The sequence below is a fragment of the Gracilibacillus massiliensis genome, assembly GCF_001458115.1.
GTDB classification, from domain to species: Bacteria; Bacillota; Bacilli; order Bacillales; family Amphibacillaceae; genus Gracilibacillus; species Gracilibacillus massiliensis.
The window spans coordinates 57,672-288,357 of the sequence record NZ_CZRP01000013.1 but is presented as its reverse complement, the minus strand read 5'-3'; the positions used below and the strand labels follow the sequence as shown (position 1 = coordinate 288,357).

Below are 230,686 nucleotides of genomic sequence, written 5' to 3'. Positions count from 1 at the left end.
AATAGAGTAAGGGTATGATTTAAAATCAAATAAGAATACGAACTTAAATTTTGAAATTTTGTAGCGGCTATTTTTGGAATAATAATATAGATGCTATATTCGGGTGAAAACGTCGAAAGAGGTTGGCTAGAACATGAAAGATTATCAAATTAAAAAGTTAAAGCTAGAAGATTATAATAAATGCAGTAATATTTGGGATATGGAGAAGGTACCGGAAATGGCTAGAAAGTTTCTCATTAAAGAAGATATCCCGTATTGTTTTTATAAAGATCCGCAATATGGATTCATCGGGGATATCTTTGTCGAAGCCACCTATAGGAGAAATGGCTATGGTAGATTATTAACCAACTGTGCTATCGATTGGCTATTAAAAATGGAGATGAAGACAATTCGTTTATTGGCAAGTGAAAATGCAAAGAAATTATATCAGGAATTAGGATTTCAAGGCACAGACGAAATGGTTCTGTACAGATAGTAAAAAGTCTTATTATTATTTAAATAGATTATCGCCCATAATGTGCTTGATTATTTGAATAAGTGTGAATGTATAAATATGATCTGGACATGGAATTGATAAATTATTGTTTAAATGTAAGTAAAAAAGAGGTGTATGATGAAGACGGTTGATAGGGCTAAAATTGACGATTTAGATAAAATAGTAGACATAGACACTGAGGTTATTGGCAATTCAAACAGGCGAGACTATATTGAACATTCCATTGAACGTGGGCACTGTATAATTGTGAAAAATAATTATGATATTGTAGGTTTTTTAATATACGATACAAATTTCTTTGAATGTGCTTTTATAACGATGGTTATTATTTCACCTTCCAACAGACGAAATGGATGCGCAAGTTTATTGATTGAATATATGGTAAGTTCATCTCCTACTACTAAAGTATTTTCTTCTACTAATCGTTCTAACATTAGTATGCAAAGAGTATTTGAAATGAATGGTTTTATTCAGAGTGGTATAGTTGAAAACTTAGATGAAGGTGACCCGGAAATCATTTATTTTAAATCAAAAAGTTAGTGCTTGAGGGAGTTGAGTTTAGTGGATTCGAAAAACACGATAAGATGTCTATGTAAACAAAGAGAAACAAAAGAATTAAAAGTTGAAGGAGATGTTGGTGCAGACCCTATTTGGTGTAATCGCTGTAATTGTAATCTTGAAATAGATGAAATTTCGATTTCACTCGGTTTAAAGTTGGAGCTAATACATTGGATGGGGAAATATGGAGAATGGATAGATTGGGATAATGATGATGAAATCGTTCCTAATGGATTAAAACTTGAAGATCAACATAATAAACAAGGATTAAAACTAACAAAACAAGTGCAAAAACAACTAGAAGGGCAATACATAGTTGTATTTTCTCCATCAACATTTGCACGAAGATATGCGAGTAAATAGCAACATTTTTTTAAACTGGTTTAGTCAGGATTGGACTAGGATTTGTCGATGATAAGCTCATCATGGCTTTATAAAGATTACTGGCAGTTCAAGAACATAACTTGTGTTTTAGAGAGAGGGGAACATATGAGTAAAAAGAAATATTATTTTCTATTTATGCCACCTATGCTCATAATAGGAGTATTTTTAATATTTTATCTGCCCGCAAGTCAAAGAACATATGTGTTATTAATTCCTATTCTTTTTTGGATAATTTATTATATTGTGATTTTTATCGAGAAGAGAATAAATAGGAAATAAGATGGTGGAAATATTCAGTTCGGTTCATTTCTTTAAAAGGAAATCGAACTATTTTAAATGTGCAGCCTTATTAATACGGAAATATTATCTAAGAACCAAAAATCTGCTAAGTCTGTGAAAATGAAATACTATCAATCGAAAGGATGATAGAGTTTTGGAAGAAATAAACCTTGCTTCAAGAAAAAGTAGAATATTTGCTTTCATGATAGACCATTTTGTGTTAACCATTACTGCGTTTTTTCCATTAATGATTATTCTGATGAATGTGGAAGTGCAAACTGGATTTATGTTTGCAATCGTTGGTATATGGGTATTTATCTTTTTTATTTTTCTCACTATGAAAGATACTTTTAAAGGAAAAAGCCCTGGTAAGAGGATTATAGGTATAACAGTAAGGGATGCAAATAACATAGATGCTGTACCGACGATTTCAAGGTTGTTTGTAAGGAATTTATTATTAATCATTTGGCCAGTTGAGTTTATCGTTTTGGCAACAAAGGAAAATAAGCAAAGACTTGGGGATGAGATAGCTAGAGCGGTTGTGGTTAGAGAAAGAGATATAAGTCTATGGAAGCTCATTACAGTGATTCTTTTTGTCATCATTTTTTCAATCGGAATATTAATTTCGACCATTTTACTTTTAGTAAAGAACAGTGATGCATATGAAGCGTCTATTAACTATATTGAAAGCAACGAGGAGATCGTTGAGGAAACAGGTGGTATTGAAGGATATGGACTTCTCCCTTCAGGTAGCGTACAAATTAGTAATGGAGAAGGAGAAGCGGTATATTCGATTCGTGTAAAAGGGAAAAATGAGGATATTCTTGTTGAAGTATATTTAACTAAAGAGCCAAGACAAGACTGGGTGGTTCAAGAAGTTTATTATGATTGAAGGATATCGATTAGTAGTACCTTAAGTTTATGAGAAAATTCTATTATTGTTAGAGGTGTGTACTCGCATAACCTCCCAAATTAAAAGACCTTTCATTTCACCATTTATATATTGGCGTATGCTAAAGGTCTTTTAATATGTAAAATGAGTTTGTTATTTCACTCGTTGACGCTTACTCTTCATTTAAGTGTCCTAATAATTGCTTTGTTGTGCTTTCTAATGTTGGGTCTTCGATTTCTACAAAATAAATACCATCTATATAAGTGTCGATAAGCGATTCTTTTAAGTCAATGACTTCAACGTTATAATTGTTTCTATTAAGATCAGTTATCATTTCTTTGGGGATATTTGTCTCTTTACTCGTTTGGATTTGTTCCATCAAGTGATCCAATACTTCCTGTTCTGAAAACATGTCTTCTAAAGAACTCTTTGGATATTTTTTGTTAAGGTAATCTGCTATTTGCGTAACTCCTTCTACCGGAAAATATAAATAGTAATCGACCGGCACATTTAAAAAGTTAGAAACAGTCAACATACTAGCATTAGGATCTGGATAATAGGCGCCAGTGTGTAATAATTTATCTTTCATTTGTTTATTTCCTTCCGCATCATAGATATCTACATATGTGTCACGAGGTAGTGCCACTGCTTTTATACTTTTATCATCGCGATTAATTGTCAAAAGAATATTAACCGGATTACGATGCGGAGGGGCAGACGAATCTCTTGCCATTACTAAAGTTGAAAATGTCATATCTTCCTGTTGAGCAACCATTGAATCCGCATTGGGACTTTCATTAGCAATAAAACTAGGCAATAGCGCAATTGCTAATAGGAATGCAGCCACTGTAGCCACAATTGGTACAATACGTCGATTCGGCTTTTTATCCTCCTTCATTTCTGTCTGATGGCGTATTTTTTGTATTGTTTTATCTCGATCCTCTTTGGTGAACGTTAATTCTTCGTTCTCTATATAGTAGGACAACTTTACATCAAACTTTTTATCCATATATATTCGCCTCCTCGATAACATCTTTTAATTGATCTTTTGCTCGCCTTAATCTGGTTTTCACAGTGTTTAGATTAACCTCAGTTATCTCTGCAATCTCTTCCAACGTTAACGACTTATAATAATATAAAAAGATGAGCTCACGGTATTTTGGAGCTAAAGAAAAAATATGATTTCTCATTTCTTGTTTTTCCGCTTGCTTAAGAATTTGCTTTTCTGTAGAAGGTAATACCGTAGTTATTGCTGTTTCCATAAACTCTCTGACAGATGTTTTTCGATAATTCCAGCTTTTCAAATAATCTTTACACTGATTGATCGTAATCCGGTATAACCATGTTTTTATCGATGCATCATATCTAAAAGTCTCCAAATTTTGATAGCATTTTATAAACGTGTTTTGTACCATGTCTTTAGCTGTTTCATGATCTTTTACATATTGATAAGCTAGACGGACTAGATCATCTCCATGTTCTATCATGATTTCTTCTAGTAATTCTTCTTTCTGTTGTTCAGTCATCACACCACTCTTCTCTGCTTGTTCTTAAATTCATTTATTTGACGGAGGCGGAATATAAATAGTTTCAAATTATTTAAAAAAGTATACATCATTTAGTTTAACCTTTGGCTCCAATAAAAAATGACATATTATGTTAATATAATAATGAAGTGCAGAAAATGAAAGGAGGCACATCCTATGATTCATATTGTATTTGGCGCTACTCCAACAAGTAATTTAACATATGCCTTACAAAGTAAAAGTCATAAGGTCATTGGTTTTCCAATCGATTTTTCAGTTGGACCGCTTACTAATATTCATAAAGAAAGCGGGATAGAGCATTATTTTAATTGGTTAAAATCGTCTTTTCATTTAATCCATGACAACCTTGAGGATGATCAGGAAACTTATTGCCGTTCACTACAAAAAATAGTTGAAATAGAAGACGGAGAACAAATAACGATTTGGACGTGCGAAAATGCTTCAGAGCAGATTGGCCTTCGAATTGCTTGTTATCTATTAAAAGACAAAAATGTTGAAGTAAACTATATAAATACTTATCACGCCATGCATGATTACATAAAAGATAAAGAAGTAAGAGTGAACATTCGTCATACAGGTGAATGTAATAGAGAACAGTTGCTTCATTTCTATCGTAATTCCATTCATTCAATTTCAGAGGAAATGAAAAGTGATTATTCAAAAAAAGGGGAGAAACTGCTCAGTAACAATAGTCCTGCTCGCTCTTGGTTAGATGGGAATATTGTCAATGAGAAAGAAACGAAGGATGACCGATTTATATTAGAGCATGTTCAACGATTGCAAAGAGAAAATAATAATGATTATATAAAAGCAATAATCGTTATTGGTGAAGTATTCGGACATACAGACCAAGCTTTATCTGATGTCTGGATTGAATACAGAATAAGGTCTCTGATTGATTCTCAAAAATTGGTATGTGAAGGGAATCTTCATTCCATATGGACATATAAAGTAAGAGCTGTGGAATAAGGAGGGAGAACAATGGTCTATGACTTAAAAGGTGAGCCAACAATGCAACCAATTGTTGGAATGCTCTACTCGGCTGTGAAGGAAAATTATGAGCGTCTCAAGTTAATAGCCAAAGATATGCCGCAACAGGAAATGGATTATAAAGGACCAAAAGATAATTATAATAGCACCGCTCAATTAATTTACCATATTCTCTGTGTTGACATTCACTGAGTTTACCGGATAAAAGATGAGCCACTTCCCATTTGTTTAAAAGCACAATATGAACCGATGTTAGATGCAAATAGTAGACTTCCAATGTTAAAGGATAAATCATGGGAAACTTTGATGTCGGAATGTCAAAGTCTATTAGTTATGTTTAACGATATATGTTTAAATCTTACAGATGCTGATTTAGATAAAGTCGTGCAGTTTGGTTTTAACAATGAAAAACAAGCAACTATTCGGTGGGGGATTTGGCATATGGCTGATCATAACCGTTATCATCAAGCACATATTAATCAGCTTAGGAAATGGTATAAGGAAGCATGATGAAAGGTTAAAACAGTGGATGTAATGATGAACTATAGAAAGGGAAGAAGTCTGTTTTTCAATGGGGGATTATATGAATAAGGTACATTTTAAAATTTATTTGAAAAGACTTTTTATTTTATTAATGGGTATTTTTCTTCTTTACAGTATTTATATACAACTAGAATACAGAGGTTATCTTAAACAGGAACGTGAAGGGAATTATCAATCTTTAAAAATTATTTCTGATAAAGGTAGTAATTTGGCTGACAAACTGGAGGAGTTTGTCTCTTTATGTCCGGTGCAAGAGAAAATGTAGAGGAGAGTGAGTTAAACAACACGTGGAAAGTTATTAATGCGGAGAGCAAAAGTATTCACTCCTATTTATACACTATTTCAACTATGCATACAGAAGAGGAAGCATCAGATTGGGATTTATTGCAATTTAGCTTGTTTCGTGTGGATGACTTCATTGCAGGTAAGACCAATCAATTTCTGGGAGACCGTTCTTATCCGATAACTACTCAAGAAAAGGAAAAAATGAAAGCCATTATTTCAATTTATAGAACAATTAGTGAGCAAACAAAGCAGAATCCTATAAACTTAGAAAATATTTTACAGTCTATAAAAGAAGAAATGCTTGTGATATATGATAATTACCCCGGTATTTTAGAACGTATGGGTAGGTAACAGGATAATCTGCAGGGGTAGATATATAAAGACCATCTTTCATAAAAAAAGACTCAGAATTTCCTGAGTCTTTTCAACTTTCATATATTAATGAGGATTTTTACTTTTAAAGCACAGATATTACTATTGTTAATTGATAGTAGTTTATATCTTTCTCCCTTCGTTGGTTTATACGGCAGTAGTTTGCGGATCTTCATGTCCAAGGATTTGCATTAAATAGCAGGTTGAAGTTTCTATTCATGAAATACTTCTACCCATCGACTAAACTTTTAAGTAGGGCTAGGTACCTAGTCACCTTGGTCTGACATTGTCTCATTTTTTTTTGAAAATAGCCGTATTTTCTACTCGAATGGACTCTACTTCTCCACAGTTTAAACAAAATGTATATATTTTATTTGATCCAGTTAACGACATTTTGTTAGGTTTAATAGGCATATAATCTGTTCCTTCAGCGAACTCAGTTCCTCCGCATTTAAGGCATTCACTATTTTCCATATTCACTATCTCTCCTTTCTTGTATGCATAAATTGGTAATCTATATCTACATACGGATTTACCTCAAATATGTTTCAAAATTAAAGCTGTTCATGAATAACAACCGTGTGAATTATTCACATAAAAGTTAATTTTCTGAAACTCCAATAAGAGGAGTGGGATTCATTTTAAGATTTTGTTAACAATATGACTTATATAAATGGTACACAACATTAATAAAACAAGTTTTAATAGATAATTTTAAAAAAAATCCCCTTATTAGAGCTTGTTAAACAAGATTTATATTTCTACAAAAAGCGCACCTATCCATATACATTGGTAAAATAAAGTGACCAAGCATAAGGTAGTAATATGTTCCAACAAGTCAGAAGGCGCATACGAGATTATGGAAGGAATTGAAAAGGAAATTTTGTGAATGGGGGGGTGTGAATCCAATTGAAACATCAGGAATATGAAGAAAAGTTAGCAGGAGGGAATGTTTCCACCGTTTATCGCATAGGTGATACTGTGCGACGCGAACTAAAGCCAGAAAGTGATAATATTCATAAGTGATTAAGGCATTTAGAGAAAAAAGGTTTCCCTTATGCGCCTAAGTTTTTAGGTATCGATGATAAAAACAGAGAAATGTTATCTTTTATCAAACTTAGGCGAGAAGACTCCTTCCTCAAAACGTGAAGCGTTTAGGTGGGAGATGAATCGCCTTTTTTGAAAATATTCATGTTATCTTTTGTGCGAACTCTTGTTCTTTAGTATAATAGAAGATAGATAAAAACGGAAGGAGTGAACAACCGATGGCTGTTCAACACAAAGCTTATCAATATCGTATTTTTCCGAATAAACAACAACAAGCCTTCATGGTGCAGTCTTTCGGTTGTTCACGTTTCGTGTTCAATCATTTTCTCGAAAAAATCAAAAATAGAGAGGAAGAAAACCAAAAAACACTACAAGTGAATGCGTTTAAGAATGAACTAAAAAGCATGAAAACAGACTATGTTTGGTTGAAGTTAGTCGATAGCATCAGCTTGCAGGCAAGCATTGAGCATTTGAACGATGCAATGGTTCGGTTTTTCAAGAAGCAAAACAAATTCCCACAATTTAAAAGTCGCAAACATCCGGTGAAAAGCTATACCACCAAGTCCGTGAATGGCAATATCAAAGTGACAGAAACATATATTAAGTTACCAAAAGTAGGATGGATTCGATACGCTAACAGTCGCCCTATCCCGGATAGTGCGGTGATTAAACGCGTAGTAGTACGTCAAAATGCAGCAGGTAAGTATTTTGTATCTATTAATGTAAAAGAAGAGGTTGAAAAAAGAGATAAAACCAACCAAACCATCGGTTTGGATATGGGGTTAACACATTTCGTTATCGATTCAAATGGCAACAAAATCAACAACGAACGTTATTTTCAATCTTTAGAGAAAAAGTTGGCTAAAGCTCAACGTTCTCTTTCTCGAAAACAAAAGTTTTCGAATAATTGGCACAAACAAAAGAAAAAAATAGCTGCTATTCATGAGAAAGTAGTGAATAAAAGAAAAGACTTTCAACATAAACTATCTTCTGAACTAGTCCAACAGTATGATGTCATTGCCATCGAGAGCTTATCTGTTTCTGATATGTTAAAGGATAAATCATATAGCAAATCTATCCAGGATGCTTCCTGGAGTGAATTCGCTACGATGTTAGCTTATAAATGTGATTGGTATGGCAAAGAACTTGTAAAAGTAGGGAAGCATTTCCCTTCTACGCAAATATGTTCTTCTTGTAAACAGAAGCATTCGATAACCAAGGATACTTCTATTCGAGTTTGGACATGTCCGACTTGTCAAACTAATCATGATAGAGACATCAACGCAGCTGTTAATATTCTCGAAGAAGGTATGCACCTTTCAACCGTCGGTGCGACGGGGATAGCCTGATAAACTTAGAGCCGTTAGGTTCTATGACCCAGGAATCCCCTTCCTCAACAAGCTTTAGCTTGTAGGTGGGGGTAGTTCAACCCTTCGACTGCCAACAAATACATCTGTTGTTTCTCTGCTTTTTCTTCTCTCCATTTTTGATACTCCATCGATGCTACCTCTATAGATTTTTTATCGATAATGCCATCAGCTATCATTTGTGCCCCCTTGGTCGATACAACTCCAGACCAGATCGATGTAGCTGACTCAAATCCTTCCTCATTTCGTTGTACTTCTTCATGCTGAGGGGAAATGTGAATTTGCGTTAGGCCACTTTTTTCAAACATAGCTGCTAAATGATCTGCTATTGCGTTATTCATTGCGGCATCGGCTCGCCATTGTAAGAACTTCTCATAAAAATAGTGCATAGATGCAGGCACTTCTGGTTGCCAGTAGATTTTCTCATGGTTGTAGTCTAATACAATGACTTTACCACCCTGTTTGGCACTTCTAATAAGGTTCTCCAAAGCTTTTTCTGGGTGAGCTAGCCATTGTAATACTCTTGCTGAGGTTACGATGTCAAATTGATTTTCATAAGGAAGGTCATAGATGTCTGCTGTTTCAAATGAAAGTGAAGGTATATCTTGATAACGCTGACGTGCTTTTGTGATTAAGTCTATATCATTGTCTATTCCAATGACTTTTCCGGTGGGTCCGACTGCTTCTGCTATTCCTGAAGTGATTGCACCAGTGCCACAGCCAACATCTAATACAGTCATTCCGGGTTTTAGTAGCTCTGCTAGCCTCCTGTGTGACCATGTTAAGGAACGTGTATCAATTACAGATGAATCATTCAACTTAGCTCTGCTTTTTGCCTTTTCCATAGATATCCTCCTCTTAATAAATATAAAAAAACCTCGCCTCTATATAAGATATAGAGGCGAGGTTTACTCGCGGTACCACTCTAATTGATTATTGCTAATCCAGCTTTTTCAGTAGCCAACACTACCTATCCTGATAACGGTGGAGACCGATCTCCCTTACTTCAGTTTTCAGGAAGTAGCTCTTGGACAAGTTCAAAGGATAATAACTGCCAATTCCCACCAACCATTGGCTCTCTGCTTAAGTTTACTATCCTTTTACTATTTCCAATCATAGCTTGAATGTAATTGAATTATTAGAAAAATATCACATCTTGGGAGGTATGTCAATTTCTGTGATAAAAGAGAATAGCATTTCTATATATTTGTTGAACAACAAGAAAAAAGACCATCGCTCTGCCAAGCGATAGCCTCATGCTTCAAACACGCAAGGGGGATTTTCTCCCTTTGCATACTCCATATTATACTTTCATTATAAATGAAATATGCAAAAACAACAAGAAAGATGTGATTAGATGACCATATGGACCATTGTTCTTTGTTCTCTCTGTATTAGCTATTGTAATTTCACTCATTTCTTTAGTTATTACTTTAAAAAATAGGTGAAATGATAGTTTTAATCAAATTTATTTTTCTCCATCGTATACTGTAAGCCCTCGCTACTACAATTCTTGAGGCTATACCTGAGAAATAAGATCACCTATTATTTTGGCTTGATGGTTGTCACTAATTGCTCTTCATCCGTAATATAAAAATCCATTTCAGGTCGTTTATCGATTAATTTTAATTGTTCTAACTTGTGAAAACTGACCTTGCGATATGGATCGTAATCAATAATGGGTAGTTCTTTCTTTTGCGCAATATAGTTATCAACCGCTCGTTGAACAGTATCTAGTGCGTAGGCGATATGTTTATCCTTTTCCTCAAATAAATCATAGGTTTCTTTTGACATATAGTATGTTTTTTCAGGGTTTGCTTTTAAAATCGGGGCAAGCAATGTGTAATCTAATGATAAATCGTCTTTTACCAGGATCTTAAGCGGAATGTTCGGTGGTAAGTCTTGACTGTATTGATGTATAGCAGATTGTATTTCTTCAAACGATACGTCTCTTACCGGGAATATTTTTGCTTCTTTTGCTTTCTTTTTAAACCACAAATTTCCTCACCACCCTTTTGATCAAATTTTAGCTAAAAAGCCATCTCAGTTAGCTCTTATAAGAAAATTATATCAAACATTGCTCAAATTGATAGGAAAATCACAAAATTCAAGCGATTTCATTCCATTTTATATCCATTTTTATCAAAACTTGCTACATTTAAGTGGAATACTTTATTAGGAGGAATGTGAAATGGTAAAAGTGTTGGAAAAGGTATGTGAGATTAGTCCGAAGACATTGGCTGTAGTTGGGGCAGAGGTTAAAGGAGATTTTTTTACGAGAATTATTGAATATGAGGAAGCGGATGATTATGAAACAACTTGGAGTGCCCAAAAGGTGATGGACACTACCTGTAAAGAATTTGGTATTAGCTTAAGAGGTCTAATCGAAGGGGCTCGAATGCTCAGCGGGATTACGCATAAACCACCAATAGCTATTGATCGGTTAAGCGGCATGTATTTTTTTCCTGTGGAATCACCTTTAAGAAAAGCATGTACGTGGATCGCACATTCTCATGTATTAGAAGTGGAAAAGTTAGATAGTCACTTGACGCGTGTCGTTTTCAAAAATGGTCGTGATTTGATATTAGAGATCTCCTATGCAACAATGATTAATCAATTATATCGAACGGCACAATATCGTTACTTACTTAGCAATAAAATGGAGCACATTTTAGAAGCATCACAATATGTAACAGAAGCGAAATGGCATAAAAAGCACCGATAAAGTGATAGCGGAACTTTTTAGGAAGTTAGCGTCTGTTTATCCTTTGCTTATCCTCCTTGCTATAGCTTGAACTTTTTATTAAGGATATTATGGACGCTTATACCATGATTGTAATCTAAAAAAGGGACTAATCGCATTGTCGATTCGTTCCTTTTTATTTTAGATAGAAATCTTTCTCTTAAAATATAATTAATGGGATTTTATGTTAAAATATACTTAAAAAAATTTGATTTAAAAGTTGAACTATATCTAAAGGAGGAGTTTCGTTGAGTACTTTTGCAGCCATCATCATCATTGTCTTAGCGGTCTTAGTGGATTATTTTTGGTTGGATCATGATCAAAAAAGATGGGGTTGGATGAAAAATTGGTCAAAACGTAATAAAGGTTTATTATTTATTGGCTTTATTACTGCTACTGGCTTAATTTACTTAGGGTTAAGTTTTAGTTATTTTCAGTAATCTGGGAGGCAGTGTTTAATGAGATTCTTTTTTTACTGTTGTGCTATTATCGTCATGTTAAATATACTCATAGGTTGCTCAAATGAAGGAACCTCTTCAGATTCTGATCCGGAAGTGGAAGGTTATATACTTGAAGTCGAAGAAGATAGAATATTAGTTGCTGAAGACATTACTTCTGAAAAATTTGAGGAAATAAAAAATAATACTATACAAGAATTAGATGAAGAACGAATATCACTTATTTATTTAAGTGGTGTTAATGGTGATAATTTTGACAAGGGTAATCATGTGCAAGTTTGGATTGAGGGTGGTATCAACACGTCTTATCCTGGTCAAGCCAAAGCGCAAGAGGTAGAAGAGATAAAATGATTTGAGGAGATAGTGTGATTATTGAAACAAATAGATTACTAATACGAAAATTTGAACCTAAAGATTGGAATTTTGTATATGAATATACATCAGATAGAAAGGTTATGAAATACATTCCAGAGGGTATATTTGATGAAGAAGCAGCCAAGGAATTTGTAGAGCATAACAGTGGAGATTATGCCGAAAAATTTCCTGTGATAAAAAAAGATGAAAATACGCTGATTGGGCATATTGTTTTTCATAAGTGGTTTGGAGAACACACTTATGAAATTGGATGGGTGTTTCATCCAAAGTATTATAACAGAGGGTATGCTACTGAAGCTGCAAAGGCAGTATTAGAATATGGTTTTAATCAATTAAACTTGCACAGAATTATCGCTACCTGTCAACCTGAGAATGTAGCGTCTTACCGGGTGATGGAGAAGATTGGGATGAGAAGAGAAGGTTATTTCAAAAAATGTATTCCTCACGGTGATGAATGGTGGGGTGAGTATTTTTATGCGGTTTTAAAAGAAGAATGGAATGATTAAATAAGGAGGTGATATATGGAAGTTAATTTAGTTGTCGTTGCTGCTGTTATTTTTAGTCTGATATGTGTTATTACCGCTATCTTTCAGGTTCTCTTAGCTCTTGGTTATCCCTTGGGAGAATTTGCATTGGGAGGGTCGTATAAAATACTACCTCATAAACTTCGTGTAGTAAGTGTATGTAATGCTCTGATTCTTTTGTTTATGGGTTTGGTGGTTTTGCAACACGCTGAAGTTTTTACCAGCTTTGCATTTCTATCTACTAATCTATTAATGTGGGTTATAACTGTTTTTCTCGGTTTAAATACGTTAGCAAATTTGATATCCCCAAGTAAAAAAGAACGGTATGTAATGACACCAATATCGACTGCAGCTTTTCTCCTATGCTTATTAATAGTCCTTTCTTAGAATTGAAAGATATATTTATCACGGTATTAAATTTATTCAAGTTGATGTAATGAAAGAATTGAGGGGAGAAAGATTGAATATGGATGTATGGATTTTGTCTTTTTTAATCATATTTATGCTTCATAACCTGGAAGAAATTATTACGGTTGAAAAATGGATTAGTAACACATATCCTCGGATTCGTGATAAGATTCCTTCGTTTCTACAAAATAAACTTAATGTCTATAGTGATATTACGTCTGCACAGTTTGCTGTCGTAGTTGGTGTGTTTTCTTTTTTTGTCTCCGTATTGATTTTGATAACCATAATGACTCAACATTACCATTTGTTTTTAGGAGTAAATTTACTTTTTGCTTTAAACATTTTTACCCACCCATTACAGGCATTGTATTTACGGTGCTATGTTCCAGGTGTCCTAACATCATTATTATTGATCATTCCTTATTATAGTTTGTTTTTCTATCACTTTCACAATACTGATTTATTATCATGGAATTCAGTTTTTGGTGGAATAGCTACTATGGTCTTCCTTCTGCCACTATTTCTACTAAGTCATAAAATTGGAGAAAAGTGGAGTTAGTTTTTTAATACATTATTCCAATGGGATGTTAGTTTTTTTAGACATCCAGTTTGGAACTTTCATATAATTAGGCATTCTATAGTTTCTATAAAGATCAACACCAAATTCTATCTTTTAGCTGTTATTATTTATTATATTTTCTTTTATTAATTTAATTTTTTCTTTGAAAGTTAAAAGTATACTTTGTTAATCAAAAGGCTCGCTTTATTTCGAGCCTTTTGCATTAGTAGATAAAATATAATGGCAGAGAAAGTATGAGAACTGCCCCAACTGGAATACATGCTATGGTCAAAGGTGTTGCCGTTTTTTGAAGCATATCTGCCGGATTTTTAGCTGGTGTATGCACCAAATTTGCGATTCTTTGTGAGAGTGATTTTTTTAGCGGTATCTCAGGAACTTCTACTTCAAATTGGTCAAGCTGCTGTTTTAATTCTTCCGGAATATCCTTTTTATTCATTATCCGCTACCTCCAATATCTTTTTAAGTTTACCGAGTGCCGCGTGCAGTCTCGACTTTACGGTACCGAGTGGTATCTGCAAAATCTCCGCGATTTCTTTTTGACTAAAATCATGATAATAATAAAAGATAATAACAGATCGTTGTTCCAGAGGCAGCTTTAATAGCGCAGCCTTTATGGTTATCTTTTCTTCTAATGAAATGGATGATTCCTGTTTAGTTTCGTATAAAAAAGGTAATAATTTTTGTAACTTGTTTTGTCTCTTCAGTTTATTCATTGTTATTTGATAAGCGATTCGAAACAGAAAAGTGCGTATATGTGATTTACTTGCATCGAATTGAGCCTGATACTTTTGATATTTAATAAACGTATCTTGCACAATATCATAGCTCATGTTTTCATCTTGTGTATAACGAAAAATGAAGTGATAGATCTGCTGATGATAAGTATTAAATAGGTCTTCAAGGTTAGTATCTTCATTTGAATTCATCGGACCACCGCTCTTTAATGCCTTTAAATACATATGCTAGGCGTGTTATAAACCATATGGAAGAGAGCATAGAAAACATAAAGGCTTGGTGAAGGAAAAATTGCACCCAATTATTATTTATTGTTTTTTCGTTTAGTAAACAGATAGCTAATCCCACAATACAGACAAACGCATAGGCGGCACATATAATTGTGATGTAATCCCATCTCGTCCAGTAAAAATAAATATCTGTTTTTTTAAAGTCGACTTTCCCTAGTCGATCCTTTACCACTTTTTTATTCAGTGTAGCAATAACTATTGCAAATCCAGTTCCTAATGATATTGCTACAATTGTACTAATTAACCAACCTAATTGCATGTTTATCATCTCCTTTATTTACTTATACCACTAATGGAGATGAAAAGTTCGATTGAAAGTAACAATGTTATAATTTCACTTCCTCTTGAGCAGAAGAGGTTGACTCAAAAACATGTGCAAGTAATTCTTCAAAAATGATTTCTACTTTTTTTCGAATAGCTGGGTTAAAGTAGTTTCGTTTTTCCTCTTTTCCTTTGCAGATAAACAAATAAGAGGTGAAGGAGTCATTTTTCTCTAAGGCGACGACTTTGATTTTTTCCTTGTACATCTTTTTTCTTAAATCTCGTCGTTCTTCTGTTGCATTTTTTTCCATTTTCTTTAATACTGCAATATATGGTTCATTGATTTTGAATGGTGCTAATTGATTCATTTTCTCTAAATCGTGTTTAATAACCGTAAGAGCCATTGACAAAAATAGAAAACGTGATGCTAATTTCCATTCGTGCTCGTTTAAATATCTCATTTTCCATTTCCTCCTCTAAAGGGAACATTTGTTCTTATTGTATGCATAATTTTTAAAAAATGCAACAAAATTGTAAAAAAAATTAGTAGAAAATCGAGGATTAATGTGAAAGAATAGGAAAATGAGGGGAAACATATTAAAATAAATATATATCATACTTTTGAGCCAATTGAAGGAGATAAATTATGTATGATCACATATAATATTAGTAATATTGACAAAATCGATGTAAATGAAATCAAAGAACTAATCGAAGCAGATGAATATGGACAGTTGATGAATTTCTTATTGCAAAGCTATGAAAGCTTGGGTCCTATACCTGGATTTTTGCTGCCCTTTATGGAAGCATTTCTGCCATTTTTACCGATTATCGTATTTGTAATGACAAATGCAGCGGCATATGGTTTATGGGAAGGATTTCTCTTATCGTGGGCAGGAGCAAGTACAGGTTCTATTGCCGTGTTTATGCTAGTACGACGGTTTAGACATATTCGTTTATTGCGCTGGATTAGCAGAAACAAACAAGTTACCAGAGTAACGAACTGGCTAGAGCGACATGGCTTTGGCCCATTGTTTTTACTACTGTGTTTTCCTTTTTCACCCTCTGCTATAATTAACTTAGTAGCAGCGATTTCCGGAGTGGGTGTTTATCAATTTGTTTTAGCGGTTTTATTAGGAAAAGGTGTGATGATCTTAACCATTGCTTTGATTGGAGATAGTATTGTCTCCTTTGCACAAAATCCTGTTAAAACGATTATATTAGCAGTAGCTATCACGATTCTCTGGATTGTAGGTAAATATATAGAAAAACACCTGCAAAAAAGAGCCGAAGAAAAAGGTGAGAGTAAAAAGGGTTAGATCTTTCCAAAATGGGGTAAATTAGTTAATAAAGAGAGTCCCGCTTGGAGGGAATGACTATGCAGAAAAAAAGAATCTGGTCGATTGTAAGAATTATCGTCTTTGCTTTGTTGCTTGCTGTGTTTTTTCGTTCTTATTTATTTGCAAGTTATGTTGTAAATGGCAAATCGATGGAACCAACACTGCATGATGGAAATCTATTAATGGTCAATAAAATGGTATATGATTTAAAGGCAATAGATCGTTTTGATGTCATCGTTTTTCATGCCAATCAAAAAGAGGATTATGTAAAAAGAGTGATTGGTGAGCCGGGCGACCATATTGCCTATAAAGATGATGTATTATATATCAATGGAGAAGCTGTTGAAGAACCTTACTTAGAACAGTATCGTATTCCAGGAGAAATATTAACAGAAGACTTTACCTTAGAAGAAGTGACAGAGCAAGAACGAGTGCCAGAAGGAAAGTTGTTTGTTCTGGGAGATAACCGAACGAAAAGCTATGATAGCAGAGAGATTGGGTTTGTTGATCAAGAGTCCGTTGTTGGAAAAGTAGATATTCGTTACTGGCCAATGTCCGAAATTAATTTTCAATTTATCAACTAAAATAAAGAAAGCGCTTTAAAACCATCTGTAGATCTTATTCATAGATTTGTGGATGGTTTTTTAATGTGGGAAAAACAGTTATTTTTGGAAGGGATTTGTGCTATAGTAAGGTTATTAAAGTGTGATGATAAGCTATAACACAATTCATCTAATGTCTATGTAGAAACGAAAGATAAGGAAATAAGTGAATTTCTAGATATATATGACTAAATCCATTAGCTGAACTAAAAAGCTTGTCGAAAAAATCAGATAAGTAAGAATAACTGTTATAATAAACTTTACAATAGATCGACTTCATATGAGGGGTGGCGTACCGACGAACCTTCTTTGGATTTCTCCAAGAAGGGAGGTGATGCCTATGGATATAGAAAACGTATTAACACTAATGATTGCTTTTGGCATGCTGGTTGCGTTTATTATGTCCGATAAAAACCGAAAAAAATAACCCCTCATGTGCTTAGCTGGCCTTAGGGGTTACTTTTTCCTTAACGCGCCACCCCTCTTGTTGGGGTTCGGTTTGTTGTAACCGTAGATGGAACGTCATCTACGGTTTTTAATATAATATGTTTTCTTATAGATATTATACCATGAATGAACTAAAATTCCACTAATATCTAACTAAGGTTTAAGGGGTGTCTGAATGTTTCAATATAAAATCGATGAAGAAGTAGCTTTGAAACTAATCGAATTAAAAGATGCTGAATCAATATTTAAATTAACCAATCATTCAAGAGAGTATTTGCGAGAATGGCTGCCATGGGTAGATAACACAACAAAAGTGGAGGATACCAAAGAATTCATACGTTCATCCTTAAAAGATTATGCGAAGGGTAATAGCCTAACCACTTTTATTTTGTATCAAGGAAAGCTGGTAGGCAATGCGAGCTATAACAAAATAGACTGGTTGAATAAGATTGTCTACATTGGGTACTGGCTTGGTGAAGATTATCAAGGAAAAGGAATCATGACGAGAGTTGCAAGAGGGTTAACTGAGTACGCATTTAATGAAATGCAATTTAATAAAGTGGTAATTGAAGCAGCTACAGAAAATAAAAAAAGCAGGTCGATACCTGAACGATTAGGGTTTACGAAGGAAGGATGTTTAAGACAAGCGGAATGGATCCATGATCATTATGTGGATCATGCCTTTTACGGGATGTTAGCGGAGGAATGGAAGAAATAATAGAGGTAGTAATATGCAAAAAGTAACAGTTGAAACATTTGAACTGCACCCGGGGATATAAAGTGTTTTAAAAGAGAATAAATCTAAAATGAGAATCTATCAAGAACGGTTTAGTAAAAAATTAAACATCAAATATAGGATAGATAATAAAAAGGAAGGTTCTTGTGATGAAGAAAAAACTGCTTTTAATAATGGCCATGGTGGTAGCTCTTGTTGGATGTAATACCGGTAATACCGATACGATATCAATAACGGCGACACCTGAATCTGATTATAGAAATACATTTGAAGAGTTGGGGTTGGGACAACTATTTGATTTTGACTTCATTTTGCCGAATGCAGATACAAGTTGGGTTACGTTATGGGTGGAAAAATATAGTGATGGGGAAAAAGAAAAAGAAAAAGAACCTATTGCAGAACTATCCTATGGAATGAGTCCTAATAAAAAGGATGAAGGAAAGTTGGGTTTCGGTATGATAAACCCTCGATCAGAAGATAGCCAAGTGTTTTTATATGGACCTGGGACAACTTTGCACCCTTCCAAAAAAGAACTGGGTTTAGATGCAAAGTCATCATTTACTTGGGGATATGCTACTGAAGAAACTATAAACTTGGAAATAGGTGAAACAAAGGTGTTGGCTGGCTATAGGCAAGCAACTGGAAACAGTATAAGAACATATGGATACCAAACGGAAGAAGACATTGAGAGAATGATAGAGGAAGATAGTATTGTATTATTACTGAAAATAAAAGTAGAAAGAGCTGAGGAGAAGGACAAGTTAGAGTAAGGTTTATAATGATTTAATTCGGACACAAGTTTTGCGATATTGCTTATTGACTATGTTAGTAATACATCCTTCTAGAGTTGATTTATCATCGAATGGATATCCATTTTTTGCAAAAAAAATATTTTTCAAAACTATTTTCATAACCGGTTAAATATTCTACTTTACTTCCCATTTGTCTATAAATAATGGTTACAACCAGGAATTACAACGATATAAACATAATTTCATTGAAAAATAAAGAAAACATCAAAAAAGAAAATATTTACAATGGAAGAACGCTGTTGTATAATCATTCAAAATTATGAATAAAAATAAATATTATGTTGAGGTGAAGAAATGAAATTGGTATGTGAAAAGAAGCAAATTGAGGATTATTTAGATGAATTGGATGAAGTAAATTATTCTGATCCCCGTATCCAACAGAAAGCAACAGAGCTTTTTAATTCATATCAATCAGAGTTAGAAAAAGCGAAAGTAGCATTTGAATTTGTACGTGATGAAATTGATCATTCCTGGGATATTCAAAGTGAACGTGTTACTTGCAATGCATCAGAGGTATTAGAAAAAAAGGAAGGAATATGCTATGCAAAATCAAATCTTCTGGCAGCCTTCCTGCGTTCTCAGGGTATTCCAACAGGTTTTAGTTATCAACGATTAGTGTTATTTGATAAACCAGAAGACGGATACAGTATTCACGCATTGAATGCGGTCTATTTGTCTACACTCGATAAATGGATTCGGCTAGATGCAAGAGGAAATAAAGAAGGTGTAGATGCTCAATTTTCGTTAAATCAAGAAAAACTGGCTTTTTCTATCAATAAAACACTAGGTGAGAAAGATTACCCCACGATTTATTCAAAACCACATCCGCAAACAATCTCAGTCTTAAAAGCGCATAGTAATACACTGGACATGTATAAGAATAACTTACCAGATGATTTGTATTGACGTGTCTCACTTCGAGGTTTAAGTAAGAGTGTCAGTTTATAAAATAGTTTTCCAGACTAAATAAGTAATATCGAATTAATGGAGGACATATGAAAAAGTTAATAACTCTTATTTCACTATCAGTTTTGCTTATTGGTTGTCACTCAAAAGAGGCATCTTCGTTTGAATTAAAAGGTGAAATCGTCAAAATTAGTATTTCAGAATCGAAAGGCTTTTACGAAATCAACCCTAATTTTTTTATCGAGTTAAAGGATGACTATGCTATTGAAATTATTACAAAGGCAATAACAACCGCAGAAAAACAAGCTGGATCTGTCGATATGGCAGAACCTGAGTATGATATGAGAGTATTTTATGACCATGGAAAGAAACATGATTTTCACTTGTGGATTGAAGAAGAGACGACATTGATGGAACTGGAAAACACAGAAACTACTTACTCTATTTCACCAGAGATGACTAAAACATTGCATAACCTGATTAGTAAATAAATCACTATGTTGACTGATTATATTATGAAAAAATTTAAAAATGAAAGTCATGCAAATATCATTGAAGGTGGGAAAGAAATGATTACGGAATTAAACAAAAGCGAGTTTGATCGGTGTATCGACTTAATCAACGACGAGGGACATATGGAAGTGAAAGCTGTCATAGAAGGAAATAACCCTGGTCGTATTTTTGTAGATCATCTAGAGTATCCTGATGCCGCCTTGTTGTGGCTTGGAAATAATGATGGTTTTTTCTTAATGGGAAACGAACAGAACAAGGTATTTTTGGAACAAATTGATCGATTTATCGAAGAGGTAATCATTCCAGATGCAAAAAAACAAGGGTTAGCAGATATAGAAATAATGGGCCATCATCCAAAATGGGATCCCGTCATTGAAAAACTATTCAAACATCGTAAATTAGCGAGCGGCAATCAATTCGTATTTCACTTTTTACCAACAAATGACCTGAGGGAAGAACCTATATTAGAACAAATCTATCAAATTAGAAAGATAGACAAAGCACTTTATAATAATGAAAACAACGAGATTGAAAATATTGACTGTTTACGAAGCAATATTAAAGAATTTTGGTCTACATCTGACAATTATTTTGAAAAAGGACTGGGCTATTGTATCATTCACAACCGACAAATCGTTAGTTTTTGTTTCGCTAGTTTTGTTGCTGGAAATCTTCAATGTATCAACATAGAAACGTTGAAAGAACATCAAGGGAAAAAGCTGGCTCAAAAAGTAGCACACCATTTTGTGAAAGAATGTCAGGAGAAAGGAATGATACCTTATTGGGATTGCATGGAAGTGAATCTTCCATCTGCTGCAGTTGCAGAAAGAGTGGGCTTTACAAAGATATTTGAGTATAAAGTATATGAATTTCCGATTCAATAAAACGTTAAAATAAAGGAGCCGATCACAAGTTGAAAACAATTTATAAAAGCGAAGCTGGCAAAAAACGATTAGCAGAAAAATATGAACAGTACTTAGACATTCTTCCGTTTGACGTCGAACGAGAGTATGTTGATACAACTTTTGGAAAGACACATGTCCTGCTCGCCGGCCCGCAAGAAGCGAAGCCTATTTTTGTATTTCAAGGCGGCAATTGCATTAATCCTATGACACTTTCATGGTTTTCTCAATTAGCAGAAAACTATCGAATTTATGCACCTGACACGATCGGTCATCCGGGCTTTAGTGAAGAGAAACGCATTTCTGCAACGGATGAAAGTTTTGCACAGTGGATTGAAGAATTAATGCATTACTACCAGATTCCAAAATGTGCGTTTGTAGGTCCGTCTTATGGTGGTGGAATTATTCTACGATTAGCAACATTTTTACCAGAAAAAATCGAATGTGCTGTCCTGGTAGCACCCGCTGGCATTAAACTTGGTTCTAAAATGAAAATGATTAAAGATATCTTATTGCCTCTTATGCGATTTAAAGTTAGCTCCTCTCAAAAAAGTCTTCAAACTATAGCAGACAATATGTCTAATAGCAGTATGAAAGATATTGATAGAGATATAATTGGAGATGTCTTGAAATATGTAAAATTAGAACAAAATATGCCCAAATTAACGGATGAAAATGAATTAAAAGACTATAAAGCACCTACATTAGTAATAGCAGGTAAAAGGGATGTCTATTTTCCGGAAAAACAATTGCGAAACAGGGCGCAAACCATCATTCCAAATTTAATCGATTTTAAAAGTTATGATATGGGGCATTTTCCTTCAGAGGAGTATTTAATCAAAATAAATCAGGAAATTTCTGATTTTCTTGAAGCCTATTATCACAACACTCAACGTCTGTAAAATCCCACTACTTAAAAGTCTGACTTTATAAAAGCAGATGGCATTAATAAGGTTGAGTAATGGGAACAGGTTCACATTCAAAATATTGTTTAGATTGGAGGGGGCATTATTGTATTCCGACTTAAAGAATCAGCTGAAAGAACTAGAGCGCAGTCACATCCGTTTAGATGTTCGCCAAGATACTAGAAAACTAGATGAAATACTTTCCGATGATTTTTTTGAAATAGGCAGTTCAGGTAATACTTGCAATAAAGAGGATTGTCTGAAAAGTGGCGTTATACTAACAGAAATGTCTCTGCATGATTATCAAATTAACCTGTTAGCTCATGATGTAATATTAATATTAGCTACTTATTATTTAGTTGATAAAACAAGAAATCGAAATACACTCCGCAGTTCCATTTGGAAACACATAAATGGTAGATGGCAGCTTTACTTTCATCAAGGCACCAAAACGGAACTGCAGTTAATAGAGTTTCGTCATAATATAAATAATTCGTAGACACAGTGAAAGGAGAAATACAGTGAATACTAAAGATCTTATTTTAAAACAATTTCAAGCCTGCCACCGTACCGATACTTGGTTTGTATCTTTACAAACGGCTTTAGAGGGCTTAAATAGGCAACAAGCAAAAGCTAAGGATCAAAGTGCTACCAACTCTATTTTTGAAATCGCACATCACCTCTATTTTTACAATCGAATAGAATTACAACGATTTAAAGGAATAAATAATGAACATAATATAACGGATAATAGAACTACGTTTCATAATGAACAGGAATTGAGTTGGGATCGATTAGTAAGCGAATTGTTGCAAACGATGAAAGAATGGGAAGCGGAGATAGAGCATAGTAATAGTGAATCGATAGAACAATTCTATGAAAACCTAACATATATAAATCTACATAATGCATACCATATTGGGCAAATCGTGCATATACGTAAACATCATCATAATTGGGATGAAAAGGTAGGTGTAAACTATACTACTTAATACTTAAGGACGCTCCTCTCTAAAATCGTCAATGCTATTATTTAAAGAAGTATGTCAGTGAATTTACTGATATAAAATCTCCCTTCATCACAGTGTAACCATCCGTGATACCCTACTTGAAGTCTCACTTTAAAATAAGGTGGTGACTATATGGAAAACCAAGAGTTATCAAAAATGCTTATGAAATTGTTAGATGAGAAGTTAAGACCATTGGATGATCGTTTGCAAAGACTTGAAGGTGGGCAGCAAGTTATTATAGACACAATAGAGAGTGTATCCAAAAAGGTTGCTTGCAGAGCATGATATTATAAAAAAATTAACAAATTAGGTGTAGGATGGAATATAAAATATTTCATCCTTTATTATTTAAGACGAAAACATAAAAGTCACCTTCACTTCTAACTCTGGAAAAATGGATCTTGCTCACTGTATTCTATAGATAATACGAAGTAAGTTATCAGTCCGCTAACTTACTGATAACTCTCACTTTATGCTAAAATAGAGTAGAAGCTAGAGAAAGTAGGTGTTTTCTTTGTTGCGATTTTTAATCGGAAGTGCAACTGTTAATAAAAGCGAACAGTGCTTACAGGAAATGAGACAGGAATTGAAGCAGAACCCCCAGGGTCCTCCCATTATATATTTAGTCCCAGATCAAATGACATTTCAGCAGGAATATGCTTTATTAAATGATCCTGAGGTAAGTGGATCGATCCGTGGACAAGTCTATAGTTTTTCCAGAATGGCATGGCGAGTGATGCAGCTAACGGGCGGGGCAACAAAGAAATTTATTACGTCCACTGGTATGCAGATGATGCTCCGTAAAATTGTCGAAGAGCGAACCGATGAGTGGAAGGTATTTCAAAAAGCTGTTGAAAAACAAGGGTTTATTGAACAGTTAGAAGATATGATTACCGAATTCAAGCGTTATTGTGTAACACCAGAGTCGATCTCGTTACAGTTACAAGAGATGGACAAGTTTAAACACAAAACAATTGGCGAAAAAGCCTTAGAAAATAAATTAGATGACTTATTGTATATTTATCAACATTTATCAGAAACATTAGCTGGTCATTATATGGATAGTGAGGACCAATTACAGCAATTAGCAGAAAAATTGGAGACCACTGATTATTTAAAAGATACAACCGTCTACATAGATGGCTTTCATCACTTTACACCACAAGAATTATTAGTAATTGAAGCAATGCTGAAAAAAGCAAAGCAGGTGACGGTTACCTTAACGGTGGATGATCTCGATGGGCAAGAGATGGACCCATTGGATCTTTTTTATCAGACAAAAGAAACCTATCAGCAGTTAAAACAATTAGCAGATCAAGCGATGATTCAAACAGAAGTAGTGACTTTAGAACCTAATCAGGATTCGGAACAAGCTTTTATTCATTTAGATCAACATTTTGATAGTCGTCCTGTAAAGAGTTATCTAGAAAACGCACCTGTTCAAATTGCCGAAGCGGTTCATCCCCGTGCAGAAGTAGAAGGAACGGCGCAGGAGATTGTAAAACTTGTACGGGATCACGGTTATCGGTATCGTGACTTAGCGATTTTGATTCGAGAACCGGATGTGTACCACGACTTAATTACGACAGTATTTCAGGATTATCAGATTCCGATTTTTGTTGATGAAAAACGGACCATGCTTAACCATCCCTTGATTGAAACGATTCGTTCATTATTAGATGTAGTAGAAGGAAATTGGCGCTATGATGCGGTATTCCGTTTGCTGAAAGCAGGATTTCTTCCACAGGGAGAAGGTGAAGATAAGTTAGACCAGGAAGCAATTGATGAATTGGAGAATTATGTTTTAGAGTATGGTGTTCGTGGGCGAAGTAGATGGTTAACTGATAAACCATGGATTTTTCAGCGTTTTAAAGGTTTTGACCAATCTGCACAGACGGATCGTGAATTAGCGACGCAAAAGCGAATCAATGCTTACCGAGAACAAGTAAGCAGCTCGTTGGCAACGATTGATCAGCAATTAAGAGAATTACCAACGATTAAAGAAAAAACGGTGGCTTTGTTTGAGTGGTTAGAGTCAATCGATGCGCCTCAACATCTGGAAGAGATGCGTGACGCTTATGATCAGGAAGGTCGAGTGGAAAAGGGACGTGAACAAGACCAGGTATGGGATGCCGTAATCCAGCTATTTGAAGAAGTAACAGAGGTAGCTGGTGAAGAAGAAATGGAGTTAAACAATTTCCGTAATGTCCTGGAATCAGGTTTTGACTCTTTACGCTTTTCACACGTTCCGCCAAGTATTGACCATGTTGTCGTAGGTTCGATTGACCGTTCAAGAATGCATGGGATAAAGAGTGCCTTTTTGTTAGGTGTCAATGAAGGAACTTGGCCAATGAAGCCTGGTGGAGATGGACTGATTTCAGAGGAAGAAAGGTCATTATTGCAAACACATGGACTGCAATTAGCAGAAGGAAGTAAGCGTCAATTGTTAGATGATTGGTTTTACGTTTATTTAGCTTTTACCTTGCCGGCGGATTACTTGTGGGTGAGTTATCCAATCAGTAATGAAGAAGGGAAACAAAAGGTCGCTTCTTCGTTGATTAAACGATTAGAAGAGCTATTCCCGACGCAAGAACAGCGCTTGTTTTTGCAAGATCCAGAAGAAATGAAAGAGGCCGCACGTTTTGTGACGACCCCAAATAAAACAAGAGGAGCTTTAACCGCACAATTAGCCCGGAAGTTGAGAGGCTATCCGATAGATGATATCTGGGAACATGTCTTGAATTGGTACATTGAAAAATCGGACAACCAGTACGTTCATCAAAATGTGTTAAAAAGTTTATTTTATCAAAATAGACCAACAGATTTAGCGAATGAGACGGTAGAGGCCTTGTATCCAAACGAAATTAATGCAAGTGTATCAAGGTTAGAAATGTATCATCGCTGTTCCTATCAGCATTTTGCAAGATATAGCTTAGGATTGGAAGAACGGCCAACCTATAAATTGGACGCACCGGATATTGGACAACTTTTTCATGAAGCATTAAAGCAAATCACCGAGTGGATTCAGCGTGATGGTCGCCAGTTTGCGGATGTCTTTGACCAGGAAGCAAGGAAATATGCCAATCGAGCGGTTGGTGAACTGGCTCCTGTGTTGCAACATCAGATTTTGCATAGTTCGAATCGTTATCAATATATTCAAAGAAAGCTAGAGCATGTCATCGCACGAGCGACATTTGTCTTAAGTGAACAAGCAAGGAAAACCAATTTTTCACCAGTGGGCTTAGAAGTTGGATTTGGTTATCCAAATCAGTTAGATCCATTAAAGGTAGAATTACCGAATGACCATACGCTCCTATTACGCGGGCGTATTGATCGGGTTGATCAGGCAATCGACAATGACCAATTATTTTTGCGAATCATTGATTATAAATCAAGCTCCAGAGGCTTAAATCTGACAGAGGTTTATTATGGACTTGCTTTACAAATGTTGGCATATTTAGATGTGGTCTTATCCAATGCGGAAAACTGGCTAGGGCACCCGGCCTCACCAGCAGGCGTTCTCTATTTCCATGTTCATAATCCGATGGTGTCAGCGAGTGACTTTTTAACAGAAGATAAAATTGAACAGGAAATATTTAAAAAGTTCAAAATGAAAGGCTTGCTAGTGGACGAAGAAGATGTCGTTCGGATGATGGATACGTCACTTGAGTCGGGTAGAAGTAATATCATTCCGGCTGGTTTTAGTAAGAGTGGTTCGTTCTATAAAGGTTCAGCGGTTGCTGAACGTGAGGTCTTTGGTGAATTACAAGGCTATATCCACCAATTGATGGAGAATGCAGGTTTAGCGATTACTGAAGGGAAAGTCGATCTTAATCCATTCCAGCAGCAACAGCAAACAGCGTGTACTTTTTGTTCGTATCGATCGGTATGTCAGTTCGATCCGACATTAGCAGAAAACAATTATCGTAAGTTACAAGAGATGAAAGATGAAGAAGTAATTGAGGCAATCAAGCGGGGTGAAGGATAATGCCGCAATGGACAAAAGAACAAGAGGATGCAATTTACCAGTCTGGCAAAAATATATTAGTCGCAGCTGCAGCAGGTTCCGGTAAAACGGCGGTACTTGTCGAACGGATCATCCAGAAGCTAGTCAATAAAGAGCATCCAATTGATATTGACACATTACTAGTCGTAACATTCACGAATGCAGCGGCACAGGAAATGCGTAATCGAGTTGGTGAGGCGCTAGAGGAAGCATTGGCAAATAATCCCACCTCTACTCATTTAAAAAAACAAATATCATTACTGCAAAATGCTTCCATTTCAACGCTGCATGCCTTTTGCATGGACTTAGTGCGAAAGTATGCGTATCAAATTGATATTGATCCAAGCTTTCGAATCGCGGATGGTATTGAAGCGGATTTGATTCGCCAAGATGTATTGGAGCAGCTTTTTGAAGAATGGTATGGTGAAGAAGATGAAGAGGAACAGGCATTATTTTTCTCTGTTGTCGATCGTTTCTCCAATGACCGTAATGATTTAGAGGTAGAATCGCTTATTTTAAAAATGTATGAGTTTTCGATCCAGCATCCAAATCCGGATTATTGGTTAGAACAAATGGCGAGCATTTATCAAGTTGATAGAGATAGAGACGAAAAGGATATACCATGGCTACGCTTGTTGAAAGAAGAAGTAGTAGACCAGTTAGATATTATGGAAAAATTAACGGAAGAAGCATTAGATGTTACGCGGGAAAGTGATGGTCCGTATCATTACGCAGAAGCACTCGATCTTGATAAAGAATTGATCCAGCAAGCAAAAGGTGCGATCCAAATCTCCTGGGAAGAAGCGCGTACTATTTTTGCAGGGGCGAAATTTAAAGCTTTATCCCGTAAGAAGGTAGAATGCTCAGAAGAAAAGAAAGAACAAGTGAAGGAACTAAGAGATCAGGTTAAAAAGCGTTGGGGCAATATTGCCAAAGATTGGTTTACAAGAAGTTTAGCTAATCATCTTGAAGATATGCAGGAACTCCATCCAACGATCAACCAATTGACGAAAATGATTAAGCAGTTTAAAGCAGGGTATCAAGAGGCGAAAAAAGATAAAGGTTTAGTTGATTTTGCCGATTTAGAGCATTTTGCTTTAGATATTTTATTGGAAAACAAAGAAACGCAAACAGCATCATCGGTCGCTTTAGACTTACAGAATAAGTTCACCGAAGTGATGGTCGATGAGTATCAGGATACAAATATTGTTCAGGAAACCATTCTATCTCTAGTGTCGAATCAGCAAGGTGAAGGAAATATGTTTATGGTAGGGGACGTTAAGCAAAGTATTTATCGCTTCCGTCATGCAGAACCTTCCTTGTTTATTGAGAAATATAAACGTTTTTCCTTAGAAGAGGATCCAGGTTACCGGATCGATTTAGCACGAAATTTCCGTAGCCGTGAACAAGTATTAACGGCTGCCAATTATATTTTTAGACAATTATTCGATCAAAAAGTCGGAGATATTGATTATGATAAAGATGCAGAATTAATCTATGGCAATAAGGATTATGAGCAGGTACCTTTTCCAGATATTGATACAGAACTACTGATTATTGATCAGGAAACGCAAGAACATGATCAGCCGGAAGAAGAGTTCGAACAAGAAGAAGATTTAGAAAAAGCACAATTAGAAGCAAGAGCCTATGCCACGAAAATTCGAAGCTGGATTGCAGAAACGGAAATCATGGATAAGAAGACGGGTCAGCCGAGAAAAGTGGAATACAGAGACATCGTGATTTTATTACGTTCGATGACATGGGCACCAACGATTATGGAGGAATTTAAGAAACAGGGGATACCTGTGTATGCGGAGCTTTCGACTGGTTATTTAGCAGCGATTGAAATCCAGGTAATGATTAGTCTATTAAAAGTAATCGATAATCCGAGGCAGGATATTCCGCTTGCATCCGTACTGAAATCACCAATCGTTGGGTTAGATGAAGATAAATTGGCACAAATTCGTTTAGCCAAAAAAGGTGCGAGCTACTATGAAGCATTAAAAGAATATTTGAAAACAAATAACGAAGAAACTTTACAACGCTTTTTCGATCAGTTAAAACGTTGGCGAAGAGAAGCAAGACAAGGTGCCTTATCGACGTTGATCTGGGAAGTATACCAGGAAACAGGTTATTACGATTTTGTTGGTGGAATTCCTGGCGGGCGTCAACGGCAAGCAAACTTAAGGGCACTATATGACCGGGCTAAAAGCTATGAATCTACATCTTTTAGAGGTTTATTCCGATTCCTGCGTTTTATTGAAAGAATGGAAGAGAAAGGTGACGATTTAGGTGCAGCAAAAGCATTAGGGGAACAAGAAGATGTCGTAAGAATTATGACGATCCATAAAAGTAAAGGACTTGAGTTCCCATTAGTGATTGTAGGAGCAATGGACAAACAATTTAACCAGCAAGATTTAAAAGCGAAATACTTATTGCACAAGGAATTAGGTTTTGCCACTAAATACATTGATCCAGTCAAACGAATTATGTATCCTACATTGATTTATCACGGCATCAAAAAAGAAATGCAACGCGAAATGTTAGCAGAGGAAATGCGTGTCCTGTACGTGGCGCTAACACGTGCAAAAGAAAAAGTGGTATTAGTCGGTACGGTTCGTTCCTTAGAGAAAAAGAAGAAAAAATGGGCCAATATTACAGCTCATCAGGATTGGGTATTACCTTCCTATTATCGCTTAGAATCGTTATCTTATTTAGATTGGGTCGGTGCCAGCTTGGTTCGTCATCAAAAAGGTGATGTGTTACGTGATCAGGATGTAGCAGCTCCAGAAGCAATCACAGACGATGTTTCGGTTTGGAAAGTGGAGCGTGTCCATCAAGGGGATTATCAGACGATTGATGAAAGTAATCGCGAGCAAATCGAGGAATTGGAACAAGCGATTCACCAGTGGCGAGGTTTACAATTAGAGGATGACGCTTTGAAGGAAAAAGTGGATCAACATTTAGAATTTCAGTACCCATACCAAGATTCGATTCATTTTCGGGCGAAACAAACGGTTACCGAAATGAAACGTCAGCATGAAGTCAAAGATAGTTATAGTGACCAGCAGATTATTGAACCATTTCGAGCACCGATTAGAAAACGGCCACGCTTTATGCAAACAGAACAGAAATTAACACGTGCGGAAATTGGTACTGCGATGCATACTGTCATGCAGCATCTTCCGTTAGCTGAAGAATGGAATGAAATCAAACTAACAGAATTCATTTCAAAATTGGAAGCACAGGAAATAATCACAACAGATGAAGCAGCAGTAATCGATACAGAAGCAATTCTTGCCTTTTTCGAAACAGAAATTGGCAAGCAAGTAGTTGAAGCGGAACATGTGGAAAGAGAGATTCCGTTTAGTTTAACATTGCCTGCTGGAGAAGTTTATCCGAATTGGCAAGAAGAGGAACAGGAACGTATCTTTCTGCAAGGTGTGATTGACTGTGTGATTCAGACGGATGAAGGTTGGATATTATTAGATTATAAAACCGATCAGATTCAAGAAGAGATCTCATCACAAACGGAAGAAAAATTAAAAAATCGTTATCAAATTCAAATCGATTTGTATGCAAAAGCATTAGAGCAAATTTGGAAGCAACCTGTCGTTGAAAAATATTTATACTTCTTTGACAAAGGGTTATTAGTGAAAGCATAGCATAGAATAAGTGACAAAAATATCTAATCCAAACGACTTCGAACAGCTGTCGTTTGGATTTATACATATTAGGAGGAAAGTGCGACATAACTCTAGTGGTAATTTTGAAAGGGTATATGTTTGTGGTAATCGCTTCGGCTTGCCCACTTCCCTTTTACCACGGGCACAAGTGCAACATCTACTCAAGCAAGCTTTCGTAGTGTTTTCTATGCAGTGGGGATTTCCATTCAGCTAACTTTTCCAAGCAAAAACCGCATGGAAAAGTGGATCTTCATGGAAAACGATCACACAGGAGTGGAAGTGGCCGCCTACGCTGAATGAAGTTCTACAAAGATTACAAGTGTTAGCATTTTGGATTGTTACAGATATGATCGCATTCTGTTAATAATGATAAGTAATCTAAGAACTAATTCATAGTCGATATTGAATAAAGCCAACATTTTTATTCTTACTTTAGTTGTAAAGCATTAAAAAGCGCAGGCGTCCGCTTCCACTCCTGCGGGAAGTTTTTATCCGAAGATCCACTTTTTAAGCGCACTTTGCTTAAAAAGTTAGCTGAGGAGAAAAACCCGCGGAAAGGGAAGCGGACAAGCCGGAGCGATTGCAAAGCACATGCAACATCTCATAATTACCTCTAGGTTTTGTCGCACTTTCCTTTTATTGCGCAAAAAATATTATGACCTGAAGTTGAAATACTATTATGCTCCAGTTTTTAAGCATTCCCGCCAATTACTTGGTCTACGGCGTCTGGATCAATGGTATTGGTGATATTAAACCCGGTATTGGTATTAGAAAAATCCCCATTATTATTTGCACCTGCGCCTGATGCCGTTTTAGAAGCGCTTTTTGGTGACAAATAAAAACTATCGCCAAAGTTAATGACACCACCGCCAACACTATTTATTTTAATTGGGCCAACAATCGAAGGCATGTATACTCACACCCTTTCTTTATTCTCAGATCGAATGATTCGAATATGTTTTTGTCTAGCTAACGATTGAATGCAGTTTGTACTACCTAATTGGACGATAGAAGAAGATGAAATTGCTGTCACATCAATAATTGGAATCGATATGTCATGCTGATGATGACAATGAACTCCTTCAACCGCTTCGGGATTTGGAAAATGCTTTACTGTACTATCAAATATCGGATATCGTTCTAATTCAAATCCTTTATCTGAATCTGTCCCACCTTCTTTTTGGACAGCAAGTGCATCCAGTTTTGATTCAATTTGTTTAGCATCTCCGATCTGCAACAGCGAACTGTACGATAAGCTACTAACTTTAATATCTTTTACTTTAGTCGTTCGGAATTTCATTGCTATCCTCGCTAGCATTACTCACGGCACCAATGCCGACAATATATGATTCTGGAGGTGTATCGAATAAGGCAGCAAGGTTAATTTCATGGCTATCCCCAACAAGAAAAAGCGAGGAACCAGAGACACCAATAATGGAGACATGCCCCACTCCTAAATTCCAGTTATGAACTTGATAATGCATCGTTATTTACTCCTTTTTCATCGTATAAGCGTCCCTAATCCCCTAAACAAAAATCCTTGAAATTAATTAAGAAGCTAGTAGAGGGGATCGACGCTAACTTCTTGATAAGTCTCACTTTTTATGATTCTCGAACCATTTTCGTAATCCTAATTGTAATTCATTTTTGACGTTCGATAAGATATGATCTTGAAGCTGATCAAGTGGTACGTTGGCTTGTTGGTAATAAGCAATACGGCTTGAAAGCTGTTTTTTTAAGTCATCTAGCAATGTTTTACGATAAGCAGGTTCTAATGGATAGTTATAATGTTGCTCTAATTGTTCCATGTAAGCAGGGATTTCCTGTTCAATATGTTGATTCAATGTTTGATGAAGAGCGGACTGCATTTGAGGAGGAGAAGTTCCTGGTACAGAAAATTCATCGATATTACTTAAATCTTCAGGTGTTACCCCAATATGCAGCGTTCCATCTAAACGTTCAATTTTTAACTGATCAAAATGATATTCTAATTTTTCAATCGTTGTTTTTGGTGAAGAATGTTGTTCCAATTGGTGAATACGTTTCTCTAAGGAGTTAATCTGCTCATTCAATTGCTGGATATGTTGCTGTAGTTGGTAGATATAAAAATTCATCATTTGATAATCCAATGTTTATCACTCCTTTGAGACCATCATTTTAAAAAGGTGATAAGGGTACCATCGGTTCTGGAATTTCTTGTGGTGTGGCTTCTTCTGCTGTCGATTGGTAACCTCCTGTATTGTATAGCTGAGAAAGTGCCTGCATTTTCCCAGTGCTTCCTATTTGTAGAACAGAGGAGTTGTTAATACTCCCTACTTTTAAAAAATGGACATAAATCGATTGATTAACGGTAATATGCATAAAATCACCTACTATAATCCAGAAATATTTTGGTCAAATTGATCATCATCGACCATCGTTGTTTGAGCATTTTCTAAATGGACACGAATTCCGTCACCGGTATTAAATGATCCCCCACCAGCAAACGTTTTGGCTTGGGTATAGGGTTGAATTTTATAGACATCTCCAATATGAAATATGCTAGAAGAGCCAATGTTAATCACTTTTACTGCCCCTACAATAGCTGGCATACGCATCATCCTAACAGTCATTAAGCTCAAAATTATTAAATATTACATCATCTGTATATGTATTTTATGATTGAATCACCAGTTTGTGAAACGGAACGGCTATATTTTCAAATATTACTAGTTTCCTCCAAGCAGATAAGATAAAATATATATATAAAGAACTCAACTTTCGCAGCTAGAAAAAAGCATTAAATATAACTAGCTGTAAAGCATGTCACTGTTTAAATATGGTCATTGACAATCGAAATAGGTATAAAAAAACACCTCAACTTTTGGTATAGTGTAATTGACTAGAAAACACTACCAATACAGAAGAGGTGTCTCCTATATGATAGCGAATAATGACCAAAATAATCAACTACCAAATGAACTTTCTTCCATCTTTAAAGAATTAAACGTGTATAAGCATCTTAGAAAAGCTGGTATTACAAAGTCTGTCGGCTTTACTTGTGCCTATCTTTTTCAATTGATTTTTTGTTTGATCTTTGAAAATAAGAACTGGTATCAAGTACTTCAAAGTAACAAAGCGAATGATTGTCCAGAGAAGAATGCCGTCTATCGCTTTTTAAACAAATCTACCTTTGCTTGGAGAAGGTTTTTATTATTTCTAAGCGCTCATACCATTGGAAAAGTAACCAACTTAACGCGTCATGATCGCCCCAAAGTATTGATTGTAGATGATTCTTCGTATGATCGTAACCGCAGTAAATCGGTTGAATTATTAGCTCGCTGTTTTGACCATGCATCCCAAAAAATGCGCTTTTATAAAGGGTTTCGTATGCTTACGCTTGGTTGGTCAGATGGTGCCACATTCATTCCAGTGGACTTTTCTTTATTAAGCTCGAAGAAAAGCCAAATTAATGGCATATCATCAAAAGTTGATAAACGTAGTTCCGGTTATAAACGCAGAGTAGAAGCATTACAAACCGCACCTGAGCAAATACCAGGTATGGTGGAACGCGCGATGAATGCCGGTATCGATGCTTCCTATGTGCTGATGGACTCTTGGTTCACGTATCAGCCTCTCGTTAAGGAGATAAAAGAGCAAGGACTCGATGTCATTGGCATGGTAAAGAACTTGAAACAGCGTTACCTTGTGAATGGCCAACGTGTAAGCTTAAAGGAACTATATCGTTTTGCGAAACCAACAGATGGAAAGAAAGGCATTCTTCGTTCGATTCATACCACACAAGCGAATGGCGTTCCTATTAAAGTTGTCTTTGTTCGTAATCGAAATAAAAAGAGTGAATGGTTAGCTATTCTAAGCACCGATTGTACACTTAGTGATCAAGAAATCATTCGTATTTATGGGATGCGATGGGACATTGAAGTTTTTTTCAAAACAACAAAATCTCTCTTAAAACTTCAAAAAGAGTTCCAAAGTCGTTCGTATGACGGCTTAATTAGTCATACGACCATCGTATTCACACGATATATTGTTCTCTCGTGGCAAAACCGATGTAGCACAGACGAGCGAACACTTGGCGGCATGTTTTATGAATTATGTGATGAAGTTAGTGATCTCGATTGGGCTGTGGCACTTCAGCAGTTGATCGAGCTTCTTGAAGATGCCTTGAAAATGAGCAACAAAAAGGTACAAAAATTAATCAAAAGTCAAGTCCAACAATGGATTGCAGGCTTACCCAGCTATATCAGGGCTTACCTGCCTATTTCAGTGTGCGAAAGTTGAGTAAAGAATATTTAGGAGAGTGACGAATTAATGAATCAAGCAGCACCATTAACAGATGCTAAACGATTGCCATGGATTGATACGGCAAGAGGATTTGCAATATTGGGTATATTCTTAGTGAACTTACCATCGTTTCATGGACCATATTTTCTATACGGTAGTCCAAATAATTATTGGGGAACTGAAGAACCAGGCATATGGCAAGCAATACTTGATATATTCTTTCAAGCGAGTTTCTACACATTATTTTCTTTTTTGTTTGGCTTCGGCATGCAAGTTATTTTAGAAAATTTAAAGGCTAGAGAAGTAGCCTCTCCTCGAAAAGTAGCAGTTCGTCGTTCAATATTCTTAATTATTTTTGGTTTAATCCATGGTTTGTTGATCTGGTATGGTGATATTTTATTTACATATGGGATCATTGCATTATTGTTACTGTTATTTGTGAAAAGCAAAAATGTTACATTGTTTATCTGGAGCTTATGCTTATTATTGATTCCTAACTTACTATTTACAGGCCTTTTATACATGGCTAGTCTATTTGAAGATATTGGTAATTTTGCAAATACGGCTGCTATTGAGGCTTCCTATCAACATTACGGAAATGGGACATGGAAAGAGATATTAGCCCAGAATGTGAATGATTGGTTATATAGTAATAGCTTGTTAAATTTTATTTTTGTGATCTTTAATATATTACCAATGTTTTTAATTGGGATGATCTTTGCAAGAAAGAAATGGTTACATAATGTACAGGAACATCATAAAACATTACATAAAATCTGGATTATCTCATTTCTTCTTTTTCTTCTATTTAAAGCGGGGCCATATCTGTTTGGTAATCCATTTTGGTTCTCTATGCTTCAGGATGCGATAGGTGGAAGTGCTTCCGCAATATTTTATGTGTTAACTATTACGTTTCTCTATCCCAAATTGACAGGTTGGTTCCAACTAATTGGTTCTGTAGGAAAAATGGCATTTACAAATTATATTTTGCAATCGATTATAGGAGTCTTCATTTTCTATTCGATCGGGCTCGGACTTTATGGGCAGTTATCCCCTTTCCCAACCCTTTTAATAGGTATTATTGTATTTGCTATTCAAATTGTGCTAAGCCATCTTTGGTTACAAAAGTTCAAAAGGGGACCACTGGAATGGATGTGGAGAAGTCTAATCTATAAGAAGAAATTGCCTAACAAAAGAGAGTATGTAGATTGAAAGTAAGCAAGTCTTACATTATGACAATTGAGTGAAGACGATGTTATCAAATGAAATTATAATCAATACATGATATGATACCTTTATCGTGGTCTGAAATCGTGACGGAGATTGAAAACACTAACGAATACTATATTGAATACAATGGGGGTAAAGAAAAATGACACATTTACACATTACTGCATGGGTGCTAGCGTTAATTTTATTATTTGTATCACATGCATTTTACAAAAAAGGTAACAAAGCCGGAAAAATTCTACATATGATTTTGCGCCTTGATTATTTATTAATTCTTTATTCTGGTGGAGATCTTTTTGCAGAATCCTTAGCTGTTAATTCACCAATCTTTGAAGTTATTATAAAAGGTGTTGCGGGAGTCTGGGTAATAGCTGCCATGGAAATGATTTTAGTGAAAACGTCTAAATCAAAACCAGCTAAAAATTTTTGGATTCAGTTAGTAATTGCTTTAGTGATCGCACTAGTACTAGGTTTTGGGCGACTTCCACTTAGTGTATAGTTATTTTCATAAATGAACTGAAGCCTATCCATTTGAGAGGATAGGCTTCAGTTTTTTTGCCATTATTCTAATTAAGTGCATCTTGTTCATTTTTCGATAGTTCCTGCATATAGTAGTAAGAGTGACTTGACAAGAGAAAGGTGTGTCGATACTGTATGTGCGGGATTACAGGATGGATTGATTTTACGCGTAATGTAGAACAAGAAAAAAAGCAAATTAAACAAATGACAGAAGCATTAAAACATCGAGGGCCGGATGCAACTGGTTATTATAATGAAACACACATTGGCTTTGGACATCAACGTCTCATTGTTGTCGATCCTGCAGGTGGAAAACAACCAATGCAACATCAACAATACGTCCTAGTATATAATGGTGAGCTATACAATACAGAAGATATCCGAAAAGCATTAGTAAAAGAAGGATGGCAATTTAATTCGCATTCTGACACAGAAGTTCTTTTAAAAAGTTATATTGCTTGGGGAGAAAAGCATATTGAAAAATTAAATGGTATCTTTGCTTATGCGATATGGGATGCCCAAAAACAACAGCTATTTCTTGGACGTGATCGCTTAGGAGTAAAACCTCTATTTTTCAAAGAACATCAAGATGGACTATTATTTGGCTCCGAAATCAAAGCTATTTTAGCCCATAATGAGGTAAATCCTGTTTTGAAAGAAGAAGGATTATCAGAAATATTTGCACTTGGCCCTTCAAGAACACCCGGACATGGCGTATTTGATCAAATCAACGAATTGCGTGCAGGACATGTCGGGCTATTTGATAGAGATGGATGGAAAACACGGAGATATTGGAATGTCGAAAGTAAAACACATCAGGATTCCGTAGAAGAGACAGCTGAAAAGGTTCGAGCATTACTGATAGATGCAGTCGAAAGACAGTTGGTCTCAGACGTTCCGTTAGGCACTTTTTTATCAGGTGGTGTTGATTCAAGTGCGATTACTGCAATTGCAACCAATTACTTGAAAAACAACCAAAAAGACGCATTACAAACTTTCTCAATAGATTACGAAGAGAATGATAAATATTTCAAAAAATCAAGCTTTCAGCCAAATCAAGATAAAGAGTTTATTAAAAAAATGGTCTCAGCCTTCGATACGCAACATCATTCGTTTGTAATGGATAACCATACATTAGCAGAGCTATTGACAGATGCAGTGCGTTATCGAGATTTACCTGGTATGGCGGATGTAGACTCTTCCTTATTATGGTTCTGTCAACAAACAAAGCAACAGGTTACGGTTGCTTTATCAGGAGAGTGTGCAGACGAAATTTTTGGAGGCTATCCATGGTTTTATCGAGAAGATGATTTAAATCGAGAAGGCTTTCCTTGGATTCGATCTTCCGAAGTCCGTCAAGGATTATTACGTGGCGAAATGAGTAAAAAGTTAGATTTAGCAGGATATGCAAAAAATAGATATCATGCAACGATTCAGGAAACTCCTTTATTGGACGGAGAAGATGCAGCAGCAACGGCAAGAAGGCAAATGTTTTACTTGAATATGCACTGGTTTATGCCAACATTGTTGGATCGTAAAGATCGTATGAGTATGGGGGCTAGTTTTGAGGCACGTGTGCCATTTAGTGACCATTTATTAGTGGAATATGTTTGGAATATTCCCTGGGAAATAAAAACACATGGAAATCGGGAAAAAGGTATTTTACGAAAAGCATTAGAAGACATTTTGCCGAACGAAGTCTTGTACCGGAAAAAAAGTCCATATCCTAAAACACACCACCCTGTATACACTCGATTTGTGACGGAGTGGATGGACAACATTCTAAACGATAAAGACGCACGACTATTTGATATATTGGATCGTTCCTTAGTGAGAGACTTGGTAAATCAAAAAGCTGCCAATATTCAGAACCCGTGGTTTGGCCAATTAATGACAGGACCACAGCTTCTTGCCCATTTAGCCCAAATTGATTATTGGCTAAAAGAATATAATATAAAAATTGATATCTGAGGAAATACCAGCTCAAAATGGACGAAAGTAGTGACCGTTATGAAAAAAGTTTTCGTTAGCTTGTTGCTTTTTTTACTAATTAGTTTATCCATTTCTATATTTTTAGTTGAATGGGAATATGATTTTGTCACGATGGAAGGGCGCATGTACCAAGTTACGGAGGAAAGATTGCCAGAAATCGATATAGAGGCATCAATCGGTCAGGTAACGGCAATTGCAAATCAAACGGATAATTATCAGGAAAATATATCGAACCGTTATCCAATAGGTACCACCTATTACAAAATAAGTAGAGTGCCTGTGGAGGATGCGATCAGTATAAAAGATAATGGGAGCTATTTAAAAGCTATTTATCAAAAAAGTGTTTTCTTTTATTGGAAAAATCTATTCCCTTATGTAATTCCAATTATATTTTTAGGTGTATTAATCGTATTATATAGGTTTAGAGTGAATATTAAGAAAGCATATTTAAATTCTCTATCTTAAAAAGGATAGGGATTTTTCTTTTTAATCATACTGATGCTATCTTTATGGATTCGTCACAAAAATTTCATACTAATTTGCAATGCAGGTATTTGACAATTATTCGATGTCTAGGATAATAGAAGACGAATATGTTTAAGAAAAGGAGATAATTATGCATTACATAAGAAAAGGAATTCCTTTGATTCTGTTATTACTTTTCATACTTCCAACAGTAAACGTGATGGCAGAAGAGCAAATAAATGAGAGAATCTATTATATTTTGGTAGATCGATATGTGAATGGAAATAATGAAAATGATATTGAGATAGATATTGAAAATGATGAGGCATACCATGGCGGGGATTTGCAAGGGATTACAGAAAAGATTCCAAGCCTAAATGAACTAGGTATTTCAACCATTAATCTTAGTCCGATTATGGTCGCTAAGTCATATCATGGATTTGATCCAATCGAGCATCAGAGTGTAGATCCACAATTTGGAGATATAGCAGATTTACAACAATTAGTTACACAAGCACATGAAATTGAGATGAAAGTAATCATGGATTTTCCCTTAACTAATGTGGCACAAGCTCATAATTGGGCGGATCAAGGAACGGATTGGGTGATGGAGCCTACTAAAAATCAATTAGGACAAGAGTTGCCAGCTCTCGATTTGAATAATCAAGAAGTGCAACAATATTTTTTGGAAACAGTTGTATATTGGATGAAGACTGCAAATATTGATGGATTTCATTTTTACGTCAATGAACAGACACCTAATGACTTTATCGAACAGCTTCGTCAACGTGTGCAGTCTGAAAATGAACAAGCAGTTGTTATTTTAGATGGAAACGAAAGTATGGATGGGATGCAGCATGCTTTTCAAAAACAAGCCGTTGATGTCTTAAAACAGCCTGGTGAATCTTTAGAAACTTTGATAAACACTGAAAATACCGGAGTACATTACATGGAATCAGTATTAACTCCACGATTTTCACATGAGAGTGTGCAGGCAGGATTTAATCCGGTAACAAGGTGGAAGTTAGCGTCTACACTTTTATATACATTACCAGGAGCACCCTTTGTTTATCAAGGTGTCGAAGTGCCAATGGACAATGGAGTAGCAGAGCCAGATCATCGAATGGCTGACCTCAATAAAGAGGATGAGGAACTTGTTCAACATTTAGAGAAGTTAGCAGAAATTCGTGAAAGTTCGACTGCACTAAAGCAGGGAGATATGGAATTAATAGCACAAGCAGGAGCAATGACGGTTTATAAAAGAAGTGACCAAAATCAAACGATGTATGTTGCGATTAATAATGATATAGAAACAAAAGTCGCTAGTTTAGAAGAAATAGGGGAAGACATGCAGTTGAGAGGTTTGTTAGAGGATAATATTGTTCGAGTACAAAATGATGGCACACATAAAATTATTCTAGAACGTGAAACAAGTAATATCTTTATCTTAGAAGAGGATACTGGTTTCAATTGGTTCTTTATTTCGATGGTTGTTGTTATATTAGGGGGCTTCATTGCTTTTATTGTGGCAGTAGGAGTGAAAAATAGAAAAATGCGGAATGAAAAGGATTAAAAAAAGCATCGAGCATAGTTGCTCGTTGCTTTTTTTGTACCTTAGCAGGAATAAATAGCTTTTTTACTAAAAAAGAGGTGAATACCAAGCTTTTCTAATACTAAAATCTTAGGATTCTTTTTTTACAAAGGCTTTTCGTACCCAGATTTTAGACCGCCATCTTCTAAGCATCAAAATACCTCGTAACCATTCGTCCGCAATAAAAGCGATCCATACACCAAACAAGCCTAATTCTAAGAAAATACCGAAGAACCAAGCAAATGTCACACTAATTCCCCACATTGATGCAATCCCAATAAAGACAGGAAATTTAACATCACCAGCCGCTCTTAAGGAATTAATGACTACTAAGTTAAATGCTCGCCCTGGTTCTAAAATAATGGTGATGAGTAATAAGAACATTCCTTTTTCAATAATGGTAGGATCATCTGTAAAAATACCAAGTAATGTCGAACTAAAGCTATAAAAGACAATCGCCATGATGGTACCTATCAAAATCGCAATTTTTAGACTCTTTATACATCTTTTATAGGCCTTTTCAATATCTCCGGCACCAATCATATGGCCAATTATAATTTGTGTACCTTGTCCGATTGCAATCGAAAATAATAGAATGAACATCATCAGATTCTGGACATATACTTTTGTGGTAATTGCTAAAGTGCCCATCTGTGCAATAAAATAAGTAATCGCCATTTGACTTGTGTTATAGGATAGCTGTTCCCCAGCAGAGGGCACACCAATTTGTAACAAATCCTGGACATGGGCTTTTTTATATCGGAAGAAAGAATTAAATGACAATTGTCGATTGCTGCGCCATACTAATATAAAAATGAGAATAATAAAACCGATAAATCGACTAAACATCGTTACATATGCTACACCTTCTACACCTAAAATGGGTAAGCCGAATGGGCCGAAAATAACAAAATAGTTACCAATCACATTAAGAATATTCATGCCAATCGTGACATACATCGTATCTTTGGTGAATCCATAACTGCGCAAGATTGCAGAAACAGTCATGATCAATGCTTGAACAAAAATGAAACCCCCCACAATATTCATATAGGTAGAGGCTTCTCCCATTAGTTCTTTTGGTAAGTCCATTAGGTTTAATATAAAATCGCTGAATACAAATAATAGTATACTTAACGCCAAGGAGAACCAAAGATTTAAACTTATCGAGGTAACGGCAATTTCTCCTGCGGTTTTCGACTGCTCAGCACCTAAATTTTGTGCCACAAGGATGGATGCGCCTGCTGCCACAAAACCAAACATGACAATCACCACTGATATTACTTGGTTTGACACCCCTACCGCTGCCACCGAATGATCGGAGTATTGGCTAAGCATCAACGTATCTGCATTTCCCATTAACATATGCAATAAAATTTCTATAAATATAGGCCAAGTTAAGGTGAATAAACTTAACTTTTTCGTATCTGTCTGTTTCATTGAGATCCTTCTCCCAAAATAATTAGTATCTGTAAAAATAATACTTTACACCAAATTTATGAAAAAGGAAACGGGGAATTGAAAGAAAAAGTGAAAATGTAATAGAATACTTTGAAACCAATCATTGGCTTAGATCGTAAGTTGGAGTATAACTTAATGGAAAAGGAGCTTCCTTCATGTATCAAAACCAAGAAACGTTATGTCCAAAGTGCGGTAGCAGCGATTTAGGTAAAGGTAAACAAAACGGATATGCAGCATTGCATCCGGTTAATAAAATGAGTTTTGGATCAGATATCGAATATATTATTTGTACAAAATGTGGTTATATTATTGAAGGTTATGTAAAGAAACCTGAAAAGTTTAAAGGAACGATGTATTAACAAAAAACAGAAGAAATGCAAAAATGTAAATAACGCATTCTCCTGCTTAATATAACTGTGTAAATTAAATTATTTGTCCACCATTGACATGAATGGTCTGTCCTGTCACATAACTGGCATCATTACTCGCTAGATAAACATATGCTGGGGCGACTTCACTTGACTCGCCTGGTCGGCCCATTTCCGTATCAGATCCGAAAGTAGCAACTTGATTTTCATCAAAACTGGCAGGAATAAGCGGTGTCCAAATGGGCCCAGGTGCCACACTGTTTACTCGGATTCCTTGTGAAACTACTGCTTTTGCGAGTGATTTAGTAAATGTTGTAATGGCACCTTTCGTACTTGAATAATCAATTAGGTTTTCACTACCTTTATAGGCGGTGATCGACGATGTATTAATGATAGCACTTCCTTGTTTTAAATGGGGAAGCGCAGCACGGGTTAAATAAAAATAAGAAAAAATGTTAACGCGGAATGTTCGTTCTAATTGATCATCAGTAATTTTTAAGAAATCCTGTTGTGGATATTGGACCGCGGCATTGTTAACCAAAATATCTAGTTTAGCGTGTTCAGCAAGTACTTTTTCTACCACCTCGTTACAAAAGGTACTATCAGATATATCACCTCTAAATAAACTGCAGGAAACTCCTTCTGTTTCTACCATCTTTTTTGTATCATTGGCATCTTGATCTTCATCCAAGTAAATAATGGCAATATGTGCTCCTTCTTTTGCAAAATGAATTGCAACTGAACGACCAATACCGCTATCACCACCTGAAATGATGGCAACCTTGTCTTTTAATTTATTGCTTCCCTGATAATTGAGGTTCGTACAGGCAGGGAGAGGATTCATTTTGTATTCAAATCCTGGTTGACGATCCTGATGTTGCTTCGGTAACACTTCTTTTTGTTTATTTGCCAATGGAAACACTCCTCTTAAGCTTTTATTAGTAGTGTCTCAATTAATAATAAGTACATACATAAAAAAGTAGATTTCCTTTGTCATCGCTATTCAACTCGGACTCTGTGCTTTAGTAAAGAAGTTATCTGGAGCTGGAGATAGTTCTATCGTGAAATTATTCATGCCTTGATATCTATCTACATGTGGTGAGGGATGTTGATATTGTGTGAAAGCGTTTTATTTATTATACTATACTTACTACTTCACGAGAATAATCCCCATTTTAAACTTTCCAATACATTATTTCTAGTCATAAGATAAAATTCATAAAGAGAGAGGTTTTATTCATGAACAAATGGTTAATGATCATTGTTTTAACTATTTTTTCTGCAAGTATGCTTTTTTCCTTTTACCGTATCTATTTGATTTATAAGCCTACAATGACAACACTCCAAGAGATTGAAAATTATACTAATCCAGCGTTTGATGAAGTACCCAAAAAAAGAATTACCTTAATTATCCCAGGGACGAGGCAGGAGCAAATGGAGCTAGTAGAACAAGAGGCACTTGCATCAGCTGAAGCATTAGATGTTCACCTTGATGTCAAAAAGACATTAAATGAAACAGCGCAAGAAATAGTAAAGGAAATGGAAGTGGCTATTTCCTCTAAAACAGATGGCATTATCCTGTATGGTGTGGATGATTTGAATGTTCGGCAAGTGATTAATAAAGCAATTAAAAAAGGGATTGCAGTGATTACGATTGGCAATGATGTTCCACATAGTTTACGAAAAACATACGTAGGATCTAATCATCAATTTTCCGGAAAAATAATGGCAAATACCATTATGGAAAAACTAGACCATAAAGGATCCGTCGGAATTATCGGTGACTATCAAACCTCCTTTATGAATACTCATCGTCTGCTAGGCATTAATCAATCCTTTCAAGAATATCCATCTATAGAAGTAATCTATCCGCTCGCCTCCAACCAAGACAGAATTTGGACAGCCCCAGATCAAACGAACGAAGTATTAAATCAATATCCAGCAATAGATGCGTTTATCGTATTAAATAGTAATGATGTGTCAAAAGTGGTATCTACTATTAAATCAAGGGTAAACAAACAGAAACATTTGATATACTCCTTCGATGCAACCGAGGAAGTACTACAGTTAATGAAAGAATCTGAAGTGGAAGTGGCCCTAGCCCATGATTACCAGCAAATAGGAGCAAAAAGCATGGATCTCATGACACAATGGTTGGCTGCTGACGAATTACCCTTGCCTATGGAAAGGTATACTTCTATTCACATGGTAGATGAGTTGGATTCTAATGATGGTGATGCCCATGAATAAGATACAACATCGAATAGTCGTTTTATCACTTGGCATTATCGTTGTGATGGCAAGTTTTTGGGCTGTCATTAGCTATTTAAATCATCATTCGATGAAATACTATCAAGTCACTTTAGAACGATACTTATTATTAAATGAAATATCGACCCATAGTCAAGCGGTTCTAATGGTGTTAAATGACTATAAATTGAAGCAGACTACGACAAGTCTTGAAAAGTTGAACGCCGAACAAGAAATATTGACAAATTTAAATCAACAAAGTCTCCAATTGAAAAATGAACATAATCAATATTTTATTGATAATTATCGTGGGATAATCGATAGTCAATTAAATACGATGGAAATGATGGAAAGAGCGGTACAAAGTAATCAACTTCAATTAGCCCAAACATTTTATGATGAATCAGTAGACATTTCCCAATATGTGAATGAAACTACGTTGTCCTTATTAAAAATGGAGATCTCTGATCATGAGCAAATTTATGAAAGAATGATTCATTTAGGTGAAAGTATCACCAAATTAGGGGTTACCACGCTTGGTACTGTATTTGTCTTTTTGCTAATTTTGTCTTACTTATTTTCAAAGGGCATTACAAAGTCGATCGAAAGCTTGATTAAAGGGGCGAAAGAAATAGCAAAAGGTAACTTTGATCAGCCAATTAACGTCAAAGCGAATGATGAAATGCTTTTTCTGGCAGATACCTTTAATCAGATGAGGCAGAGTATTAAAGAATTAATTCAAGAAATTAAGTCGAAAGCAAAGCTTGAAAAAGAAGTGAAAGAATATGAATTATTGTTGAAGGATAGTGAATTAAAACTGTTACAAAGTCAAATGAACCCGCATTTTTTGTTCAATACGCTTAATGCATTATCGAAAAAAGCATATGTAGAAGGAGCAAAAGAAACGAGTAACTTAATGGTTACAGTTGCTAACCTGTTGCGTTATAATTTGCGGAATTTCGACTTACCAGTCACATTACAAGAAGAATTAGATATTATTCATGAGTATATAGAAATTCTCCAGGCTAGGTTTCCTAATCGTGTCCAATTTGAGTTATCGATTCAGACAGATCAGTTAGATATTTTATTACCGAGCTTATCGATTCAACCTATTGTTGAAAATGCATTTGTTCATTCGATTGATCCATCAGAATTCGGTGGGACAATCAGTATTAATATAAGTGAGCATCCTTCTTATATAATGGTCGAAATTATGGATGATGGAAAAGGAATTGCAGTTGACAAAATACAATCATTATTACAATTCGACCAAAACCGAAAGTCGCATGGCATCTATTCTGTCGTTAAAAGGCTAAGTATTTTCTTCGGCGAAGAAGACGTAGTTGACATTACGAGCAAACCAAACATCGGCACATGTGTAGCATTAAAACTATATAAAGCGAGACTTCCATCTGAGAGGGGTGTTCAACCCCTCCCAGATGGATAACAAGACTTAATATGAAAAATAGAAAGGGGAGAAATTATTTGGTTACATTGATAGTTTGTGATGATGAGGAGATTGAACGAATTGGCCTTACAAAAATATTGCAAGATAATCTAGCGAATATGGAAATTATCGGACACGCAGAAAATGGTAAGCAAGCTATTCAAATTGCTATTAAGAAAAAGCCAGATATTATTTTAATGGATATTAAAATGCCTGTAGTTGATGGTTTACAAGCATCAGAGCATATACTAAAGCATTATCAACCGAAGATTGTTATCGTTTCATCTTATGACACCTTTTCCTACGCGCAACGAGCGGTTAGTTTAGGAGTTCGTGACTATATTTTGAAGCCTAGTAAGGAACAAGATATTGTAAGTGCAATAGAAAAGGTTATTGTAGAAGTGGAAAAAGATAGAGAGGAAAAACGACGAATTGAACAAGCGCATAATCACGTCCACGCAATCTTACCTATTGTTGAAGCAGATATTGTGTTGCAACTGTTATTTGATTACCTTCATGAAGTACATATTCAAGAAAGCATGCGTTTATTTGAAATTGAAACTACTATTCCTTGCTTTGCTGTATCTGTACATTTTGTGGAGGAGGAATGGGATCGAGAAAAAAGAGAGCATATCTATAGTCAATTAAAACACGCTTTTCATAAAGTAGCAAAAGGCTGGTTTGGTGCTTTTTCCGGCAAGCAAATTCCACTAATTATTTTTCTTGACAATCAAGAAGCACACCTCAAAAAGACAGCAATGAAAGTGATACGACAATTGTTAGTTGTTGCGAAGAGTGAAGATGCTCGAGTTTTTTTCGGAATTGGCCAGCTTTCTTCGAATATTTTTTATATTAAAGAATCCTATTATCAATCATTGAGAGCTACGATCAATGTAAATAAACAAACAAATTATTGTTTTTTTGAAGATACGACCGAAGTAAATCTTACGGGAGCATATGAAATCGAACAAGAAATTTTGGAACACTTACAGGATAATAACTGGCGAGCGGTAAAAAGTATGTTTGTACACTTAATTCGTTTATATCAACAAACAAATCGTGATATGGAAGAAACGAAATTACACATCGGAGAAATTTTAACGTTAATATACCGTTATTTTGTAGAATTAGGAATTCATCTTCCTAAGCTACGATTATCAAGAACGATTTCATCCTATGATCAATTATTTGTGGAAGCGGAAGGGCTGTTAACTTCTATACAATCTCACTATGCGCAAATGAGTGAGGAGATGGACTTTAGTATTGCAAAGAAAGTAAAACAATTGATTGATCACCATTATATGGAGGATATTACATTAGATTGGCTGGCAGATAAGGTAGAAGTTACCTCTCATTATGTAAGTAAATTATATAAAGACCATTTTGATATTAGTTATATTGATTATTTAACGAAATGTCGTATTCGTAAAGCGAAAGAATATATTCAACAAAATCAGATGAGCTTGAAAGAAATTTCATTGACCGTAGGCTATAAGGACCCCAACTATTTCAGTCGAGTTTTCAAGAAAAATTGTGGCATTTCACCAAGTCAATATAAAGAACAGTTATTTTCTACATTCGAAGGGAACAAAGCATAGTTCATGGATGTAGCTGAACTGACTCACACATGTTTCTTTTGTTTACAATTAAAAATTTAAAACAATTTTAAAAATAGTCTTATAAAAATGTGCTAGTCATTGTAAAAAAGTGAAGTTAAATGTTCTTAATAAAGCGCTTTCTTTAAGGTAAAGTGTTAATTGTAAAGAAATTTTAGAAGAAAAGGGGAGAAAACATGAAGAAAGTTTTTGGAATTTTGTTACTGGCACTTTTATTACTATTGGCAGCATGTGGAGAAGAGGAAACATCCAGTGAGGATACGGGAACAGATGATGCACCAGCAGAAGAAAATACAGAAGCGGACGAAGAAACAGAGGATTCAGGTGAAGAAGAAGCTACCAATGAAGATGGAATTAGTATTGGCTTTTCACTTGATACACTTCAGGAAGAAAGGTGGCAACGAGATCGTGATCTTTTTGTTTCAAAAGCTGAAGAGTTAGGTGCATCAGTAAATGTTCAATCAGCAGATAGCGATGATGCAAAGCAGATTTCACAAGCAGAAAACTTAATTTCACAAGGTGTAGATTTACTAGTCGTTGTACCACACGATGCCGAAGTATCAGCCTCGATTGTGGAAATGGCTCATGCGGAAGACATTCCAGTTATTTCTTACGATCGATTAATTAAAAATTCTGAAGTGGATCTATATGTTTCATTTGATAATGAACGTGTAGGTGAAATGCAAGCAACTGCTATTACTGAGTTAGTACCACAAGGCAAATATGTATTAATTGAAGGAGCGGATACTGATAACAATGCTCACCTATTCAAACAAGGACAAATGAATATTTTACAGCCGCTTATCGATAGTGGTGATATTGAAATTGTTTATGATCAATGGACAAAAGGCTGGGAACCAGAAGAAGCGTTAGCAAATATGGAGAACGCTCTTACTTCCAATGACAATGATATAGACGCGGTTATAGCAGCTAATGATGGTACAGCAGGTGGAGTTATCCAAGCCTTAGCAGCTCAAGGAATGGATGGTGAGATTCCAGTTTCTGGCCAAGATGCAGAGTTAGCAGCTGTTCAACGAATTGTAGAAGGAACGCAAACCATGACCGTTTATAAACCAATTAGAGATTTAGCAGAGCGAGTGGCAGAACTAGCAGTACAAATGGCAAATGGAGAGGAAATCGAAACTTCTACTACGGTGAATAATGGGCAAATTGACGTTCCTTCCATTCTATTAGATCCGATCGCAGTAACTAAGGAAAATATTGATGACACTATTATTGCCGATGGATTCCACTCTGAAGAAGATGTCTATCAAAATGCAGAGTAACTAAATGTGTGTATTGTAGAAATGTGGGGTGAACGCCGCACATTTCTACTGTTTTTTCACATTAGTAAAGCATAAAATTTCAGCGATGGAGTAACTCGACGAAGTGAAAATTTTGAATGTAACAAGTATAAGTAAAACTTCGGCACTCGCTAAAAGACGAGACGAATGCCGAGTTTTTCTAAGAAGTAAAGAAAGCATATAAGCGACGTCATGTCTAGCTCCGAGCGCCAGAAACTAGGCGACTTCACGAAATCGCCCTACGATAAAGAAGACTTGCCGATTGGTGAAACCAGAGGCTTAGTCGCACTTATGCCTTTAGGTGAAAGTCATCATCGGTTCGCTTTTCTCAGTGCTTCCTTTATCTCAGTCGATTCTGAAGTCGCTACGTTTCTAAGCGGGCGCTCTGCGCTTTTCTTATTGTGATAGAAGGGAGTGTACCGCAGTTGAGTTATGCATTACAAATGAAATCGATCACGAAGGAATTTCCAGGTGTTAAAGCATTAGATAACGTATCATTTAGTGTGAAAAAAGGTGAGATTCATGCATTATGTGGAGAAAATGGTGCTGGAAAATCGACACTAATGAAAGTGTTAAGTGGTCTTTTTCCGACAAGTGACTATCAAGGTGTAATTGAAGTAAATGAGGAAGTGAGACATTTTGAATCCATTAAAGATGCGGAAGAAGCCGGGATAGCTATTATTTATCAAGAGTTGGCAATGGTCAAGCATATGACTGTAGCAGAGAATCTAATTCTAGGTAAAGAGCCATCAACCTTTGGCTTTATTCAAAAAAATGAAATGTTTAAAGAAACGAATAAGTGGTTAGCAGAAGTTGGGTTAAAAGGTATTAGTCCAGAAACCGTTACAGGGTCTCTTGGTATAGGTCAGCAGCAATTAATAGAAATAGCAAAAGCATTGTCGAAGAATGCTCATATATTAATACTGGACGAACCCACTGCAGCCCTGACTGAAACGGAAGTAAAGATATTATTAAACATTTTGCGAGAATTCCGAAAAAGAGGCGTTACTTGTATTTATATATCCCATAAAATCGAAGAGGTTTTCTCTATCGCAGATCAAATAACCATTTTACGAGATGGCCAAACCGTCGCTACCAAGCCGGTTGAAGAATTAACAGAAGATAAAGTGATTTCTTTGATGGTAGGTCGTGAATTAAAAGAAAGGTTTCCCAAAATAGAAACGAAAGCAGGAAAAATGGTACTGGAAGTGAATAACTACACCATTTGGGACCCACTAATACCAACTAAAAAAGTACTAGATGATATATCCTTTAATGTTCGTGCTGGGGAAATTCTTGGTATTGCAGGTCTGATGGGATCAGGAAGAACGGAACTAGTAATGAGTCTGTTTGGTTCCTATACAGGAATGAATCAAGGTGAGGTGCGGATCAATGATCGCAAGGTGACGATTCAAAATGCTCAACAAGCAATTAAACATGGGATGGCATTGGTATCAGAAGATCGAAAAAGATATGGTTTAATCTTAGGGATGGATATCAAAAATAATGTGACGATGGCGAGTTTAGATGCGGTTTCGAAAATGAATTTTTTAGATGGTAACAAAGAGATTTACTTCGGTAATACGTATTTAGACTCATTACGAATAAAGGCTCCTTCGGTAGAAACGTTAGTAGGTCAGCTAAGTGGAGGAAATCAACAAAAGGTTGTACTTGGGAAATGGTTGATGACCAAACCAAAATTACTGATTTTGGATGAGCCCACACGAGGAATTGATGTAGGTGCGAAATTTGAGATCTATAATATTATCAATCAGTTAGTTAAAGAGGGTGTCGCGATCATTATGATATCTTCTGAACTACCAGAAGTAATAGGAATGAGTCATCGCATTATGGTGATATCAGAAGGTAGTAAAGCAGCTGAATTTGAAGCAGAAGAAGCGACACAAGAAAAAATAATGACGGCAGCAACGGGAGGGACCTTAGTATGAGTGCGGTGGAAGAAGTTCAGGAACACGTAGAAGAAAAACAGATAAAGAAAAAAATATTCAAATTAGATGTTCGTGCATATACAATGATTGTCGCTTTAATTGCGATTTGGTTATTGTTTTCCTTATTAAACGATGCATTCTTGACCCCAAGAAATCTCTCGAATTTATTTTTACAAATGTCTGTTACCGCCATTTTAGCGATCGGGATGGTTATGATTATTGTCGCTGGTCAAATTGACTTATCTGTTGGGTCATTAGTTGGCTTAACCGGTGGCGTTGCAGCGATTTTAAATGTATGGCTTGGAATGCACCCTGTCCTCGTCATTTTACTTACCGTTCTGTTAGGTGCATTAATTGGCTTGTTTCAAGGTTGGTGGGTCGCCTACAGGGCAGTTCCGGCTTTTATTGTTACATTAGGTGGTATGTTGATTTTTCGTGGAATTTTGCAAGGAGTTACCGGTAGCCAGACCGTTGCACCACTAACACCAGGACTAAAAATCCTCGGTCAAGGCTATATACCTTCTCCTGTAGGCTTAGGAATCGGAATTGTGGCAATTATTATTACTACCTATATGATTATCACGAAACGAAATGCACGGATAAAATATGGGTTTGATGTCTTTTCAAAAACGTTAACGGTTAGTCAAATTGCAATTTTCTGTTTGATTATCATTGGTTATGTTATGTTAATGAATGCTTATCAAGGGATACCTATTCCAATATTATTAGTTATTTTTCTTGCGATTATTTTTACGATTATTGCGAAAAATACTGTTTTTGGCCGACAAGTTTATGCTATTGGTGGAAATCCGGAAGCAGCATCCTTATCAGGGATAAATATTAAAAGACGAATTCTGACCGTGTTTGTATTAGGTAATACATTGGCAGCCATTGCTGGACTAATTCTAACAGCACGTGTTAACGCTGCTACAACTAGTGCAGGTACGATGTATGAGTTAGATGCAATTGCTGCGTGTGTCATAGGTGGCACTAGCTTAATGGGGGGCGTTGGAACCATTGCAGGAGCGGTAATTGGTGCTTTAGTTATGGCGAGTTTAGATAATGGTATGAGTATTATGAATATTGATGTGTTTTGGCAGTCGATTGTTAAAGGTTCTATTCTGATTCTCGCAGTATGGGTAGATATTTACAGTAGAAAACGAAAGCGAAAAAAATAAAGATACATTGAACTCGTTTTACAAATGTTAAATAAAGCAAAAAAAGGCTGAACATATGATGAATTCTTTGCTCAGCCTTTTCCTTAAGGAGTATTACATTATTTTGGTGAGTCATTTAAGAAAAAGATCGAAATTGTTCCTGGACCTGCATGGGCTCCGATCGATGAGCCGATCATGTTAATTTTAATATCTTTAACAGTCCATTTTTCACGTATCATTTCTGCAATTTGCTCCGCTGTTTCGAGATCATCTCCATGACTGATCCCAACAACTTGATTTTCGAAGTCAGTCCCTCTTTCACTCATGACCTCTAAAATACGTTTATATACTTTTTTAGACCCTCTTACTTTCTCGAGTGGAATTAATTTTCCGTCTTCCATGTGTAAGAGTGGTTTAACTTTTAGTAAAGTACCAACAAACGCTTGCGTCTTACTAACACGTCCTCCGCGATACAAATATTCCAAATCATCTACAGTGAAAATATGCTCCATATGTTGATAATAATGCTTGCTAACCGCTAAGACTTCACCCATACTAGCCCCAGATTGAACTGATTCTGCTGCTCTGATTACCACCAAACCGTAGCCTAATGAAGCACATTTAGTATCAAGGACATGCAATTCAAAATCAGGATATTCTTCTTTAACCTCTTGTTCCATTAATTTTGCACCTTGAAAAGTTCCAGACAGCTCAGAAGAAAAAGCTAAATATAAGACCTGGTTTCCTGCCTTGGCGTGCTTTTCAAATGCTTCTTTAAAGAGATGAGGACTGACTTGAGCCGTTTTGGGAGCTTTCCCTTCACGCATGGCATCGTATACTTGTTTGGATGAAATAGAGACACCATCTTGATAATCTTCCCCATCTAGTTGAACAGTTAACGGCAACATTTCAATATCATATTTTTGAAAATCTTCAGCTGATAAATCGCATGCAGAATCGGCAAGTATTTTAATTGACAATATAAACCCTCCTTTTTTCCTTTTAGGTATCATGTATGTATGATCCCTTTTTTGCTTATTATAAGTGTAAGCCTTACCTTTAAAAACGTCAAAACAAATCACTGATCCATTATGCCTTATTCAAGATTCGATAATATCCATTAGAGCTCGCCTTTAGAAGAGATCAAAATAGTTGGCTTCGATATTGTTATTTAGTATGATGGATTCTTATTGCAAAAAAGATTAATAGATCATAAAAAAGGGTAATGAATCATGAAGAGATTCCCTGCCAACAGGAGGAATGTATGTGTTTTTAATGCAAGCAAAACGAATAATAATCGTAGTCGTGGGTGCTATTTTAAACGCCATTGCACTTAACTTTTTCTTAATCGGTGCAAATGTATACGCTAGTGGCTTTACTGGTATCTCACAAATTATTTCCACCATCTTTATCGATTATTTTGGTATGGAGAACATTAGTACAGGTCTTATTCTATTCTTATTAAATATTCCAGTTGCTATTCTTGGTTGGTTAATGGTTGGAAAAGGGTTTACAATTTATAGTTTCCTTTCTGTTATTTTCACATCTTTATTCCTAGAAGTGTTACCAATTGTCATTTTATCAAATGATATCATGTTAAATGCCGTATTTGGTGGTGTTATTGCTGGTGTAGGTGTCGGGATCACATTAAAGTGGGGTGCTTCTACTGGTGGTTCTGATATAATTGCGATGATTCTATCTAGAATGAAAGATAAACCTATTGGTGGGTATTTGATGGCAATTAATGGGATGATTATCCTGATTGCAGGTTTGTTAAACGAACCAGAAAATGCTTTATACACATTACTAGGCTTATATGTAACCACACGTGTGATTGATGGCATACACACTCGTCATGAAAAAGTAACAGCTATGATCGTCACGAAAAAAGCGGATGAATTGCAGCAAGCAATTCATGATACCATGATTCGTGGTATTACCATTCTTCCTGTTAAAGGTGCTTATACGAAAGAAGATAAGCATATGTTATACCTTGTGATTACTCGTTATGAATTATACGATTTAGAACGGATTATTCATGAAGTAGATGAAAATGCGTTTACCAATGTCATACAGACAGCAGGCGTCTATGGATTTTTCAGGAGAAACGATTGAAACCTTTGTCACTTTCGCACGTCTAATATAAAAAAAGGGGGGGCAATAAAGATGAAAAATGTTTTTTATTTGATGGTACTATTTCTATTTTTATTATTAGCTGCTTGTGGATCTAGTGAAGAAGAGGTAACAACATCTGATTCTGAAAATGTCGAAGCTTCATCAGAATTGGAAGATGAAACAGCAACTAGTGAAGGGGATCAAGATTCAATTATAGATAATCTTGAATTTAATGCTTCTGCTGAACAAAAGCAAACAAGTATAGAATTTTCGCTTGAATTAGTCAATAAAAATGAACAAGCTGTAGATATTATGTTCTCTTCTGGACAGCAATATGAAATTGAGGTATATCAAGGAGAGACATTGATTTATCAATTTTCTGAGGGAAAAATGTTCACAGAGGCTTTAATTGAAGAGACACTAAAAAGTGGTGAGATGAAAAAATGGTCTGAAACATGGGAAATAACGGAAGCCTTAGAGGCTGGGGATTATCAAGTGGAGATGTCCTTGTTACCAGCAGAAATTAATGGTGAGAAATTGGAAGGAGAGCCTTTAAGTCAAAGTATGCAACTTTCATTAGACGAAGTGGATGGAACCCATGATGAAAATAACCAAGAAGAGTCTATTCGTTCGATAGAAGTAGAAGGTAATAACGGCGACTATTTGGTAACAGGTGAAATCGATACTTCGATCGGTGATGTTTATTATGAGATTGAAGATGGACATAATTATTTAGTTGAACAAACAGAAGTACCTGTTGATGGAGAAGGTTGGCAACCTTTCGAAATCAATGTGACGATCTCACAGGATCTGTTGCCAGAAAATGGGGCAGTGATTATGCTGCTATATACAGAAGATCGCATAGAACAGTATCCGGTACAGTTAGAACAATTGCCATAGAAACAAAAAAACGAACAAAGGATCGAGCAACTATCTGATTCTTTGTTCGTTAGTATTATCAGTAACCGTGTTGTGTGATAACTTCTTGTACTTTATCTGTTAGGCTATCCCATTCTACGTCCATTTTTTTGTTTACTGTAATAAAATGTTGAAAACCAAAGACGTTATCAACGCCATCAAGTTCCATTAGTTCATTTAAAACATCATGTTCACTTGTTTGTCCTGGCATAACAGAGATACTATTATTTCCTTCAAAGATCATTTTGTCACTTGTGAATTTTAATGCATTGGGATTTGGTGTTGCTTCCACATGAATACTCATAGTCTTGTCCTCCTCGTAAAGCGTACTGTATCCATATCATATCAAAATCAATACAACATTGAAAGAAATTAAATTAAAGGTAAATAGTGGATAATGAAGGAGATTCAGATGGAGAATAAAATTATAAAATCGATACTTATTGGAACAATTGCCGGTTTTGTATTAGGTCTATTCCTTTGGTGGATGGAGATAATGACTGGTGAGAAGGTCTATACGCTGCTATTGAATGTAGATTTTATTTTTCAGGAAATAGCATTGCCATTATGGATAGAATGGTTGTTCCATCTTATTATATCTTGGATACTTGTATATATTTATTTAATCTTGCTGCCTGTCTGTAAAACGATGGTTAGTCGATGGTTAGTCATTTTGATATTAAGTTTCTTTGCGGCAAGTAGTTACATACCTTTGACGATACTCGCAATAAAGGAAACACCAGCATTAACTAATGAAATAGCCATATTGATTTGGCTGATCGGTCATTTTTTCTATGGGCTATGTGTTTATATTTTTTCAAACTTCCTATATTTCAATAAGTAACCTAATAAACAGGGCTTGGCGATTTAGCCAAACCCTGTTTTTATTAGGGGAGCACAGTTTTTAAACGCAATACTGTACTTCTCAACAAGCAAAGTCTCACTTTATTTTAATTCATTTTGTTGCTTCAATTGTTCTTCCAATGCTTGTAACTCCTGTTGCTCTTCTGCTGTAGCATTCGTGTAGGCTGATTGAATCGCATTTTGTGCAGCTTGTTTATCTTTTTCATTAAACCCACCATTGCCACGATTCATCATACGATTGACGGCGTTTTTGGCTTGCTGAAACATTTGGTTTTGCATCGAAAATCCTCCTGTTTTTCGAATCACTAGGCTTATCTTATGGGATTACCATCATGATCCATTGATCAGTAAACTCTTTAAAGAAAAAGCATGAACACCAATTTGATGTTCATGCTTATTATGGTTTATTTCAGGGGATCTATTCAAATATATCTTTGGCAATCGTAGGTGTTGTTTCCAATTTTAAATAGTCCGCGAGAAATGTACCAATGCCATCTTCTTCATTTGTTTTTGCATGGTAGTTGGCAATTTGTTTCAATTCTTGTATACCGTTGCCCATTGCTACACCAACACCAGCATATTCAATCATTTCTAAGTCGTTATCTTCATCGCCAAATGCGATAATATTTTGGTTTGGAATATGAAAATAATGAGCAATCTTTTTTAAGCCTACTGATTTATTAATGCCTTTACGAACAATTTCTATCACATTCCATGGCACACCCCATTTACGGTGTTCGATAATAGAGGCGTGTTTGTCGCTTAAATACTCTCTTAAATCTTCTATGTGGTGATCTTTAGGATGAATCAATAATGATGTTGGATCTTCTGTTAAATGATTTTTGAGACTGCCGATCGTAATCATTTCCTCTTGGTCTGGCTCTGTAAAAATGTTTAATATTTGCTCATCATATCGATCGAGGTAAATGTTATCTCGAATTTCAGCAAAAATATTGTGTACTTCGAAGTCATAACAAGTTTGGATGATTTTTTTAGCTGTTCGATTAGGTAAAGGTGTATGTAATACATCCCATTTATGATCAGTCGGATGATGAATAAGTGCACCATTAAAATTGACCATTGGAGTGGTTAAACCAAGCTCATGGTAATACATGATGCTTGCTCTGTGCGGGCGCCCTGTAGCAATTACAACGATATGGCCATTGTTTATTGCTTCTTGCACCACTGCCTTCGTATAAGAACTGATTTTCTTTTGCTCTGTTAAGAGTGTTCCATCTAAATCTAATGCAATTAAATGTCTATTCGTTTGCATGTTTTCACCTCACTATATGTAAGTATAGTCTATAATTCTTTAGGAAGCATGTAAAGTTCTTGTAATTTTTATTTCTATATTTTGCAAGTTTTTCTTATAAGTTATATGATTAATGTATGAAATTTGTTTACAGGAAGGAAATTATCAATGATAGGAATTACTAAAGAATATTGGAATGATATACCATTATTACATGTAGTCGATCAAGAAAAAAAGGAGCAAGCTTTGCCTACATTAACCTATATACATGGATTCACAAGTGCCAAAGAACATAATTTACCACTCGCTTTTTTAATGGCAGAAAAGGGATACCGTGTGATTTTGCCAGATATGATGCTACATGGCGATCGTGAAGAAGAGATAACTGATCAAGAAAGAGAGTTGCGTTTTTTCGAAATTGTAAAACAAAACTTAGACGATATTGAAAGCATTTATGAAGAATTAGTAACAAAGCAATTATTGGACGGTAACCGATTTGGTTTAGCTGGGACAAGTATGGGTGGTATTACGACTGCAGCTGCACTTACACAGTTCTCATGGATCAAAACTGCTGGTATTCTGATGGGTTCACCTAAAATAACGGAATATGCTCAACAATTAATTGGATTTATGACTTCGCAAAACAAGGAATTACCGCTTTCAGAAGAACAGATTGTATTATTGTTGGATGAATTAAGAGAAATGGATTTATCATTACAAAAGGAAAAGTTATTTGGTAGGCCATTATTTTTCTGGCATGGTGAAGATGATAAAGTGGTACCATTTAATCATGCGTATAGTTTTTATGAGAAAGCAATCGACCATTATAAAAATCCCGAAAATATTCGATTTTTAAAAGAAATAGGCCGTGGACACAAGGTAAGTCGATTTGCAATTGTGGAATTCACAAAATGGTTAGAATATCAGCTGTGATATAAATCATTTAAAAAATAGTGAATATGTTTTATAATAGAGATAAGAGTTTGAAGGAGGGATAGATATGGATCAAGCATTAGAAGAAAATTTAATGGGAGCTTTGGAAAATGTGATTGACCCGGAGCTTGGAATAGATATTGTCAATTTAGGTCTTGTATATGGTGTTGACCTTAATGATGAAGGGATTGCAACTGTTACGATGACTTTAACAGCTATGGGATGCCCACTAGCTGGTCATATTGAGCAAGACGTGAAACGTGTAATGGAAGATCTACCTGAAGTAAAAGATACAGAAGTAGATATCGTTTGGAATCCACCGTGGTCCAAAGACCGTATGTCAAGATATGCAAAAATCGCTCTAGGTATTCCAGATTAATACAAAAAAAGCGTCCTTTTACAAGGCCGCTTTTTTTTATGTTTTAACTCTCCTTTAAAGAAGCAGGAAAGCAATGATCCCGACGATAAAGCAATAAAAAGCAAAATATTTTAAATTACCTTTTGCCATAACATTCATAAACCAACGTAGGGAATAATAAGTTGCTATGAGTGCAGCAATAAATGCGATTAAATAAGGAATCCACATTGTATTGAAACCCTCATCTCTAACAACATCTCCAACGGACAAGGCCATTGTGCCAACGCTGACAGGGATAAACATTAAAAATGAAAATCGTAGAGCAGTTTCTTGCTTCATACCTAATAACATCGCAGCCACAATCGTTGCACCGGATCGACTGATACCTGGAACTAATGCTACAGCTTGAGCAAGGCCTACTATAATTGCATCTTTGAATGTTAATGCACCATCGTTTTTGTCCCCTCGCAAATTGCGAATGATCCATAAAGCGATACCGGTTATAAATAAGGTAATACCAACCATTTTCGCATTACCAGCAAATGTGTCCGCAATTATATCTTCAAACAATAGTCCAATAACAGCTGCCGGTATTGTTGCAACCACTAAATAAATAATAAACATGAAATCATCATGGTATTCTTTATTTTTGGTAATGATATAATTGATGCCATTTTTTGCAATCTTAATAATATCCTTACCATAGATAATGAGTACTGCGATAAGTGAACCAAAATTCACTAAGACTTCAAATGATAAATTGTCGATTCCAGTTAACCCAAATAAATCTTTTGCCATTACTAAATGCCCGCTAGATGAAATCGGAATAGGTTCCGTAAAACCTTGTAATAAACCTAAAAATAAATATTTAATTAATATGAAAATCTCTTCCATATAGACATCCCCCTAAAAATAACCTTCCATAAAGATAACCCTTGTCACTATATTGATGACAAGGGTTATCTGTTAGGTCGAAAGTGAATATTAACATATTTAGCACGGCCCTAACCGTCCGTAATAAGCTCACGAGTGGAAGTCTGAATTATTCATCTTCCTTTAAGATGCCATCCCCTAAAACAATAGCAGCAATAGCAAAAATTGCAGCAACTGAAATAGCTGAAGGTAAATTAAATGCTTGACCACCCATACTAGTTAATACGTATGAAACAACTGTTAAAATTATAACTGCCCAAAAAATCGTTGCAAAATATTTCATCGTCTCACCTCTCTATCTATTTTGTATCAAAAAGCTTTTATTATCAATATGTATATCCTTACGTATTTAATATTTATCACGGTGTAACCGTCCGTAATTCCAGCTTCCAATTTCATGTAATAACAGAGAAACGCACGAACAGTAACTTCCTGATAATTCTCAATTAATAGTTTACCAAATAATCTTCATAAAATAAATAAAAATATATGTATTTCCTTAAAATATGATAGTTATGTGAATAGTATTTTTACCAAAGTGTTAACCGCCTGAAGTTTCGAACTCCCACTGCTTGCAGTTTAACTTTATGGGTGTTTTTTCACAATTGTAATCAATTTGTAATGATTTCGCGGTTTACGGATAGTAAAGTAAGCGATAAAATAGTCCTAAGAGTAAATAAGATCATGAAGTCATTGCTTAAGGAGTGCGGATTTTGAAAAAATTAACCACTACGCTCGCTATTGTCTTTATCATAATCATAATGTTCACATTATTATCCGGCTGTCAATCCAATGCCAATGGCGAAAAAATTGAACGCGTTGGCATGTTAATTGAGCATACCATTCATGATCAAACATGGGGAAATAAAGGGTATCGAGGGTTGCTGGATATTCAGGAAGAACATAATATGGATGTTTTTTTTCGTGAAGGTGTTCAAACACAACAACAAGTAAATATTGCGGTCGAAGAATTAGCAAACCAAGGTGTTCAAGTCATTATCGGGCATAGTAGTATTTTTGGTGAATACTTTAATCACATAAACGATTCCTATCCCGATATTACGTTTGTTTATGTGAACGGAGGATATTCAGACGATAATTTAATAAGTTTAAACTTTAACTCATTGTCGATGGGGTTCTTCGCAGGGATGATTGCAGGTGAAATGACGGAATCAAATCGTGTCGGCATAATTGCTGCTTACGAGTGGCAACCAGAAGTAGAAGGTTTTTATGAAGGGGTACTTTATCAAAATAGTGATGCGATGGTTGATATTCAATATGTATATGATTGGGACGAAAAGGAGTTAGCGTTGGACCATTATGAGAGGATGGTTAACAGTAATGTCGATGTCGTCTATCCAGCTGGTGATGCTTATAGTGTATCGATTGTTGAAGATGTGATGAATGATGGTATTTATTCAATAGGATACGTGAATGATCAACAAGCCATTGGAGGACAATCGGTATTAACAAGTACCATCCAACATATTGACAAACTCTATGTATATGCGATTAACCAGTTACAAGAAGGTGAATTAGAAGGTGGCATTTATAACTTTGGTTTTGCAGAAGAAGTTATCACAATGGGGCCATATAGTAATCACTTACCTGAACGCTTCACAGAGAACGTAAATAAGATCATATCAGAATATACAGAAAGTGGTTTATTACCTCACCAAAAATGAGCAATCCAGTACATAATGCTACTACGGACAATTAATACAGTGAAAAGAAACTAGCAGTTGGACATTCACCAACAGCTAGTTTTTTTGAAAGTATCAACCTTTGGCATATAAGGAAAGTGGGCATCCTTAGCGGGTTTTACAGACAAAAAAGACTGGGATGTAATTTATTTTTTTATTTCAGACACTAATGATTTATTATAAATTGATGATATCAGGAAACTGCGCATGATGTAGTAATTTTGAGATAATGTTTGTGCGTAGAAACCGCTACGGCTTGTCCGCTTCCCTTTCCACCGCTTCTTCTCCTCAGCTAACTTTGGAAAGCAAAAACCGCTTGCCAAAGTGGATCTTCGGATAAAAACATGCCGTAGGAGTTGAAGCGGACGTCTACGCTAATTTGATATTTTACAACGCTAGCATGAGGTAGCATTATGCCATTTCTATTATGTCTATTATGTAAAAAAAGAAATAATAAGATAACCGCTCAAAATGCTATCTGTCACAGCAGTTGTAGAACAAATATATAAGCGCAGACCGCCCACTTTCACTCCTGTGGGAACGTTTTACCTGAAGATCCACTTTTTTAGCGTTCTTTGCTTAAAAAGTTAGCTGAAGGTAAAACCCCACTGCATAGAAAACACTACGAAAGCTTGCTTGAGTAGATGTTGCACATGTGCCCGTGGTAAAAGGAAAGTGGGCAGCCGGAGCGGATGTTTATCTGACAATACATTTCAAAATTACCACTTTGGCTAATACATACACATCGGTTATTGCGTAGTTTGTTCCTAAAATCCAATCGATTTCAAATTCTACTGCCCTGGCTTCTTTTTTTATATGCAAGGGATAATTGGGTGAGGATGTTACTTAAATGGGTTTTTAATGAATTTTTTAAATGGAGACAATTTTTGATAAGTATCATTTACTAACTGGATCGTTTGAAACAAATCAAATGACTCCTCTGATTCTTCTGATAAATCATCATCTTTTACCACATCTTCCTTCGTTTGGCGCTTACCGAACATCATGTCATCAAAACGATTTGTTTGTTGCTGTTCGCTCATAAAAGATCCCTCCAATACTATATGGTATGAATAAATGATCACACTGGCTGGGTTAATTCAATAAATTAGACTTGAAAAAAATAAAAGTTTACGATAAAATTAGTACCAAGTCTTAATATTTGATAATAATTCCTTTGAGAGGAAGGATAATGATGATGAAAGCAGGGATTTTAGGTACCGGACATTTTGTACCTGAAAAAATACTGACCAACAAAGATATGGAACAAATTGTAGATACTAATGATGAATGGATTCGCACGAGAACAGGTATAGAAGAGCGACGAATCGCAGCAGATAATGAAGATACATCAGATATGGCTTTTAAAGCAGCAGACCAGGCATTGCAAGAAGCAGGATTAACGGGAGAAGATCTTGACCTAATACTAGTAGCAACCGTTACACCTGATCAGCCTTTTCCAACTGTTGCATGTAAATTGCAGGATCGTCTAAAGGCCAATAAAGCAGCTGCCATGGATATAAGTGCTGCTTGTGCAGGGTTTATGTATGGTATGATTACCGCAAAACAATTTATTGAAACAGGCGCTTATAAACATGTACTCATAATAGGTGCAGAGAAATTATCGAAGATTACGGATTGGACTGATCGCAACACCTGTGTTCTTTTCGGTGATGGAGCAGGGGCAGCTATAATGGGTCCAGTTAGTGAAGATAAAGGAGTATTATCGTTTGAGTTAGGTGCAGACGGCAGTGGTGGTCAGCATTTGGCACAAAATGATGATTATATTTTTATGAATGGAAGAGAAGTATTCAAATTCGCTGTTCGACAAATGCCGGAATCTTCAGTACATGTTGTCGAAAAGGCAGGATATGATAAAGAAGATGTAGATTATTTAATACCACACCAAGCAAATATTAGAATTATGGAAGCAGCTAGACAGCGTTTAGGTATTGCTGAAGATCGAATGGCGGTTAATGTCAATAAGTATGGAAACACGTCAGCAGCATCGATACCGATTGCTTTGTCTGAAGGTGTAAAAAACGGTAAAATAAAAGAAAATGATTTAGTTGTCCTTGTTGGTTTCGGTGGAGGCTTAACATGGGGAGCTGTTGCATTAAAATGGGGTAAATAGAAGGAAAAGGGAGGAATCGTAATGAAAAAAAATCGAGTAGTTATTACTGGTATGGGTGCTGTAACACCATTAGGCAATAAAGTGAATCAATTTTGGGATCATTTAAAATCAGGTACTTCTGGGATCGATTATGTTACGAAAGTAAATAAAGACGACTTTCCGGCGAAAGTGGCTGGTGAGATTAAAGACTGGGATCCAACCGAATACATGGAGAAAAAAGAAGCTAAACGGATGGACTTATTCACACAGTATGCGGTAGGTGCAGCAAAAATGGCTGTAGAAGATGCTAACCTAGATATTACCGATGAAATTGCGCCACGTGTAGGGGTGTGGATCGGTTCTGGTATTGGTGGCATGGCAACATATGACGAGCAATTTAGAAAATTTATGGATAAAGGCTACCGTAGAGTTAGTCCATTTTTCGTTCCAATGTTAATTCCAGATATGGCAGCAGGACAGGTTTCGATTCAACTAGGAGCCAAAGGGATTAATAACTGTTCGGTAACGGCATGTGCTTCAGGTGCGAACTCGATTGGTGATGCCTATAAAGTTATCGAGCGTGGAGATGCCGATTATATGATAACAGGTGGAGCAGAAGCGCCATTAACTCCAATGTCGTTCGCGGGCTTTTCAACTGCTAAAGCATTATCATTTAATGATGATCCGAAGACAGCGAGCAGACCTTTTGATAAAAATCGTGATGGTTTCGTAATGGGCGAAGGTGCCGGTATTTTGGTGATTGAATCATTAGAATCAGCACAACAACGTGGTGCGACCATCTATGCTGAAATTGTCGGTTATGGTGCATCTGGTGATGCCTATCACATTACATCACCTGCCCCAGAAGGAGAAGGGGCAGCACGTGCAATGCAGCAGGCAATTGACGATGCAGGGATCTCACCTGAAGAAGTTGACTATGTCAATGCTCATGGAACGAGTACAGAATATAATGATTCTTTTGAAACGCAAGCTATTAAGACTGTTTTTAAAGATCACGCATATCAATTTAATGTCTCTTCAACAAAGTCAATGACAGGACATTTATTAGGGGCAGCAGGTGCGATTGAATCGATCGCTTGTGTAAAAGCTATTCAAGACAGTATTCTACCGCCAACCGTTAATTATGAAACACCTGATGAAGCATGTGACCTTAATTATGTGCCAAACAAGGCAATCGAAAAAGAAGTAAATATAGCGATAAGTAACTCCTTAGGCTTTGGTGGGCATAATGTAACATTAGCCTTTAAAAAATATCAAGGATAAATGAAAAATATAAAAACCGACCGGTTCAAATTCTCCAAAGAATTTAGATCGGTCGGTTTTTCGTTGCATAAAAGCTGGACAAAGCGACAAAACCCTGGTGGTAATTATGAGATTTTAGAACTGCGTAACAATCGCTCCGGCTTGTCCATTTCCCTTTCCGCGGGTTTTTCTCCTCAGCTAACTTTTTAAGCAAAGTTCGCTTAAAAAGTGGATCTTCGGATAAAAACTTCCCGCAGGAGTGGAAACGGACGCCTGCGCTTTTTAATGCTCTTCAACTAAAGCAAGAATAATCATGTTGGCGGTATTCCATATTGTCTATTCATTTGTCTTTAGATTACCTATCATAATTAACAAAATATGTTCATATCTGTAATAATCCAAAATGCTAGCATTTGCAATAGTTGTAGAATTTGATTCAGCGAAGGCGGCCACTTCCACTCCTGTGGGATCGTTTTCCCTGAAGATCCACTTTTCCATGCGGTTTTTGCTTGGAAAAGTTAGCTGAAGGGAAAACCCCACTGCATAGAAAACACTACGAAAGCTTGCTTGAGTAGATGTTGCACTTGTGCCCGTGGTAAAAGGGAAGTGGGCAAGCCGCAGCGGTTTCTGTGGGCATATATCATTTCAAAATGGTTATCTCAGTTATACCGCATAATCCTTCAAATGTTCATTTATTATGTTTGTGTTTGAGAGTATTACATCTGCTTTCATCTTTAGTAATAGATTTACTGCTTGTACATATACTTTTATAAACGGTTAAGGGGCGGTTTGGTGTGATTTATGTTTTGATTTTTTTAGTAGGTTTTGGTTTATCGATTTCTGGAGGAATTTCCATCATTCTTTATTTGAATTTTATTCCTGCAGGTTTAACCATTATCGATTATCTAGCAATTATCCAAACTAAAATAGAGTGTTATTTTTTATTAATAGGAATAATAATTATGGGAATCTCTGTCCAAAAAATGTCACTTTTTTCTGTAAAATAATAACAAGAAAAGAATAAATTAATCTCTATTGGTCATACTGTTGGATAAACAGATTAGCAAAAGTGAGGGTTCGTCATATGTTATATGTGCATGATGTATGGGTCAATTGGTTTGAAGGTGAAGAGAACGGATATAATATCTGTTCATTTCATGAATGGCGAAAATCTGATGGTATTGAAATTCTAGATCAAGCTCCTGTGTTATTCATCGATGGCCAAACCTTTCAGTATATTGAAAATGATCTGCAAGATATCCCCCAAACTATGTTAGATCAAATCTATCAACGAGCGTATATTCGAAAGAATCAAGAACGGAAAGTACTGGATTATGCCTGTATTCTTACTGATGGGAAGTCAATATTAGCAATTGATACAATGGGATATCATATACCAATCAGAAAAAGTAGGTTGATTCCACGACAAGAACGCTTGGTGTTGGATTTAATACAAGGTAGAACAGCAAAGACATTTCAAATTCCAAATTACACAGATAAAGAATTTCATATTTTATCATTACCTCCGGAGTATATGGTAGGTTTAACAAGGAAAGAACGTCAGCTAAAACAATTGCTAATGATTGCACTAGATCAGTTAGAAGTAGGGAATTGTTTAGAAGAGATAAGATATTGGCTAACAGAATGGTCACCGGAAAACTATTCGAAGATTAAAAATATGTCGCATAAACAAGCATGGAATTCTCTCTATCAAGAATTGGTAGAAGGTTGGAGTGAACGGCACGAATTGTTTTGTAGACAAATTATCAAAGGCCAAACCTTTTACGAAGATATCTGGGAAAGAGAACAACAACCCTATCCAACCAAGTCCTTGCGTTCATAAGAAGATTGTTAAGCCAAGTAAGGAAGTATAAAAACAACTCCCGTTTTATCAAAACGGGAGTTGTTTTTATTTTTTCTTCTTTTTTACTCTTCCAAGGCCCATTGCTTTTTTTGCTTTACGAAGCATTTTGTTGGCAACGAAATCTGCTTTGTCAGCACCTTGATCTAACAAATCGTCTAACTCCTCGGATTCGATTAGTTCATAATAGCGCTCTTGTATTGGACGCAAGGCGTTGATAACAGCATTTGCTGTATCCTGTTTAAATTCTCCGTAACCTTTATCTAGATATTTCTGTTCCAATTCTGCTATCGATTCGCCAGTACAACTAGCATAGATAGTTAACAAATTGCTAACACCTGGTTTATTCTCTTTATCGTATTTCACAATACCATCAGAATCTGTAACAGCACTTTTAATTTTCTTTTCTATTTGCTTTTCTGTGTCTAACATAAAGATAGACGCTTTTTGATTCTCATCTGACTTGCTCATTTTTTTTGTTGGTTCTTGTAATGACATAATACGTGCACCAACTTTTGGGATACTTATCTCTGGAACTGTAAAAATGTCATTATATCGATGGTTAAAACGTTGAGCTAAATCACGTGTTAACTCCAAATGCTGTTTTTGATCCTCGCCTACCGGTACGATATCGGTATTATAAAGTAGGATATCTGCTGCCATCAGTGGTGGGTAGGTTAATAAACCGGCCGAGACAGCTTCTTTTCCTTTTGACTTGTCTTTAAATTGTGTCATTCTCTCTAGTTCACCTATGTAACTTACCGTTTGTAACATCCATCCTAATTGAGTATGTGCTGAAACCTCAGATTGTATGAAAAGTACTGATTTATCAGGATCAATACCTGATGCGATATACAAGGCTGCTAAAGACTTGATGTTTTCGCGTAGTTGTAAACGATCTTGTGGTACTGTTATCGCATGTTCATCTACGACACAAAAGTAACACTCATTGTCTTCTTGGAGTTCAACAAAATGCTTCATTGCCCCTAAATAATTACCTAAAGTTAGCGTTCCACTCGGTTGAATACCTGAAAAAATTTTCTTCATTTCCTTCACCTCTATTATCAATGGTTTTAATGGTTCTAAAGTATCACTTGAAAGCTAAGTATCTAATCACGATGAGAGGGAATATAAAACTCCCATTGATAGATGTCTCACTTTTAAATTTTTCTGCAATAAAAAAAGCCCATTCTTCTCCCGAGTTAAGGGACGAATGAACCGCGGTGCCACCCTTGTTATCACAAAAATTGTGATCACTTATCCGTTACTAGTAATGCCTAGCTACACAGAAAATAGTATCGAAAAACCCCAAATTCCTCTTTGCATAGTACCTATTCTCAGCATGCTTAGGCTCTCTTCAACTAGCGGCAAATGAGTACTCCGTTTTTCATTTTCTTAACAATATATTTTATTGAATTATATAGAATTTTTAAGTATTTTTCAAGCATCTTTAGAGATAATGAAAAATTAAAAGAATTAGCATAAAGAAATTAAGTATTATTCCATGTAATAGAAAGAAATAGATACTCTTATTATTTATCTGCTCAGATGGGAGTCTTTGCTCATCCGTAACTAAAACTGAACCTTTATGACTAGAAAATATCTTTCTGAAACTTTTAGCCGTGATGTCAAAAAAACGCTTTGAAACTACATATAAATATAATCCATTGATTAAATAAGTAATTGCTAAATAAAAAATTGTATTAATCAAAGTAATTAACATCATTTTCTGATGAATAATCATTGTAATTGTTAGGCATGCTAAGACATGAAAGATGAACAATACTATATGCTTATAATATTTTTGCAATTAGATCTTCCTTTCTATATACGTATTATTACTTATTTTTCAATGAGTATCAATTTTTTAAAAAGACATAAGACAAAGTTACTATTTATATCTATGTAACTACCGATTATTAACGTTTGTGTCGAAATAGTTCAAAAAGTATAGTGAAATATTTGAAACTTAACTGTAACATGTTAATTGTGAAGTTTGTCGATAAAAATAAAAAACATAAGGGGGTAACATCAAGATGAGGCAAACAAAATTGTTTTTATTAGTATTAACTTTTATTTTAACTTTAGTACTGGCAGCGTGTTCTTTTGAAAACGATAACAATAATGAAGATGCACAAGACAGTTCTCAGCAACAAGACACTGAAGAACAATCAGAGGGATCAAAAGGAGACAAAGTATTACGTGTTGCTTCCACTTCGGATATTCCAACCATGGATCCGATTCTAGCAGAAGATAATGTATCGATTCAATATACAGACACGGTATACGAGGGCTTATATCGTTTAGCTCCTGAAGGTGAAATCGTTTCAGGTATTGCTAAAAAAGAGGAAACAGAAGTAAGTGAAGATGAATTAACGTATACATTCCATTTGCGTGAAGATGCACAATGGGAAAACGGGGATCCAGTCACTGCACAAGATTTTGTATATGGTTGGCAACGTGCGATTAATCCAGATAATAAATCATTCTATGCAAATTACTTAATGAGTGGAAAGCTTAAAAATGCAGCCGAAGTATATGCCGGAGATATTGAGCCATCCGAATTAGCAGTTAGTGCTCCAGATGATCATACATTTGTGGTGGAATTAGAAAAACCGGTCCCATATTTTGAATCGTATGCAGCGTTTCCAACATTCTTACCGATGAATCAAGCATTCGTAGAAGAACAAGGTGATGACTTTGCGTTAGCACCAGAAAACATTCTTTCCAATGGGCCATTCAAAATGACAGAATGGAACGCTGAAGCTGGTTGGGAATTAGAAAAGAACGAAAATTATTGGGATGCTGAAAATGTAGCGCTAGATGGTATCTCAGTAAAAGTTATTAAAGAAGCAGATACCGCATTATCTAACTATGAAGTAGGCGAACTAGATCGTGTTTCACTATCAGGTGCACAAGTAAAAGACAATCAAACAAGTCCTGAATTTAATTCGTTAGCTGAAACAAGTGTATTCTGGATGAAAATGAATCAAGCGTCCGAATCTGCTAGTGAAGAAATGCAAAATTTAAATTTTAGAAAAGCATTAGCAAAAGCTTTTGACAAGCAAGCATATATCGATGTTGTTTATGGTAATGACTCTAATCCAGTCAACTTCTTTGTTCCAGAAAATTTTGTCGAACATCCTGAAACAGGTGAAGACTTCCAAACCGGGAGTGACGTATTGGCTTATGATGTAGAAGCTGCAAAAGAAGCATGGAATATGGCTAAAGAAGAATTGGGATTTGAAGAAATAACGCTAAGTTTCTTAAGTGGAGATAGTGATGTAGCAAAAAATATAAGTGAATTTATGAAAACAGAACTAGAAAAGAACCTTGAAGGCTTAACAATTGAAGCTGTGAATGTACCTTGGGCACAGCAACTTGAGATAATGCGTGAACAAGACTATGAATTAGCTGTCTCAGGTTGGGGACCTGACTACAAAGATGCAATTTCATTTGTAGACCTGTGGATAACAGATGGTGAAAACAACGATATTGGTTACTCAAATCAAGAGTATGACGAACTTGTTAATGCTGCAAAAGGAGAATTAGCGACAAATCCTGTTGAACGTTTTGAAGCAATGCAAGAAGCAGAAAAAATTGCACTGGAAGATGCTGCCATCGCACCAATTATGCAACGTAAAACGTCCGTGCTTGCTAAAGGCTATGTGAAAGGAATGGATCAATTAAATCCATTTGGTAATGATTACAGCTTTAAATACGTTGACCTTGAAAAATAAGCTAAGTTCATCTGATTTGAGAGCATGAGGTTAAGGGAGTATAGCATATCTATTGGATTGCTATACTCTCTTTTGCCCTGTTCACATAGAAATCGTAGTTAACTTTTATTGTTTAGGAGGTGCAAATGATGGTCAAGTACATTATTCAACGAATCGTCTATATGTTAATTACATTATTTATAATAGCAACCGCTACATTTGTTCTGATGCAATTTTTGCCTGGCTCTCCTTTTAATGAATTAGGCGGAAAAATGACGGCAGAACAAGAAGAAATACTTTTGGAAGAATATGGATTAAATGATCCTGTGCCTGTTCAGTACGTTAGATATATTAGTAATATGCTTCAAGGTGACTTAGGTGTATCTTTTCAATATGATAATCGTTCTGTTACAAGCATTATACTTGATCGGTTGGGACCATCCGCACACTTAGGTGCCCAAGCATTAGTGATAGGCTCTATCCTCGGAATCATATTAGGAATGGTCGCTGCAATAAGACACAATACTTGGGTTGATTATTCGTCCAATGTGATTGCGGTAATTGGTATATCGATTCCTTCTTTTGTATTTGCAGGTTTATTGCAATATTATTTAGCGGTGCAATGGAGGATTTTTCCCCCGTCATTCTGGGAAGGACCTATTTATACTGTATTACCTACAATCGCTTTGATGATTTTTCCAATGGCTATTTGTGCTAGGTTTATGCGTACAGAGATGCTTGAAGTATTAGGGTCTGATTATATTGAATTAGCACGGGCAAAAGGAGTATCCAATAATACGATTATGTTCAAACATGCCCTAAGAAATGCTTTAATTCCAGTGATAACGGTTTTAGGACCAATGACAGTAAGTTTAATGACAGGAACGCTTGTAGTTGAGCAAATCTTTGCCATTCCAGGTATTGGAGAACAATTCGTCAGATCGATAAGTGTAAATGATTATCCCGTAATTATGGGAACGACGATGCTATTTTCTGTTTTATTTGTCGTGGTAATATTAATTGTTGATTTACTATATGGCTTGATAGATCCAAGAATTCGTTTAACAGGAGGGAAGGACTAATGGATAAAGAACCTACGTATAATCGAGAAAAGTTCAAACGCATTCAGCTTACAGAGGATGCCGGTGAACAATTATCACGTCCACAACTCTCCTATTGGAAGGATGCTTGGTTACGGCTTCGAAAAAATAAAGGTGCCATATTTGGTTTACTTGTATTAGCCTTCATAATTTTACTGGCACTTGTAGGACCATATATGAATAAGTATGAATTTGATGATCCCAATTATGATTTAGCCTACATGCCTCCCAAAGTACAAGGCTTAGAGTGGTTAGGGTTAGATGGAAAACAAACCTACGAGGTACAAGGAAGTACAGAAGAGGATGCAATTAAACGAGGATTAGAAGGCTATGAAATTGATGAGAACTATTTACTTAACTCAGAAGTGATTCTCACTGCAGATGAAAGTGAGAATGGCTATATGACGGTAGCGATGGATGTGGATATCTATGCAGCTAGAGGCCTAGAGGATGAATATTATTGGTTTGGTACCGATAGTATGGGGCGAGACTTATGGACAAGAATATGGAAGGGAACCCAAATATCTTTATATATTGGCTTTCTTGCTGCTTTAATCGATATGGTTGTCGGTGTTTTATATGGTGGAGTTTCTGGTTACTACGGGGGACGTACCGATAATATAATGCAACGAATTATTGAGGTTCTATCAGGTATACCGAATTTAGTGGTTGTTATCCTATTCATTATGTTATTAGACCCTGGTTTGATCGCTATTACAATCGCTCTTACCATCACTGGATGGATCGGAATGGCTCGAATCGTGCGTGGACAAGTTTTAAAACTTGAAAATCAAGAATTTATTTTAGCTGCTCGCACATTAGGAGCAAACGATAAAAGGATTTTAATGAAACACTTAATTCCAAATGTGACGAGTGTCATCATTATTAACACTATGTTTACCATACCGAGTGCGATTTTTTTTGAAGCATTTTTGAGTTTCATTGGTTTAGGCCTGCAACCACCCTATGCTTCATTAGGGACATTGATAGATACAGCATTTGACGATTATCGTGTATTTCCATATATGCTTCTATATCCGGCAGTGATTATTTCTTTACTAATGATTGGCTTTAATATTTTAGCGGATGGTATGCGAGATGCGTTAGATCCGAAAATGAGACGATAAAAAGCGAGGTGAATGAAAATGGCTAATACAATATTAGATGTTCGAAATTTACATGTCACGTTTGATACTTATGGTGGTAAAGTTCAAGCTGTTCGTGGTGTTAATTTTTCATTAAAAAAAGGCGAAACCCTAGCCATCGTTGGTGAATCCGGGTCAGGGAAATCCGTTACCACAAAAGCATTAATGGGATTGGTAGCAAAGCCAGCCGGGAACATTCCAAAAGGCGAAATACTATTTGAAGATAAGAATTTAGCAAAACTTTCTGAAAAACAAATGCAGAAGATCCGTGGCAAAGATTTATCTATGATCTTTCAAGATCCGATGACTTCACTAAATCCGACGATGAAAATAGGAAAGCAGATTATGGAAGGTCTTATCTTACACCAAAATTTATCGAAAAAAAATGCCAAACAGCGTGCACTAGAATTGTTGGAATTAGTAGGAATTCCTGATCCTGTAAAACGAATCAATCAATACCCACATCAGTTTTCTGGAGGAATGAGACAAAGGGTTGTTATCGCTATTGCTCTAGCTTGTAATCCGAAAGTTTTGATTGCAGATGAGCCAACAACGGCACTTGATGTGACGATTCAAGCACAGATTTTGGAATTAATGAAAGATATTCAAAAAAAGATGAATACGTCTATTATTTTCATTACACATGACCTTGGTGTTGTTGCTAATGTAGCAGACCGGGTTGCTGTTATGTATGCAGGCAAAATTGTTGAGATTGGCACAGTAGACGATGTGTTTTATAATCCAAAACATCCGTATACTTGGGGGTTACTAGGCTCAATGCCAACAGTTGATAGTGGTGAAGAAAAATTAGTAGCAATTCCAGGTACACCACCTGATTTAATTCATCCTCCGAAAGGGGATGCCTTTGCAGCTCGGAATGAATACATCATGCAAATTGATCTCGAAGAAGAGCCTCCAATGTTTAAAGTTTCGGATACTCATTATGCTGCAACATGGTTGTTGCATGAAGGTGCACCTGAAGTAAATCCTCCAGAAGCAGTAAAAAAACGGATTAGAGGTACAAAAAGAAATAACACCTCTGATAAGGAGGACATGATCAATGAGTAATGAAAAATTGCTGGAAGTTAAAAATTTAAAGCAACATTTTAATAGTGGCAAAAAAGGTGTCATCAAAGCAGTAGATGGTATTAGTTTCGATATTTATCGTGGAGAAACCTTTGGCTTGGTAGGTGAATCAGGATGTGGAAAATCGACAACAGGTAGGACGATTATTCGTTTGTATGATGCAACAAGTGGTGAAGTGAAATTTAACGGCATCGATGTTCACGGAAAAAAATCAACAAAAAATCTAAAACAGTTTAATCGTCAAATGCAAATGATTTTCCAAGATCCTTACGCATCACTTAACCCAAGAATGACGGTTAAAGAAATTATCTCGGAGGGAATTGTGATTCACGGATTAATTAAAAATGAAAAAGGAAGAACATTGCGTGTTCAAGAATTACTTGAAACAGTTGGTTTAAATAAAGAACATGCTTCCCGTTATCCTCATGAATTTAGTGGAGGTCAGCGCCAGCGTATTGGTATTGCAAGGGCATTAGCGGTAGATCCGGAGTTTATAATTGCTGATGAACCGATTTCTGCATTAGATGTTTCAATACAGGCACAAGTTGTTAACTTGATGAAAGAATTGCAAAAGAAACATCAATTAACTTATTTATTTATTGCTCATGATCTATCGATGGTTAAATATATAAGTGACCGAATAGCGGTGATGTATTACGGAAAAATTGTGGAGTTAGCAGACAGTGAGGAGTTATACGAAAATCCATTACATCCCTATACCCAATCACTTTTATCTGCAATTCCATTACCTGACCCTGACTTTGAACGTAACCGTAAGCGAATGGTATATGACCCTAAAAAGCATGACACACAATATACAGAATTTCGTGAGGTTTCTCCAGATCATTGGGTCTTATGTACCGTAGAAGAATATAAAAACTATAAGCAAGCCATTCAAGAAAAAAAGGGTTTCCTGAAAAAATAGCGAAAACACATTGGACCATAAATATTTTTCCAAACTTCAAATACTGACAATGCATTAGTATTGTTACGTATTATAAAGGTACTGCGTAACAAATGATGTGGTAATTTCGAAATTTTTTAACTGGTTAACAACCGCTCCGGCTGCCCACTTCCCTTTCCATGGAGTTTTCCCTTCAGCTAACTTTTTTTAGCAAAGAACGCTAAAAAAAGTGGATCTTCAGGTAAAACGTTCCCACAGGAGTGAAAGTGGGCGGCCTGCGCTAATATAATGGTTCTACAACTATTGTGCCTGCTAACATTTTGAGCCTGTTACTCCAATAAACGAATTTTTCACATGAAAGTAATGTCATAATACAACCTCATGTTAACGTTGTAGAATATCAAATTAGCGTAGGCGTCCACTTCGACTCCTGAGGGATTAGCATGATCTGAAGATCCACTTTGAAAAGTGTTTTTCTTTTCAAAGTTAGCTGAAGAGCATACCCCTCGGAAAGCGAAGTGGGCAAGCCGGAGCGGTTGGTATGCTCATAATAACTGTCAAAATTACCATATCAGTTATTGTGCAGTATGTTCCTAATAATCCTAACGCTTACAAAGTCTATCCTAATTGTTTGGATTTTCATAAGTATTAAATATTTTGTCACATGTTAAATAAATTTTTTTAATTATTTTTACGAATATTAACAAAAACCATGTTAAATTCTATATAATGTAATTATACATAAATATGATTAGGAGTTTGGTGGGTTATGCGTAAGTACATAAAATGTTCAGTCAGCTTAGCAATTACGATGTTTATCTTATTATTAATGAGCACAACAGTAAGTGCAGAAGAAGAGGAAGAGTCTGTATTAACAGTACAGGCACACCAAAAAAATCAAGCTAAAATCGAGAAGCTTGAATTACCAGATGCTCTAGCTCGATTCTCTTTTGTATCAGATTTGCAATTTGAATACCCGGATGCGGTTAGAGGAATATATGTTACAGGTAATTCTGCAGGCGGTAGTCGATTCGAAAAATTATTAAATCTTATCGATTCTACGGAACTTAATTCAATGGTAATTGATATAAAAGAAGACAATGGTTTTGTCACATATAAACCTGAAGAAGAATTACCATATGAAGGGGTAGCAAAAAACTATATCAAAGATCCTAAAGAAATGTTGAAAACATTAGAGGAACAAGGAGTATACCCGATTGCGCGGGTTGTAGTTTTTAAAGATTCCGTATTAGCAAAGGCTAGACCTGATCTTTCTTTTACCGAAAATGGTAAAGTGTGGGCTAATGGTAAGGGTGAATCATTTGTTAGCCCTTTTCAAAAAGAAGTTTGGGATTACAATATTGATATAGCAAAACAAGCAGCAGAATTAGGTTTCAAAGAAATTCAGTTTGATTATGTTCGTTTTCCGGAAGGATTTGAGAAACGTGATAAAGAATTGGAATATGATTTAGGAGAATACGAAAATTTAGAACTCAATGATGTCAAGAAGCGTGTTGAGGCCGTGACTGATTTTGTGGCATATGCAAAAGAAGAATTAGAGTACTATAATGTCGATGTTTCCGTAGATATTTTTGGTTACGCTGCAACAATAGAGGAAACACCAGGGATTGGACAAAATTTCTCAAGAATCTCAGACAACGTAGATGTAATATCGTCTATGATCTATCCGAGTCATTGGACACCATATTTTGGTATAGATTTTCCCGACAAGGAACCTTATCGTCTAGTTGATGAGTATGCAAAAGTTGAAAATAAAGTATTAGGGGCATTAGATAACCCGCCTGTTTCAAGGCCATGGATACAAGATTTTGAAGCCCCTTGGTTATACAGCGGTTCCACTTTTCAATATGGAGTAGATGAAGTTGAAGCTCAAATTAGAGCATTGAATGAAAACGGCATTGAGGAATTCTTACTGTGGAATGCAGGTAATACCTATACAGAAGGTGTCGATTACACGCCATTAGATTAGCCTCACGAACTTGTGAGGTCTTTTCTATCATAGCAATGGTTAATATAAGAAAAAGAGGGTAAAATAAAAGTAACTCTCTGAAAAAAATCATACTAATATAAGGGGGAGATTAAGCACATGAATTGGTACGAAAAATTAAATCAATATTTCCCAGTAGCGGAAATGAAGTCACAACAACATATGGAGTTACTGTTAAATGAGAAAAGTGATGTATATTATAAAGATGAAGGACCTCACCATGTTTTAATGTATGCAGAGTTTCCTACATTTATTTTTATTGATTATGTTTATGTATCTAAAGAATCTCGAGGAAAAGGTATTGGGCATCAAATAATCGACAAATTAAAACAAAGGAATAAACCAATCATTTTAGAAGTAGAACCATTTGACTATCAAGACAGTGACTCGACAAAACGTTTACGATTTTATCAAAGAGAAGGGTTTAAGCATGCTGTATCAATTGGGTATACGCGTAAATCACTTGCAACAGATGAAGCGAACACATTAGAGATTCTTTATTGGTCACCAAGTGGCGAAAATGAGGAAGAAATTTACGAGCAAATGAAGAAAATGTATGAAGATATTCACACCTATAAAGATCACGAGATTTATGGAAAGTCTTATCAACCAGTTGATGAAGTATTAACTTACGATGATGAACGGGAAACGGACAATATTTTTGAGGTATTAGACAAAAAGAGAAAAAATAATTAAAAAAATAATTAAATTGTGTTTATACGTTAAGGTAAAGGGTATACTTTAGGTAACGGTGAGAATGTGGAAAAAGTGAATAAAAACACATAAGGCTCTATCATTCCACCACAAGATATAGTATAATTAGTACATAGACAGTAGATTAAAGTTATTTTAATGTAATAAAAGGTGTAAGTGGCTGGCATCTATATTATAAATAATTTAAATTTGAGGAGTGAAGTTACATGGTAACACTTTATACCTCGCCAAGTTGTACATCATGCCGAAAAGCAAAAGCATGGCTAGAGGAGCACGACATTCCGTTTATGGAACGTAATATCTTCTCAGAACCATTATCACTAGACGAGATCAAGGAAATCCTACGTATGACGGAAGACGGAACAGATGAGATTATTTCTACACGTTCTAAAGTATTCCAGAAGTTAAATGTAAACTTGGATCAACTTCCATTAAAAGATTTATTTCAATTGATTCAAGATAATCCAGGATTATTAAGAAGACCAATTATCTTGGATGAGAAAAGATTACAAGTAGGGTATAACGAAGACGAAATTCGTCGATTCTTACCGCGTACTGTTCGTACGTTCCAATTGCGAGAAGCACAACGAATGGTTAACTAAAAAAAGAAGCAGATCTTAAATATGAGATCTGCTTTTTTTACTAATTATAATATGATTATTCATTAAATTGAAGCATATAACTAGTGACAAAAAGGTTATAATAAGCTACAATCTATAATTAATACGAATTCTTAAAATTAGTTCAAATTTTTAAGTTTTTATGTTTTCAAATAAGAAGTAATTATCATACAATAGAGGTAACATCCTTATTCAAGTTAGAGGGGGATGTTCAGAGGGTATAAGTTAAAATAAGGGTTTAGATAGATGAACAGTGATCCCTTCCAACCCAATCACTTATCAAGAAGGGAGAGTTACCGAATGGAAATAGAAAGAATCAATGAAAATACAATCAAATTTTATATTTCGTACATGGACATCGAAGACCGTGGCTTTGATCGTGAAGAAATTTGGTACAATAGAGAAAAAAGTGAACAATTATTCTGGCAAGTGATGGATGAAGTTAACTATAATGAAGAAGAATTTCAAATTGATGGTCCATTATGGATTCAGGTTCAAGCTCTCGAAAAAGGGTTAGAAATTGTTGTGACAAAAGCACAAATTTCTAAAGATGGGCAGAACCTTCAACTTCCTACCGAATCTGGAAAAACCATTGATATGCCAGTTGATGATAAAATTGAGTCACTTCTTGAAGAAAAATTCGGTCCCACCGAAAAAGAAGCGCCTGAAATAGAACATCAGTATGGCCAAGATTTTGTCGTAGTCGTTAGCTTTAAAGAACTAGAAGATGTGATCCAATTAAGTCATGTTTTTGAAACAGCGCCTGGGATGAGAGATCATTTATATTATTTCAATAATCAGTATATGCTAATTACAAGGTTTGACGAAGATTATCTTACAGATGACGAACAAGAAGATTTAATAAGTCAAATCCTGGAGTATGGACAAGAATCTACCGTAACGATGTTTATTGTAGAAGAATATGGTAAAGTTATTTTTGAAGAAAATGCTCTTCATTCAGTAAAAGAACATTTCGCTCGTTAACTAAGTATCTAACATGATGCTTAGTTTTTTCTTTTGAATTTATTTTTTAAACATTAGGTGCTATAATTTATGTGCAAACTATTTCGGTTTTCGAAATAGTTTATGTTATGATAGTGTTTGTGTTTAATTTGTAAGAGAGAAGGAAAAATATGACGAACAATCAAACAAAAATAAATCGTGTACCATTAATGATTGTACTAATTTCAGGAGCATTTATTGCAATTTTAAATCAAACGCTACTTGGTACTGCCTTACCACATATAATGAAAGACTTAGAAATCGATGCGGCTACAGCACAGTGGTTACAGTCGATTTTTATGCTTGTAAATGGAATTATGATTCCGGTCACAGCTTTTTTAATTGAACGTTTTACAACCCGAGCATTATTTTTAACTGCAATGGGGAGCTTTGCACTTGGGACACTCGTAGCTGCACTTGCTCCTGATTTTTCCGTTTTAATGGTAGGAAGAATCTTGCAGGCAGCTGGTGCTGGGATAATGATGCCCTTGATGCAAACCATTATGTTTTTAGTCTTTCCAATCGAAAAGCGGGGTTCTGCCATGGGGATGTTTGGCTTAGTAATAGCCTTTGCCCCTGCGATTGGTCCAACACTATCCGGATGGTTAGTTGAACATTTTCCTTGGCGCAGCCTTTTTTACGTTGTATTGCCAATTGCTATCATTGATCTTATTGTTGCTTATAAGATTTTAGCGAATGTAACAAAACAAACATTTCCTCGAGTTGATATTTCATCAATTATTTTATCAACACTTGGTTTTGGTGGTTTATTGTATGGGTTCAGTATGGCTGGGGATATCAATCATGGTTGGCTAAGCCCAATGGTTTATATGCCGTTAATTGTTGGTGCTGTTACTTTAATTTTCTTTATCCGTCGTCAATTAAAGTTAGAAAAGCCTATTTTAGAATTTAGGATTTTTAAATACAATATGTTTACCTTAACAACAGGCATTGGTATGATTTCATTTTTATCAATGATTGGTGGAGCGATAATCTTACCAATTATGATGCAGGATTATTTAGGTTTTTCAGCTCTTGAATCTGGCCTTGCATTATTACCTGGTGCTGTTTTAATGGGATTGATGAACCCAGTTACTGGTCGGTTATTTGACAAATACGGTGGAAGATGGCTTGCTGTAATTGGACTAGGGCTGTTAACGGTAACTACCTTTTTGTTTTCCATTTTGACAACAGAAACAAGTTTTCTTTATATAACCATTGTTAATGGATTTCGGATGTTTGGGATTGCTATGGTTATGATGCCAGTAACCACAGCTGGTTTGAACCAATTACCTGATGGGCTGATACCACATGGTACAGCCATGAATAATACAATGCGTCAAATGTCAGGAGCAATAGGAACGGCTTTACTGGTCTCTATTATGATGAACCAAGCAATACCATCTCAAGGAATGTCGGGTATGCTATTTGGGGTCAATATATCGTTCTTGGTTGCAGGCATTATCTCTACTGTCGGTTTTGTTTTAGCTTTTTTTATAAAGAATTCAATTCCAGCTGTAGAATAAAGCAGGAAAAATTACCTTCATGTAGAATCTTATCTATATGGAGGTGATTTTTTTGTTGCATGCTTTTAATCATCATGGCGAAATTATTCCCATTTGGAAAATGAATCGTCAACAAATACAGAAAAGGAGAAAAGAAACGTTTTATTGTCCCAGTTGTAAGGAGCGAGTAATCATTAAAGCTGGTGTGAAGAATACGCCACACTTTGCACATAAAGCAAAAAGCGAATGTGTTCAAGCAGGAGAGAGCAGTTATCACGAAAATGGAAAAAAAGATTTATATGAATGGTTAAGAAAACAAGGGTACCAAGTTGAATTAGAGTATTTTCTTCCGGATATCAATCAACGACCAGATCTATTTTTACAAATAGATGAAAAACAAATTGCTATAGAATATCAATGTGCTTCCATCTCAAGAGAAGAGGTCAGAATGAGAACGAAAGGTTATCAATCGAAAGGTATTATCCCCGTTTGGATCCTAGGTGCCAATAAATTAATGCGAATGGATCAGCATTCCCTCAAAATAAGAACAAATGAACATGCTTTCTTCCATCAATTCTATTCTTCCTACCCATTATCTATTTTTTATTACTGTTCCATAACCAAGAAAATGATTGTTTATCAGGACATTACCTTTTTTACGAAAACGAAAACGTTTGGAATCCTAAAAAGTTTTAACATCCAGGCTCTTAGTTGGCAAGAAATGTTTCGACCGAGGTATCACAATAGAAACACATGTCATGCTTTTTGGCAGAAACATAAACAAAAATGGCGGTTGAAGCCAGTATCCCCTTATCAAAAGCAAGAGATAGCATGGCGTCAATGGCTGTATATCCATCAATACCACATTCAAGATTTACCTTCTTTTGTTTACCTTCCTGTATCATCCCAATTTCGTTTAAATAGTTCACCATGGATCTGGCAATCGAGAATTTATATTGACCTTTTTTTAACAAAGGACTATTTTACATTAGACCAAGCAATGCATTTATTACAGTTTCATATTCATCCTTCTCATCATTTTCCGTTAATTAACTCAACAAAAAATCCTGTCCATGAATATTTACTCCTATTAGTGCGTATAGGTATTTTAGAGGTAGTCCATCCAAATGGTTTTCGAATAAAACGTACTACTGTATGAACAATAGCAAAATAAGTTATAATAAGACAACAGTAATCTTTGAAGGAGGATTTACAATGGCAAAAGCACAAAAATCACTACCAAAACGTGACGAAATACCAGAAGAGTTAACATGGAAATTATCAGATATTTTTGCAACGGCTGAGGAATGGGATCAAGAATGGGATCAGGTCAAAGAACTCTTGCCCAAGTTTCAACAATTCCAAGGAACATTGAAAAACGGAGCGGAAAACCTATATCAATTATTACAATTACAAGACCAAGTATCTGATCGATTAAGCAAACTATATACATACGCACATATGCGTTACGATCAAGATACAACTAATTCCTTTTATCAAGCAATGAATGGGAAAGCAGAGAATTTGATTACTCAGGCTTCGAGCACAATGAGCTTCATAACTCCAGAAATATTGAAATTAGATGAGGCTACACTTGAACAATATTTAAATGAACATGAAGGCTTACGTTTATATAAACATACATTGGATGAGATTAATCGTCAGCGTCCACATGTGTTGTCAGAAAAAGAAGAAGAACTACTAGCAGAAGCGTCAGAAGTAACAGATAATCCATCACAGACCTTCAGCATGTTAAACAACGCTGATTTAACGTTTCCTGAGGTTAAAGACGAAAATGGCAATGAAATAGAACTGACACACGGCCGCTATATCAATTTCCTGGAATCAAAGGATCAACAAGTACGACATGATGCTTTCAAGGCGATGTATGATACGTATGGAAGTTTAAAAAACACATTTTCATCAACTTTACAAGGAGTTGTAAAAAAGGACAACTTTTATGCGAAGATACGTAATTATGACTCAGCGAGACAAGCTGCTCTTAATAAAAACAATATTCCTGAAAAAGTATATGATAATTTAATTGAAGCGATTCATGAAGGTTTGCCATTACTACAGCGATATGTGGCACTTAGGAAGAAAGTACTCGATATCCAAGAATTGCATATGTATGATTTGTATACACCGTTAGTAAAAGATGTTGATATGTCTTTTAGCTATGAAGAAGCACAGAAAACAGTAATGGAAGCATTAAAACCACTGGGAAATGATTATTTAAATGTGATGAAAAGAGCTTTTACAGATCGCTGGATTGATGTGGAAGAGAACAAAGGGAAACGCAGTGGAGCGTATTCTTCAGGTGCATATAGTACCAATCCCTATATACTAATGAATTGGCAAGACAACTTAAATAACTTGTTCACATTAGCGCATGAATTAGGGCACTCGATGCATAGCTATTATACACATGAGAGCCAGCCGTATCGTTACGGGAACTATTCTATCTTTGTCGCTGAAGTAGCTTCAACTTGTAACGAGGCACTATTAAATAATTATTTAGTAGAGAAAACCGACGATGTGAAAGAGAAACTATTTTTATTAAATCACTTCTTAGAAGGTTTCCGTGGTACTGTTTTCAGACAGACAATGTTTGCTGAATTCGAACATAAGATACATGTGATGGCACAAGAAGGCGAGGCGTTGACTGCTGATCGTTTAACAGAAGTGTATTATGACTTAAACAAAACCTATTTCGGTGACGATTTAGTTGTTGATGAAGAGATTGGTCTGGAATGGTCGAGAATTCCTCATTTCTATTACAATTACTATGTCTATCAATATGCGACAGGATACGCTGCTGCACAGTCTTTAGCAGCACAAATTCTAGAAGAGAAAGAACCAGCAGTCGAACGATATTTAGGTTATCTGCGGGCAGGTAGCAGTGATTATCCAATTGAAGTATTGAAAAAGGCGGGCGTTGATATGACAGAAAAAACACCTGTAATCAATGCATTAAAAGTATTCGAAGAGAAGTTAGACGAAATGGAAAAATTATTGGAGCAAGTTGAATCATAAGCTAGTATGAAGAAACATCGACATTCGCCTTGTTTGTTAGCGGATGTCGATGTTTTTGCTATAAGCAAGGAAAGCATATAATCTGCGGTATCAACGCATTTTAAATGTAGCCATTTTGAAATATAGTGGATGTTAATCCATCGCTACGGCTGTCCACTTCCCTTTCCGTGGCGTTTTCCCTTCAGCTAACTTTGAAAAGTGATTTTCTTTTCAAAGTTAGCTGAAGAGCATGCCCCTCGGAAAGCGAAGTGGGCAAGCCGAAGCGGATGTTAAATATATTATCGATTTCAAAATTACCACTAAAAATGACTTGGTGGGCTTTACCGGTTTTTCTAAAATCCTTTAAATTGTTTTTTGTTTTGAAAAGAATAAACGGTCATGTAGATGGTGGCAAATAGTAGCGGAATCGTAAAATAGAGTGGAATCAGACGCATTAAACCAAAAATGTTTAATATAAATGCGAATATAGGTAAAATGACTAGTAATAAGCGCAAGGCTAACACACCCTAACTGTAAGAGATCTGTTTATTATGTAAAAGCATCAACGTTATTCATGACGTATCATGTTTCTATCTTTATGCGACATTATACAAGGATAGAAGTGTGAATTTTTTGTGAATTAATGCACAAGAGTATTTAGTTTTTGTTTTTCCTTTGGTATAATTTAAATAAGTTAAACAAACAAACCCCTTTGTTTGACCAGAAAATTTCTCCCATCCCTTTTAATATAAAGCAAAAAGAGTACATGTGCGATGACATGTACTCTTTCGCTATTTTGCGTATTTCCAGAAGTAACCGAATTTTACCGGCACTTTTTCTACAAGCTGCTTAAGTTGAAGTTTCTTCATTTCTTTCTCAGCCTTCTCAATCGACCAGTCATATACAACCGCTATTTCTTTTGTTCCGACAAAGTCATAGTGTGATAAAAAGTCGACTAATTTCGGTTTTTTAGCTGGTAAAGGTTCTTTCTGAAGCATTTGCTTCAGAACTTTTACATATATTTCATAGGGGTAAATTCCAGAAATTTTCAAACCTGCGTCATCTTCTGACTCATTAAAGAAAACCATCGTAGGAATGTATTCAACATCCATTTCTTTTGTGATCTTCAAGTCACATTGCAAGGCTTTTTTAGAGGAATGGGAATAAAGATCTTCACGAAACTCGTCGATATCAAGCTGTACATTTTTTGCACAATCGATTAATACTTCTTCTTGAGAAATATCCTGTTTATTTAAAAATGCAAACTCTTGTAGTTTACGTAAGAAACGTTTTCCAGCTTTTTTTCCTTGTAACTCGGCAGCCTTAATTGCTATAGATGTTAGCCATGGATAATGAATAGGATTTTCGATCCATAAATCACCATCACAGCTCATACCAGTGCGGCTAGCGGTTTTTTCCCATATATCCTTTAATTTACGTGGTTTCTCAAATTTGTCTTTGTGCAAGTTCGTTAACTGTCCGCTTAAAACGGTTCGGATCGTAAAAAAGCGACCATATTCAATCGATAATTTTTTTAAATATGGTTCCAATGACCAACATTCTGGACAAAGTGGATCAACAAACACATATATTTCGATTGGCTTTTTCAAAACATCAATAAAATGATAATGCGTTGTTTGGTTACGATCTTGGTGTTGCCATGATCCGGCGGAATTCCAATTCACAATGATTCTCCTTTCTCTTCAGGCGTATTCATCATGTGATTGGCTGTTAATGTAAGCCGATCAAACATTGCACTTCTATACGGTTCTTCAATATTCGCTTCTTCAAGAGCGCCCTCCATACAGGATAACCAAGCGTCTCTTCTGGTTGGAGTAATTGGAAAGCGTAAATGTCGCTTTCTCATCATAGGGTGCCCATGTTCTTGTATATATAACGGTGGTCCGCCAAAAAATTGAGTTAAAAATTGCTTTTGTTTCCGTGCGACTTCGGTAAAGTCATCTGGAAAAATAGCAATTAAATCAGGGTGTTTCGCAACACGGGCATAAAAAGCCTCAACTAATTCTTCAATTTTTGATTCTCCACCAATTGCTTCATAAATGGAGCCAACTAGATCTCTCATATCCGCCAAACCTTTCATAAGATGTTACTAAAGAAACTCTCTCTTTATGTTATTTTATATTGTAACAGTGTTTACATTGAACTAGCAACTTTTGTGTTTTGGTAGTTTAATCCTATAATTCACAAGGATTTATCTGTTATTGTACAGTCTATATTTCAAATATATGTGTTATAGGTAAAAACGTTTCTTACTATTTTAAAGTTTTGTAAAAACGCTCGATTTTATTAGCGGTTTTCCTTTTTGGAATATTATGATTCGATAAGATTTCCTGGAAAATCTTTAAACCGTATGCTTCATCGTGTGCTTCCAGTTCTAGTTCATAATCCGTATGGCCGTTGTATTCACTTTTGTCTAAAACAATCATCGTGTCCTTGTAGTTTGATTCGATTCGATAGGTTTGAAGCATGCCACCATATTTAAGGTCTGTGTGGGAAATACCCATGTTGTTTAATGCTTTTTCTATTTCTTCTTTTTCAACAAAGTTACCTTCTAGCGATAACTTAGCTTCAGAACTTGTTAAATCAGCATGTGTTTCCAGTAAACCGGGTCCATGAGGATTTGGTTGTTTTAAAGTCAATTGATATGTATTTTCTTTTTCTCTGATTCGTAATGCTGCATGGTGTTTTTTTATTTGAAAGTCTGCCGTTTCAAAGTAGTGATTTTTTTGTATCATTTCCGTACTGTTAGAGCTGTAAAAATGATTGACTAATTGTTGATATTCTTCTTCTGTTAACAAGTTTTTGAATTCTATCTCGATTTCTTGTGCCAACTGGTACACTCCTTGCACTTCTAATTTCTTGAGACTATTCGAAAAAGTCTTATCTTATTTTGAATGATAATAGGAAAAAAATCAAAGATAACGAGAGGTACTAACGTTACTTGTTTCTCATGAGATATGATAGAATGAACTTAGATAAAGATTACTTAGGTGGTGCTAGACATGAATTGGAGGAACTTCTTGGCACCTTATTCACAGGTGGTAGAAGAATTAAAAGTAAAATTAAAAGGAATGCGAACACAATTTGAGCATGAGTCAAGTCATTCACCAATTGAATTTGTCACAGGCAGAGTGAAGCCTATCTCAAGTGTTAAAGAAAAAATGAAACGAAAAAATATACATATAAACGATATTGAAACCGAGCTACAAGATATTGCAGGTGTTCGAGTTGTTTGTCAATTCGTCGATGATATTGATGATATTGTCGACCGCTTGCGTTCACGTAATGATTTTGATGTTATCGAGGAAAGAGACTATATTAATCATAAGAAGGAAAGTGGTTACCGCTCGTATCACTTAATTATTTCCTATCCCGTTGAAACCATTCATGGTGAAAGAAAGCTTATTGCTGAAATTCAAATTCGCACGTTAGCCATGAACTTTTGGGCAACAAATGAACATACATTGAATTATAAATATGAAGGACAAATACCGGAGAAAGTACAAGCTAGATTAAAACGAGCAGCTGAGGCAGCTTTCAAATTGGATGAAGAGATGTCGAAGATAAAAGACGAAATTCAAGATGCACATCGAGTATTTAAAACAAACAAAAACGATCACGGAAAGTAATGGAGGGAACAGCATGCGCTTTATGATTTTATCTAGAGGGGATAACAAGTCGGAAATGATCAAAGCACGAATGAAAAAGTATTTAGAAGATTTTTCATTGATTTTTGACGAAGAGGAACCAGAACTTGTTATTTCTGTCGGTGGTGATGGTACTTTTCTAGAAGCCTTCCATACCTATCAACATCGATTGCAAGATACAGCTTTTATTGGAATTCATACAGGACATCTAGGGTTTTACGCGGACTGGGTTCCTGAAGAAGTTGAGAAGTTAATTATAGAAGTTGCAAAAAAACCTTTTGAAGTGGTGGAATATCCTTTATTAGATATCAAAATTCATCCAGTCGATGGAGATCAATATAAACACTTTCTCGCTTTAAATGAAGTGTCGGTGAAATCGAATGAAGGAACTGTAGTGATGGATGTACATATAAAAGGAGCACATTTTGAACGTTTCAGAGGTGATGGGCTATGTGTATCGACTCCTTCAGGAAGTACAGCATACAATAAAGCGTTAGGTGGCGCGATTATCCACCCATCGTTAAATGCCTTTCAGATTACCGAGATGGCATCGATTAACAATCGAGTCTTTCGGACGATTGGTTCGCCCTTGATATTACCAAAGCATCATGTTTGTGAGTTATTACCTTTATATCATGATCGAAGCTTTTTAATTACGATTGACCATCAGACAGATATGTATGACAACATTGATCGAATTGAGTGTCGTGTTTCAGATGAAAAAATACGTTTTGCGCGTTTTAGAGCCTTTCCATTTTGGAAAAGGGTGCATGACTCCTTTATTTCGGATGAAAGATAACAGTAGGTGGAAAATGTGAAATGGGATGTAACAAAACAACATGAAGGTTTACTATTACGCGAATATTTATTAAAAGTAATTGGAATCTCACGAAGGACGCTTACAGCGATAAAATTTGATGAGGGTAAATTGTTCGTAAATGAACGTGTTGTAAATGTACGTTATCTACTATCGGAGAATGATCAAATAAAAATTGTCTTTCCAAAAGAAAAAAGAAGTCCATTATTAGTGGCTCAGAATATCCCCATCGATATTGTTTACGAGGATGAAGATGTATTAGTTTTAAATAAAGCACCGTTTATCGCGTCGATACCATCTCGAGATCACCCAAGTCATACATTAGCGAATGGTATTATTAATTACTATGATAACCATAAAATTCCCTATACCGTTCATATTGTGACAAGGTTAGATCGTGACACTTCAGGCTTAATGTTAATTGCTAAACATCGTTACAGCCACTCGGTTTTATTTCGTGATCAACAGCAGCATAAAGTGAATCGCGGTTACTTAGCGATTGTATCTGGCAATCTAGACAATGAGTGTGGCACAATATCAAATCCAATCGGTCGAGATACCGACTCAATTATCACAAGAAAAGTATCACCACATGGCCAACACGCTATAACGCATTACCAAGTGAGAGAACAATTAGATGGGATAGCTCTTCTCGAAATTCATTTAGAAACGGGAAGAACACATCAAATACGTGTTCATTTTTCATCAATTGGTCATCCGCTAATTGGCGATGATCTGTATGGTGGAGATTTAAAAACGTTACAACGACAGTCGCTTCACTGTCATCAGCTTGCGTTTGACCATCCCTTAACAAAAGAGCGGATGCAGTTTGAGATTCCTCTTGCAAAAGACCTAAAGCAAGCATGGGAAGCATATAATTAAAGAGCCTGGAACTAAAGAATTTTGTAATTAAGAAATCGTTTGGATTTTCATGCGTATTAGGACAATACTGCGCAATAACTGATGTGTATTTACTAGCCAAAGTGGTAATTTTGAAATGTATTGTCTGATAAACATCCGCTCCTGCTGCCCACCTTCCTTTCCGTGTTTTTTTCCCTTCAGCTAACTTTTCCAAGCAAAGATCGCTTGAAAAAGTGGATCTTCAGATAAAAAGTTACCACAGGAGTGAAAGTGGGCGGCCTGCGCTAATATATTTGTTCTACAACTACTGTGACAGATGGCATTTTGAGCTTTCACTCCATTTAACGAATTTTTCACATGAGAGAAATAGCATAATGCTACCTCACACTAGCGTTGTAGAAGATCAATTTAGCGCAGGCGTCCGCTTCTACTCCTACGGGATGTTTTTATCCGAAGATCCACTTTGGTAAGCGGTTTTTGCTTACCAAAGTTAGCTCCTCACACTAGCGTTGTAGAAGATCAATTTAGCGCAGGCGTCCTTTTCTACTCCTACGGGATGTTTTTATCCGAAGATCCACTTTGGTAAGCGGTTTTTGCTTACCAAAGTTAGCTGAGGAGAAAAACCCGTGGAAAGAGAAGCGGACAAGCCGCAACGATTGCTAAGCAGACACATCATGTCAAAATTTTCGCATCATTTGTTGCGTAGTATCCTGTTATTACGTCATAATATCTATTCCAGTATTGTTGTTTGAAGTTAAGAAATTGATGTCTCTGCCGTGTATTTATTATTTCAAACATTATTGCTTAGTAGCTGAATTTCTCTTCAACAAAGGGCTGTTTGGATGGCACATTGATTATCTCTTCTTCGGGCAAGCGAAAGGCGGTTAGTTGGTTGCCGAATACACAGCCTGTATCAATGTTGACCGTTCTATTTACAAAACGAGGTTCTAATACAGGCGTATGGCCATAAACAATCCACTTGTCTCCATGATAATGTTGAGCCCAATCTCTTCGGACGGGTCTGCCATCCGCTAACTTTCCCCCAGTGATATCACCATACAAAACAAATGTTTTTACTTTTTTATCGTTTCTTCCAATGTACTTTTCAGGTATACCAGCATGTGCAATCACCGTATCCAACTCATTAACAACTTTGTACAATGGAGCATTTTCATATAATGTCATCATCATTCCTTTTACTTCTAATTGTTCAGGTTTAGAAAGTTGTTGATATTCCTCTACGGTTGTTTCTAATCCATGTTGCTGTTTTACATTATTGCCTAGGAAATAACGGTAAAGTTTATCACAATGATTCCCAGGTACATAAAAACCTAACTTAAGCTCCATAACAACATGATATACGAAACGAATCACATCTAAGGATTTGGGACCGCGATCTGTTAAATCTCCTACAAACGCAAGTTGTCGATTGTCTGGGTGATAGATTTTGTCATTCTGGTATTGATAACCTAATTTTTCTACTAGCTCCATCAATTCTTGATAACACCCATGAATATCTCCGATAATATCTAGTTTCATTAAAATAGCTCCTATCTGTTTCTACTATTTTATGATTCGTCAAACATATAGGTTTTTATACGGTAAAACACACTTAATACAATTCCAATGGCAATCATATAGGTTAAGGTTGAACTACCACCGTAACTTATAAATGGTAACGGTAGTCCGGTAACAGGAAGTAATTGGATTGACATACCAATATTTTGAAAAATTTGATAACTAAACATTCCAATAACACCAGTTACCATATAACTTGCGAATGGATCTTTGCTTTTTAGAGCAATAAAAATTAAGCGATATATTAACAAAAAGAAAATAAGTATTAGAATACTTGAGCCGAAAAAACCAAATTGTTCGGCAATTGCGGAGAAAATATAATCTGTATGGTATTCAGGGATACGATATGCCATTTCGAAAGTTCCGGTTCCCTTTCCAGAGAGCTGACCTGACCCAATTGCTTGCATGGCTCTTAATGTTTGATAGGCACCATCTTGACTAAATTGTTCAGGAAACAACCATCCCTGAAATCGAGTGACGACATGATCTAAGTCATTATCATACAGAAATTCATTTATCGTTTCAGGATTAGTAAGGTATAGAGATACGAAAGTTATTAAGGCAGTTAACCCAGTTCCTATTATCGTTAAAATAATTCGCCATTTGATACCAGATACAAGAATCATACATGCTGTGATGGCGGATAATACCAACACGCCGCCAAGGTCAGGTTGTTGTGCAATAAAGAAGATCGGTATTAATGCAAAGAAAGCCATCTTCATCAATAACCAAAGGTCCATCTTTACAGTGTGCTCTGGATATTTTTCATTGTGTGCCGTCATTACATGGGCAAGAAAAATAATTAAAAAAACTTTCATAAACTCGGCAGGTTGTATTGTGCCTAATACAGGGATTTTAAACCAGCCCCATGCACCTTTCACTTCGTGAGCGATGTCAGGTGGAAAATGAAAGTAAAGCATCACAAGTGAAATAATTCCGATACCATAAAGTAACCATGATACCTGTCTGAACCGATCATAATCAAATATCATGATCACTGCAATGGCCATTGAACCAGCGATATACCAAACAATTTGTTTTAAATACATATTTTGATAAAGTGGATTTTGATTTAAATATGGATTTAATGTATATAAAGTAAAAATACTAATGATCGCTAATAAAATAATAATCATTATTAGGGAATAATCTAATTTTGTGTTTGAATTTTTTTCTGACATAAACGTTAAACCTTTCTTTACTTGAAAATTTTAGTACCTTACTAGTATAGAGCATTATTGTTTTTTTGAGAATAAAAACAATATATTTTTTATTGTAACATCAAAGTATGCTAAGAATGTGTAAAATTAGCGTATTTTTTAGCGAGATATGTTATTCTTTTAACATCCCAAAATAAAGCGAGATAGGGGGCGGAATCATGGAACACTTAGAAAAACACGAACGAATGGAAATGTGGGAAAAAATCCAAAAAGCATTGATAGACGAAAGAATTGATCAGTTTAGGGCAGAATTCTTAGAATTACATCCATACGATCAAGCAAAGATATTTGAAGAACAAGAAGAAAATATCCGATTTTTAATATATTCCTACCTCTCTCCAGAAGAAATGTCTGAAGTGATCGAGCAGGTAGATCAAGATTTTGTAGCGGCATTTATTATCGAAATGATTCCAGCGTTCGCAGCCAAAATATTAGAACATATGTCAACGGATGATGCGGTAGATATTTTAAATGAATTAGATAAAAATAAAGTGGCAAGCTTTTTAACGATTATGGATAAAAAGTCATCAGGAGAAATAAAAGAATTGCTCCACTATGAAGAAAAAACAGCTGGTAGTATCATGACTACCGAATTTGTTGTGATTCATATGGAAATGACTGTGAAAGAAGCGATGCGTCACCTTCGGAAAGCAGCACCTAAAGCCGAAACGATTTATTATATCTATGTGGTTGACTCCTATAAGAAATTAGTAGGGGTTATCTCGTTACGAGACTTAATTATTGCAGAAGGCGATTGGTTGATTCAGGATGTCATGAGTGAGCGTGTTGTATCAGTTCCAGTTGGTGAAGATCAGGAAGATATTGCACAAATGATGCGAGATTATGATTTTTTAGCATTACCAGTAGTCGATTTTCAAGATCATTTACTTGGTATTATCACAGTCGATGATATTATGGATGTTATGGATGAAGAGGCAAGTGACGATTATTCCAAACTAGCAGGTATTACGGATGTAGAAAGTAGTGGAGATACTGCATTCTCCTCTGCTAAAAAGCGTCTTCCATGGTTGGTTATTCTATTGTTTTTAGGGATGCTAACCGCTAGTGTTATTGGTCGTTTTGAAGCAACTTTAGAACAAGTAGCAATTTTAGCAGTATTTATTCCTTTAATTGCTGGTATGGCTGGAAATACAGGTACACAAGCACTAGCTGTTGCAGTAAGAAGTATTTCAACAGGTGAAATGGAGAAAAAGGGAAAAGCCTCCGTGATTTGGCAGGAAGCCAAAACAGGATTAATAACGGGTCTTTCTTGTGGTGTCATCATTACTTTACTAATTGCATTTTGGTATAGTGATTTTTTTCTAGGAGTCCTGGTGGGTATTTCGATTATGGCAACACTATTAGTTGCGACTGTTTCAGGTGCATTTGTACCGTTGGTAATGGACAGATTTAACATTGATCCTGCGGTAGCATCAGGTCCATTTATTACAACATTAAATGATTTAATATCGATATTTATTTATTTTGGACTAGCAACAGCCTTTATGAGTTATTTACTTTAGGTGGAAAGGAGTGATTGAATCATGGAGCACGGAGAATCTGTAAGTTCTCTGGTAATTGTAATCCTTGCAGCATTTTTAACGCCAATCTTATTACATAGATTCCGGCTAAAAATGATCCCTGTAGTGGTGGCAGAAATTATCATTGGTTTAATTATCGGACAAAGTGGTTTTAATTTAGTAGAAGAAAGTAACTGGTTAGAAACTTTATCAACGTTAGGATTTATTTTCTTAATGTTTTTAAGTGGTTTGGAAATAGATTTTTCTATTTTTTCAAGCAAAAAACGTAGAAATCAAAATACGTCAACAAAAGATATGCCAAATCCAGTTCTATTAGCAAGCATTATTTTTGTTGGTATCTTGATTTTATCGTTCTTATTATCTTACTTATTTGTAGTATGGGGTTTTATCGATAACGTTTATTTAATGACATTGATTATTTCAACTATTTCTTTAGGGGTAGTCGTACCAACGTTAAAAGAAGCCCAGGCAATGCAAACAACAGTAGGACAAACGATCTTATTAATTGCAGTGATAGCCGACTTAGTAACAATGATTTTGTTAGCTGTATTTGTTTCCTTTTATGGTGAAGGCTCAGGTAACATGTGGTTACTGCTCATCCTTTTTGGTGTAGGGGTATTGCTTTATTTTGTAGGGAAATATTTTCGAAATCAATCGTTTATTGAAACAATGTCAAAAGGGACGATTCAAATTGGGACAAGGGCTGTTTTTACCTTAATCATCTTCCTTGTTGCCTTATCTGAATCTGTAGGTGCTGAAAATATTTTAGGTGCTTTCTTAGCAGGTGCATTAGTATCTTTATTAGCTCCTAATCAAGAATTAGTACAAAAATTAGATAGTTTTGGGTATGGGTTCTTAATCCCGATCTTTTTTGTAATGGTTGGCGTCGAATTAGATTTGTGGGCTCTTTTTGATGAACCAAAAGTATTGGCATTGATTCCATTATTATTTATCGCATTACTTATTTCAAAGGTACTTCCGATTGCATATATGAAAAAATGGTATGATACAAAAACAGTTATTGCGGCAAGTATGTTATTAACATCTACCTTATCATTGGTTATTGCTGCTGCGACGATCGGTGAGCGATTAGAGATTATTACAAGTGAAATGCATGGTGCACTTGTGTTAGTAGCCGTGTTGTCCTGTATCATTACACCCGCCTTTTTTAAGAAATTTTATGTTAATCATGAAGAAGCCGAGTATCAACAGTCGATATCTTTCATTGGAACGAATCAAGCAACAATTCCGGTGGTAAGAGAATTAGAACCGAAAGAATTCGAGACCCATCTGTTTCATACAAAACAAGAAAAAGTCGATGATTCCCAGAGCAGGTCGATTTTTGACATAAATGAATTGGACAATTATGATCTGAATACACTTGAAGCTGCTGGAGTTTTCGAACATGATATTGTGGTTGTTTCGACAGGAGATGAGATGAAAAATGAAGAAATAGCTACGTATGCAAAAGATATTGGTGTTAACAGAGTAATTGCCCGTATCGAAATTCCTGAAATAGAAAAAAGACTACGCGAAATTGGTGTTGATGTATTTTCTGTATTATTATCATCGAAAACCTTATTGAAGGCATTAATAGAAGCACCAAATGTAGTAAATATATTAACACAACAAGATAGTGCACTTTATGAGATTAATATGAACAACGCCAATTATGATGGAACCTTATTACGAGAATTTCCATTTACAGGAGATGTAATAATGGTTAGAATTTTTCGTGGTAATGACTCGATTGTTCCGCACGGAGATACGGATTTGAGATTAAATGACCGCTTAATCGTGACTGGATCGACAGAATATGTGGAAGAACTACAACAATTATTAGAATATGTGTAACAGTTTGCCCTCTGTAAATAGACGCAGAGGGTTTTAACATTATCTATCCATAAAAACCACTAATTTTTGAGTCATAGTATTGTTGTAATTATCCGAAAATTCCGATAAAATAGCAGCAGGTACTAATACAAGGTTTGAATTTAATGGGAGAGTGAAAAGATGAATTTTTCTTTAGAAGGTCGAACGTATGTCGTGATGGGTGTGGCTAATAAACGTAGTATTGCTTGGGGAATAGCAAAATCACTTCATGCAGCTGGAGCGCGTTTGATTTTCACTTATGCGAATGAACGTTTTGAACAGCCTGTAAAAAAACTTGCCGATACTCTAGATGGACAAGATGCTTTATTTTATGAATGTGATGTAACGGATGACCAAGCGGTTGCTAAAACATTTTCAGAGATCAAAGCAGATGTTGGTACAATTCATGGCTTAGCACATTGTATTGCTTTTGCCCAAAAAGAAGACTTGCAAGGAGAATTTGTTGATACATCTCGCGATGGTTTTATGCTCGCACATAATATAAGCTCCTACTCACTTGTAGTCGTCTCTAAAGAAGCAGCACCGTTGATGACAGAAGGTGGGAGTATCATTACCATGACCTATTTAGGTGGCGAACGTGTTGTTAAGAATTATAACGTCATGGGTGTCGCAAAAGCGAGTCTTGATGCTAGTATGAAATACCTTGCTAATGATTTAGGAAAACATGGAGTGCGTGTCAACGCTATTTCAGCTGGACCAATTCGTACGCTTTCTGCAAAAGGTATCGGAGAATTCAGCTCGGTTTTGAAAAAAATTGAAGAAGATGCGCCACTTCGTCGAACGGTATCACAAGAAGAAGTGGGAGATACCGCATATTATTTATTAAGTGACCTTTCTCGCGGTGTAACAGGAGAAATGATTCACGTCGATGCAGGATACAATATATTAGGGTTATCATAAAGCAAAACTTCAATCAGAGCATGTTTAAATAGAAAATAGCTGCATCAAAAGAATCTTATAATTAGAAAAATCCAAACGATTAGTTGAAGTCGTTTGGATTTTTATGCATAGTTGGAAGATACAGTACAATAACTGATGTGCTAATTTTGAAATGAGTGGTGTGCTAACATAGCGCTCCGGCCGATTGCTTCGCTTTCCGCCTCCGCTGTCATGTTGCTTTACAACGTTTGTAACAGTTATCACTTGAGCTTTTTCTTGGTATCCACTTGGGCATAAAAGTCGAAATGCTAGCTCTTACATACATTGTAGTATCTTATATTAGCGGAGGCCGCCCGCTTCAACTACTGTGGGACCGTTTTCTTCGAAGATCCACTTTTCCAAGCGGTCTTTGCTTTGAAAAGTTAGCTGAGGAGAAAACCCCACGGAAAGGGAAGCGGGCAGCCGGAGCGGTTGTTAGCTGTGAACATATTTCATCATTATCATCCAGTTTATTGCGCAACAATACATATTACATCATACGTGTTTGAAGTTAAGAGATTATTTTGTCCAAATCTCACTTAGATGCAGGCCACCATATACTTTGATATAATTAGGAAAAGGTGGGTGATTATAATGAAACGCATTATTTTATTTGATGGTGTTTGTAATTTTTGTAGCAGCAGTGTTCAATTTATCATTAAACGTGATCCAAATCAGAAGTTTCAATTTGCCTCGCTGCAAAGTGATGTCGGACAACAATTGATTTCAAATTATAATGTTCCAAAAGATATTGATAGCTTAGTCTTAATTGAAGGTAATCGTTATTACACGAAATCAACTGCCGCACTCAGAATTGCAAAATCCTTACATCGATTATATCCACTTGTTTCGATATTTTTATTGATACCAAAAATCGTACGAGATAGAGTATATCAAATCATAGCAAAAAATCGCTACCGCTGGTTCGGAAAAAAAGAACACTGTATGTTACCCAGCCCTAAGGATCGGGAACGATTTATCGACTAAAAACCCCTCTTTATTACTATCAAAGAGGGGTTTTGATTCACCTTGCTAATTTTTTTCTCTTTTTCTGCGTTTTAATTCATATAATTTTCCTTCTTCTCTAAACGCCTTGATCACAGATAAGATGATCATGATCATGATGATTGCAAAGGGAAATGCTGCAATAATCGATGCGGTTTGTAATGCTGCTAGTCCACCTTGCCATAACAACACGGCAGCTGTACCTGATTGCACTACACCCCAGATCACTTTCACACTAATATCTGGGTTCAGATCGCCATTGGTTGTTTGCATTCCTAAGACAAACGTTGCCGAATCTGCTGATGTTATAAAGAAAGTACTAATCAATAATACTGCTAATACAGCCATGACACTAGTTAGAGGGAAGCTCTCTAATACTGTAAATAAAGCTGCTTCTGAACCTGCATCATTCATAATGTTGTAAATATCAATACCTTCATTCATTTCTAAATGGATAGCAGAACCACCAAAGACACTAAACCATAACGCTCCGAAAATGGTTGGTACTAATAACACCCCAACCACAAATTCACGAACAGTACGACCACGTGAAACTCGTGCAATAAACATACCAACAAATGGTGCCCAGGCAATCCACCATGCCCAATAGAAAATCGTCCAATCTTCTAACCATGTTGCATTATCTTCATTAAAAGGAGCCATGCGAAAACTCATTTCCGGTAGGTTAGAAATGTAAGAACCTAATGTTGTTGTAAAGAAATTCATGATAAAGTTTGTAGGGCCTGTGAACAGTAAGAAAAACATTAACAAAATAGCTACTACGATGTTAGTCGTACTAAGTATCTTAATTCCTCTATTAAGTCCTGTTAAGGCTGAAATCATATATAATACGGTAACCACTGCAATGATAATTAATTGTAAGTAAATCGTATTTGCAATATTTCCTGAAACAAATTCAATCCCGCTACCAATTTGTTGTGCACCTAATCCTAATGAAGTAGCAACACCAAACACTGTTGCAAAAACTGCAATGACGTTAATCAAGGTTCCAAATCCACCATTCATTTTATTACCATAAAGTGGCTTCAACGTACTACTTATTAAACCAGGCTCGTCTTTTCTAAATTGAAAATAAGCAAGTGCTAATGCTAAGGTAGCATACACTGCCCATGGGTGGAATCCCCAATGGAAAAAGCTGTGTTGCATAGAAACCCTTGCTGCTTGAGCTTCTGTTTCTGTTGGGAAAGGTGGGAGGTGAAGATGCCAGATAGGTTCTGCAGCTCCCCAGAAAACAAGACCAATCCCCATTCCTGCACTAAATAACATACCGAACCACGTTAAATAGTTGTATTCAGGTTTGTCTCCATCTTTACCAAGTACAATATTTCCGTATTTTGATACAATTAAAAAAATAGCAAAAATTAAAAATCCTGTAGTTACTAACAAATAAAACCAACCGAAACGTGTAACAAGAAAGCCTTGAATAAGTGTAGTCACATCATTTAAGTTCCAGTCTGGTAAAACCTCTTTAGGGATTATTCCCCAAATGATAAAAAATAGAGAAATCGCAAGTGAAATGTAAAACACCTTAGAAACCTTTCTCATCAAATCATCCTTTCAAATTTTAAGTTTTGTGTATGAGTGCACAATATACCTTACCCTATTTTGTCACAAAGTATTCATTTTGCGACACACCGCATCGGATTGTAACAAATATCTATGTACCAAATCAAGTACAAAGGATCCAAATCTGAATTTATTTCCAAAATTTAAAATAGTGGCGATAAAGAGATACGTTTCAATAAAACAAAAAACTCTTCCAACTTATCAGTAGGAAGAGTTTTTTGGATATGCTTTTTAAAGCACAGATACTGCTGGTAAACAAGTGATGGCACAGAAACAATTTAAGTCAACAGTAATACAAATACCAGTACGTTCCAAATCTGATACTTGTTCATTGTCAATTTGATCGCATGGATCATGGCCAGCAGACTCATCATTATCAAATACTAACAATTCTAATACTGCACAGCATTCTTCATCATCTACTTCATTGACACGGAAGATGAAGCTATCATAGCAGTCAAATCGAGCTGGACCTCCACCTTGTGAACGAACTTCCGCACCATAACCTTTAAATGGTTTACCTTTTTTATCATATAAGATGAAAGGTACAGTGTCTAAACCATTTCCAGATACCGGTGAAACTAAATCACGAATCGATTGTGCACAGCTTACATCACATTGTTGATCGACTACATTATCTTGCGCATCTGCAATGGCACGAACTACATCACATACACAGTTTTTGGTCGATGCTACATTATTGTCATCATGGCAACTTTTGCCCATTCTACTACACTCCTTCAAAAAAAGATTTCGTTAACACTAATACTCTATGATGGATGTGTAATTTCGTATAGACAGATGCCTTGTTTTTACCTAATTGCTTTTTTATTTTTTCTCACACGTACTAGGCATGTAACATATACTTAAGTATGTAGAAATTAAAGGAGGTATTTAAACGTGGTGGACTCCGTGCAAACGAATAAAGAAGTGCCAAAACTATATATAACACAACCTGAGTTAGCGGAACCTTCTCGATCGATGCAATCTCATTATCAATCAACAAGCAAATATCAAAAAGAACAAGAAGATCACGATCCCGTCAACAACCAAAAGATTGATCGGTCTCAACTAGAAAAAAAGAAATTTAAGAACATGACATTGGAAGAGAAGGTAACTTATTTTGCATCAATGCCTTTTCATGTGCCGAAAGTGAAGTGTGAGCTCCATACAGAGAGGAAAAAATATGTTGGGATTATAGAAGATTACCAAAATTCAATGGTGATGGTAAATGTAGCGAGTAAGACTGCACCAATATCTATACCTATTGATCATATTAAAGAAATTAATTTAATTGGCTTTTAAACTATCGTCAGTGACACTAATATGCCCAACCAACATAATATGTAAAGATTATTTGATATTAACTAAATATTAAAATGTAACCAAGGAGTGAAGAATGTGTCAGATAAAAAGAAAGTTATTTATGTGAAGGATCTAGTTATTAAAGCGGATAACGTTCGTATTGAACCAACTCGTCGTCAAGATCCTTTCTTCGGACCACGTGCTGTTGAAGAAGAGGAACAAGTAGAAGAAGAGGTTTTGGAAGAAGAAAAAACGGAACAAGATTCTGAAGAAGACAATAATGATCGCCCACCATTTTCTTGGATCTAACATTAAAAACAGATAAGGATGGAACAAAAGATTCTATAAATAAAAAAATCCAAACGATTAATCGAAAACGTTTGGATTTTTATTCGTATTAGGACAAAACTGCGACATAGCTGAAGAGGTAATTATGAGATTTCATATGTGCTTTGTAACCGCTGCGGCTTGCCCGCTTTCCTTTCCGCGGGTTTTTACCCTAAGCTAACTTTTTAAGCAAAGTACGCGTAAAAAGTGGATCTTAGGGTAAAAACTTCCCGCAGGAGTGAAAGCGGACGCCTTCGCTTTGATATACTCAACAATTTAAGTAAGAGTATTCATATTGGCTTTTTACACTATTTTTTAGTAGGAAACCAAAGTAGTAGCATTCGAAACAATTGTAGAATCTCATTAGCATAGGCGGCCACTCCAACTCCTATGGGACTCGTTTTTCCTGAAGATCCACTTTTCCATGCGGTTTTTGCTTGGAAAAGTTAGCTGAAGGAAAAACCCCATGGCATAGAAAACACTACGAAAGCTCTGCTTGAGTAGATGTTGCACTTGTGCCCGTGGTAAAAGGGGAGTGGCCAAGCCGGAGCGGATACTACACACTTACATCATGTCAAAATTACCACAAGGTTATCTCACAGTTTCTTGATATTGTGCATCAATACTTCTCGTGTTTGAAATTTGAAAAATAGTTATGTCCCAGTCTCATCTTTTTTCTTTGAATGCAGGAGATTTAGATAGAAGAGTAGAATTATTTATTAAGAACAGACACAAAAATGATTAATAATTCGAAATATTGGGTATAGAACAGTAATAGCATGAAAGGGGAGGGAGAAAAATGGGTTACATTATGCCTGTTGAGAATTATCAATATCAGCAATACCATAATCGTGTTACCAAAAAAGAACGAGACCCATTTCCAATTGAAAAGTTATACCCAATCCAGTTTGGCATGCAATATAAACAAGAACGAACCAAAGAAGAACCGAAAAAAGAGTATATTCCAAAGACCAAAGAAAGAAATAGTAATCGATATCAAGAAGAGAACCATGAAAATAACCATCCAAAGCAAAAAATATATGCCGAAGTTACCGGAAAAGGTGTAAACTTTCAAGCAAAAGTGTAGCCAGATGCTCATAAGCACTGGCTTCGTTTTATTTTCAATATACTAGGTTCAGGCGAAATTTTCTATTCAGGTTAATTACTTTGGATCAATAGTTGATTTTCTTTCGTATACTCTGCGTAAAATACTTCTTCAATTGAGTTTATATTTTGTTTGCTTAATTCTTTCTTTAGCCAATGTTCATCTTTTCCAATTTCTTTAAGACTATCTACAATCGGTTCACCATCGTTTATCAACATAAAAGGTAAGACAACTTGTTCGATTGGTAAGTTAAAATCATTTCTAGTTGGCTGTTGATCTGCTGATTTTTTTAATACAGAGACGGTACCATCCGATTCTAATATGGCATAGTCCACCTCTTGTACTGAAAATACATCTTTTGAACGTAACAAGTGTAACAGTTGGTTCATGTCCAGTTTGGATTTTCTCATTTCCTCTCTTTGTATGATTCCTTTATGAATCACCATCGATGGACGGCCTTCTAAAATTGCCCGTGTTTTTTTAAATTTTTGAGTGGTTAGTTCAGTGATATATAATAAGGCACCCCAAATAGCTACTGCAAAGCCGACTTCCTTTACCCCTACTTGATCATCATATAAGGCATTTCCGACTAATTCTCCGAGAATAAGAGCTGAAATGAAATCGAACGCTGTTAATTGTTTAATCTGCGTTTTGCCTAGTAATTTGGCGAGGATAAATAACATAACAAAACCAAATATGGTTTCGATAAAAATAGATCCATATTCCATCGTTGTTTCTCCTACCTTTATTCATATTATTCTATAAGCATGTACAAAAACTAATGTATACATACATTAAAAATGGTAAGAGAAACAGAAAATTCAAAGTGGAATCAGTATCTATAAAATTGATTTTATCATGGTTACGTGCGGAATACCTGCATCCATAAACTCATCAGAAATCGTCTTATATCCAAGAGATTGATAAAATGCCTCTGCATGTATTTGTCCATTTAACTTTGATTTTTCTAACCCTTTTTCTTTCGCTACCTTCTCCATAAAGAAAATGATATCTTTGCCATATCCTTTTCCACGATTGTCTGCTAACACACAGACCCGCTCCAATTTGGCGTAATCATCTACAAAGCGCATTCTACTTGCTGCTACAGGATTTTTACCATGATAACCAACAAAGTGAACAGCTTCTTTCTCCAAATCATCTATTTCTAATTCTTCCGGTACTCCCTGTTCTTCCACAAAAACAATAGAACGTACTTGGTATGCATCTTTTAATTCTTGATCAGTGTTAACTATTTTTATTTCCATTTACTTTTCCCCTAACATTTCAATTAAAATATTTCTTAAATCTTTTTGCCAATATTTCCAGGTATGGTTACCAGTAAATTCGTTGTATTGATAGATATTTAGTTTTCCTTGTAGCATCTGATTTAATTTTCGATTAGGTGTTAAAAAATCAGAAACCTCACCTGAGGTCGTGTGTACTTCTGTTTCTTCCGTACCTATTGTATGATGAATTTCTAAATTACTAAAATGATCAACATGTGTGGCTTGCTCTAATACTTTTTCATCAACATAAGGTGATTGCATGATCACAATATCGAATGTCTTAGGAAATTGGCTTGCCACCATGAAAGCTAAAGTACCTGCGAGTGAATCCCCGATAAGAGCTCGTTTGGTTGGAGAAATATGTAACGTATCTTCTATAAATGGGAGCACTTCGTTGGTGAGAAATTGAATATAGTTATTGTTCTGTTTGCCATTAGGGTGGTATTTGTCTTGACGATCATATTTATCCTGATAATGGATGCCGACAAATATCGTTGGTTCAATTTCTACTTCTTCATGTAATTGATCACTTAAAGTGGCGACACGTCCCATTTGAAAATAATCATCTCCATCTTGCATAATACATAATTGATAATCCTTAAATGGTGTAAATCCTTCTGGCAGATACCATTTTATCTTGATTTCTTCATGTAGATATTCACTAGTGACAGTAGCATCTTCCATTTTTCCCTTTCGTCCCAAAGAATCACCTCCCCATCTCATGAAAAGTGTATCATATTTAATGAATAATTGAAGAACAATGCTTTGTATCTTTATTTCGTTTTATTTCAATAGTCTTCTCGATATAGGAGCCATACTCAAACTTTGAACGGTTAAAGATAATAGCACCACTGTAAAACTGACAGCTACCATCCATTCACTGTCAATACCGCTAGCATTTTTTGCGTATAGTGTTAGGATTAAGAAAACAGACATAGAACCTTTTAAGCCGGCCCAAGAAATAAGGAATTGATGTTGCCATGGTAATGGATGGACTATTTTTGTTATAACAAAAACAATAAACATTCGCACCATAATCATAAAAATAAAAATGACGAAAGCATATAACCAGAAATCGATGGTGATATATTCGGTGATTTCGATTCCAATCACTAAAAACAAGATGGCCAACAAACTAATTTCGATAATTTTCCAAAAACCATCTAATGATTCACGGAAGTGCCCCTCCTTGATGGCGCGTCCATATTCAAATGAAATCATCATCCCACTAGCAACCGTTGCTAACACACCAGAAACATGAAACGCTTCAGCAATTAAGAACGATCCATATGCCAAAATGATACTCAACATAATTTGATATTGTCGTTGATGGGAATAATGAACAATTTTGCTGACCAAATAACCACATACTAATCCCACAACAACCCCGCCAAGTGAGACGAGAAGAAATTCACCTAGGAAAGATAGAAGAGAAAAACTCTTCTCTTGATTAGCAATTGAAAATAATGTGGTAAATAAAACAATACTTGTACCATCGTTTAGCATCGATTCCCCTTCGACTGTATCTGCAATTTGGTCATTACCTGTTGCCTTCTTAATTATAGAAACAACAGAAATTGGATCTGTTGGTGTTAATATTGCTGCTACTACCAATGCACTCGCAAAACCAATTGGTGCAATTAACCATGTCAAGGAGCCTAACAGAAAAACTGTAATAATGATTCCGATGGTTGCCAATGTCAAAATTAATCCTGCATTTTTTTTCAAATCTTTGATCGGAAATTGATAAGCGGATACAAATAATAATGCAGGTAAAAAAATGTGATAAATCATATTTTCGGTAATCTGGATAGAATCGAAAAAAGGAATAAAGACAAGACCCATCCCGATAATCACCAAAATAGTTGGAACTGGAAAATTTTCTTGCTTAGTATCAATCGTAAATATAACATATCCGATTAATAATAAAATAATAATTTGTTCAATTGTCAATGGTCACACCTTCTTTTTTTGTATAGTTCTTTTATTCCCATTTTCCAAGAAAGAAAACGATGCATGTTTAAATGAAAATGACACAACCTATTCAAAAAGGATGTGTGGATAATGAAGAAATGGACTAGTTTAGTTATTATGTTGTGTTTGTTTATGGGCGTAAGTTTACCAGTTGCTGCAGAAACTCAGACAACACTTGTAACAGATGAGTTATTTAAGGATATGGAACAATTAAAATATCCAATCGTATCTGAAGTAGATGATGAAGATATGGAAATAAAGATCAATAAAGACTTCGGTAAATATATTAAAGAATCGTATAAAGAATTAAAAGAGAATGAAAAGCAAGCTGAAAAATATCATTTTCAAGGAGATTACCAAACCGACTATCAAGTAAAGTATAATACATCACCACGTTTAAGTATATTAACAAGTAATTACATTTTTAGTGGGGGAGCACACGGAAATACCACTGTCCAAGCCTTTAACTATAATATCGAGGAAGGCAAGCGGGTTTACTTAACGGATATTTTAACTACGGATGAGCAAATAAAATCAGTAAGAGATTATGTATGGGAATATGCAATCGAGCGACCAGACATTTTTTATCCGGATTTAAAGAAGGAAGATATTAAATTAACGAAAGATACAGCCTTTTATTTTGCTGATGAAGGGATCACACTTGTCTTTCAACAATACGAAATTGCCCCATATGTCTCCGGAAATCAGGAAATACACATTCCAAAAGATGTGTATAAGAAAAGTTAAGAAAAAATGAAGAAAATTGCGCAATATAAGGAAACTGCGCAGTAAATGATGTAGTAATTTTGACATGATGTTTGTGCATAGAAACCGCTACGGCTTGCCCACTTCCCTTTCCGGGCATGCTCTTCAGCTAATTTTGAAAAGAAAAACACTTTTCAAAATGGATCTTCAGATCATGCTAATCCCCCAGGAGTCGAAACGGACGCCTACGCTAAATGAAGTTCTACAATAGAAGTAAGAGTTATATTAAAGACTTCTATCTCATCATTTTAACGAAACAATAAACAATGCTAAAAAGCTCAAATTGATGACTATTACAACCGTTGTAGAATCATTTATAGCGTAGGCCGCCCACTTTCACTCCTGTGGGAATGTTTTACCTGAAGATCCACTTTTTCGAGCGCTTTTTGCTTGAAAAAGTTAGCTGAAGGTAAAACCCCATGGAAAGGAAAGGGGGCAGCCGGAGCGGATATTTAGTAAATAAAATATTTCAAAATTACCAATTTAGCTAATAAATATACATCAGTTTACTGCGCAGTATGTTCCTAATGCGTATAAAAATTCTTTGGTCTCAACTTCTTTATTTTGCAAAAACGTGGTTCCCGATTTTAATGGTTGTTGTTGTATCATAAATCCAATTACTTACTGCTGTATTTGGATTATAGAAGTAAATAGACCCTTGACCTTGTCCACGAAATACTATTGCTTCCTCCACAGCTCTTTTGGCTTCTGCATCCGCACGCTTATTAATTTCTCCGTTCGCAACCGGACTAAAGGCATGGATAGCACCGTTACTATATGTTTCGTGAATGACACCTTTAATGGAATTAGGAAAATTCTTATGATCCACTCGGTTTAAAATTACTGTAGCGACAGCAACCTTACCAGCATATGGTTCCCCTTTTGCCTCGGCATGAACAAGTCGAGCCATTAATTCTTTTTCTGATTCAGAAATAGTAGCTGGGATTGTCAATGTTGCTCCTGGATATAAAAGACTGCTGCTATAGTTATTAGTTTGAATTAATTGATTAACAGATACGCCATGCTGTTTGGCGATTTTCCAAAATGAATCACCCTTTTTTACTGTATAGGCATTTGCAAATCCAGGCATAATTGTGATGCATATTGCAATGATAAGACTTGCTATAATAAAATGAACTCCTTTTTTGTTCATGTATTTCCCCTCCTGTTGTATTCTAGTTAATAGATTAGCAAATGTAACATAACAAAACAGTAAGTTATTTTTACCAATTGATAGAAAGACAAGCTATACTTCAAACAGAAAATTTTTCCATCAGTTTTAAGCTGGTTACAACAACTAATAATAGAAAAAATTACCATGAATATAACAAATGTAATCGTCTTGTAACATTAATTTGCTTTTGATAAAATTACGGCCAAGAGAGGTGTGTAAATATGTTTTGGAAAAAAAGAGGCTTTACAATATGGAGAAAAACGCTGCACTTTAGTTATCCTGTAATTGATATAGAAAATCAATATATGGAGGCCAACGTATTTTTCAAGAATAAAAAATACGTAACTATTTACGTGGATGTGAAAAGAAGTCAAGAGAGTATGGAGGGAGATCTTAATAAATTGAATAAGAGATTAAAGAAAGAACAGCAATTGACTGAAGAAGAACTCAAAAATATAATGAGACTCAATGCGAAATATTTTATGGGAAATAAACTTAATCGTACGAAAACGGATTGACAAGTTACCGGAAGTTTTCTATATTTATTAGTAGTGATAAAAACCCTAAGAAGTACTTCAACTGGAAGAGTATTACTTTAACGTAAAAAAGATTAAATATTACGATCTGATAGTTCAGCGGGAGAACGCTTGCTTGACAGGCAAGAGGTCGGGGGTTCAAATCCCTCTCAGATCATCGCTTCGAGACACATTCGATAACCTTGAATGTGTCTTTTCTATTTACATAATGACAACATATACAAAAAAAATACACTAATTAAAAAGAAACTGTAATAAATCTACTTGTTCGTGCTATGACATGTGGATTTTTTTGTCATTTAATATTTAATAAAATTAAAAAAGTGAAAAAAGTTGTATTTTTTTAAAAAATTATTCTATTAAATTTATCTCTATTCAATGAAATAATAAACGAGAGATTCATATCATGTTACTGTTTTTTGTAAATCTAACTTACTTTAAACAGTAAACAAACTAATGAAAGAGGTGATATTTGTTTATTAAAAAGCGAAGGAGGTGTAAAGAAGAAGTTTATTAGCTTTGTAAAAAGTCAATGAACAGTTGGTCTCAATTGAAAATGAAAAGGAGAAGGTAAACTAAAATGAGAAATAAATTATTCGTATTTTTGATAACGCTTACACTATTAGTTTCTTATGTCCCTAACCCTAGTGCTTTAGCACAGGAAACTAATAATGATATAGCAGAAAATCCAGTTATATGGGCTGATGTCCCAGATCCAAGTGTGATCCGTGTCGAAGATACTTATTACATGTCAAGCACTACCATGCATATGAATCCAGGTGTACCTATTATGAAGTCAAAAGATTTAGTGAATTGGGAAATTGTTAACTATGCATATGATATCCTTGATAGAGGGGAAGAACAAGCGTTACGAAATGGTCAAAACGAGTATGGTCAAGGATCATGGGCAAGCAGTCTTCGCTATCATGAGGGTACATTTTATTTAGCGTTTGCTTCCAACAGCACTGGTAAAACATATATTTTACAAACGGATGATATTGAAAATGGAGATTGGGAAAAAACAACGTTAGATAATCTTTACCATGACATGTCATTACTTTTCGATGATGATGGTAGAGTATACATGGTATATGGTGGTACGGATATTAGAATCATTGAGCTTACATCTGATGCAACCGCTATTAAAGAAGGTGGGCTAGATAAAGTTCTCATTCCTGATGCAGGTTCGATTTCAGGTTCTGAACATATTCTTAATGCAGAAGGTGCACATTTTCAAAAAATTAATAGTAAATATTACGTGTCCCTCATATCCTGGCCACAAAATGGTGGACGAACTCAATTAGTCTACCGTTCTGACAGTATAGATGGAGACTATGAAGGGAAAGTAGTATTACAGGACTCTGGTATTGCCCAAGGTGGAATGGTAGATACTCCAGACGGTGAATGGTATGGGTTCTTATTTGGAGACCGTGGTTCGGTTGGACGAATTCCATACTTAGTACCTGTTACTTGGGAAGATGATTGGCCGGTATTTGGAGTGGATGGTGAAGTTCCAGATGAGTTATCTATAACTGCAGAAGGACAAAATTCAGTTAGTAATATTGTGCAGTCAGATGAATTCTATCAGTCACCTGACAGTAGTAATTCAGCAAGTGCGTTAGCTACCAATGAAGAGAACGTAGAAGATACTTCTTCATCAAATGAAGAGGGGATGATGGTAGCTGCACAGGAATTATTAGATGTGGAGAATGGGACTGAACTGCTTGAAAATGGCAGTTTTGAAGATGGACAAGAACCATGGTCTGTAAATGGAGCTGCTTCTGTTCAGGTCACTGATCAAGAAGCAAACAGTGGATCAAACAGTCTATTGGTGACAGACAGAGTGGCAACAGGGGACGGACCGAAACAAGTTATTACCGATGAAGTCCAAGCAGGAAATACGTATGAGTTCTCAGCACAGGTAAAATATACAGAAGGCCCCGATCAAAAACAGTTTAATTTTAATATTCAACATGGACCAAGCTGGGAAGGTATCGAAGTAATAGGATCTGGAACGATTAACAAAGGGGAGTGGGGGACTGTTGAAGGAACTTACACCATTCCTGAGGATGTAGACTTTTCAGAAACTTTTATTTTTATTGAGACACCTTGGGTATCTGAACCGGATGCAGAAATAGACTTATTAGACTTTTATGTGGATGACGTATCATTTGTAGATGTTACTCCAGATCCTAATTTAATAGTAAACGGCGGCTTTGAAGATGGAATAGAACCATGGACAGAATATCGAGATGCAAGTATTGAGGTAACGGATCAAGAGGCAAGCAGTGGATCCAATAGTTTATTAGTATTTGATCGTCAGGCAACCGTTGACGGTCCACAACAAAATTTAACAGATAAAGTGGTAGCTGGTGGAACATACGAATTTTCAGCGAAAGTGAAATATACCGAGGGTCCTGATCAGAAAGGATTTAATTTCAACATTCAAAATGGACCATCTTGGGAAACGATTGAAGTGATCGGCTCCAGTTCAATTACAAAAGGTGAATGGGGAACAATTGAAGGAACGTACACCATTCCAAATGACGCCGATATGTCAGAGTCATTCGTTTTTATCGAGACATCTTATGCAAATCCTGCAGATCCGGTCAATGATTTAATGAATTATTATGTGGATGATGTCTCTTTTACACAAATAGCTGCACCAGAACCTGAGCCAGACACAGAAAAAAATGGAGAGTATGAGGATAATGGTTCGAATCTTGGTATAACTTGGCAGTGGAACCATAATCCTAATAATAATTTCTGGTCACTGACAGACCGTTCAGGTTATTTAAGACTAACCAATGGCAGAACAAGTACTAGCATACACGATACGAGAAACACTCTTACCCAAAGAACATTTGGTCCTGAAAGTTCAGGGGAAGTAGCAATAGACGTAAGTAACATGGAAAATGGAGATGTTACTGGTTTAGCGGCTTTCCAAGAGAATTATGGATTTGTAGGGGTAAAAATGGAAGGCGATGCTAAATCTATTGTTATGGTAAATGGTGATTCTGAATCAGAAGAAGAAATAGAGACGATAGAAATCGACCAAAACAAAGTGTATTTAAAGGTTGACTTTGATTTTAAAAATCAAACAGACAAGGCGTATTTTTATTACAGTCTTGATGGCGTAAATTGGACAGAATTAGGGAATACGCTACAAATGGAATATACATTACCTCATTTTATGGGTTATCGTTTTGCCTTGTTTAATTATGCAACACAAGAAACTGGAGGCTATGTAGATTTTGATTATTTCAGAGTAAATGATAAGATTACAGATTCTGAATCTTCCCAAACAGTATTGGATGCAAACTTAGGAGATGTTTCTGACATTATTGGTGCTCCTAATGTTGAATTTGAGGTTCCGCTTGAAATGGATGCTCTTCCTGAAGGAAATCACACTTCAATTGCTGCTTCTATTGATATTCCAAACGGATTAACGGTATCTGGAGTCGATTTTAATACGGATAATATTGATGGTGACAGTACGTTTAGCTTTGAGAATAATCAATTAAAATTGAATGTCAATGGAGATGATGTTCACTTTACTAACGATTCGTCTAATTTATTTGCGACACTGAAGTTAAAAGTGGCGGATTTTGTTACAGAAGATCAGACAGAAGAACTAAAGATCAATTATATCGACGTAATGAGTAGTCAAGATGTAGCTTACAATGTACATGATTCTATAGCAAACATTAGTTTAAAACTACTAGATACTGAAGCTCTGGCCAAGATACCAGGTTTCAAAAACCCGTTAATAAGCCATAAGTATGGTGCAGATCCAAATGCTTTGGTTTATGAGGATAGAGTATATATCTATTTAACAAACGATCAAGTGGAATACGATGATAACGGGAATATCATTGATAACAATTATGGAAGTATCAATACGATAACCGTTATTTCTTCAGATGATATGGTTAATTGGACAGATCATGGTGCCATACCAGTTGCAGGGCCAGATGGTGAAGCAACATGGGCGACAAATTCTTGGGCGGTATCCATTGGTAAGAAAGAAATTGACGGTAAAGATAAATTCCTTTTATATTTTTCAAACAATGGTTCTGGAATTGGTGTATTAACAGCAGATTCGCCTCTTGGACCTTGGGAAGATCCGATCGGAGAACCTTTGATTGATGGAAGTACTCCTGGTACGGAGGGAGTTGTCTGGATTTTTGATCCGGATGTATTAATAGATGATGATGGCGAAGGTTATCTCTATTATGGTGGAGGAGTACCTGGTGGAAATAATCCAACACAAGAGCAGGCAGAACATCCTCAAACAGCTAGGGTAATTAAGTTAAGTGATGATATGATTCATACAGAAGGTGAAGCACAAGTAATTGATTCACCTTTCCACTTTGAATCAAGTGGGATCCATAAACACGATGGAAAATATTATTACTCGTACAGCACTAATTTTTCTGGAGTGCGCGAGGGGGATGATCCAAAGTATGCTGAAATCGCATATATGGTTAGTGATGATCCAATGGGTCCATTTAATTATGTTGATGCTGTTTTGAAAAATGGATCCGAATTTTTTGGAGTTGGTGGCAACAATCATCAAGATTTCTTTGAATTTAAAGATCAATGGTATATCACGTACCATGCACAAACTTTAGGAAGGGCTTTAGATGCAGTAAATGGTTATCGTTCGCCTCACCTTAATAAGGTAGAATATTATGAGAATGGGGACATAAAAGACATTACTGCAGATATGGAAGGTGTTTCACAACTTCAGAATTTAAATCCATATCAAAGACATGAGGCCGAAACCATTGCATGGAACGCGGGAATAGCTACAGAAGAATCAGAAGCACCAGGCAACATGGTCGAGCATGTTAATTTGAATGTAACAGATATTCATGACGGTGATTGGCTAGCAGTATCAAATGTTGATTTTGGTCAAAATGGTGCTCAATCTTTTGAAGCAAATGTTGCTTCTACAGTTGGTGGTAAGATCGAACTTCGCATAGACAGTCCAGTAGGTGAAGTGATCGGTACAGTGGAAGTGGATGCCACTGGTGGAAACCAAGATTGGAACTTATTAGAAACAGATCTATCAAAAATCACTGGTGTTCATAATGTGTTCTTCATGTTTAAAGGAGACAGTGAAGAAGAGTTATTTAATTTCGATTACTGGAAGTTTACGGAAGCGGAAGAAGATAGTATACCAGATGAAGAGACAACAGAACTTGAGTTAGGTGGAGAAGGACAAGAAGTTGCAGCTGGTAAAACATACACTATAGTTGGCACAAATTCCAACATAACGATGCCAACCGATCTACCAGAAGGAACCAAAGTGATAGTGATGCCTAAAGATGTGGAAGAAACAAATTACGAAGGTTTAATTCCTGCTGGTGAAATATTATCGTTTACATTCGAATATCCGGATGGCTCGACTATTCCATCGAATAACTTTACTTTAGAGTTAGGTTATAACAGTGATGCTGAAACAGATGCACTTGCAATCTACTATTACAACGAAGAAGCGGATCAATGGGAACATCGTGGTGGAGAAGTGCATGAAGAAAATCAAATAATATCTTTACCAGTTTCCCATTTCTCAACATACGGTGTATTTGTACCTGTCGATAGTTCAGACGGAGAAGACGGTCAAGATGGAGAAGACGGCCAAGATGGAGAAGACGGTCAAGACGGAGAAGACGGTCAAGACGGAGAAGACGGCCAAGATGGAGAAGACGGACAGGACGGAGAAGACGGTCAAGACGGTGAAGATGGCCAAAATGGAGAAGATGGTCAAGACGGAGAAGACAATCAAATCGGAAAAGACGATCAAAATGGTCAAGATAATCAAGAGCTTCCTGATACCGCTACAAGTCTGTTTAATTACTTAGTTATTGGGTTAGTATTATTAGTTTTAGGTACTGTTACCCTTTTGGTTTATAGAAGAAAAAAGTTTTTATAAGAGCCAAAATTAGCAAAATGGAATGAACGTTATGATTAAGTTTCTCTCAGTGGGGAATGAACCCCACTGAGAGTTTAAATTCAAATTGTATCATTACTCTTTAACGTTGATTTTAAAGCGTTTTGTAAGTTCAGCAAGGGATTGAGATACATCAGTAAGCGCTAAGCCGATTTCATGAGTGTGCTCCATTTGATGTATTTGTTCATCACTAGTTTCATTCATTTGTTCTGTACTTATTAACGTTTCTTGAGCAACATAGGCATAATTTTCAGTCGATTTTTCGAGTGTCGGCAATATCCTATCTAAATGAAAAAGTTCTTGCCGCATCCCACTAATCCGTTCACTTACTGTAAATATTTCATTCATCAATTGATCAATAGAAATCTTTGATTTTTTTGCTGTATTAAGATTAGAATGGATTTTTGAATTCATTAGTTCAAACTCATCTGTTGCTTGTGATGCAACATTCCTCATCTCAGTTAGCGAGCTTGTAATTTTTTCCGAATTGTTTGTAGCTTGCTCAGCTAGTTTTCTTACTTCATCAGCTACTACGGCGAATCCTTTGCCATACTCACCAGCTCTTGCTGCTTCAATTGTTGCATTTAATGCTAATAATTTAGTTTGCTCTGCAATACCTTTAATTAGATCTACTAAACTTGTTATTGAACTTGAGTGAGTATTGACTTTATAAATAGTTTTATTCATTTGTTCAAAGTCTTGTTCAAATGACAATATAGTATCAATTAAATTTTTAATATTTTGGTCACCGTTTTTTGCTGAATCATTCATATCTTTTGAGCTATTCTCTACTAATGTCATATTTCTATTTAAGGACTCTACTTTATTTTTCATTTCTTGGAAGTGACCTGCACTATCCTCAGCATTTCTGACTGTTTGTTCGGAACCTTCTTTGACTGTATTAATAGCTTCAATTAATTGGTGACTCGAGGATAAAGAATCACTGGAAGACTCTTTTAATTGAACCCCAGTAGTTCTTAGTTTTGTTGTTGTATCATTAAGTTCATTCCACATTGCTCTAATTTGATCCATTAATGTCTGATAACTTTTATGTAAGGAAACGATTTCTGGGATAGTTGTATCAATATCACTCGACCTTCTTAAATTTCCATTTTGTGCTTCACTCATCTCACGTTGAAGTTTGAAGATAGGATTGATTAAACTTTTGACAAATAAAATAATGAAGATACTGGAGAGAATTAGACTAACAATAATAATAATGATAATGTTTTGACCTAATTTCACTACAGGTTCCATGTAAGAAGACGTTGGAACAGCTAATACATAATTGCCACCAATTACAGTTTGGAGGTCTTCTACAAATATAGTATAATCCTCATTTGCAATTTCTTCGTACAAGATACCTTGATTAAGATCGCTCATTTCATTTATTAAGGAGTCAGAAAAAGTTAAATTGCTTTCATTGCTAACTTGAAAAGGGATCACTTTGTTATCTTTGATATAAAAAATATCGGTATCAATTCCTTCTTCACTTAGTTTATCCTGTTGTGATCGTATATTTATTTCTAACTGTTGCATGAAATACGCTTCATCACTTACATATAAAAACTTTAAGTTTTCAGCTATATAACGCATAAGTTCGCCTTCTCGCATTAGACGATTTTCAGTAGATGTTACCGTTGTTTCTTTAGCGTTTATGTATGAATATACTCCGACTAAAATAACAGAAAGTGTTAGAAATGTTACAAATAATATAAGCAATCTCGTCTTTAGTGAGAACCTTTTTAATAGTTTTTGTACGTACTTTGTCTTATTAAATGGCATGATCTTCAATGATAGATTCTCCTTTTGGAATAGGTCTTTTGTCTTGTATGAAGATATTTTAGCAAAGAGATGTTAAGGTATTGTAAACTTAATATAAGTTTTTTGTAAAATCAGTTAATTTTAGTGGATCCTTGTTCCTATTTACTAGAACTACAAAATATGGTGTCTTAAAAACTAATAATTAAAAATCATTATCAAAGTAATTTTTCCTTATATAGTTTATTTTATCTTAATTAGTGTTATATAGGTCTGTAGGATGTAAAACCAAAGGAGGCTATTAAAGTGGCTATATATATCATTCTTATTCTAGTAATTTGTATCGCTGCATTTCTACTAACCTTTCAACAGTTGGGGAGAAGTGATCCAAACTACAGAGAAAAAAGTAAAACCCAGCTTAAAAGATTATCTATGATATACATTGTTGCAATAATAGGATCAATCATTGCACTTGTTATCTACATGACTGTAACTTAGATATTTTTCATTAATTGAGAAGAAAAAAGCTCTAATAACAACAAATCGTTGTCATTAGAGCTTTAAATTTATTTATTTTCGTATGGTTCAATCGTTTGAATATTTCCAGATTCATCGTATGTGATTTCTGTAAATTTTATCGAACGTTGATGATTTATACCATTTGATAAGGAAGCGTCATGGTAGAATAGATACCATTTATCGTTAAATTGAACTATAGAGTGATGAGTAGTCCAGCCAATAACAGGATTCAAAATGGTTCCTTTAAATTCAAATGGACCATAAGGATTGTCACCTACCGCATAGACAATTTTGTGAGTAGTTCCGGTTGAATAGGATAAGTAATATCGACCTTCATACTTATGTACCCATGCACCTTCAAAAAATCGTCGATCCTCGTCACCAGCGAGAATTGGATTACCATCACTATCGACAATGGATATCTCTTTTGGATCTTCTTTAAAAGTAAGCATATCTTCACTGAACTCTGCAATACGTGGTCCATATGCTGGTTGGTCAGGTGCAGGTTCCTTTCCTTCCGGATTATGACTGCCTGTTTGCCATTGTTCTAATTGACCGCCCCAAAGACCACCTATATAACAATATGCTTTGTTATCATCATCAATTAATACAGCCGGATCTATACTATAACTACCCGGGATATAATTTTCTTCAGGCTTGAAAGGTCCTGCAGGATTATCACTTGTAGCAATTCCGATGCGGAAAATCCCATCATGATCTTTAGCAGGGTAAACAAGATAATACTTGCCATTTTTGTATGCTGCGTCAGGTGCCCACATTTGTTGGCTTGCCCATGGAATGTCTTTTACATGAAGAACCTCACCATGATCTACAACTGGAGCGCTTTCATTTTCCATAGAGAAAACATGATAGTCTTCCATTGCATATTGTGAGCCGTCATCAAAAGATTCGCCATCATGCTCTAAATCATGAGATGGATAAATGTAAATTTTCCCCTCAAAAACATGGGCGGATGGATCTGCAGTATAAATATGTGTTACCAGAGCTTCGTTCTGTTTGGATTGATTACTCATAAAATCCCCTCCATAAATTAGTCTCATATCATTATAACGAAAACACCTTACTTTGTACAGTGGAAAAACTAAGTTTTCTTATCAATCAATATATATTAAGAAATAATTTTTCGCGGTGATGTAGGAGAAGGGTTGGATGGCGAAAAGTGATTAGAAATATACGCATATATGGCTTGTGCTACTGTTACATCTTTTCCAATCAAACCTTGATTTCCAAATAACACATTAAATTCTAATATATAATAACGACCTTCACTAACAATGATATCGAATCCTGCATGATTAATATTTAATGATTGAGCAATATTTGTTACGAGGTGTAACGCTTCTTCAGGAATAAATTGTGTACACACTTCACCGCCTTGTGAAACATTGTGTAAAAATTCTCCTTCTAGTCCTACTCGCCAATACGCAGCATAGATTTCTTCGCCAACAACACAAATTCGTAAATCTTTCCCATCATTCGGGAGGTATTCTTGGATATAAAGCACATCATTTTTAGAGGCATAGTCACGAAACGCTTCCTCAGATTCTATTAAAAATACACCTTTACCCATCGAATTTTTTACTTCTTTAGCGACAAAAGGGTAGGGAAAAGTTGTTAAGATGGTTTGGATATTGGATTCACTATTCGCAAGAATTTCAGTATATGGCACATGTTCTTTTGCTACACTCCAGAGAGCTCGAGTCATTTCTATTTTATTCATACCTAATTGCATTGTTTCGATACTAGGAAATATTTGCTTTTTCAGTCCATATACAAGTGTAGGCACTTGCCAAGTCTCAGGAAACAATACGAGATTTGCTTTTTTTACTGTTTCTATTTCTTTAAACATTAAGTCAGGCTTTATATAAGTTACATTGGGAATACCTATTGTTCGAAACGCATTAAACGAAACTATATTCATCGTTCATTTCTCCATCTCTATTAAGTTATCTATATAATAGTAGCATTTTTTTTAATAAAAGCTAGACTTAATTTGTTTTTATTAATGATTTTTAAGTTAGATTTGGAAAGCAAAAAAACTCATTACAAGAGTAATGAGTTTTTTGCTAGTGGCATTGAATGATTTTTTAGAAGAGTTTGCCAAATAAATTATAGGCAATTAAGAGTCTTCTTCTTCTTCGGTATCTTTATTGTCAGAGTTAGAAGTTGAAGTGTTTTGAGATTCTTCTTCTTGTGTATCTACTTCTTCACTTTCATTTTCCTCTTCGTTATCATTGGTGCTTTCTGTTTCTTCTTCTGTATCCGTTTCTTGATCATCATCTTCTACTTCTCCCGTGTTTTGTGAAGTTTCGTCTTTCTCAGACTGTTTCTTTTGCTCATTGTCGTTATCTGTGTTGTCATCATTAGTTTGTTCGGTTTCTTTATTTTCAGTCATTGAGGTTGTTTCATTTTCTTCTTTCTTTTTCTTTTTCTTTTTCTCATTTTCACGTTTCTTTTCTTCATTTTCTTTCTCTTTCTTTTCCTTCTTCTTTTCTATTTCTTTTTCCTTATCTTTTTCCTTCTTTTTGTCCTCTTGCTTATTTGTTACTTTTTCTTTCTCTTTTTCAGTTTTTTTGTCCACCTTCTTTTTGGTTGGTATATATTTTGTTGGAACAGTCGAACCTTCAACGAACAACTCCGTTATCCTACTATTGCTAGGTGTATGAGCTGATGCTTTTTTACCATTTCGTTTGTCGATATCGATCTTTTTTACAGTGGAAGGTTGAATAAATGGTTCTGTGTCGACATCTTTTGAAACTTCAGACACAATCTCTTTGAATAATAGTTTTGATATACGAGCATCTTCTTTCGTAATATATTGCTCTTGTGATGTTGTTTCATACCCAGTCCAAACCGCGGCCGTATATTCAGTTGTATAGCCTACAAACCAAGAATCGGTTGATCCATTCTTAATTCCTTCCGGTCCATTTGTTGTCCCTGTTTTCCCCGCTAAAGGTAAACCGTCAATATTCGCTAAGGTACCTGTTCCGCGCTGTACTACATCACGCAGCATATCCGTAATCATGTAAGCCGTGAAATCACTCATTGCTTGTATTGCTTCAGACTGATATTCGGTGATTTCACCTGTTGGATATTCAACTTTTGTTACACTGTACGGTTGATGGTACTCTCCTTGATTTCCGAAAGCAGCATATGCACCTGCCATATTTAATGGGGACACGCCATCATCATCCCCAAAGCCACCAATAGCATATGAAGGATACGCATGTTCTAAGTTTATTCCTAAATTAGCGGCAAACTCTTTTGCTTGATCGTTTTCCACTTCTAAAAAAGCTTTAATTGCAGGAATATTGTATGATTTCACTAATGCCTCACGCATGGAAACCATTCCGTGAAAGGAATCATCATAATTTTTAAATGTTTTGTCACCTATTTCGAGTTCCTCATCTTTAATTTGATAATAAGTAGATTTTTGTTGATATTCAATCAAGGGACCATAATCTAATATTGGTTTAATAGTTGAACCAGGTTGTCGTTTAATGTCAGTTGCATAATTAAAGCCTTTTTGTATATCTAGTTCTTGAGGATTACGATTACCACCTATCGCCCGAATCGCTCCTGTTTTAGTGTCAAGTAAGACAACACCTGATTTAAAGTTATCATTAGGAAAAGGTATAATATCAGTTCCAGTCATTGTTTCCTCTGTATAAGATTGGGCATCAGGATCAAGTGTTGAATAGATTTTTAATCCACCAGAATAAATATCAGTCTCTTCAATTCCTTTTGCTTTTAATTCCTCTACTACATGATCGATAAAATATTGATATTGTTGTTTGTTTTTCTGCCTGTGTAGAAGATTGTCTAACTCAGTTGCTTTTGCTTCTTCTTTTTCTTCAGTGGAAATGAAATTATTTTTTTCCATGGAAGCTAACACAATGTCTCTTCTGTCATTTGCTAGTTCAGGATTTACATATGGATCGTATCCACTTGGTCGTTGAGGTAGTCCAGCTAACAATGCAGCTTCAGCAACTGAAAGCTCACTAACATCTTTATTAAAATAGACTTCTGATGCTGCACCAATTCCATATGCACCGTTACCAAAATATATTTTGTTTAAGTACATTTCTAATATTTCATCTTTTGTATAATCTTCTTCCATTTGAATCGCTAGGTACGCTTCCTGCGCTTTTCGTTTAAGCGTTTTTTCAGGAGAGAGATACGCATTTTTAACCACTTGCTGGGTGATGGTACTTCCACCTTCCGCACCCCATCCTTCTTTAACATTGGCGATCGCAGCACCAGCGATTCGTTTTATATCGATCCCGCCATGATCTCTAAATCTGGCATCTTCAATTGCTATAAAAGCGTTTTGTACATTCATTGGAATATCCTTAATATCAACCGATAAGCGATGTTCTTCGCCAGAGATATTGGCAATCTTGTTTCCGTTCATATCATAAATAATAGAAGTTTGTGCATTTTCAAGCTGTTCTTTAGTTAGTGGTGGTGTGTCCTCAATAAGTGCAAATCCAGTAATTCCAGCAATGATAACGAAAGATAAGGGAAATAGAAATAATGCTAATAATAATTTTAAGAATCCTTTTTGATTTCCTGTCTTACTTTTGTGTTTCATGATGTCAACCCCTCTAATAAATAGTCCTGACTAAAAGTACCCTTTATTTTGATAAAATAAACCGTTTTTAAATAATATGGATTATTAGACCTATAATTTTAATGAGAATGTATGAGGTTTTATCCATATATACAACTTGAAGGTTACAGTCAATTATCATAATATGTAATTTATGGATGAATTTAAAAGAGGTGATTATTTATGATAGCAAGTTTGTATAAACGACGTGAGAAATTAGCATACATAATTTTATTGGTATTATTTGTTTTAATTAGCAGTTTCATCATTTTTGATACACCATCAACTGTTAATGAATGGCTGGAAGTCCTTTTGGCATTGTTTCCTTTTGCTTTTATTTTGGTGTTGGCTGTGATGAGCAGACACAAATATAATCAACTGAAAGATATCGATATTCCATATTCGGAGCTTAGCTTAGTTGATTTGAATCATTTAGTTTTAAAAAAAGATGCCACGGTTTTACCACAATTATTATGTTTTGAAAAACAAGGTAATTTTGTTGGTACTCTTAAAACTATTTCACTAACTTGGTGGTATTATCCGGTAGCGGTTTTTAGTAATGCTATGCTATCTTTTTTACCAACTACGATGGGTTTTTATACCCATGATGAAGAACTTTTGTTTTATTTTAAGAGAAAAGGTTTGAAAGTAACAAGGTTGTTTATTTATGATCACAATAATCATTTTTTGGGCAGTTATGTACAAAATGATTTTAAAAATGTGATAAATACAAAAGGGAAGTTATTTGACGAAGAAGATAAGTTACTTTTGAAAATAAAGGTATCTGGTATGTCAGGTGATTTCGATCTCAGAGATGATAACAATCATCGCTGGGCATATTTCTATAATGGTAAATTCCCTCATGAATACACAGATGTTTTTAAAGAACTCAACAACGATATGGTTGAAATCTCCAAAGAGTTAACGGTTGAAAAGAAAATTCTTCTATTGGCTATTATTAGTTACCTATTTACTTTTAGAGATAATCAAAAGTAGATAAATACTGACTTGACTAGTCATAATTCAAGTCAATTAAATGGATAATTATGTTAGAATAATAATAGCAACAGCATACACATAAGTTTAAAAGAAAAGAAGAAGAAGGGATTGTAGGATGAATATATTAATTGACTTTCAATGGGAAATTTTCATCGTAATCGAAATTATATCTTTTATTTCATTACTAATGTTTGGTATGTTTCGGTATTTCTTTGTTAAAAAGAGCATAAGTAACATCTTTATTTTTACCTTTTTGCTTTTAGTAGTTGCAGAAGCTTTAATGGGGATTATTATTTATCAATATACGGGGGAGTTCTCCACTTTTCAAATGGTTCTCCTTATCTTTGTGATATATGCATGTACATTTGGTATTGTTGATTTCAAGAAATTGGATCGATGGATGAGGAGAAAAATTGGTGGTTGGCGCGGTGTAGATCTTCTTACCGCAAAAGATTATAAAATTATTGAACAGAATCAAGATCCAAAGTATGTTGCGAAAATTAATAGAAGCAGCGCAATGATACATTTAGTCGTCTTTGTGATTGCCCAGGGTATCTTTTGGATGATGGGATTAGATACTTGGGATGAGGCGATTTATTACTTAACAGACTTTTCCTGGTTTGAAACAGGAAACTATCAAGGTTCACCCTATCCAAATGAAACGTTATATAGTATTGGAATGCTATGGGCCGTTATATTTGCTATCGACTTTTTATATTCTTGGTCGTATACTATATTCCCTTCAAATAAGTAGAAAACGGGGCATATTAAATTCAAAATCTCTAAGTGAATTGTGTATTCACCACTTCGGCTTGTGCGGTCTTTACTTCCGAAGTGGTTCACCCCAAACTCTCTCTGCAACTAATAGCTAGATAGCTCAATTCATAAACAATAACCCTTTATTCGTAAATTGACTGATCATTTCGGCTATATGTCTAGGTGATTCCTTGGTATCGTTAGCAAGCCACTCTTTGATCACATGAAGTGCGCCACTAATAATAAAAGTACTTAGATAACTAGCTTCAGTGGTTTTCATATTAATCGCTTTATTTAACAAAAACTCTCTCGCTATATCCATCACTCTCTTTTCAAAACTTGTTCCCGTATTGCGATGGAGTAATGTCTGACAAATCTCTTTTCTGTTTTTGATATATTCCAATAACTTCTCTGTCATTTCAATTGATTCTTCCTCTTCAACGAAATTATATTCATTTAAATATTTATTCATTTCTTCAATAATTTCCGCTTCGATCTGGTAAAGTAAATCGAATTGATCGGTGTAATGGGTGTAAAATGTAGAACGATTGATGTCAGCACGCGTACAAATTTCCTTTACCGTAATAGAAGAGAAGGCTTTTTCGTTTAATAATTGAATGAAACTATTTTTTAATACCATCCTTGTATACTTTTTTCTTCGATCCAGATTTATACTCAAGAAAACTCCTCCTAAATGTGAATTTTTTGTAACAATACAACAAAAACGTTAAATATGTTGGAAAACAAACAGTGTTAAAAAAACTGTTTGTTGAATATCCAACACTGTGTCTATATAATGATAAAGTGGAATTAAGATAAATGCAAGAGAGGATGAATTACGATTGACCTTTCAACAAAGATAATTCAATATAAAAAATCAATAGTTATCACATTTATGCTGATTACTTTAATAAGTGTGGTTACGCAATTTGGTGTTTCCGTCAATTATGATATGGCTGATTATTTACCCGAAGATGCCCCCTCCACAAATGCGATGGATTTGATGGAAGAGGAATTTGATTCAGGTGTAGAAAATGCTCGTGTAATGTTAGAGGATGTGACGGTACAGGAAGCACTTGAGTATAAAGCAGAGCTAGAAGCCATTGATGGTGTTAGTGAAGTGACTTGGCTCGACGATGCAATTGATATAAAGGCCCCACTTGAAATGGCAGATCAAGATACTGTTGAAACCTACTACCTTGATCAGAATGCACTATTATCCTTAAATATTCGAGATGGGGATGAAGTGGCGATTACAAATGAAATTTATACGTTGATTGGTGAAGAGAATGCATTGTCAGGGGAAGCGGTAGACACTGCTGTATCACAGGAAATGGCAGGATCGGAATCTGCATATGCGGCCTTATTACTTGTACCAATCATCATCATTATATTAGTTCTTTCTACTAACTCGTGGATGGAGCCGGTTTTCTTTCTAACGGCTATTGGTGTATCGGTATTAATCAACCTCGGTACAAATATTTTCTTAGGAGAAGTTTCTTTTGTCACCCAGTCGGTTGCTCCGATATTACAGTTAGCAGTTTCGCTCGATTATGCGATATTTCTCCTCCATAGTTTTTCTGACTTTCGAAATAAAGGCGAAGCCCCAACAAATGCGATGCGACTAGCAATGAAACAATCCTTCCCAGCAATTGCAGCAAGTGCGTCTACTACGTTTTTTGGTTTTATGGCGCTTACCTTTATGAACTTTGAAATTGGAGCAGACTTAGGGGTAAACCTTGTTAAAGGGATTGTGTTAAGTTTTATTAGTGTAATGATCTTTTTACCGGCATTAACTCTTACGTTCTATAAGTGGATTGACAAAACACAGCATAAGCCACTTGTACCAACCTTTAAAAATATTGGCAGAAGAGTGATGAAGTTCCGAATTCCAAGTATCATTCTTGTATTTTTAATTTTAATACCTGCATTTTTAGCACAAAGTAATACCAGCTTTATTTACGGAACAGGTGAGCATCCAGAGGACATGCGAGTCGGACAGGATGAAAGAGCTATTGAGCAAGTATTCGGCAAATCAACACCACTTGTTTTGTTAGTTCCAAAAGGGGATATCGCTAAAGAAGAAGAACTGATACAGGAATTAGAAAATGTTGACCATGTATCTAGTGTATTGTCTTATGTTAATACTGTTAGCGCCGCGATTCCTCCTGAGTACTTAGATGAATCGGTAACAGAGTCCTTTTATTCGGATAATTATGCAAGAATTATCTTAAATACCAATACAGATTCTGAAGGTGAAAAAGCATTTACCTTGATAGAAAAGGTCGAAGGATTGGCAGAACAATTTTATGGAGATGATATTTACGCACTCGGTGAAAGTGTTACCTTAAATGATATGAAAGATACAGTAGAAAAAGATAACATCGTAGTAAATATTTTAACGATTGTGGCTATAGCGATTGTTTTATTAGTGACCTTCCGTTCGATTTCAATGCCCATTGTCTTATTATTAACCATTCAATCAGCAGTATGGATTAATTTATCTGTACCATATTTTATGGATACATCACTAGTTTATGTGGGTTATTTGATTGTGAGTACGGTACAATTAGCGGCAACAGTTGATTATGCGATCTTATTAACAGAAGCATACAAAGAAAATAGAAAAGAAATGTCAGCAATGAAAGCAATCAAAAAAACAGTTGATGAAAAAATCTTTTCAATACTCATTTCAGCCTCGATATTATCAAGTGTAGGATTTATCCTGGCATGGACTTCCACTAATCCAATCGTATCATCGATAGGATTATTATTAGGAAGAGGAGCGTTGCTAGCGTTTATTTTAGTAGTCTTTTTCTTACCAGCAATGCTTGTCGTTTTTGATAAAGTGATTAACGTAACAACGTGGAAAGCAAACTTTTACAAGGAGAAAGGTTGATTATGATAATTAAACGTATCTTAGTAGTTTTAACAATTAGTATATTGTTGTTGTCGACTGTACCTGTAGCTGCTGCCAGTGATGAAGTGGAAAAGGATGAAGTTGTTTATACAACCTTACAACCTGATGGTGCTCAACAGCAAATGTATGTAGTTAATAGTTTTGAAGTTGATGAAACGAGTGATATTACCGATTATGGTAATTATACAACCGTTAAAAACTTAACAGATCTATCTGAAATTAAAAAGGTTGATGACGAGGTTTCTTTTTCTACATCTGAAGAAACTTTCTATTACCAAGGAGATCTTGAAGGTAAAGCATTACCATGGGAGTTTGATATCTCGTATCAGCTCGATGGAACAGTGGTCACACCAGATGAAATGGTTGGAGAAGATGGTCATTTGAAAATAGAAATCGAAACTTCTATTAATGAAGACGTGAATCCTATTTTTGTTGAGAATTATTTATTGCAAATCGCATTGACCGTAGAAGCGGAGAAATATCAAGAAATAGTAGCAGAAGAAGGTACAATTGCGAATGCCGGAAAAAATAAGCAAATAACATTTACGGTTATGCCTGATCAAGAAAAAAATCTGGTGATGGAAGCTGATGTGACAGACTTAGAATTAGAGGCGATTGAAATTACCGGAATTCCCTCTTCCATGTCAATTGAATCTCCTGATGTAGACGAAATGACAGAGGATTTTCAAAGCTTAACAGATGCGACTGAAGAAATTGATAATGGTGTTGGAGAATTGAAAAACGGTATCACGGATTTAAATAGTGGGATGAATGAATTAAGAAATGGCTCAAATGAATATAAAAATGGTATCGTTGAGTTAAATAATGGCTCATCCGATTTGATAAACGGCTCTGCATCTATTAATGAAGCGTTAGCGAGTATAAATAGTTCGTTGGATCAAGAGCTTGATGCTGGTGATTTCTCAGAATTGCAAGATGGTTTAGATCAAGTTGCTGATGGATTAAAAGAAGTTGAAAAAGGATTAACCAATTTAAACGATAACTATACCAAAGCATACCAAGCATTGGATGAATCGATGAACGCCATTCCAACATATGAAATAACGGAAGAAGATATAGAGAATGTTGCTGGAAAATTAGAAGAAGATCAAGATAGAGAAGTAGTACAAAAATTAGCAGAAACATTTAAGGCTTCTCAACAAGCAAAAGGAACATACGATGCAGTCAAAGAAGCATTTGAGGCTGTCTCTCCTACTTTAAAAGAAGTGAGCGGCTCTCAAATAGAAATGGCAAAATCTTTAGAAACGATGGCAAGTGAAATAGCTGCCGCAAGTGAAGAAATGAATATTGAAGAATCAATGGCAGAATTGCAAGAAGGTTTAGCCACATTATCGACTAACTATCAATCCTTTCATGGCGGTCTAGTAGAATATACGAATGGAGTAGGCGAGTTATCTCAAGCTTATCAAGACTTTCACCAAGGTGTAGTGGGAATTTCTGATGGTACTAGTGAATTAGAAAATGGTGCTTCGGAATTAAACGAAGGTACTTCCGAATTGGCAGAATCCACAAGTGATATGCCAGATCAAATGCAAGATGAAATTGATGAAATGATCAACGAATATGATAAATCCGACTTTGATGCAGAATCTTTTGTTTCTGATAAAAATGAGAATGTGCAATCCGTTCAGTTTGTAATCAAAACAGAAGCAATTACCAAGCAAGAACAAGAAGAAGAAGAGGAAGAAATACAAGAAGAAAAAGGATTTTGGGATAAAATTCTAGATCTTTTTCGATAAGTGAAGTGACGGATTAACACTCCGTCACTATTTTTGTATATACTTTTAGGAGAAGCGAGTCTTAAAAAAGATATCGCCCAAAAGACAAAGAGAAATCACTAATTTTGTCCGGTAAATCAATATATCGCCCAAAAAGGCAAAGAGAAATCACTAGTTTTGTCCGATAAACCAATATATCGCCCAAAAAGACAAAGAGAAATCATGAGTTTTGTCCGATAAACCAGTATATCGGCCAAAAAGGCAAAGAGAAATCATCACTTGTGTCCGATAAACCAGTATATCGCCCAAAAGACAAAGAGAAATCATGAGTTTTGTCCAATAAACCAATATATCGCCCAAAAGACAAAGAGAAATCATGAGTTTTGTCCAATAAACCAATATATCGCCCAAAAAGGCAAAGAGAAATCATGAGTTTTGTCCGATAAATCCATATATCGTCTAAAACGTTAATAATAAATGAAAGATTTGAGCGATAAAATCTGTTATGAACCAAATCATTTGAATTAATCAAAAGGAGAGTTAGTATTTTGAAATTAAGTGTACTCGACCAAGCACCTATATCAAGAGGACAATCACCAGAAACAACGTTACAGCATTCATTAGAGTTAGCACAATGGACAGAACAACTAGGTTACCATCGCTATTGGGTAGCAGAACATCATAATACCAACGGATTAACAAGTTCTTCACCAGAAATAATTATGACAAGAATAGCCTCTGTTACTAGAACAATTCGCCTCGGCTCTGGAGGCGTTTTACTTCCACAATTCAGTCCTTATAAAATAGCAGAAAATTTCAAGACTTTGGAGGCATTTTTTCCAAACAGAATTGATCTAGGCGTAGGTCGTTCACCGGGTGGGTCTCAATTAACACGATCTGCTTTAACCGATAATCAAAATAAGTCGTTAAGCGATTTTCCAAGACAGCTTGCTGATTTGCAAGGTTTTTTACATAATTCTATGCCACGAGATCACGAATTTCGTCTAGTAAAAGCAGGACCACGCATCGATCATTATCCTCCAATTTGGGTGTTAGGTTTGTCTGAAAGAGGGGCAAAAACGGCAGCTAATCACGGAGTGGGGTTTGTGTTTGGTCATTTTATTAAATCCGATAACGGTGAAAAAGTGATGGAAACGTATATGAAGAATTTTCAGTCTTCTGTTACAAGCGATCAACCAACATCAATTGTATGTATTTTTGTAGTCTGTGCAGAAACTGAGGAGAAGGCAGAAGAACTTGCTTTAACGCAAGATAAATGGTTATTAAATGTAGGAAAAGGAGCGGACACTAAAGTTCCTTCCATCAAAGAAGTGCAAAGTAAAGAATTCACAGAGGATGAACGAACTACAATCAAACAAAATCGTAAACGTTGTATTGTAGGTACTCCTGATAAAGTAAAAAAAGAGTTATTGAATTTACAAGAACTTTATCAAACAGATGAATTTATGGTTATCACGAACATTCATGATTTTGAAGCCAAAAAGAAATCATATCAATTAATCGCTAAAGCATTTCAGTCATGACAAGCTACTGAGACCTTGTCATGACATTTTTGATTGGGAGATAGTCGTACAATTTTCCTTCATAAATAAGTTCGAGAGATGGGCTGTTTCTGAAATCTTCAGGTGTCACCATTGCTGGCAGTTTATCCCACAAGTGTATACCTGATCGATAAAGGATATCGGCAACAAATTGCGAACAAAAGTAAGAATTGCTAAACTCTATGGGTTCTCTCAAGGACACACCAATTACACCTAAAATATTATAAAGAAATTTATGGTTGTTTTTAATGAAGACTTCTAAAATCCTTTTCATTTTTTCTTTTTCACGTTGAGTCACCTGTAAACGATAAATAACACAACTAGTATTCGGATACCTACTATAAGTTCCAGTCAAAATATCTTCCTTCACAAATCCACCATTTAACGGATTTTTTGGATTCTTTCTTCCAAAGCTATACATCTCTTTTAGCTCAGAGTCAAATGACAAGGAGGCATGATTATAAGGTGCTTTGGTGTACGTTTTAATGACATTTGTGAATAATGTTCCTGTATCAGATAACATAATATATACAAATTCCTGACTCATCTTGATCACCAACTTAAATATTTAGTATTCTCTTTTCATTATAAAGCAAATCCTGTAAAATGAATGCAGTTTTTAAAAAAAGATTGGGTGGTCGAATTGCAAGAAACCATTTGGACTTTAGCAATTATATGTATCGTATTAATTATCGTTTCTATTGTTTTTAAGGTAGCACCAAGATTTCAACAAGATAAAGACTTCTCCAAAATACAAATAAGAGTCAAAACATGGTGGGGAATGTTTGTCATCTTTTGTTTCGCCACATTATTTAATCCAAAAGTATCCCTTTTTGCTATTATGATTCTTTGTTATTTTGCATTAAGAGAATATTTTTCAATGATGAAGACTCGAAAATCGGATCGACGTCTGTTTTTATGGGCTTATTTTATGATACCATTACATTTCTATTGGATTTATATCGGTTGGTATGGAATGTTTATTGTGTTTATACCAGTCTATGTGTTCTTATTTTTACCGTTACCAAGAATAATAGGGAAGGGAACAGCTGGATTTTTACGATCGGTAAGTTTTACACAGTGGGGATTAATGTTAATGGTTTTTGGTCTTAGTCATCTTGCCTACTTCCCAGTGGCGACACCAGAATATGGGGCAAACCTAGTACTATATTTAATCATCCTGACGCAAGTGAATGATGTATTCCAATATTTGGTATCCCTTTATTTAGGAAAACATAAGCTCGCTCCAACTGCGAATCGATATATTACCTGGGAGGGGTTTATCGCAGGGCTGATTATTACCACGGTAACGTCCTATTATATTTATCCTTTATTAACACCACTTGATTTAACTTTCGGGATCGTATCAGGAATCTTGATAAGTGTGGCTGGCTTTTTTGGGAGTCTAACAATCTCTGTATTAAAACGAGACCTTCTTATAGGAAATACCGAAAAGCTGGAACAATTAAAAGATCGTTATTTAAATCGAATTGATAGTCTAGCATATACAGCACCAATATTTTTTCATGTTATTCGTTATTTTTTTGAGTTTATGTAATCGATGCGAGCGCACCTTAAAAATGTAGGTGCGCTTTTGGTTTGCCTAAGTAAACGGTTAGTTTGCTATATGGTTAGTTTGCTATATGGTATGTGTTAGGAGTTAGATACGTATTAATATCCTCTAGAGCTCGATTTGGATTCTCTCCTTCAACGATAAAATGAAGCTGACAATTTCTATTAGTTAATAAAGAAAAAGTAACAAGTCTCGGTAAATTTCCAAGCGTCAATATTTCATGATTGGCTAGTATATAAATGGAACCATTATAACTTTTCTCATATGTGTGTAAAGCGATAATCTGATTCATATTTAGCTTTTCCTCAAGCATGACTTTTTTAGATAAGATTTTTTTCATGTTGTTGATCCTCCTCATTTGTTATCTAGTTATATATAGACCAAATGTTTAGAAATGAAACACATTTTTTCGTTAAAAAAGGAAGACAAATGTAACAATTTGTTAACAAGTATTGCAAGCGGATCATTATTACTTTGCTATTTGTTACTTTATAATAGGATGAATGAGGAGGGTTTATCATCGAGCAAAGACTACATAATCCAACAGGAAAGCAGCGGATCGGTTTAGCATTTTTGTTAGCTATGCTAGCCATGTTAGGTCCGTTTAATATTGATATGTATTTACCAAGTTTTCCTCAAATAGCGGATGACTTAGGGGCACGGGCATCTCTTGTACAATTAAGTCTAACAGCTTGTTTATTAGGGTTAGCATTTGGACAAGTAGTAATTGGACCAATCAGCGATAGTGTCGGGCGACGAAAACCGATATTATTCTTTATATCTTTATTTGCGATATTTTCATTATTGTGCGCATTAGCACCAAATATAATCATCTTAATCATCGCTCGTTTCCTGCAAGGTTTTACCGCATCAGCAGGGGTTGTACTATCACGTGCAGTGGTAAGGGATGTTTTTGATGGAAAGGCATTAACAAAGTTTTTCGCATTATTAATGGTAATTAATGCAACAGCACCAATGATTGCGCCAATTTCAGGTGGTGCAGTGCTATTATTACCTTTTGCTTCATGGCATACGATTTTCGTATTTTTATTTTTACTAGGGATCATAATGGTCACCATTAGTGCATTCAAATTACCAGAAACATTGCCAGAAGAAAACCGGACACCAAGCTCTATTATAAATTCTATCAAAACGATGGGAGGTCTATTTAAAGATCGCTCTTTTATAGGATATGCAATTGTCGTATGTTTTGTACAAGGTGGAACTTTTGCTTATGTTGCTGGTACACCATTCGTATATCAAGATATTTATAATGTTTCTCCACAAGTTTTCAGTATTCTATTTGGTGTAAATGGTTTAGCTATTATTTTTGGTAGTTTCCTAGTGGGGCGATTAAGTTCTGTTTTTTCTGAAAGAAGCTTATTACGTACGGGTGTAATGATGTCGCTATCTGCTAACACCGTGCTATTGTTAGCTACTTTATTTCAATGGCCATTATTTATGTTGGTAATTCCGATATTTATTCATTTGAATTCAGTTGGGATTATTTTAACGAGTAGTTTTTCTTTAGCAATGGAACAACAAAAGAAAAATGCAGGAACTGCGAGTGCACTATTAGGAATGTTGCCACTGGTGATGGGTGCAATAGTAGCCCCATTAGTTGGCATAGATGAGACAACAGCCGTTCCAATGGGGGCAGTGTTATTTACAAATTCCTTAATAGGAACGATTATATTCTTTCTATTCACAACAAACAAAAAGGGATGAGTCCTTAATCTCATCCCTTTTTAATATTCGACTTTTTCCAATATTGTTTCCCAAAGTGGAAAAGGTAATTGTTCACTATCGAGATCAATTTTATGCATTTGTAAACTTCTTTCATCAATACTTAGAGCAAGTTGATCATAAATATATTGATCATCAAATCCGATTTTTGCAGCTTCCTTTCGTGTATTAAAATAGTACACAGCTTTTGGACGAGCCCAATATATAGCGCCTAGACACATGGGACACGGTTCGCAACTCGTATAAATTTCACAGTCTGTTAATTGGTAAGTATTCAAATTTTTACAGGCGTCCCGAATGGCACTTATTTCCGCGTGTGCAGTTGGATCATTTGCAGTGGTGACAACATTTGTACCTTCTCCCACAATTTGATTATCCTTTACTATGACGGCAGCAAAAGGCCCTCCATTTAAATTTTGAACATTTTGGTAAGCCAATTGCAATGCGTATTTCATGTATTTTTCTTGCATGCTAATTTCCTCCCTATCTGCATAGCACTATAATATCCTATTAATTAATAAGATGTAATCATTGTGAAATGCTTTTTGACAATCATCTTCTTGGAAATAATAAAGGTATCGTAATAAATAAACATGATAATTTGCCAAATTGGCTCAGTTATTTACAGTGCTCGACATTTCGATTATACTATTATTAATACTTTTTATAAAAAATACATGAAAAATGTAGAATTTTCGTTCTTTATATAGTATAATAATTTAAGAAAGGATCAAAACATGCAAAACTTACATAGGTATTCTAACCTTCTTAATGAAGAGAAAAGAACTACAATATGGTTTTTGTGGTTGTTCTACGGTATCTATTTCGGTTATGAATTAGTTTACTATTATATATTACCTCAGATGCCATGGGAACTGGACACATTAGGAAATAAAAATGGATTAGATATTTTCATTTATACAGTTTGCATTATATTAATCCCGATAGCTTACTATTTAATAAAACATGATAAATCCTTTCAGATTAAGTATATTTTCTTTATAACTTTTACATTTACCAATTTACTAGTTGAATTAGTATTCTATCTAGGTAACGATCAAACATATGCAAATGGGAATATTGTAGAATTAGTAATAATATTATTTTCTCCAATATTCGTTAGTAAAAGCTTTTTTTATTTAGTTTCTTTAGGTACCACTTTAAAGTTTGTTATTATCGGCATTGTTTTGGAAGATATTGTAGTGGTAATTCCTATACTGATATTATCTATTCTTTCAATAGTTGCTTGTATTCTTTTATTTCGATTTCTTGCATATGTAAAGGCAGTTGAGACATCCTACGATAAACAACTAGAAGGAATTGTAAAAGGCGTTATAGCAACTTTGGAATTGAAAGATCCATATACACGTGGTCATAGTGAGCGAGTAGCAGATTATGCAAACCTACTAGTAAAAGAAACAGGAAAACTAAAAAAAGATGAACAAAAGTTTTTCTATTATGCTTGTTTATTACACGATATTGGAAAAATTCATATACCAGACAGTATATTGTCAAAACCTAATAATCTAACAAAAGAAGAGTATGATGTTATAAAAACTCATCCTGTTGTAGGTGCAGAGGCAGTAGAAGAGGTAGAGGGTATCGTTGACTATATTAATGTTATAAAGCATCACCATGAGCGCTGGGATGGTAAAGGTTATCCAGAAGGCAAACAGGGTGATGAAATAGACTTCCTTGCAAGAGTTACAATGATTGCCGATGCATTTGATGCAATAACGTCATCACGCTCATATCGAGAAGCATTACCGCTAGAAACAGCGTATCAAATTATTGTAGATGGAAGTGGAACTCAGTTTGATCCCGACCTTGTAGATACTTTTAAGAAGGTTTATCCAATATGGGTCGAGTATCATAAAAACTATCATGATTTAACAGATAAATAAAATAAAAAGGGAGGTATACTTTATGAAAATTAGAAAATTAAATAAGTTAAAAGCTACTTGTTGGTGGTGCCCGTTCTATAACAATTGGCCAAGATAGTTTTATAAGGATGCTATGAAAATAGCATCCTATTTTTCTTATTTAGGTGGTGAAAGGATGAAAATATCATTAGAATCTACTATATCATTACGATCTCTCCATATAAGAGAAGATAAGAAACATTACATAGTTGAGCAACCTCAAACAGGTGAATTTTTTGAAATGCCTAAAGTTTGTGTAGATGCTATTGAAAGAATCAATACTGGCAATTCATTATTAGATGTAGAAAAAGAATTAAGAGCTAGATACCCTAAGGAAGAAGTAGATCTAATAGATTTTATAGAACAATTAATTGAATTAGGTTTAGTTAAGGAAGTGGATGGCGAAGAAATTATTGTGGACACACAAAACTCTGCTCCAACAGGGTTCATGTGGATACCTCCAAGATTTGCGAGCAAGTTATATAATAGATTTACTATCCCAATATTTCTTCTATTGTTAGTTATCAATATTATTTTGTTTATAAAATCTCCACAGCTTTTACCTGTATACACAGATCTTTTTATTTTTGATGCGATGGTATTTAATACCTTACTTTATGCCTTAATTATCTTAATTATGCTCGTATTTCATGAATTCGGTCATGTTTTAGCTATTCGTGCGCATGGTTTACCGGCAAATATTCAGATAAGTAACAGGCTTTTTCTCATCGTAGCAGAAACAGATTTAACACATGCATGGAAATTGCCAGCAAAATCTCGCAATTTGTTATTTCTTGCTGGAATGTATATTGATCAATTGATTTTAAGTTTGACATTAACATTGAAACTTACAGTACTTTCTCAAAATTTTCTTATTGATGGCATTTTGTCATTAATTATATTAGATTTATTTATAAAAACTATTTATCAGTGTTGCATTTATATGAAGACCGATTTATATTATGTTTTAGAGAACATGACGAGTTGTTATAATTTAATGGAGAATGGTAAAAAGATGATGAGTACATGGATTCCGTTTATAAAAGAAGAAAAGCATACGACAACATTTGAAGGGGAAGAGAAAATCGTTAAAACTTATTCAGTTTTTTACTTTATTAGTGTTGGATTAACGATGATTATCATTTTCTTTTATTTTATACCTCAGCTTTATTATATGTTATTAACAAGTGTACCAAATCTTATAAAACCTATTAATAATATTTATTTTTGGGATGCCATAGTAATAGTGGGTCAAACGATATTATTTTTAGTATTATTAATTTATTCTGTAAGAAAATCCAGAAAATCTGCTTGATAATAGTCACATGCCCCATGCCATTTTTCTTTTTCCGAATCTACTGTAATAAGGCGTAGAAAAGGAGGAGAAAAATGGCTCAAATTAATTTAATCCCCTACCAGGTCGAAACGTATAAGGATCATGCTGATGAAATTCCTGCAGGTGTCCAGTTAATAAAAGCTCCTGATAAGTGGAGAAAAGGCTATAAAGGTAACCAAGTTGTGGTAGCAGTGATTGATACAGGTTGTGATACGACTCATCCTGATTTGGCAGATAGAATCATAGGTGGAAGAAATTTTTCTAGAGAAAATTATGGCTTATCGACAGATTTATCGGATGAGAACGGTCATGGCACACATGTTGCAGGAACGATTGCTGCTAATCTAAATGATAATGGGGTAGTAGGCGTGGCACCCAAGGCTAAATTACTTATCTTAAAAGCATTTGATAAAGAAGGAAAAGGTGAGTTGGAAAGTATTATTCAATCGATACAGTATGCGATCCGTTGGCGAGGGAACCGAAACGAAAGAGTAAGAGTGATTTCTATGTCTTGTGGTACATCTCAAAATAATAAAAGGCTCCATCAAGCAATTCAACAGGCAGTGAAACACAATATTTTGGTTGTTTGTGCAGCTGGAAATAGTGGGGACGGAATAGGAAACACGACAGAGAAAAACTATCCAGGTTATTATAAAGAAGTATTGCAGGTTGGAGCAGTAGACTTCGACCTGAAATTGGCTGATTTCTCCAATACAAATGATGAAATCGATATGGTTGCCCCTGGAGTGAAAATAAAATCTACTTATCCAGGTAATAAATATGCAACAATGTCTGGTACTTCGATGGCAACGCCGCATGTTGCAGGTGCAGCAGCAGTTATTATAGAACAAATGGAAAAGGAATTTGGAAGGAAGCTAACTGAACCTGAGATTTACGGACAGTTAGTTAAAGCAACAATTCCTCTACAATATAGTAAAAGAATTGAAGGAAATGGGTTATTGATGCTAGGTTCTGACTCTAGCTCAAGTAATCAAAATAGTACTTTGTCACAAGGTAAACCATATATAATATCTGAAGCTAGCATATAAAAAAATCGAGCATATCGCTCGATTTTTTATCTAATTCATTATTACTTTATTAATGACTTTCATTTCTTCATGTTCTAGCATGTTTTTAGGAACAACTTCATCTATTTTTTTATTCATATTATCTTCTAAGTCTTTTGCTTCATCCTTATCACCTACAATAAAGATACGTGACCATTGTTTGTTTTTTGCTAATTTATCTAGAGTAGCTGCAATACTCTTATACCAACGATACCTGTTTTCATTAAATCGTGCTTCAAATTGCTCCTTTTGAGTATTTTTACCACCAGCACCTAATGCTGCATGACCGCGAGGAGGTCCTGTATGTTCTCTCCAGTCTTCTGTATCTAAATCAAGCTCATATAATTTGGTGTCTTTTAACGTTCCGAGCTCCGTATCTAAAATTTTAATTGCATTTTTTTGCGTAAGAATAATACCTGTTTGTGGAAAGCTATCGAACATTTCTTTTAACTGGTCAAGATTTGCTGTCTCCTCCCAATTAAATTCAGTTTTCACAGGCATTTGGAATTTTTCTGCGAACCAAACTGAATCATCTCCAGTAGCAAAGATCACGACACTTTTCGCAAAACTTTGTTCATTTTCTTTTATATAGTTCTCTACTTTTTCTTTTACTGCCCAATAGTTTCGCTTTTCATCAGAATCATCTTCTTCTTGTAAATAACTCTCAAAATTATTTAAGCCATTTTTTAGATGGATCTTCCATTCACCACCTTGTTGTTCCGGGTCAGATGGATCTGTATTTAAATACATGCTGAAGACACGTTGTGGCTTTTCTTTGTATACACTTTCTAACTGTTTAATTTGTTTATTAATATCCATAAAGTAACATCTACTCCTTTATATTGAATTGATCTCTTCTACTTGTTATCTAACCGAAATCTATTCTGAATAAACATAGAATATATAAAATTGCAGATGGATAATGTGAACAAAACTGATTTCCCGGGAAATGTTAACGAAGAATATTTAAATATAAGGTGGAGATTAATCAAAATGTTGATAAATTCTATTTAATTTTGATTGAAATTGGTCAAGGTGGACGATTCGTGCTTCACGGAGGTATTCCTTACCTTCTATGAAAAGAATTAACACAGGTGCCGAAAAGATAGAAAACCGTCCTGCAATACTAGGGAGTTCATCTATAAGAACGTATCCTGTTACAATTGCAGGGAAATATTGCATGATTTCTTCGATTTGTGGTAATAAACTATGGCAAACACTGCAATTATTTTTTGCAATATAAAGAAAAGAAAGCTGATTGGATTCAATAAAATAATCTATTTCGTTTTCCGAATGAAATGTTTGAAACATTATGATCACCTCTACTTTTTAGTTTAACACGAAATGGTTATTATATAAGAAGAAGGAGTGCATATTAAAATAAGGGAGAGATGATTTATGTGTGGGCGATTTACATTGGAAACTTCTAAAGAGGTGCTTGAAAGTGAATTAAATATTTCGATCGATGATTTACAAATAAGTTATAATATTGCACCAACTCAAAACGTATTATCGATTGTGGGAACAAATCAAGGACGAAAGGCAGGATATTTACAATGGGGATTGATACCAAGTTGGGCAAAGGACGCGAAAATTGGTAGTAAAATGATCAATGCCAGAAGTGAAACTGTAGATGAAAAGCCTTCTTTTAGGAACTTATTGATACGAAGACGTTGTTTAATTGTTGCAGATAGTTTTTATGAATGGAAACGGATATCGAATCAAAAGCAACCTTATCGTATCGTAGTAAACGACGGAAAAGTATTCACATTTGCCGGTTTGTGGGATCGCTGGAGAACAGAGGAGAAAGAGATTGTCACATGTACGATATTAACAACAAAGCCCAATGATCTAATGCAGTCTCTTCATGATCGGATGCCAGTTATATTAGATAAACAAGCACAGGATATATGGCTTGATCCATCATTAAAAGATAAAAAGGTTTTGAAAAGTTTATTAACTTCATATAATTCCAGTGAAATGACAGCATATCCCGTATCTAAAAAAGTAAATAATCCAAGTGTGAATGACGTAAGTCTAATTGAACCGATAAAGTGAGACTTCAATCAGTGGGAGTTTTAAACTCTCACTGATTGTTAGCGAAACTTATCAGGAAGTTAGCGTCCGTAAAACCCCCACTTAGATTCTTTGCTGTCGCTCGACTCTTGAAGTGGGGGTTTTACGGACGATTACACCGTGATATAGGAAGACTAAGATGTGTTAAAAGAAAAGGTGGTCATTAAACCACCTAAATAGCTACTAAGTAATTTAGATTAATTGCATAGTTGTAATACATGTACCATCTTCTTCAAAAGTAGAAATTTCAGATTCTACAACCTTGCCATCATGTTTAATTGTGACTTTGTAGGTTTTATCTTTTGGCAACCATAGATCAATAAAGCCATTATCAAATGATGTGATTGGTTCATCTATCAAAACATTACCATCCATGTCTTCAATATATACATCAAATTCTGTATTTGCCATTTCTCCTTGGCAACCAGTTAAACTGTGGTTTGTACATGGGTGTGTCGAATCTTCATATGGTGCAATCGAAACAAAAAACTCGTCATTAGGTAAAGAGTAAGACTTTTCCTGTCCATCTTTTTCAGTAATAATCAAATCTGTCGAAGAAATGGAAGCAGATTGTGCGGTCTTATCATTAACACTATATTGTTGAACCAATTCTTTCAACTCTGCGTTTGATAATTCATCTTGGTTGGAGTTGCCGCTACAGGCTGCTAAGAGAGAAAGTATTGTAACAGTTATAAATAAATAAATTTTTTTCATTTTGGATACACCCCTTCGTTTGTTTCATAGATATTATAGCACTTCTAAAAATTCGATAGGGTCGATTTTCGTAAAAGTCAAAATATATACAAATTTTAATACAAGCAACAGATACTTTTTCTGTCATATCATTAAAAAATTCAAAAGATAAGACGAATTCTGATAGTAGAATTCGCCTTATTATCATAACGTTGATTATTTATCCCCATTAAAAATTGAATTTTTAACGACTACGTAATCGACAGTGCGTATTGCTTCAAGATTTGTCCCGCCAGCATATGATATCGAGGATTGTAAGTCTTGTTCCATTTCCGTTAGCGTATCTTGTAATGACCCTTTGTACGCTACATACATTTTTTTACCTTCGACATTTTTCTTTTCACCTTTTTGATACTCTGAAGCGGATCCAAAATATTCTTTGAACAATTGACCATCCTTCTCAACAGTAGTTCCAGGTGATTCTTCATGCCCTGCAAAAAGTGAGCCGATCATCACCATAGATGCACCGAAACGGACAGATTTAGCAATATCACCATGTGTACGGATACCGCCATCGGCAATAATAGGTTTTGTCGCAGCTTTTGCACACCAACGTAACGCCGCTAATTGCCAGCCACCTGTTCCAAAACCTGTTTTGATTTTAGTAATACAAACCTTTCCAGGCCCTATTCCTACTTTAGTAGCGTCAGCACCAGCGTTTTCTAACTCACGCACTGCTTCAGGTGTTCCAACATTTCCAGCAATAACAAAAGTAGCAGGTAAATTTTTTTTAATATGTTGAATCATGTCTATTACTGCATTGGAATGGCCATGGGCAATATCAATGGTTATATAATCAGGTACAAGTTTCTCACTAGCCAGTTCTTTTATAAAATGATATTCTTCCTCTTTCACACCAACACTGATAGAAGCGATTAAATTATCCTGATGTAATGTTTTAATAAAGTTTTTCCTTGTTTCTGGTTCAAACCGGTGCATCACATAGAAGTAGCCTCTTTTTGCTAAATATAGAGCAACTTTTTCATCAATGATGGTTTGCATATTAGCGGGTACTACTGGTAGACGAAATTTATGTTTACCAAATTGTATAGACGTATCACATTCTGAACGACTGTTCACAATGCATTTTGTGGGAATTAATTGAATATCTTCATAATCAAATACATTTTCCAAAGTTTCCACTCCTAAAAACGAACCTTTTTATTGATTGAAGCGAAAAATATTCGCCTTCAGTAATATATGATAAATAGATAGAGTTGTCAATGATTAATAGTCATAAAACGAATTTTTTTACGAAGAATGAAAAATTAGTTATACTAACAGTGTAAGCGATTACTATACGGAGGTGCAACTATTGGAAAATCGTTATTTAGGTAAAACAGGATTACGTGTAAGTGAATTATGTTTAGGTACAATGACTTTAGGGAGAGAGACCAGCGAGTCTGATAGTTTTAAGATATTAGATTATTATAAAGAAAAAGGTGGCAACTTCCTTGATACTGCGGATGTATATACGCGCGGTGCATCGGAAGAAATTGTAGGTAACTGGCTAAAAGGGCAACGAAGAGATGATTTTGTTTTAGCGACAAAGGTTCGATTTCCAATGGGAGAGGGACCTAATGATATAGGATTAAGTCGCAAACATATCATGGCTGGTATTAAAGACAGCTTACATCGATTAAAAACGGATTACATCGATTTATATCAAGTACATGCATGGGACCCGCGTACGCCTTTAGAGGAAACACTAAGTACGTTAAATGATCTTGTGCGAGAAGGCCTTGTACGTTACATAGGAGCTAGTAACTTCAAAGGCTGGCAACTACAAAAAGCGATTGATGTTAGTAAACAGAATGGTTGGGAAGCTTTTTCATGCTTACAACCACAGTATAACTTGTTAACGCGAGCAACGGAATGGGAACTGATTGATGTATGCGAAAATGAGGGTCTAGGTGTTATACCGTGGAGTCCGTTAAGAGGTGGTTGGTTAAGTGGAAAATTCACCAGAGCTTTATCACAACCTCCAGAGAATACTAGAATTGCAGAAGCTGACAAAAAAGGTTACCAGGAAACCTGGGATATGTATAATAATGAGTTTACATGGCATTTGATAGATGAATTAATAGACGTGGCAAATCAAGCTGGAAAAACGCCTGCTCAAACCGCGATAAATTGGCTACTGCAAAAAAGAGGAGTGACAGCACCTATTATTGGAGCTCGCAACCTTGAACAACTTGATGCCAATCTAGGAGCTGCAGGCTGGTCATTAACAGAGGATCAAATGAAGCGATTAGATAAAGCAAGTGATCTATATGTCAGCTATCCGTATGATCAAGCAGCAGACATCCAACGAAATCGTGGAAGGGAATAATAGTAAAATAACTATGAGATAATCGTGTCTTCTCGTCGACATTTCCTTTGAGATCAATGCTGGGAATGTCAGCGAGAATTCACCTCATCTACATTTCAGCCAAAATAATGCTCAAAAGAACTATTAATAGCCTCTCCTTATCGCTTTCGATTAGCCTCAAATTCACTAACTTACGCATTTTTGCAAACTTTAAATGACAATATTGAGCTTCTAAATTGAGATTCTAAAAAGATAACGAAGCATAGTCTCTGATTGCAATTCTAGTAATCCATAACTGATAATGTTAAAATAGAAATACTGTATCTTCTCATAAGAAGAGGTGAATAATGTGTATATCGTCCATTCCGTTTTTGATGTACCTGAAGAAAAGTCAGAAGAAGTAATCAATATCTATCGTAAACGTACCGGATTAGTGGATAAGTGGCCAGGGTTTGTGGACTTTCAATTATTACAAAATGAACGAAAGCCTGGCGAATTAACGGTTCAAATTACTTGGAAATCCAAAGAAGATTATATGAACTGGGTGACAAGCCAAGATTATCAATATATCCATCAACTCGAAAAGAAATATCCAGATCAAGAGTTAGCAAATATTGTGCCGAAAGTGTATAAGTATAAGGTGGTAGCCGAATGAGTGAATCGATTAATAACCAAGAAGCTATAATAGAAGAGGTAGTTTCTGCAATTTACCATGCCTATCCTAATTTGTTAGAGAAGTATGGAGAAGCTGGTGTGATCCGTTGCAAAGAAGATAATCAACACCATCTGGATCATTTAGCTACGGCATATTCTTTACATGATGAAAGTGTTTTTTTAGATTATACAAATTGGTTGCATGAACTTTTATCGGCTAGAGGAATGTCCGCAAAACATATTTCATTTAACTTTGAACAATTACAACAGGTGTTAAGTCAGAAGCAGGCACCTTATACTGAGTTTTATTTAAATTGCTTATCAAAAGCGATAAATCAATTAACAAAAAAATGAAGGTGATCGATTGCAAGCATATCAAACATTTGCCTCTTACTTATTAGATGGTAATGAAAAAGCAGCATACGAATTTTTACTAGAAAATCATAATGATTCCATCTATCTTTATCAAGATATAGTGACAAATGCAATGCGTTATATTGGAGAGCTATGGCAACAAAATGAGATAACTGTTGCAGATGAGCATCTTGCCACAAGTGTTTGTGAATTTGTCTTATCACAGTTCTTTTATTTGCCATCGATGAAAAAGAAAGAATTAAGTCAGAAAAAGATAATGCTTTATTGTATAGAAGATGAACAGCATGCATTAGGGACAAAAATGATTGCTGGTTTATGTCGTGAGAAAGATTGGCAAGTACGATATCACGGAGCCAACTTACCCCTTAATGCCATGATGGAAAGTGTAGAAACTTGGCGTCCACAAGTTATTGGGTTATCAGCTGCAATGACTTATCGATTACCTACTTTATTAGAGTATATTGATAAACTTTCAACACTTTCATGGAAACCTAAAATACTGATCGGTGGAAGAATTGCTACAATCATTGATCTTAAAAAACATGTGAATACAGAATGTAAAATATGTCATGACATGAACGATTTCAGTACCTGGCTGGATCACTGGGAAAGTGGGGTAGGTGTAAATGGAGCAGGCTAAACATCTACCTGTAGTCTATTTTAAAGTAGATCAAAATTTTAAAATTCTTGAAACGTCAGACCAAGCAAAACAGGAATTTATCCGCAGTAGTGATTTTTTTAGTTTGTTAGACAGTGAAAGTCGAGAAAAAGCATTGAGTTTTTTGCAAGACCCACTTAATAGCTCGTCCATCGAACTAAATATGAAATCAATCAGCAATCCATTGTCCGTTTACCAAGTATCTATTAATTGGGATGATCAGATCGGACATATCGTTTGTTATCCAGCTAATGACCAAGTAGAACAATTAGCGATACAACTTACATCATTACGTGAAAGGTTGGATGATACGAACTTTTCTTTATTAACAAAAAAGGAAGAATTAGAACGAGCACAACAAAGAATTGATGCTTTATCAGGTCCGCTTATTTTTTTAAGTAGCGAATTAGTTTTGATACCACTTTTTGGTGATGTCACAATTGATAAAATGCAGATTATTAATGAAAAAGTATCTCGTGAATTATATCAATCAGACAGTACGAAACTATTAATTGATTTCACCGCAGTAGATCATTTGCATCCAAAGGGAATAGACCTCTTGGGAGAACTAATCGAGATTATATTTTTGTTAGGTCAGAAACCAATTATTACTGGATTATCACCTAGTCATGCACGGTTATTGTCAAATATCGTAAGCTTTAAGCAAATTAAGAAAATTAACAATGTACAAACAGCAATTAAGCAAATGTTATAGAATTGAGTGTACAACTATTAAATATATGTTATAATAATGAAGTTTCGAATAAAAACTCTGCAAATATAGCAGGAGAGGTTCTAGCTACACCCTCTATAAAAAACTAAGGATGATCATACCGAGCCTTAGGTATGATTTTTTTGTTTTTTGGTGTGCAGAATTCTCTTTTTAAAATTAGAAAGGGGATTTTTTTATGGATAAAAATAATCGAGCAGTCGTTGTCTTTAGTGGTGGTCAAGATAGCACAACCTGTTTATTCTGGGCATTAGAAAGGTTTGATCATGTAGAGTTAGTTACATTTGATTATAACCAACGTCATAAGGAAGAAATTGAAGTCGCAAAAGAAATCGCTAAGGATCAGAATCTAAAACATCAGATATTAGATATGTCTCTACTTAATCAATTAGCACCAAATGCCTTGACGCGTAATGATATAGAGGTAGAAGAAGGAGAAGATGGGGGATTACCAAACACCTTTGTACCTGGTCGTAATCTATTATTCTTGTCTTTTGCGACCATTTTAGCAAAACAAATTGATGCAAAACACATTATTACTGGTGTATGTGAAACAGATTTCAGTGGTTATCCAGATTGTCGAGATGTGTTTATTAAATCACTGAATGTTACTTTAAATCTTTCAATGGATGAGGACTTTGTTGTGCACACACCATTAATGTGGTTAGATAAAGCACAAACCTGGGAATTAGCGGATCAGTTAGACTCGTTTGATTATGTCCGCGAAAAGACATTGACTTGCTACAATGGGATAAGAGGTGCAGGATGTGGCGATTGTCCAGCATGTGAGCTAAGACAAAAAGGTTTAGATGTATATCTAGAACAACGTACAGAGGGGAATAGGTAATGTTTGGCTTTCAAATTGTGGAAGAGTTGCAAAAAATAAATGAAGACATCCAAAAAGGTGAACTTAAATATCATCAAAAACGAGTACTAGTAAGCAAAGAGTTTACTTTTGATGCAGCACACCATTTACACTGTTATGAAGGTAAATGTAAGAATTTACATGGGCATACCTATAAAGTGGTATTCGGTATCAGTGGGTATGTAGATGATATTGGGATTGTTATTGATTTCGGTGATATTAAGAAAATATGGAAAGAACAAATTGAGATTCATTTAGATCACCGTTATTTAAACGAAACCTTGCCAAAGATGAATACAACCGCAGAAAATATGGTGGTCTGGATATTTGAAAAAATGGAAGCAGCACTTCAAGGGCACATGAATCACTGTCGGGTTGAATTTGTTCGTTTATTTGAAACACCAACAAGTTATGCAGAAGCAAGACGGGAGTGGATGTTGAATGAATAAGATTCCCATATTAGAGATATTCGGACCTACTATTCAAGGAGAAGGAATGGTTGTTGGCAGAAAAACGATGTTTGTTCGTACGGCAGGTTGTGATTACAGCTGTGCTTGGTGTGATTCTGCCTTTACCTGGGATGGAAGTGCCAAGGACGATATCGTCAAAATGACAGCTGATCAAATTTATTCACAGCTTAAAGAAGTAGGTGGGGAACAATTTGATCATGTAACTATTTCAGGGGGAAACCCAGCCTTATTGAAGCATTTAGACGGACTAATCAACAAGCTTCATGAAAATAATATCGAAGTTGCCCTTGAAACACAGGGAAGTCGTTGGCAAGACTGGTTTGTAAAGGTAGATGACTTGACCATTTCTCCGAAGCCGCCTAGTTCTAAAATGAAAACCAATTGGCAAGTTTTAGATGATATTATCGATCAATTGATTACCAACAAACGGCTGACTCATACAAGTTTGAAAGTAGTAGTATTTAATAATGAGGATTTACAATATGCAGAAAAGGTACATCAGAGATATCCAAGTATTCCTTTTTTCTTACAAGTTGGCAACGATGATTTAGAGGAGCACCAACCTAAAGATTTAGCAAATCATTTATTAAATAAATACGAATGGTTAATAGATAAAGTAATGGCGAACTCAACGTTGAATCATGTTCGTGTCTTACCGCAAGTTCATGCACTAGTCTGGGGAAACAAGAGAGGAGTTTGAAAAAATTTCAAATTCCTCTATTTTTTTATGCTATAATTTTTAGTGGAGGTGTGATCATGAAATATTATGCCGTGTCACAATCTAAAATTATTATTTCTATATTGATTCTTCAAATGGTTACTATTTCTATTAGTTTGTCACAAGTTGATTTATTACTAGCATTTCAATTAATAACATTAACATTTACTTTTCTGTGTTTGTTTATTTCATTTCAAGTTCAGATAACAGATCACTATATAAACTATCAAATACTTTTTCTGAAAAGGCGTATATATGGTAAAGAAATAAAACCAGATCAGATACAGAGTATCCAATTTGTAAGAGTTGGCTGGACAACGAAAAATGCATCGATTAAACGACGGAAAGGTCTGCCAATCAGACTTATCGCATTCAAACCACATCGTCTTTATCAAGAGTTAGAGCAATTTGCTATTGCCCACCAAATTCCTTTTACAAAGTCAAAGGACTATCAAACATTGGAAAGGAAAAACTTGCGCGAGCATCATTCAGGGTTAAATTGAGTGAATATCGTGTCTCGTTGTTGCTCATAAATTGTTTTACCTGCTATGTCATTAATGATCTGGATATTACGGTCAACAGCCAATCCTAAATTGGTAGCACCAGTTCCATGTGAATGGGCCAAATTAGTGAGTGTATAAAAACGGTGAGCACGAGATCCATCTTTAAAACAAAGTCTGAAATTCGAATCCATTTTATATAGTTGATCATCTTCCCATTCTATTTTATCTTGGAAACGATCGTAAAACCAATCCGGTATATTGGGCTTATAACCTGTAGCAAGCACTACTTTTTCTGTATCAAATGAAATGGATTTTTCCTTTTGCCACTGTGTCGCTTGCACTTCTAGACCGATCCCTTTCTTTAATACTTTATTAATTTCTGTTAATGGTTGAATGGTAACAGGTAACCTGTTGTTATCGACCGTTCGATGATAGAGTAATTCATGAATCTTATGTAATGTTTCCTTGTCAATCCCTTTCCGTAATTGTCCTAAATGGTCTAAAGTGTCTTGTCGTTTTTGAAAAGCTAGCGTCTGAAAATAGTCGACATAATCTGGTGAAAATACCTCTTGACCAAGTTTGGAATTATCCAGTTGAAGAAACCCAGGAGATCTCGTATACCATGCTAAATGATAGTCAAAATGTTCCTGTAATTTGAGTAAATCATAGAATATCTCAGATGCACTTTGACCTGAACCAACAACGGTAATGTGCTTAGCACGTATTGTTCTGTCTTTTAAATATAAATATTGGCTGGAATGATGAGCAGCTTCCGATTCGATATTGTCTAATTCAAAAGGAATATTTGGTGTACTGCCTGTTCCCAAAACGACATGTTTTGTTAAATATGACTTCTGCTCTTGTTTACCCCAATGGTTAACAACAACTTCGTAATGATTGCCATGATCAATGACATCACTTACTTCTGATTTAAAATGACAGCTTGGCAATTGCTCTGCCACCCATTTTAAATAGGAAGCATACTCTGCGCGAGGCATTTCGAATTTTTGAAAAAAGAAAAATTTATATAGTCGGTTTTGTTCATGTAAATAATTTAAAAACGTATACTTACTAGTAGGATTCGCGAAAGTTACCAGGTCCGCTAAAAAAGGTACTTGCAAATCTGTCCCATGAATAAGCATGCCTGGATGCCATGCAAATTCTCCGTTTTGGTCAAAGAAAATCGTTTCTAAATCGGTTTTTTCATCAGTTAGGGCAGCTAACCCGAGATTATAAGGTCCAATCCCTATCCCAATTACATCATGTAGTTTCATTGACGTCCCTCTTTTTAGTCGTTTTCTATAAGTATATACGTTCACTGCCCATTAATCTAATGTTTCATATTATTTGACAAATTATGCTACAATTATTACTGGGGAGGTGGATATAAATGACGAATAATGATGAACGTCTATTTGCAATGTTAATATATCTTTTGAGCTTTTTCACTGCTATTATCGGTCCTATAATTATATGGATGGTCAAAAGAGACGAATCAGATTTTATCGATTACCATGGCAAGGAATACCTTAACTTCTTTATTTCATTCACGATATATGGAATTGTAAGTGGACTTTTAGTGTTTGTATTAATTGGTTTTATATTAGCACCAATTGTTGGAATTTTGTTTTTCATTTTCACTCTAATTGCTTTGTTTAAGGCATACAGTGGAGAAAAATATCGTATTCCATTAGTAATCCGATTTATTAAATAAAAAAACAGTGCCTTTAAGCACTGTTTTTTTACTCAATTACTTCAAAACTATATTCTTTATGTTCATGGAGGCCACTATCATCTGAGACATGGACGACGATTTCATACTCGCCAGTTTCGGAAAAAGAATGTGTACTTGTATAGGTACCTACTTCTGTTTCTTCCGCATCCAACCAAATATGCTGGTCACTAGCTTCAGGAATAATTTCGTATCTCACTCGTGCATCTTGATAAGGTTCTTGATCCATTTTTAACTGTACTGTCCATTCTATTTCTTCTTCTTTAGTAACAGTTTCATATTCCTCTAATTCGATCAGAAAATCTTCATTGTGGCTATGTTCCTCACCACTATGTGTCGGGTGTTCTTCTTGATCCATCTGCATATCCTCATCACCATTAATCACAATCGATTTCTTAGGCATTGTATGCATATCTTTAGCTGTCGTATGAGCATATATTTCATATGTTCCTGGTTGATCAAATACTACTTCTGCTGTATAAGTTCCATCCTCATTATTGCTTGATTCGACTGTTACCGTATCTTCTTCGTCTTCCACATTCCAATATTCGAAGGAAACTTCTTCGGCATCTGTTACTAATTCATCTTCACCATATGTGACCGTAGCTTTTAATTCGACTGTCTCTTCTGTGTCAGCTTCCTCAGCTAGCTCAAAATCTACGCTTATACCCTTTACCTCTTCTTCTTCAGGCTCACTTTCTGCTGAATTGGTACAAGCGGCCATTGTTAACAGTATAAGGAGTGTAGCAAAAAATAATTTTTTCATGATATTCCTCCGTTTAATTTTTCCTATTAAAGCTTACTATAACTCTACTTCAATTAACAAGCAATGAACAACTTGTGACATTTAACAACAATAAATCGTAATAATTACTATTTACAATTACATTGATTTAGGCTATAATACAATTGAATCGGAATGATGACGGTTTATTATGCGATTTAAATCGTAACCATTATTATTAAAAGATACATATTAAGTAAAGGGGATAATTTTCTATGAAAAAAATTAGTGTGTTTGTCTTTTTGGGATTATTAATATTAGTAATCGGTTGTAGCAGTGATCAGGATACACAAGCAAATAACGAAATAGCTGATGATAAAATAACAATCTATTCTACCTTATATCCATTAGCGTATTTTGCAGAAGAGATTGGTGGTGAGTATGTGGAAGTAGAAACCGTGTTACCACCAGGGTCTGATCCACATAATTATGAACCTACTTCTAAAACAATGATAGATATTGCTGAATCTGACATGTTTTTGTTTAATGGGGCAAACCTAGAAGCATATGCAAGTAAAATCGAAGAAGCATTAGCTGAAGAAGATGTATTAATGGTGGAAGCTTCAGAAGGGGTTTCGCTTGTAGAACATGTTCATCATCATGAAGAAGAGCAAGATCACGATGAACATGAGCATCAAGATGAAGAAGACCATGAGCACGCAGAAGAGGAAGGCCATGACCATGAAGACCATGAACATGCAGAAGAAGAAGGCCATGACCATGAAGATCATGAACATGCAGAAGAGGAAGGTCATGATCATGAAGATCATGAACACTCAGAAGAGGAAGAACAACAAACAACAGAAGAATCAAATGATGAACATGATCACGATCATGGTGATGCAGATCCTCACTTATGGCTCGACCCTATTCGAGCTATAGAGTTAGCACGCAATGTTAAAGATTCGTTAATTGAATTACATCCGGATCAGGAAGAAACATTTGATTCCAATTTTCATAGTTTAGAAGAGCGGTTGATTGAGTTAGATGAAAGCTACCATCAACAATTAGAGAATGCTGCTAACAATGAAATATTAGTGACACATGCAGCATATGGATATTGGGAACAGAGTTATGGTATCCAACAAATTGCTTTATCTGGCTTATCACCGTCAGAAGAACCATCGCAAAAGCAGTTGGAAAATATTATTGATCATGTAGAAGATCGCAATATACAATACCTTTTGTTTGAACAAAATGTAGAACCAAAAGTAGCAGAAGTTATTCAAGCCGAAACAAATGTAGAATCATTACAATTGCACAATTTATCAATCTTGACAGAAGAAGATATTGATAACGAAGAAACGTATTTCACATTAATGGAACGTAACTTGGAAGTTTTGAACGATGCACTTGAATACTAAATGAAAAACACGGAGTGATTTATCGCTCCGTGTTTTTTCTGTAAAGGTAAATTTTTTGTAAATATTCTAAAATACGATTGTGTATATAAGTAAATTGTTATATAGTTATATTTGGATGAGAAAGGAGAGGTTAGATGCCAACGAAAACGGTGATGGATATCGGTAAATCCGCCAAAATTTTAAAGGTTCTGGGTGATAAAACACGGCTGACAATGTTGAAGCTAATAGAAGAGCAAACCTGTTGTGTATGTGAATTCGTAGAGATCTTTCAAATGAGCCAGCCTTCTATTAGTCAACACTTAAGAAAGTTAAGAGATCTAGATTTAATTAAGGAAGAACGCAAAGGACAATGGGTCTTTTATTCGTTAAATCAAGATTCTGAATGGTATGCATTTATTCTGCCGATAATCGATCAATTACCAAATCAGCAAGAAAAATTAATAGAATTAGAGAAAAACGGCACAAGAATCACATGTTGTTAGTTGAAAATAGGGGGACGTTGTTTTGTTAGATGTTGTATTAGCGATAAGTATCTTTCTGGTTACCTTAGTCTTGGTGATATGGCAACCGAAAAATCTCTCAATCGGCTGGTCGGCCTGTGGTGGAGCGATCCTTGCTCTACTCGTTGGAGTGGTCGGTTTGCAAGATGTTTGGGAAGTAACGGGCATCGTTTGGAATGCTACATTAGCGTTTGTTGCTATTATTCTGATTTCCTTAATATTAGACGAAATTGGCTTTTTTGAGTGGGCAGCGTTACACATGGCTCGTTTGGCAAAAGGTAATGGTATAAAAATGTTTATATACGTTAGTTTACTTGGTGCAATCGTCGCAGCTTTTTTTGCAAACGATGGTGCAGCGTTAATTTTAACACCGATTGTCTTGGCAATGGTTCGTAATCTGCAATTTAAAGAAAAAATGGTATTTCCATTTATAATGGCAAGTGGTTTCATTGCAGATACGACTTCATTACCTTTAATTGTAAGTAACCTTGTCAATATTGTATCTGCTGATTTCTTTGAAATTGGTTTTGTCGAATATGCTTCAAGAATGGTTATTCCGAACTTATTCTCGATTGTGGCAACGATTCTAGTTCTTTATTTATATTTTAAGAAGAATATTCCGAAAAGCTACAATTTAGATCATTTGAAAAAGCCAGCAGAGGCGATCAAAGATTTAAAAATGTTTCACTTATCATGGTATGTTCTAGCCGTTTTATTAGTTGGTTATTTTGTTAGTGAATTTATTGCAGTACCAGTCTCTATTATTGCTGGGGTCATCGCAATCTTCTTTCTACTAATGGCTCGAAATAGTCAAGCAGTCAATACGACATCTGTGGTAAAAGGAGCTCCTTGGGAAATTGTCTTTTTCTCGATCGGGATGTATGTTGTGGTATATGGTTTGCGAAACGCCGGATTAACAGACGTATTAGCTGGTTTGATTCAATGGAGTGCTGACCAAGGCTTATTTAGTGCAACTGTTGCAATGGGCTTTATTGCTGCTATCCTTTCTTCTGTTATGAATAATATGCCAACTGTGATGATTGATGCTTTGGCAATTGCAGAAACAGACACATCAGGCGTAGTAAGAGAAGCACTGATTTATGCGAATATTATCGGTTCAGACCTAGGACCGAAAATTACGCCAATTGGTTCACTAGCGACACTGTTGTGGTTGCACGTATTGTCTCAAAAAGGAGTCAAAATTTCATGGGGAACGTACTTTAAGACAGGGATTGTTTTAACAGTACCGATTCTATTTGTTACATTAATTGGACTATACTTAACTTTATTACTATTTTAATTAAAGGAGAAATGAGATCATGACGAAAAAAACAATTTACTTTTTATGTACAGGTAATTCTTGCAGGAGCCAGATGGCTGAAGGATGGGGTAAGGAACATTTAGGTGAAGACTGGAATGTGTATAGTGCAGGTATCGAATCGCACGGCTTAAATCCGAATGCTGTAAAAGCTATGGATGAAGTAGGCATAGACATATCTGAGCAAACTTCAGATAAAATTGACTTGGACATTTTAAGAAATTCAACTATGGTTGTTACACTGTGTGGGGATGCTCGTGATAAGTGTCCTGTGATTCCATTCGGTATCCGCAACGAACACTGGGGATTTGATGATCCAGCAAAAGCGGAAGGAACTGAGGAAGAAAAATGGAAGTTCTTTCAACGCGTAAGAGACGAAATTGGTGAGCGTATTAAGCAATTTGCAGAGACAAGTAAGTGACATGATAAAAAAGTGATGAGTGTATATGCTCATCACTTTTTTTGCACAAAAGTTACTGTACAAGTTATGAGTTTCCATTTATTATAATAGTGACAAATATTTGGGATCTATTCAAAGGATGGTGATTGAATGACGATGGTTGGAATTGATTTAGGAACATCTAATAGTGTTGTAGCTTATTGGAAGGATGGAAAAGCTAGGATTATTCCCAATGTTTTGGGTAATTCATTAACACCATCCATTGTAAGTCTTGATGAAAACAAAGAGATAATAGTTGGTGAAGTAGCTAAAGAACGAATGATATCTCATCCAGAAAAAACAGCTTCCTTATTTAAAAGGACGATGGGTACGGACAAGAAAATCCGATTAGGCAGTGCAGAATACTTATCAGAAGAGTTATCGTCGATGGTTCTGCGTAAATTAAAACAAGATGCTGAAGTATTTTTAAAAGAAGAAGTTAAAGAAGCTGTAATTAGCGTACCTGCCTATTTTAATGATCATCAACGAAAGGCAACAAAAAGAGCGGCAGAAATGGCAGGTTTACAAGTAGAACGTTTAATAAGTGAACCAACTGCTGCAGCTCTATCATATGGTATTCACGATAGAGAAGCGGATGTGAATTTTCTTGTGTTTGATTTAGGTGGGGGAACCTATGATGTGTCGATCTTAGAAAAATTTGATGAAATTATTCAAGTACGGGCTATTGCAGGAGACAATTTTTTAGGAGGAACTGATTTTACCACAGCTGTTTTTGAATATTTTTTGATCAAAAATAAGATAGAACCAAATACCTTAACAGATAAAGAAAAGTCCGTTTTGTTAAAACTAGCAGAACAAGCAAAATGTTACTTAAACAATGAAAATAAGACAACGATCAACTTTCAGAAAGATGATAAAAAATACATAGAAACAATAGATAATGTTATTTTTGAAGAGATTACGTACTCCTTAATACAAAGGTTGCGTGCACCAATCGTGCGAGCATTACATGATGCCTCCTTAAGACCAGATGACTTAGATGCAGTGATATTGGTTGGCGGAGCAACGAGAATGCCACTGATAAAATCGGTAGTGACCAAAATAATAGGTAGAATACCATATTCCGAGATAGACCCAGATCAATCAGTAGCACTTGGAACAGCGATTGAAGCTGCATTAAAACAAAGAGATACATCAATACAAGAAACAATCTTAACGGATGTATGTCCTTTTACATTAGGTACCGATATTGTAAAGGATATGGGGAATCAACGATATGAGAGTGGTTATTTTTTGCCGATAATTGAACGAAATACACCTATTCCTGTTAGTATCGAAAAGCGGCTCTACACCGTTTATGATAATCAAGAAAAAATCGTAATCGATGTTTACCAAGGGGAGAGCAGAAACACGAAAGATAATTTAAAAATTGGCGAGGTTACCATTGCGGTTCCGCCTGCTCCTGCTGGTAAAGAAATGATTGATGTGCGCTATACCTATGACATTAATGGAATATTGGAAGTTGAATGCACACAAGTTAGTTCGGGAATGAAAGAGACCATCGTAATTGAGCAAAATCCGGGGAACTTATCTACTGAGGAGGTTGATAATAGATTAAAAGAGTTGGCCTCTTTAAAAATTCATCCTCGTGAAAAGGAAGAAAATCGTCTGTTAATAGCCAGAGGTGAAAGATTATATGAAGAAACATTAGGAAATTTACGTAATGAAGTAGCAAGTTTACTAGAAGATTTTGATCGGGTTATTGAAACACAGAGGGTAGATTATATTAGTAAAGCTGCGAAACAACTAAAACAACGACTGGATCAAATTGAAGGGTGGAATTCCCGTTTATGATTGATTGGAAGATACTTGATATTGAGCCTGCTGAAGATTTGAAAGTTATAAAGCGTGCATATGCCAAACAACTAAAACATTATCACCCTGAAGATGATCCTAAAGGATATCAGCACCTCAGAGAGACGTATGAAAAGGCAGTAAGTTATGTTCGAAAAAAAGAAAATGATAACACTGCTTTTACAAAATTACCTACTGAAACAGTTACCACTATTCATTATCACCACTCACAGACACCATTAGAAGAATTTATCGAGAAATTACAGTTCATTTATCATGATTTTAATCAACGGATAGACATTTCCTCATGGAAAAATCTGTTAGATTTCGAAGCGGTATGGAGTGTTGAATGGTTTCCTCGAACTAGACATGCTATCACGGAATTCCTTGATCAACACTCCTTTTTGCCTATTGAGGTCTGGCTGTTGTTGAATGAAACGTTTGATTGGGAGAAATGGGATCAAGATTTCTATAAGAAATACTTAGAGCAACATAATTACTTAAGATATGATTGTCTTAAAAGCGTGAAAGACAGTGAAGCTGATCGGTACTTAGAAGGTAGAAATAATGTTTACGAAGCACTAAAAGCGAATAACCTTAAACAGGCTGAAAAGTTAATAGACAATGTCAAATTAATCTTCGCTGATGATCCAGAATTATTACGACTGCAAGGAATTTATTATCAAAGAAAAGGAAACGCTCGTCTTGCCTTGCAATGCTATTGTGAATGTTTAGAAAAAATACCTAATGATGTTGATTGTCGTGCAGAAAAAATCCGCTTATTACACCAATTAGGTCGGTGGAAAGAAGTTATTGAAGAAACAGAGTTATTACGTGAACTCAATGATATTCCGTCTATCAAATTTTTATATATCAAGGCTTTAATGGAAACAGATCAATGGAATAAGGCTGAAGAAGAGATACATAAAATGATAGATGAAAACCCTAATGATGTAGAGGCGAATAATCTTTTCACAAAAATAATTCACCATCAAAGAAAAAATAAGAAAAGTCGTTATGAAAAAACACTAATGAATAATAGCGTACAACCTTTTTCATTCAAAGATAAATTAGTATTTTCACTTTATTTACAACCTTATAAAAAAATTTTTCTACTCTTTTTTTGTTGTTTGATCGTACAATCTATTATTTCTGATTCGATTGAACGGTCAATTGGCTATACATTTTTCGAATGGTTTCCGGTAGCGCTCTCATTACCAAGTCCATCTATAGAGACTTATGGATATATGGTGATTCTTGTCGTACTCTATTTTATGATTATTAAAATGATCGTTCGAGTGTTTCGAATATTTTTTTATCAGGAGGTACAATCGTAGTGCAACTTTCGAAAGAATTCAGGGAATTTGTCAGTGCTATTATCTCTTTTCATTATCGTGAAGATCGCTTTATGTTAGAAAGTCTAGGTTTATTTCCTGTTAGAAGAAGTTATAGTAAGCAAATATGCGATAAATGCAACATACATAATAAAGCAGACTTAGATCGTGAATTACAATGGTTATATGAAGAAGGTGAGCGACAGGAATTCAATCAATTATGGCATCAGCTAAGCTTAATTTCCTATTCGAAAAGAGAAGTCATGCTAGCAAATATGTCTGATCGGAATGTAGATTATCTTCGTCAGAAAATGATGCATGAAAAAATCTATCATATCCCGACTGGTGGAATTATGGCAATAGATATCGTGAATTATTTGTTGCTTGCTGTAGCCGGTTTCAGAGTGAAATATTTGACGGAAGATCAACTTCATCCATATCTTATAAAAGGCGTTTCATTGTTACAACAAAGATACTATAGTTGGCAGGATTTTATAAACGGATATGCACTTGGACAACAATTCAAAGCTGTAAATATCGAGCCTACATATGTGAAAAAAAATAAAAAATATCTAGTAGCCTTTCTTTTGGCGAAACAAAGTCCTATGAATCGAATCGATTGGGACACCCCCTTTGAGGATTTAGTATCTCCGAAAATTTAGACAATTTAATATTTTCAAGTGTAACCTTTTATACAAATGAGCGACAAATTAGATAAATGAGTAAAAGGGGTCGTTTAAAATGAAGTATTTTCTTAGTGTATTCGTGCTATTATTTGTCTTTGCTTGTGGAACCGCTTCAAATGATGGAAATACTAGTGAAGAGTCTCCAGAACCATCAGAAAATGTGATGACAGGATATGTTGCTAAAAAGGAAGATAATCGCATTCTAGTAACGGAAAAACGATTAGATCAACCATTCGATGAAATTGCTGTAGAAGAAGTGAATCAACAGGCGGGAAATGCTATTTCTTTTAATATAGAGGATATTGAGAAAAGTTTAGCAACTTCTTTAACTGTTGGTGAAAAAATTGCGGTGACACATGGAGCGGTTGCTGAGTCCTATCCCGGACAAAGTTCAGCTACCTCAGTTGAGAGAGTAATAGATAATGAACATGATCTTGTCGAAACACATGGAGAGTATGCAAACCTAATCCAGTTAGAAATGTTCAGACAAGAAGTTGACAATGAAAAAAATTCGAACTTGAGACTGGTTAGACATACAACAGAAGGTGATCTTATTTTTCACAATATTCAATATAAAGATGGAAATTATCAAGTATTTGTTGATGCCACTCAAGACGAATATGGTGTAGAAGAGACCATAAGAGGATTTGGATGTGAACAGCTAGAATACTATTTAACAGAAGAAGAAACGATATCGTTCGACCTACAAAATTGTGAAAATGAGGGCGGACAATTACCAGTCGCTAATGTCCCTTTTTCAGAAATGATTATTCCGGAGCAAAGGTATCATCGTCTAGAAGTGATCTTAAATGACGAAGTGCTCATAGATACAACGGATGAAGATAAGAAAGAGGAGATAATCAACAAAATAAAAGAAGCTCAGCCTCAATCCGTGATGGCGATGAGTTTGATGGCACCAGAGGGTGAGCTTATCTTAAAAGGTAAAATGGCAGAGATCCGATTTGATTATTACCCAGAAGGAAATGTCATGCGTTACAATTCCTACATCAATTCAATGATTCAAGTAAAGTAAAAAGAAAACCTCGCCACTCGCAAAAAGAAGAGGCGGGGTTTTCAAATCTGAGCAATTACCTTGAATGTGAGATGAATAGTTGCTATTATTTTAATTATCTCAGTTTCGAGATAATGTATAATTTATTAAAATGCTGGGCAAATCAAATGAAGAATGAACCAACAAAGAAAGGGAGTATTTATACATGGTTAAGGTAGCAGTAGTTTATTACAGTTCAACGGGGACGAATTACCAACTGGCAAAATGGGCAGAAGAGTCCATTAAAGAAGCTGGAGCAGAAGTGAAAGTTGTTCGTGCAGCAGAAACAGCTCCAGAAGCAGCAATAGCATCTAATCCAGGGTGGAAACAACATTTAGAGGATACAAAAGATATCCCAGTTGCAACTTCTGAAGATTTAGAGTGGGCAGATGCCATTTTATTCAGTACACCAACTCGTTTTGGTACATTACCATCGCAAATGAAACAATTTATTGATATGCAAGGTGGACTTTGGGCAACAGGAAAAACGGTCAACAAAGTCGTAAGTGCAATGTCATCTGCTTCTAATGCTCATGGAGGACAAGAGGCTACTATCTTAAATTTATATACCGCTATGATGCACTGGGGTGCCATTATTGTACCACCAGGGTATTCAGATGATTCCGTTTTTGCTAGTGGAGGAAACCCATACGGCACAAGTGTGACACAAAGTCAGGAAGATGGATCCATGGTAGAAGATGTCGAAGCTGCCGTTAAACATCAAGCAAAACGTTTAGTGGAAGTTACTAATAAAATTCACAGCTAATATCTTTTTTAATGAAAAAACTTGATGAAATGCAAAATCTATGTCAAAGTAGAATATAGTAATTTCATAGTAAACATGTAGGGGGACCGGTGTTGCCGGTTGAGATAGTATCCGTAAAGATGCTGACCCTTAGAACCTGATCTGGTTAGAACCAGCGTAGGGAACATATAAGATAACTGAATCTTTATGCGCCCTAGGCAAATTGTCTAGGGCGCTTTCTTGTATGTTCCTCTAAATAAAGAAAAATATTAGGGGGATTCAAAAATGAAAAAAATAAGTTTTGTGTTCGTACTTTTTACTTTTTTATTAACTGCCTGTGGTAATTCAGATTCAACGGAAGAGCTTGAGGAAGTGACTTTCGTTCTGGATTGGACACCGAATACCAATCATACCGGTTTATATGTAGCGCAGGAAGAAGGATATTTTGAAGAACAAGGATTAGATGTAGAAATCGTCATGCCAGGTGAAGCTGGTGCCGATCAAACGGTAGCAGCAGGAAAAGCCCAATTCGGAATTAGTGCACAGGAGGCAGTGACAGAAGCACGCGTCCAAGATATACCAATTGTTTCGATAGCCGCAGTGATCCAGCATAATACTTCAGGATTTGCTGCTCCTAAAGAAAAAGGTATCACATCGCCAGCCGATTTTGCCGGTAAAACGTATGGAGGATGGGGAGCCCCAGTTGAAGCAGCTGTAATTGATTCCTTAATGAAACAAGAAGATGCGTCTGTTGAAGATGTCGAGATTATCAATATGGGAAATACAGACTTTTTTACAGCGGTGGAACGTGATGTGGATTTTGCGTGGATTTATTACGGATGGACTGGTGTTCAAGCAGAACTACGAGACGTAGAATTGGATATGCTTTATCTGACAGATTATTCTGAAAAGCTAGATTACTATACTCCCGTCATTACAACCAATGAAACTATGATCGAAGAAAATTCAGAAACGGTGAGTGCAATGGTAGCAGCATTAGAAAAAGGCTATCAATTTGCAATTGAGAATCCAAGTGATGCAGCAGATATTTTAGTAGAAAAAGTACCTGATCTGGACGAAGAATTAGTGCACGCTAGTCAAGAGTGGCTTTCGCCTAAATATCAGGATGATGCAGAACAATGGGGCATTCAAACAGAAGGTGTTTGGCGCAATTACGCAGAGTGGATGTTTGACAATGATTTATTGGAAAGTGAACTAGATGTCGAAGCAGCATTCACAAATGAATTTTTACCAGAATAGAAGGAGAGAATATCCATGGCAAATTCTTTAGTTAGCATTCAAATCATTCCAAAAACACCAAAAGGAGAAGACTCGATCCCTTTTGTTGATGAAGCAATCAAGATTATTGAAAAATCAGGCGTTAAATATCAAGTGAATCCATTAGAAACTACAATGGAGGGGGAACTACCTCAATTGCTTGTCGTTATCGAAAAAATGAACAACCGTATGCATGAGCTAGATTGTCCTAGTGTAATTTCTCAAATCAAGATATATTCTCGAGCAGACAATCAAGCTTCGATGAGTGAATTAACAGCAAAATATCATTAATATTTTTGGAAGTGGCCATAAAATGCTTAAAAGTGGCCATAAAGCTTGCTAAAGTGGCCATAAAACAGGTGAGAGTGGCCATAAAAGCACTAGAAGTGGCCATAAAACATGAAAAAGTGGCCATAAAATTAGGAGCATGTATATGTTTAGAAGGTCATATTCAGCGATCGCAGTTATGGCAAGCATTCTGATTGTTTGGGAGATTTCCAGTCGATTATTAGATATACCGACTTGGATTCTGCCAGCACCATCTGTGATTATGCAAGAAGCCTTTACAAATTGGCAAAATTATCAACATCATATTTATTCGACAATCACATTAACGGTTAGTGGATTTGCGATAGGGGTAACAATCGGTCTGATCATAGCGATTTTACTTCATCTTATGCCTAGAGTTCGTGAGGCATTATATCCACTCCTTATTTTATCTCAAAATATACCTATTATCGTCCTAGCACCTTTGTTAGTGATTTGGTTCGGTTTTGGTATTACACCAAAACTATTAATTATTACATTAGTATGTTTTTTTCCAATTGCCGTAGCGACAATAGATGGTTTGAAACAAACGAATCCAGAACTCATCCATTATATGAAAATGGCAGGTGCAACCAAAAAGCAAATTTTCACCAAGCTGGAATTGCCACATGCTATTCCACAGCTATTTTCAGGATTGAAAATTTCAGCAACCTATAGTGTGATGGGTGCCGTTATTTCTGAATGGCTTGGTGCCAATCAAGGTATTGGTGTTTATATGACATTAGCATCTTCTTCGTTTCGAACAGATCGTGTCTTTGTAGCAATTTTTTTCATTATGATTTTATGCTTAATCTTTTTTAGTCTGATAATTACTGCAGAACGATTAATTTTGAAATGGCGACCAAGTGAGGAGGGGAAACGATGAGTAAATTAGAAATCGAGCAACTCTCTAAAAGCTTTGGTTCACAACCAATACTCGAACAATTACAATTTCATGTAAAGGAAGGCGAATTTGTATCCTTACTTGGACCATCCGGGAGTGGAAAAAGTACCATCTTTCATCTGATCGGTGGACTATACAAGCCAGATCATGGTTCGATTCGTTTAAACGGGAATGAAATTAGTGGTCAAAAGGGTTCAATAAGTTATATGCCGCAAACACCATCGTTGTTTCCTTGGCGTACCATTTTAGAAAATGTTGTACTTGGTGTTGAGTTATTCGAAAAACCAGATAAAGAGAAAGCGAGAAGAATGTTAGAACGAGCAGGACTTGCAGATTATATTGATGCTTATCCCCATGAGTTGTCGGGTGGTATGCGTCAACGTGTTGCATTTATTCGCAGCATTTTAAGCCCGCAATCCTTTATTTGCTTGGATGAACCTTTTTCTGCATTGGACGAATTCACGCGATTCGATATGCAGAAATGGTTATTGTCTATTTGGGAAGAGGAGCGGCCTTCTGTTTTATTTGTTACACATAACATCGAAGAAGCGATCTTTTTATCGGACAGAATTCTAGTTTTAGGATCAAAGCCAGCGCAAGTTATCAAAGAGTTTGATATCACGTTTGAACGTCCTAGAAATGAAGAACTAACGTTAACTTCTGAATTTCTAGACGTAAAAAAAGCAGTCTATCAAACATTGAGAGGTGAGCTTGGTGATTGATGCGCATATTCATCTAGACTGGTACAATCAGGAAGATCAACAACAGATACTTCAGGATATAACTAATAGTAGCGTAGAAGGATTAATCGCTGTTTCTAGTGATAGCAAGAGTTGCCAAAAAGTATGGGATTTACACATTCAAAATCAATATGTATACCCTGCTTTTGGCTGGCATCCAGAACAACCAATACCAAGTAAAGCTGAATTAGAGCAAATAGAAGCAATGATTCGTAAACATCATAAAAATTTAGTTGCGATTGGTGAAGTTGGTCTTCCTTATTATAAAAGACAAGAAGATACTCGAATTCATCTTCAACCATACCTTGAAATATTAGAACGATTTATCCTTCTAGCGAAAGAATTTGACCTACCGATTGTGTTGCATGCCATTTATGAGGATGCTGAATTGGTCTGTGATCTCTTAGAAAAGCATCGTATTAAAAAAGCACATTTTCATTGGTTTAAAGGATCTAGCTCTATCCTCAACAGGATGATGAAAAATAAGTACATGATATCCATTACTCCGGATTGTCTCTATGAAAAGGAGATACAAGAAATAATAAGACAATACCCATTGGAGTTATTAATGGTGGAAACAGATGGACCTTGGCAATTCGAAGGACCTTTTAAAGATAAAATGACCCACCCCAAAATGATAAAATATTCTATCAAAATGATCAGCGAAACAAAAGAAAAGTCTTCCGAAAGTGTAGAAGACTTAATTACTTTTAATACGAAAAAGTTCTATGAAATCTAATTATAGATAATAAGGAGAACATTATTCACAAGCGACACCATCACGATCACCATCCATATGGGTTCCGTACCCGGAATCACCTTCATACAGAGGAGTTACCCCAGCCTCTCGTGCTTCTGAACAATTAGCATAATAGACATCTTCTTGATCGCTGTTTGTATTAGATTCGGAACTTTCAACTTGATGATTAAAACCGTCATCTGTGACATAGTTATCTTCACTCCAAATGCCAATCCCTAATTGTCTTGCTTGCTGTTCTGCTTGCTTCAACTCATCCTGATGCTTATAGGGAGGATCATAGACGTAAGCATATCGAGCTAATCCTTCTTCAATTAACATCTTATTAAAATTCTCACCATCTACCCATAAATAACCAAGCAAGCGATCATAATGGTCGCGCTTCGGTCCATCAAATTCAATTTGTATCGACTTTCCCGCAAGCTTTTCCACAGCAAAATCGGAGGCTTCTGGACCATATGGCTGGACAGGTAAGTTAGGGTGTTTGGTTTCGGGTGTGTCCACTAGTAAAAGCCGAACCGTTTCTTCTTTACCATTCAATTGAATACTTACAGTATCACCATCGACCACACGATTGACTTTGGCATCAGCAAAGTCTTCGTTATCTATTGTCTTTGCTTCATTAGCTTCTGTTTTATCAACAACAGATTCATCCTTATTATTCTCATTCTCTATTATTTTGTTTTCCTGATGATCATTGAGTGTTTTTTCCTCAACAGTTCCACATCCAGCTAAAAATAAGAACAATAATAACAAAAATATCATCCATTTGTAAAAATACATGTTGCCATCCTCCTGCTGTTCGTTTACTCTGAGCAATAGTTTACTATAATATAAATGATAAAGCTATCATCAGTTAAAAGAAGAATGACAATTTATTTTTCCTATACAGTTTCTTCATTATCAAACAAACGATATCCTATATAAAGTAACAAACAGGCTGCCATCGCAAGAGACCCCCAACCTAATGTCTGTTGTTCGATAATTAAGTAATTATTGCATATTTGCTGATCAATCCAAATATAGAGAAATCCTGTGATGACTAATGTAGCAAATAAATAGATTAGAAACATATACTGTCCGATATTCCTGATCTTTTTCCAACTGTCACGTAAAGGTATTCCAACCAAAATAGGCAAACTAATAAACTTAAAATATTCTACATAAAAATGAGTCAATGCATCATCCATTGCTCGTGGCAGTTGCCAATAAGACCAAATAAGTACCACTAGTACTATCCCAGGAATACCCGATCGATTCCATTTATCAAAAAAGCGAGGGAATTTGTTTTTTAAAAAAGGGGTAACCAAAAATCCTGTGAAAACGAGTAAGGGCATTTGTGTGTGCATATGGAAAATCATAATCGATTCTAATAAATTTGCGACAGGAGGAAGAATTAAAAAGATGTATAAAATAAGTCCGTATTTTGCCTGCTTCATAAAGAATCTCCACCAATCACGGATTTCACTCGATCAACTGCCTGATCAATATCCCTATAATCCATTACATCCACTAAACTTCCATTGCGATTCACTAAATAAAAGGCGCTATTGTGTTGAAAGTTACCATAATCGTCAGGTATGACAATCACCCCAAGTTGATCCAACAAATTACTAAGCTCAGCTTTGTCATTAATTCGAGCCATTCGCCAAGTCTCGCCATCACTGTCAAAATAACTCCTATATTTTTCTAATGTTTTAGGATCGTCATGTTCCGGATCGAAACTAATACTTAAAAATTGAATATCTTTTTCAATCATTGTATCTGGTAACTCTTGATATACTCCTTGCATATTTTGTTCGAGCTGTGGACAGACTGTAGCACAATTGGTATACATAAAAGTGATAAATAAGTACTTATTTTGTTGAAGTTCCTTTATATTGTAAGTGCGATCTTTGCTATCCTCTAAACGGACATTTGGTAGGGAAGGTTGATCTTTTAGTAATTGATTCGTTCTGGCTTGTTCTTCTGTAAATGCTTGAAAACCATCCGTTCCGATTATAAAAACACCTAAACCAAATAAAAGAACAATTGCTAAGGCTATTCGTTCATAATTGGTCATTCGATTCACCACCTTAAACAATATAGTAATGGTCCGTTATCACTGTTAACTATCAGGAAGGACAGAGATAACGGACATTATAATTTTTACCATGTACGTATTGGCGGAGATCCTGGAGGTGCATTAACAATCATATCGACGATTGGTATGACATACGCCATTGCCACAACCGCGAGTAAAACAATTGCCCACAATCCCCAGCGTTCAGTCCAAATTGGCACTTTCGGCTGATCATCTTCTGGTTCTGCTACAGGGTATTCTGTTGTTCCTTTTGGTGCAAAGAACATCATATTAAATACAGCATAAACTTGAATAATGACGCCGATTAATAAGAGAGTTGCTCCAGTTGCAAAAATGTACTCATACGGAAGCCAGCTTAATGCTGCTTCATTACCGGCATATGTTGTATCCGATGTACGACGAGGATCACCTATTAAACCTGCTATGTGCATAGATCCTGCCATAATTGCCATACCGATTGTCCAGATCCATGTCTGAATAACACCAATTTTATTCATTTTAGGTGTCAATTGTCGTTTCGATAAATGTGGAATTAACCAATAACAAATTCCAAAGAAGGTGAGAACAACCGAAACTCCAACGGTGATATGGAAGTGTCCAACCACCCACATTGTATTATGGATGACTTGATTCATTTGGTTACTAGTATTTACAATACCGCCTGCTCCACCAGGTATAAAGGAAATCATCGCGATCATAGGTGCAAGGAAACGAACATCGCCCCAAGGTAATTTCTTCAACCATCCAAAAAGACCTTTACCACCTTTATTACGACCTGCTTTTTCCAAAACATAAAACATTGCAAAAGCGGTCATTAAAGATGGAACTGCTATCGATAAACTCATAAAAACATGTAAAAACTTAATCGAAGTAGAAATTGCTGGATCGATTATTTGATGATGGAATCCACCAGGGATGTTGAGAACTACTAAAAGGATAACTACTAAACGAATTAGTTTTTCATTAAAATGTTTACCACCAATAATCTTAGGTACAATTACATACCATGCAGAGGTTGCTACTAAATACCATATGTTCACTAAAGTATGACCAAACCACCAAAACAATGTTCTCGTAACCATTACATTGATCGTTTCCACCCATCCAAGTACCCATGGGATAATCATAAAGACTTCAATGGTAACGCCAAGACTTGCGAAAAACCATAGAACAAATACCCCCATAGCAAAAAAAGCAAGAATCGGTGTAGTTTGACCAGGATTTTGTTTTCGCCAATAACGATAGTTGATCATTACACCAAATGATACCGCCCATATGCCTAAAACTAAGAATACTAATCCAATATAAAAGATAGGGTGCGCTGCTAATGGTGGATAAAAAGTGTAAAGGACAGAAGCTTCTCCTAACACAATCATTGTCACACTTAAAACAACACCGATCAGCTTTAACAAAATGCCGATCCATACCATTTTTCTGACTTTTGGTAATAACCCATTAAAGGAATGGGATAGATTAGCAAGTTGGTATCCAATTGTAAAGGTTGCGGTAAAAACTACTAATAATAATAGTCCATGTGCAGATAAAACCTGATAATAATTAAATCCAGATGGCAATTGATAGAGACCTGCTCTTTCAAGCCCTTGTATTAAACCTAATATTCCACCAATTAATAAGGTAGCAAAAGATATAGCAAAGTAAGTGAGTGATATAGTTGCATCTTGAGAATTTACACCTAATTTATTTTTAAATTTCTCTCGGATATCTATCGCCTGTTCCACAATTGATCCCTCCTTATTTCACGATAATAGTAGTAAACATTGCTTGATGACCAGCACCGCAATATTCATTGCACAATACGAGATATTCTCCAGGTTCATTAAAGGTTTGCGTGATTTTTTGAATATGACCGGGTAATACCATAGCATTTAAGTTTGTACCTGGAATTTGAATGCCATGTGAAACGTCTTTTGATGTCATTGTAAATTCGACTTCTGATCCAACAGGTATTTCGATATTCCCAGGATTAAATGCAAAAGCTTCTAATGTCATTACCAATTCGTATTTATTATTACCTAAGTCAATGAGGCCAGGATTGTCAAAAGGAGCTGTTTGATCTACCTTTTGCGGATCTATCGCTTCCTTGTGACTTGGAGGTCCCATTCCTAATGCAAACGTTTGGTAGCCAACAATCACAATAAATATAACTAAAACACTAACACTTAAAATCATCCAGATTTCTTCTAACTTCCCCACAATAAAACCCCTCCTTTAAATATGAAGATTTTGTGAAAAGCAATTGGATTACTAGATAAAAATCAATACTTATCGGTATAATAAGTAGTAGTGAATCAGACCCTTTGCATATAGATCGCAAAAACACCTGCCCACATTAAAATAATAATTAGTGCAACAATAGTGACAGAGGCAATTGTTCCAGACATCGAATGGCTTTTTTGTTTTGGATTCATTTTATTTCCTCCTATCTATTTTATAGTTACATCAAGCATAAAACATTTTGTGACAGGAGACTGTGAGCAAAGTCACACCTTTAACGTAGAAAAAAGATTATGATAAGAGTAGTAAAAACACTTTAAGCATTAGAAAGGAGAAAAAACATGAAAAAAACACTATTAGGTATAACATTTTTATTATTTATTCTTATACTTGCAGCTTGTGGTGGCGGTGATGATGAAGATAACACGAGTGATGCTGGCGATACAGCCAATGGAGATGGAGCAGTGGTTGATATAAAAGCATCAAACTGGGAATTTGATCAAGAAGAATATACAGCTCCGGCAGGTGAAGTAACTGTAAATCTTTCCAATGAAGAAGGATTCCATGGTATTGAAGTAGAAGGAACAGATATTTCAATTGATTCAGAAGGGTCTGCTTCTGCTACACTAGAACCTGGAGAATACACAATCAGGTGTAGTGTTATGTGTGGTGCTGGACATGATGATATGGTCGCGACATTAATAGTCGAATAATAAAAAAAGGATTTCCTTAGTAATCAGGAAATCCTTTTTATATGGAACGAAAGTGGGCATTGCTACATCGAATTGTGTTAAGATAATAACTACACCAGTTCCAAAGGAGTTTACTATGAAGTTTCGAATTTTGTATGAAGATAATCATTTACTTATGGTTGAAAAGCCTGTAAATGTTCCTGTTCAATTAGATGAGAGTAATGATCGAGATCTCTTAACAATTTTAAAAGAAGATATAAAAATACGTTATCAAAAACCTGGTAATGTCTATTTAGGGCTTGTTCATCGCCTCGATCGTCCAGTAGGTGGTGCCATGATATTTGCCAAAACATCGAAAGCAGCTTCACGATTATCCGATACCATTAGAAAAAACGAACTTACCAAAACATATCTAGCGGTTGTGAGAGGCGTACCAAAACCAACAGACCATTTGGTTGATTTTTTATATAAAGATCGTCAAAAAAATATCGTTAGCGTTTCATCTAAGAAAAATAAACAAGCAAAAAAAGCGATGCTCGATTATCAATTATTAGCAAGTGATAATGGATTAAGCTTAGTAAAGATCAATTTACTTACGGGTAGATCACACCAGATTCGTGTGCAATTTGCGTCTAGGGGTTTTCCGTTATATGGCGATCAAAAATATGGAAGTAAAGTGAACAAACCTGGACAGCAGATCGCTTTATGGTCGCATGAAGTAAGTTTTATCCACCCTGTTCGAAAAGAAGAAACAAAGGTGGTATCTTACCCGCCAACCGAATATCCTTGGACCAATTGGGAGCAATTTTTAGAATAGAAAGGAAGTAAGAAATGGAATTTGGGGTGTATACATTAGCTGAGATACTTGAGAATCCAAGAACAAAGCAAACCATTCAAGTGAACGATCGTATTGAAATGATTGTTGAAATGGCACAATATGCTGATAAAAAAGGTATTGATATATTTGGTGTTGGTGAACATCACCGCTTAGACTATGCGGTGTCCTCTCCGCAAATGATGTTATCTGCTGTTTCACAAAGAACTGAATCTATTAAATTAACAGCGTTAACATCTCTTTTGAATACTGCTGATCCTGTTCGATTATTTGAAGATTTTGCCACACTTGATTTGTTATCGAAGGGTCGTGTTGAATTTACTGCAGGTCGCGGAGCATTTGTCGAATCCTTTCCGTTGTTTGGTTATAATGAAAGGGAGTATGACCAACTTTTTGAAGAACATTTGGATCTCTTTATCAGTTTAAATGAGCAAGAAAAAGTATCGTGGGACGGTAATTTCAGACCTTCTTTATCAGAGGCAGAAATTGCACCACGCCCTTTTCAAGCTAAATTACCAATAGCAATTGGTGTAGGAGGAACGATTGAAAGTGCCGAACGAGCAGGAAAAAATGGGTGTGGTTTAACAGTAGTTATGATTGGAGGTATTGCTAAGAAGTATCTTCCATTAGTGGAAAGGTACCGTCAAGTGTTTACCGGTAATCGACCGCAAGTTGCGATAGCAGGGCATACGTTTATTCGTGAAACAGAAGAAGAATTATCTGAAGAGTTTTATCCCTATTACGCCAATTATTGGAAGCATTTAAACAAACAAGGAATTGGGGGTGCAATGGGTGCAGCTAGATCTGATCTTGCATACATAACAAGTAAGGAGTCTTCTCTGTTTGTCGGGACACCTGATCAATTAATTGCAAAAATTGTCTACCAGCACCAACTTTTTAAACATGATCGATTTCATGCACAAATTGATTTTGGTGGACAAGATCTTACATCAATAAAAAAGTCAATTGATTTATTGGTAGAATACGTGATACCTGAAGTGAACAAGCGCATAACGACGTAGAAAAAGTTATGTTTCGATAAAAAAGTATAATTTAAAATCGCTTTATGATAAGATGTAATTATTCTGAAAGCGGTTTAGAGGGGGATCACATGAACTATAATAAAATAAGAATACCATTATTAACTGCATTAGTTTTATTGATGATATTAGACTTAACCGATATTATCGATGTTCCATTAGCTGTTATCGTAATCATTGCAGCTGCGTTAATTTGGTACAACATTTACATCCGCAGAAATATAAGTAATCAGAATAAAAAGAATAACTAATTCAAAAAGACAACTATTATGTTGTCTTTTTCTAATTTTCGTTTGAATAGAGAGTCACCTTTCTTGATAAGTTTTGAGGCTTTTGGGTAACTTAAAACTAATCTAGAGAGGAAGGCATGATCTCAATGAAGCAACGAATGATTGATTGGCCAACGTTTATTGGAGCCTTTGTTTTATTAGTAGTAGTAACAGTGCCGCTTATTCTCTATCCTGAAGCGGGTAAAGAATTTGTAGGTGAGGCGAATACATTTATGACAACTAATTTTGGTGTGATGTATTTAGTAATGGGACTGATCATTTTTGCCTTTTTATTATATGTCGCTTTTAGTAAAAATGGTCATGTAAAATTAGGGAAAGAAGGAGAAAAGCCAGAATTTAATTCTTTCTCATGGGCAGCTATGTTATTTGCTGCAGGAATTGGTTCTAGTATTCTGTATTGGTCTGTGATCGAATGGGTCTACTATTATCAGGGGCCTCCATTTGGATTAGAAGCAGAGTCGCAGGAAGCGGTTCAATGGGCAACAGCCTATGGTATATTTCATTGGGGGCCAATTGCATGGGCAATCTATACGTTACCGGCATTGCCAATTGCTTATTTCTATTATGTACGAAAGAAACCTGTCTTAAAAGTAAGTGAAGCGATACGACCGGTATTAGGTAAATGGGTAGATGGGCCACTTGGTAAATTGATTGATATTCTCTTTATATTTGGTCTATTAGGTGGAGCTGGTACTACCTTAGCATTAGGGACCCCGATGATAGCGGAAGGTGTAAACCATCTTACGGGTATACCGGTAACACTGTGGGTGCAAGCTGTGATCATGTTAGTTTGTACAACTATCTTTGCTGTTAGTGCTTATTCCGGGTTAAAACGAGGTATCAAACTCTTAAGTGATATTAATTTATGGTTAGCATTGTTTATTTTAGCTTATATTCTAGTAGTAGGACCTACGAGGTTTATTGTAGAAACGACATTTAATTCGATCGGTATTTTATTAGATAACTTTTTTAAAATGGCTACATGGGCTGAGCCTTTCGGTGACTTAGGAGGATTCACAGAAACGGGATTTCCCGAAGGATGGACTGTATTTTATTGGGCATGGTGGCTTGTTTATGCACCGTTTGTAGGTTTGTTTGTAGCACGAATATCAAGAGGACGAACCATTCGTGAAATGATATTTGGTACGATGGTTTACGGTACATTAGGTTGTGTACTCTTCTTCGGTATTATGGGTAATTTCGGATTATATTTACAATTAACTGGAGAGTTTAATGCGATTCAGTATATGAATGAATTTGGTCCAGCTGCAACCATTATAGCTATCATTGCGCAACTGCCATTTGCAGATCTATTAGTAGGTTTATTTACGATACTTGCCGTCATCTTTTTAGCAACAACTTTTGATTCCTCTTCCTTTATTTTAGCTTCTGTCGTGCAGAAAGAAGTGGAGGATGAACCATTACGATGGAACCGTTTATTCTGGGCATTTTCGTTATGCATAATGCCACTTTCGTTAATGTTTTTGGGAGGATTAGATACCTTGCAGACTGCCAGTATTATTGGAGGATTTCCACTGATCTTTATTATGTTCTTGTTGGCATGGTCCTTCATGAGAGCTTCCAATCGTGATATCACTGCTTCAGATGATTATGAAGCACCTACTATATATATTAAGCGATGGAGACAGAAAAAGAAACGTTCTGCATTAGAGGTATTAAAAGAGAACGATCCTGATCGTAAAGAATAAAGATTTGTTAAAATAGTTACTTTCTCCATAAGTAACTATTTTTTATTTACATGTGTCTTTACATGTGTAATATATTATGTATAATAGAAGTCATGACACGAAAGGATAGGTGAAATAAGTGAATAAAAAAGAGAAAACTTTGGGACTTATTATATTAATTATCGTTTTTCTAGGTTATTTTATTCCTTATACCTTCTTAAGTAATGTTACCAAATGGTATGGTAGTTTTTTATTATGGTCGATTCTGGCTATCTTAATTATTTTGGTGAATTACGTTTTAACGAAAAGTTGGAGGGATGAGGAATGAGTACTACATTAGTTTGGTCAACAATAGCAATATACGTTGTTATTGCTATTGTTATAGCTTATTTGTCACGCAATGGTAAACAAAACAGCATGTCTGGCTATTTTTTAGGCGAAAGAAAACTGAATGGTTTTGTCTCAGCATTAAGTTATAGTGCGACTACTTACAGTGCTTTTATGTTAGTAGGTTTAGCAGGTTTAACATATAACGGAGGAATTGGAGCTTTCGGTTTTGAAATCATTTATTTTATGGGTGTATCTCTTGTAGCAATTTTCGGTCCTCGTTTTTGGTTGGTCGGAAAAAAATATGGCTATGTAACCCCATCAGAAATGCTGGGGGACCGTTACCAAAATAAATGGGTCGCAGTAGTGGCGGCGATCTCAAGTTGTTTATTTCTAATTCCGTATAGTGCTGTGCAATTAACTGGAATTGGATACTTACTGCAAGGGGTAACAAATGATGCGATCCCATTTACGACAGGTGTTATTATTGCAACGGTATTGGCACTAGTATTCTCTTATATTGCTGGTATCCGGTCTGTAGCTTGGACAGATTCTCTTCAATCCTTATTGATGATTATCACATCGACTATCGTAGTCATCCTAATTGTAGATGGTCTCGGAGGAATAAGTGGTTTCTTTGCATCGATTGAAGAAACTAATCCGGAAAGCTTAGCTGTTCCAGGTAACGGTTTCTTTAATTTTTGGACTTTCTTAGGATTAACGATCCCTTGGTTTTTCTTTAGTATTTCAAATCCACAAGTTAGTCAGCGGTTGTTTATGCCCGCTTCATTAAAGAGTATGAGACATATGCTATTAGGTTTTTTAATTTTTGGACTTATCTATACGGTTGTATCTGTTGTGTGGGGTTTTTCAGCATCTATTTTATTTCCGAATCTTGAAAATGCCGATTTAGCTACACCAATGTTATTATCGTCTGATCTGGTTCCACCAATATTAGGTGTTATTGTCATGGTCGGCATCATGGCAGCAGCTATCTCTACAATTGATTCAATTTTGTTAACCTTATCCTCTTTATTCTCAAGAGATGTTTATCGTAATATTCAAAAAGATGTGAATGATAAGAAACAATTGCAGGTCGGTAAAGTAGTTATTCCAGTGATTGCCGTATTAGCTTTTTTATTCGCACAATTACAACTAGATTTAATAGCTGTGTTATCCGTTGCTTCGTCAGCAGGATTAATTGTGATCGTGCCAGCCATTATCGGTACTTTTTTCTGGAAAAAAGGAACAGCAGCTGGGGTGATTGTCAGTGTATCAGTAAGTAGTATCATTGTTATCTTAATCGAAGCAACAGGTGGTCTATTATTTGGTTTGAAATCAGGTCTTTGGGGAATATTATTTTCTACTATTCTATTTATCATCATTAGTCTATTAACGAAAGCACCAGCGCAGAAAGCAGATGAGTTCATTGGATATGTTAAAAGCAAAATGAAAAACAAGCAGAAATTAAATTAGAAACGACTATGAAAAGAGTTTTAAAATTAGAAAAATCCAAACGATTCAATCGTTTGGATTTTTATGCGTAGTAGGAACATACTGCGCAATAACTAGAGTGGTAATTTTGAGATTTTATATGTGCTTTACAACCGCTCCGGCTTGTCCGTTTCCCTTTCCGCGGGTTTTTACCCTAAGTTAACTTTTTAAGCAAAGTTCGCTTAAAAAGTGGATCTTAGGGTAAAAACATCCCGCAGGAGTGAAAACGGACGCCTGCGCTATGATATACTCAACAACTTAAGCACGAGTATTCATATTGGCTTCTTTCACTATTTTTTTAGTAGGAAACCAAAGTAGTAGCAATTGTAAATGTTGTAGAATCTCATTCAGCGTAGGCGGCCACTCCAACTCCTATGGGACTCGTTTTTCCAGAAGATCCACTTTTTCAAGCGGTTTTTGCTTGGAAAAGTTAGCTGAAGGAAAAACCCCATGGAAAGGGGAGTGGCCAAGCCGTAGCGGAGGTCACACTCATTCATCATGTCAAAATTACCTCAAAGTTATGTCGCAGTTTCCGTATATTGCGCAACACTACATATAGCGTCGTTCATGTTTTAAGTTTAGAAAAATATCTTTTATCACAGGCTACTTTTGCATAAGTAAATACGTTTTTAAAATTGGCAACGATTACTTTAGAAAAACTTTTAATAAGCTATTTATTTTCTATTTATTTAGTCGATATAAGTTGTTGGAGGGAGAGGACAACATGATAAAAAGACTAGATAAAAATAGTATTTCATTAAAATTAATAGCATTAATAACTGCTATTATTACTATTACAGGTATTGTTATAGGTTTATTCAGTTATAGTGTGGCAAAAGATCAGTTATTACAATCTGGTAAAAGTGAATTACAGAAAATAACAGATGGTGCATACACGGTTTTGGAATTATTAGATGAAGAAGTACAAGCAGGAAATTTAACGGAAGAAGAGGCGAAAAATAAGGCGCGTGAATTATTAAATGGACCAATAAATGACGACAATGAATATGATTATTCGCAAACTAATTTTGTCTATAAAAATCAAGGTTATATGTTAGCTTATGATCAGGAGTTAGTATTACAGTTACACCCTACTAAAATAGGGGGTGCTCCAGCTGATGACCAGAATCGTAATAATCGTTCGCGCATGGTAGAGGCTGGAACGAGTGAGGATTCCTCACAGAGATTTGTACAATATAATGATCAACAACCAGATGGAAGTTACCGCGATAAAACAGCATATATGCGACATTTTGAACCATGGAATTGGACAATTGGGATTGCAGTGTTCCAAGATGAATTTTATGAAGGATTACGTATTTTGCAATATGTAATTATCGGTATCACGATATCAATAATTCTTATAAGTTCGATTCTATTCTATTTTGTAACAAGAAAGAAATTAAGTTTACTTAGGGAAGTTGCTAAATATGCCACAGATATTTCAAATGGCCACATTGCTGTCACTGATTTAAAAGAATCCAAAGATGAGATTGGTGTTCTGGCATCAGCATTTAATAAAATGTCAACAGAATTAAGAAATCTCGTGACAAATGTTCGTTCATCAAGTGATCACCTATTAGATGCTGCTACAGATTTATCAGCAATTTCGGAAGAAACATCTGCAAGCAGTGAAGAAGTTGGTAATGCCATGAATGAAATTTCAAAAGGTACCCAAGAACAAGCGAATGATTTAGAAGACATATACCAACGTGTGGAAATACTGACCGAGGCAATAAATCGCATGAATCAACAAACAGATAAAGTAGACCAATTAGCCAAAAATACGGAAGATATTTCTAAAGAAGGTATGGAGATTGTCGAAAAATTGAATCATTCAAACCAACGCTCTGTTCATACGGCTAATGATATTTCAGAAGATATCGGTCAATTAAGTCAACAGGTTCAAAATATTACAACGGTAATGGATACCATTGAGCATGTAGCAGAAGAAACCAATTTACTAGCATTAAATGCAAGTATCGAAGCAGCAAGAGCTGGTGAACATGGTAAAGGTTTTGCAGTTGTGGCTGACGAAATCAGAAAACTTGCGGAACAATCAAAACGTGCGACACATGAGGTGCAAGGTGTTATATCAACAATCGTATCTGAGACAGAGAAAACCGTGAAGACAGTAGAAGATAACCGGATATCATCGGAAAGTTTGAATGTGGATGTCAAAGAAACAGAAGCAAAATTTAAAGGTATGGAGCATTCTGTGCAAGAGATTGTTAGCGCGATGAATAAGGTGAGAACAGATATCGATCAGATTACGTCTGAAGCAGAAAAAATGAATGAGAATGTTGAAAGTGTTTCGAGTGTATCTCAGCAAACAGCTGCGTCAGTGGAAGAAATTACTTCATCACTTGATGAGCAAATTAATGCAATTGGCAATGTAGCAGAGTCAGCGGAAACACTAACGAAGTTAAACCAGGATCTCAGCGAATTACTAAAAAAATATAAGCTATCTTAAAATTAAATATTTGTAAAAAATAAATTGTATCTCCGCTTTTCTTCACTTAAAATAATGGTATAAGAAGAAAAGGGGAGATATTTTTATGACAGATAAGGGACTATTTGGCCAATTTGGTGGAAGCTATGTACCTGAAGATTTAGAGAAAGTATTACAAGTATTAGCAGACGAGTTTGAAAAAGCAAAACAGGACCCTACGTTTATACAGGAATTTAAAGAAGTATTAGCAGAGTTTGTCGGAAGAGAAAATCCACTTACATATGCAAGGAATTTATCAGAAAATCAAGGTGGAGCGAAGATATATTTGAAGCGTGAGGATCTGAATCATACTGGTGCGCATAAAATTAATAATGCGATAGGACAAATTCTTTTAGCAAAGCGCATGGGAGCAAAGCGTGTGATAGCAGAGACTGGAGCAGGGCAACATGGTGTGGCTACGGCAACTGCTTGTGCAATGTTCGGTATCGAATGCATCATATATATGGGAAAACATGATATGAAACGTCAAGCATTGAATGTTTTTCGAATGGAACTATTAGGTGCTAAAGTAGTTAGTGTTGACGCTGGACAAGGCCGCTTAAAAGATGCAGTGGATGCTGCTTTAGGTGATTTAGTAGAAAACTATCAAAACACTTTTTATTTATTAGGATCTGCGGTAGGACCACATCCATTTCCGTCCATGGTTAAATTTTTTCAGTCAGTTATCAGTGAAGAATCAAAACGTCAGATAGTAGAAAAAGAAGGTAAATTACCAACCGCTGTTATAGCGTGTACTGGTGGGGGGAGTAATGCAATTGGTGCATTTGCACATTATATGGAAGATGAAGCAGTTCGTCTCATTGGTGTGGAGCCTGCTGAGGCGCCATCCTTAACAGAAGGAGTTCCAGCTGTTATCCATGGCTTTAAGTGTTTAACACTCTTAGATGAGGAAGGAAATCCTAAACCAACTTATTCAATCGCAGCTGGACTTGATTATCCAGGTATAGGACCAGAACATAGTCACTTGAAAGAAACTGGTCGTGGTGAATATGTGACTGTAACAGGCCAGCAAGCATTAGAAGCTTTTAAAGTTTTATCGGAAACAGAAGGTATTATACCTGCATTAGAAAGTGCACATGCGGTCGCACATGCAATGAATGTAGCGAAAGAGTTAAAGCAAGAGGACATTATCATTGTTAATTTATCAGGACGTGGAGATAAAGATGTTCAACAAGTATTTGAAATGGAGCATGGCTCAAAAGAATAGGAGGTGTTTCACGTGGCAGGAATAAAATTTGAAATAATCGAACATGTAGCAGTTCTATCTGAATCCTCTTCAGGCTGGAAAAAAGAAGTGAATCTAATAAGTTGGAATGAACGTGAACCAAAGTATGACATCCGTGACTGGTCACCAGATCATGAAAAAATGGGAAAAGGCGTGACCTTAACAACCGAAGAATGGCAGCAACTTAAACAATTTATCTCCGCATTTTGTATTGCACAATAGGAATGCTGCGCAGTAACTGATGAGTAACTACTAGCCAAAGTAGTAATTTTGAAATGACTGATTTACTAGACACCCGCTCCGGCTGTCCACTTCTCTTTCCGTGGTTTTTTACCTTCAGCTAACTTTTTCAAGCAAAGTTCGCTTGAAAAAGTGGATCTTCAGGTAAAAAGTTACCACAGGAGTGAAAGTGGACGGCCTGCGCTATAAAAATATTTTACAATTGTTGCAACAGCTAGCATTTTAGAATCTTACTCTAATCAAAGAATTTTTACATGAGAGAAATACCATAATGCTAGCTCCTACTAGCGTTGTAGAATTCTAATAAGCGCAGGCGTTCGCTTCCACTCCTACGGGATGTTTTTATCCGAAGATCCACTTTGGTATGCGGTTTTTGCTTACCAAAGTTAGCTGAGGAGAAAAACCCGTGGAAAGGGAAGCGGACAAGCCGTAGCGGTTGCTAAGCAAACACAACATGTCAAAATTACTACAGTATTTGTTGCACAGTATCCGTATACTGTTCATCTTCGTAAATTGACCTGAAACTTGTCAGAGTGATACCCTTTTTTGAAAATGAAATTTCATAAAAAAGTTTGTCAGATTATCTAACAAAAGAAATGACGATTTGTAGTGAAAAATTGTAGGATAGTTAGTAACAAGAGATGTTAATAATAGTGACATGGAAAAGGGGAAATCGAAGATGACAACTATAACAGCAGAAAAAACAGTGGACACTGTTTCACAACTAGAAACAATTAGAGAGGAAATCAAAACAAAACATGTAGAACTACTACATTTGCAATTTGTAGATATTGAAGGGACATTAAAGCAGGTATCTGTAACAGCAGAACAATTAGATGATGTAGTTGATGGAAAAACAATGTTTGATGGATCATCAATTACCGGCTTTACGCCAATCAATAAATCGGACTTATATTTATTACCAGATTTAAATTCATTTGCAGTTTTACCATGGACAGAAGAAGAAGACTATTCAGAAGCGCGCTTTTTATGCAGTGTAACAAATCCAGATGGTAGTCTTTTTGAAGGAGATCCACGAAATATTTTAAAAAACACTGTAGCTGAAGCAAAAGAAAAAGGATATTCGATCAATGTCGGACCAGAGTTAGAATTTTTCTTGTTTGAAGCAGATGATAAAGGACAACCAACACAACAAGTACATGATCAGGGAGGATATTTTGAACCCTCTCCATATGATTTAGGTGAAAGAGTTCGTTTGGAAATCTACAAAACTTTGAAAAAAATGGGTTTTACAATCGAAGCTTCTCACCACGAAGTAGCTCAAGGTCAACATGAAATTAACTTTAAGTTTGATGATGCATTAACGACAGCAGATAATGCAACAACATTTAAATGGGTTGTAAAAACCGTGGCACAGCAATTTGGTTTGAGAGCAACGTTTATGCCAAAACCAGTATTTGGTGAAAATGGTAATGGTATGCATGTCAATATGTCTTTATTTGACGAAAAAGCTGGAAAAAATGCTTTTTATGATGAATCAGATTCACGCGAGTTATCTGATACAGCTTATTCGTTTATCGCTGGTCTTTTAAACCATGTATCATCATTTGCAGCATTTACGAACCCATTAGTAAACTCGTATAAACGTTTAGTTCCAGGGTATGAGGCACCTTGTTATATTGCATGGTCTGCTTCCAACCGTTCAGCGTTAGTCCGTATTCCAGCCACCCGTGGAGTTGGTACACGAGTTGAAATTCGTTGTCCAGATCCATCCGCTAATCCTTACTATGCATTTGCAAGTATTGCTGCTGCTGGTATAGATGGAGTAGAAAAATCTCTTAAAGCTCCTGAAGAAACATTAGATGATATTTTTAGTATGAGTGATCAAGAAAGAGAAGAGCGGGGAATCGATAATCTACCAACAACTTTAGGTGAGTCGATTCAAGCTTTAGCTTCAGGTGAGATTGGTAAAAAAGTACTTGGAGACTATGCTTTAAATGAATATCTCTCATTAAAACAAGATGAGTGGGATAGTTATCGTATTGCCGTAACGGAATGGGAATTAGATCGCTATCAAGCAAAATTCTAATCAAGAATAGATAGTCTGAATTCCAATAGAATTCAGACTATTTTTTTGATTAAACATCTTTTGACAGTTACAATTAAAATAACGGAGAGGAGTATGATGATGGATCCATTAGATGTTATGATGCACGTGGATAAAATAAAACCCTATTTTCAAGCGATATTTAGTGCGGATAGTCATGAAATAGTAGGATATGAGGTTTTAGGTAAGCTAGAAATGGATAAACAATTAATAAGTCTTGGTTCTTTTTTTCATGATTCTTCCGTTCCTGACGACTTTAAGATGGAAATGGATCAAAGAATACAAGATCTGGCTTTGAAAAAATATCTACAAGAAAGTATACAAGTTCCTCTATACCTAAATGTACATGCTAATTACTTAGAAACAGATAAAGAAGACCAGTTCTTAAATCATCTCTTAAGTTACCAAGAAGAAGGACTAGATTTATCAAAGATCGTGATTGAGATTACGGAACGTCAATTTCGAAGTGACATAGAACTTTTTACACATACATTAAAATATTTAAAAACATTAGGTGTCAAAGTTGCTATTGATGATTTGGGAACAGGTGCCAGTAACCTAGACCAGATTAGTTTAATGGAACCAGATATACTAAAAGTAAATTTGCAGGCACTCCAAAATGAATCAATGTCAACTAATTATCATAGTATCATCTATTCTCTATCCTTACTCGCCCGAAAATTAGGTGCAGAATTATTATTTGATGGAATTTCTTCTAACTATCATTTTCATTATGCATGGAGAAATCATGGTCGTTATTATCAAGGTGACTTTTTATTTCCTACTTCTAATCAGTTTGTAGAGATTGATGTACTTAAGGACCGCTTCCGCAAGGATATTCAACAATTTATAAAAGTAGAAAGACAAAAACTAACCACTAAATTTCAATTAGCTACTAGTTTAGATCATCAGGTTCAAGAGAAATGGAAGCAAATAAAAAAGAATAGAAGTTTAGATGAATTAATCGATATTCTAGCAAAAGAAATGGAACACATCTTTTTCAGAATTTATGTAACAGATGAAGATGGATTTCAAAAGACGGTCAACTTCATCCATATCAATAATGAATGGGTATGGGATAATACTGTGAAAGGGAAAAATTGGAGTTGGCGACCTTATTTTATCGAAAATGTCATCCGAATGAAAGAAGAACGAACAGGTATATTATCTGATCTATATAACGATATTGAGACAAGTGAAAGAATTAGAACATTTTCTTATCCGTTAGATGATTCGCTTTATTTATTTATGGATATATCACCGATGTATTTAGATGAACATCAAGACTTATTGTGGTAAAAAGAGGAGGAGCAAGTTGTGGAGCAACGCGCAATGATCATTATCAACCCAAGTTCTGGAACAGAAAAAAGCATCCAATTTAAACAAGATGTATTCGACATCTTAACAGAGCAAGACTATCAAGTAACAATTAAGGAAACGTCAAAAGAAGGGGATGCATTGAAATTTGCAATAGAAGCAAGTGACAGACATTTCGATTTAATTTCGATAATGGGTGGCGATGGTACCATTAATGAGGTGATTAACGGTATTGCTGAAAAAGAATTGCGCCCTTTCTTGCATATTATTCCACTTGGAACCGTGAATAATTTCGCTAAGGCACTTGAGCTTCCTTTGAAACCTCAACAAGCAATCGAAGTAATAAAAGATCCATCTAAAAAACAAGTAGATGTAGGAAAAGTAAATGATAGCTATTTTATGAATCTTGTTAATATAGGTGCAATTGCAGAAGCTACCTATCAAGTAACAGCGGAACAAAAATCAAAACTAGGTTCTTTAGCCTATTTAATAGAAGGTCTGAAAAAATTCACAGAAAAAGATTTATTTTCAGTAAGCCTAGAAATGAATGACACCAATACAAAATTAGAAGTGATGTTAGTACTTATCGCACTAACAGATACTTTTGGTGGATTAAAAAATGCTATAAGCGAAGCAGACGTAGATGACGGTTATCTACATGTTTTTGCTTTTAAAGAGATATCTAATTTAGAAAGTATCTCCATGCTCAAAAATTTAGTGAATGGTCAGTTAAAAGATCAACCTCAAATTGAATATTGGAAGACGAAAAACTTAACCATTGACAGCAAACCTAATAAAGTTGCTAATGTTGACGGAGATGAAGGCTTTTCAACACCACTACACTTGTCTGTATTAGAAAAACATTTAACTATCATAGGAAAAAATAACTAATTTTTGTGTTTCCTTTGAATGGAAAAGGGTATATAATGCTTATTATAAGTTATTTTTTTCTTGATTTACTAAATTGCATTTAAAAATGCATAGCAAGGAGTGTTGTATCATGGGGATCTGCGGTTCATGTCCTTCCAATCCACAATGTGATAATTGCAAACAATTAATTGACGGTGGTTCTCTGAGAAAAAAAGTCGACCCACCTATTGAAATCACGTTACATACGAAAGAAGAGGAACAATATAAAGGATCTCTTTATGTAATCAGTCGTGTAGGAATGTTAGTAAAAACAGAAGGACCTCGTTCGGCATATTCAGTGGATGTGAACGGCGAAATCCATGCAGAAGTCTCCCCGGTATTTCGAAAAGAAATTAAGGATACTAACTTTATTGCTTTTGATATAACGAAAGTGTCTCGTAAAACTTCTGATGACCAGCGCTTATCAAGAGATGAGTATGAATATCTGTTTTCAGATAAACGAAATTTAGTGGATCAACTCACTGAAGATTTAGATGACGGCATAAAAGATGAAATCCGTGATAAGTTAAAAATTGACTTATTAAAATCAGAATTATTAGACCAACTTCAGTTGAGTTCTACTTTTAAATATGAGAAAGGACGCATTCGTCAGCTAAGTGGTGAGAAAGACCCCATATTAAAGGAAAAAGATATGGTACGGATGATGGAAGAAGCGTTAAAAGACAATGCTCCTAAACGCGATACATTAATAGATAAGGATCAAAATCGCTATGTAGATATTCATTCGATCCCATTAGGGTATCAATCTGGCGGATTTGTTTCAATGGATGTAACAGAGTTAGTTAGAAAAGAACAACAACTAATGGAAGAGCAATGGCAGAGTTATCGTGAGGTTATCCACGCTCTCACCAAAGGTAAATTACATTTAATTAAGTTTCAAGAAATCGATGAAATCATTAAAAATTGTGAGAAAAAAGGTGAGTTTGAAGTGACCTCCTCTCAACAATTAAAAGAAGTACGCGAAATGATTCAAAATATCTTAAAATCAACAGATTTGAATATGAAGAATCATTATCGTATTTTACTTACCGTACAAGAAGCAATTACCAATGCATTAAAACATGTTGGTAAAGGTATTGTAAAGATATTACTTCATGACTCCAGGGTATTTGTTATCGTAGAGGATCATGGAAAAGGGATTCAACTAAAGGAATTACCACAGGCAACCTTAGTGAAGGGATATTCCACCGCCGCGACTTTAGGACAAGGTTTTCATTTGATGACCTCCTATTGTCAACAACTTTATTTAAAAAGTGATGAACAAGGGACAACAGTCATTTTAGAGTTTAATCAGAATGAACACTAGTAAAATATATTAAACTGTACAAATCATTTTTGGTGTAAAAAAGAGTCCTAGAGTAGATACTTTCCTCTGAAAGTTAGTGTAAAATCTAATTTTTAGGGGTTTTTTAATTTTGCAAAAAAGTATGGTTGAAGGAAATTTTATAATATCTATAGTTGTTACTAACCATCTTTTTGAAGTGAGAAGCTTATTAAGATGTTAGAGAAATACGAAAGGATGAGTTAGATGAAATTGTATCCACTTTTTTGTGACACATTGTCAGATGTGAATGAAACCGTTCCGATTACTTGGGGAGTACCTTGGAAGAAAGGAGAATTAAAGAATAGCAGTGAAGTGAGACTCGCGAATGATAATAAGAAACATTACCAACTTCAATCAAAAAATTTGGCATATTGGCCAGATGGTTCTGTAAAATGGACAAAGCACAGTGCGAATATACCCTATCAGTCATTGAAAAATCTAAGCTTGACTATACAGAAAAGTCCATCACATTTAAAAAGATCTACTTTTATTAAGGAAATAAGCAATGGGTGGCAAGTGAGGTCCGGCAGATTAACTTGTTTTATTCCAAAAGATGGAGAAGATTGGATTCAAGACGTTTCCATAGATCAAAAGAAACTGATCGAAAAAGGGACGTTGATTTTAGCATTAGAAGAACAAAATCAAATAAATGGCGAAGTTTGGACACGACATATAGTTGGATATAGTAGAATTACTAATGTCTCTTTAGAAGAAGATGGTCAATTGAAATCAATGATCAAGTTATCTGGAATTCATCAAGTGGATGGAAAGAAGATCGTACCATTTATGTTAAGAGTATATTTCTATCATGAACAACGATTTATTCGATATGTACATACTTTTCATATTGATGATAATATAACTGAGAAACTGCGTATTAAAGGGATTGGCACAAAGTTTTCCAATGCGTTAACCGGGAAGCCATACAATAAGCAGATAAGAGTAGCAACTGAAATGGGTTGGTATAATGAAGCCACTCAACTTTTATTATCAAGAAAACACCGGAATAGTCCAACTTATCAATCACAAATCAATGGTGAGTTGGTGAGGGAAAATCAAGAAAATTATCAAATAATCAATCAAGCTAATAAAAATGCTATTTGGAATCATTTTCGCTTGATGCAAACAAACGAACATCACTACGAGGTTCTAAAAAGTACTGGACGTACTGGTAAATATATCCGAACAATGGTCGGTTCTCGAGCACGTGGTGGAATGTATGTGGGCGGAGAAAATGGTGGGATACTTTTAACCTTAAAGGATTTTTGGCAAAAGCATCCGTCTTCCATCGATGTAAAGAATCTATCAAAAGATAAGAATGACTGTATTGTGTGGTTTTGGTCGAATCAATCAAATGCAATGAATCTGGAACATTATACAGATCAAACACATGTAGAAAGTGCCTACGAGGGATTTGATGAATTACGAGCAACTGCAACAGGAATTGCAAATACGAGTGAAGGTGCTATCAGTCTTTTTTCTCAGCAGCCTTCTAATGAAGAGTTAGACTTTTACCTACAAATGCATCAGAACTATCCATTATTACATTGTGATCCGATATATTATGAAAAAACACAAGCATGTGGGGCTTTTAGTGCACCTAAATTGGAGCATCCAGTTGAGATAAAATTAGAAAAGGCTCTCGATGACGCTATCAATTTCTATCTAAAGGAAATTGAACAACGGAACTGGTATGGTTTCTGGGACTATGGAGATATTATGCATAGTTATGATCCGGTAAGACATCAATGGTTCTATGATGTAGGTGGATATGCCTGGCAAAATACAGAACTCGTACCTAATCTATGGCTATGGTTCAGTTTTATGCGAAAACCTTCCGAGAAACTATTTACAATGGCAGAAGCGATGACGAGGCATACAAGTGAAGTTGATCAATATCATTTTGGAGAATATCAAGGATTTGGCTCCCGTCACAATGTCAATCATTGGGGATGTGGTTGTAAAGAGGCAAGAATAAGTATGGCAAGCCTTCACAAATATTACTTTTACTTAACCGGTGATGAACGTGTGGAAGAAGTTATTGACGCAGTGAAAGATATTGATCAGAAGATCGATGAATTACCACCTATGCGTGAATTTTATGATAAGAAAGGAGAATTAACACCGATACGAGTGGGACCTGATTGGGCCGCATTCTTATCGAATTGGATTTATCAATGGGAGAAAAATCACTTATCTAACTATCAAACGTATATTCAAAATACAGTAAAAGATGTACAACAAGCACCATATCAATTATTATCTGGACCAGTTTTTTATTATCAAAAAGAAAACCATAAATTAATTCATATGGATGATGGTACACTTGGTGATTATCATATGGTAATTGCATTTGGTGCTCCTCAGGTATGGCTGGAATTAGACACACTGTTAAACGATGAGGAGTGGAGAAAAATGGTTGCAGACTTTGGTTCATTTTATCATTTAACAGATAATGAGATGAAAGAACGTACAAATGGAAAGCTACAAAAATCAATGTTTGCCTGGCCGATGTTTGCTACAGGTTTGACAGCTTATGCAGCATGGTATTATCAGAACGATTCATTAGCTGCGAAAGTATGGGAGATTCTATTGAAGGATCCTCTACTTGACTTGAATATTCAACAACTGAATAGCTGGAAAACAATTTCAGAAAGTGAAAATATCTCAACCAATGGTATCTCGCAATGGTGTTTAAATGTAATGATGTGTTTGAAATTAATCAGGGATTACTTGCCAAACCAGGACATGCAAGAAAGTGATAAACAATAAAAAAAGTGTTAAAATCCTACATTAAATCCCTATATATAAAGCTTTGTAACGTTTTACAATCACATTACAAAAAATGAATATTGTCGGAAAAATGTAAGCGTTTTATATTGTGTGTAGGCCGTTACAAATCAAATGAAACGTAACGAGAAAAAAATGGAGGTGTGCAAAACGGATCTAAGAAGTTTGTAAGGAAAGAAACATTATGGAATGAATAAGGGGAGGAATTAGAATTGATAAAAAGTAAAAGTCTTCTATTGTTATTATTTACATTATTATTAAGTGTTATGTTAGCAGCTTGTAGCGATGACAGTGATTCAAGTAGCTCATCTGAAGATAACGGAAATGATTCGTCAGAAGAAGAATCGAGTGATGGTGGTGAAGCTAGTGGAGATTCAGAACCTTATGAAATTTCCATTATGACGAACGCATATACACCGGAACCACCAACACCAGAAAGTCCAGCTTGGCAAGCAATTGAGGACTTTACCAACACAGAATTAGACATCACATATGTTCCTAGTAGTAATTATGATGAACGATTTAATATTACATTAGCATCAGGTGATTTACCATCTATGATCCTAACGAATAAAACATCCAGTTTTATTAATGCGGTAAATGATGGTGCATTTTGGGATTTAACAGATTACTTAGATGAATATGAAAATTTAAGTCAAATGAATGATATCGTTAAAAACAACATTTCCATTGATGGAAAAATATACGGATTGTATCGTGCAAGACCATTAGGACGTATGGCTGTAACAATCAGACAGGATTGGTTAGACAATTTAGGTATGGAAATGCCGACAACTACAGAAGAATTTTATGATGTAATGTATGCCTTTACACATGATGATCCAGATGGTAACGGTCAAGACGATACATTTGGCACAATCGTCTCTGAATATCCTGGTCCATGGGATATCATGCAAACATGGTTTGGTGTTCCAAATAAATGGGGGGAAAATGAGGATGGCACATTGTATCCATATTTCCAAGACCCAGCATATAAAGAAGCACTTGATTATTTCAAACGTATGTATGATGACGGGTTAGTGAATGAAGATTTTGCGGTGATGGACCCTGCTAAATGGCATGATGCATTTGTTAATGGTGAAGCAGGTACAGTTGTGGATGTAGCAGATGCAGCAAGTCGTAATCGAGATAAAATGGTAGATGCTGATCCATCTCTAGAAGGTTCTGTAGATGTGTTTGGTGCTGTTGAAGGACCAAACGGATTACACCACCTACCTACGTCTGGTTACAATATGATGTACGCAATATCTAAGCAAGCAGTAGAAACGGAAGAAGACTTACACAGAGTCCTGCAATTTATGGATGATTTAAACTCTGAAGAAGGTCAAACACTTGGCTATAATGGCGTGGAAGGTACTCATTACGAAATGGTAGATGGCGAATACCAACCAACTACAGATCAAGCGTTGATTTATGAATATGAAGATTTAAATCAATTACTAATGTTTGTACCTGAAGATCGTTATTTAACGGAACCGGTAGATGAATTAACTCAACAAGAACAAGATGTACAAGCAGAAAATGAAGAAATTGTTGTTGGTAATCCTGCAGAACCTCTTGTTTCAGAAATATACAGTCGTCAAGGTCAACAGTTAGACAACATTATACTAGATGCGAGAGTACAATACATTGTCGGACAGATCGATGAGGCTGGTTTAGAAGAAGCAGAACAATTATGGATGAACTCTGGTGGAGAAGAGTACATCGAAGAAATCAATCAACTATATCAAGAAGCTCAGTAAATCAATTTGACAAGAGAAAGCGCTAGACATAATAGGATATCTGTTACTGATGGTAACAGATATCCTACTATCTAAGGGGGGAAAACATTGGCACAGATGAGCATGAAATCAAAAAAGGCAAAAAATGATACAGTTGTCTCTACTACACAATTAACGAAGATGCAGCAACTCTTACGTGATAAATGGCTTTACTTTTTATTAATTCCAGGTGCTCTATATTTTATTTTATTCAAATACTTACCAATGTGGGGTGTGTTAATAGCTTTCCAAGACTATTCTCCATTTCGAGGTTTTTGGGGAAGTGAGTGGGTAGGAGCAGAACATTTTCTTAATTTTTTCCAAAATCCGGACTTTTTCAGGTTACTTCGAAACACATTAATCTTAGCTTTATATGATTTGGTTTTCTTTTTTCCTGCACCAATTATAGTAGCGCTAATGCTTAATGAATTACGAAAGCAATTTTTTAAACGAACGATTCAAACTTTAGTCTATGTACCTCATTTTATGTCATGGGTAATCATTGCTAGTATTACTTATATTTTTTTAACAACAAGTGGTGGTGCCATAAATGCTGCAGTAGAGTTTTTTACTGGAGAGAAAATTAATTTCTTATCGAATCCCGATTATTTTCGTCCAATGATTATTGCTCAAGTAATATGGAAAGAAACAGGCTGGGGCACGGTAATTTTTTTAGCTGCGTTAGCAAGTGTTAGTGCTGAACAATATGAAGCAGCGATTATGGATGGAGCTGGCCGGTTCAGAAGAATGTGGCATGTAACATTGCCTGCACTTCGCAGTACAATTGTGATTTTATTAATTTTACGACTAGGTAATTTCTTGGATCAAGGTTTCCAACAAATCTTTTTAATGACAAACTCTTTAAATAGAAGTGTGGCAGATGTATTTGATACATATGTATATTTTGTTGGGATTACCCAAGGGATGTTTAGTTATAGTACAGCAGTTGGTCTGTTTAAAGCCGTTGTCGGTATTATACTCATTTATGGTGCTGATTATTTAGCGAAGAAAATGGGGCAAACAGGTCTATTTTAACAGAAAAACTTTGTGAGGGGGAGATTCTATGCACAAAATGCACAATACACCAATGGGCCGTGTTTTTGATGTATTTAACCATATTTTCTTATTATTATTAGGGCTATCAACATTTATTCCATTTGTATATGTAATAGCTGCATCTTTTGCAACAGAGGCAGAAATTGCTGCAAGACCATTTTTTCTTGTCCCAGAAACAATTACATTAGCAGCATATGAATATATCTTTTCAACGAATACATTTATTCGAAGTATTGGTGTATCAGTTCTGGTAACTGTAGGAGGGACAATAGTAAGTTTATTACTAACAATGACGATGGCCTATCCATTATCAAGACACCATTTGTTAGGAAGAAACCTGATTTTAAACTTAGTGGTATTTACCATGGTATTTAATGGCGGAATGATACCCACTTATATGGTAGTAAGGAGTCTTGGTTTACTAGATTCGTTATGGGCATTGATATTACCAGTGGCGATAAATCCATTTTATCTAATTATTGTGAAAAGCTTTTTTCAAAATTTACCGACAGAATTAGAAGAAGCAGCGAGAATTGATGGCTGTTCAGACATGGGAGTGTTTTGGCGAATTGTAATCCCATTATCTAAACCAGTTATCGCAACTTTTACATTGTTTTATGCCGTTTTTTACTGGAATGATTTCTTTAATGCATTACTCTATATTAGTGATAATGCGAAATGGCCAGTTCAATTACTATTGCAACAATTAATGATGGTAGCGAACGTTGATTTTGGAGAAATGGATGTAATGTTACAAGACCCTCCAGAAGAGTCGCTAAAAATGGCTGTCGTGGTAGTAGCAACAATTCCAATCCTAATATTTTATCCATTTTTACAAAAACACTTTGCAAAAGGTATTTTGTTGGGATCTGTGAAGGGTTAGACAACACGCTAGCAATTACTGACAGTGATAACGCTTCCAATGTTGTGGTATTATAGGTGTACTGAGAGGTGATACATCATGGAATATTTACAAATAAGTAAGAATTGGATGAGTAATCGCTGGAACAGTATGTATTTCCGCAAAAGTTTTTTGCTTATTCTTTTCATTACATCGATCCCTGGAATTATATCCGGTATTGGTATCTATATTTTTGGGTTGCATTCAACTGAAAAGGAACTTCAAAAAGTGCATGCAGATGAAATTACGGCTCGTGCAGAGAATTTAGATGAACAGTTTAATTATTTAGAAGAATCATTAACGTATTGGGCATTCGAACCAAGTTTTAATTCGCAATTAATGAATATGGACTTTGTAAAAGAATTTCAAGAAACAAGAGATTTAAAGCAAAAGCTATTGGTGCTTCAAGGAAGTCATCCATTAATAAAAGATGTTGGTTTGTTTATTGACCGCAATAATCCAGTATTAATGTCACCATATTTAAATGAAATTGAAGATAAAAATATCCAAAATGGTTTTCAAAGTTTATTGGCGTTAGATAAAAACGTGACCTGGCAACAACCGGAACAATTCGCGAATTTAGAACAATACCAGAATGAAATAAGTATTACACATCAAATACCAGGAATTGTGAATGATCCATTCGGAGCGATTATCGTGACCATCGATAAAATGAACTTAGCAAGTATATTAGAAACATTAACACCATATAGTGATGGTGTGACGTTATTATTAAATGAAAATAATAAAATACTTCTGTCCACCTCCAATCATGAAACGGATGGATTATTAGACAATATTCATCTTTCATTAGAATCAGCTACGACAAGCCGTAATACGTTTCAGATGGATTGGCAGGATAAAACATATTCTGTATCTTACGGTCAATTTGATCGTATCGGATCAAATGGACGTATGTATCAGCGGCTCCGATATCTGCTATTACATCACCAATTGTAACGATATCCAAAGTGATATTAGTTGCCAGTTTGTCTTTATTGTTTCTAGCTTTTTTAATGACTTGGTTTGCTTCTAATCGTTTGTATCGACCGGTGAAACAATTAGTTTCTACACTAACCTATGAAAATAAACGAACCAGTAATGCTAGGACAGATGAGTTTGAAGAAATTCAAGAGCGTTTTTCAGCCTTATCGAATGAACGTGAACATTTGGAGAAGCGATTATCTCAGCAAATACCACAACTTAGACAAAACTTTCTAGTACAGCTTACCAAAGGTTATTTATATGATTATAATGAAGCTTCTTTAAAAAAGAGAATGGAAAACTATGGATGGATTGTGCAGGAACATACATTTATCCTATTAGATATACAGTTAACTGGCAGGTATCAAGCTACTAGGATGAAAGAAGAGGATGATAGTTTAATCACATTTGCGATGGCAAATATCGCAGAAGATTTAACAAAAGAGTTATTCCAACAATACACAGTTTTGAATTATTATGATCTTTCGGCTGGAATATTTTTAATTGTGCCAAACGATAAAAATAATTTGCATTCCTCTTTACATACGTTAGCCGAAAAAATAACCAAGGCGATCAATCAAGTATTAGAGTTAAAAGTAACGATTACCATTAGTTCTAAAACAGATCAAGTAAAACAGATCAATTATCTCTTTGAAGAAATTGGAAGAGGGAAACGATACCGTGAATTTGAAAATCAAAATCAAATCATACACCTCAATGATTTAACAGATATTCGAACAGAACAGCAAATATATTATCCTTTCGAAATTGAAAAAGAGATTATTCAGTGTGTCAGAAGAGGAAGAATAAATGAAGCAGAGGCGTTTATTCGCCAGTTCTTTCATTACTTGATTGAACACGGTGGAAAAGAAGTAAACGTTCAAACAAGTGTCATGCAGTTATATAGCACCATTCAACATGAAATACTTCACGCCGGGATGGACCCAACGGTTTTATATCATGGTCGTAATATGTATGAAGAGTTATCCCAAATTAGGGATCTTGAATGGATTATCAGATGGATGGTTGATCAAGTGATTGCACCATTTATTCAATATATTGAAAGTAATATGAATTTGGAAATGAAACAGCTCGTAGAAGAGGTGGTCCAGTATATTCAAGAACATTATATGGAAGATATTTCTTTGGAAAGCTGTGCAGATCAAGTAGGCACAACTGCTTACACGTTAAGTAAAGCTTTTAAAAAAGTGTTAGCGATTAATTTTATTGATTATCTCACCACCGTACGTATCGATCAAGCGAAAGAATTACTGCTGAATACCACCTTGAAAATTAATGACATCGCGGAAAGTGTTGGTTATCGCCATAGTTATTTTAACCGTATTTTCAAGAAACAGATAGGCGTGCCACCAAGCCAATTTAGAAAAATGAAATCAAACAGTTCTTAGAGATCGTTAAGGGGGAATTAGCTTGAATCAACAATTGTATCAACAATTTCTAGCACCTGATTCAGAATATTCACCAATGCCATTTTGGTTTTGGAATGATCAATTATCAAAAGAAGAAATAAAAAGGCAAATGCATGATTTTTATCAAAAAGGTGTAGAAGGCTTTGTGTTACATCCGAGAATCGGTATTCCAAAAGAAACCGAATATTTATCAGATACTTTTATGGAGTATGTTCGATTTGCTGTAGCAGAAGCAGATAAGCTAAAAATGCATGTAATTTTGTATGATGAAGCTATGTACCCATCAGGGGCAGCCAATGGAAAAGTCGTGGAACAATACCCCGAATATGCAAGTAAAGGTTTAAAATCACTCAAAAAAAAGATTGTTCAAGGAGATCAACACATTAAGTTAGATAAACATGAGCGTATAGTCTCTCTTTATTTAGCACCTGAAGTAAAAGATGAAATTGTTTTGAATAATGTAACCACTCTATATCCCTTAAATATTGGTATCATTCGACGAAATGTTGATGAAAGTGCAGTAACCATAACTGTTGAAGAATCTATAATTGAAGATTTCTTTCAAAGTGGTACTCGGACTAAAGAGGACTGGTCAATTATTGCCTTGATAGAAACGGAGACGATGGGAACGATTAGGGGGATTCATGCAGGTCAAGATGATGGGGAAATAAATGCACCTCGCTCTGCAGATTTATTAAATCCAGAAGCGGTTCAAACTTTTATTGATATTACACATAATCGCTATAAAGAAGTTGTCGGTAACTATTTTGGAACCACAATTTTTGCAATGTTTACAGATGAACCAGATATGTTAGGTAGAAATGCTAAAGCAGACTTACTACCATGGACAAAAGGATTTGAGAATGATTTCCTGGCTGAAGGTTTTCACATCGAGGATTTGCTGGCGTTATTTTATGACGCAGGTCCTTCTACAGAACAAATTAGAAAAGGATATCAAAAGGCGATACATAAACGTTTGCTAGAAAGTTATTACAATCCCATTAGTGAATGGTGTGAGCAAAATAACCTGTCATTAACAGGACATCCTGCTGGAAGTGACGATATTGGATTATTAAGACCCTTTCATATTCCTGGTCAAGACGTTGTCTGGCGTTGGGTAGCTCCAGAGGATAACAAAGGAATAGAAGGTGTACATTCAACTGCAGGGAAGTGTGGTGCAGACGCTGCTAGACATTATCAAAGGCGAAGAAACATCAATGAATTTCTCGGTGTGTGTGGTATCGATAATAATTGGAATCTATCAGCAGGTGATATGAAGTGGTATATCGATTGGTTAGCGGTTAGAGGTGTTAATTTATTTTGTCCGCATGCCTTTTACTATTCGATTAACGGTAAAGAAAGAAGTCACGAACGACCACCAGATGTAGGACCTAACAATACATGGTGGCCATATTATAACTATTTTAGTACTTATATGAAACGATTAAGTTGGCTAATGACAGATAGTGTCAATCAAGCAAAAATAGCAATCATCACAAAAGATGATCATCTACCATGGGACGTTGCAAAGGAACTTTTCGAGAATCAAATTGAATTTAACTATCTTCATGAGAGGGCCTTTATAGATGATTTAGTATCGGTTGATCAATATCTAACAATTGCAAACTACCAATATCAGATTGCAATACTGAATCAATTGGATGTAGATGAGTTGCACCCAATCGTCAAAGAACAATTAAATAGTTGGGTGAAACAAGGTGGGCAACTTTTTATAGTTGGACAAAGCAATGATATTTTTCCTGAGGCAGTGAAGATTACGACGCCTAAGGAGATTGTTGAACAGGTGAAAACGGATCAGGCGATACGATTAACAACACCTCATAAAGATATTCGTCTAAGTGTTGTTAAAAAAGAGAGATACCTTTTTTGCTTACTAGTTAACGAAGGCGAATCTACCTTTCATGATAGAGTTCAATTAACAATGAAAGGCGGTATAGAGCTCTGGGATCCATGGTCTGGGAGAAAACAAGAGCCCGTCTTTTATAATGATTCTGATAGTGAAATTTTAATAAAGTTAGAGAGAAGGTCTTCCTTGATGATTGTGGTGGATCCGAACAAAAATAGAACTTCTTCATTTGACGATTCATCCATGGTATCAACATCTATACCACTAAAATGGGATTCAAATGTTGCAATAAAAAAGGAATATCAAGAATGGAAATGGAATGAAAACCAATTAAAGAATTGGAGCGAATTAGCTTCCTTTCAAGATTTTTCGGGAACGGTCGTGTACCCATTTGAATTCAATTTTGACGTAGAAAATGTTTCGAAAGTACAGTTGAATTTAGGTGAAGTATATGAAATAGCTGAAGTTTGGCTAAATGACCAATTAATAGATGTACTATTTTGGGCACCATATCAGCTGTCGATTCCTCTTGCAAATTTAAAAACTGGTTTGAATTCTTTATTAGTGAAAGTAACTAATAATAGTGCCAATCGTATGGATCAATTGAAACTCCCATCAGGATTAATAGGCCCTATATCTTTAGAAATTACTTGAGCGGAATAGGTTGGTGATCAAAATGAACAGTGATAGCTGGATAGGAAAGTTTTATCAATTTGGTGAAGCAGTTATGTTTCTTTTATACGTTAATTTTTTATGGGTTTTATTTACGTTACTTGGTCTGATCTTTTTTGGTTTAGGTCCTAGTACGGTAGCAATGTTTACTGTTTTCAGGAAATGGGTGATGGGTGAACATGGGCTTAATACTACGAAGTTATTCTGGCAAACGTATAAAAAAGAATTTATTCGATCCAATTGTATTACATGGATCGTAGGAATTATAGGCTTGATGTTACTTACAAACTTGCAATATTTCTCGTTGGAAAATCCGACTTTAAATATTTTTTTTAAGGCGCTTTTTATTTTTATAACATTTTTATATTTTATTATGCTTATTTATTTGTATCCGTTATATGTTCATTACCAGAATTCATTCAAAATGTATTTTAAGAATGCTTTATTAATTGCCATTTATCAACCAATAAGAACGATATATGTATTAGCAGCGTGTTTTACTCTTTATTATTTATGGGCAACATTTCCGATTTTTATCTTTTTGTTTGGTGGAAGTCTTACCAGCATGGTAGTGATGTATATTACATATATAACATTTGCCAAAATCGAATATAAACAAAGCTTATTAGAAAAAAAACAAGAGAAAGAGGCTCAACAACTGAATCGAAAGGAATGGAGTTATGAATAAGAGTAGAATATATCTTGCAAGTGATTCTACTTGTCAGACCTATACAAAAGCGGATTATCCTCAAGCTGGTTGGGGGCAATTTCTTCCTTTGTACATTACGGATTTTAATATAGAGAATCATGCAATTGGTGGGCGCAGTTCTAAAACATTTATTGAAGAAGGAAGATTAGCACAAATATTAGAAGAAATATCTGAGAATGATTATTTAATCATACAGATGGGACATAATGATTCTACTAAAGAAAGACCTGCTCGTTATACAGAGCCCTATAACGATTACAAAAAATATTTGAAACAGTACATCCAAGGCGCACAAGAAAAACTAGCGATTCCAATATTAGTTACACCGGTCACTCGCTTACATTATGTAAATGGAGAATTTTTAAAAGACTTTGGTGATTATTGTAATGCTATCAAAGAAGTTGCAGAAGAGGAAGATGTTTTATTAATCGATTTAATGACACTAAGTAACCGCCATCTTCAATCAATTGGATATGATAAGGCAAAAGAATATTATATGTGCGCTATAAATGGCGAGGATTGTACCCATTTTACAACAAAGGGTGCAGATCAAATGGCTAAATTAATCGCATTGCAACTACATGCCAATTTATCACGGTGTAATCGTCCGTAAAACCCTCACTTCAAGAGTCGAGCGACAGCAAAGAAGCTCTAAGTGGGGGATAAACGGACGCTAACTAACTTCCTGATAAGTTTCGCTAACAATCAGTGGGAGTTTAAAACCCCCACTGATTGAAGTCTCATTTTATAATGCGATAGAGGAGTGAAAGTATACGTGCAACAATTGAACAAAAATAATAGAAACGTAGACCCGGTATTAATCCGACAACTAGATTTATCAGATTCGGGGAAAAACTGCAAAATGTTTATTGGTGATTTAACTGGTGATGGTAGAATGGATTTATTAATGGTACAACCTGATGGGGGTATTGATGATCGTTATGTACCGCATCAAGTCGAGGCAATGACCGCATTTGATTTAGAAGGGAATCTTCTATGGCAAGCTGGAGAACCAAGTCATACACCTGGAGGGCCAGGGAGTGATTATCCTGTCCAAATCTATGATATTGATGGGGATGGCTATAATGAAGTTCTCTGTGTGAAGAATAAACAATTTTTAATTCTTGATGGTCAAACAGGAGAAATAAAGAGATCTTTTTCTTTACCGGATGATCATGCACATGATTGTATCATTATTGCCAATTTATCGGGTAATACTTTTGCGCAAGATATTATTTTGAAAGATCGTTACCATCAGATGTGGGCTATGAATAAAGATCTTGAATTATTATGGACTCATAAAGGAAACATTGGTCACTTTCCTTGGCCATTTGATTTTGATGATGATGGTAAAGATGAAGTGGTAGCTGGATATGAATTTCTCGATTCAAATGGAGAAAGAAAGTGGTCATGCCTGCCATTGGAAGATCATGCTGATTGCATTTGGGTAGGGAAGGTTCAACCTGATAGCGAGAACTATCAAATCGTTATTGGTGGAAGTGTTACAGTTTTATATGATGCAATAGGTAATGAGCTTTGGCGTTATGACGGTTCGATAGAATCTCAACATATTTGTTTAGGAAAATTCCGTGATGAGGAAGGGTTACAAATTGCTGGTTTAGATCGAATTGTAAGGGGAACTCATTATTCAGATGGAAAAGACGGTATGTTTTTGATTAATGCGAATGGTGAAGAAATATGGAAGGAAAATAGACAAACTGGTGGTTGGCTAACCATTATTGATACTTTATCCAATTGGGACGAGCATCATTTAGATTACATATTAGCATTTCGTCGAGGTGGTGGTGTCTATCCAACGATCTATGATGGGGATCAAAATGTTATCACAACGTTTCCAGTTGATGGATACGTGAGCTTTGGTGATTTAACAGGCTCTGGTCGAGATCAAGTCATTATCTATGATCAAGAAACTGCATATATTTATGCAAATGAACCCATGGATTTAGCACCAATAAACAATAGCCCTTTAAAACAAAACAAACGAGCTTATTCTGTAACGCTTTATCCCGGAGGAGAATATTAACTAACAGCATCATTTAGGTATCCCAAAGATAGGTATAGGAAGTAAATTTAGTCTACGCTATCCTTCTTCAAAGCCAGAGACATAAATATAGTTCTTAACTTAAAACACGAACATCGCAATATGTATTGTTACGCAATAAAAGGAATTTGTGACATATCTTTTGTGGTAATTATGAGATTTTAATAACAGCGTAACAAACGCTCCGGCTGTCCGTTTCCCTTTCCGCGGGTTTTTCTCCTCAGCTAACTTTTTAAGCAAAGTTCGCTTAAAAAGTTAGCTGAGGAGAAAAACTTCCCGCAGGAGTGGAAACGGACGCCTGCGCTTTTTTATAACCTCCAACTCAAGCAAGAATTATCACGTTGGCTTTATTCACTATTTCCTATCAAGGTCATTAGATTACTTATCATTGTTATCAATATAAGCTGATTTATTGTCTAATTGTAAATATCCAAAATATTAGCATTAGTAACAATTGTAGAGTCTCCCTCTAAGCGTAGGCGGCCACTTCCACTCCAGTGGGATTGTTTTCCCTGAAGATCCACTTTTCCATGCGGTTTGTGCTTGGAAAAGTTAGCTGAAGGGAAAACCCCATGGAAAGGGAAGTGGGCAAGCCGAAGAGGTTACTAGCACATATATCATTTCAAAATAGATACTAGAGTTATGCCGTACTGATCTTCTAATACGCATAGAAAAATCCAAACGATCGAATCGTTTGGATTTTTTTGATTAAAGAATTCTTTTGTCCCAATCACTTTTTATCAAGGTGTAATCGTTCGTAAAACCCCCACTGGTTGCAGTCTCACTATATGATGTTTCTTATGTTACACCTGGAATTTTTTCATCATTTCTTGTAATTCTTCTGATAATTGTTTTAATTCATCTGAAGTGGATACAAGTGATTCACTTACTTTCAATTGTTCCTCAGTAGTAGCAGATACTTCTTCACTAATTGCAGATGATTCTTGAGCAGTAGCACTCACTTGGTGAATGGTTGACGTTAGTACTTCCTGAGAATCTCGCAATTGTTGAATGGACGTTGTAACTTGCTGAATTTTTCCAGTGAAGGCACCCATACTGTCACCCATACCATTTAAGATGACTTGAGTATCCTCTGCCTGTGTAACTTGCTCTTTAAAACGTGGTGTTGCCTCTTCTAAAACACCAAGCGTTTCATTTACTTCATTTACAATTCCGGTTGTAATTTCTTCAACCTTATCAATTGAATCTTTGGATTGTGTTGATAATTTGCGAATTTCATCAGCAACAACTGCAAAACCTTTACCAGCTTCACCTGCACGAGCAGCCTCAATTGCAGCATTTAACGAAAGTAAGTTTGTTTGCTGTGCTATATTAGTTAGCATTTCCATTACTTGGTTGATTTGCTCTGTGCTTTCTTTTAATGTATCAACTTTTTGAACGAGTGCGTTTGTCATTTGTTCGCCATCTTTTGTTTTTGTCACAAGCTCATTCATCTTCTCTAAACCTTCATGACTTCGTTCCACTACTTCGACAGCATAGTTTTCCATTTCGTTATTATTTTGGAATACGTTTTCTACTTCCTCATGGATATTAGATGCTAAAGTATTTCCACGTTCAGCCTCATCTGTAAGACCTGTCGCACCACTCGCGATTTCTTCTGATGCAGCAGCGACTTCTTTGGCAGATTGTGATTGCATTTGAGAAATATCCGTTAATTCTATTGCGGCATTCAAAACTTTGTTTGCCGATTCTCTCGTTCGATGCATCATTTCTGAAATGTTTTCTAGCATTTCATTAAAACTTGTTGTAAGTTCGCCAATTTCATCTTTTCTAGCGGTATCATCAGATCTTACAGTAAGGTTACCTTGTTTAGCTGACGCCATTAAACTAGAAACATTAGCAATAGGAGTAGCAATATTTTTTACAATTCGGCTAGCAATAAGAATAGAAATTAATAGTGACAGGATAATGATCCCGATTGTGACGTAAAAGATAATTGTAGTATCCTTCGTTAACTCCGCTTCTGAAACAGATCCAACTAAATACCAGTCCGAAACCTCTGAATCATGCTGGAAAACTAATTGACCACTATTTTCCGTCATATTGGTTTCCGAGTCAACAGCTATTTGATAATCATATTGCTGTGCTATTTCTTCAGAATTAAAGGAGAAAACGACTTCATTATTTTGATTAACCATACTTACTAGCCCTTCTTCACCGAAACGAACATCTTCTAAGGCTTCAGTAAAGATATCAGTGTTTAATTCTACTAATAAAATATACTCTGTACCACCAATTCTTAATTTTTGACCAAAATTGACCGTTGGATCTTCTGAATCACCTGATACACCTTGAGGTAAACCACCGATCCAAGCTGTCGCACCTTCAGTTTCTAAAGCTTCTTTATACCAATCAAATGAAAATAATTCTTCTTCAGATACAGATTCAGAAGAAGAAATTATTCTTTCTTTTTCTGTATGTAATAAGTAGAGACTCATATTACTATCAATCATAGTAAGATTGGTTAAGGCATCATCAATTGTGCTCTTAAGTGAGAAGTATTCAAAATTATTAGTATCTTCGTAATTATCTAATTCACCAAGAGTTTGACTAAAATTGTCTGCCATCAATATTTCTGTTACCCGGTCTTTATATTGGTTCATTAAATAATCAATTTTATCACCAGACTGCACGATAGTTTGTTCTGAAGCCTCGGTAACTTTATCTTTGATAATACTATTTGAGATAAAGTAAGAGGAAATACCAACAATAATTACACTAACTAGCACAGTGGATAAAATACTAATTAATATTTTGGTTCCGATTGAATTCTTTTTTGAAACTGATGAATTTTGTATCGTTGTTTTAGACGATCTTGGTGTATTCCTTCCTTTTTTTCGAGCTTTACTCATTAAATCTTTACTATTGTCTTTCACTTTCCTGAACACTTTAGAAATAGAAAGTTTTGCTTTCTTTAAACCTTCTACACTCTTGTTCTTAAAATTGTTTGCCATGATTCATCCTCCGCATCTTTGTTTTTCAAGAAAAGGCTTTCAAATAAAAGTAATAATTTAGTCATGTTATTCGTAACGCATTAGAAAAATTAATCTGTAAGAAATAGTTCAATATGATTATAACACGTTTAATCATTTTAAACGATAAGAAATGTAAATTTATTCTTTTTAATCAAAAATTAGTACTTTAGTATGATTTGTTGTCATGTTTGTTTATGAGCACTTTCCTGATTTTTTCATAAAAAAAATCCAAATGATATCGTCAAAATTCGATAATCATTTGGATTTTATTAAGTGGAAGGTGCTTCTGTCAGACCTTCATAAATTAATTGCAGTTGTCACCGTCACAAAAACTTCCTTGCTTTATATTCAAACTCTCTAACTCTTGATTTTCTTCTTCAACTACTTTTTCGATAGCTTGCATAAAAGTTTCAATCGGTTGTGCACCAGAAATAGCATATTTTTTATTAATTACAAAGAAAGGAACACCTGTAATTCCTAATTTGTTAGCTTCTTCCTGGTCACTTCTAACCTGATCTGCATATAATGAGTCATCTTCTAAAATTTTATTGACTTGATCCAAATCAAAACCAATATCATTGGTAATAGCACGTAATGTATTAGGGTCACTAAGATCCTTAGATAAAGTAAAATAATGATATAACATGGTATTAACATATTCCGCTTCACGGTTGATTGTTGCTGCATATTTGCTAATACGATGCGCATGGAACGTATTACTTGGTTTCATCGTATCAAAAACGAATTCAAGACCAACTGATTTTGCTTGTTCTGCAATTTGTTGATTCGCTTGTTTCGCTTGCTCTAATGACATATTGTATTTCGCAGCAAGTGCTTCGTGTATATTTTTCCCACTATATTTAGGAGCATTGGGGTCTAATTCAAAACTTTTGTATTGTATAGATACATCTAATTTTTCAGGAAATCTTTCTAGTGCTTGCTCTAATCTTTGTTTGCCAATATAACAGAAGGGACAAACAAAGTCAGACCATATTTCAATTTGCATATTAATACACCTCACTTAAACTTGTATCCTATTTTTACATATATTTTGCATTCAAGAAAGGATTTTGCTTACATAGGTGTATTAATAGTATGAAATATGATTTTGCAAAAGTGAGAGTGAAAATTATTTATTTGGTCGATCATCTTCTGCAATTTCTTCCTTTATTTCTTCCTTCATATCGTCGTAAATTTTTTCTTTGAAGTCATCATACAATTCATCTTTCATTTCATCATATATTTTATGTTTAAAATCATCATAGAAGTCATTTTTCATCTCTTTGTAGATATCTTCTTTGAAGTCTTCCTTAAAGTCATCTTTAAACTCGTCTTTCATTTCATCCTTGAATTCGTCTTTGAAATCATCTTTAAAATCTTCTTTAAAGTCATCTTTAAATTCGTCTTTGAACTCATTCTTGAATTCACCTTTCACCCTATCTTCACGTTTTCTGCGGCGAAGGTTACGATCAATTTGCCAATCCTTTCCTAAAGTGATCAGGACAGAAACAATCATTAAAACCATGACAATTGCAAACGGTAAAGCTGCAATTATTGAAGCGGTTTGCAATGCATTTAAACCACCACCGCCGCTAAAGAGTAGTACACTTGCTGCACCCGCAATTAGAAATCCCCATACTAACTTCACCCATGTTTTAGGCTCCAGATCTCCGTTAGAAGTCATTGATCCAAGTACAAAAGAAGCCGAGTCCGCAGAAGTTATAAAGAAGATTAGAATTAAAATAATCGCTAATGTATTAGTGATCACACTTAATGGTAATTCAGCTAACATAGCAAATAAAGCAAGTTCAACATCAGAATTAACTAATTCAGCTAATCCTCCTGCACCATACATTTCCACATTTAACCCTGTACCACCAAAAGTTGTAAACCATATAATGGCTAGTAAAGCAGGAACAATTAGTACTCCAGCCATAAACTCTCGAATGGTTCTACCTTTTGAAATGCGTGCAATAAAGATTCCCATAAATGGCGCCCAAGAAATATGCCATGCCCAGAAGAAAATAGTGTTTGTTCCTAACCATTCACTTTCGGAAAAAGGTGTTAATGTTAATGCCATAGGCACTACATTAGTTAGATAACCACCAAGTGTCGTAACAAAACTTTCTGCGATAAACAAGGTAGGGCCTACAATGATGACGAACAATAATAAAAGACCAGCAACGACTAAGTTGATATTACTCAATATCTTAATTCCTCGATCAAGGCCGCGAGCAGCGGAAAGCATAAATAAGACAGTAACAATTGATATTATGACGAGCTGTGTCCACGGCGAATTAGGTATTGGTGTAATATGTGATAATCCCCCGGTAATTTGCATCGCACTTAAACCAAATGTAGTAGCTACCCCCGTACATGTAGCTAATACTGCTAATGTATCAATGGTCTTACCGGCCCAACCGTTTACTCTATCACCGAGAACAGGATAAAAAGCAGAGCTGATAAGAGCAGGTCTGTCTTTTCGATATTGAACATAGGCCAGCGTCATACCAACAATTGAAAAGATTGCCCATGGATGTAATGCCCAATGATAGGAACCGTAACGTAAGCCGGCTAGTGCTGACTCTCTAGTACCTGGGTCATAACCTAACGGCGGATCCATATAGTATAGGAGCGGTTCGGCAACTCCCCAAAAGACGAAGCCAACACCAATACCCGCAGCAAACAACATTCCAATCCAAGAAAACCATGAATACTCAGGCCTGTCATCAGGTTTTCCTAAACGGATTTTACCGTAAGGACTCACTGCTAATACGATAACAAAGAGGACGAATAACGCGGTGATTAGCATATAAAACCAACCAAAATTAGTAATCATCCAAGATAATCCTGAATTGGCAGCTTCATTAAGCGAATTTGGAGAAAAGGCTCCCCATAACACAAAAACTGTAACTAAGATGGTAGAAATAATAAAAACAATTCCCACCTTACCTACTTTCTCATTTATTCTTTCTTTAGTTTTCATAAATTCCTATGTCAAACGAGAGCTGACATAGTCCCCCCTTCCATGAATCACCTATAATTATGTAGATTAATTAATTCTTGTTATTCCCTAAATATATTGTAATTAATCTACTTAAAGTTAATTTTTAGTAAATGCAAATATTAACAACATTTAAAGACACCTATCCATTCATTCAATTGATTATAGAAATAACAGAACACCCATGTCAAATGCCAAGTCACAATGTAGCCATGTTGCATATTTTAATATGAGTCCTTGTAATGCTCATGCTATTTAAAATCATTAGTAGTATAGTGACTCGAATCTAATTGTAGGAGGTGTTCAGATGATGACAGAGTTTTTGTACTTCTTACAAGAAGATTTCTACTATATCGTTCCAGCACTTTGGTTTATTGGGTATGCCTGTAAAAGAACACCATTTTTACCTGATTGGTTAATTGTATGGATACTATTAGGTATTGGAGTCCTAGCTGCTTGTAATTTATATGGATGGAATACAAGATCTATTGCAGAAGGAGTAATTGCAACAGGAATGGCTGTGTTTAGTCATCAAATAGTAAAACAAACATTTCATAGAGAAGAATTTTAAAGGAGGTAAAGAAAATGGCGAAGTATCAAGATTATCGTATTACAAGTTCTTATGGATACCGAACACACCCGATTAGAGGTTCCAGAGATTTTCATTCAGGAGTTGATCTTGCGAAGTCTCACAGAGCCCCAATTAAAGCATTTACACGAGGAACAGTTATCTATTCCGGATTTGGGAAAAGTGGTACAGGCCTAGGTGGATATGGAAATGTCGTGTTAATTCGAGATAAAAACAATCGTGCCCAACTATATGCACATTTAGATTCAACAGCAGTCAAAAAAGGCCAGGTCGTTTCACAAGGCCAAACAATTGGCTATCAAGGTAGAACAGGTTTTGTAACAGGTTCACACTTGCATTTTGAAGTTCGTAAAAAAGTAGAGATGGCCCCACCTTATGGTTACCGCTCAGATAAACGATCTTCGACTGTTAATCCCATCCATTATTTGAATCAATTTTCTAGCACTGGCTTGCTTAAAAAAGGTCATAAAGGGAGTGAAGTAAGAAAGGTTCAGAATTCATTAAAGAGAATTGGATTTCCCTTAGATCGCTATGGAGCAGATGGTAACTTTGGTAAAGAAACAGAAAACGCTGTAAAAGCATTTCAAAAATCACAAGGGATAAAAGTAGACGGAATTGTGGGGCCGATTACCTTTGAAAAGTTAGAAAAGGCCAGTACATTAATCGCTAATTATCCAGGTGTTATAAGGAAAAACAGTAGAGGCGAAGTGGTACGTATTATTCAGCGGAAAGTTAGAACACAAATAGATGGTATATTTGGTCCTGAGACAGAAAAAGCAGTTAAACGATATCAAAGACAAAATGATCTAATAATAGACGGGATTGTAGGTCCAAAAACATGGCAAAAACTATTTAACTAGAAGTTCTTATTCAAAAAACTTTAATTGAATGCAATATGAAGAAGTCTTATTAGCGTGTAATCATCTGTAATACCGTCGGAGTATTAATTTTTCTGTTTAATGAGCGGAGTATGATTAATAAGGTCCGCTCATTTTTATTTAATTTTAGTAATTATATGTCGATATAGTTACTATGGATTATTATACAAGGGGTGACAACTATGAAGAAACAAAACAAAGAAATTAAACACTCGGTACGAAAAAAGCTTATGATTACTTCACTGTTATTGTTAATTGTGCCATTAGTATTATTAGGGTATATTACCTATCAGCAAAGTGAAAGATCTCTAAATGAGTTGGGGGAAACTAACCTACGTAATAGTGTAGTTTTTACAAACGAAATGATTAATACGTTAAATAAAGAAGTCGAAAAAGGTAACATTACATTAGAGGAAGCACAAGAACAAGTGAAGGTAGCACTTTTGGGTGAGAAAAATACAGATGGAACGCGACCGATTAATGATCGAATTGATTTAGGGGATAATGGATATGCGTACATAACAGATGAGCAAGGGATGTTATTAGCACATCCCAATCTTGAAGGGGATAGTCTATGGGAATCTACCGACTCTTCCGGAAATCTATTTATGCAAGAAATCACAAATAAGGCAATGAATAACAGTGGGGGTTATGTTTATTACGATTGGCCCTTACCAAATAATGAAAATGCAGTTGAAGAAAAAGTAGTATATACAGAATATAATGAGGAGTGGGGGTGGGTGATTAGCTCAAGTACATACCTCATGGACTTTAATTCTTCTGCAGACACCATCTTGTATCAAATCATATTTATAACCATTTTGTTTATTATTCTCGGTATTATAATTGTCTGGATATTCTCAAGAAGCATTACTAAACCTCTAGGACTAGTAACAGATAGGATGAAAGAGTTGGCTTCTGGAAACTTAAGCTTGGCCCCTATTGAAGTAAAAACAAAGGATGAATTGGCTTCACTAGCGTCAGAAATGAATAACATGCAACATAGCTTAAACAATATGATTACTAATATTTCAGAAGCATCTGTTTCTCTAAATCAACAAAGTGACGGATTAAATAAATCATCTAATGAGGTAAAGATAGGTTCTGAACAAGTTACTACCACTATGGAAGAATTAGCGTCTGGTGCTGAAGTTCAAGCAGATCATGTTAATTCATTGTCGCAAATGATGGAGAACTTTAAAGAAATAGTTTTAGAGACTAATAAAGAAGGTACTAATGTAGGAAACGTTTCAGTGGAGGTATTAGAAAAAGCGGAATCTGGAACTGAATTAATGCAAATGTCAGCAAATCAAATGACAACAATTGATCATATTGTGAAAGAAGCGGTTGAGAAGGTGAGAAGCTTGGATTCACAATCTCAAGAAATAGGTCGTTTAGTTTCAGTGATTCATGATATCGCAGAACAAACCAACCTTTTAGCTTTAAACGCTGCTATTGAAGCAGCAAGAGCGGGAGAACATGGCAAAGGTTTTGCTGTTGTAGCCGATGAAGTTAGAAAATTAGCTGAACAAGTTTCCGAATCAGTATCAGATATAACTGGAATTGTCTCAAGAATTCAAACAGAATCAACAAATGTTTCTAATTCACTAGAAAAAGGTTATGCTGAAGTAGAACAAGGTACTAGCCAAATTATAACAACGCAAAAAACATTTACAGATATCAATCATTCTGTTAAAAACATGACAGACCGTATGAAGAATATTACGACTAATTTAGCTAATGTTTCTTCACGAACGGAAGAAATGAATGAATCCATCCAAGAAATTGCTTCGACTTCACAAGAATCTGCTGCAGGAATTGAAGAAACTTCTGCCTCAGCTGAACAAACAAGCAGTTCAATGGAAGAAGTATCTGGCCAGGCTAAACAATTAGATCAATTAGCATTAGAAATGCAAGAAATTGTTGCACGTTTTCGTTTAAAAAAATAAAGACCAAAACTCGCATCTATATTTATGGATGCGAGTTTTTAATTGATAAAAAGATGAGTTAGTAAGAGTATATTGATGAATAGTAAAGAATTAGTGTGATGTATACGTTTACATCAAGTTTTGTCGAAAATGTGAAATGTGTTATCATTCCTTTTGTTCACGACGGATAATTTCTCTGATAAGATCAGAGAAGCAAAAATTTAGAGAGAGGTGCTTCATGAACATAGCAAAAATTAAAGAAACATGGTTTGGTAACGTCAGAGGTGACGTACTAGCCGGGATTGTAGTAGCCTTAGCTTTAATTCCAGAGGCAATTGCCTTTTCAATTATTGCTGGTGTAGATCCCATGATAGGACTTTATGCATCATTTTGTATTGCGGTGGTTATTGCATTCGTAGGAGGAAGACCTGGAATGATATCTGCTGCAACAGGTGCAATGGCATTATTAATGATTACACTAGTTGCAGATCATGGTTTGCAGTATTTACTTGCAGCTACGATCTTAACTGGGGTATTACAGATTTTGTTCGGTGTATTTAAATTAGCGGCAGTTATGAAGTTTGTACCACGTTCGGTAATGGTAGGATTTGTTAACGCACTAGCTATACTCATTTTCACAGCACAATTGCAACATTTTGAAGGCGAAGGTTGGATAATGTATGGTTTAGTGGGATTAACATTAGCTATAATATATATTTTTCCAAGAGTAACGAAAGTAGTACCTTCTACTTTAGTGGCGATTATTGTTGTTACAGCAATAGTACTCTATTTCGGGTTTGATATTCGAGCAGTTGGGGATTTAGGTAATTTAAATTCTGAACTTCCGGTATTCTTGTTGCCTGACATCCCATTAACGTTTGAAACATTAGCAATTATTTTTCCTTATTCGTTATCTTTAGCAGTCGTTGGTTTACTAGAATCATTGCTGACAGCAAATATAGTAGATGATATGACAGATACTGAGAGTGATAAGAATAAAGAGAGTCGTGGACAAGGCATTGCTAATATTGTTTCAGGGTTCTTTGGTGGTATGGCAGGTTGTGCAATGATAGGACAGTCCGTTATTAATGTGAAATCTGGTGGTAATGGTAGGTTGTCGACATTGGTTGCAGGTGTTTTTCTAATGTTTCTAATCATTGTGTTAGGTGGATTAGTTGTTCAAATACCGATGGCAGCGTTAGCGGGTGTTATGATTATGGTTTCCATTAGTACTTTTGATTGGTCATCTGTTAAAAACCTTCACAAAATCCCGAGAACGGATGCAGTGGTTATGGTTATCACAGTTTTAACTGTAGTCGTGACACATGATTTATCGATCGGTGTTTTAACAGGTGTTTTATTGAGTGCCATTTTCTTTGCGGCTAAAATTTCGAAAGTTACTGTAACACAAATTGTAATGGTAAAAGGAAAAAAGAAAGCATATAAAGTAGATGGTCAAATATTCTTTGCATCTGTAAATGATTTAGTAGCTAAGTTTAATTTTAATGAACAATTAGAAGAAGTTGAAATCGATTTGACTAATGCTCATTTATGGGATGATTCAGCAATTGGAGCCCTAGATAAAATCGAGTCGAAATTCGAACAAAATGATGTTAAAGTTGAATATGTAGGATTAAATGCCGAAAGTAAATCATTAAAGAAAAAAATCGGCGGTTTATCGAAAGCTTCTGGTCATTAATAGGTAGGTGAGGTGTAAATATGTATAAAAAAGTATTACTTGCAGCCGATGGGTCTGATCACTCGATTCGTGCCGCTTCCCATGCTGTCAAAGTAGCTCAGATAGATCAAGGTAAAATTGATATTGTCTATGCAGTGGATGGCAAGACTTCAAAAGAAGATGTCTTACACGGTTTAGATAAATATGAGGTAAAAAAAGAAAGAGAACAAAAATTGAAGCCTATCATAGAAGTAATCGAATCAGCCGATTTAGAATGTGAAGCACATTTTGTCCATGGTGAACCAGGTCCAGCAATTGTTGATTTTGCGAACAATAATGAATATGATTTTGTTGTTGTTGGTAGTCGTGGTTTAAACAAAGTACAAACTATGATCTTAGGTAGTGTTAGTCATAAGATCGCCAAAAGAGTCCAATGTCCAGTATTGATCGTTAAATAATTAATATAGAGGCTTGGCCAAAAGAATGTTAAAATTAGAAAAATCCCAACGATTATTCGAATTGATTCGATATCGTTGGGATTTTATGCGTATTAGGAAGATACTACGCAATAACTGATGAGTAACCATTAGCCAAAGTAGTAATCTTGAAATGATTAATTTACTAGAGATCCGCTCCGGCTGCCCACTTTCCTTTCCGTGGTTTTTTCCCTTCAGCTAACTTTTCCAAGTAAAAATCGCTTGAAAAAGTGGATCTTCAGGTAAAAAGTTACCACAGGAGTGAAAGTGGGCGGCCTGCGCTAATATAATGGTTCTACAACTACTGTGACAGATAGCAATTTGAGCTGTTACTCCAATCAACGAATTTTTTACATGAGAGAAATAGCCTAATGCTAACTCATACTAGCGTTGTAGTATATCAAATTAGCGTAGGCGTCCGCTTCAACTCCTACGGGAAGTTTTTATCCGAAGATCCACTTTGGAAAGCGATCTTTGCTTACCAAAGTTAGCTGAGGAGAAAAACCCGTGGAAAGGGAAGCGGACAAGCCGAAGCGATTGCTAAGCACGCACTTCATGTCAATATTACTACATTATTTGTTGCGCAGCTTATAATGGGTAACAATAAAAAGATTATATGCCACAGTTTCTTTTTTACGTGTATATGCAAATCTTAAAAGTTGAAGCGATAGGTGGAATATAATAGACTTTGATTTAAGTATATTAAATAAAGCGGTGAAAAATTTGATAGAAGATACTGGTGAACGAATTATCCCAGAACAGATGAAAATAACAAATGAATTGTTAATCGAGCATATTGCACGATATCATTTTGCAGTTCCACAAGTATATGGAAGAGTATTAGATTTCGCTACAGGTGTAGGTTATGGAGCACATGTGATAGCAAAGAAATGCAAGAAGCAAATAGAAGAAATTATAGGTGTTGATATTGACCCTGAAGTCATTAAATATGCACGAGGTCAATACTATCACCCGTTGTCTAGCTATCAAGTAGAGGATGTAACAGACACTACATTACCTGAGAAACTTGGAGAATTTGATGTAATCTTAAGTTTTGAAACCATCGAACATATTGAAAATGAAACACAATTTATGGACAATATCTTTAGATTATTAAGACCAGGTGGAACGTTAATCCTATCCACCCCTTTTGGAGAAGGGAAAGGAAAAACGTGTGGCTCACCTTTTCATGTCCATCAAATGACGGAAAATGAATTTATGCACATGTTTGATAAATTTGAAGTAAGAGATTTCTACTTCCAAAATGGAGCATTAATTGAACCAGTAAAAACGGCACAAATGGTTCACTGCCCACTCGGAATAGTCATAGCGAAAAAATAATGATGAAATACACCTGGGAAATAGGTGTATTTTTTTGTTTTGAAAATTTAACATATTTTATCTTTACAGATTACTTATCAATTTATAATTGGTAAAAAATGCATTAAGTGGTTAGTTGTCAATTATAGTTATAAGATTTATGACTAGGTATATTTAATCATTATTAATCTTGTTATGGTAACAGGATTATCATCATGATAAAATAGGAGGATATAAAAAGAAAACAAAGGGGACAATAGAATATGCGAAAGTTTCAACAAATTAAATACAAATTACCGGCCATTATGATCTTACTTTTAGTCATACCGATCAGTATGGTTGGATATATCTCTTATCAAAAGACAGAGATACTAGAAAAAGCCATTATTCAAAAAGATGATATCGTCGAAATGACTCCGAAATACGAAAAAACATTTGAAGAATATGAATCCATTCTCACCTCTCTCACCGAATCGGAAAAATTACAGTATGAAAAGGTTTCCACCTCAAACCTTGATGAATCAACTTATCCCAACATGCCTATTTTAAATAATCCAAAACTAACAACTTATTATGAGAATTTTTTGACAAAACAGGCATCCGATGATCCCTATATCATTAACATGTATATTGGTACCAATGACGGGGCGTTATATTTAAATAACATTCCAGATGAAGATGTCGATCTTACATCATATAGTGCAACATCAACCGACTGGTACGAAAAAGCGTCAAAATCTAATGAAGAAGTGGTATGGACAGAACCCTACATAGATGCAGCCAGTGGAAAACCTACTATTACTTTAGCAAAATCTATTTCAGGAGATTCAGGCGACATAATTGGGGTAGCTGGTATAGATTTTGATATGTATGTACTTGCCCAAGATATGCGACAAGATATATTAATGTCCACGATAATAACGATGGCTATTTCTATCATAATAGGACTAGTAATTGTGATCCTGTTTGTCAAAGTTATCAATTTCAATATTAATCAAATCAAAGTAGAGTTAAATAATTTAGCCGCAGGTGACTTAAGTGGTAAAAAAGTAAAAGTCAAAAGTAATGATGAGTTTACCGTGTTAGCAAATGCCATGAATCAAATGAAGGATAATTTATATGATATGATTAATAAAGTAATGATGGCTACGGGTAGAGTGATGCAACAAAGTGGTACATTAAATCAGTCATCTGACCAAGTCAAAGAGGGCAGTGAGCAAATTGCAGCTACCATGGAAGAACTATCCTCAGGAAGTGAGTCCCAAGCAAATCATGCATCAAATCTTGCGAGCACAATGGAAGAACATAACCGAAAAGTAAAAGTCGTGGCGGAAAATGGTCAACGTATTGCTGATGAATCAAAAGAAGTCATGAATGTAAGTCACAATGGTAAAGAGTCACTTGAACAATCTGTTATCCAAATGCAGACAATTCATGATATGGTTCAGGATTCCTACCAAAGAGTAACAGGGTTAGATAAACGAACAGCAGAAATTGACAAAATTGTAATTGTAATAAAAGAAATAGCAGAACAAACAAATTTATTAGCACTAAATGCAGCAATTGAAGCTGCGAGAGCAGGGGAAGCAGGAAAAGGTTTTGCTGTTGTTGCTGATGAAGTAAGAAAACTAGCAGAACAAGTGACAGCTTCCATTAGCGATATTACTGGTTTAGTTGCTAATATCCAAGAAGAATCCGGACAAGTTGCAGATTCATTGGAACTAGGATTTAAAGAAGTAGAAAAGGGTACAACACAAATTGGTCAAACCGGAGATAATTTTGCTCAAATTAATCAATCCATTTCAGGTATGGTACTACGTGTACAGGAAATAGTTCAAAGCTTAAATGAAGTGAACGAAAATAGCGTCGATATGCATAAATCAGTTGATGAGATTGCAGCGGTAAGTCAAGAGTCAGCTGCAGCTGTAGAAGAAACAGCTGCTTCTGCTGAACAAACAAATCAGTCAATGGAAAATGTGTCGAATAGTGCACAAGAATTAGATGCTTTGGCACAAGAATTAGAAGAACAAGTTGCAAAATTTAAAATTGTGTAAAAAAAATAGGCGAAATGCCTATTTTTTTTATATTAATTAGTTCAATAATCATATTTATTTTCTTAGGGTTCGAGTATAAAATGTAGGGTGGAGTATTTTTCGATAAGAATCGACAATTTTATTTCTTTGGAAGGATGGTAATGAAGTTGAGTCGCGGAACAGAAATCCTATTATATAATACTTTATATGATGGTATACAAGATCAAGTATATATTATGAAACCAATAGAAAATAAATTTGTCTATGCATTTATAAATGAAGTCGCTATAAAGGAAACGGGTTTATCAAAGAAGATCATTGGCAAAGCTATTTCCGATGTTCTTCCATCTGTACAGGCATCATTTCTTATATCCAAATATAATGATGTACTTCATACAAAAAAGTTAATTGAGTATGAAGATCAGTTTGAAGTCAATGCGAAGACCAAATACTCCAAGACAACTCTAAGCCCTATAAAAAAAGAAACAGGTGAGATAAAAGCGATTGTAGCTGTCGTGAAAGACATAACTCAACAAAAAATAGCGGAAAAAGAGCTTGGTAAACTATGGGGTGAATTGAATAAAAGCAAAAAAAGATATCAGTCTTTATTCAAAGATAATCCGGACCCGATCATTTCTTTTGATTTAGAAGGTAGAATAGTAAATAGTAATCCTCAAGTTGAAAACGTTACAGGCTATAAACCAATCGAATTAATTGGTTTAACCTTTAGTAAGCTTGTAGATGAAAAAAGTAATCATAAACTGCTCGATTTTTTAAAACAACCAAGCTCAGGTCAGGTTGACTTGATGACGATTCAAATAAAACATCGAACAAATCGATTCGTTCCTGTTTCCGTAAAGATAAGCCCCTTGATCCTCGATAATCAAGTGGAGGGAGTATATGTCATACTGCGCGATCTAACCAACGAGATAGAAACTAAAAAGAAACTGGAAGAAAGTGAAGAACGATTTCGATTAATTGCTGAAAATGCGCATGATATGATAACGCTTCTAAATCATCAAGGGCGAATTATTTATGCTTCACCTTCCTATAAAAGAATCGTAGGGTATAGTCATAATGAATATATTGGCAGGATATTTTCACATAACATTCATATTGAAGATCAGGAAAGGTTGAATCAGATTATTGTCAAATCGATACAGGAAGCAATACCATTTTCGATACAAAACAAACATTACTGTGAAAAGGGTTCCTATATTTGGGTGGAAGCAAATGGTACCCCTGTTTTTAATGAAGCAGGTAAATTCAAACATATGGTAGTATTAGCAAGGGATATTACTGTGCAAAAGGAATATGAACAAAGATTAGAATATTATGCAATGCATGATTTTTTAACCGATTTACCTAATCGACGCTTATTTAAAAAACAATTAACGGAAAGACTAGAACAAGACCGGTCCGATCGATTAGCTATCATGATGCTTGATATAGATAACTTTAAATTAATAAACGATTCATATGGACATGATGTAGGGGATGCGGTGATAGTCGAGTTTGGGCAGAGGCTGTCTCGTCTTCTAAGTAAAAATGACATGGTAGCAAGACTTGGCGGTGATGAATTTATAATCATGTTAGATAGTGCCGATACAATCGAATTTGCTCAGGACTATGCTACAAAGATAAAGAATGAAATCAAAAAGACATGGGAACTAAAAGAAACATTACAAGTGACAACAAGTATCGGCATAACTGTTTGTGATCCATCAATCAAAGTAGAAAAGGCGTTTGATATAATGAAACAAGCAGATGTCGCTCTTTATGAGGCAAAAAAGGCTGGGAAAAATGGCTTCCATGTTTACCGAAAGAAACTGTAGACTTTTGTTCTACAGTTTTTAGTCTGTTTATGGATAGATAGTTATTTGAGCTAATGTTTTCGATAATGTAGCTGTGGGTATAGTGTACTATATTTAAAGTGTGGTATCATTGGATTACTAATCATATGACTTCAGTACCGTTTAGGGGTGGCGATATTGAAAAATTCTATACGTATAGCAGGATTGTACGTTGTTGTAGGTGTTTTATGGATCTTCTTTTCAGATTTACTTTTAAATTACTTGAATTGGAATAGTGTTTTTATCGAACATGGGCAAACCATTAAAGGACTATTGTATGTACTGATTACAGCTATATTACTATTTTTTATGATTTTTAAATTGACTAAATTGCATGAGAAAGAAATAGTAACAAGAGTAGAAGCAGAATCTCAAGCTCTTACTTCATTAGAGGAAAATAAACGCTTTGTTCAATTATTTGATCAAGTATCCTCTGGTTTAATAATTACAGATCCTGAACAAAAAGGAAATCCGATTATTTATGCAAATGAGGGATTTGTAGAATTAACAGGCTATAAAAAAGATGAGGTCATCGGTAGAAATTGTCGCTTTTTACAAGGAAACCATACTAGTAAAGAAGACCGAGCATTGATTCAACAAGCGATAGAAAATAATAAAGCTACACAAATTGAAATCTTAAATTACAAAAAGAACGGTGAAATGTTTTGGAATGAATTAAAAATAACACCTATTACTAGCCATAATAAATTATATTTTATTGGTATTCAGAATGATATAACCGAAAAGAAAAAACAAGCAATTTTTATTGAAAACCAATTTAACATTGTAAAATTACTTTTAACTATTAAAGATAGGAAAGTAGCTTTTCAAAAGATTTGTAAATTGATTGAAAAAGATATGGATTATCAATGTTTGATTTTTCAAAAAGATAGTGAAACAAAGAAATTGGTAGCTTATGCTACTTATTCTTTATCAGATGAATTTATAAGTGAGTTAAAAGATTTTCCAATTCAACCTGACGAAGGTATTAGCGGAAGTGCTGCTTTTTATAAAAAAACCATGGTTGAAAATGATATCTCTAAGATGCAGAACCCTAAATATGTAAAAATTGCTGAACGTTATCATATAAAAACGATTTGGTCTTCACCAATTATAACGAGTAATGACGAAGTAATTGGTGCGTTTACATTATACCAAGATACCATTCATAAGCCATCGAGTCGTGAAAGAAAAGCGCTAGAAACCTATGCCTATATCATAGGGTTGGTTATGGAAAATATGAATTATCAAGAAAAGATTAAAATAAATAATTACCGTTATCAATTAATTGCGCAAAATAGCACAGATATTATCTGTCTAATCAACGATGACAGAAGTATAAATTACCTTTCTCCCTCAGTTAAACAGTTAGTTGGGGACTATTACGATACTCAAACACTAACTAAGATTTTCACACCTAAATCAATTCATGAAATAACACAATTTATCAACTATTTATTACATGTAAATAAAGAGGACTCAACAGAAATTGAAGTAATGAATCATTTAAATGACCGCCGCTGGTTAGATGTAAAAGGTCGGCGCGTTGTCGATGAAAGTGGCAAGGTCCGTATCTTATTTATTGCTAGAGATATTACTTCACGTAAGCAATATCAAGAATCTTTGGATAAAATTTTGTATTTTGATCCGGTTACACAGTTACCAAATAAATATAAATTTAGAAAAGTACTAGAAGATACCATTCAAAAGCAGGAGTCATTCCATTTATTAATAATTGATTTTTATCAAATGAAAGAGATAAAAGGAATGTATGGGACAAAGGCGTGGGATCATGTTATCATGAAAACCCCATCCATGCTTGAAGAGCAATTTCAACCCTTTTTATTGTCGAGGTCAGGTGAAGATGAATTTAGTATAATTACTAGAGACACTGGTGAAAATATAAAACAAGACATAGACACTTTTTTAAGTTGCTTGAAGAAACCTTGGAGTTTCGAACATCAAGAGATTATAATTACAATGTGTATAGGTGTGGTCCGTTATCAAAAACAGACTGCAGATACAATGATTTTACAAGCACAAGAAGCTTTGCAATTAACTAGAAATAGTGATGGAAAAGCCTATCATTTTTATCAGCAACATAACATTGACCAGCAGAATAGGTTATTTAATATTAAACGATATTTATTTCAAGCAATTGATCAAAATGAGATAGATGTACATTATCAGCCGCAAGTGGATATAAAGCATAAAAAAGTAGCAGGTTTTGAAGCATTAATTCGCTGGCGAAATAAAGAGTTAGGAAATGTATCACCAGGTGAATTTATTGGTGTTGCTGAAGAAACAGGCTGGATCGTACCAATAAGTGAGTATTTTATGCGTCAAGTATTTACGGAGGTCGCTAATTGGAAGAAAGAAGGTTTGGAATATCGCGTTTCGGTAAATATTTCGTATAAACAAATGAAAGAAGCAGATTTTGTTGAAAAAGTTGCTAAATTGTTGCATGAAACAGGGTGTCCAGCCGTTCAAATTAGTTTTGAGATAACGGAAAGTTTGTTACTTGAAGATATAGAACTATCAATTAACGCCTTGCAATCTATTAGTGCACTTGGTATTGATATTGAAGTAGATGATTTTGGTGTGGGTTATTCATCTTTATCGTATTTAAATAAGTTTCCGATCGATGTATTAAAAATTGATCGGTCATTTGTCCAAGATCTCGATCGTGACCAGAAGAATATAGCGATCGTACAAGCTATTATGGAAATGAGTCATGCGCTCGGCTTACAGGTGATAGCAGAAGGAGTAGAGGAATTAGAGCAAATTATGTTGTTAGAAGACTTGGGTTGTGAAATCTTTCAAGGATATTGGTTTTCCAAACCAGTATCAAAAGCAGAATTACCTTTTGTGATTACAGAAATTTATGACAGAAAGTTTCATGAAATTAGTTCTTAAATTAAATAAGAATCTTTTGATAGCAAAATAGTATTTCAAGATTGACTTAATACCTTAAGGGGTATATAATTTAACAAAAGTACTCATAAATAAATACCTTTGCTAAATCCGATAATTTTAGTATGATATATATAAAGAGTATTTAAGAAAGGGTGTATTCATCGTGGAATATGATACACAAGTTAAAAATAGAATGAAGCGAATTGAAGGTCAAGTACGTGGTTTGATTAAAATGATGGATGAAGGCAAAGAATGCCGTGATGTTGTAACACAAATGTCAGCTGTGCGTAGTGCATTAGACCGTACAGCAGCATTAGTAGTTAGCTCAAATTTAGAAAAATGTATTCGTGAGGAAAAGGAAACTGGAGAATCATCAGAAGACTTGATAAAAGAAGCAGTAAACTTACTAGTGAAAAGCCGCTAATGCAAGTGAAAATAGAGTTAATAGACTCTATTTTTTATGAATCATAATGTTACCTTTACGGGTAGCCGTATTAATTGTGTAGGTGCTAAAAAGTTAAATCGAGGATGGAGATGCTGGTATCGGTACATGATTTAAATGATTATTGTTATACTAATTATAAACTATTATTGGAGGTATTAGAATGAAAGAAATACATGCAACAGAGTTAGCAAACAAATTAAAAAATGATGAAAAAGTGAATATTATTGATGTAAGAGAAGATGAAGAAGTAGCTCAAGGGATCATTCCTGGAGCTAAACATATACGTTTAGGGGAAATTCCAGAAAAACTAGATGAATTAAAAAAAGATGAACATTATTATATGGTTTGCCGATCAGGGGGACGAAGTGGTCGTGCTACCGAATATTTAGAAGCAAATGGTTATGACGCAACAAATATGGAAGGCGGCATGCTCGCTTGGGAAGATGAAACAGAAATTCCAGAATAATAACGGTATCTGATTTTTTACTGTTTTGTAAGTTGGATGTAAATGATTAAATTTTCTTAAAAGAAAGGATGATCGTAATGTTTCACTATACGGTAACATCAAAAAGAAATATGGATCAGACCATTCAATCTTTAGAAGATAGACTTACTGAAGAAAAGTTTGGAGTTTTATGGGAATTTGACATTAAAGAGAAGTTACAGTCAAAAGATATCGATTTCGATCAGGATTATATAGTACTAGAAGTTTGTAATCCAAAAGAAGCGAGTCGTGTTTTAAAAAAGAATCAATTAGTAGGATATTTTTTGCCTTGTAAAATTGTAGTATATGATGATAATGGTAAAATCAAGATTGGTTTACCAAAACCATCTGTAATGATTGACTTAGTAGAAGACGAAGAACTAAAAGATATTGCATTAGATATCGAGAAACGCCTTATTAGTGCGATCGATCAAAGTCTACAATAAAAGAATCTGAGACAAAAATAATGTGTATGTAGAGAAATCCAAACCATTTCGAACAGACTTCGAAATCGTTTGGATTTTCATGTGTATTAGGAAGAAACTGCGCAATAATTGATGTGGTAATTTTGACAGTAAATATGAGCGTACCAATCGCTACGGCTTGCCCCCCGGAAAGGGAAGTGGGCATCAGGAGCGGTTGTTAACCAGTTAAAAAAATTTCAAAATTACTACATCATTTATTGCCCAGTATCCATATACTACGTATCAATAATTATAACTTTTCTCTACAATGTACTTGATTGATTAAGCTTTAGGATATTTCTTGCTAGATTAAATTGATTATTAAAAGAAAATTAAATTCAAATAATTAGTAATATAGTTTTATAATGGAACGAAATGTGTTAATATATATGATATAAAAGTACTACTTAATAGAAAAGGCAAATCTATTGAAAAGTAGAGACGCAAAACCACAGGTCTAAGGTGAGTAATCACGATGATGGCTGGGTTACCTGATTTGTAATGCACAGGAACCTATACATTTATTTGTATAGGTTTTTTATTTACAATACATAAATTTTAGTCAGGGTCATTGTATAACAGCTTACCCTTCTGTAATAATCCATTTCGAAGCAAGATCGACATTTTCAAGAAATTAGATGAGGAGAAAAAGTGATGCGTAATGTCTTTCGAAAAAAAATAATCTTATTCATTATTACACTAGTACTTTCTGTCGTTGCGCAATCACTTTCTGTTCCACTTATTTTTGGAACTAGTATTAGTGTAGCTCCAATTATTTATCTTGCAAGTCTTCGAATTTTTGGGATGCGTTTTTCATTATTATTAGTAGTAGTATTTAGCATTACAACATATTTTCTGGATATTGGTAATTCTCTAGTCTTCTTAAGCATTTTAGAAGTACTTATCATTGGTAGTTTATACACAAAAAAAGGAAGAGATATTTTTACTTGGAGTTTTGCTTATTCATTAGTTATTTTTTTACTTTATTTTATAGCAATACTATTATTGTCAGATAATGTGGAACATTCTAACTCGATAACTAATTTTTTAGTGTTACAACTTACTATTGCCCTAATGTTTTCTGCATTAGTAGCAGATATGATCTGTGACTACGCGCCATTTATTCCTAAATTTAAAGCATGGCTTCAAGACCGACCACGATTATATTTTGGTCAGGTAATTTCGCATATATTAATTTTCTCTGCAGTTTTCCCACTGTTAATTGTGATTCTTGTTACTGGTAGAGGTCTTGAGAATAATATGTTTGAAGAATTCCAAAACCAGTACAACCAATTAGAAAATCGGTTACAAATAAAAATTTCTGAGATGGATTCTGCAGAGATCCAAAATTATGAACTCGATTCTGAACTGGAAAAAGCAAAAATCAAAACAATGTTAGATAATTATATTAGCTTCTCCGAAAAGAGAGTTTATATCCTTGATCAAGACAATAGAGTTTGGCTGGACACTGAAGATCAGCGTACAACAATCAGTAATATTGATTACATAGAGGAAGGTTATGTCAGAAATATTCATGACAATGGTTACATATGGTTGTCTAACCATCAGCAAACTTTAATCGATTGGTACAAAGGTTATTATATTGGTGAAACAAGCTTTTTAAATAAAAGAACCTTTTTAATTATTCCGATGTATAGTGTAGTGGAAAAAATATTAATAGAATTGATCGATTATCTTATTTTAGTCCTTGTTGTAGTTTGTATTGCTTTAATTTTTGGTATTTTTGTCAACCGTATTCTGTCTAAATCATTCATTCAACTGACACAAATGACCAGTGACTTACCGGAAAAAATGGAACGACAGGAATCATTTTATTGGAAAGACACCAATATCGAGGAATTTTCCAAGTTAGGTAAAAACATTAAAAAAGTGGCCAATCAATTACAATCTATGTTTATCGATGCCAAAAAGAAAAATGAGCTATTAACTGCAAGAACCAATCAATTAATAGATTCAGAAGCCAAACTATACCGATTAGCACATTTTGATACATTAACAGATCTTCCGAATCGTTATTCTTTTCACATTGATTTAAAAGAAATACTAGACGACCAGTCTTTTAAAGAGCGATTTGCTATTGTTTTTATTGACTTAGACAAGTTCAAACAAGTAAATGATACTTTGGGTCATAGTGGAGGAGATATTTTATTAAAAGTACTATCTAAAAGGTTTATACAATTCGAACAAGAACAACCTGTATCTTTCTATCGCTTAGCCGGTGATGAATTTGTTGCAATAGTAAAACGCACCACAGAAAATGAAGTGCAACTTCTATGCAATCAAATAGTTGAAATGATTAAACAACCTTTAGTAATAAATCAAAAAGATATCTCATTAACAGCTAGTATTGGTATTAGTTTTTATCCAGACAGTGGTAGAACGATCGATGGTTTGTTACATTACGCAGATTCCAAAATGTATGAGCAAAAAAAGGAAAGGCATAGCCAACAAGATTAAACATGTAGGAGGCAAACAATGAAAAACTTCAAAATTACGTTAACATTAATTTGTTTGATTCTCTTAATAGGTTGCCAATCATCTACACTTATTCCATTTGAAGAATCATCTCTTTCTTTCCAAAATATCGAGAAACAATCAGAAAAGAAGTCTAATGAATTGGTAATATGGTCGCATGAAAATATCTTTGAAAACTCATTACCAAGATTTCAAGAAAGATATCCTAATTTACAAATAGAAATTGTACCTATACAACCTAGTAATTTAGTAGAAGATTACCGTAACAGTTTAATGACAGGACAAACGCCGGATTTATTTGTGATACCCGATCATGTTCTAGGGGAATTTTCGAGTATCAGCGGTTTTGAAAATTTGTATCAGAAACCCTATTATGATGAAGCATTTTTTGAGCGAAGGCCAGAAGGTTTGTTATCAAAATATATCAATAGCGATAAAGAAGAGTTGTTCGCCATGCCTTTATTGTTTTTTCCTTATATGACCTTTTATCGAGCAGATATTTTAGAAGAAAATGGATATCCAAGTGATCCTGTGAAACTAGCAGATATATTAGATGATGAGGAAAAGTGGATGGAAATGGCAAAGTCATTAGAAAAAAACGGTCAATATATTATTGACTCTGAGCAGCAGATCCTAGAAATGCTCTTGAGGACCAGTTACTCTTTGGATTCGGATTATAATTATCTAGGTAAAGAAGAGCCATTTCGAACAGTAACAAATACTGCAATAAAGGTTTCTGAAAATGAACTAAGTCCTTACTATAATATTTGGGGTGAAAGTGGTCAGAAGGCAATTGAAGATGATCAATTGGTAATGTTTCAAATGGGTAGTTATGTTATGGAGAATTTGAAAGAGTGGGCTCCAGAACAGAAAGGAAAATGGGGTATCACCTCGTTGCCATTTCAGCTATCCGGTACAGATAAGCAAGCTAGTATGTCAATTGCAATCGCAGAAGAAAGCGAAAATAAAGAAATAGCATGGGAATTTGCTAAAATGATGGCGAACGATATGCTTTATATGTATGAGCAAGCAGAAAATGATCCATATTATATTAATAGTGATTTAACAAGTACTTTTTGGAATGTTTTATCAAAGGATTCTATAGGTCAACCACAACCAATAGATCAACATATACAATTTATCTGGGATGTGAATATGAAAGAATTCCATAGTGGAAAAGAAGTGACTCACGAAGCAATAAATAAGATTCATAACACAATACAAGAACGGATAAGATATGATCAACGGGCATTAAAACAGTTAATACAAGGCAGCAGCAACCAAGGCATCGATAAATAGCTCGATGTCTTTTTTTGTTCATCAATCAATTAGATGAATAACATCTATGCTTAAATGATATAGGAATATAAAATAATGATGTTATAATTAGAATATAAATATATACTATTAAATGGTTGGTGGTAAGAATGGAAATGGAATTAAAGATCTCAACTGGTATGTCTGGTTTTGATGAGACAATTGACTCACTAAGATTAGGAGATAACGTCGTATGGCAAGTAGATCATATAAAAGCATATAAGGATATTATAACGCCATTTGTCCAGAAAGCATTAAAAGACAATAGAAAAGTAGTTTACGTCAGATTTGGACAACATGAATCTCTAGTTAGTGAAGAAGAAGTCATTCAATATAATGTTGACGCAAAAAAAGGATTTGAAAGCTTCGCAACAGAGATTCATCGATTAATTGAAAAAGAAGGTCATAAAACGTTCTATGTATTCGATAGTTTAACGGATTTACTATCTAATTGGTATTCTGACTTAATGATCGGAAACTTCTTTAAAGTATGTTGCCCCTATTTATATGAACTTGATACGGTTGCCTATTTTGCAATCAACAGAAATATCCACACCTATAGTACAATAGCGCGAATACGGGAAACCACGCAAGTCTTATTAGATCTATATGAAGTAAATCAAAAGCATTACATTCATCCACTAAAAGTATGGCAACGTTATTCACCGACCATGTTTTTTCCACATTTGATCGAAGCTGATCGTGTTAAAAGTATTACAGCAAGCTCGGAAGCTTCTGCACTCTTTTCCAATATAAATCGTGTCGAAGAACGGATGGATTATTGGGATGTTATTTTTTCGAAGGCCAGAGAGGATTTGCAAAAAGATCCAGCAACCCAAGAGCATACTAAAAGGTTGTTAATGTCCTTGTTAATTGGTGAAGAGTCAAGAATGTTTCAATTATGCGATCAATACTTCACATTACAAGATATTGTAGAAATTGCTTCAAGGGAAGTTGGTACAGGGTTTATTGGTGGTAAGAGTGTCGGGATGTTGTTAGCGCGGAAAATCCTGAAAAATGATCCAGAACAACGATTCACGAAATATATGGAAGCACATGATTCTTTTTATATAGGTTCAGACATTTTTTACACCTATATTGTCCAAAATGGCTGGTGGAAACTTCGGGTCAAACAAAAAACAAAAGAAGGATATTATAAATATGCAAGAGAACTTCGTGAGAAAATACTAAATGGTGAATTTCCATCAAACATAAAAGAGCAATTCGTCCAAGTATTAGAATATTTCGGGCAATCTCCAATTATTGTTCGTTCTAGTTCATTGTTAGAGGATAACTTTGGAAACGCATTTGCTGGTAAGTATGATAGTGTATTTTGTGTTAATCAGGGAACTCCAGAAGAACGTTATCAAGCCTTAGAAAAAGCTATACGCACAGTCTATGCTAGTACAATGAACGAGGATGCTCTTGAATATCGAATGAATAGAGGACTATTCGAAAAAGACGAACAAATGGCGATATTAATCCAACGTGTATCAGGAGATCATTATGAAGATAACTTCTTTCCCCATGTTGCAGGTGTAGGTAATTCATCTAATCTTTATGTTTGGGATAAGAGTGTTGACATGGAAGCGGGTATGATTCGTCTTGTATTTGGATTAGGGACTAGAGCAGTTGATCGAACAGTAGATGATTATGCCAAAATTGTAACCCTTGATCAACCGACAAGAAAACCACTCATGCACATGGATGATTTAAAGAAATTTTCCCAACACGGTGTGGATGTTTTATCGATTTCAAAAAATGAGTTAACAAGTGTTAAATTAGATGATGCCATTGCGAATGTCTGGGATGTTGAAAGAAATTTATTTGCGTCTATTGATACCGAAACTGCATTTCGATTAAAAGATTTAGGCTATAAAAATATGCCAACGCCTTATATTCTCGACTTTAAAAACCTGTTAAAAAATTCAAGTTTTGCGAGTGTAATGAAAGAGATTTTAGCAGAGATTTCACGTGTATATGATTACCCAGTTGATGTTGAATTTACAGCCAATTTTAGAGACAAAGAAAATTTTCATATCAATATTGTTCAATGTCGTCCTCTTCAAACAAAAGGATTGGGTAAATCTGTGACAATTCCAGAAATCGAACCGAATGAAGCCTGTTTTATCCAAACCGAAGGAAATTTCATGGGAGGCAATATTCGACTGCCGATAGATTATTGCGTTTACGTCGATATGGATGGCTATCTCGCATTAAATGAACAAGACAAATATAGTGTCGCTCGTACGATTGGTAAAATTACGAGAGATTTAAAAAATGAACGGATCTTTTTGGTTGGACCGGGTCGTTGGGGCACTTCTACACCATCATTGGGTGTTCCAGTTCATTTCTCAGAAATCCAACATGTCGATGCTATTTGCGAAGTATCCTCACAAGCAAAAGGTTTTATGCCTGAATTATCATATGGTAGTCACTTTTTCCAAGATATCGTAGAATCAGATATCTTCTACGTAGCGTTATTTGATGGAGAAGAAGATGTACGATTTGAACCATCCTATATTGAAAAACATGAAAATTTAATCGATCAATGGGGAGATAGTTCAAAATTAGCAAATCAAGTGATTCATGTATGTGAAGTAACTGGAATGGAACTGTTATCAGATGTAGTAAAACAAAAATTATTATGTAAATAGAGAGCGAGTGTTGCCTAGTAATAAAATAGGTAACACTTTTTTTGTGCAGAATTAAAGTCTTTAAAAATCTTACGGACAGAAAACAAGAAATTTGAAGATTCTGTCCATTAGAATAGATCTTACGGACAAAAAAGAGAAAATTAGAGGTTTGTGTCCATAAGAATGGATCTTACGGACAGAAAAGAGGAAATTCAAGGATTGTGTCCATAAGAATGAATCTTACGGACAGAAAGGAGGAAATTTGAGGATTGTGTCCATAAGAATCGATCTTACAAACAGAAAAAGAGAATTTCAGAGGTTATGCCTTTTATTCGACTGAAGCATACCGTATCCCCATTTGTCACACTTTCTTCATAATTGGGTGTGATTTTGTTCACAACAATTACTTTTACTTCGTGATTAAATGAACATAAGCAATAAAGATTGGGAACACGGAGGGATGGACGATGGCAAAAAAGAAGTCTCCATTATGGCAACGAATGAATTATTTAAAACCAAAAGAAAAATATGCAAATGAACATAGCCAATTACAAGAAGGAGATCGGGATTGGGAAAATGTCTACCGGAGACGCTGGCAACACGATAAAGTGATTCGCTCTACACATGGTGTCAATTGTACAGGATCTTGTAGCTGGAATATATTCGTAAAAGACGGCATCGTAACCTGGGAAGGTCAATCGATAGACTATCCTTCCACTGGTCCAGATATGCCAGACTTTGAACCAAGAGGCTGCCCAAGAGGTGCAAGTTTTTCTTGGTATATCTACAGTCCATTACGTGTGAAATATCCATATGTACGAAAAAAATTACTAGCACTCTGGCGTGAGGCCTTATCAACACATGACAATCCTTTAGAAGCATGGAAGAGCATTGTTGAAGATCCAGAAAAAGCACAAACATATAAACGTGCTCGCGGTAAAGGGGGACTTGTACGTTCAGACTGGTCTGAAGTAACAAAACTGGTGGCAGCATCTGTGATGTATACCACTCTAAAGTATGGTTCAGATAGAAATATTGGCTTTTCACCTATACCGGCAATGTCGATGGTAAGCCATGCTGCGGGAAGCAGGTTTATGTCACTAGTTGGCGGACCGATGCTAAGTTTTTATGACTGGTATGCCGACTTACCACCTGCTTCACCGCAAATATGGGGCGATCAGACCGATGTTCCAGAAAGTTCTGATTGGTATAATTCCGGTTATATCATGACTTGGGGATCGAATGTACCACTTACTCGTACACCTGACGCACACTTTTTAGCAGAAGCTCGTTATAAAGGAACAAAAGTAGTTTCGGTAAGTCCTGATTATGCCGAATCAACCAAATTTTCAGATGACTGGATGAGTGTCAAACAAGGGACGGATGGTGCGGTAGCGATGGCAATGGGACACGTTATTTTGAATGAATTTTACCAAAAACAACGTACTCCTTATTTTGAAAACTATGCCAAAACATATACTGATTTTCCATTCGCAGTGAAATTAACTCAAAATGGTAACAAATTAGTAGCAGATCGATTCCTACATGCAAAAGATTTAGGCATAGCTACAACGAACAGTGAATGGAAACCAATGATGTACAATACATTAACCAATGATTTTGCGATTCCTCAAGGAACAATGGGTGCACGTTGGGATAAACAAGGAAAATGGAACCTACAGTTAATTGATGAAAGAACAGAAGAAAAAATTGAGCCTGTACTGGGCTTTTTAGGTATTGAAGATGAGATCAAAACCGTTGAAATAGCGTATTTTGATGCAGAAACAAGAGCGACGATGAAGCGAAATATTCCAGTTAAAAAACGAGAGATCAATGGCAAAACGGCATATATCACGACCGTTTATGATCTAATGCTGGCAAACTACGGCATTGATCGAGGGATTGGTGGAGATGTTGCTTCCACTTATGATGACAACGAGGCATTTACACCAGGATGGCAAGAAAAAATTACTGGTGTTGACCGTCATTTGGTCACAAAAATTGCTCGTGAATTTGCGCAAAACGCAATAGATACCAACGGTCGTTCGATGATCATCGTTGGCGCAGGGATTAACCACTGGTTCCATTCAGATGCCATCTACAGAGCGGTTGTCAATCTCGTAATTATGGTTGGTGCACAAGGTGTAAATGGTGGTGGCTGGGCTCACTATGTTGGTCAGGAAAAACTACGTCCTGCAGAAGGGTGGAATACAATCGCAACTGCTAAGGATTGGCAAGGGCCACCAAAATTGCAAAATGGTACATCCTTTTTCTATTTTGCAACAGATCAATGGCGCTATGAAGAAACATCCATTAATGAATTAACTGCAAAGACGGTTGACAAAGCAAGATATGATCATCCAGCTGACTATAATGTCCTGGCAGCAAGATTAGGCTGGCTGCCCTCTTATCCGACTTTCAGTAAAAATGGAATTGATGTCTATCAAGAAGCAATAAAAGCTGGCAACCATACACAGGAAGAGATTGGGGCATATGTTGCCAAACAGTTAAAAGATAAACAATTAGAATTCTCCATCGAAGATCCTGATAATCCAGTAAATTATCCAAGAACCTTATTCGTGTGGAGAGCAAATTTAATTTCTAGTTCTGGTAAAGGACACGAGTATTTTCTTAAGCATTTACTTGGAGCAAGTCATGGATTATTAAATGATGACGAAGACAGTTTACGACCATCTGAAATTAAATGGCGTGACAAAGCACCGGAAGGAAAACTTGATTTATTAGTCGATTTAGACTTCCGAATGGCAGGTACTGGACTATATTCCGACGTTATTTTACCTGCATCGACTTGGTATGAAAAACATGATTTATCAAGTACCGATATGCATCCATTCGTCCATCCGTTCAACCCGGCAATTTCTCCACCTTGGGAGGCAAAGTCCGATTGGGATATTTTCAAAGCACTAGCAAAGGGAATTTCCGATTTAGCAGAAGAAGTGGATATGCAGGAATTCAAAGAAGTGGTCACAAGCCCATTGCTACATGATACAGCCCAAGAGATGGCACAGCCATTAGGTGAAATTAAAGATTGGTCCAAAGGGGATTGTGAACCAATTCCAGGAAAAACGATGCCAAATGTCCATGTTGTGGCAAGAGATTATAAACAGCTCTATAAGAAGTTTACCTCACTCGGTACGAACATTGCCAAAAATCCTTATGGTGGCAAAGGGATCAGCTGGTCGATGGAGAAGGAATATGAACAAACGAAACATGCAATTGGCAGGGTAGAAGACGAAGGTATTTCGAAAGGACTACCAAATATTACAGATGCACGGGATGCCTGTGAAGCAATTTTAAGACTTTCCTCGACAACCAATGGGAAAGTGGCAGTAAAAGCATGGGAAGCATTAGAAAAACAGACGAACTTAAAATTACGAGATTTAGCAGAAGAGCGCGAAGAAGAACTATTCACGTTTGAACAGATCAATGCCCAACCAAAAACGGTAATCACTTCACCAGCCTTTAGTGGATCAGAAAAAGATGGGAGAAGGTATTCTCCTTTTACAACCAATATTGAAAAAATGATCCCATTCCGAACGGTAACAGGGCGTCAATCCTATTTCTTGGACCATGAGATGATGAAAGAGTTTGGTGAAGAGATGGCAACATTTAAACCAATGCTCCATCACACGCCTTTTAAAAAGGATCGGCCACCTGTTGAAGGTAAAGAGATTACCTTGAACTATTTAACACCACACAATAAGTGGTCGATTCACAGTATGTATTATGATGCACAACCAATGTTAACCCTTTTCCGTGGCGGGCCGACCATTTGGCTTAATAAAGATGATGCAGCAGAAGCTGGTATTGAAGACAATGACTGGATTGAATGTTTTAACCGTAATGGTGTTGTCGTGGCTAGAGCAGTGGTTTCACACCGAATTCCAAGAACAATGGCGTTTATGCATCATGCACAAGATCGTCATATCCATGTTCCAGGTACCAACTTAACCAAAAATCGTGGAGGTACTCACAATAGCCCGACGAAAATTCATATGAAGCCAACTCATATGATTGGTGGATATGGCCAACTAAGCTACGGCTTTAACTATTATGGGCCAACCGGAAACCAACGAGACTTACATGTTGTCATTCGCAAACTAGAGGAGGTTGATTGGCTTGAAGATTAAAGCACAAATAGGAATGGTAATGAATTTAGATAAATGTATTGGCTGTCATACATGTAGTGTAACTTGTAAAAACACCTGGACAAATCGTCCGGGTGCTGAATATATGTACTTTAACAATGTTGAGACAAAACCAGGTATCGGTTATCCAAAACGTTGGGAAGATCAGGAACACTACCAAGGTGGTTGGGAGCTTGATAACAAAGGCGAGTTGAAACTAAAATCAGGTTCTAAAACAAAGCGATTAATGAACCTTTTTTACAATCCTTATCAACCAACAATCGATGATTATTATGAACCTTGGAATTATGATTATGAGAAATTAACAAATAGTGAAGAACGAAAACATCAACCAGTTGCCCGTGCGAAATCAGCGATAACCGGTGAATTCATGGACCTTGAGTGGGGGCCAAACTGGGAAGATGATTTAGCTGGTGGTCATATAACCGGACTTCGTGATCCAAACGTTGAGCAAATGGAAGAATCGATCAAAACAGAATTTGAAGATGTCTTTATGATGTATCTTCCACGTATTTGTGAACACTGTATCAATGCACCTTGTGTATCTTCTTGTCCATCTGGTGCAATGTATAAACGTGATGAAGATGGTATTGTACTAGTCGATCAAAATGCATGTCGAGCATGGCGCCATTGTGTAACATCTTGTCCTTACAAAAAAGTCTATTTCAACTGGAAAACAAATAAAGCGGAAAAATGTACAATGTGTTACCCAAGAATTGAGAATGGTCAGCCGACAATCTGCTCAGAAACTTGTGTAGGACGTATCCGTTATATCGGTGTCATGCTATATGATGCAGATCGCGTATTAGAAGCGGCATCTGTTGAAGACGAAGATAAATTATATGAAGAACAATTAAAGATTTTCCTGGATCCAAATGATCCTGAAGTCATTAAGCAAGCAAAAAAAGATGGTATCCATGATGACTGGATTGAAGCTGCTCAACAGTCACCCATTTACCGAATGATTATTGATTGGAAAATTGCACTGCCATTACACCCGGAATATCGTACAATGCCAATGGTTTGGTACATTCCACCATTAAGTCCTGTAATGAATGTAATCGAAGGAAAAGGCAGTGTAGCAGATGTCGATGATATTTTTCCGGCAATTGATGATATGCGGATACCGATTGAATATTTAGCCAACCTTTTAACAGCAGGAAATACCGAACACATTCGAACTGTGTTAAAGAAAATGGCAGTGATGAGAAGCTTTATGCGAGCAGAAACAACCGGAAAAGAATTTGATGAGGAAATAATGCTTGAATTAGGCCTTGATAAAGAGGAAACACGAAAAATGTATCGTTTACTAGCTATTGCTAAATATGATGACCGTTTTGTTATTCCAAAGAGTCATAAAGAAGAAGTGCGTGATTTATATGATGATCAGGGAGCATGCGGATTGGACTTTGCAGGAGGACCTGGAAGCTGTGGTGTCTTATCGTAAGGAGGGTAATACTGTGAAATCGGAAACCATACAAGCAAGTTATCACTTATTTAGTTTTTTACTACGCTATCCGACACGTGATCATCTAGAAGCAGTGGATGAAATAACTGCTTTTTCAGAATCAATCGAAGAGGAATCCATTAGAAAAACATTAGTGGAGTTCCTCTCCGTAATATCAAATTGGAATCAAGATCAATGGGTAGAACATTATATTGAAGTGTTTGACTTTGGCAAAACATCGAATCTTTATATGACCTATTTAAAGTTGGGCGAACAAAAAGAGCGTGGTTTAGAGTTGTTGAAATTAAAGAAATTTTATGAAGCAGCTGGTTTTGACGTAACAGATAAGGAATTGCCTGATTATTTACCACTGATGTTAGAGTTTTGTGCGGCCATAGATCAAGAAGTGCGAATCGAATTTTTGTCAAAGCATGCAGCAGCCATCGCTGAAACAAAATCTAAATTAGAAAAGTTAGAAAGTAGTTATTATCTATTGCTTGAAGCATTAATCAAATTGATGAGTTATGAAGGGGTAGTGGTAAGTACAGATCATTCTCAAAAAGAGGAGCGACCGCTATCACTAGAAGACGTAAGAATTATGCAATCGATGCGGGAACAGTTAATACAAAATCAATTAGGCTAAAGACAGGAAAGGAGCAGGACAATGAATGCTTCGTTGGAATGGATTCTGTGGGGAGTCCTACCTTATATCGTTCTTACTATTTTTATTGGTGGACATATTTACCGTTATCAAAAAGACCAATTTGGCTGGTCGACAAAATCAAGTGAATTTTTAGAGAAAAAACAGTTACGCTATGGATCGATGTTTTTTCATTGGGGAATTTTATTCGTACTTGGTGGACATTTTCTTGGAATTTTAGTCCCGGTATCTTTCTATAACGGATTAGGAGTTTCTGAACATCAATACCATATCATGGCATTAGCATTCGGGATACCAGCAGGGATTGCGGTTGTCATTGGTTTAGTGTTATTGAGCTACCGACGTCTTACAGTAGCACGGATAAAAAAGACAACGTCAAAAGGAGATTGGGCTGTATTATTTTTTTTACTGATCGTTGTTCTGTCCGGATTAACTGCAACTTTTATGAATGTCGATTCTCATGGTTTCGATTATCGTACGACGATTGCACCTTGGTTTAGAGGGATTTTTATTTTTCGAATTGAACCACATTTAATGGCAGAAGTGCCGATCTGGTTTAAGATTCATCTGATTGCAAATTATGCTTTTGCATCGATATGGCCGTTTACCAGAATGGTGCATGTATTTAGTTTTCCACTGCGCTATTTATCAAGAAGTTATGTT

At 35.5% G+C, this 230,686-nt stretch carries 218 protein-coding genes, 1 tRNA gene, 1 pseudogene, 3 riboswitches and 1 other annotated feature (2 of these 224 only partly in view); of the genes and pseudogenes, 158 read left to right on the top strand and 62 right to left on the bottom strand.

Annotation, left to right across the window (positions count from 1 at the left end; translation table 11 throughout):
* From BN3107_RS13720 to BN3107_RS13695, 5 genes are all read left to right on the top strand, one after another.
* Positions 1 to 10: the 3' end of a serine hydrolase domain-containing protein gene (locus BN3107_RS13720; protein WP_058308213.1), read on the top strand. The gene continues 1,277 nt to the left of window position 1, outside the view; the window shows 10 of its 1,287 coding nt (coding positions 1,278-1,287); its start codon lies off the left edge, out of view; it ends in the stop codon at positions 8 to 10.
* A gap of 123 nt (positions 11 to 133) precedes the next feature.
* Positions 134 to 475, top strand: a complete 342-nt coding sequence (locus BN3107_RS20125) for a GNAT family N-acetyltransferase (protein ID WP_058308212.1) — start codon at positions 134 to 136, stop codon at positions 473 to 475.
* A gap of 138 nt (positions 476 to 613) precedes the next feature.
* Positions 614 to 1,036, top strand: a complete 423-nt coding sequence (locus tag BN3107_RS13710) for a GNAT family N-acetyltransferase (RefSeq protein WP_058308211.1) — start codon at positions 614 to 616, stop codon at positions 1,034 to 1,036.
* A 21-nt stretch (positions 1,037 to 1,057) separates the two neighbouring features.
* Positions 1,058 to 1,417: a hypothetical protein gene (locus BN3107_RS13705; RefSeq protein ID WP_231735329.1), complete on the top strand. Its 360-nt coding sequence runs from the start codon at positions 1,058 to 1,060 to the stop codon at positions 1,415 to 1,417.
* Between the two features lie 454 nt (positions 1,418 to 1,871).
* A complete protein-coding gene (locus tag BN3107_RS13695) occupies positions 1,872 to 2,609 on the top strand; it encodes an RDD family protein (protein ID WP_058308209.1) in 738 nt (245 codons plus the stop codon).
* A 172-nt stretch (positions 2,610 to 2,781) separates the two neighbouring features.
* Here BN3107_RS13695 and BN3107_RS13690 read toward each other — a convergent pair whose 3' ends face one another.
* Both BN3107_RS13690 and BN3107_RS13685 read right to left on the bottom strand, forming a co-directional pair.
* Positions 2,782 to 3,618 carry an LCP family glycopolymer transferase gene (locus tag BN3107_RS13690; RefSeq protein WP_058308208.1) on the bottom strand — a complete coding sequence of 279 codons (837 nt, stop codon included), beginning with the start codon at positions 3,616 to 3,618 and terminating at the stop codon, positions 2,782 to 2,784.
* Positions 3,611 to 4,135 carry a sigma-70 family RNA polymerase sigma factor gene (locus tag BN3107_RS13685; protein ID WP_058308207.1) on the bottom strand — a complete coding sequence of 175 codons (525 nt, stop codon included), beginning with the start codon at positions 4,133 to 4,135 and terminating at the stop codon, positions 3,611 to 3,613. The genes BN3107_RS13690 and BN3107_RS13685 overlap by 8 nt, the downstream gene beginning before the upstream one ends.
* Positions 4,136 to 4,312: 177 nt before the next feature.
* Between BN3107_RS13685 and BN3107_RS13680 the strand changes: the two genes are divergently transcribed.
* The 5 genes from BN3107_RS13680 to BN3107_RS13665 all read left to right on the top strand — a co-directional run bounded on the left by BN3107_RS13680 (position 4,313) and on the right by BN3107_RS13665 (position 6,325).
* On the top strand, positions 4,313 to 5,125 hold the full coding sequence (locus BN3107_RS13680) for a DUF1835 domain-containing protein (RefSeq protein ID WP_058308206.1): 813 nt from the start codon (positions 4,313 to 4,315) through the stop codon (positions 5,123 to 5,125).
* A gap of 12 nt (positions 5,126 to 5,137) precedes the next feature.
* Positions 5,138 to 5,338 (top strand): hypothetical protein, encoded by a 201-nt coding sequence (locus tag BN3107_RS20275; RefSeq protein WP_316245035.1) that lies wholly within the window; start codon positions 5,138 to 5,140, stop codon positions 5,336 to 5,338.
* Positions 5,339 to 5,452: 114 nt separating this feature from the next.
* Positions 5,453 to 5,656, top strand: coding sequence for a hypothetical protein (locus BN3107_RS20270; protein WP_316245034.1), 204 nt, complete (start codon positions 5,453 to 5,455; stop codon positions 5,654 to 5,656).
* A 73-nt stretch (positions 5,657 to 5,729) separates the two neighbouring features.
* On the top strand, positions 5,730 to 5,954 hold the full coding sequence (locus BN3107_RS13670) for a hypothetical protein (RefSeq protein WP_058308205.1): 225 nt from the start codon (positions 5,730 to 5,732) through the stop codon (positions 5,952 to 5,954).
* Entirely contained in the window at positions 5,930 to 6,325 is a 396-nt protein-coding gene (locus BN3107_RS13665; RefSeq protein ID WP_058308204.1) for a hypothetical protein, read from the top strand. The genes BN3107_RS13670 and BN3107_RS13665 overlap by 25 nt, the downstream gene beginning before the upstream one ends.
* A gap of 312 nt (positions 6,326 to 6,637) precedes the next feature.
* On the opposite strand, the gene BN3107_RS13660 is transcribed toward BN3107_RS13665, so the two are convergent.
* The gene (locus tag BN3107_RS13660) at positions 6,638 to 6,820 is read right to left on the bottom strand and encodes a hypothetical protein (RefSeq protein ID WP_058308203.1); all 183 of its coding nucleotides are present in this window, start codon (positions 6,818 to 6,820) and stop codon (positions 6,638 to 6,640) included.
* Positions 6,821 to 7,255: 435 nt separating this feature from the next.
* On the opposite strand from BN3107_RS13660, the pseudogene BN3107_RS19455 reads away from it, so the two are divergent.
* Together BN3107_RS19455 and tnpB are read left to right on the top strand one after the other, a co-directional pair.
* Positions 7,256 to 7,462: pseudogene (locus BN3107_RS19455) on the top strand (aminoglycoside phosphotransferase); the annotation flags it as partial.
* A 149-nt stretch (positions 7,463 to 7,611) separates the two neighbouring features.
* Positions 7,612 to 8,742, top strand: a complete 1,131-nt coding sequence (gene tnpB / locus BN3107_RS13655; RefSeq protein ID WP_058308202.1) for an IS200/IS605 family element RNA-guided endonuclease TnpB — start codon at positions 7,612 to 7,614, stop codon at positions 8,740 to 8,742.
* Positions 8,743 to 8,786: 44 nt separating this feature from the next.
* Here tnpB and BN3107_RS13650 read toward each other — a convergent pair whose 3' ends face one another.
* Entirely contained in the window at positions 8,787 to 9,605 is an 819-nt protein-coding gene (locus tag BN3107_RS13650; protein WP_058308201.1) for a methyltransferase domain-containing protein, read from the bottom strand.
* A gap of 49 nt (positions 9,606 to 9,654) precedes the next feature.
* Positions 9,655 to 9,886 (bottom strand) — a binding site (T-box leader).
* 419 nt (positions 9,887 to 10,305) lie between these two features.
* Complete coding sequence (locus tag BN3107_RS13645; RefSeq protein ID WP_058308200.1) at positions 10,306 to 10,758, bottom strand: DUF3939 domain-containing protein; 453 nt, start codon at positions 10,756 to 10,758, stop codon at positions 10,306 to 10,308.
* Positions 10,759 to 10,951: 193 nt separating this feature from the next.
* Here BN3107_RS13645 and BN3107_RS13640 point away from each other — a divergent pair, with 193 nt between their 5' ends.
* The 6 genes from BN3107_RS13640 to BN3107_RS13615 all read left to right on the top strand — a co-directional run bounded on the left by BN3107_RS13640 (position 10,952) and on the right by BN3107_RS13615 (position 13,827).
* Entirely contained in the window at positions 10,952 to 11,485 is a 534-nt protein-coding gene (locus BN3107_RS13640) for a competence protein ComK (RefSeq protein ID WP_058308199.1), read from the top strand.
* Positions 11,486 to 11,751: 266 nt separating this feature from the next.
* Positions 11,752 to 11,943, top strand: coding sequence for a hypothetical protein (locus BN3107_RS13635; protein WP_058308198.1), 192 nt, complete (start codon positions 11,752 to 11,754; stop codon positions 11,941 to 11,943).
* Positions 11,944 to 11,961: 18 nt separating this feature from the next.
* Positions 11,962 to 12,312 carry a DUF3221 domain-containing protein gene (locus BN3107_RS13630; protein WP_058308197.1) on the top strand — a complete coding sequence of 117 codons (351 nt, stop codon included), beginning with the start codon at positions 11,962 to 11,964 and terminating at the stop codon, positions 12,310 to 12,312.
* A gap of 14 nt (positions 12,313 to 12,326) precedes the next feature.
* Positions 12,327 to 12,842, top strand: coding sequence for a GNAT family N-acetyltransferase (locus tag BN3107_RS13625; protein WP_058308196.1), 516 nt, complete (start codon positions 12,327 to 12,329; stop codon positions 12,840 to 12,842).
* A gap of 15 nt (positions 12,843 to 12,857) precedes the next feature.
* Positions 12,858 to 13,247, top strand: a complete 390-nt coding sequence (locus BN3107_RS13620; RefSeq protein WP_058308195.1) for a hypothetical protein — start codon at positions 12,858 to 12,860, stop codon at positions 13,245 to 13,247.
* Between the two features lie 79 nt (positions 13,248 to 13,326).
* Complete coding sequence (locus tag BN3107_RS13615) at positions 13,327 to 13,827, top strand: HXXEE domain-containing protein (RefSeq protein WP_058308194.1); 501 nt, start codon at positions 13,327 to 13,329, stop codon at positions 13,825 to 13,827.
* 223 nt (positions 13,828 to 14,050) lie between these two features.
* Here BN3107_RS13615 and BN3107_RS13610 read toward each other — a convergent pair whose 3' ends face one another.
* From BN3107_RS13610 to BN3107_RS13595, 4 genes are all read right to left on the bottom strand, one after another.
* The gene (locus BN3107_RS13610; RefSeq protein WP_058308193.1) at positions 14,051 to 14,284 is read right to left on the bottom strand and encodes a hypothetical protein; all 234 of its coding nucleotides are present in this window, start codon (positions 14,282 to 14,284) and stop codon (positions 14,051 to 14,053) included.
* Positions 14,277 to 14,774 carry an RNA polymerase sigma factor gene (locus tag BN3107_RS13605; protein WP_058308192.1) on the bottom strand — a complete coding sequence of 166 codons (498 nt, stop codon included), beginning with the start codon at positions 14,772 to 14,774 and terminating at the stop codon, positions 14,277 to 14,279. The genes BN3107_RS13610 and BN3107_RS13605 overlap by 8 nt, the downstream gene beginning before the upstream one ends.
* Entirely contained in the window at positions 14,761 to 15,132 is a 372-nt protein-coding gene (locus BN3107_RS13600) for a hypothetical protein (protein ID WP_058308191.1), read from the bottom strand. The genes BN3107_RS13605 and BN3107_RS13600 overlap by 14 nt, the downstream gene beginning before the upstream one ends.
* Positions 15,133 to 15,199: 67 nt before the next feature.
* Complete coding sequence (locus BN3107_RS13595) at positions 15,200 to 15,595, bottom strand: hypothetical protein (protein WP_058308190.1); 396 nt, start codon at positions 15,593 to 15,595, stop codon at positions 15,200 to 15,202.
* A gap of 189 nt (positions 15,596 to 15,784) precedes the next feature.
* Between BN3107_RS13595 and BN3107_RS13590 the strand changes: the two genes are divergently transcribed.
* From BN3107_RS13590 to addA, 13 genes are all read left to right on the top strand, one after another.
* A complete protein-coding gene (locus BN3107_RS13590) occupies positions 15,785 to 16,453 on the top strand; it encodes a TVP38/TMEM64 family protein (RefSeq protein WP_058308189.1) in 669 nt (222 codons plus the stop codon).
* A 53-nt stretch (positions 16,454 to 16,506) separates the two neighbouring features.
* A complete protein-coding gene (lepB, locus tag BN3107_RS13585; protein WP_187371031.1) occupies positions 16,507 to 17,058 on the top strand; it encodes a signal peptidase I in 552 nt (183 codons plus the stop codon).
* A gap of 640 nt (positions 17,059 to 17,698) precedes the next feature.
* Positions 17,699 to 18,241: a GNAT family N-acetyltransferase gene (locus BN3107_RS13580; RefSeq protein WP_058308187.1), complete on the top strand. Its 543-nt coding sequence runs from the start codon at positions 17,699 to 17,701 to the stop codon at positions 18,239 to 18,241.
* A gap of 167 nt (positions 18,242 to 18,408) precedes the next feature.
* Complete coding sequence (locus BN3107_RS13575; protein WP_058308186.1) at positions 18,409 to 19,029, top strand: hypothetical protein; 621 nt, start codon at positions 18,409 to 18,411, stop codon at positions 19,027 to 19,029.
* A gap of 336 nt (positions 19,030 to 19,365) precedes the next feature.
* Positions 19,366 to 19,977 (top strand): transglutaminase-like domain-containing protein, encoded by a 612-nt coding sequence (locus BN3107_RS13570; RefSeq protein WP_058308185.1) that lies wholly within the window; start codon positions 19,366 to 19,368, stop codon positions 19,975 to 19,977.
* A gap of 89 nt (positions 19,978 to 20,066) precedes the next feature.
* Positions 20,067 to 20,468 (top strand): hypothetical protein, encoded by a 402-nt coding sequence (locus tag BN3107_RS13565; protein WP_058308184.1) that lies wholly within the window; start codon positions 20,067 to 20,069, stop codon positions 20,466 to 20,468.
* 78 nt (positions 20,469 to 20,546) lie between these two features.
* Positions 20,547 to 21,374, top strand: a complete 828-nt coding sequence (locus tag BN3107_RS13560; protein ID WP_058308183.1) for a GNAT family N-acetyltransferase — start codon at positions 20,547 to 20,549, stop codon at positions 21,372 to 21,374.
* A 29-nt stretch (positions 21,375 to 21,403) separates the two neighbouring features.
* Positions 21,404 to 22,294: an alpha/beta fold hydrolase gene (locus tag BN3107_RS13555; protein WP_058308182.1), complete on the top strand. Its 891-nt coding sequence runs from the start codon at positions 21,404 to 21,406 to the stop codon at positions 22,292 to 22,294.
* A gap of 109 nt (positions 22,295 to 22,403) precedes the next feature.
* Positions 22,404 to 22,796, top strand: coding sequence for a nuclear transport factor 2 family protein (locus BN3107_RS13550; protein WP_058308181.1), 393 nt, complete (start codon positions 22,404 to 22,406; stop codon positions 22,794 to 22,796).
* Positions 22,797 to 22,818: 22 nt separating this feature from the next.
* Positions 22,819 to 23,289 carry a DinB family protein gene (locus tag BN3107_RS13545; protein WP_058308180.1) on the top strand — a complete coding sequence of 157 codons (471 nt, stop codon included), beginning with the start codon at positions 22,819 to 22,821 and terminating at the stop codon, positions 23,287 to 23,289.
* Positions 23,290 to 23,439: 150 nt separating this feature from the next.
* Complete coding sequence (locus BN3107_RS19845) at positions 23,440 to 23,592, top strand: hypothetical protein (RefSeq protein ID WP_156416118.1); 153 nt, start codon at positions 23,440 to 23,442, stop codon at positions 23,590 to 23,592.
* Between the two features lie 229 nt (positions 23,593 to 23,821).
* Positions 23,822 to 27,295: a helicase-exonuclease AddAB subunit AddB gene (addB, locus tag BN3107_RS13540; protein WP_058308179.1), complete on the top strand. Its 3,474-nt coding sequence runs from the start codon at positions 23,822 to 23,824 to the stop codon at positions 27,293 to 27,295.
* Positions 27,295 to 30,978: a helicase-exonuclease AddAB subunit AddA gene (addA, locus tag BN3107_RS13535; protein WP_058308178.1), complete on the top strand. Its 3,684-nt coding sequence runs from the start codon at positions 27,295 to 27,297 to the stop codon at positions 30,976 to 30,978. The genes addB and addA overlap by 1 nt, the downstream gene beginning before the upstream one ends.
* Positions 30,979 to 31,690: 712 nt before the next feature.
* On the opposite strand, the gene BN3107_RS13530 is transcribed toward addA, so the two are convergent.
* The 6 genes from BN3107_RS13530 to BN3107_RS13505 all read right to left on the bottom strand — a co-directional run bounded on the left by BN3107_RS13530 (position 31,691) and on the right by BN3107_RS13505 (position 33,590).
* On the bottom strand, positions 31,691 to 31,909 hold the full coding sequence (locus BN3107_RS13530) for a spore germination protein (RefSeq protein ID WP_058308177.1): 219 nt from the start codon (positions 31,907 to 31,909) through the stop codon (positions 31,691 to 31,693).
* A 6-nt stretch (positions 31,910 to 31,915) separates the two neighbouring features.
* Positions 31,916 to 32,317, bottom strand: a complete 402-nt coding sequence (locus BN3107_RS13525; RefSeq protein ID WP_082631311.1) for a spore germination protein GerPE — start codon at positions 32,315 to 32,317, stop codon at positions 31,916 to 31,918.
* A complete protein-coding gene (locus BN3107_RS13520; RefSeq protein ID WP_058308175.1) occupies positions 32,280 to 32,483 on the bottom strand; it encodes a hypothetical protein in 204 nt (67 codons plus the stop codon). The genes BN3107_RS13525 and BN3107_RS13520 overlap by 38 nt, the downstream gene beginning before the upstream one ends.
* 111 nt (positions 32,484 to 32,594) lie before the next feature.
* Positions 32,595 to 33,128: a spore germination protein GerPC gene (gerPC, locus tag BN3107_RS13515; protein ID WP_082631310.1), complete on the bottom strand. Its 534-nt coding sequence runs from the start codon at positions 33,126 to 33,128 to the stop codon at positions 32,595 to 32,597.
* A 28-nt stretch (positions 33,129 to 33,156) separates the two neighbouring features.
* A complete protein-coding gene (locus BN3107_RS13510; RefSeq protein WP_058308174.1) occupies positions 33,157 to 33,360 on the bottom strand; it encodes a spore germination protein GerPB in 204 nt (67 codons plus the stop codon).
* Positions 33,361 to 33,371: 11 nt separating this feature from the next.
* The gene (locus BN3107_RS13505; protein WP_058308173.1) at positions 33,372 to 33,590 is read right to left on the bottom strand and encodes a spore germination protein; all 219 of its coding nucleotides are present in this window, start codon (positions 33,588 to 33,590) and stop codon (positions 33,372 to 33,374) included.
* 328 nt (positions 33,591 to 33,918) lie between these two features.
* On the opposite strand from BN3107_RS13505, the gene BN3107_RS13500 reads away from it, so the two are divergent.
* The 6 genes from BN3107_RS13500 (at position 33,919) to BN3107_RS13475 (ending at position 41,062) form a co-directional block, all read left to right on the top strand.
* On the top strand, positions 33,919 to 35,280 hold the full coding sequence (locus BN3107_RS13500) for an IS4 family transposase (protein ID WP_058306262.1): 1,362 nt from the start codon (positions 33,919 to 33,921) through the stop codon (positions 35,278 to 35,280).
* 30 nt (positions 35,281 to 35,310) lie between these two features.
* Positions 35,311 to 36,495: a DUF418 domain-containing protein gene (locus BN3107_RS13495; RefSeq protein WP_058308172.1), complete on the top strand. Its 1,185-nt coding sequence runs from the start codon at positions 35,311 to 35,313 to the stop codon at positions 36,493 to 36,495.
* A gap of 160 nt (positions 36,496 to 36,655) precedes the next feature.
* Positions 36,656 to 37,012, top strand: a complete 357-nt coding sequence (locus BN3107_RS13490; protein ID WP_058308171.1) for a YisL family protein — start codon at positions 36,656 to 36,658, stop codon at positions 37,010 to 37,012.
* 155 nt (positions 37,013 to 37,167) lie between these two features.
* Positions 37,168 to 39,003, top strand: a complete 1,836-nt coding sequence (asnB, locus tag BN3107_RS13485) for an asparagine synthase (glutamine-hydrolyzing) (RefSeq protein ID WP_058308170.1) — start codon at positions 37,168 to 37,170, stop codon at positions 39,001 to 39,003.
* A gap of 39 nt (positions 39,004 to 39,042) precedes the next feature.
* Complete coding sequence (locus BN3107_RS13480) at positions 39,043 to 39,489, top strand: hypothetical protein (protein ID WP_058308169.1); 447 nt, start codon at positions 39,043 to 39,045, stop codon at positions 39,487 to 39,489.
* A gap of 151 nt (positions 39,490 to 39,640) precedes the next feature.
* The gene (locus tag BN3107_RS13475; protein ID WP_058308168.1) at positions 39,641 to 41,062 is read left to right on the top strand and encodes an alpha-amylase family glycosyl hydrolase; all 1,422 of its coding nucleotides are present in this window, start codon (positions 39,641 to 39,643) and stop codon (positions 41,060 to 41,062) included.
* Between the two features lie 108 nt (positions 41,063 to 41,170).
* On the opposite strand, the gene BN3107_RS13470 is transcribed toward BN3107_RS13475, so the two are convergent.
* The gene (locus BN3107_RS13470; protein ID WP_058308167.1) at positions 41,171 to 42,520 is read right to left on the bottom strand and encodes an MATE family efflux transporter; all 1,350 of its coding nucleotides are present in this window, start codon (positions 42,518 to 42,520) and stop codon (positions 41,171 to 41,173) included.
* Positions 42,521 to 42,696: 176 nt separating this feature from the next.
* Between BN3107_RS13470 and BN3107_RS13465 the strand changes: the two genes are divergently transcribed.
* Positions 42,697 to 42,900 (top strand): hypothetical protein, encoded by a 204-nt coding sequence (locus tag BN3107_RS13465; protein ID WP_058308166.1) that lies wholly within the window; start codon positions 42,697 to 42,699, stop codon positions 42,898 to 42,900.
* Between the two features lie 64 nt (positions 42,901 to 42,964).
* Here BN3107_RS13465 and BN3107_RS13460 read toward each other — a convergent pair whose 3' ends face one another.
* Positions 42,965 to 43,822, bottom strand: coding sequence for an SDR family oxidoreductase (locus tag BN3107_RS13460; RefSeq protein ID WP_058308165.1), 858 nt, complete (start codon positions 43,820 to 43,822; stop codon positions 42,965 to 42,967).
* A 326-nt stretch (positions 43,823 to 44,148) separates the two neighbouring features.
* Between BN3107_RS13460 and BN3107_RS13455 the strand changes: the two genes are divergently transcribed.
* From BN3107_RS13455 to BN3107_RS13430, 6 genes are all read left to right on the top strand, one after another.
* The gene (locus BN3107_RS13455; RefSeq protein WP_058308164.1) at positions 44,149 to 45,159 is read left to right on the top strand and encodes a sugar ABC transporter substrate-binding protein; all 1,011 of its coding nucleotides are present in this window, start codon (positions 44,149 to 44,151) and stop codon (positions 45,157 to 45,159) included.
* On the top strand, positions 45,152 to 46,606 hold the full coding sequence (locus tag BN3107_RS13450) for a sensor histidine kinase (RefSeq protein ID WP_058308163.1): 1,455 nt from the start codon (positions 45,152 to 45,154) through the stop codon (positions 46,604 to 46,606). The genes BN3107_RS13455 and BN3107_RS13450 overlap by 8 nt, the downstream gene beginning before the upstream one ends.
* Before the next feature lie 38 nt (positions 46,607 to 46,644).
* On the top strand, positions 46,645 to 48,204 hold the full coding sequence (locus BN3107_RS13445) for a response regulator (RefSeq protein ID WP_058308162.1): 1,560 nt from the start codon (positions 46,645 to 46,647) through the stop codon (positions 48,202 to 48,204).
* Between the two features lie 194 nt (positions 48,205 to 48,398).
* Positions 48,399 to 49,508 carry a D-xylose ABC transporter substrate-binding protein gene (xylF, locus tag BN3107_RS13440; protein ID WP_058308161.1) on the top strand — a complete coding sequence of 370 codons (1,110 nt, stop codon included), beginning with the start codon at positions 48,399 to 48,401 and terminating at the stop codon, positions 49,506 to 49,508.
* A 443-nt stretch (positions 49,509 to 49,951) separates the two neighbouring features.
* A complete protein-coding gene (locus BN3107_RS13435) occupies positions 49,952 to 51,475 on the top strand; it encodes a xylose ABC transporter ATP-binding protein (RefSeq protein ID WP_262359960.1) in 1,524 nt (507 codons plus the stop codon).
* On the top strand, positions 51,472 to 52,653 hold the full coding sequence (locus tag BN3107_RS13430) for a sugar ABC transporter permease (RefSeq protein ID WP_058308160.1): 1,182 nt from the start codon (positions 51,472 to 51,474) through the stop codon (positions 52,651 to 52,653). Before BN3107_RS13435 ends, BN3107_RS13430 begins: the two co-directional genes overlap by 4 nt.
* A gap of 98 nt (positions 52,654 to 52,751) precedes the next feature.
* Here BN3107_RS13430 and BN3107_RS13425 read toward each other — a convergent pair whose 3' ends face one another.
* A complete protein-coding gene (locus tag BN3107_RS13425) occupies positions 52,752 to 53,612 on the bottom strand; it encodes a DegV family protein (protein WP_058308159.1) in 861 nt (286 codons plus the stop codon).
* Between the two features lie 286 nt (positions 53,613 to 53,898).
* On the opposite strand from BN3107_RS13425, the gene BN3107_RS13420 reads away from it, so the two are divergent.
* Positions 53,899 to 54,747, top strand: a complete 849-nt coding sequence (locus BN3107_RS13420) for a YitT family protein (RefSeq protein ID WP_058308158.1) — start codon at positions 53,899 to 53,901, stop codon at positions 54,745 to 54,747.
* A 51-nt stretch (positions 54,748 to 54,798) separates the two neighbouring features.
* Positions 54,799 to 55,647, top strand: a complete 849-nt coding sequence (locus BN3107_RS13415; protein ID WP_058308157.1) for a BsuPI-related putative proteinase inhibitor — start codon at positions 54,799 to 54,801, stop codon at positions 55,645 to 55,647.
* 58 nt (positions 55,648 to 55,705) lie between these two features.
* Here BN3107_RS13415 and BN3107_RS13410 read toward each other — a convergent pair whose 3' ends face one another.
* Positions 55,706 to 55,969 (bottom strand): NifU N-terminal domain-containing protein, encoded by a 264-nt coding sequence (locus BN3107_RS13410; protein ID WP_058308156.1) that lies wholly within the window; start codon positions 55,967 to 55,969, stop codon positions 55,706 to 55,708.
* Between the two features lie 108 nt (positions 55,970 to 56,077).
* On the opposite strand from BN3107_RS13410, the gene BN3107_RS13405 reads away from it, so the two are divergent.
* Positions 56,078 to 56,509 carry a hypothetical protein gene (locus tag BN3107_RS13405; protein WP_058308155.1) on the top strand — a complete coding sequence of 144 codons (432 nt, stop codon included), beginning with the start codon at positions 56,078 to 56,080 and terminating at the stop codon, positions 56,507 to 56,509.
* 101 nt (positions 56,510 to 56,610) lie between these two features.
* Here the strand turns inward: BN3107_RS13405 and BN3107_RS13400 are convergent, their stop codons facing one another.
* Positions 56,611 to 56,808 carry a DUF3813 domain-containing protein gene (locus tag BN3107_RS13400; protein WP_058308154.1) on the bottom strand — a complete coding sequence of 66 codons (198 nt, stop codon included), beginning with the start codon at positions 56,806 to 56,808 and terminating at the stop codon, positions 56,611 to 56,613.
* Positions 56,809 to 56,947: 139 nt separating this feature from the next.
* Complete coding sequence (locus tag BN3107_RS13395; RefSeq protein ID WP_058308153.1) at positions 56,948 to 57,802, bottom strand: Cof-type HAD-IIB family hydrolase; 855 nt, start codon at positions 57,800 to 57,802, stop codon at positions 56,948 to 56,950.
* 147 nt (positions 57,803 to 57,949) lie between these two features.
* On the opposite strand from BN3107_RS13395, the gene BN3107_RS13390 reads away from it, so the two are divergent.
* Both BN3107_RS13390 and BN3107_RS13385 read left to right on the top strand, forming a co-directional pair.
* On the top strand, positions 57,950 to 58,714 hold the full coding sequence (locus tag BN3107_RS13390) for a prolyl oligopeptidase family serine peptidase (protein ID WP_058308152.1): 765 nt from the start codon (positions 57,950 to 57,952) through the stop codon (positions 58,712 to 58,714).
* Between the two features lie 67 nt (positions 58,715 to 58,781).
* Complete coding sequence (locus BN3107_RS13385) at positions 58,782 to 59,093, top strand: metal-sulfur cluster assembly factor (RefSeq protein WP_058308151.1); 312 nt, start codon at positions 58,782 to 58,784, stop codon at positions 59,091 to 59,093.
* A 54-nt stretch (positions 59,094 to 59,147) separates the two neighbouring features.
* Here BN3107_RS13385 and BN3107_RS13380 read toward each other — a convergent pair whose 3' ends face one another.
* Both BN3107_RS13380 and BN3107_RS19450 read right to left on the bottom strand, forming a co-directional pair.
* Positions 59,148 to 59,966 carry an undecaprenyl-diphosphate phosphatase gene (locus tag BN3107_RS13380; protein WP_058308150.1) on the bottom strand — a complete coding sequence of 273 codons (819 nt, stop codon included), beginning with the start codon at positions 59,964 to 59,966 and terminating at the stop codon, positions 59,148 to 59,150.
* Between the two features lie 148 nt (positions 59,967 to 60,114).
* Complete coding sequence (locus BN3107_RS19450; protein ID WP_073198662.1) at positions 60,115 to 60,288, bottom strand: DUF2929 family protein; 174 nt, start codon at positions 60,286 to 60,288, stop codon at positions 60,115 to 60,117.
* A 430-nt stretch (positions 60,289 to 60,718) separates the two neighbouring features.
* Between BN3107_RS19450 and BN3107_RS13375 the strand changes: the two genes are divergently transcribed.
* Positions 60,719 to 61,690 carry a BMP family ABC transporter substrate-binding protein gene (locus BN3107_RS13375; protein ID WP_231735328.1) on the top strand — a complete coding sequence of 324 codons (972 nt, stop codon included), beginning with the start codon at positions 60,719 to 60,721 and terminating at the stop codon, positions 61,688 to 61,690.
* Between the two features lie 860 nt (positions 61,691 to 62,550).
* Here the strand turns inward: BN3107_RS13375 and BN3107_RS13370 are convergent.
* A complete protein-coding gene (locus tag BN3107_RS13370; RefSeq protein WP_058308149.1) occupies positions 62,551 to 62,751 on the bottom strand; it encodes a hypothetical protein in 201 nt (66 codons plus the stop codon).
* 155 nt (positions 62,752 to 62,906) lie between these two features.
* On the opposite strand from BN3107_RS13370, the gene BN3107_RS13365 reads away from it, so the two are divergent.
* The 4 genes from BN3107_RS13365 (at position 62,907) to BN3107_RS13350 (ending at position 66,927) form a co-directional block, all read left to right on the top strand.
* On the top strand, positions 62,907 to 63,842 hold the full coding sequence (locus tag BN3107_RS13365) for a beta-ketoacyl-ACP synthase III (protein ID WP_058309243.1): 936 nt from the start codon (positions 62,907 to 62,909) through the stop codon (positions 63,840 to 63,842).
* A gap of 21 nt (positions 63,843 to 63,863) precedes the next feature.
* Positions 63,864 to 65,105: a beta-ketoacyl-ACP synthase II gene (fabF, locus tag BN3107_RS13360; RefSeq protein WP_058308148.1), complete on the top strand. Its 1,242-nt coding sequence runs from the start codon at positions 63,864 to 63,866 to the stop codon at positions 65,103 to 65,105.
* Between the two features lie 773 nt (positions 65,106 to 65,878).
* Positions 65,879 to 66,091: a hypothetical protein gene (locus BN3107_RS13355; RefSeq protein WP_058308147.1), complete on the top strand. Its 213-nt coding sequence runs from the start codon at positions 65,879 to 65,881 to the stop codon at positions 66,089 to 66,091.
* Between the two features lie 77 nt (positions 66,092 to 66,168).
* Entirely contained in the window at positions 66,169 to 66,927 is a 759-nt protein-coding gene (locus tag BN3107_RS13350; RefSeq protein WP_058308146.1) for a DUF3603 family protein, read from the top strand.
* A gap of 66 nt (positions 66,928 to 66,993) precedes the next feature.
* Here the strand turns inward: BN3107_RS13350 and trpS are convergent, their stop codons facing one another.
* Together trpS and BN3107_RS20345 are read right to left on the bottom strand one after the other, a co-directional pair.
* Complete coding sequence (gene trpS, locus BN3107_RS13345) at positions 66,994 to 67,992, bottom strand: tryptophan--tRNA ligase (RefSeq protein ID WP_058308145.1); 999 nt, start codon at positions 67,990 to 67,992, stop codon at positions 66,994 to 66,996.
* Positions 67,993 to 68,395: 403 nt separating this feature from the next.
* The gene (locus tag BN3107_RS20345; protein ID WP_392389067.1) at positions 68,396 to 68,668 is read right to left on the bottom strand and encodes a DUF3899 domain-containing protein; all 273 of its coding nucleotides are present in this window, start codon (positions 68,666 to 68,668) and stop codon (positions 68,396 to 68,398) included.
* A 313-nt stretch (positions 68,669 to 68,981) separates the two neighbouring features.
* Between BN3107_RS20345 and BN3107_RS13335 the strand changes: the two genes are divergently transcribed.
* From BN3107_RS13335 to pepF, 12 genes are all read left to right on the top strand, one after another.
* Entirely contained in the window at positions 68,982 to 70,685 is a 1,704-nt protein-coding gene (locus BN3107_RS13335; RefSeq protein WP_058308143.1) for a peptide ABC transporter substrate-binding protein, read from the top strand.
* A 128-nt stretch (positions 70,686 to 70,813) separates the two neighbouring features.
* Complete coding sequence (gene opp3b / locus BN3107_RS13330) at positions 70,814 to 71,746, top strand: oligopeptide ABC transporter permease (protein ID WP_058308142.1); 933 nt, start codon at positions 70,814 to 70,816, stop codon at positions 71,744 to 71,746.
* On the top strand, positions 71,746 to 72,891 hold the full coding sequence (opp3C, locus tag BN3107_RS13325) for an oligopeptide ABC transporter permease (RefSeq protein WP_058308141.1): 1,146 nt from the start codon (positions 71,746 to 71,748) through the stop codon (positions 72,889 to 72,891). The genes opp3b and opp3C overlap by 1 nt, the downstream gene beginning before the upstream one ends.
* A gap of 12 nt (positions 72,892 to 72,903) precedes the next feature.
* The gene (locus tag BN3107_RS13320; protein ID WP_058308140.1) at positions 72,904 to 73,977 is read left to right on the top strand and encodes an ABC transporter ATP-binding protein; all 1,074 of its coding nucleotides are present in this window, start codon (positions 72,904 to 72,906) and stop codon (positions 73,975 to 73,977) included.
* Positions 73,970 to 74,920 carry an ABC transporter ATP-binding protein gene (locus BN3107_RS13315; protein ID WP_058308139.1) on the top strand — a complete coding sequence of 317 codons (951 nt, stop codon included), beginning with the start codon at positions 73,970 to 73,972 and terminating at the stop codon, positions 74,918 to 74,920. Before BN3107_RS13320 ends, BN3107_RS13315 begins: the two co-directional genes overlap by 8 nt.
* 748 nt (positions 74,921 to 75,668) lie before the next feature.
* Positions 75,669 to 76,889 carry a putative glycoside hydrolase gene (locus BN3107_RS13310; protein ID WP_058308138.1) on the top strand — a complete coding sequence of 407 codons (1,221 nt, stop codon included), beginning with the start codon at positions 75,669 to 75,671 and terminating at the stop codon, positions 76,887 to 76,889.
* A 117-nt stretch (positions 76,890 to 77,006) separates the two neighbouring features.
* Complete coding sequence (locus tag BN3107_RS13305; protein WP_058308137.1) at positions 77,007 to 77,603, top strand: GNAT family N-acetyltransferase; 597 nt, start codon at positions 77,007 to 77,009, stop codon at positions 77,601 to 77,603.
* A gap of 224 nt (positions 77,604 to 77,827) precedes the next feature.
* Positions 77,828 to 78,223, top strand: a complete 396-nt coding sequence (spxA, locus tag BN3107_RS13300; RefSeq protein ID WP_058308136.1) for a transcriptional regulator SpxA — start codon at positions 77,828 to 77,830, stop codon at positions 78,221 to 78,223.
* A gap of 318 nt (positions 78,224 to 78,541) precedes the next feature.
* On the top strand, positions 78,542 to 79,225 hold the full coding sequence (gene mecA / locus BN3107_RS13295) for an adaptor protein MecA (protein ID WP_058308135.1): 684 nt from the start codon (positions 78,542 to 78,544) through the stop codon (positions 79,223 to 79,225).
* Positions 79,226 to 79,374: 149 nt separating this feature from the next.
* Positions 79,375 to 80,769, top strand: a complete 1,395-nt coding sequence (locus tag BN3107_RS13290) for an MDR family MFS transporter (RefSeq protein WP_058308134.1) — start codon at positions 79,375 to 79,377, stop codon at positions 80,767 to 80,769.
* 52 nt (positions 80,770 to 80,821) lie between these two features.
* The gene (locus BN3107_RS13285) at positions 80,822 to 81,907 is read left to right on the top strand and encodes a competence protein CoiA (protein ID WP_058308133.1); all 1,086 of its coding nucleotides are present in this window, start codon (positions 80,822 to 80,824) and stop codon (positions 81,905 to 81,907) included.
* A 56-nt stretch (positions 81,908 to 81,963) separates the two neighbouring features.
* Entirely contained in the window at positions 81,964 to 83,784 is a 1,821-nt protein-coding gene (pepF, locus tag BN3107_RS13280; protein ID WP_058308132.1) for an oligoendopeptidase F, read from the top strand.
* Positions 83,785 to 84,116: 332 nt separating this feature from the next.
* Here pepF and BN3107_RS20020 read toward each other — a convergent pair whose 3' ends face one another.
* The 4 genes from BN3107_RS20020 to BN3107_RS13265 form a co-directional block, all read right to left on the bottom strand.
* Complete coding sequence (locus BN3107_RS20020) at positions 84,117 to 84,278, bottom strand: hypothetical protein (protein WP_187371055.1); 162 nt, start codon at positions 84,276 to 84,278, stop codon at positions 84,117 to 84,119.
* A gap of 276 nt (positions 84,279 to 84,554) precedes the next feature.
* A complete protein-coding gene (locus tag BN3107_RS13275) occupies positions 84,555 to 85,448 on the bottom strand; it encodes a ClpXP adapter SpxH family protein (RefSeq protein WP_058308131.1) in 894 nt (297 codons plus the stop codon).
* Complete coding sequence (locus BN3107_RS13270; protein ID WP_058309242.1) at positions 85,445 to 85,846, bottom strand: globin domain-containing protein; 402 nt, start codon at positions 85,844 to 85,846, stop codon at positions 85,445 to 85,447. Before BN3107_RS13270 ends, BN3107_RS13275 begins: the two co-directional genes overlap by 4 nt.
* A 190-nt stretch (positions 85,847 to 86,036) precedes the next feature.
* Positions 86,037 to 86,615 carry a CYTH domain-containing protein gene (locus tag BN3107_RS13265; RefSeq protein WP_058308130.1) on the bottom strand — a complete coding sequence of 193 codons (579 nt, stop codon included), beginning with the start codon at positions 86,613 to 86,615 and terminating at the stop codon, positions 86,037 to 86,039.
* Positions 86,616 to 86,786: 171 nt separating this feature from the next.
* Between BN3107_RS13265 and BN3107_RS13260 the strand changes: the two genes are divergently transcribed.
* The 3 genes from BN3107_RS13260 to BN3107_RS13250 are packed head-to-tail and all read left to right on the top strand — an operon-like array spanning position 86,787 to position 89,130.
* Entirely contained in the window at positions 86,787 to 87,413 is a 627-nt protein-coding gene (locus BN3107_RS13260; RefSeq protein WP_058308129.1) for a GTP pyrophosphokinase, read from the top strand.
* 13 nt (positions 87,414 to 87,426) lie between these two features.
* Positions 87,427 to 88,230 (top strand): NAD kinase, encoded by an 804-nt coding sequence (locus tag BN3107_RS13255; RefSeq protein ID WP_058308128.1) that lies wholly within the window; start codon positions 87,427 to 87,429, stop codon positions 88,228 to 88,230.
* Between the two features lie 15 nt (positions 88,231 to 88,245).
* Positions 88,246 to 89,130 (top strand): RluA family pseudouridine synthase, encoded by an 885-nt coding sequence (locus BN3107_RS13250; RefSeq protein ID WP_058308127.1) that lies wholly within the window; start codon positions 88,246 to 88,248, stop codon positions 89,128 to 89,130.
* A gap of 783 nt (positions 89,131 to 89,913) precedes the next feature.
* Here the strand turns inward: BN3107_RS13250 and prpE are convergent.
* Positions 89,914 to 90,648 (bottom strand): bis(5'-nucleosyl)-tetraphosphatase PrpE, encoded by a 735-nt coding sequence (prpE, locus tag BN3107_RS13245; protein WP_058308126.1) that lies wholly within the window; start codon positions 90,646 to 90,648, stop codon positions 89,914 to 89,916.
* A gap of 29 nt (positions 90,649 to 90,677) precedes the next feature.
* Positions 90,678 to 91,868: an FtsW/RodA/SpoVE family cell cycle protein gene (locus BN3107_RS13240; RefSeq protein ID WP_058308125.1), complete on the bottom strand. Its 1,191-nt coding sequence runs from the start codon at positions 91,866 to 91,868 to the stop codon at positions 90,678 to 90,680.
* A 197-nt stretch (positions 91,869 to 92,065) separates the two neighbouring features.
* Between BN3107_RS13240 and mgtE the strand changes: the two genes are divergently transcribed.
* From mgtE to BN3107_RS13220, 4 genes are all read left to right on the top strand, one after another.
* Complete coding sequence (gene mgtE, locus BN3107_RS13235; RefSeq protein WP_058308124.1) at positions 92,066 to 93,430, top strand: magnesium transporter; 1,365 nt, start codon at positions 92,066 to 92,068, stop codon at positions 93,428 to 93,430.
* Positions 93,431 to 93,451: 21 nt separating this feature from the next.
* The gene (locus BN3107_RS13230) at positions 93,452 to 95,302 is read left to right on the top strand and encodes a monovalent cation:proton antiporter family protein (protein ID WP_058308123.1); all 1,851 of its coding nucleotides are present in this window, start codon (positions 93,452 to 93,454) and stop codon (positions 95,300 to 95,302) included.
* Positions 95,303 to 95,461: 159 nt separating this feature from the next.
* Complete coding sequence (gene fabI, locus BN3107_RS13225) at positions 95,462 to 96,241, top strand: enoyl-ACP reductase FabI (protein WP_058308122.1); 780 nt, start codon at positions 95,462 to 95,464, stop codon at positions 96,239 to 96,241.
* Positions 96,242 to 96,853: 612 nt separating this feature from the next.
* A complete protein-coding gene (locus tag BN3107_RS13220; RefSeq protein ID WP_058308121.1) occupies positions 96,854 to 97,246 on the top strand; it encodes a thiol-disulfide oxidoreductase DCC family protein in 393 nt (130 codons plus the stop codon).
* A gap of 45 nt (positions 97,247 to 97,291) precedes the next feature.
* Here BN3107_RS13220 and BN3107_RS13215 read toward each other — a convergent pair whose 3' ends face one another.
* Together BN3107_RS13215 and BN3107_RS13210 are read right to left on the bottom strand one after the other, a co-directional pair.
* Entirely contained in the window at positions 97,292 to 98,830 is a 1,539-nt protein-coding gene (locus BN3107_RS13215; protein ID WP_058308120.1) for a glycine betaine uptake BCCT transporter, read from the bottom strand.
* Positions 98,831 to 99,082: 252 nt separating this feature from the next.
* Positions 99,083 to 99,577 (bottom strand): CotY/CotZ family spore coat protein, encoded by a 495-nt coding sequence (locus tag BN3107_RS13210; RefSeq protein WP_058308119.1) that lies wholly within the window; start codon positions 99,575 to 99,577, stop codon positions 99,083 to 99,085.
* Between the two features lie 174 nt (positions 99,578 to 99,751).
* Between BN3107_RS13210 and BN3107_RS13205 the strand changes: the two genes are divergently transcribed.
* The 3 genes from BN3107_RS13205 (at position 99,752) to BN3107_RS13195 (ending at position 101,570) form a co-directional block, all read left to right on the top strand.
* The gene (locus BN3107_RS13205; RefSeq protein ID WP_058308118.1) at positions 99,752 to 100,156 is read left to right on the top strand and encodes a CotO family spore coat protein; all 405 of its coding nucleotides are present in this window, start codon (positions 99,752 to 99,754) and stop codon (positions 100,154 to 100,156) included.
* 96 nt (positions 100,157 to 100,252) lie between these two features.
* Complete coding sequence (locus BN3107_RS13200; RefSeq protein WP_058308117.1) at positions 100,253 to 100,465, top strand: hypothetical protein; 213 nt, start codon at positions 100,253 to 100,255, stop codon at positions 100,463 to 100,465.
* A gap of 817 nt (positions 100,466 to 101,282) precedes the next feature.
* A complete protein-coding gene (locus BN3107_RS13195; RefSeq protein WP_058308116.1) occupies positions 101,283 to 101,570 on the top strand; it encodes a hypothetical protein in 288 nt (95 codons plus the stop codon).
* Between the two features lie 71 nt (positions 101,571 to 101,641).
* Here BN3107_RS13195 and BN3107_RS13190 read toward each other — a convergent pair whose 3' ends face one another.
* From BN3107_RS13190 to BN3107_RS13175, 4 genes are all read right to left on the bottom strand, one after another.
* Entirely contained in the window at positions 101,642 to 102,316 is a 675-nt protein-coding gene (locus tag BN3107_RS13190; RefSeq protein ID WP_058308115.1) for a DUF421 domain-containing protein, read from the bottom strand.
* Between the two features lie 111 nt (positions 102,317 to 102,427).
* Positions 102,428 to 102,853, bottom strand: a complete 426-nt coding sequence (locus BN3107_RS13185) for a GNAT family N-acetyltransferase (RefSeq protein WP_058308114.1) — start codon at positions 102,851 to 102,853, stop codon at positions 102,428 to 102,430.
* Entirely contained in the window at positions 102,854 to 103,576 is a 723-nt protein-coding gene (locus tag BN3107_RS13180; protein ID WP_058308113.1) for an alpha/beta hydrolase, read from the bottom strand. It abuts the gene before it with no gap.
* An 81-nt stretch (positions 103,577 to 103,657) separates the two neighbouring features.
* The gene (locus BN3107_RS13175; RefSeq protein ID WP_058308112.1) at positions 103,658 to 104,827 is read right to left on the bottom strand and encodes a cation:proton antiporter; all 1,170 of its coding nucleotides are present in this window, start codon (positions 104,825 to 104,827) and stop codon (positions 103,658 to 103,660) included.
* 111 nt (positions 104,828 to 104,938) lie between these two features.
* On the opposite strand from BN3107_RS13175, the gene BN3107_RS13170 reads away from it, so the two are divergent.
* Positions 104,939 to 105,595, top strand: a complete 657-nt coding sequence (locus BN3107_RS13170; protein WP_058308111.1) for a DUF3298 and DUF4163 domain-containing protein — start codon at positions 104,939 to 104,941, stop codon at positions 105,593 to 105,595.
* A 577-nt stretch (positions 105,596 to 106,172) separates the two neighbouring features.
* Here the strand turns inward: BN3107_RS13170 and BN3107_RS13165 are convergent.
* On the bottom strand, positions 106,173 to 106,766 hold the full coding sequence (locus BN3107_RS13165) for a cell wall hydrolase (protein ID WP_058308110.1): 594 nt from the start codon (positions 106,764 to 106,766) through the stop codon (positions 106,173 to 106,175).
* Positions 106,767 to 107,008: 242 nt separating this feature from the next.
* On the opposite strand from BN3107_RS13165, the gene BN3107_RS13160 reads away from it, so the two are divergent.
* From BN3107_RS13160 to BN3107_RS20120, 3 genes are all read left to right on the top strand, one after another.
* On the top strand, positions 107,009 to 107,305 hold the full coding sequence (locus BN3107_RS13160; RefSeq protein WP_058308109.1) for a hypothetical protein: 297 nt from the start codon (positions 107,009 to 107,011) through the stop codon (positions 107,303 to 107,305).
* Positions 107,306 to 107,408: 103 nt separating this feature from the next.
* Positions 107,409 to 107,480: transfer RNA gene (locus BN3107_RS13155), tRNA-Val, on the top strand.
* A 423-nt stretch (positions 107,481 to 107,903) separates the two neighbouring features.
* Positions 107,904 to 113,264, top strand: coding sequence for a family 43 glycosylhydrolase (locus tag BN3107_RS20120; protein ID WP_077065126.1), 5,361 nt, complete (start codon positions 107,904 to 107,906; stop codon positions 113,262 to 113,264).
* A gap of 93 nt (positions 113,265 to 113,357) precedes the next feature.
* Here the strand turns inward: BN3107_RS20120 and BN3107_RS13145 are convergent, their stop codons facing one another.
* The 4 genes from BN3107_RS13145 to BN3107_RS13125 all read right to left on the bottom strand — a co-directional run bounded on the left by BN3107_RS13145 (position 113,358) and on the right by BN3107_RS13125 (position 120,177).
* Positions 113,358 to 115,067, bottom strand: a complete 1,710-nt coding sequence (locus BN3107_RS13145) for a methyl-accepting chemotaxis protein (RefSeq protein WP_058309241.1) — start codon at positions 115,065 to 115,067, stop codon at positions 113,358 to 113,360.
* A 542-nt stretch (positions 115,068 to 115,609) separates the two neighbouring features.
* Entirely contained in the window at positions 115,610 to 116,596 is a 987-nt protein-coding gene (locus BN3107_RS13135) for a glycoside hydrolase family 43 protein (protein WP_058308107.1), read from the bottom strand.
* A gap of 95 nt (positions 116,597 to 116,691) precedes the next feature.
* Complete coding sequence (locus tag BN3107_RS13130) at positions 116,692 to 117,504, bottom strand: ATP-grasp domain-containing protein (RefSeq protein ID WP_058308106.1); 813 nt, start codon at positions 117,502 to 117,504, stop codon at positions 116,692 to 116,694.
* 198 nt (positions 117,505 to 117,702) lie between these two features.
* Positions 117,703 to 120,177, bottom strand: coding sequence for a transglycosylase domain-containing protein (locus BN3107_RS13125; RefSeq protein WP_077065125.1), 2,475 nt, complete (start codon positions 120,175 to 120,177; stop codon positions 117,703 to 117,705).
* Between the two features lie 201 nt (positions 120,178 to 120,378).
* On the opposite strand from BN3107_RS13125, the gene BN3107_RS13120 reads away from it, so the two are divergent.
* Entirely contained in the window at positions 120,379 to 121,191 is an 813-nt protein-coding gene (locus BN3107_RS13120; protein ID WP_058308105.1) for a hypothetical protein, read from the top strand.
* 118 nt (positions 121,192 to 121,309) lie between these two features.
* Positions 121,310 to 121,948, top strand: coding sequence for a hypothetical protein (locus BN3107_RS13115; protein WP_058308104.1), 639 nt, complete (start codon positions 121,310 to 121,312; stop codon positions 121,946 to 121,948).
* Between the two features lie 123 nt (positions 121,949 to 122,071).
* Here BN3107_RS13115 and BN3107_RS13110 read toward each other — a convergent pair whose 3' ends face one another.
* A complete protein-coding gene (locus BN3107_RS13110) occupies positions 122,072 to 122,629 on the bottom strand; it encodes a TetR/AcrR family transcriptional regulator (protein ID WP_058308103.1) in 558 nt (185 codons plus the stop codon).
* 216 nt (positions 122,630 to 122,845) lie between these two features.
* On the opposite strand from BN3107_RS13110, the gene BN3107_RS13105 reads away from it, so the two are divergent.
* The 3 genes from BN3107_RS13105 to BN3107_RS13095 all read left to right on the top strand — a co-directional run bounded on the left by BN3107_RS13105 (position 122,846) and on the right by BN3107_RS13095 (position 128,153).
* On the top strand, positions 122,846 to 124,849 hold the full coding sequence (locus BN3107_RS13105; protein WP_077065124.1) for an efflux RND transporter permease subunit: 2,004 nt from the start codon (positions 122,846 to 122,848) through the stop codon (positions 124,847 to 124,849).
* A gap of 2 nt (positions 124,850 to 124,851) precedes the next feature.
* Positions 124,852 to 126,630 carry a coiled-coil domain-containing protein gene (locus tag BN3107_RS13100; RefSeq protein WP_058308101.1) on the top strand — a complete coding sequence of 593 codons (1,779 nt, stop codon included), beginning with the start codon at positions 124,852 to 124,854 and terminating at the stop codon, positions 126,628 to 126,630.
* A 524-nt stretch (positions 126,631 to 127,154) separates the two neighbouring features.
* The gene (locus BN3107_RS13095; RefSeq protein ID WP_058308100.1) at positions 127,155 to 128,153 is read left to right on the top strand and encodes an LLM class flavin-dependent oxidoreductase; all 999 of its coding nucleotides are present in this window, start codon (positions 127,155 to 127,157) and stop codon (positions 128,151 to 128,153) included.
* Positions 128,154 to 128,157: 4 nt separating this feature from the next.
* Here BN3107_RS13095 and BN3107_RS13090 read toward each other — a convergent pair whose 3' ends face one another.
* On the bottom strand, positions 128,158 to 128,718 hold the full coding sequence (locus BN3107_RS13090) for a hypothetical protein (RefSeq protein WP_058308099.1): 561 nt from the start codon (positions 128,716 to 128,718) through the stop codon (positions 128,158 to 128,160).
* Positions 128,719 to 128,814: 96 nt separating this feature from the next.
* Here BN3107_RS13090 and BN3107_RS13085 point away from each other — a divergent pair, with 96 nt between their 5' ends.
* Positions 128,815 to 129,729, top strand: coding sequence for a phosphatidate cytidylyltransferase (locus BN3107_RS13085; RefSeq protein ID WP_148434731.1), 915 nt, complete (start codon positions 128,815 to 128,817; stop codon positions 129,727 to 129,729).
* Between the two features lie 73 nt (positions 129,730 to 129,802).
* Here the strand turns inward: BN3107_RS13085 and BN3107_RS13080 are convergent, their stop codons facing one another.
* A complete protein-coding gene (locus BN3107_RS13080; protein WP_058308097.1) occupies positions 129,803 to 130,084 on the bottom strand; it encodes a hypothetical protein in 282 nt (93 codons plus the stop codon).
* A gap of 179 nt (positions 130,085 to 130,263) precedes the next feature.
* On the opposite strand from BN3107_RS13080, the gene BN3107_RS13075 reads away from it, so the two are divergent.
* Complete coding sequence (locus BN3107_RS13075; RefSeq protein WP_262359974.1) at positions 130,264 to 131,472, top strand: Bcr/CflA family efflux MFS transporter; 1,209 nt, start codon at positions 130,264 to 130,266, stop codon at positions 131,470 to 131,472.
* 20 nt (positions 131,473 to 131,492) lie between these two features.
* Here the strand turns inward: BN3107_RS13075 and BN3107_RS13070 are convergent, their stop codons facing one another.
* The gene (locus tag BN3107_RS13070; protein ID WP_058308095.1) at positions 131,493 to 131,960 is read right to left on the bottom strand and encodes a nucleoside deaminase; all 468 of its coding nucleotides are present in this window, start codon (positions 131,958 to 131,960) and stop codon (positions 131,493 to 131,495) included.
* Between the two features lie 267 nt (positions 131,961 to 132,227).
* Between BN3107_RS13070 and BN3107_RS13065 the strand changes: the two genes are divergently transcribed.
* The 3 genes from BN3107_RS13065 (at position 132,228) to BN3107_RS13055 (ending at position 135,797) form a co-directional block, all read left to right on the top strand.
* Complete coding sequence (locus tag BN3107_RS13065) at positions 132,228 to 133,394, top strand: HD-GYP domain-containing protein (protein ID WP_058308094.1); 1,167 nt, start codon at positions 132,228 to 132,230, stop codon at positions 133,392 to 133,394.
* Between the two features lie 112 nt (positions 133,395 to 133,506).
* Positions 133,507 to 134,727, top strand: coding sequence for a zinc metalloprotease (locus tag BN3107_RS13060; RefSeq protein ID WP_231735319.1), 1,221 nt, complete (start codon positions 133,507 to 133,509; stop codon positions 134,725 to 134,727).
* A 74-nt stretch (positions 134,728 to 134,801) separates the two neighbouring features.
* Entirely contained in the window at positions 134,802 to 135,797 is a 996-nt protein-coding gene (locus BN3107_RS13055) for a S8 family peptidase (RefSeq protein WP_058308092.1), read from the top strand.
* A gap of 30 nt (positions 135,798 to 135,827) precedes the next feature.
* Here the strand turns inward: BN3107_RS13055 and BN3107_RS13050 are convergent, their stop codons facing one another.
* Both BN3107_RS13050 and BN3107_RS13045 read right to left on the bottom strand, forming a co-directional pair.
* On the bottom strand, positions 135,828 to 136,634 hold the full coding sequence (locus BN3107_RS13050; protein ID WP_058308091.1) for a VLRF1 family aeRF1-type release factor: 807 nt from the start codon (positions 136,632 to 136,634) through the stop codon (positions 135,828 to 135,830).
* 165 nt (positions 136,635 to 136,799) lie between these two features.
* Positions 136,800 to 137,126, bottom strand: a complete 327-nt coding sequence (locus BN3107_RS13045) for a thioredoxin family protein (RefSeq protein ID WP_058308090.1) — start codon at positions 137,124 to 137,126, stop codon at positions 136,800 to 136,802.
* An 87-nt stretch (positions 137,127 to 137,213) separates the two neighbouring features.
* On the opposite strand from BN3107_RS13045, the gene BN3107_RS13040 reads away from it, so the two are divergent.
* Entirely contained in the window at positions 137,214 to 137,873 is a 660-nt protein-coding gene (locus BN3107_RS13040; protein WP_058308089.1) for an SOS response-associated peptidase, read from the top strand.
* A gap of 210 nt (positions 137,874 to 138,083) precedes the next feature.
* Here the strand turns inward: BN3107_RS13040 and BN3107_RS13035 are convergent, their stop codons facing one another.
* Together BN3107_RS13035 and guaC are read right to left on the bottom strand one after the other, a co-directional pair.
* Positions 138,084 to 138,605 (bottom strand): CueP family metal-binding protein, encoded by a 522-nt coding sequence (locus BN3107_RS13035; RefSeq protein ID WP_058308088.1) that lies wholly within the window; start codon positions 138,603 to 138,605, stop codon positions 138,084 to 138,086.
* A gap of 195 nt (positions 138,606 to 138,800) precedes the next feature.
* Positions 138,801 to 139,778 (bottom strand): GMP reductase, encoded by a 978-nt coding sequence (guaC, locus tag BN3107_RS13030; RefSeq protein WP_058308087.1) that lies wholly within the window; start codon positions 139,776 to 139,778, stop codon positions 138,801 to 138,803.
* A gap of 181 nt (positions 139,779 to 139,959) precedes the next feature.
* Here guaC and BN3107_RS13025 point away from each other — a divergent pair, with 181 nt between their 5' ends.
* The 9 genes from BN3107_RS13025 (at position 139,960) to BN3107_RS12985 (ending at position 145,928) form a co-directional block, all read left to right on the top strand.
* The gene (locus BN3107_RS13025) at positions 139,960 to 140,976 is read left to right on the top strand and encodes an aldo/keto reductase (RefSeq protein WP_058308086.1); all 1,017 of its coding nucleotides are present in this window, start codon (positions 139,960 to 139,962) and stop codon (positions 140,974 to 140,976) included.
* Positions 140,977 to 141,304: 328 nt separating this feature from the next.
* Complete coding sequence (locus BN3107_RS13020; protein ID WP_058308085.1) at positions 141,305 to 141,610, top strand: antibiotic biosynthesis monooxygenase family protein; 306 nt, start codon at positions 141,305 to 141,307, stop codon at positions 141,608 to 141,610.
* Positions 141,607 to 141,963: a globin family protein gene (locus BN3107_RS13015; protein WP_058308084.1), complete on the top strand. Its 357-nt coding sequence runs from the start codon at positions 141,607 to 141,609 to the stop codon at positions 141,961 to 141,963. Before BN3107_RS13020 ends, BN3107_RS13015 begins: the two co-directional genes overlap by 4 nt.
* A 10-nt stretch (positions 141,964 to 141,973) precedes the next feature.
* Positions 141,974 to 142,624: a cobalamin B12-binding domain-containing protein gene (locus BN3107_RS13010; protein ID WP_058308083.1), complete on the top strand. Its 651-nt coding sequence runs from the start codon at positions 141,974 to 141,976 to the stop codon at positions 142,622 to 142,624.
* A complete protein-coding gene (locus BN3107_RS13005) occupies positions 142,611 to 143,357 on the top strand; it encodes an STAS domain-containing protein (RefSeq protein WP_058308082.1) in 747 nt (248 codons plus the stop codon). Before BN3107_RS13010 ends, BN3107_RS13005 begins: the two co-directional genes overlap by 14 nt.
* A gap of 68 nt (positions 143,358 to 143,425) precedes the next feature.
* Positions 143,426 to 143,470: riboswitch (PreQ1 riboswitch) on the top strand.
* An 80-nt stretch (positions 143,471 to 143,550) separates the two neighbouring features.
* Complete coding sequence (gene queC, locus BN3107_RS13000; protein WP_058308081.1) at positions 143,551 to 144,219, top strand: 7-cyano-7-deazaguanine synthase QueC; 669 nt, start codon at positions 143,551 to 143,553, stop codon at positions 144,217 to 144,219.
* Positions 144,219 to 144,686, top strand: a complete 468-nt coding sequence (gene queD / locus BN3107_RS12995; protein ID WP_058308080.1) for a 6-carboxytetrahydropterin synthase QueD — start codon at positions 144,219 to 144,221, stop codon at positions 144,684 to 144,686. The genes queC and queD overlap by 1 nt, the downstream gene beginning before the upstream one ends.
* The gene (gene queE / locus BN3107_RS12990) at positions 144,679 to 145,407 is read left to right on the top strand and encodes a 7-carboxy-7-deazaguanine synthase QueE (protein WP_058308079.1); all 729 of its coding nucleotides are present in this window, start codon (positions 144,679 to 144,681) and stop codon (positions 145,405 to 145,407) included. Before queD ends, queE begins: the two co-directional genes overlap by 8 nt.
* A 56-nt stretch (positions 145,408 to 145,463) precedes the next feature.
* A complete protein-coding gene (locus BN3107_RS12985) occupies positions 145,464 to 145,928 on the top strand; it encodes a hypothetical protein (protein ID WP_058308078.1) in 465 nt (154 codons plus the stop codon).
* Here the strand turns inward: BN3107_RS12985 and BN3107_RS12980 are convergent.
* Entirely contained in the window at positions 145,910 to 147,202 is a 1,293-nt protein-coding gene (locus tag BN3107_RS12980; RefSeq protein WP_058308077.1) for a lysine N(6)-hydroxylase/L-ornithine N(5)-oxygenase family protein, read from the bottom strand. The genes BN3107_RS12985 and BN3107_RS12980 overlap by 19 nt on opposite strands.
* Positions 147,203 to 147,318: 116 nt before the next feature.
* Between BN3107_RS12980 and BN3107_RS12975 the strand changes: the two genes are divergently transcribed.
* Positions 147,319 to 147,642 (top strand): DUF4870 domain-containing protein, encoded by a 324-nt coding sequence (locus tag BN3107_RS12975; RefSeq protein WP_058308076.1) that lies wholly within the window; start codon positions 147,319 to 147,321, stop codon positions 147,640 to 147,642.
* 28 nt (positions 147,643 to 147,670) lie between these two features.
* On the opposite strand, the gene BN3107_RS19440 is transcribed toward BN3107_RS12975, so the two are convergent.
* Positions 147,671 to 148,426, bottom strand: coding sequence for a FixH family protein (locus BN3107_RS19440; RefSeq protein WP_077065122.1), 756 nt, complete (start codon positions 148,424 to 148,426; stop codon positions 147,671 to 147,673).
* Between the two features lie 233 nt (positions 148,427 to 148,659).
* On the opposite strand from BN3107_RS19440, the gene BN3107_RS12965 reads away from it, so the two are divergent.
* The 14 genes from BN3107_RS12965 (at position 148,660) to BN3107_RS12900 (ending at position 161,663) form a co-directional block, all read left to right on the top strand.
* Entirely contained in the window at positions 148,660 to 149,808 is a 1,149-nt protein-coding gene (locus tag BN3107_RS12965; protein ID WP_058308075.1) for a metal ABC transporter solute-binding protein, Zn/Mn family, read from the top strand.
* Between the two features lie 134 nt (positions 149,809 to 149,942).
* Positions 149,943 to 150,290 (top strand): ArsR/SmtB family transcription factor, encoded by a 348-nt coding sequence (locus BN3107_RS12960; RefSeq protein WP_058308074.1) that lies wholly within the window; start codon positions 149,943 to 149,945, stop codon positions 150,288 to 150,290.
* A gap of 22 nt (positions 150,291 to 150,312) precedes the next feature.
* Entirely contained in the window at positions 150,313 to 151,608 is a 1,296-nt protein-coding gene (locus tag BN3107_RS12955; RefSeq protein WP_058308073.1) for an arsenic transporter, read from the top strand.
* 19 nt (positions 151,609 to 151,627) lie between these two features.
* Positions 151,628 to 152,047 carry an arsenate reductase (thioredoxin) gene (gene arsC / locus BN3107_RS12950; RefSeq protein ID WP_058308072.1) on the top strand — a complete coding sequence of 140 codons (420 nt, stop codon included), beginning with the start codon at positions 151,628 to 151,630 and terminating at the stop codon, positions 152,045 to 152,047.
* A gap of 129 nt (positions 152,048 to 152,176) precedes the next feature.
* Entirely contained in the window at positions 152,177 to 153,880 is a 1,704-nt protein-coding gene (locus BN3107_RS12945) for a molecular chaperone HscC (RefSeq protein ID WP_058308071.1), read from the top strand.
* Positions 153,877 to 155,217: a J domain-containing protein gene (locus tag BN3107_RS12940; protein ID WP_058308070.1), complete on the top strand. Its 1,341-nt coding sequence runs from the start codon at positions 153,877 to 153,879 to the stop codon at positions 155,215 to 155,217. Before BN3107_RS12945 ends, BN3107_RS12940 begins: the two co-directional genes overlap by 4 nt.
* A complete protein-coding gene (locus BN3107_RS12935) occupies positions 155,217 to 155,876 on the top strand; it encodes a DUF1266 domain-containing protein (RefSeq protein ID WP_058308069.1) in 660 nt (219 codons plus the stop codon). Before BN3107_RS12940 ends, BN3107_RS12935 begins: the two co-directional genes overlap by 1 nt.
* Positions 155,877 to 155,955: 79 nt before the next feature.
* A complete protein-coding gene (locus BN3107_RS12930) occupies positions 155,956 to 156,933 on the top strand; it encodes a DUF3221 domain-containing protein (protein ID WP_058308068.1) in 978 nt (325 codons plus the stop codon).
* Between the two features lie 184 nt (positions 156,934 to 157,117).
* Positions 157,118 to 157,717 (top strand): NAD(P)H:quinone oxidoreductase, encoded by a 600-nt coding sequence (gene wrbA / locus BN3107_RS12925; protein ID WP_058308067.1) that lies wholly within the window; start codon positions 157,118 to 157,120, stop codon positions 157,715 to 157,717.
* 69 nt (positions 157,718 to 157,786) lie between these two features.
* A riboswitch (TPP riboswitch) is annotated at positions 157,787 to 157,897 on the top strand.
* Positions 157,898 to 157,981: 84 nt separating this feature from the next.
* Positions 157,982 to 158,956 carry an ABC transporter substrate-binding protein gene (locus BN3107_RS12920; protein ID WP_058308066.1) on the top strand — a complete coding sequence of 325 codons (975 nt, stop codon included), beginning with the start codon at positions 157,982 to 157,984 and terminating at the stop codon, positions 158,954 to 158,956.
* A gap of 15 nt (positions 158,957 to 158,971) precedes the next feature.
* Positions 158,972 to 159,265, top strand: a complete 294-nt coding sequence (locus tag BN3107_RS12915; protein WP_058308065.1) for an MTH1187 family thiamine-binding protein — start codon at positions 158,972 to 158,974, stop codon at positions 159,263 to 159,265.
* 142 nt (positions 159,266 to 159,407) lie between these two features.
* Positions 159,408 to 160,166 (top strand): ABC transporter permease, encoded by a 759-nt coding sequence (locus BN3107_RS12910; protein ID WP_082631305.1) that lies wholly within the window; start codon positions 159,408 to 159,410, stop codon positions 160,164 to 160,166.
* Complete coding sequence (locus BN3107_RS12905) at positions 160,163 to 160,906, top strand: ABC transporter ATP-binding protein (RefSeq protein WP_058308063.1); 744 nt, start codon at positions 160,163 to 160,165, stop codon at positions 160,904 to 160,906. Before BN3107_RS12910 ends, BN3107_RS12905 begins: the two co-directional genes overlap by 4 nt.
* Positions 160,899 to 161,663, top strand: a complete 765-nt coding sequence (locus BN3107_RS12900) for a TatD family hydrolase (protein ID WP_316245033.1) — start codon at positions 160,899 to 160,901, stop codon at positions 161,661 to 161,663. The genes BN3107_RS12905 and BN3107_RS12900 overlap by 8 nt, the downstream gene beginning before the upstream one ends.
* Before the next feature lie 21 nt (positions 161,664 to 161,684).
* On the opposite strand, the gene BN3107_RS12895 is transcribed toward BN3107_RS12900, so the two are convergent.
* From BN3107_RS12895 to BN3107_RS19835, 6 genes are all read right to left on the bottom strand, one after another.
* On the bottom strand, positions 161,685 to 162,464 hold the full coding sequence (locus BN3107_RS12895; protein WP_058308061.1) for a thermonuclease family protein: 780 nt from the start codon (positions 162,462 to 162,464) through the stop codon (positions 161,685 to 161,687).
* Positions 162,465 to 162,565: 101 nt separating this feature from the next.
* Positions 162,566 to 163,120, bottom strand: a complete 555-nt coding sequence (locus BN3107_RS12890) for a hypothetical protein (protein WP_058308060.1) — start codon at positions 163,118 to 163,120, stop codon at positions 162,566 to 162,568.
* Entirely contained in the window at positions 163,117 to 163,743 is a 627-nt protein-coding gene (locus tag BN3107_RS12885; RefSeq protein WP_058308059.1) for an SCO family protein, read from the bottom strand. Before BN3107_RS12885 ends, BN3107_RS12890 begins: the two co-directional genes overlap by 4 nt.
* Positions 163,744 to 163,829: 86 nt before the next feature.
* Positions 163,830 to 165,503: a cbb3-type cytochrome c oxidase subunit I gene (locus tag BN3107_RS12880; protein WP_058308058.1), complete on the bottom strand. Its 1,674-nt coding sequence runs from the start codon at positions 165,501 to 165,503 to the stop codon at positions 163,830 to 163,832.
* A 13-nt stretch (positions 165,504 to 165,516) separates the two neighbouring features.
* Positions 165,517 to 165,978, bottom strand: coding sequence for a cytochrome c oxidase subunit II (locus tag BN3107_RS12875; protein ID WP_231735317.1), 462 nt, complete (start codon positions 165,976 to 165,978; stop codon positions 165,517 to 165,519).
* Positions 165,979 to 166,073: 95 nt separating this feature from the next.
* The gene (locus BN3107_RS19835; protein WP_148434730.1) at positions 166,074 to 166,193 is read right to left on the bottom strand and encodes a cytochrome c oxidase subunit 2A; all 120 of its coding nucleotides are present in this window, start codon (positions 166,191 to 166,193) and stop codon (positions 166,074 to 166,076) included.
* Positions 166,194 to 166,340: 147 nt separating this feature from the next.
* Here BN3107_RS19835 and BN3107_RS12870 point away from each other — a divergent pair, with 147 nt between their 5' ends.
* The 24 genes from BN3107_RS12870 to BN3107_RS12760 all read left to right on the top strand — a co-directional run bounded on the left by BN3107_RS12870 (position 166,341) and on the right by BN3107_RS12760 (position 196,215).
* Positions 166,341 to 166,712, top strand: coding sequence for a cupredoxin domain-containing protein (locus BN3107_RS12870; protein ID WP_058308056.1), 372 nt, complete (start codon positions 166,341 to 166,343; stop codon positions 166,710 to 166,712).
* A 115-nt stretch (positions 166,713 to 166,827) separates the two neighbouring features.
* Positions 166,828 to 167,508 (top strand): RluA family pseudouridine synthase, encoded by a 681-nt coding sequence (locus BN3107_RS12865; RefSeq protein WP_058308055.1) that lies wholly within the window; start codon positions 166,828 to 166,830, stop codon positions 167,506 to 167,508.
* 14 nt (positions 167,509 to 167,522) lie between these two features.
* A complete protein-coding gene (locus BN3107_RS12860; protein WP_058308054.1) occupies positions 167,523 to 168,548 on the top strand; it encodes an LLM class flavin-dependent oxidoreductase in 1,026 nt (341 codons plus the stop codon).
* An 89-nt stretch (positions 168,549 to 168,637) separates the two neighbouring features.
* Positions 168,638 to 168,817 carry a hypothetical protein gene (locus BN3107_RS12855; protein ID WP_058308053.1) on the top strand — a complete coding sequence of 60 codons (180 nt, stop codon included), beginning with the start codon at positions 168,638 to 168,640 and terminating at the stop codon, positions 168,815 to 168,817.
* A gap of 125 nt (positions 168,818 to 168,942) precedes the next feature.
* The gene (locus BN3107_RS12850) at positions 168,943 to 170,565 is read left to right on the top strand and encodes a BCCT family transporter (protein WP_058308052.1); all 1,623 of its coding nucleotides are present in this window, start codon (positions 168,943 to 168,945) and stop codon (positions 170,563 to 170,565) included.
* A 118-nt stretch (positions 170,566 to 170,683) separates the two neighbouring features.
* Positions 170,684 to 170,872 (top strand): hypothetical protein, encoded by a 189-nt coding sequence (locus BN3107_RS12845; RefSeq protein ID WP_058308051.1) that lies wholly within the window; start codon positions 170,684 to 170,686, stop codon positions 170,870 to 170,872.
* Complete coding sequence (locus BN3107_RS12840) at positions 170,869 to 172,347, top strand: sodium:solute symporter family protein (RefSeq protein ID WP_058308050.1); 1,479 nt, start codon at positions 170,869 to 170,871, stop codon at positions 172,345 to 172,347. The genes BN3107_RS12845 and BN3107_RS12840 overlap by 4 nt, the downstream gene beginning before the upstream one ends.
* A 742-nt stretch (positions 172,348 to 173,089) precedes the next feature.
* Positions 173,090 to 174,838, top strand: coding sequence for a methyl-accepting chemotaxis protein (locus BN3107_RS12835; RefSeq protein ID WP_058308049.1), 1,749 nt, complete (start codon positions 173,090 to 173,092; stop codon positions 174,836 to 174,838).
* An 85-nt stretch (positions 174,839 to 174,923) separates the two neighbouring features.
* On the top strand, positions 174,924 to 176,084 hold the full coding sequence (gene trpB, locus BN3107_RS12830; RefSeq protein ID WP_058308048.1) for a tryptophan synthase subunit beta: 1,161 nt from the start codon (positions 174,924 to 174,926) through the stop codon (positions 176,082 to 176,084).
* A 12-nt stretch (positions 176,085 to 176,096) separates the two neighbouring features.
* Positions 176,097 to 176,324: a YdbC family protein gene (locus BN3107_RS12825; protein WP_058308047.1), complete on the top strand. Its 228-nt coding sequence runs from the start codon at positions 176,097 to 176,099 to the stop codon at positions 176,322 to 176,324.
* 697 nt (positions 176,325 to 177,021) lie between these two features.
* Positions 177,022 to 178,392, top strand: a complete 1,371-nt coding sequence (glnA, locus tag BN3107_RS12820) for a type I glutamate--ammonia ligase (RefSeq protein ID WP_058308046.1) — start codon at positions 177,022 to 177,024, stop codon at positions 178,390 to 178,392.
* A gap of 99 nt (positions 178,393 to 178,491) precedes the next feature.
* Positions 178,492 to 179,709, top strand: a complete 1,218-nt coding sequence (locus BN3107_RS12815) for an EAL domain-containing protein (RefSeq protein ID WP_058308045.1) — start codon at positions 178,492 to 178,494, stop codon at positions 179,707 to 179,709.
* A gap of 18 nt (positions 179,710 to 179,727) precedes the next feature.
* A complete protein-coding gene (locus BN3107_RS12810; protein WP_058308044.1) occupies positions 179,728 to 180,618 on the top strand; it encodes a diacylglycerol/lipid kinase family protein in 891 nt (296 codons plus the stop codon).
* Between the two features lie 109 nt (positions 180,619 to 180,727).
* Positions 180,728 to 181,963 (top strand): ATP-binding protein, encoded by a 1,236-nt coding sequence (locus BN3107_RS12805; RefSeq protein WP_058308043.1) that lies wholly within the window; start codon positions 180,728 to 180,730, stop codon positions 181,961 to 181,963.
* 222 nt (positions 181,964 to 182,185) lie between these two features.
* Positions 182,186 to 184,753: an exo-rhamnogalacturonan lyase family protein gene (locus BN3107_RS12800; protein WP_058308042.1), complete on the top strand. Its 2,568-nt coding sequence runs from the start codon at positions 182,186 to 182,188 to the stop codon at positions 184,751 to 184,753.
* Positions 184,754 to 184,983: 230 nt separating this feature from the next.
* A complete protein-coding gene (locus BN3107_RS12795; RefSeq protein ID WP_077065121.1) occupies positions 184,984 to 186,534 on the top strand; it encodes an extracellular solute-binding protein in 1,551 nt (516 codons plus the stop codon).
* A 159-nt stretch (positions 186,535 to 186,693) separates the two neighbouring features.
* Positions 186,694 to 187,587 (top strand): ABC transporter permease, encoded by an 894-nt coding sequence (locus tag BN3107_RS12790; protein WP_269433285.1) that lies wholly within the window; start codon positions 186,694 to 186,696, stop codon positions 187,585 to 187,587.
* Positions 187,588 to 187,615: 28 nt separating this feature from the next.
* Positions 187,616 to 188,491: a carbohydrate ABC transporter permease gene (locus tag BN3107_RS12785; RefSeq protein ID WP_058308041.1), complete on the top strand. Its 876-nt coding sequence runs from the start codon at positions 187,616 to 187,618 to the stop codon at positions 188,489 to 188,491.
* Positions 188,492 to 188,569: 78 nt separating this feature from the next.
* Positions 188,570 to 189,469 (top strand): cache domain-containing protein, encoded by a 900-nt coding sequence (locus BN3107_RS20115; RefSeq protein ID WP_231735316.1) that lies wholly within the window; start codon positions 188,570 to 188,572, stop codon positions 189,467 to 189,469.
* Between the two features lie 29 nt (positions 189,470 to 189,498).
* Positions 189,499 to 190,902 (top strand): helix-turn-helix transcriptional regulator, encoded by a 1,404-nt coding sequence (locus BN3107_RS20110; RefSeq protein ID WP_231735314.1) that lies wholly within the window; start codon positions 189,499 to 189,501, stop codon positions 190,900 to 190,902.
* A gap of 22 nt (positions 190,903 to 190,924) precedes the next feature.
* A complete protein-coding gene (locus tag BN3107_RS12775; RefSeq protein WP_082631302.1) occupies positions 190,925 to 193,444 on the top strand; it encodes a glycosyl hydrolase in 2,520 nt (839 codons plus the stop codon).
* A 22-nt stretch (positions 193,445 to 193,466) separates the two neighbouring features.
* Positions 193,467 to 194,150, top strand: coding sequence for a YesL family protein (locus BN3107_RS12770; protein WP_058308040.1), 684 nt, complete (start codon positions 193,467 to 193,469; stop codon positions 194,148 to 194,150).
* Positions 194,143 to 194,784 (top strand): rhamnogalacturonan acetylesterase, encoded by a 642-nt coding sequence (locus BN3107_RS12765; protein ID WP_058308039.1) that lies wholly within the window; start codon positions 194,143 to 194,145, stop codon positions 194,782 to 194,784. The genes BN3107_RS12770 and BN3107_RS12765 overlap by 8 nt, the downstream gene beginning before the upstream one ends.
* Positions 194,785 to 195,033: 249 nt before the next feature.
* Entirely contained in the window at positions 195,034 to 196,215 is a 1,182-nt protein-coding gene (locus BN3107_RS12760) for a hypothetical protein (RefSeq protein WP_231735423.1), read from the top strand.
* A gap of 821 nt (positions 196,216 to 197,036) precedes the next feature.
* Here the strand turns inward: BN3107_RS12760 and BN3107_RS12755 are convergent.
* The 3 genes from BN3107_RS12755 to BN3107_RS12745 all read right to left on the bottom strand — a co-directional run bounded on the left by BN3107_RS12755 (position 197,037) and on the right by BN3107_RS12745 (position 202,215).
* The gene (locus BN3107_RS12755) at positions 197,037 to 199,208 is read right to left on the bottom strand and encodes a methyl-accepting chemotaxis protein (RefSeq protein WP_058308038.1); all 2,172 of its coding nucleotides are present in this window, start codon (positions 199,206 to 199,208) and stop codon (positions 197,037 to 197,039) included.
* A gap of 325 nt (positions 199,209 to 199,533) precedes the next feature.
* The gene (locus tag BN3107_RS12750; protein WP_058308037.1) at positions 199,534 to 200,235 is read right to left on the bottom strand and encodes a DsbA family oxidoreductase; all 702 of its coding nucleotides are present in this window, start codon (positions 200,233 to 200,235) and stop codon (positions 199,534 to 199,536) included.
* Between the two features lie 123 nt (positions 200,236 to 200,358).
* Positions 200,359 to 202,215 carry a BCCT family transporter gene (locus tag BN3107_RS12745; RefSeq protein ID WP_058308036.1) on the bottom strand — a complete coding sequence of 619 codons (1,857 nt, stop codon included), beginning with the start codon at positions 202,213 to 202,215 and terminating at the stop codon, positions 200,359 to 200,361.
* Between the two features lie 325 nt (positions 202,216 to 202,540).
* Here BN3107_RS12745 and BN3107_RS12740 point away from each other — a divergent pair, with 325 nt between their 5' ends.
* The 19 genes from BN3107_RS12740 to narI all read left to right on the top strand — a co-directional run.
* Entirely contained in the window at positions 202,541 to 202,804 is a 264-nt protein-coding gene (locus BN3107_RS12740; RefSeq protein WP_148434727.1) for a phage holin family protein, read from the top strand.
* A 14-nt stretch (positions 202,805 to 202,818) separates the two neighbouring features.
* Positions 202,819 to 203,682, top strand: coding sequence for a peptidoglycan-binding protein (locus BN3107_RS12735; RefSeq protein WP_058308035.1), 864 nt, complete (start codon positions 202,819 to 202,821; stop codon positions 203,680 to 203,682).
* 200 nt (positions 203,683 to 203,882) lie between these two features.
* Positions 203,883 to 205,649, top strand: a complete 1,767-nt coding sequence (locus BN3107_RS12730) for a methyl-accepting chemotaxis protein (protein WP_058308034.1) — start codon at positions 203,883 to 203,885, stop codon at positions 205,647 to 205,649.
* Between the two features lie 217 nt (positions 205,650 to 205,866).
* On the top strand, positions 205,867 to 207,327 hold the full coding sequence (locus BN3107_RS12725) for a SulP family inorganic anion transporter (RefSeq protein WP_058308033.1): 1,461 nt from the start codon (positions 205,867 to 205,869) through the stop codon (positions 207,325 to 207,327).
* Positions 207,328 to 207,347: 20 nt separating this feature from the next.
* Positions 207,348 to 207,764, top strand: coding sequence for a universal stress protein (locus tag BN3107_RS12720; RefSeq protein WP_058308032.1), 417 nt, complete (start codon positions 207,348 to 207,350; stop codon positions 207,762 to 207,764).
* Positions 207,765 to 208,505: 741 nt separating this feature from the next.
* Positions 208,506 to 209,123, top strand: a complete 618-nt coding sequence (locus tag BN3107_RS12715) for a class I SAM-dependent methyltransferase (protein WP_058308031.1) — start codon at positions 208,506 to 208,508, stop codon at positions 209,121 to 209,123.
* A gap of 242 nt (positions 209,124 to 209,365) precedes the next feature.
* The gene (locus tag BN3107_RS12710; protein ID WP_058308030.1) at positions 209,366 to 211,156 is read left to right on the top strand and encodes a methyl-accepting chemotaxis protein; all 1,791 of its coding nucleotides are present in this window, start codon (positions 209,366 to 209,368) and stop codon (positions 211,154 to 211,156) included.
* A 140-nt stretch (positions 211,157 to 211,296) separates the two neighbouring features.
* Entirely contained in the window at positions 211,297 to 212,970 is a 1,674-nt protein-coding gene (locus tag BN3107_RS12705) for a PAS domain S-box protein (protein WP_058308029.1), read from the top strand.
* A gap of 156 nt (positions 212,971 to 213,126) precedes the next feature.
* A complete protein-coding gene (locus tag BN3107_RS12700) occupies positions 213,127 to 215,904 on the top strand; it encodes an EAL domain-containing protein (RefSeq protein WP_058308028.1) in 2,778 nt (925 codons plus the stop codon).
* Between the two features lie 163 nt (positions 215,905 to 216,067).
* Positions 216,068 to 216,328, top strand: a complete 261-nt coding sequence (locus BN3107_RS12695; RefSeq protein ID WP_058308027.1) for a metal-sensitive transcriptional regulator — start codon at positions 216,068 to 216,070, stop codon at positions 216,326 to 216,328.
* Between the two features lie 181 nt (positions 216,329 to 216,509).
* Positions 216,510 to 216,815: a rhodanese-like domain-containing protein gene (locus BN3107_RS12690; RefSeq protein ID WP_058308026.1), complete on the top strand. Its 306-nt coding sequence runs from the start codon at positions 216,510 to 216,512 to the stop codon at positions 216,813 to 216,815.
* 77 nt (positions 216,816 to 216,892) lie between these two features.
* Positions 216,893 to 217,279: a DUF302 domain-containing protein gene (locus tag BN3107_RS12685; protein ID WP_058308025.1), complete on the top strand. Its 387-nt coding sequence runs from the start codon at positions 216,893 to 216,895 to the stop codon at positions 217,277 to 217,279.
* A gap of 426 nt (positions 217,280 to 217,705) precedes the next feature.
* Positions 217,706 to 217,792, top strand: a riboswitch (cyclic di-GMP riboswitch).
* A 159-nt stretch (positions 217,793 to 217,951) separates the two neighbouring features.
* Positions 217,952 to 219,775, top strand: a complete 1,824-nt coding sequence (locus BN3107_RS12680) for a sensor domain-containing diguanylate cyclase (RefSeq protein ID WP_058308024.1) — start codon at positions 217,952 to 217,954, stop codon at positions 219,773 to 219,775.
* Positions 219,776 to 219,793: 18 nt separating this feature from the next.
* Positions 219,794 to 221,092, top strand: coding sequence for an ABC transporter substrate-binding protein (locus BN3107_RS12675; RefSeq protein ID WP_058308023.1), 1,299 nt, complete (start codon positions 219,794 to 219,796; stop codon positions 221,090 to 221,092).
* 128 nt (positions 221,093 to 221,220) lie between these two features.
* Positions 221,221 to 223,767 (top strand): PEP/pyruvate-binding domain-containing protein, encoded by a 2,547-nt coding sequence (locus BN3107_RS12670; RefSeq protein WP_058308022.1) that lies wholly within the window; start codon positions 221,221 to 221,223, stop codon positions 223,765 to 223,767.
* 479 nt (positions 223,768 to 224,246) lie between these two features.
* Complete coding sequence (locus BN3107_RS12665) at positions 224,247 to 227,897, top strand: nitrate reductase subunit alpha (RefSeq protein WP_392389066.1); 3,651 nt, start codon at positions 224,247 to 224,249, stop codon at positions 227,895 to 227,897.
* Positions 227,887 to 229,362, top strand: a complete 1,476-nt coding sequence (narH, locus tag BN3107_RS12660; RefSeq protein WP_058308020.1) for a nitrate reductase subunit beta — start codon at positions 227,887 to 227,889, stop codon at positions 229,360 to 229,362. The genes BN3107_RS12665 and narH overlap by 11 nt, the downstream gene beginning before the upstream one ends.
* A gap of 13 nt (positions 229,363 to 229,375) precedes the next feature.
* Positions 229,376 to 230,005 carry a nitrate reductase molybdenum cofactor assembly chaperone gene (gene narJ / locus BN3107_RS12655; RefSeq protein WP_058308019.1) on the top strand — a complete coding sequence of 210 codons (630 nt, stop codon included), beginning with the start codon at positions 229,376 to 229,378 and terminating at the stop codon, positions 230,003 to 230,005.
* A gap of 21 nt (positions 230,006 to 230,026) precedes the next feature.
* Positions 230,027 to 230,686: the 5' portion of a respiratory nitrate reductase subunit gamma gene (gene narI / locus BN3107_RS12650; protein ID WP_058308018.1), read on the top strand. The gene runs 30 nt beyond the window's last position; the window shows 660 of its 690 coding nt (coding positions 1-660); the start codon lies at positions 230,027 to 230,029; the stop codon falls past the right edge of the window.

Bases quoted from the DNA above. Each gene is read 5' to 3' on its own strand.
- BN3107_RS20345 (WP_392389067.1), bottom strand. From the start codon at position 68,668: ATGTTAATTACTTTGATTAATACAATTTTTTATTTAGCAATTACTTAT.
- BN3107_RS12760 (WP_231735423.1), top strand. From the start codon at position 195,034: ATGTTTATTGGTGATTTAACTGGTGATGGTAGAATGGATTTATTAATG.
- BN3107_RS12675 (WP_058308023.1), top strand. From the start codon at position 219,794: ATGAAAAACTTCAAAATTACGTTAACATTAATTTGTTTGATTCTCTTA.
- fabF (WP_058308148.1), top strand. From the start codon at position 63,864: ATGAAAAAAAATCGAGTAGTTATTACTGGTATGGGTGCTGTAACACCA.
- BN3107_RS13115 (WP_058308104.1), top strand. From the start codon at position 121,310: ATGAATATATTAATTGACTTTCAATGGGAAATTTTCATCGTAATCGAA.
- BN3107_RS12755 (WP_058308038.1), bottom strand. From the start codon at position 199,208: ATGGCAAACAATTTTAAGAACAAGAGTGTAGAAGGTTTAAAGAAAGCA.
- BN3107_RS13480 (WP_058308169.1), top strand. From the start codon at position 39,043: ATGAAAAAAGTTTTCGTTAGCTTGTTGCTTTTTTTACTAATTAGTTTA.
- BN3107_RS12930 (WP_058308068.1), top strand. From the start codon at position 155,956: ATGAAGTATTTTCTTAGTGTATTCGTGCTATTATTTGTCTTTGCTTGT.
- BN3107_RS13310 (WP_058308138.1), top strand. From the start codon at position 75,669: ATGCGTAAGTACATAAAATGTTCAGTCAGCTTAGCAATTACGATGTTT.
- BN3107_RS12870 (WP_058308056.1), top strand. From the start codon at position 166,341: ATGAAAAAAACACTATTAGGTATAACATTTTTATTATTTATTCTTATA.
- BN3107_RS13230 (WP_058308123.1), top strand. From the start codon at position 93,452: ATGGAGCACGGAGAATCTGTAAGTTCTCTGGTAATTGTAATCCTTGCA.
- BN3107_RS12910 (WP_082631305.1), top strand. From the start codon at position 159,408: ATGTTTAGAAGGTCATATTCAGCGATCGCAGTTATGGCAAGCATTCTG.
- BN3107_RS13455 (WP_058308164.1), top strand. From the start codon at position 44,149: ATGAACAAATGGTTAATGATCATTGTTTTAACTATTTTTTCTGCAAGT.
- BN3107_RS13130 (WP_058308106.1), bottom strand. From the start codon at position 117,504: ATGAATATAGTTTCGTTTAATGCGTTTCGAACAATAGGTATTCCCAAT.
- BN3107_RS13320 (WP_058308140.1), top strand. From the start codon at position 72,904: ATGAAAATGGCTAATACAATATTAGATGTTCGAAATTTACATGTCACG.
- BN3107_RS20275 (WP_316245035.1), top strand. From the start codon at position 5,138: ATGGTCTATGACTTAAAAGGTGAGCCAACAATGCAACCAATTGTTGGA.
- BN3107_RS13350 (WP_058308146.1), top strand. From the start codon at position 66,169: ATGTTATATGTGCATGATGTATGGGTCAATTGGTTTGAAGGTGAAGAG.
- BN3107_RS13510 (WP_058308174.1), bottom strand. From the start codon at position 33,360: ATGCATATTACCGTTAATCAATCGATTTATGTCCATTTTTTAAAAGTA.
- opp3C (WP_058308141.1), top strand. From the start codon at position 71,746: ATGGATAAAGAACCTACGTATAATCGAGAAAAGTTCAAACGCATTCAG.
- BN3107_RS13390 (WP_058308152.1), top strand. From the start codon at position 57,950: ATGATAGGAATTACTAAAGAATATTGGAATGATATACCATTATTACAT.
- BN3107_RS13380 (WP_058308150.1), bottom strand. From the start codon at position 59,966: ATGGAAGAGATTTTCATATTAATTAAATATTTATTTTTAGGTTTATTA.
- BN3107_RS12985 (WP_058308078.1), top strand. From the start codon at position 145,464: ATGAAATATTATGCCGTGTCACAATCTAAAATTATTATTTCTATATTG.
- BN3107_RS12895 (WP_058308061.1), bottom strand. From the start codon at position 162,464: ATGTATTTTTACAAATGGATGATATTTTTGTTATTATTGTTCTTATTT.
- BN3107_RS13565 (WP_058308184.1), top strand. From the start codon at position 20,067: ATGAAAAAGTTAATAACTCTTATTTCACTATCAGTTTTGCTTATTGGT.
- BN3107_RS12685 (WP_058308025.1), top strand. From the start codon at position 216,893: ATGTTTCACTATACGGTAACATCAAAAAGAAATATGGATCAGACCATT.
- BN3107_RS13005 (WP_058308082.1), top strand. From the start codon at position 142,611: ATGGAGCAGGCTAAACATCTACCTGTAGTCTATTTTAAAGTAGATCAA.
- BN3107_RS13640 (WP_058308199.1), top strand. From the start codon at position 10,952: ATGGTAAAAGTGTTGGAAAAGGTATGTGAGATTAGTCCGAAGACATTG.
- BN3107_RS12750 (WP_058308037.1), bottom strand. From the start codon at position 200,235: ATGCAAATTGAAATATGGTCTGACTTTGTTTGTCCCTTCTGTTATATT.
- BN3107_RS12765 (WP_058308039.1), top strand. From the start codon at position 194,143: ATGAATAAGAGTAGAATATATCTTGCAAGTGATTCTACTTGTCAGACC.
- BN3107_RS13365 (WP_058309243.1), top strand. From the start codon at position 62,907: ATGAAAGCAGGGATTTTAGGTACCGGACATTTTGTACCTGAAAAAATA.
- BN3107_RS13595 (WP_058308190.1), bottom strand. From the start codon at position 15,595: ATGAGATATTTAAACGAGCACGAATGGAAATTAGCATCACGTTTTCTA.
- BN3107_RS13415 (WP_058308157.1), top strand. From the start codon at position 54,799: ATGAAAAATGTTTTTTATTTGATGGTACTATTTCTATTTTTATTATTA.
- opp3b (WP_058308142.1), top strand. From the start codon at position 70,814: ATGGTCAAGTACATTATTCAACGAATCGTCTATATGTTAATTACATTA.
- BN3107_RS13690 (WP_058308208.1), bottom strand. From the start codon at position 3,618: ATGGATAAAAAGTTTGATGTAAAGTTGTCCTACTATATAGAGAACGAA.
- BN3107_RS12670 (WP_058308022.1), top strand. From the start codon at position 221,221: ATGGAAATGGAATTAAAGATCTCAACTGGTATGTCTGGTTTTGATGAG.
- BN3107_RS12710 (WP_058308030.1), top strand. From the start codon at position 209,366: ATGCGAAAGTTTCAACAAATTAAATACAAATTACCGGCCATTATGATC.
- BN3107_RS13525 (WP_082631311.1), bottom strand. From the start codon at position 32,317: ATGCTAGCGAGGATAGCAATGAAATTCCGAACGACTAAAGTAAAAGAT.
- BN3107_RS13630 (WP_058308197.1), top strand. From the start codon at position 11,962: ATGAGATTCTTTTTTTACTGTTGTGCTATTATCGTCATGTTAAATATA.
- BN3107_RS13160 (WP_058308109.1), top strand. From the start codon at position 107,009: ATGTTTTGGAAAAAAAGAGGCTTTACAATATGGAGAAAAACGCTGCAC.
- BN3107_RS13570 (WP_058308185.1), top strand. From the start codon at position 19,366: ATGAAATTGGTATGTGAAAAGAAGCAAATTGAGGATTATTTAGATGAA.
- tnpB (WP_058308202.1), top strand. From the start codon at position 7,612: ATGGCTGTTCAACACAAAGCTTATCAATATCGTATTTTTCCGAATAAA.
- BN3107_RS19450 (WP_073198662.1), bottom strand. From the start codon at position 60,288: ATGAAATATTTTGCAACGATTTTTTGGGCAGTTATAATTTTAACAGTT.
- BN3107_RS12665 (WP_392389066.1), top strand. From the start codon at position 224,247: ATGAATTATTTAAAACCAAAAGAAAAATATGCAAATGAACATAGCCAA.
- fabI (WP_058308122.1), top strand. From the start codon at position 95,462: ATGAATTTTTCTTTAGAAGGTCGAACGTATGTCGTGATGGGTGTGGCT.
- BN3107_RS13430 (WP_058308160.1), top strand. From the start codon at position 51,472: ATGAGTGCGGTGGAAGAAGTTCAGGAACACGTAGAAGAAAAACAGATA.
- BN3107_RS13120 (WP_058308105.1), top strand. From the start codon at position 120,379: ATGATAGCAAGTTTGTATAAACGACGTGAGAAATTAGCATACATAATT.
- BN3107_RS13100 (WP_058308101.1), top strand. From the start codon at position 124,852: ATGATAATTAAACGTATCTTAGTAGTTTTAACAATTAGTATATTGTTG.
- BN3107_RS13530 (WP_058308177.1), bottom strand. From the start codon at position 31,909: ATGCCTTCGATTGTTGGCCCAATTAAAATAAATAGTGTTGGCGGTGGT.
- BN3107_RS13395 (WP_058308153.1), bottom strand. From the start codon at position 57,802: ATGCAAACGAATAGACATTTAATTGCATTAGATTTAGATGGAACACTC.
- BN3107_RS13215 (WP_058308120.1), bottom strand. From the start codon at position 98,830: ATGAGAAAGGTTTCTAAGGTGTTTTACATTTCACTTGCGATTTCTCTA.
- BN3107_RS12815 (WP_058308045.1), top strand. From the start codon at position 178,492: ATGGATCCATTAGATGTTATGATGCACGTGGATAAAATAAAACCCTAT.
- BN3107_RS13470 (WP_058308167.1), bottom strand. From the start codon at position 42,520: ATGAAACAGACAGATACGAAAAAGTTAAGTTTATTCACCTTAACTTGG.
- BN3107_RS13220 (WP_058308121.1), top strand. From the start codon at position 96,854: ATGAAACGCATTATTTTATTTGATGGTGTTTGTAATTTTTGTAGCAGC.
- BN3107_RS13500 (WP_058306262.1), top strand. From the start codon at position 33,919: ATGATAGCGAATAATGACCAAAATAATCAACTACCAAATGAACTTTCT.
- BN3107_RS13050 (WP_058308091.1), bottom strand. From the start codon at position 136,634: ATGGATATTAATAAACAAATTAAACAGTTAGAAAGTGTATACAAAGAA.
- BN3107_RS13315 (WP_058308139.1), top strand. From the start codon at position 73,970: ATGAGTAATGAAAAATTGCTGGAAGTTAAAAATTTAAAGCAACATTTT.
- BN3107_RS12690 (WP_058308026.1), top strand. From the start codon at position 216,510: ATGAAAGAAATACATGCAACAGAGTTAGCAAACAAATTAAAAAATGAT.
- BN3107_RS13680 (WP_058308206.1), top strand. From the start codon at position 4,313: ATGATTCATATTGTATTTGGCGCTACTCCAACAAGTAATTTAACATAT.
- BN3107_RS13080 (WP_058308097.1), bottom strand. From the start codon at position 130,084: ATGAAAAAAATCTTATCTAAAAAAGTCATGCTTGAGGAAAAGCTAAAT.
- trpB (WP_058308048.1), top strand. From the start codon at position 174,924: ATGACAGATAAGGGACTATTTGGCCAATTTGGTGGAAGCTATGTACCT.
- prpE (WP_058308126.1), bottom strand. From the start codon at position 90,648: ATGAAACTAGATATTATCGGAGATATTCATGGGTGTTATCAAGAATTG.
- glnA (WP_058308046.1), top strand. From the start codon at position 177,022: ATGACAACTATAACAGCAGAAAAAACAGTGGACACTGTTTCACAACTA.
- BN3107_RS12720 (WP_058308032.1), top strand. From the start codon at position 207,348: ATGTATAAAAAAGTATTACTTGCAGCCGATGGGTCTGATCACTCGATT.
- queD (WP_058308080.1), top strand. From the start codon at position 144,219: ATGTTTGGCTTTCAAATTGTGGAAGAGTTGCAAAAAATAAATGAAGAC.
- BN3107_RS13685 (WP_058308207.1), bottom strand. From the start codon at position 4,135: ATGACTGAACAACAGAAAGAAGAATTACTAGAAGAAATCATGATAGAA.
- BN3107_RS13170 (WP_058308111.1), top strand. From the start codon at position 104,939: ATGAAGAAATGGACTAGTTTAGTTATTATGTTGTGTTTGTTTATGGGC.
- BN3107_RS13185 (WP_058308114.1), bottom strand. From the start codon at position 102,853: ATGGAAATAAAAATAGTTAACACTGATCAAGAATTAAAAGATGCATAC.
- BN3107_RS12860 (WP_058308054.1), top strand. From the start codon at position 167,523: ATGGAATTTGGGGTGTATACATTAGCTGAGATACTTGAGAATCCAAGA.
- addA (WP_058308178.1), top strand. From the start codon at position 27,295: ATGCCGCAATGGACAAAAGAACAAGAGGATGCAATTTACCAGTCTGGC.
- xylF (WP_058308161.1), top strand. From the start codon at position 48,399: ATGAAGAAAGTTTTTGGAATTTTGTTACTGGCACTTTTATTACTATTG.
- BN3107_RS13405 (WP_058308155.1), top strand. From the start codon at position 56,078: ATGGAGAATAAAATTATAAAATCGATACTTATTGGAACAATTGCCGGT.
- mecA (WP_058308135.1), top strand. From the start codon at position 78,542: ATGGAAATAGAAAGAATCAATGAAAATACAATCAAATTTTATATTTCG.
- BN3107_RS12800 (WP_058308042.1), top strand. From the start codon at position 182,186: ATGAAATTGTATCCACTTTTTTGTGACACATTGTCAGATGTGAATGAA.
- BN3107_RS20270 (WP_316245034.1), top strand. From the start codon at position 5,453: ATGTCGGAATGTCAAAGTCTATTAGTTATGTTTAACGATATATGTTTA.
- BN3107_RS13165 (WP_058308110.1), bottom strand. From the start codon at position 106,766: ATGAACAAAAAAGGAGTTCATTTTATTATAGCAAGTCTTATCATTGCA.
- lepB (WP_187371031.1), top strand. From the start codon at position 16,507: ATGACTATGCAGAAAAAAAGAATCTGGTCGATTGTAAGAATTATCGTC.
- BN3107_RS13475 (WP_058308168.1), top strand. From the start codon at position 39,641: ATGCATTACATAAGAAAAGGAATTCCTTTGATTCTGTTATTACTTTTC.
- queC (WP_058308081.1), top strand. From the start codon at position 143,551: ATGGATAAAAATAATCGAGCAGTCGTTGTCTTTAGTGGTGGTCAAGAT.
- BN3107_RS13650 (WP_058308201.1), bottom strand. From the start codon at position 9,605: ATGGAAAAGGCAAAAAGCAGAGCTAAGTTGAATGATTCATCTGTAATT.
- BN3107_RS12915 (WP_058308065.1), top strand. From the start codon at position 158,972: ATGGCAAATTCTTTAGTTAGCATTCAAATCATTCCAAAAACACCAAAA.
- BN3107_RS13660 (WP_058308203.1), bottom strand. From the start codon at position 6,820: ATGGAAAATAGTGAATGCCTTAAATGCGGAGGAACTGAGTTCGCTGAA.
- BN3107_RS13670 (WP_058308205.1), top strand. From the start codon at position 5,730: ATGAATAAGGTACATTTTAAAATTTATTTGAAAAGACTTTTTATTTTA.
- BN3107_RS13335 (WP_058308143.1), top strand. From the start codon at position 68,982: ATGAGGCAAACAAAATTGTTTTTATTAGTATTAACTTTTATTTTAACT.
- BN3107_RS13045 (WP_058308090.1), bottom strand. From the start codon at position 137,126: ATGTTTCAAACATTTCATTCGGAAAACGAAATAGATTATTTTATTGAA.
- BN3107_RS12745 (WP_058308036.1), bottom strand. From the start codon at position 202,215: ATGAAAACTAAAGAAAGAATAAATGAGAAAGTAGGTAAGGTGGGAATT.
- BN3107_RS13520 (WP_058308175.1), bottom strand. From the start codon at position 32,483: ATGCATTATCAAGTTCATAACTGGAATTTAGGAGTGGGGCATGTCTCC.
- BN3107_RS13240 (WP_058308125.1), bottom strand. From the start codon at position 91,868: ATGTCAGAAAAAAATTCAAACACAAAATTAGATTATTCCCTAATAATG.
- BN3107_RS13610 (WP_058308193.1), bottom strand. From the start codon at position 14,284: ATGAATAAAAAGGATATTCCGGAAGAATTAAAACAGCAGCTTGACCAA.
- BN3107_RS12980 (WP_058308077.1), bottom strand. From the start codon at position 147,202: ATGAAACTACATGATGTAATTGGGATAGGGATTGGACCTTATAATCTC.
- spxA (WP_058308136.1), top strand. From the start codon at position 77,828: ATGGTAACACTTTATACCTCGCCAAGTTGTACATCATGCCGAAAAGCA.
- BN3107_RS13015 (WP_058308084.1), top strand. From the start codon at position 141,607: ATGAGTGAATCGATTAATAACCAAGAAGCTATAATAGAAGAGGTAGTT.
- pepF (WP_058308132.1), top strand. From the start codon at position 81,964: ATGGCAAAAGCACAAAAATCACTACCAAAACGTGACGAAATACCAGAA.
- BN3107_RS12945 (WP_058308071.1), top strand. From the start codon at position 152,177: ATGACGATGGTTGGAATTGATTTAGGAACATCTAATAGTGTTGTAGCT.
- BN3107_RS12730 (WP_058308034.1), top strand. From the start codon at position 203,883: ATGAAGAAACAAAACAAAGAAATTAAACACTCGGTACGAAAAAAGCTT.
- BN3107_RS12920 (WP_058308066.1), top strand. From the start codon at position 157,982: ATGAAAAAAATAAGTTTTGTGTTCGTACTTTTTACTTTTTTATTAACT.
- BN3107_RS13255 (WP_058308128.1), top strand. From the start codon at position 87,427: ATGCGCTTTATGATTTTATCTAGAGGGGATAACAAGTCGGAAATGATC.
- BN3107_RS12960 (WP_058308074.1), top strand. From the start codon at position 149,943: ATGCCAACGAAAACGGTGATGGATATCGGTAAATCCGCCAAAATTTTA.
- BN3107_RS12975 (WP_058308076.1), top strand. From the start codon at position 147,319: ATGACGAATAATGATGAACGTCTATTTGCAATGTTAATATATCTTTTG.
- BN3107_RS13465 (WP_058308166.1), top strand. From the start codon at position 42,697: ATGTATCAAAACCAAGAAACGTTATGTCCAAAGTGCGGTAGCAGCGAT.
- BN3107_RS13665 (WP_058308204.1), top strand. From the start codon at position 5,930: ATGTCCGGTGCAAGAGAAAATGTAGAGGAGAGTGAGTTAAACAACACG.
- BN3107_RS13190 (WP_058308115.1), bottom strand. From the start codon at position 102,316: ATGGAATATGGATCTATTTTTATCGAAACCATATTTGGTTTTGTTATG.
- BN3107_RS20125 (WP_058308212.1), top strand. From the start codon at position 134: ATGAAAGATTATCAAATTAAAAAGTTAAAGCTAGAAGATTATAATAAA.
- BN3107_RS13035 (WP_058308088.1), bottom strand. From the start codon at position 138,605: ATGAAAAAAATTTATTTATTTATAACTGTTACAATACTTTCTCTCTTA.
- BN3107_RS13135 (WP_058308107.1), bottom strand. From the start codon at position 116,596: ATGAGTAATCAATCCAAACAGAACGAAGCTCTGGTAACACATATTTAT.
- BN3107_RS12850 (WP_058308052.1), top strand. From the start codon at position 168,943: ATGAAGCAACGAATGATTGATTGGCCAACGTTTATTGGAGCCTTTGTT.
- BN3107_RS12790 (WP_269433285.1), top strand. From the start codon at position 186,694: ATGCAGCAACTCTTACGTGATAAATGGCTTTACTTTTTATTAATTCCA.
- BN3107_RS12840 (WP_058308050.1), top strand. From the start codon at position 170,869: ATGAGTACTACATTAGTTTGGTCAACAATAGCAATATACGTTGTTATT.
- BN3107_RS13410 (WP_058308156.1), bottom strand. From the start codon at position 55,969: ATGAGTATTCATGTGGAAGCAACACCAAATCCCAATGCATTAAAATTC.
- BN3107_RS12965 (WP_058308075.1), top strand. From the start codon at position 148,660: ATGAAAAAAATTAGTGTGTTTGTCTTTTTGGGATTATTAATATTAGTA.
- BN3107_RS13385 (WP_058308151.1), top strand. From the start codon at position 58,782: ATGGATCAAGCATTAGAAGAAAATTTAATGGGAGCTTTGGAAAATGTG.
- BN3107_RS13450 (WP_058308163.1), top strand. From the start codon at position 45,152: ATGAATAAGATACAACATCGAATAGTCGTTTTATCACTTGGCATTATC.
- trpS (WP_058308145.1), bottom strand. From the start codon at position 67,992: ATGAAGAAAATTTTTTCAGGTATTCAACCGAGTGGAACGCTAACTTTA.
- BN3107_RS13195 (WP_058308116.1), top strand. From the start codon at position 101,283: ATGGGTTACATTATGCCTGTTGAGAATTATCAATATCAGCAATACCAT.
- BN3107_RS13605 (WP_058308192.1), bottom strand. From the start codon at position 14,774: ATGAATTCAAATGAAGATACTAACCTTGAAGACCTATTTAATACTTAT.
- BN3107_RS12835 (WP_058308049.1), top strand. From the start codon at position 173,090: ATGATAAAAAGACTAGATAAAAATAGTATTTCATTAAAATTAATAGCA.
- BN3107_RS13580 (WP_058308187.1), top strand. From the start codon at position 17,699: ATGTTTCAATATAAAATCGATGAAGAAGTAGCTTTGAAACTAATCGAA.
- BN3107_RS13370 (WP_058308149.1), bottom strand. From the start codon at position 62,751: ATGAGCGAACAGCAACAAACAAATCGTTTTGATGACATGATGTTCGGT.
- BN3107_RS13070 (WP_058308095.1), bottom strand. From the start codon at position 131,960: ATGCAAGAAAAATACATGAAATACGCATTGCAATTGGCTTACCAAAAT.
- BN3107_RS13290 (WP_058308134.1), top strand. From the start codon at position 79,375: ATGACGAACAATCAAACAAAAATAAATCGTGTACCATTAATGATTGTA.
- BN3107_RS12735 (WP_058308035.1), top strand. From the start codon at position 202,819: ATGGCGAAGTATCAAGATTATCGTATTACAAGTTCTTATGGATACCGA.
- BN3107_RS13040 (WP_058308089.1), top strand. From the start codon at position 137,214: ATGTGTGGGCGATTTACATTGGAAACTTCTAAAGAGGTGCTTGAAAGT.
- BN3107_RS13590 (WP_058308189.1), top strand. From the start codon at position 15,785: ATGATCACATATAATATTAGTAATATTGACAAAATCGATGTAAATGAA.
- BN3107_RS12785 (WP_058308041.1), top strand. From the start codon at position 187,616: ATGCACAAAATGCACAATACACCAATGGGCCGTGTTTTTGATGTATTT.
- BN3107_RS20120 (WP_077065126.1), top strand. From the start codon at position 107,904: ATGAGAAATAAATTATTCGTATTTTTGATAACGCTTACACTATTAGTT.
- queE (WP_058308079.1), top strand. From the start codon at position 144,679: ATGAATAAGATTCCCATATTAGAGATATTCGGACCTACTATTCAAGGA.
- BN3107_RS13615 (WP_058308194.1), top strand. From the start codon at position 13,327: ATGGATGTATGGATTTTGTCTTTTTTAATCATATTTATGCTTCATAAC.
- BN3107_RS13125 (WP_077065125.1), bottom strand. From the start codon at position 120,177: ATGAAACACAAAAGTAAGACAGGAAATCAAAAAGGATTCTTAAAATTA.
- BN3107_RS13495 (WP_058308172.1), top strand. From the start codon at position 35,311: ATGAATCAAGCAGCACCATTAACAGATGCTAAACGATTGCCATGGATT.
- BN3107_RS13575 (WP_058308186.1), top strand. From the start codon at position 18,409: ATGAAGAAAAAACTGCTTTTAATAATGGCCATGGTGGTAGCTCTTGTT.
- BN3107_RS12805 (WP_058308043.1), top strand. From the start codon at position 180,728: ATGGGGATCTGCGGTTCATGTCCTTCCAATCCACAATGTGATAATTGC.
- BN3107_RS12940 (WP_058308070.1), top strand. From the start codon at position 153,877: ATGATTGATTGGAAGATACTTGATATTGAGCCTGCTGAAGATTTGAAA.
- BN3107_RS12770 (WP_058308040.1), top strand. From the start codon at position 193,467: ATGAACAGTGATAGCTGGATAGGAAAGTTTTATCAATTTGGTGAAGCA.
- BN3107_RS13065 (WP_058308094.1), top strand. From the start codon at position 132,228: ATGCAAAACTTACATAGGTATTCTAACCTTCTTAATGAAGAGAAAAGA.
- BN3107_RS20115 (WP_231735316.1), top strand. From the start codon at position 188,570: ATGGAATATTTACAAATAAGTAAGAATTGGATGAGTAATCGCTGGAAC.
- BN3107_RS12705 (WP_058308029.1), top strand. From the start codon at position 211,297: ATGAAGTTGAGTCGCGGAACAGAAATCCTATTATATAATACTTTATAT.
- BN3107_RS12890 (WP_058308060.1), bottom strand. From the start codon at position 163,120: ATGAAGCAGGCAAAATACGGACTTATTTTATACATCTTTTTAATTCTT.
- BN3107_RS12865 (WP_058308055.1), top strand. From the start codon at position 166,828: ATGAAGTTTCGAATTTTGTATGAAGATAATCATTTACTTATGGTTGAA.
- arsC (WP_058308072.1), top strand. From the start codon at position 151,628: ATGACGAAAAAAACAATTTACTTTTTATGTACAGGTAATTCTTGCAGG.
- mgtE (WP_058308124.1), top strand. From the start codon at position 92,066: ATGGAACACTTAGAAAAACACGAACGAATGGAAATGTGGGAAAAAATC.
- BN3107_RS19835 (WP_148434730.1), bottom strand. From the start codon at position 166,193: ATGAATCCAAAACAAAAAAGCCATTCGATGTCTGGAACAATTGCCTCT.
- BN3107_RS12905 (WP_058308063.1), top strand. From the start codon at position 160,163: ATGAGTAAATTAGAAATCGAGCAACTCTCTAAAAGCTTTGGTTCACAA.
- BN3107_RS13270 (WP_058309242.1), bottom strand. From the start codon at position 85,846: ATGAGAGATCTAGTTGGCTCCATTTATGAAGCAATTGGTGGAGAATCA.
- BN3107_RS19440 (WP_077065122.1), bottom strand. From the start codon at position 148,426: ATGAAAAAATTATTTTTTGCTACACTCCTTATACTGTTAACAATGGCC.
- BN3107_RS12885 (WP_058308059.1), bottom strand. From the start codon at position 163,743: ATGACCAATTATGAACGAATAGCCTTAGCAATTGTTCTTTTATTTGGT.
- BN3107_RS12740 (WP_148434727.1), top strand. From the start codon at position 202,541: ATGATGACAGAGTTTTTGTACTTCTTACAAGAAGATTTCTACTATATC.
- BN3107_RS13090 (WP_058308099.1), bottom strand. From the start codon at position 128,718: ATGAGTCAGGAATTTGTATATATTATGTTATCTGATACAGGAACATTA.
- BN3107_RS19845 (WP_156416118.1), top strand. From the start codon at position 23,440: ATGGAAAACCAAGAGTTATCAAAAATGCTTATGAAATTGTTAGATGAG.
- BN3107_RS13305 (WP_058308137.1), top strand. From the start codon at position 77,007: ATGAATTGGTACGAAAAATTAAATCAATATTTCCCAGTAGCGGAAATG.
- BN3107_RS13620 (WP_058308195.1), top strand. From the start codon at position 12,858: ATGGAAGTTAATTTAGTTGTCGTTGCTGCTGTTATTTTTAGTCTGATA.
- BN3107_RS13710 (WP_058308211.1), top strand. From the start codon at position 614: ATGAAGACGGTTGATAGGGCTAAAATTGACGATTTAGATAAAATAGTA.
- BN3107_RS13490 (WP_058308171.1), top strand. From the start codon at position 36,656: ATGACACATTTACACATTACTGCATGGGTGCTAGCGTTAATTTTATTA.
- asnB (WP_058308170.1), top strand. From the start codon at position 37,168: ATGTGCGGGATTACAGGATGGATTGATTTTACGCGTAATGTAGAACAA.
- BN3107_RS13210 (WP_058308119.1), bottom strand. From the start codon at position 99,577: ATGGGCAAAAGTTGCCATGATGACAATAATGTAGCATCGACCAAAAAC.
- wrbA (WP_058308067.1), top strand. From the start codon at position 157,118: ATGGTTAAGGTAGCAGTAGTTTATTACAGTTCAACGGGGACGAATTAC.
- BN3107_RS13560 (WP_058308183.1), top strand. From the start codon at position 20,547: ATGATTACGGAATTAAACAAAAGCGAGTTTGATCGGTGTATCGACTTA.
- BN3107_RS12680 (WP_058308024.1), top strand. From the start codon at position 217,952: ATGCGTAATGTCTTTCGAAAAAAAATAATCTTATTCATTATTACACTA.
- BN3107_RS13400 (WP_058308154.1), bottom strand. From the start codon at position 56,808: ATGCAAAACCAAATGTTTCAGCAAGCCAAAAACGCCGTCAATCGTATG.
- BN3107_RS13145 (WP_058309241.1), bottom strand. From the start codon at position 115,067: ATGCCATTTAATAAGACAAAGTACGTACAAAAACTATTAAAAAGGTTC.
- BN3107_RS13060 (WP_231735319.1), top strand. From the start codon at position 133,507: ATGAAAATAGCATCCTATTTTTCTTATTTAGGTGGTGAAAGGATGAAA.
- BN3107_RS13105 (WP_077065124.1), top strand. From the start codon at position 122,846: ATGCTGATTACTTTAATAAGTGTGGTTACGCAATTTGGTGTTTCCGTC.
- BN3107_RS12855 (WP_058308053.1), top strand. From the start codon at position 168,638: ATGAACTATAATAAAATAAGAATACCATTATTAACTGCATTAGTTTTA.
- BN3107_RS13055 (WP_058308092.1), top strand. From the start codon at position 134,802: ATGGCTCAAATTAATTTAATCCCCTACCAGGTCGAAACGTATAAGGAT.
- BN3107_RS13505 (WP_058308173.1), bottom strand. From the start codon at position 33,590: ATGCCAGCTATTGTAGGGGCAGTAAAAGTGATTAACATTGGCTCTTCT.
- BN3107_RS13600 (WP_058308191.1), bottom strand. From the start codon at position 15,132: ATGCAATTAGGTTGGTTAATTAGTACAATTGTAGCAATATCATTAGGA.
- BN3107_RS13260 (WP_058308129.1), top strand. From the start codon at position 86,787: ATGAATTGGAGGAACTTCTTGGCACCTTATTCACAGGTGGTAGAAGAA.
- BN3107_RS12725 (WP_058308033.1), top strand. From the start codon at position 205,867: ATGAACATAGCAAAAATTAAAGAAACATGGTTTGGTAACGTCAGAGGT.